This window comes from Rhizobium sp. NLR8a (assembly GCF_019685235.1).
Lineage (GTDB): Bacteria > Pseudomonadota > Alphaproteobacteria > Rhizobiales > Rhizobiaceae > Rhizobium.
This window is the reverse complement of the sequence record NZ_JABDWI010000006.1, coordinates 230687-400185: the sequence shown is the minus strand read 5'-3', so window position 1 is coordinate 400185 and position 169499 is coordinate 230687. Positions and strand designations below refer to the sequence as shown.

164 protein-coding genes, 1 tRNA gene, 1 other RNA gene, 2 pseudogenes and 1 riboswitch (1 of these 169 cut by a window edge) are annotated in these 169499 nt (G+C 60.9%); of the genes and pseudogenes, 101 read left to right on the top strand and 67 right to left on the bottom strand.

Features of this window, described 5'->3' with window-relative positions; all coding sequences use genetic code 11:
* Positions 1-444 precede the first annotated feature (444 nt).
* The 17 genes from HJC04_RS14215 to HJC04_RS14135 all read left to right on the top strand — a co-directional run bounded on the left by HJC04_RS14215 (position 445) and on the right by HJC04_RS14135 (position 20157).
* Positions 445-783: a hypothetical protein gene (locus tag HJC04_RS14215; RefSeq protein WP_085779272.1), complete on the top strand. Its 339-nt coding sequence runs from the start codon at positions 445-447 to the stop codon at positions 781-783.
* Positions 784-921: 138 nt separating this feature from the next.
* The gene (locus HJC04_RS14210; protein ID WP_064804680.1) at positions 922-1128 is read left to right on the top strand and encodes a hypothetical protein; all 207 of its coding nucleotides are present in this window, start codon (positions 922-924) and stop codon (positions 1126-1128) included.
* A gap of 157 nt (positions 1129-1285) precedes the next feature.
* On the top strand, positions 1286-2089 hold the full coding sequence (locus tag HJC04_RS14205; protein WP_210629988.1) for a pseudouridine synthase: 804 nt from the start codon (positions 1286-1288) through the stop codon (positions 2087-2089).
* Positions 2086-2799: a phosphoribosyltransferase gene (locus HJC04_RS14200; RefSeq protein ID WP_210629987.1), complete on the top strand. Its 714-nt coding sequence runs from the start codon at positions 2086-2088 to the stop codon at positions 2797-2799. The genes HJC04_RS14205 and HJC04_RS14200 overlap by 4 nt, the downstream gene beginning before the upstream one ends.
* 139 nt (positions 2800-2938) lie before the next feature.
* On the top strand, positions 2939-4681 hold the full coding sequence (locus tag HJC04_RS14195) for an SLC13 family permease (RefSeq protein WP_221123018.1): 1743 nt from the start codon (positions 2939-2941) through the stop codon (positions 4679-4681).
* Between the two features lie 85 nt (positions 4682-4766).
* On the top strand, positions 4767-5711 hold the full coding sequence (locus tag HJC04_RS14190) for a phosphoribosylaminoimidazolesuccinocarboxamide synthase (RefSeq protein ID WP_221123021.1): 945 nt from the start codon (positions 4767-4769) through the stop codon (positions 5709-5711).
* 106 nt (positions 5712-5817) lie between these two features.
* Positions 5818-6420, top strand: coding sequence for a TetR family transcriptional regulator (locus HJC04_RS14185; RefSeq protein ID WP_210629985.1), 603 nt, complete (start codon positions 5818-5820; stop codon positions 6418-6420).
* 158 nt (positions 6421-6578) lie between these two features.
* On the top strand, positions 6579-7787 hold the full coding sequence (locus tag HJC04_RS14180) for an efflux RND transporter periplasmic adaptor subunit (RefSeq protein ID WP_221146497.1): 1209 nt from the start codon (positions 6579-6581) through the stop codon (positions 7785-7787).
* A 48-nt stretch (positions 7788-7835) separates the two neighbouring features.
* A complete protein-coding gene (locus tag HJC04_RS14175) occupies positions 7836-10946 on the top strand; it encodes an efflux RND transporter permease subunit (RefSeq protein ID WP_210629983.1) in 3111 nt (1036 codons plus the stop codon).
* Positions 10947-11096: 150 nt separating this feature from the next.
* Positions 11097-12533 carry an efflux transporter outer membrane subunit gene (locus HJC04_RS14170; RefSeq protein ID WP_210629982.1) on the top strand — a complete coding sequence of 479 codons (1437 nt, stop codon included), beginning with the start codon at positions 11097-11099 and terminating at the stop codon, positions 12531-12533.
* 163 nt (positions 12534-12696) lie between these two features.
* The gene (locus HJC04_RS14165; protein WP_221123015.1) at positions 12697-13740 is read left to right on the top strand and encodes a LacI family DNA-binding transcriptional regulator; all 1044 of its coding nucleotides are present in this window, start codon (positions 12697-12699) and stop codon (positions 13738-13740) included.
* 1 nt (position 13741) lies between these two features.
* Positions 13742-14764: an ABC transporter substrate-binding protein gene (locus HJC04_RS14160; RefSeq protein WP_221146496.1), complete on the top strand. Its 1023-nt coding sequence runs from the start codon at positions 13742-13744 to the stop codon at positions 14762-14764.
* Positions 14765-14826: 62 nt separating this feature from the next.
* Positions 14827-15654, top strand: a complete 828-nt coding sequence (locus HJC04_RS14155) for an ABC transporter permease (protein WP_210629979.1) — start codon at positions 14827-14829, stop codon at positions 15652-15654.
* The gene (locus HJC04_RS14150) at positions 15651-16430 is read left to right on the top strand and encodes an ABC transporter permease (RefSeq protein WP_221146495.1); all 780 of its coding nucleotides are present in this window, start codon (positions 15651-15653) and stop codon (positions 16428-16430) included. The genes HJC04_RS14155 and HJC04_RS14150 overlap by 4 nt, the downstream gene beginning before the upstream one ends.
* Positions 16423-17448 carry an ABC transporter ATP-binding protein gene (locus HJC04_RS14145; RefSeq protein WP_221146494.1) on the top strand — a complete coding sequence of 342 codons (1026 nt, stop codon included), beginning with the start codon at positions 16423-16425 and terminating at the stop codon, positions 17446-17448. The genes HJC04_RS14150 and HJC04_RS14145 overlap by 8 nt, the downstream gene beginning before the upstream one ends.
* A 4-nt stretch (positions 17449-17452) precedes the next feature.
* A complete protein-coding gene (locus HJC04_RS14140; protein ID WP_210629976.1) occupies positions 17453-18373 on the top strand; it encodes a nucleoside hydrolase in 921 nt (306 codons plus the stop codon).
* Positions 18370-20157 carry an adenine deaminase gene (locus HJC04_RS14135; RefSeq protein WP_221146493.1) on the top strand — a complete coding sequence of 596 codons (1788 nt, stop codon included), beginning with the start codon at positions 18370-18372 and terminating at the stop codon, positions 20155-20157. Before HJC04_RS14140 ends, HJC04_RS14135 begins: the two co-directional genes overlap by 4 nt.
* Positions 20158-20269: 112 nt before the next feature.
* Here HJC04_RS14135 and HJC04_RS14130 read toward each other — a convergent pair whose 3' ends face one another.
* Positions 20270-22246 (bottom strand): putative bifunctional diguanylate cyclase/phosphodiesterase, encoded by a 1977-nt coding sequence (locus HJC04_RS14130; RefSeq protein WP_409078114.1) that lies wholly within the window; start codon positions 22244-22246, stop codon positions 20270-20272.
* A 254-nt stretch (positions 22247-22500) separates the two neighbouring features.
* On the opposite strand from HJC04_RS14130, the gene HJC04_RS14125 reads away from it, so the two are divergent.
* On the top strand, positions 22501-23544 hold the full coding sequence (locus HJC04_RS14125) for a class I SAM-dependent methyltransferase (RefSeq protein WP_210629974.1): 1044 nt from the start codon (positions 22501-22503) through the stop codon (positions 23542-23544).
* Between the two features lie 194 nt (positions 23545-23738).
* On the opposite strand, the gene HJC04_RS14120 is transcribed toward HJC04_RS14125, so the two are convergent.
* From HJC04_RS14120 to HJC04_RS14095, 6 genes are read right to left on the bottom strand one after another with little or no spacing between them, the layout of a single operon-like run.
* On the bottom strand, positions 23739-25262 hold the full coding sequence (locus HJC04_RS14120; RefSeq protein ID WP_259668867.1) for a hypothetical protein: 1524 nt from the start codon (positions 25260-25262) through the stop codon (positions 23739-23741).
* A gap of 41 nt (positions 25263-25303) precedes the next feature.
* Entirely contained in the window at positions 25304-27001 is a 1698-nt protein-coding gene (locus HJC04_RS14115) for a hypothetical protein (RefSeq protein WP_247241705.1), read from the bottom strand.
* A complete protein-coding gene (locus HJC04_RS14110) occupies positions 26935-27684 on the bottom strand; it encodes an SDR family oxidoreductase (protein WP_210629973.1) in 750 nt (249 codons plus the stop codon). Before HJC04_RS14110 ends, HJC04_RS14115 begins: the two co-directional genes overlap by 67 nt.
* Entirely contained in the window at positions 27681-29003 is a 1323-nt protein-coding gene (locus tag HJC04_RS14105; protein WP_210631565.1) for an FAD-binding oxidoreductase, read from the bottom strand. The genes HJC04_RS14110 and HJC04_RS14105 overlap by 4 nt, the downstream gene beginning before the upstream one ends.
* Positions 29004-29010: 7 nt before the next feature.
* Positions 29011-29442, bottom strand: a complete 432-nt coding sequence (locus HJC04_RS14100) for a GtrA family protein (protein ID WP_210629972.1) — start codon at positions 29440-29442, stop codon at positions 29011-29013.
* A gap of 9 nt (positions 29443-29451) precedes the next feature.
* The gene (locus tag HJC04_RS14095; RefSeq protein WP_210629971.1) at positions 29452-30993 is read right to left on the bottom strand and encodes a UbiA family prenyltransferase; all 1542 of its coding nucleotides are present in this window, start codon (positions 30991-30993) and stop codon (positions 29452-29454) included.
* Positions 30994-31281: 288 nt separating this feature from the next.
* Here HJC04_RS14095 and HJC04_RS14090 point away from each other — a divergent pair, with 288 nt between their 5' ends.
* Both HJC04_RS14090 and HJC04_RS14085 read left to right on the top strand, forming a co-directional pair.
* Positions 31282-31485 carry a hypothetical protein gene (locus HJC04_RS14090; RefSeq protein ID WP_210629970.1) on the top strand — a complete coding sequence of 68 codons (204 nt, stop codon included), beginning with the start codon at positions 31282-31284 and terminating at the stop codon, positions 31483-31485.
* Positions 31486-31820: 335 nt separating this feature from the next.
* Complete coding sequence (locus tag HJC04_RS14085) at positions 31821-33593, top strand: SLC13 family permease (RefSeq protein WP_221146492.1); 1773 nt, start codon at positions 31821-31823, stop codon at positions 33591-33593.
* Positions 33594-33677: 84 nt separating this feature from the next.
* Here HJC04_RS14085 and HJC04_RS14080 read toward each other — a convergent pair whose 3' ends face one another.
* The 6 genes from HJC04_RS14080 to HJC04_RS14055 form a co-directional block, all read right to left on the bottom strand.
* On the bottom strand, positions 33678-34847 hold the full coding sequence (locus HJC04_RS14080; RefSeq protein ID WP_221146491.1) for a M20 aminoacylase family protein: 1170 nt from the start codon (positions 34845-34847) through the stop codon (positions 33678-33680).
* Between the two features lie 92 nt (positions 34848-34939).
* Positions 34940-36445, bottom strand: coding sequence for a tripartite tricarboxylate transporter permease (locus tag HJC04_RS14075; protein WP_064804722.1), 1506 nt, complete (start codon positions 36443-36445; stop codon positions 34940-34942).
* A gap of 9 nt (positions 36446-36454) precedes the next feature.
* Positions 36455-36916 (bottom strand): tripartite tricarboxylate transporter TctB family protein, encoded by a 462-nt coding sequence (locus HJC04_RS14070; RefSeq protein ID WP_210629967.1) that lies wholly within the window; start codon positions 36914-36916, stop codon positions 36455-36457.
* A gap of 208 nt (positions 36917-37124) precedes the next feature.
* Complete coding sequence (locus tag HJC04_RS14065) at positions 37125-38108, bottom strand: tripartite tricarboxylate transporter substrate-binding protein (protein WP_210629966.1); 984 nt, start codon at positions 38106-38108, stop codon at positions 37125-37127.
* A 246-nt stretch (positions 38109-38354) separates the two neighbouring features.
* Positions 38355-39689, bottom strand: coding sequence for a sigma-54 dependent transcriptional regulator (locus HJC04_RS14060; RefSeq protein WP_210629965.1), 1335 nt, complete (start codon positions 39687-39689; stop codon positions 38355-38357).
* Positions 39686-41560, bottom strand: coding sequence for a sensor histidine kinase (locus HJC04_RS14055; protein WP_259665206.1), 1875 nt, complete (start codon positions 41558-41560; stop codon positions 39686-39688). The genes HJC04_RS14060 and HJC04_RS14055 overlap by 4 nt, the downstream gene beginning before the upstream one ends.
* 109 nt (positions 41561-41669) lie before the next feature.
* Here HJC04_RS14055 and HJC04_RS14050 point away from each other — a divergent pair, with 109 nt between their 5' ends.
* The gene (locus HJC04_RS14050; RefSeq protein WP_221146490.1) at positions 41670-42332 is read left to right on the top strand and encodes a sulfite oxidase-like oxidoreductase; all 663 of its coding nucleotides are present in this window, start codon (positions 41670-41672) and stop codon (positions 42330-42332) included.
* Here HJC04_RS14050 and HJC04_RS14045 read toward each other — a convergent pair.
* The 3 genes from HJC04_RS14045 to HJC04_RS14035 all read right to left on the bottom strand — a co-directional run bounded on the left by HJC04_RS14045 (position 42317) and on the right by HJC04_RS14035 (position 43994).
* Positions 42317-42886: a hypothetical protein gene (locus HJC04_RS14045; protein ID WP_259668866.1), complete on the bottom strand. Its 570-nt coding sequence runs from the start codon at positions 42884-42886 to the stop codon at positions 42317-42319. The two genes, HJC04_RS14050 and HJC04_RS14045, sit on opposite strands and share 16 nt — an antisense overlap.
* Before the next feature lie 53 nt (positions 42887-42939).
* Complete coding sequence (locus HJC04_RS14040; RefSeq protein ID WP_221146489.1) at positions 42940-43674, bottom strand: CbtA family protein; 735 nt, start codon at positions 43672-43674, stop codon at positions 42940-42942.
* Positions 43675-43784: 110 nt separating this feature from the next.
* Positions 43785-43994 (bottom strand): CbtB domain-containing protein, encoded by a 210-nt coding sequence (locus HJC04_RS14035; protein WP_011426664.1) that lies wholly within the window; start codon positions 43992-43994, stop codon positions 43785-43787.
* A gap of 25 nt (positions 43995-44019) precedes the next feature.
* Positions 44020-44170, bottom strand: a riboswitch (cobalamin riboswitch).
* 56 nt (positions 44171-44226) lie between these two features.
* Between HJC04_RS14035 and HJC04_RS14030 the strand changes: the two genes are divergently transcribed.
* From HJC04_RS14030 to HJC04_RS14015, 4 genes are all read left to right on the top strand, one after another.
* Positions 44227-44781 (top strand): histidine phosphatase family protein, encoded by a 555-nt coding sequence (locus HJC04_RS14030; RefSeq protein WP_210629961.1) that lies wholly within the window; start codon positions 44227-44229, stop codon positions 44779-44781.
* A gap of 477 nt (positions 44782-45258) precedes the next feature.
* Entirely contained in the window at positions 45259-46830 is a 1572-nt protein-coding gene (locus HJC04_RS14025; RefSeq protein ID WP_210629960.1) for a bifunctional diguanylate cyclase/phosphodiesterase, read from the top strand.
* Positions 46831-47084: 254 nt separating this feature from the next.
* Positions 47085-48263 carry an acetate/propionate family kinase gene (locus HJC04_RS14020; protein ID WP_210629959.1) on the top strand — a complete coding sequence of 393 codons (1179 nt, stop codon included), beginning with the start codon at positions 47085-47087 and terminating at the stop codon, positions 48261-48263.
* Positions 48264-48335: 72 nt separating this feature from the next.
* Positions 48336-50723 (top strand): phosphoketolase, encoded by a 2388-nt coding sequence (locus HJC04_RS14015; RefSeq protein ID WP_221123003.1) that lies wholly within the window; start codon positions 48336-48338, stop codon positions 50721-50723.
* Between the two features lie 43 nt (positions 50724-50766).
* On the opposite strand, the gene HJC04_RS14010 is transcribed toward HJC04_RS14015, so the two are convergent.
* Positions 50767-51657 carry a helix-turn-helix domain-containing protein gene (locus HJC04_RS14010; protein ID WP_210629957.1) on the bottom strand — a complete coding sequence of 297 codons (891 nt, stop codon included), beginning with the start codon at positions 51655-51657 and terminating at the stop codon, positions 50767-50769.
* Positions 51658-51775: 118 nt separating this feature from the next.
* On the opposite strand from HJC04_RS14010, the gene pobA reads away from it, so the two are divergent.
* The 10 genes and pseudogenes from pobA (at position 51776) to HJC04_RS13970 (ending at position 60369) form a co-directional block, all read left to right on the top strand.
* A complete protein-coding gene (pobA, locus tag HJC04_RS14005) occupies positions 51776-52948 on the top strand; it encodes a 4-hydroxybenzoate 3-monooxygenase (protein ID WP_210629956.1) in 1173 nt (390 codons plus the stop codon).
* 183 nt (positions 52949-53131) lie between these two features.
* Entirely contained in the window at positions 53132-54304 is a 1173-nt protein-coding gene (locus tag HJC04_RS14000) for an ABC transporter substrate-binding protein (RefSeq protein WP_221123915.1), read from the top strand.
* Positions 54305-54373: 69 nt separating this feature from the next.
* Positions 54374-55237: a branched-chain amino acid ABC transporter permease gene (locus HJC04_RS13995; RefSeq protein ID WP_210629954.1), complete on the top strand. Its 864-nt coding sequence runs from the start codon at positions 54374-54376 to the stop codon at positions 55235-55237.
* A gap of 1 nt (position 55238) precedes the next feature.
* Positions 55239-56240 (top strand): branched-chain amino acid ABC transporter permease, encoded by a 1002-nt coding sequence (locus tag HJC04_RS13990; RefSeq protein ID WP_221146488.1) that lies wholly within the window; start codon positions 55239-55241, stop codon positions 56238-56240.
* Positions 56237-57001 (top strand): ABC transporter ATP-binding protein, encoded by a 765-nt coding sequence (locus tag HJC04_RS13985; RefSeq protein WP_085779309.1) that lies wholly within the window; start codon positions 56237-56239, stop codon positions 56999-57001. Before HJC04_RS13990 ends, HJC04_RS13985 begins: the two co-directional genes overlap by 4 nt.
* Positions 56982-57698 carry an ABC transporter ATP-binding protein gene (locus tag HJC04_RS13980; RefSeq protein ID WP_210629952.1) on the top strand — a complete coding sequence of 239 codons (717 nt, stop codon included), beginning with the start codon at positions 56982-56984 and terminating at the stop codon, positions 57696-57698. Before HJC04_RS13985 ends, HJC04_RS13980 begins: the two co-directional genes overlap by 20 nt.
* 427 nt (positions 57699-58125) lie before the next feature.
* Positions 58126-58953, top strand: coding sequence for a VCBS domain-containing protein (locus tag HJC04_RS13975; RefSeq protein WP_221123913.1), 828 nt, complete (start codon positions 58126-58128; stop codon positions 58951-58953).
* 152 nt (positions 58954-59105) lie between these two features.
* The gene (locus HJC04_RS31725; RefSeq protein ID WP_259665205.1) at positions 59106-59237 is read left to right on the top strand and encodes a hypothetical protein; all 132 of its coding nucleotides are present in this window, start codon (positions 59106-59108) and stop codon (positions 59235-59237) included.
* 17 nt (positions 59238-59254) lie between these two features.
* Positions 59255-59471 (top strand): annotated as a pseudogene (locus tag HJC04_RS31720) (CopG family transcriptional regulator).
* Positions 59472-59529: 58 nt separating this feature from the next.
* A complete protein-coding gene (locus tag HJC04_RS13970) occupies positions 59530-60369 on the top strand; it encodes a hypothetical protein (RefSeq protein ID WP_221146487.1) in 840 nt (279 codons plus the stop codon).
* Between the two features lie 245 nt (positions 60370-60614).
* Here the strand turns inward: HJC04_RS13970 and HJC04_RS13965 are convergent, their stop codons facing one another.
* Both HJC04_RS13965 and HJC04_RS13960 read right to left on the bottom strand, forming a co-directional pair.
* Entirely contained in the window at positions 60615-61847 is a 1233-nt protein-coding gene (locus HJC04_RS13965) for a site-specific integrase (RefSeq protein WP_221146486.1), read from the bottom strand.
* A 79-nt stretch (positions 61848-61926) separates the two neighbouring features.
* On the bottom strand, positions 61927-62553 hold the full coding sequence (locus HJC04_RS13960; protein ID WP_221146485.1) for a hypothetical protein: 627 nt from the start codon (positions 62551-62553) through the stop codon (positions 61927-61929).
* A 123-nt stretch (positions 62554-62676) separates the two neighbouring features.
* Here HJC04_RS13960 and HJC04_RS13955 point away from each other — a divergent pair, with 123 nt between their 5' ends.
* The 9 genes from HJC04_RS13955 (at position 62677) to HJC04_RS13915 (ending at position 67958) form a co-directional block, all read left to right on the top strand.
* A complete protein-coding gene (locus HJC04_RS13955) occupies positions 62677-62883 on the top strand; it encodes a hypothetical protein (protein ID WP_221146484.1) in 207 nt (68 codons plus the stop codon).
* Between the two features lie 134 nt (positions 62884-63017).
* On the top strand, positions 63018-63551 hold the full coding sequence (locus HJC04_RS13950; protein ID WP_221146483.1) for a hypothetical protein: 534 nt from the start codon (positions 63018-63020) through the stop codon (positions 63549-63551).
* Positions 63548-64948, top strand: a complete 1401-nt coding sequence (locus HJC04_RS13945) for a phage/plasmid primase, P4 family (RefSeq protein ID WP_221146482.1) — start codon at positions 63548-63550, stop codon at positions 64946-64948. The genes HJC04_RS13950 and HJC04_RS13945 overlap by 4 nt, the downstream gene beginning before the upstream one ends.
* An 82-nt stretch (positions 64949-65030) precedes the next feature.
* Positions 65031-65909, top strand: a complete 879-nt coding sequence (locus tag HJC04_RS13940) for a hypothetical protein (protein WP_221146481.1) — start codon at positions 65031-65033, stop codon at positions 65907-65909.
* A 7-nt stretch (positions 65910-65916) separates the two neighbouring features.
* The gene (locus tag HJC04_RS13935; protein ID WP_259668865.1) at positions 65917-66144 is read left to right on the top strand and encodes a hypothetical protein; all 228 of its coding nucleotides are present in this window, start codon (positions 65917-65919) and stop codon (positions 66142-66144) included.
* A 35-nt stretch (positions 66145-66179) separates the two neighbouring features.
* The gene (locus HJC04_RS13930; protein ID WP_221146480.1) at positions 66180-66629 is read left to right on the top strand and encodes a hypothetical protein; all 450 of its coding nucleotides are present in this window, start codon (positions 66180-66182) and stop codon (positions 66627-66629) included.
* Positions 66626-67033 carry a transposase gene (locus HJC04_RS13925; protein WP_221146479.1) on the top strand — a complete coding sequence of 136 codons (408 nt, stop codon included), beginning with the start codon at positions 66626-66628 and terminating at the stop codon, positions 67031-67033. The genes HJC04_RS13930 and HJC04_RS13925 overlap by 4 nt, the downstream gene beginning before the upstream one ends.
* Positions 67033-67236, top strand: coding sequence for a hypothetical protein (locus HJC04_RS13920; RefSeq protein WP_259668864.1), 204 nt, complete (start codon positions 67033-67035; stop codon positions 67234-67236). Before HJC04_RS13925 ends, HJC04_RS13920 begins: the two co-directional genes overlap by 1 nt.
* 98 nt (positions 67237-67334) lie before the next feature.
* Positions 67335-67958, top strand: a complete 624-nt coding sequence (locus tag HJC04_RS13915) for an SAM-dependent methyltransferase (RefSeq protein ID WP_221146503.1) — start codon at positions 67335-67337, stop codon at positions 67956-67958.
* Between the two features lie 30 nt (positions 67959-67988).
* On the opposite strand, the gene HJC04_RS13910 is transcribed toward HJC04_RS13915, so the two are convergent.
* Together HJC04_RS13910 and HJC04_RS32105 are read right to left on the bottom strand one after the other, a co-directional pair.
* Positions 67989-68306, bottom strand: coding sequence for a hypothetical protein (locus HJC04_RS13910; protein ID WP_221146477.1), 318 nt, complete (start codon positions 68304-68306; stop codon positions 67989-67991).
* 186 nt (positions 68307-68492) lie between these two features.
* A complete protein-coding gene (locus tag HJC04_RS32105) occupies positions 68493-68762 on the bottom strand; it encodes a hypothetical protein (protein WP_221146476.1) in 270 nt (89 codons plus the stop codon).
* 383 nt (positions 68763-69145) lie between these two features.
* Between HJC04_RS32105 and HJC04_RS13900 the strand changes: the two genes are divergently transcribed.
* The 4 genes from HJC04_RS13900 to HJC04_RS13885 all read left to right on the top strand — a co-directional run bounded on the left by HJC04_RS13900 (position 69146) and on the right by HJC04_RS13885 (position 71146).
* The gene (locus HJC04_RS13900) at positions 69146-69628 is read left to right on the top strand and encodes a hypothetical protein (RefSeq protein ID WP_221146475.1); all 483 of its coding nucleotides are present in this window, start codon (positions 69146-69148) and stop codon (positions 69626-69628) included.
* A gap of 212 nt (positions 69629-69840) precedes the next feature.
* Entirely contained in the window at positions 69841-70137 is a 297-nt protein-coding gene (locus HJC04_RS13895) for a hypothetical protein (protein ID WP_221146474.1), read from the top strand.
* Between the two features lie 15 nt (positions 70138-70152).
* On the top strand, positions 70153-70443 hold the full coding sequence (locus HJC04_RS13890) for a CopG family transcriptional regulator (protein ID WP_221146473.1): 291 nt from the start codon (positions 70153-70155) through the stop codon (positions 70441-70443).
* A gap of 103 nt (positions 70444-70546) precedes the next feature.
* Positions 70547-71146: a hypothetical protein gene (locus HJC04_RS13885; protein ID WP_221146472.1), complete on the top strand. Its 600-nt coding sequence runs from the start codon at positions 70547-70549 to the stop codon at positions 71144-71146.
* 297 nt (positions 71147-71443) lie between these two features.
* Here the strand turns inward: HJC04_RS13885 and ligD are convergent, their stop codons facing one another.
* The gene (ligD, locus tag HJC04_RS13880; RefSeq protein ID WP_221146471.1) at positions 71444-72496 is read right to left on the bottom strand and encodes a non-homologous end-joining DNA ligase; all 1053 of its coding nucleotides are present in this window, start codon (positions 72494-72496) and stop codon (positions 71444-71446) included.
* A 104-nt stretch (positions 72497-72600) separates the two neighbouring features.
* On the opposite strand from ligD, the gene HJC04_RS13875 reads away from it, so the two are divergent.
* From HJC04_RS13875 to HJC04_RS13850, 6 genes are all read left to right on the top strand, one after another.
* Positions 72601-72834, top strand: coding sequence for a hypothetical protein (locus HJC04_RS13875; RefSeq protein ID WP_221146470.1), 234 nt, complete (start codon positions 72601-72603; stop codon positions 72832-72834).
* A gap of 95 nt (positions 72835-72929) precedes the next feature.
* The gene (locus HJC04_RS13870) at positions 72930-73208 is read left to right on the top strand and encodes a hypothetical protein (protein ID WP_221146469.1); all 279 of its coding nucleotides are present in this window, start codon (positions 72930-72932) and stop codon (positions 73206-73208) included.
* A 468-nt stretch (positions 73209-73676) separates the two neighbouring features.
* Positions 73677-73865, top strand: coding sequence for a hypothetical protein (locus tag HJC04_RS13865; protein WP_221146468.1), 189 nt, complete (start codon positions 73677-73679; stop codon positions 73863-73865).
* Complete coding sequence (locus HJC04_RS13860) at positions 73862-74236, top strand: thermonuclease family protein (protein WP_221146467.1); 375 nt, start codon at positions 73862-73864, stop codon at positions 74234-74236. The genes HJC04_RS13865 and HJC04_RS13860 overlap by 4 nt, the downstream gene beginning before the upstream one ends.
* A gap of 708 nt (positions 74237-74944) precedes the next feature.
* The gene (locus HJC04_RS13855; protein ID WP_221146466.1) at positions 74945-75595 is read left to right on the top strand and encodes a hypothetical protein; all 651 of its coding nucleotides are present in this window, start codon (positions 74945-74947) and stop codon (positions 75593-75595) included.
* A gap of 236 nt (positions 75596-75831) precedes the next feature.
* Positions 75832-76149 carry a succinoglycan biosynthesis protein exoi gene (locus HJC04_RS13850; RefSeq protein WP_221146465.1) on the top strand — a complete coding sequence of 106 codons (318 nt, stop codon included), beginning with the start codon at positions 75832-75834 and terminating at the stop codon, positions 76147-76149.
* A gap of 808 nt (positions 76150-76957) precedes the next feature.
* On the opposite strand, the gene HJC04_RS13845 is transcribed toward HJC04_RS13850, so the two are convergent.
* Positions 76958-77034: transfer RNA gene (locus HJC04_RS13845), tRNA-Met, on the bottom strand.
* A 136-nt stretch (positions 77035-77170) separates the two neighbouring features.
* Positions 77171-78370 (bottom strand): tRNA 2-thiouridine(34) synthase MnmA, encoded by a 1200-nt coding sequence (gene mnmA / locus HJC04_RS13840; RefSeq protein ID WP_221146502.1) that lies wholly within the window; start codon positions 78368-78370, stop codon positions 77171-77173.
* Positions 78371-78859: 489 nt separating this feature from the next.
* Here mnmA and HJC04_RS13835 point away from each other — a divergent pair, with 489 nt between their 5' ends.
* Positions 78860-79123 (top strand): hypothetical protein, encoded by a 264-nt coding sequence (locus tag HJC04_RS13835; RefSeq protein ID WP_210629949.1) that lies wholly within the window; start codon positions 78860-78862, stop codon positions 79121-79123.
* 74 nt (positions 79124-79197) lie between these two features.
* On the opposite strand, the gene serA is transcribed toward HJC04_RS13835, so the two are convergent.
* The 14 genes from serA to ybgC form a co-directional block, all read right to left on the bottom strand.
* A complete protein-coding gene (gene serA, locus HJC04_RS13830) occupies positions 79198-80793 on the bottom strand; it encodes a phosphoglycerate dehydrogenase (protein ID WP_221146464.1) in 1596 nt (531 codons plus the stop codon).
* Between the two features lie 85 nt (positions 80794-80878).
* Positions 80879-82057, bottom strand: coding sequence for a phosphoserine transaminase (locus tag HJC04_RS13825; protein ID WP_210629947.1), 1179 nt, complete (start codon positions 82055-82057; stop codon positions 80879-80881).
* Between the two features lie 189 nt (positions 82058-82246).
* Entirely contained in the window at positions 82247-83083 is an 837-nt protein-coding gene (locus HJC04_RS13820; RefSeq protein WP_210629946.1) for an outer membrane protein, read from the bottom strand.
* A gap of 259 nt (positions 83084-83342) precedes the next feature.
* Entirely contained in the window at positions 83343-84695 is a 1353-nt protein-coding gene (gene glmM, locus HJC04_RS13815; protein WP_210629945.1) for a phosphoglucosamine mutase, read from the bottom strand.
* 242 nt (positions 84696-84937) lie between these two features.
* A complete protein-coding gene (gene ftsH, locus HJC04_RS13810; protein ID WP_210629944.1) occupies positions 84938-86869 on the bottom strand; it encodes an ATP-dependent zinc metalloprotease FtsH in 1932 nt (643 codons plus the stop codon).
* A 98-nt stretch (positions 86870-86967) separates the two neighbouring features.
* Positions 86968-88428 carry a tRNA lysidine(34) synthetase TilS gene (tilS, locus tag HJC04_RS13805; RefSeq protein WP_221146463.1) on the bottom strand — a complete coding sequence of 487 codons (1461 nt, stop codon included), beginning with the start codon at positions 88426-88428 and terminating at the stop codon, positions 86968-86970.
* An 11-nt stretch (positions 88429-88439) separates the two neighbouring features.
* Positions 88440-89423, bottom strand: a complete 984-nt coding sequence (gene ybgF, locus HJC04_RS13800) for a tol-pal system protein YbgF (protein ID WP_221146462.1) — start codon at positions 89421-89423, stop codon at positions 88440-88442.
* A gap of 159 nt (positions 89424-89582) precedes the next feature.
* On the bottom strand, positions 89583-90119 hold the full coding sequence (pal, locus tag HJC04_RS13795) for a peptidoglycan-associated lipoprotein Pal (RefSeq protein ID WP_210629941.1): 537 nt from the start codon (positions 90117-90119) through the stop codon (positions 89583-89585).
* Between the two features lie 152 nt (positions 90120-90271).
* A complete protein-coding gene (gene tolB / locus HJC04_RS13790; protein ID WP_221146461.1) occupies positions 90272-91582 on the bottom strand; it encodes a Tol-Pal system beta propeller repeat protein TolB in 1311 nt (436 codons plus the stop codon).
* Positions 91583-91602: 20 nt separating this feature from the next.
* On the bottom strand, positions 91603-92016 hold the full coding sequence (locus tag HJC04_RS13785) for a hypothetical protein (RefSeq protein WP_221146460.1): 414 nt from the start codon (positions 92014-92016) through the stop codon (positions 91603-91605).
* Positions 92017-93156, bottom strand: a complete 1140-nt coding sequence (locus HJC04_RS13780) for a cell envelope integrity protein TolA (RefSeq protein ID WP_221146459.1) — start codon at positions 93154-93156, stop codon at positions 92017-92019.
* Positions 93157-93164: 8 nt separating this feature from the next.
* Positions 93165-93620: a protein TolR gene (tolR, locus tag HJC04_RS13775; RefSeq protein WP_008536277.1), complete on the bottom strand. Its 456-nt coding sequence runs from the start codon at positions 93618-93620 to the stop codon at positions 93165-93167.
* An 18-nt stretch (positions 93621-93638) separates the two neighbouring features.
* Positions 93639-94358, bottom strand: a complete 720-nt coding sequence (tolQ, locus tag HJC04_RS13770; protein ID WP_004671617.1) for a protein TolQ — start codon at positions 94356-94358, stop codon at positions 93639-93641.
* Between the two features lie 365 nt (positions 94359-94723).
* On the bottom strand, positions 94724-95179 hold the full coding sequence (gene ybgC / locus HJC04_RS13765) for a tol-pal system-associated acyl-CoA thioesterase (protein WP_210629937.1): 456 nt from the start codon (positions 95177-95179) through the stop codon (positions 94724-94726).
* A 163-nt stretch (positions 95180-95342) separates the two neighbouring features.
* Here ybgC and HJC04_RS13760 point away from each other — a divergent pair, with 163 nt between their 5' ends.
* The 6 genes from HJC04_RS13760 to HJC04_RS13735 all read left to right on the top strand — a co-directional run bounded on the left by HJC04_RS13760 (position 95343) and on the right by HJC04_RS13735 (position 101000).
* On the top strand, positions 95343-96563 hold the full coding sequence (locus tag HJC04_RS13760) for an NAD-dependent epimerase/dehydratase family protein (RefSeq protein WP_210629936.1): 1221 nt from the start codon (positions 95343-95345) through the stop codon (positions 96561-96563).
* 202 nt (positions 96564-96765) lie between these two features.
* Positions 96766-97590, top strand: coding sequence for a glycosyltransferase (locus HJC04_RS13755; RefSeq protein WP_210629935.1), 825 nt, complete (start codon positions 96766-96768; stop codon positions 97588-97590).
* On the top strand, positions 97587-98483 hold the full coding sequence (locus tag HJC04_RS13750) for an NAD(P)-dependent oxidoreductase (RefSeq protein ID WP_221146458.1): 897 nt from the start codon (positions 97587-97589) through the stop codon (positions 98481-98483). The genes HJC04_RS13755 and HJC04_RS13750 overlap by 4 nt, the downstream gene beginning before the upstream one ends.
* Positions 98484-98638: 155 nt before the next feature.
* Positions 98639-99226 (top strand): 5-formyltetrahydrofolate cyclo-ligase, encoded by a 588-nt coding sequence (locus tag HJC04_RS13745; RefSeq protein ID WP_210629933.1) that lies wholly within the window; start codon positions 98639-98641, stop codon positions 99224-99226.
* Positions 99227-99229: 3 nt separating this feature from the next.
* The gene (locus HJC04_RS13740; protein WP_088677967.1) at positions 99230-100054 is read left to right on the top strand and encodes a TIGR00282 family metallophosphoesterase; all 825 of its coding nucleotides are present in this window, start codon (positions 99230-99232) and stop codon (positions 100052-100054) included.
* A 100-nt stretch (positions 100055-100154) separates the two neighbouring features.
* Complete coding sequence (locus HJC04_RS13735) at positions 100155-101000, top strand: MBL fold metallo-hydrolase (protein ID WP_210629932.1); 846 nt, start codon at positions 100155-100157, stop codon at positions 100998-101000.
* Positions 101001-101037: 37 nt separating this feature from the next.
* Here the strand turns inward: HJC04_RS13735 and HJC04_RS13730 are convergent, their stop codons facing one another.
* Entirely contained in the window at positions 101038-101541 is a 504-nt protein-coding gene (locus HJC04_RS13730) for a pyridoxamine 5'-phosphate oxidase family protein (RefSeq protein ID WP_210629931.1), read from the bottom strand.
* Positions 101542-101682: 141 nt separating this feature from the next.
* On the opposite strand from HJC04_RS13730, the gene HJC04_RS13725 reads away from it, so the two are divergent.
* Positions 101683-102429, top strand: a complete 747-nt coding sequence (locus tag HJC04_RS13725) for a YebC/PmpR family DNA-binding transcriptional regulator (RefSeq protein ID WP_210629930.1) — start codon at positions 101683-101685, stop codon at positions 102427-102429.
* A 73-nt stretch (positions 102430-102502) separates the two neighbouring features.
* Here HJC04_RS13725 and HJC04_RS13720 read toward each other — a convergent pair whose 3' ends face one another.
* Together HJC04_RS13720 and HJC04_RS13715 are read right to left on the bottom strand one after the other, a co-directional pair.
* Positions 102503-103504, bottom strand: coding sequence for an LLM class flavin-dependent oxidoreductase (locus HJC04_RS13720; protein ID WP_221146457.1), 1002 nt, complete (start codon positions 103502-103504; stop codon positions 102503-102505).
* A 122-nt stretch (positions 103505-103626) separates the two neighbouring features.
* Entirely contained in the window at positions 103627-105942 is a 2316-nt protein-coding gene (locus HJC04_RS13715; RefSeq protein ID WP_221146456.1) for a methyl-accepting chemotaxis protein, read from the bottom strand.
* 242 nt (positions 105943-106184) lie between these two features.
* Between HJC04_RS13715 and ruvC the strand changes: the two genes are divergently transcribed.
* From ruvC to HJC04_RS13675, 8 genes and pseudogenes are all read left to right on the top strand, one after another.
* Positions 106185-106694, top strand: a complete 510-nt coding sequence (gene ruvC, locus HJC04_RS13710; RefSeq protein WP_221146455.1) for a crossover junction endodeoxyribonuclease RuvC — start codon at positions 106185-106187, stop codon at positions 106692-106694.
* A 56-nt stretch (positions 106695-106750) separates the two neighbouring features.
* A complete protein-coding gene (locus HJC04_RS13705) occupies positions 106751-107002 on the top strand; it encodes an AbrB/MazE/SpoVT family DNA-binding domain-containing protein (protein ID WP_184455063.1) in 252 nt (83 codons plus the stop codon).
* A complete protein-coding gene (locus HJC04_RS13700; protein WP_210629926.1) occupies positions 107002-107415 on the top strand; it encodes a type II toxin-antitoxin system VapC family toxin in 414 nt (137 codons plus the stop codon). Before HJC04_RS13705 ends, HJC04_RS13700 begins: the two co-directional genes overlap by 1 nt.
* 13 nt (positions 107416-107428) lie before the next feature.
* Positions 107429-108043 (top strand): Holliday junction branch migration protein RuvA, encoded by a 615-nt coding sequence (ruvA, locus tag HJC04_RS13695; RefSeq protein WP_210629925.1) that lies wholly within the window; start codon positions 107429-107431, stop codon positions 108041-108043.
* An 82-nt stretch (positions 108044-108125) separates the two neighbouring features.
* Complete coding sequence (gene ruvB / locus HJC04_RS13690) at positions 108126-109166, top strand: Holliday junction branch migration DNA helicase RuvB (RefSeq protein WP_184455061.1); 1041 nt, start codon at positions 108126-108128, stop codon at positions 109164-109166.
* Positions 109167-110069: a metallophosphoesterase gene (locus HJC04_RS13685; RefSeq protein ID WP_210629924.1), complete on the top strand. Its 903-nt coding sequence runs from the start codon at positions 109167-109169 to the stop codon at positions 110067-110069.
* 7 nt (positions 110070-110076) lie between these two features.
* Positions 110077-110465, top strand: a pseudogene (locus tag HJC04_RS13680) (DNA mismatch repair protein MutT).
* 35 nt (positions 110466-110500) lie between these two features.
* Positions 110501-111064, top strand: a complete 564-nt coding sequence (locus tag HJC04_RS13675) for a DinB family protein (RefSeq protein ID WP_210629923.1) — start codon at positions 110501-110503, stop codon at positions 111062-111064.
* A 79-nt stretch (positions 111065-111143) separates the two neighbouring features.
* Here the strand turns inward: HJC04_RS13675 and HJC04_RS13670 are convergent, their stop codons facing one another.
* The 5 genes from HJC04_RS13670 to HJC04_RS13650 all read right to left on the bottom strand — a co-directional run bounded on the left by HJC04_RS13670 (position 111144) and on the right by HJC04_RS13650 (position 119295).
* Entirely contained in the window at positions 111144-112526 is a 1383-nt protein-coding gene (locus HJC04_RS13670) for a virulence factor family protein (RefSeq protein ID WP_221146454.1), read from the bottom strand.
* Positions 112523-115126, bottom strand: coding sequence for a bifunctional lysylphosphatidylglycerol flippase/synthetase MprF (gene mprF, locus HJC04_RS13665; protein ID WP_210629921.1), 2604 nt, complete (start codon positions 115124-115126; stop codon positions 112523-112525). The genes HJC04_RS13670 and mprF overlap by 4 nt, the downstream gene beginning before the upstream one ends.
* A 223-nt stretch (positions 115127-115349) precedes the next feature.
* Complete coding sequence (locus HJC04_RS13660; protein ID WP_221146453.1) at positions 115350-117458, bottom strand: mechanosensitive ion channel family protein; 2109 nt, start codon at positions 117456-117458, stop codon at positions 115350-115352.
* 208 nt (positions 117459-117666) lie between these two features.
* Positions 117667-118698 carry a phosphogluconate dehydrogenase (NAD(+)-dependent, decarboxylating) gene (gene gnd / locus HJC04_RS13655; protein ID WP_210629920.1) on the bottom strand — a complete coding sequence of 344 codons (1032 nt, stop codon included), beginning with the start codon at positions 118696-118698 and terminating at the stop codon, positions 117667-117669.
* Positions 118699-118812: 114 nt separating this feature from the next.
* Positions 118813-119295, bottom strand: a complete 483-nt coding sequence (locus HJC04_RS13650; protein ID WP_210629919.1) for an SRPBCC domain-containing protein — start codon at positions 119293-119295, stop codon at positions 118813-118815.
* Positions 119296-119350: 55 nt separating this feature from the next.
* Here HJC04_RS13650 and HJC04_RS13645 point away from each other — a divergent pair, with 55 nt between their 5' ends.
* From HJC04_RS13645 to HJC04_RS13630, 4 genes are all read left to right on the top strand, one after another.
* On the top strand, positions 119351-119674 hold the full coding sequence (locus HJC04_RS13645; RefSeq protein WP_210629918.1) for a helix-turn-helix transcriptional regulator: 324 nt from the start codon (positions 119351-119353) through the stop codon (positions 119672-119674).
* 88 nt (positions 119675-119762) lie between these two features.
* A complete protein-coding gene (locus tag HJC04_RS13640; RefSeq protein ID WP_210629917.1) occupies positions 119763-120299 on the top strand; it encodes a helix-turn-helix transcriptional regulator in 537 nt (178 codons plus the stop codon).
* 98 nt (positions 120300-120397) lie between these two features.
* Positions 120398-121381, top strand: a complete 984-nt coding sequence (locus tag HJC04_RS13635; RefSeq protein ID WP_221122995.1) for an NAD(P)-dependent oxidoreductase — start codon at positions 120398-120400, stop codon at positions 121379-121381.
* Positions 121382-121582: 201 nt separating this feature from the next.
* Complete coding sequence (locus tag HJC04_RS13630) at positions 121583-123055, top strand: esterase-like activity of phytase family protein (protein WP_221146452.1); 1473 nt, start codon at positions 121583-121585, stop codon at positions 123053-123055.
* 79 nt (positions 123056-123134) lie between these two features.
* On the opposite strand, the gene ssrS is transcribed toward HJC04_RS13630, so the two are convergent.
* The 3 genes from ssrS to HJC04_RS13615 form a co-directional block, all read right to left on the bottom strand.
* A non-coding RNA gene (ssrS, locus tag HJC04_RS13625) (6S RNA) lies at positions 123135-123293 on the bottom strand.
* Between the two features lie 69 nt (positions 123294-123362).
* The gene (locus HJC04_RS13620) at positions 123363-123740 is read right to left on the bottom strand and encodes a cell division protein ZapA (protein ID WP_064811285.1); all 378 of its coding nucleotides are present in this window, start codon (positions 123738-123740) and stop codon (positions 123363-123365) included.
* Between the two features lie 16 nt (positions 123741-123756).
* Entirely contained in the window at positions 123757-124032 is a 276-nt protein-coding gene (locus tag HJC04_RS13615) for a DUF4164 domain-containing protein (RefSeq protein ID WP_221146451.1), read from the bottom strand.
* Positions 124033-124365: 333 nt separating this feature from the next.
* Between HJC04_RS13615 and tkt the strand changes: the two genes are divergently transcribed.
* The 8 genes from tkt to HJC04_RS13575 all read left to right on the top strand — a co-directional run bounded on the left by tkt (position 124366) and on the right by HJC04_RS13575 (position 134206).
* On the top strand, positions 124366-126339 hold the full coding sequence (tkt, locus tag HJC04_RS13610; RefSeq protein WP_210629914.1) for a transketolase: 1974 nt from the start codon (positions 124366-124368) through the stop codon (positions 126337-126339).
* A gap of 83 nt (positions 126340-126422) precedes the next feature.
* Positions 126423-127433, top strand: a complete 1011-nt coding sequence (gene gap, locus HJC04_RS13605; protein WP_221146450.1) for a type I glyceraldehyde-3-phosphate dehydrogenase — start codon at positions 126423-126425, stop codon at positions 127431-127433.
* Between the two features lie 127 nt (positions 127434-127560).
* Positions 127561-127875, top strand: a complete 315-nt coding sequence (locus tag HJC04_RS13600) for a hypothetical protein (protein ID WP_210629912.1) — start codon at positions 127561-127563, stop codon at positions 127873-127875.
* A gap of 143 nt (positions 127876-128018) precedes the next feature.
* Positions 128019-128195, top strand: coding sequence for a hypothetical protein (locus tag HJC04_RS13595; protein ID WP_176439455.1), 177 nt, complete (start codon positions 128019-128021; stop codon positions 128193-128195).
* A gap of 326 nt (positions 128196-128521) precedes the next feature.
* Positions 128522-130396, top strand: coding sequence for a potassium/proton antiporter (locus HJC04_RS13590; RefSeq protein ID WP_221146449.1), 1875 nt, complete (start codon positions 128522-128524; stop codon positions 130394-130396).
* A gap of 70 nt (positions 130397-130466) precedes the next feature.
* Complete coding sequence (locus tag HJC04_RS13585; RefSeq protein WP_221146448.1) at positions 130467-131669, top strand: phosphoglycerate kinase; 1203 nt, start codon at positions 130467-130469, stop codon at positions 131667-131669.
* 223 nt (positions 131670-131892) lie between these two features.
* Complete coding sequence (locus tag HJC04_RS13580) at positions 131893-132918, top strand: class I fructose-bisphosphate aldolase (protein ID WP_210629909.1); 1026 nt, start codon at positions 131893-131895, stop codon at positions 132916-132918.
* 364 nt (positions 132919-133282) lie between these two features.
* On the top strand, positions 133283-134206 hold the full coding sequence (locus tag HJC04_RS13575) for a PhzF family phenazine biosynthesis protein (protein WP_221146447.1): 924 nt from the start codon (positions 133283-133285) through the stop codon (positions 134204-134206).
* Between the two features lie 28 nt (positions 134207-134234).
* Here the strand turns inward: HJC04_RS13575 and HJC04_RS13570 are convergent, their stop codons facing one another.
* Positions 134235-134399 (bottom strand): hypothetical protein, encoded by a 165-nt coding sequence (locus HJC04_RS13570; protein ID WP_221146446.1) that lies wholly within the window; start codon positions 134397-134399, stop codon positions 134235-134237.
* Between the two features lie 173 nt (positions 134400-134572).
* Here HJC04_RS13570 and HJC04_RS13565 point away from each other — a divergent pair, with 173 nt between their 5' ends.
* The 3 genes from HJC04_RS13565 to HJC04_RS13555 all read left to right on the top strand — a co-directional run bounded on the left by HJC04_RS13565 (position 134573) and on the right by HJC04_RS13555 (position 137108).
* A complete protein-coding gene (locus HJC04_RS13565; protein WP_210629906.1) occupies positions 134573-135853 on the top strand; it encodes an MFS transporter in 1281 nt (426 codons plus the stop codon).
* 157 nt (positions 135854-136010) lie between these two features.
* Positions 136011-136202, top strand: a complete 192-nt coding sequence (locus HJC04_RS13560; RefSeq protein ID WP_221146445.1) for a DUF1192 domain-containing protein — start codon at positions 136011-136013, stop codon at positions 136200-136202.
* A 390-nt stretch (positions 136203-136592) separates the two neighbouring features.
* Positions 136593-137108, top strand: coding sequence for a DUF1465 family protein (locus HJC04_RS13555; protein ID WP_004679442.1), 516 nt, complete (start codon positions 136593-136595; stop codon positions 137106-137108).
* Between the two features lie 135 nt (positions 137109-137243).
* Here the strand turns inward: HJC04_RS13555 and rpmE are convergent, their stop codons facing one another.
* Positions 137244-137465, bottom strand: coding sequence for a 50S ribosomal protein L31 (gene rpmE / locus HJC04_RS13550; protein WP_009990270.1), 222 nt, complete (start codon positions 137463-137465; stop codon positions 137244-137246).
* 192 nt (positions 137466-137657) lie between these two features.
* On the opposite strand from rpmE, the gene HJC04_RS13545 reads away from it, so the two are divergent.
* From HJC04_RS13545 to HJC04_RS13525, 5 genes are all read left to right on the top strand, one after another.
* Entirely contained in the window at positions 137658-139457 is a 1800-nt protein-coding gene (locus tag HJC04_RS13545; RefSeq protein WP_221146444.1) for an ABC transporter transmembrane domain-containing protein, read from the top strand.
* 138 nt (positions 139458-139595) lie between these two features.
* Positions 139596-140588 (top strand): tripartite tricarboxylate transporter substrate binding protein, encoded by a 993-nt coding sequence (locus tag HJC04_RS13540; protein ID WP_210629904.1) that lies wholly within the window; start codon positions 139596-139598, stop codon positions 140586-140588.
* A 144-nt stretch (positions 140589-140732) separates the two neighbouring features.
* Complete coding sequence (locus HJC04_RS13535) at positions 140733-140921, top strand: YegP family protein (protein WP_064694384.1); 189 nt, start codon at positions 140733-140735, stop codon at positions 140919-140921.
* Positions 140922-141168: 247 nt separating this feature from the next.
* Complete coding sequence (locus tag HJC04_RS13530; RefSeq protein WP_221122993.1) at positions 141169-141507, top strand: YciI family protein; 339 nt, start codon at positions 141169-141171, stop codon at positions 141505-141507.
* A 6-nt stretch (positions 141508-141513) separates the two neighbouring features.
* Positions 141514-142758, top strand: coding sequence for an RNA polymerase sigma factor (locus tag HJC04_RS13525; protein ID WP_221146443.1), 1245 nt, complete (start codon positions 141514-141516; stop codon positions 142756-142758).
* 6 nt (positions 142759-142764) lie between these two features.
* Here the strand turns inward: HJC04_RS13525 and HJC04_RS13520 are convergent, their stop codons facing one another.
* The 13 genes from HJC04_RS13520 to HJC04_RS13460 form a co-directional block, all read right to left on the bottom strand.
* Complete coding sequence (locus HJC04_RS13520; RefSeq protein WP_210629902.1) at positions 142765-143796, bottom strand: peptidoglycan -binding protein; 1032 nt, start codon at positions 143794-143796, stop codon at positions 142765-142767.
* A gap of 3 nt (positions 143797-143799) precedes the next feature.
* Positions 143800-144903, bottom strand: coding sequence for a MotA/TolQ/ExbB proton channel family protein (locus HJC04_RS13515; protein WP_221146442.1), 1104 nt, complete (start codon positions 144901-144903; stop codon positions 143800-143802).
* A gap of 112 nt (positions 144904-145015) precedes the next feature.
* Positions 145016-145816, bottom strand: a complete 801-nt coding sequence (locus HJC04_RS13510) for an inositol monophosphatase family protein (protein WP_210629900.1) — start codon at positions 145814-145816, stop codon at positions 145016-145018.
* 199 nt (positions 145817-146015) lie between these two features.
* Positions 146016-147113 (bottom strand): chemotaxis response regulator protein-glutamate methylesterase, encoded by a 1098-nt coding sequence (locus HJC04_RS13505; RefSeq protein ID WP_210629899.1) that lies wholly within the window; start codon positions 147111-147113, stop codon positions 146016-146018.
* Between the two features lie 8 nt (positions 147114-147121).
* Positions 147122-147979: a protein-glutamate O-methyltransferase CheR gene (locus HJC04_RS13500; RefSeq protein ID WP_221146441.1), complete on the bottom strand. Its 858-nt coding sequence runs from the start codon at positions 147977-147979 to the stop codon at positions 147122-147124.
* 29 nt (positions 147980-148008) lie between these two features.
* Complete coding sequence (locus HJC04_RS13495) at positions 148009-148491, bottom strand: chemotaxis protein CheW (RefSeq protein WP_221146440.1); 483 nt, start codon at positions 148489-148491, stop codon at positions 148009-148011.
* The gene (locus HJC04_RS13490) at positions 148488-150305 is read right to left on the bottom strand and encodes a methyl-accepting chemotaxis protein (protein ID WP_221146439.1); all 1818 of its coding nucleotides are present in this window, start codon (positions 150303-150305) and stop codon (positions 148488-148490) included. The genes HJC04_RS13495 and HJC04_RS13490 overlap by 4 nt, the downstream gene beginning before the upstream one ends.
* Before the next feature lie 169 nt (positions 150306-150474).
* The gene (locus HJC04_RS13485; protein ID WP_221146438.1) at positions 150475-152400 is read right to left on the bottom strand and encodes a methyl-accepting chemotaxis protein; all 1926 of its coding nucleotides are present in this window, start codon (positions 152398-152400) and stop codon (positions 150475-150477) included.
* Between the two features lie 264 nt (positions 152401-152664).
* Positions 152665-154368 carry a methyl-accepting chemotaxis protein gene (locus HJC04_RS13480; RefSeq protein ID WP_221146437.1) on the bottom strand — a complete coding sequence of 568 codons (1704 nt, stop codon included), beginning with the start codon at positions 154366-154368 and terminating at the stop codon, positions 152665-152667.
* Between the two features lie 30 nt (positions 154369-154398).
* Complete coding sequence (locus HJC04_RS13475) at positions 154399-154908, bottom strand: chemotaxis protein CheW (protein ID WP_210629893.1); 510 nt, start codon at positions 154906-154908, stop codon at positions 154399-154401.
* A complete protein-coding gene (locus HJC04_RS13470) occupies positions 154905-156959 on the bottom strand; it encodes a chemotaxis protein CheA (protein ID WP_221146436.1) in 2055 nt (684 codons plus the stop codon). The genes HJC04_RS13475 and HJC04_RS13470 overlap by 4 nt, the downstream gene beginning before the upstream one ends.
* Positions 156956-157324, bottom strand: coding sequence for a response regulator (locus HJC04_RS13465; RefSeq protein ID WP_210629891.1), 369 nt, complete (start codon positions 157322-157324; stop codon positions 156956-156958). The genes HJC04_RS13470 and HJC04_RS13465 overlap by 4 nt, the downstream gene beginning before the upstream one ends.
* Positions 157321-157650 carry an STAS domain-containing protein gene (locus HJC04_RS13460; RefSeq protein ID WP_210629890.1) on the bottom strand — a complete coding sequence of 110 codons (330 nt, stop codon included), beginning with the start codon at positions 157648-157650 and terminating at the stop codon, positions 157321-157323. The genes HJC04_RS13465 and HJC04_RS13460 overlap by 4 nt, the downstream gene beginning before the upstream one ends.
* Before the next feature lie 340 nt (positions 157651-157990).
* Between HJC04_RS13460 and HJC04_RS13455 the strand changes: the two genes are divergently transcribed.
* Entirely contained in the window at positions 157991-159733 is a 1743-nt protein-coding gene (locus HJC04_RS13455) for a chemotaxis protein (RefSeq protein WP_221146435.1), read from the top strand.
* A gap of 122 nt (positions 159734-159855) precedes the next feature.
* On the opposite strand, the gene HJC04_RS13450 is transcribed toward HJC04_RS13455, so the two are convergent.
* Positions 159856-160938 (bottom strand): tetratricopeptide repeat protein, encoded by a 1083-nt coding sequence (locus HJC04_RS13450; RefSeq protein WP_210629888.1) that lies wholly within the window; start codon positions 160936-160938, stop codon positions 159856-159858.
* 10 nt (positions 160939-160948) lie between these two features.
* The gene (locus HJC04_RS13445) at positions 160949-161602 is read right to left on the bottom strand and encodes a thiamine phosphate synthase (protein WP_210629887.1); all 654 of its coding nucleotides are present in this window, start codon (positions 161600-161602) and stop codon (positions 160949-160951) included.
* Between the two features lie 108 nt (positions 161603-161710).
* On the opposite strand from HJC04_RS13445, the gene HJC04_RS13440 reads away from it, so the two are divergent.
* Both HJC04_RS13440 and HJC04_RS13435 read left to right on the top strand, forming a co-directional pair.
* Positions 161711-162475, top strand: a complete 765-nt coding sequence (locus HJC04_RS13440; RefSeq protein WP_210629886.1) for a sulfite exporter TauE/SafE family protein — start codon at positions 161711-161713, stop codon at positions 162473-162475.
* Between the two features lie 67 nt (positions 162476-162542).
* Complete coding sequence (locus HJC04_RS13435) at positions 162543-162803, top strand: helix-turn-helix transcriptional regulator (RefSeq protein WP_003552646.1); 261 nt, start codon at positions 162543-162545, stop codon at positions 162801-162803.
* A gap of 195 nt (positions 162804-162998) precedes the next feature.
* Here the strand turns inward: HJC04_RS13435 and HJC04_RS13430 are convergent, their stop codons facing one another.
* Positions 162999-163172, bottom strand: coding sequence for a YdcH family protein (locus tag HJC04_RS13430; RefSeq protein ID WP_008533139.1), 174 nt, complete (start codon positions 163170-163172; stop codon positions 162999-163001).
* 227 nt (positions 163173-163399) lie between these two features.
* On the opposite strand from HJC04_RS13430, the gene HJC04_RS13425 reads away from it, so the two are divergent.
* The 8 genes from HJC04_RS13425 to HJC04_RS13390 form a co-directional block, all read left to right on the top strand.
* Complete coding sequence (locus HJC04_RS13425; protein WP_010028538.1) at positions 163400-163603, top strand: YdcH family protein; 204 nt, start codon at positions 163400-163402, stop codon at positions 163601-163603.
* Between the two features lie 16 nt (positions 163604-163619).
* Positions 163620-164114 (top strand): 5-(carboxyamino)imidazole ribonucleotide mutase, encoded by a 495-nt coding sequence (gene purE, locus HJC04_RS13420; protein ID WP_210629885.1) that lies wholly within the window; start codon positions 163620-163622, stop codon positions 164112-164114.
* The gene (locus HJC04_RS13415) at positions 164111-165187 is read left to right on the top strand and encodes a 5-(carboxyamino)imidazole ribonucleotide synthase (RefSeq protein WP_210629884.1); all 1077 of its coding nucleotides are present in this window, start codon (positions 164111-164113) and stop codon (positions 165185-165187) included. Before purE ends, HJC04_RS13415 begins: the two co-directional genes overlap by 4 nt.
* A 164-nt stretch (positions 165188-165351) precedes the next feature.
* Complete coding sequence (gene ykgO / locus HJC04_RS13410) at positions 165352-165477, top strand: type B 50S ribosomal protein L36 (protein WP_003582204.1); 126 nt, start codon at positions 165352-165354, stop codon at positions 165475-165477.
* Between the two features lie 108 nt (positions 165478-165585).
* Entirely contained in the window at positions 165586-166200 is a 615-nt protein-coding gene (locus HJC04_RS13405; RefSeq protein ID WP_221146434.1) for a hypothetical protein, read from the top strand.
* Between the two features lie 115 nt (positions 166201-166315).
* Entirely contained in the window at positions 166316-167371 is a 1056-nt protein-coding gene (locus tag HJC04_RS13400; RefSeq protein ID WP_221146433.1) for an alpha/beta fold hydrolase, read from the top strand.
* Between the two features lie 124 nt (positions 167372-167495).
* Entirely contained in the window at positions 167496-169232 is a 1737-nt protein-coding gene (gene ggt, locus HJC04_RS13395; protein ID WP_221146432.1) for a gamma-glutamyltransferase, read from the top strand.
* A gap of 123 nt (positions 169233-169355) precedes the next feature.
* On the top strand, positions 169356-169499 hold the 5' end (the start) of the coding sequence (locus HJC04_RS13390; protein WP_210629880.1) for a threonine/serine dehydratase. Its footprint extends 831 nt past the window's final position; 144 of the gene's 975 nt are visible here — the first part of the coding sequence; its start codon is at positions 169356-169358; the stop codon falls past the right edge of the window.

The following is a 169499-nucleotide window of genomic DNA, read 5'->3' as shown; positions in this document are numbered from 1 at the left end:
AACACAAACCAGCAATCGCCAATCCGCTTGAGTTTCTTTAGAACGAAAGACTTCGTCGCCAGCAGCGCCGCCGCCCTCGTTCAGTGAGTGGGCTTATAGAACCTTCCCCTTTTCTAAGTCAACTGCCATTCCAAAAGTTTTTTGACATTTTTGTAACAGGCTGATTTGACTGCTATTTTCTCCAGGTTCCTTATCCACAGGCGGCGTTTTCGCGACAAATTTCCGAAGTTTTCTTTATCGGCTGGTCAAAAAATCCTCGAATTGCCACCCGTCACCGGCGAAAGATCGCGTGAAAACAGAGCTTTGAGCCAATTTATAGTTAATCGAGGATTAAATTGACGCCGGCCGGCGAGCTTTAAATTTCCGTCACAAATCAGCAGCTGCAATTTCGGAACCTATCACCGTTTGAGGTGTTGTCTTTCCCATTGAAGGAAGGAGACCGACATGGCTGCCAACACCGATGACATCAGAGCATCTGTCAGCAAGGACATCGCTGCGCTCCAGCAGGAAGTCTCTCGTCTGCAGAAGATGATTTCCGCCCAAGGCGCCGAGGCCTATTACGAAGTCCGCGGCCGCGCCGGCAAGGCCTACGATGAAGCCCTGCCCCGCGCCAAAAACGCCGTCGCCCAAATCCGGGCCGAAGGAGCAGCCGCTGCGGGCGCCGCCCGCGAGCATGCGGCCGCAACGACCACCGCACTGGTGCTTGCCGGGGCGGTCGGCTTCCTCTTTGGCTACCTGCTGTCCGGCAATTCACAGCCGCAGCCTCGCCATTGGTGGCACTAAACCCTCAATCCGCCCAGGAGCCGACTTTTTTACGCACTCCGCCGATCAATCTTTGGCAGGGTGCGTAAATGCTTATGTCTCAGAAAAACCAATTTTTAATGCAAGGGGTGGAACATAAAAACGAAAGGGAGGACGACAATGGAAAACAAGAGGGCCAATTGCATCATTGAAGTCAGCGTCGACGGCGTCAACGGCCGTTACGCGGTCGGCATCATGAATATGCGTCAGGCGCTCGAGCTGCCGGAAATGCCAAGCCTGTCCTATACTCATCCCGACCCGGCGAAAGCCGCTGCCGGCATCGTCGTCAGCCGCAAGGAGCTCGCCGGCTTCATGGCCTGCCGCTAAGGCGGCGCGAGCGACAGGTTTTTCGCCCAGACGGCGCTTTATCCGAGGCGCTGACGTCGTTTTTGCAACCCCATCATTCCCTGGTTTTAGTTGTCATGCTGGCATCGTTGTGCGGTTCGTGCCAAGAAGCGGCATCGAGGCTGGACAGGGATGGCAGATGAGGGATCGGCGCCCATCACATAAGACGCGCGAGCGGCTGAAGCCTGCCGCCGACACGGCAGGCAAGCGGGTCACCCTTCCGCGCGCCCTTTCCAAACTCGGCTATTGCTCCCGTACCCAGGCCGAACGGCTGATTGCCGAAAGCCGCGTGGCCGTCGACGACCGTATCGTCAGCGATGCCTCTGCATGGGTCGATCTTTCGACGGCGAGGATCAGTGTCGACGGACTTGTCATCGCTGCAGAGGCGAAAATCTATCTGATGCTCAACAAGCCACGCGGGCTCGTCACGACCCGCCATGACCCCGAGGGCAGGCCGACGGTCTATGATTGCCTCAAGAATTTCGACATCCCGCACCTCTCTCCGGTCGGCCGGCTCGACAAGGCAAGCGAAGGCCTGCTGCTTTTCACCAATGACACCGAGTTCGCCCAGACCCTGCTCGATCCGATCACCCATGTGACGAAAACCTATCATGTCCAGATCGACCGCCTCATGGACGACGAGGAAATTGCCGCTATGACATCCGGCATCCGCCATGACGGCGAGTTGCTGACGGCAACCGCCACACGACGCCTGCGCCAGGGCGACAGGAACTCTTGGATCGAGGTCGAGCTCGATGAAGGCCGCAATCGCCAGATCCGCCGTATGCTGGAGGCGCTCGGCACCGAATGCTTGCGCCTTGTGCGGGTCGCCATCGGCGGGCTCGAACTCGGGGAACTTCCAAAGGGCGCCGTGCGTGCGTTGACAGAGGCAGAGTTGCAGGGGTTGCGTCGACGAGCCGGCATGGAAAGGGCGAGACGTTGACCGATGTGCCGGAGATCGAGCCGCATGAATTCTGGCAGGAGATCCATCCGCCCGGCACCTTTCCCGACGATCGGGAATTCACCACCTTCTATGTCGCCACGCTGGAAGACGGCCGCCAGCTTCGCCTGCCGATACGCGTGTTGGCAGATGGCGATCACGCCCTCGCTTCGCTGATCGTCAACCAGGCGAGCTTCGCCGTCCTCGACGCGTTGGCCGACGGTCTCGCCGAAAAGATCAGACCCATGGGCGTCGATGTCGTCGCCGGCCTGCCGACGCTCGGCTTGACGCTTGCCGCCGCCGTTGCGCAGAAGCTCGGCCACGGCCGCTACGTCCCTCTCGGCACCTCGCGCAAGTTCTGGTACCGCGACGAACTCTCCGTTCCTCTGTCTTCGATCACCACCCCGACACAGGACAAGCGCCTCTATATCGATCCGCGCATGCTGCCGCTGCTGACCGGACGGCGCGTCGCCCTGATTGACGACGTCATTTCCAGCGGCGCCTCGATCGTCTCGGGCCTTGACCTGCTGACGGCCTGCGGCATCGAACCTGTCGTTATCGGCGCGGCCATGCTGCAATCGGAGCGGTGGCGCGATAGCCTCGCAGCCGCCGGGCCGCAGTGGGTCGCGCGCATCCGCGGTGTCTTCGCAACGCCCCTGCTGGAGCGGAATGCCGGGGGTCGCTGGCAGGTTTCGGCCCGATCGAAGACATGAGATTGTTCAATTTTTGCCGGCTGGCGCCTCTGTACAGCAGATGAGGAACGACTACAGTCCGCCCAAGGCAGTCACCCGGAAATCTGCAGCGGTTCCGGTACAGCGACATACCCCCATCGATGAAACACCGGATCCGCCCATGTCGTTCGAGCAAGCATCCCTGCTGATCCTTCTGCTGGCGATGCTCATTCTCTTCTCGCTCGAGCGCATACGCATCGAGGTGACTGCGATTGCCGGCCTGCTCGCCGGATATGCGCTCGGACTTTATCCGGCCGACCAGATCTTCGCGGGCTTCGCCAGCCCCGTCGTTATCACCGTCATCGAAATCCTGCTGATCGTTCAGGTGCTGGCGCGCGCCAAACTCTTCAACAACCTCGCTGCGCGTGTCGCGGCCGCAAGACCCTCGAACTTCAAGATCATATCAGGCGCTTCCTCGCTTGCCGGCGTTCTTTCCATCTTCATGAACAATATCGGCGCCTTTGCAATCACCTTGCCGGTGGCGCTGCGGCTCGGCGTGGCACTCTCAATCCCCCGCCGTCAGCTCGTCATGCCCATCTCGTTTGCCGCCCTGCTCGGCGGCCTCGTCTCGCTGATCGGCACGCCGGCCAACCTGCTCGTCAGCGACGCGCTTGCCAAGACGTCCGGTGCGCGCTTTCATTTCTTCGATTTCAGCTATGTCGGGCTGCCAGTCGCAATCGCCGGCATCCTGCTCATCGCCGTTCGGGTCCGATACTTGTTTCCGGAACCTGACGCAGTGCCGGCAACGCTCGCCCAGGGCTCGCGGCGCATCGTCGTCGAACGTCGCATTCCGGATGCTTCGCCGCTGATCGGCACACGGCTTTCCGAGTGTCTGACCCGCTTCGGCATCAAACCGCACGCGCTGATCCGTAACGGCAATTTTGTGTTTGGCCCGCTCGACCAGTCGATGGTCTGCGCGGGCGACGTGCTGCTTGCCGAAGGCGCCGATGACATCTTTGCCGGCCTTGCCGCCACACAATCGCTGGTGGCTGATGCCCATCTGGACGGTCCGCCGCCGGATTTTACCCGGGTCGAAACCGTCGTCATGCCCGAAAGCACGCTGGTGGGTTCGCGCATCAGCTCGCTCGAAGTCTTCCACCATCGCGGCATCGCAGTCACTGCTCTTTCCATGCGCACACCGCGCATCGAAGGCCGCTTTCTCGATCTGCAACTGTCGATCGGCGATATTTTGACGCTGGAAGGGCCGCGCTCGGCAATCGCCGAAGCGCTGGAGGAAAGCGAGTGCCTGCCGCTTGCTCCGACAGCGTTAGCCGAACCGGCCATCCTCTCCTGGCGGCCTTTCGCATTATTTGCCTGCGGCGTCGCGGCGTCGGCGGCGGGCCTGCATCCCGAGGTCGCTTTTGCGGGTGTCGTCCTCGTCCTCGCTTTGCTCAATCATCTCAACATCCGGCAGGGGATGGCCGACCTCAACTGGCCGATCATCATCATGCTCGCGGCGATGATTCCGATCGGCCAGGCAGTGGCCAGCACCGGGGCGGCCGAAGCCATTGCCGGCTGGCTGAGCCTCATCGTGCCGGTTAACCATCCGCTTTCCGGCATCGCCCTCATCCTCTTCCTCGCGATGGCGCTGACGCCCTTCGTCAACAACGCGACCGTCGCAATCGTGCTCGCCCCGATCGCACTCGAATTTGCGAAGATCGGGCGGCACGCACCCGACGCCTATCTGATCGCGGTCGCCGTCGGAGCCTCGCTCGATTTTCTGACGCCCTTCGGCCATCACAACAACACGCTGGCGATGGGCGTCGGCGGCTACCGCTTCAGCGACTTCCCGCGGGCCGGCTGGCCGCTTGCCGTCGCAACTTACGGCCTCGCTCTGTTTCTTCTGGTTCTGTTCTGGCTGTGATGCCATAGTCGGCTCGGCTTGAACTTCGCCGGTAATGAAACTAGAGCAGGAAGCCTTCAGCCAAAGACAAGGACAGTCGAACGCCGTGCGAATCCTCTCCGAAGCCCATTTCCCGGAACTGCCGAACTACTATCGCGGCAAGGTGCGCGAGAATTACGACCTTCCCGACGGACGCCGCATCATCGTCAGCACTGATCGCCTCAGCGCTTTCGACCGTATTCTTACCTGTATTCCCTATAAGGGCCAGGTGCTGACGCAGACCGCACGTTACTGGTTCGAGGCGACGAAGGACATTTGCCCGAACCATGTGCTCGACTATCCCGATCCGAACGTGGTCATCGGCAAGCGGCTCGACATCCTGCCGGTTGAAATCGTCGTGCGCGGTTATCTCGCCGGCACCACCGGCACCTCGATCCTGACCCTCTATAAGAAGGGTGAGCGGGAGATGTACGGCATGCGTCTGCCGGACGGTATGCGCGACAATCAGATCCTGCCGGAACCGGTCATTACGCCGACCAGCAAGGAATTCGACGGAGGCCATGACGAACCGCTGACGCCTGCCGAAATCGTCACGCGAGGACTTCTGACCAGCCACCAGTGGGAAACCTTGTCGAAATATGCGCTTGCGCTCTTTGCCCGCGGCCAGGAAATGGCCGCGAAGCGAGGCCTGATCCTCGTCGATACCAAATATGAATTCGGCACCGATGGCGACGGCAACATCATCCTCGCCGATGAGATCCACACGCCGGACAGCAGCCGCTACTGGCTTGCCGACAGCTACCCGGCAAGCTTTGCCGCCGGAAAGCGGCCGGAAAGTTTCGACAAGGATTTCGTCCGCGCCTGGGTGGCGGAGCGTTGCGACCCCTACAAGGATGAAATCCCTGAAATCCCAACCGAACTGATCGAGCAGACCTCGGCCGTCTATATCAGGGCCTACGAGGCGATAACCGGCGAGCGCTTTGTTCCCGACAATAGCGGCGAGACGCCGCTTGCCCGTGTCCGAAACAATCTCGCCCGCTATTTCCCTTGAAAAGGCGACACGAGAGCCGCCGGGCCTTGCATCGGCTTGGCAGTTTTCGCTGAATAGCGCTAGCATCGGCAAAAAGGGATACCGGGCGCGGCCCGGCGGGGGACGGATGGTAAGAAGGCCGAGACGCAAGGCCGAGGAAACGCGACAGGACATCCTCTCCATGGCGGAGATGCTGTTTCGCGAACGTGGCTTCGCCGCGGTGTCGATCGCCGATATATCAGGCGCGCTGCACATGTCGCCCGCCAATGTCTTCAAGCATTTCCGTTCCAAGGTGGCACTGGTCGATGCCATCGCCGGGCGACATCTCGACAATGCCGCCGAGCGTTTTGTCCCTCTCGACCAGACCATGCCCGCGAAAGAGCAACTGCTTCGCTTCGTCCTGCGCCTGCTGGAGGGCCATCTGCAGGATATCCAGAAGAGCCCTTACATCTTCGAAATGGTGCTTTCGACCATCGAAGCCAAACTCGAAGCCGGCAATCGCTATCGCGCCCGTATCGAGGAGAAAATCGGCGAGATCATCCGCAAAGGCATGGTGGAAGGACGTTATCATTGCCGCGATCCCGAGCGTGCGGCGCAGACCGTCGCCGATGTGCTTGCCTGCGTGCTGCACCCTGTCCTCATCGTCCGCGACGACAAGGAGACGCTGGTGCATCGTGCCGAGGAAATCGTCGGCTTCGTCGATGCCGCACTGCAAAATAGCGCTTGCTAAGTGACGGTTGCTGACTTACGTCACTTCGTAAAGCTTTTGTTAGACTCGGGATTATGGCATTTGAGGCCAAGCTCATCCTGACGCTTACATAAGCCTGCGCTCGGCCCGGCCGGGCCCGTGGATCGAACGGCGATTGCCACCGCATGAGGGAATTCAGAATGATTCGGCGTGCCGTCCTCATCTCCTCGGCCCTGCTGGCCGGCGCATTGCTTGGCGCCTGCAGCGACAATGCCGGCAAGCCCGCGGGCAATGCCGGCGCGGCCGCGCAGCAGGCGATCCCCGTCGGTGTGATCGCCTTGACGAAGGCGAATTTCCCGATCACGACAATTCTTCCTGGCCGCGCCGAAGCTTTCCAGACGGCCGATATCCGGCCGCAGGTGAGCGGCATCATCCGCGAGATCGCCTTCAAGGAAGGCGGCGAGATCAAGAAGGGCGACCTTCTCTATCAGATCGAGGATGCGCCCTATATCGCCGCCGTCGAGCAGGCTAAGGCGGCCATCTCCAAGGCCGAGGCGAGCGTGCCGAGCGCTGAAAGCAATCTCGAACGCTACCAGCGCCTCGTCGGCAGCGGCGCCACCCAAATCGAATACGAGACGGCGAGAACGACGCTTCTCCAGGCGAAGGCCGAGGTCGAGGCGGCAAAGGCTGCCCTTTCCGCGGCACAGATCGACCTCGACCATACGAAGATCGTCGCGCCCTTCGACGGCGTCATCGACCAGACCGCCTACAATATCGGCAACGTCGTCTCGGCCAACCAGACGACGGCGCTGACGACGATCCGGCAGCTCGATCCGATCTATATTTCGCTGACGGAATCGAGCACCAACCTGCTGAGGCTGCGCGATGCGATGGCCGCCGGCGATATCAAGGGCGCGGAGAATGTCGCCTTCCACCTGATCCTTGAAGACGGCAAGGAATATAATCAGCAGGGGAAGCTCGACATGTCGAAGCAGGTGGTCAGCGAGACCACAGGCACCTTCATCATCCGTGTGCTCTTCCCCAATCCCGATCGCATCGTCCTGCCCGGCATGTATGTCCGCGCCACGGTCGCGCTCGGCGCCGAAACCGGTTATGCGCTGCCGCAGCTGGCGACGAGCCGTGACGCCAACGGCCGGTTGACGGCGCAATTCGTTTCCGCCGACGGCAAGGTCGAAACCCGCGCCTTCGAGAACAGCTCGCCCTCTAATAATTCCTGGCTGGTAACCGAAGGCATCAAGGACGGCGATCAGCTGGTCGTCACCGGTCTGCAGTCGGTCACGGCGGGCATGCCGGTGAAGCCGGTTCCGATGGAGATCAACGACAATGGCGTGGTCGTGGCTGCCGAGCAGCCCGCGGCCGGTGACGCTGAGAAGCCCGCAGCGAAGTAATCGCTGCGAGGCCGCATCGTCACCGTCTCAGCCGCACAGGAACAACCAATGGCCAAGTTTTTCATCCGACGTCCGATTTTCGCCTGGGTTATTGCGATCACCATCATGCTCGCCGGCCTGCTGGCGATCTTCACCCTGTCGATTTCGCAATATCCCGACATCGCCCCGACGACGGTGCGCATCAACGCCACCTATCGCGGCGCCAGCGCCGAGACCGTCGAAAAATCGGTAACGACGATCATCGAAGACGGCATGACCGGCCTGGACGACCTCACCTATATGACTTCGACTTCGTCGACCGGATCGGCCAGCATCCAGCTCACCTTCGGAACCAGCATCGATCCCGACATCGCCCAGGTGCAGGTGCAGAACAAGCTGCAGCTGGTCCAGTCGCAGCTTCCGGGCGACGTTATCGATGCCGGCATCAGCGTGACGCGCTCGACTTCGAGCATTCTCCTCGTCGGCTCGCTCGTTTCAACTGACGGCAAGCGCAATTCGGTCGATCTCGGCAACATCATGTCGACCTCCATCGAGGACCAGATCCAGCGCCTGGAAGGCGTGGGCAGCATCAACGTCTTCGGTTCCGGATACGCCATGCGCATCTGGCTCGATCCCTTCAAGCTGGTGAAATACCAGCTGACGCCGAGCGACGTCACAGCAGCGATCCAGGCGCAGAACACCCAGGTCTCCGTCGGTTCGCTCGGCGCCCAGCCGACGATCCCCGGTCAGCAGCTCAATGTCACCATCACCGCGCAAAGCCAGCTCACCACCGTCGCCGACTTCGAGCACATCATCCTGAAGGTCGAAAAGGACGGCGCGACGGTGCGCCTGAGCGATGTCTCGCGCATCGAGATCGGTCAGGAAAGCTACGGCGGCAGTTCGCGCTACAACGGCCTGCCTTCGAGCGGTTTCGCCGTCAACCTCGCAATCGGCGCCAACGCCATCGATACCGCCGCACGCGTTCGATCCGCGCTCGATGTCATCGGCCGCACCTTGCCGGAAGGTGTGAAGATCACCTATCCCTATGACACGACGCCCTTCGTGGAGCTGTCGATCGAGAAGGTCGTGCATACACTGATTGAGGCAATCGTGCTCGTTTTCGTGGTGCTGCTCGTCTTCCTGCAGAATCTGCGCGCCACGCTCATTCCGACCATCGCCGTTCCGGTGGTGTTGCTCGGCACCTTCGGGGTGCTGGCGGCCACCGGCTATTCGATCAATACCTTGACGATGTTCGCCATGGTTCTGGCGATCGGCCTTCTCGTCGACGATGCGATCGTCGTCGTCGAAAACGTCGAGCGCATCATGTCCGAAGAGAAGCTTTCGCCGCTCGAAGCGACGGAGAAATCGATGGGCGAGATCACCGGCGCCATCGTCGGCATTGCGCTCGTGCTGACCGCCGTCTTCATTCCGATGGCCTTCTTCGGCGGCTCGACCGGCATCATCTATCGCCAGTTTTCGATCACCATCGTCTCGGCCATGCTGCTGTCGGCGCTCGTCGCCATCGTGCTGACGCCGGCGCTCTGCGCCACGATGCTGAAGCCGGTCAGCGAACACGGGAAACACCGCGTCGGCGACTGGTTCAATCGCAACTTCACGCGCTCGACCAACGGCTATGTCTGGACTATCGGCTATCTCTTGAAGCGGCCGATCCGCGTCATGCTGGTCTTCCTTCTCGTCGGCGCCGGCTGTGCCTATCTCTTCACCCGGCTGCCGAGTTCCTTCCTGCCGCAGGAAGATCAGGGCGTGCTGCTGACCATCGTCACCACGCCGCCAGGCTCGACCACGCAGCAGACGCAGGCCGTCGTCGAGAAGGTGGAGCACTATTATCGCGAGAAGGAGAAGGATGCCGTCGAGTCCGTCTTCGGCGCACTCGGCTTTGGCTTCAGCGGCTCCGGCCAGAACAGCGCCATCGTTTTCACCAAGCTCAAGGATTTTTCGCTGCGCACCGATCCAAATCTGAGCGCCCAGTCGGTCGTCAACCGGGCCCTGCGCAGCTTCTTTGCGATGCGCGAGGCACAGGTTTTCGCGCTCCTGCCGCCGGCGATTCAGGGCCTCGGCGTGTCGAGCGGCTTTTCCATGTATCTCGTCGATACCGGCGGCCACGGCAGCGACGCGCTGACGGCTGCTTCCAAGCGGCTGATCCAGATGGGCAACAGCTCGGGTAAAATCGTGGCGCTGCGCAGCAGCAACAAGGAAGTCGAGCCGCAGATGCGCATCGTGCTCGATCAGGAGAAGATCGGCGCCATGGGCGTCGACATCGCCTCGGTCAATTCGATGTTGTCGATCATCTTCACCGGCCGCGACGTCAACGACTTCACCCTGAACGGCGAGATCAAGCCGGTCTACGTCCAGGGCGACGCGCCCTTCCGCATGCAGCCGGACGATCTTAATCACTGGTATGCCCGCAACACGGCCGGCGAGATGGTGCCCTTCTCCGCCTTCACCAAAACCGAATGGGTGAAGGGCGCACCTTCGCTTGCCCGCTTCAACGCCGTCAGCGCCATTCCGCTCGATGGCGCCGCCGCGCCCGGCGTGTCATCCGGCGATGCCATGAACGAAATGGAAGCGCTGACCGAGCAACTCGGCGGCGGTTACACCGTCGCCTGGCAGGGCATTTCCTACCAGGAGCGCCTTTCCGGCTCACAGGCGCCGATGCTCTATGCAATCTCGGTTCTCGTCGTCTTCCTCTGCCTGGCAGCGCTTTACGAGAGCTGGTCGATCCCCTTCTCGGTAATCATGGCAGTGCCGGTCGGCGTCCTTGGTGCTCTGGCGGCGGCAACACTCTTCGGCCAGTCCAACGATGTGTATTTCAAGGTCGGCTTGCTCACCACGATCGGCCTGGCGGCGAAGAACGCGATCCTGATCGTCGAATTCGCCAAGGATCGCACGGAAAGCGGCATGGGGCTTTTCGAGGCGACACTGGAGGCGGCGCGGCTGCGCCTGCGGCCGATCATCATGACATCGCTTGCCTTCATTCTCGGCGTCGTGCCTCTGGCGATCGCTACGGGCGCGGGCTCGGCGGCCCAGAACGCTATCGGCCTCGGCGTTCTCGGCGGCATGCTGTCGGCAACGATGCTCGGAATTTTCTTCGTGCCGTCCTTCTACGTCGTCATTCGACGCATCTTTGCCACACGCGACAAAAATGCGGCAGGAGTGTGATATAAATGCACTGTGATAATGCTGTTCCGATTGCTACATTGCGCCCGACTGCTTCGGTGTGTGTGTTTGTGGTTGGACGAGGCGCGGCTGCGATAGTGAAGCATGAAGCTTCGGACAAGAATTGACTTGCTCGAGTACAGGATGAAATGAATGGTATCTCTTCGTTTTGCCACACCGGCATTATTGTTATTACTGTCGGGCTGCGTTGTTGGCCCGGATCATGCTCCTCCTGAAATGCCGCTGCCCGCTAAATTCGGAGAAGGCGGAACAAAAAGTATAGGCGACGTTGCTACCGCAGCCTGGTGGACCGCCTTCAACGACCCCAAACTGAATGGCTATGTTCAGGCCGGCCTTGATCAGAATCTGACGGTCCAGCAGGCGATCGAACGTATCAACGCGGCCTCCGCAAACGTCACTGTCGCCGGAGCGGGCGCCCTGCCGAATCTGAACGTCGGCGCCTCTCACACGGTCAGCGGCCAGAGGGGCGAACTGCGCACGCAGTTCGACACGCGCAACACCAGCGCCGGCGACGTCCAGCTGAGCTGGCTGCTCGATCTCTTCGGGCTCTACAAGCGCAGCACCGAAAGCGCGCTCGCTTCGCTCGACTCCGCCTACGCGTCGGCTGATGTTGCTAAGCTGACCCTCGTGCAGGATCTCGTCTCCAGCTATATCGACGTCCGCTATTATCAGCAGCGTCTGGCGCTTTCGAGGGCCAACCTGAAGTCTCGTCAGGAAACCTACGAACTGACCAAGTTCCAGCTGGAAGCCGGCGCTGCCTCGCGTCTCGATGTCGTTCAGGCCGAAGGCCTCGTACAGTCGACGCTCGCTGAAATTCCCGGCCTCGAAACCAACATCCGCATATCGGCCCATCACATCGCCACGTTGCTCGGCCTACCGGCCTCGGCCCTCGTCAATGAGCTGCTGAAGGGCCGCGGTCAGCCAGTATTCCGTGGCGGCATCAACTCGGGCATCCCTGCGGACCTGATCCGCAACCGTCCCGACATTCGCGTCGCCGAGCGCGATCTCGCCGCCGCAACGGCCAATATCGGTGTTGCCGAGGCCCAGCTTTATCCGAGCATCTCGCTCAGCGGCTCGATCTCGCCGTCCTACATCAACCAGCGCGGCATCCATGGCGACCTGACCCCCTGGTCCTTCGGTCCGACCCTCAACTTGCCGATCTTCGATGGCGGCCGTCTGCGCGCCAACGTCAAGTCGGCCCAGTCCACTGCCGCGACCGCCTATCTCAACTGGAAGTCGACGGTGCTGTCTGCGGTCGAACAGGTCGAGAACGCACTCGCGGCTGTCCGGCGCGACGCCCAAACGGTCGCCGCCCTACAGGCCCAGGTGAAGACCACTCAGGAAACGCTCGAACTATCGACCGCGTCCTACAAGGACGGCGCCTCGTCGCTGCTCGACGTTCTCGATGCGCAGCGCCAGGTTTCGCTTGCCCAGGCAAGCCTTGCCCAGGCGGTCCAGCAGATGGCCAAGGATTACGTCTCGCTGAACATCGCGGTCGGCGGGGGCTACGCACCCGGCGGCAAGACCACCGCGACGGTGGCGTCTGTGCCGGCAAAGGCCAAGAGCTGAGCGGCTTTTCGCCATTCTGAAATTACCAAACCCCGCGATTGCCTCGCGGGGTTTTTCATTGCCGGCAATATCCCGGAATACTCGCGCCCCAGACGAATTTGGATTCGACAAGCAGAAGGAGCTGCTATAGGACTGATTAAACGATTAATCAGAATGCTAGATCATGGCGTCATCGCGCTCCGGACCGAACCTCAGCAGGATTGCGACCTCCCTCGGCGTTTCCATTGCCACGGTCTCCAATGCGCTTTCCGGTAAAGGTCGGGTCTCCGGCCCGTTGGTCGAACGGATCCGCGAACATGCCGCCGAACTGGGCTATGTCCCGAGCCAGGCCGGCCGAGCGCTTAGGACCGGCCGCAGCGGCGTTCTCGGCCTGGTATTGCCCGATATCGCTAATCCTCTGTTTCCGAAGATCGCACAGGCGATCGAATATGCCGCCTCCATCGCCGGTTACGGCGTGCTGATCGCCGACTCCCGTGGCGATGCTGCCGCCCAGACCGAGGCGATCGATCGTCTCGTCGAACGCGGCGTCGACGGCCTGATCATTGTTCCCCGCCGCGCCACCCGCATTTCGTCCGCCGCTTGCCCAGTCGCTCTCATCGACACCCCCTCGACGCCAGGCAACACCGTTTCAGCCGACCATTGGCAGGGCGGCCGCGAAATTGCTCTCCATCTCGCGGACCTCGGCCACCAGCGCATCCTCATCATCGGCAACAACCAGGAATCCAGCGTTCAGAACGACCGCGCCGATGGGATTCGCGCCGGTATGCACGCGGGCATGCATGCCGAAACGCTGTGGATCGGGAAGGTGGAGCAGGATGGCGGCAGCGGCTGTCCGCTCGGCCTCGCCGAAAAGGTGCGGGAGGGTTTTACCGCTTTCGCGGCTCTCTCCGATCTGCAGGCGTTGCGCGCGCTGACCGAGCTGCAGCAGGCCGGCATCAGCGTTCCCGGCGATGTCAGCGTCACCGGCTTCGACGACCTCATCTGGTCGCCTGTTGTCACACCGTCGCTGACGACGGTAAGGATGGACATGGATAGAATTGCCGGAATTGCCGTATCGGCGCTGGCCGATACCATCAGAAAAAGCCGCGTCCGGGAAGGCGTGCTCGTTACCGCGGAAATCGAACGCGTCGCAATGCAGCTGATTGTCCGCCAATCATCCGGGCCTGCGAGTCCGGCAACAAAAACCTCAGAGATGGAGAACATGTAAGATGAAAAAAGCTCTCATGGCGTCGGCGGCACTCGCCGCACTGTCGCCGTTTGCCGCCTCCGCAGCCGAACGAACGCTGACCATTTCCGTCTATGCCTTCGCCCAGGACGACTTCAAGACGCTGGTCTATGATCCGTTCGAAGCCCAATGCGGCTGCAAGCTGGTGGTCGAGACCGGCAACAGCGTCGAGCGGCTGGCCAAGATGGAGGCGAACAAGGCCAACCCCGTGGTCGATCTCGCCGCCGTTTCGATGGCGGATGCGCTTGCCGCATCGCGCGCCGGACTGACCGACAAGATCGATACGACGAAACTTGCCAATTTCGACAAGCTCTACGACGTCGCCAAGGACCCGAACGGCGACGGCATGAGCGTCGGCTACACTTTCTATGCCACGTCGATCGCTTATCGTTCCGACAAGATGAAAATCGAGTCCTGGGCCGATCTTCTGAAGCCGGAATATGTCGGCCATGTCGCCTTCCCGAACGTCACAACCAATCAGGGCCCGCCGGCGCTCTATATGCTGGGCCTGTCGCTCGGCAAGGATACGCCTGATCTGCAAGGCCCGATTGAGGCGCTGGGCGAAAAGAAGGACGACATCGTCACCTTCTATGAAAAGTCCTCGCAGCTCGTGCAGCTCATGCAGCAGGAGGAAATCTGGGCAGCCCCCATCGGCCGTTTCTCCTGGGCCGGCTTCACCAAGCTCGACCTTCCCGTCGCCTGGGCAACGCCGAAGGAGGGGCAGACCGGCGGCATGAACGTGCTGGTGTTGACCAAGGGTTCGAAAAACCAGGATCTCGCCATGCAGTTCATGGATTTCTGGCTTTCGACCGCGATCCAGACCAAGCTCGCCGAAAAGCTGATCGACAGCCCCGCCAATAGCGAGGTCAAGCTTTCGGAAGCTGCGGCCGGCAACCTCACCTATGGCGAGGAAACGGCCAAGAGCCTCAAACTGATCCCTTCCGCCATCGCCCTCGACAACCGCGCCGGTTGGCTGAAGACCTGGAACGAGAAGGTCGGCCAGTAGAGCCCGCATGAACCCGCCCCGGCCGCTCGCCGGGGCCATCTCCTCTCCTCGAAAGGCGTCTCATGTTCCAGAACCGCGCGGAAGCCCTGGCGCTTGCCTTGCCGGCAGCCGTCTTTGCGACGGTGGTCTTTCTGCTGCCCGTCGCAATCCTGCTGTCGGAGGGTTTCCGCGCCGATGGTGCCTGGACGCTGTCGGCCTATACCGGCTTCTTTTCCGAGACGCTGAACCGCACCGTTTTCCTGCGCTCCTTCCGGCTCGCCCTCGAGGTCACCGCCGTCTCGGCCGTCATCGGCTACGCCGCAGCCTTTGCCATCGTCAACCTGCCGGCGAACGGCAAAGGCCGCATGATCGGCCTCATCACCCTACCGCTGATGATTTCGCCGGTGGCCCGCACCTATGCCTGGATTGTCATTCTCGGCCGCACCGGTATCGTCAACCAGGCGATCACGGGCCTCGGTTTCAGCGCCGAACCGCTGCGCCTGCTCTTCACCGAGACCGCCGTCTTCATCGGCCTCCTGCAGCTATTCCTGCCGCTGATGATCCTGTCGTTGATCAGTGCGCTCGAAAACATCCCGAGGGATGCGATCCCGGCTGCCCGCGTGCTCGGCGCCAACTGGTTGCAGGCCTTTTGGAAAGTCGTCCTGCCGCTGACGCGCGAGGGTCTCGTCATCGGCGGCACGCTCGTCTTCACCGGCTCGCTCACCGCCTACATCACGCCGGCCATCCTCGGCGGTTCCAAGGTGCTGATGCTCGAAACGCTGATGTATCAGCAGGTGTCCGTCGCCAATGATTTCGTCTCGGCAAGCGTCATCGCCTTCATCCTGATCGTCATGAGCTTTGCCGCCAACATCCTGCTGAAACGCCTTGCGACGGCGAGGAGCCGCAGATGAGCATCCGTCTCCTTTCGCCTGTCGTGCTCCTCCTGCTGCTGATCTTCCTGATCGGCCCGTTCCTGATCATCATTGCCGCCTCGCTCTCGGCGGGCGATACGCTGGCCTTTCCGCCGCAAGGCCTGTCGCTGCGCTGGGTGATGAAGGTCTTCACCATCGAAAGCTTCCGCGACAGCTTCGCCATGTCGCTGTTCCTTGCCGTCTTCGGAACGCTCGCAGCCCTCATCCTCGGCATCCCGGCCGCCTATGCCTTGTCGCGTTACCCAATGCCCGCCGCCGAAACCGTCCGCACCATCGTCTCGCTGCCGATCATCGTCCCCGGCATCATCGTCGGCCTGGCATTGCTGCGTTATCTCGTCGTGCCCTTCGGCTTCAACATCACGCTTGCGCTGTTCTTTGCCCATGCGGCCCTCGTACTGCCCTATGCCGTGCGCGTCGTTTCGGCGAGCCTCGACAATCTGCGCGCGGATATCGAGGAAGCAGCCGTCCTGCTCGGCTCCTCCAGGCTCGGTGCCTTCTTCCGCGTGGTGATGCCGAATATCCGCGGCGGCATCCTGGCCGCCTTCATCCTCGGCTTCGTCACCAGCTTCAATCAGGTGCCGGTCTCGCTCTTCCTTTCCGGCCCGGGTGTGCGGACACTGCCGATCGACATGCTGGGCTATATGGAAACCACCTACGATCCTTCGACCGCGGCGCTCTCCGCCCTTCTCGCTTTCCTCTCGATCGGTATCGTCTTCCTCGCCGAACGCTTCCTGGGATTCTCGCGTTATGTCTGATGCCTATCTCAAACTCGACAAGCTGACGCTTCGCTATGGTGATACGGTCGCCGTCAGGGATCTCGACCTTGCGATCGCCAAGGGCGAGCTCGTCGCTCTTCTCGGCCCGTCCGGCTGCGGCAAGACGACAACGATGCGCGCCATTGCCGGCCTGCTGAAGCCCGCTTCCGGCCGCATTGGCCTCGACGGCGCCGATATAACCCGCGTCTCCGCCAACAAACGCGCGGTCGGCCTCGTCTTCCAGTCCTACGCGCTTTTCCCGCATCTGACGGTCTACGAAAACGTCGCCTTCGGCCTGCGCCTCAAGGGCATTTCGGGCGCGAACCTCGATGCCCGCGTCGGCGCCGGCCTGAAATCCGTCGGCCTGACCAGCTTCGCCGGCCGAAAGCCTGCCGAACTGTCCGGCGGCCAGCAGCAGCGCGTCGCAATGGCGCGATCCATGGTGATGGAGCCGAAGGTGCTGCTGCTCGACGAACCGCTCTCCAACCTCGACGCCCGGCTTCGTCTCGAAATGCGCGCGGAATTGCAGCGCGTGCAGAAGGAGACCGGCGTCACCATGATCTTCGTCACTCACGATCAGGTGGAAGCCCTGGCCCTCGCCGACCGCATCGTCGTGATGCTGAACGGCGGCATCGAACAGATCGGCACGCCGGAGGAGATCTATAACAATCCCGCCTCCGCCTTCGTCGCCGATTTCGTCGGCTTCGAAAATGTCTTCGCTCTGAAGGACGGAAAACTTGTGACGCCGCACGGCCCCGCAGCACTCTCCGAACCGCCGCCCCAGGCTGTGGCCGGCCTGGCCTGGCGCCCGCGTACGGTGACCATCGGCTCCGGTCCGTTCCAAGGTACGGTGCGCGGCACGTCTTTCGCCGGCAATACACGCGAATACCTCCTCCAAACGCCGCTTGGGCCTATAAAGGCTGAAATCGACGCGAGCTTGCCGCCGCACGAGATCGGCAGTGAGCTCGCCTTCAATCTGCCGGTCGCCAGAGCGGCCAACCTCAAGCGCTTCGGGTGACATCATGGGTGCATGGATCGATACCGACATGGGCTTCGACGACATCGCCGCCATTCTGGTGGTGGCGCAGTCGAAATATCAGATCGACGGCGTCTCGCTGGTCTTCGGCAATACGCCGCTGCCGCAGGTGCGGGCGAATGCCGCAGGCGCCGCCAGCGCCTTCGGCTGGACGTTCCCCGTCCATACCGGTCGTGCAGCACCTGTTCTCGGCAAGCCCGAAACCGCCCAGGCGATCCTCGGCGAAACCGGCATTCCGACGTCAGGCACCAGTCTGCCGAAGGCCCCTCCCAGTGCCGAGAGCGATGCCTTCACCGCGCTCTGCCGCTGGCTCGACGGCGACGGACCCCACCGCATCCTGGCGCTCGGGCCGCTCACCAATATCGCCGCCGTGGCGCTCGCCCGCCCCGATCTTGCCGCGCGCATCACCGACATCGTCTGGATGGGCGGCGGCGTCACATCGGGCAACCATACGGCCTCTGCCGAGTTCAACGCGCTCGCCGATCCCGAGGCGCTGGCAATTGTTATCGCCCATGGCCTGCCGTTGCGTATGGTCGATCTCGATCTCTGCCGCAAGATAGTTGCAAGGCCCGAAGATGCCGAGCCGGTGCGCAGTGCCGGCGGCGCCAATGCCGAACTGATCGCCGACATGTTCGCCGGTTATATAGGCATCGGCACCAGCCGTGGTCGTCCCGGCATGGCAATTTACGATCCCTCAGCCGCCGTGGCTTTCGTCGCCCCCGATATCGTTAGCTTCCGCCCCGCCCGCATCGACGTCGAACTGCAGGGCGCCCTCACCCGTGGCCGCACCGTCGTCGAGACCCGCGCCACGCATGCGACCTTCAACGCCCAATTCGCCGCCGATATCGACGTCGAGAAGGCGCGTACCATCATTCTCGCCGCTTTGGTCAACGAGGCCCGCAAATGAACGCCATTCCTCGTCAGGAACCTTTCGATCTCAACGATCCCGAATTGCGCGCCCGGGCAGTTGCCGCCGCCCGCGGCGACGCTCCCTTTGATATGCTCATCACCGGCGGCCGGCTGCTCGATGCGGTGACAGGCCTGATCCGGGAGGCTGATATCGGCCTCGTCGGCGCGCTCATCGCAAGCGTCCATACGCCGGCAAGCCGAACGGATGCCATCGAGATCATCGATGCGACCGGCGCCACCCTGACGCCGGGCCTGATCGATACGCACATGCATGTCGAAAGCTCGATGGTGACACCGGCAGAATATGCAAGCGCCGTGCTGGCGCGCGGTGTCACGACGGCCGTCTGGGATCCGCATGAATTCGGCAACGTCCATGGCCTCGACGGCGTGCGCTGGGCGATCGAGGCGGCACGTGCATTGCCGCTGCGCATGATCCTGCTCGCCCCCTCCTGCGTGCCGTCTGCACCGGGCCTGGAACTTGCCGGCGCCGATTTCGATGCCGCCGTCGTTGCCGAGATGCTGCGTTCACCCGCTGTCGGCGGCGTTGCCGAAGTCATGAACATGCGCGGCGTCATCGACGGCGATCCACGCATGAGCGCTATCGTCAACTCTGGCCTTGCCTCCGGCAAGCTCGTCTGCGGCCATGCTCGGGGCCTCGAAGGCGCTGACCTCAACGCCTTCATGGCAGCGGGCGTCACCTCGGACCACGAACTCACCTCCGGCGCCGATCTCGCCGCCAAGCTTTCCGCCGGCCTGACGATCGAGCTGCGCGGCTCTCACGATCATCTCTTGCAGGAATTCGTCGAGGTGCTGAACGGTCTCGGCCAGCTGCCCTCCACCGTTACGCTCTGTACCGACGATGTCTTTCCCGATGAACTCTACCAAAGCGGCGGCCTCGACGATGTCGCCCGCCGCCTGGTGCGCTACGGCATGAAACCGGAATGGGCACTGCGGGCCGCGACCTTCAACGCCGCTGAGCGGCTGAAGCGTTCCGATCTCGGCCTTGTCGCCTCGGGCCGCCGCGCCGATCTCGTTCTCTTCGAGGATCTCACGGAATTCCGAGCACGCCTCGTCATATCAGACGGCCGCATCGTCGCCCGCAACGGCAGCATGGAGGCGGCCGTTCAGCCGCTCGATACGGCGCCGCTCGTCAACTCCATCAAGCTACCGCCGCTGACGGAGAATGATTTCCGCGTCCCTGCGAAGGGCGCGCGCGTCCGCATCGCTACCATCGACCGTCCGCGCTTCACGCAATGGGGCGAAGCCGAAACGGAAGTCCAAGACGGCTTCGTCGTGCCGCCGGCCGGCAGCGCCATGATCGCCGTCGCGCATCGCCACGGAAAAGCCGGAGGCACCCCGCGCATCGGCTTTCTCACCGGCTGGGGCGAATGGCGCGGCGCCTTCTGCACCACCGTTTCGCATGATAGCCACAACCTCACCGTCTTCGGCGGCAATGCGGCCGACATGGCGCTCGCCGCCAACGCCGTCATAGCAGCCGGCGGCGGCATGGCAGTCGCCAAGGACGGCGTAATCCAGTCGATCCTGCCGCTCCCGCTCTCCGGCCTCGTCACCGACGCCTCACTGAAGGACACCGCCTCAGCCTTTGCCGAAATCCGCAAGGCCATGGACAAAATCGTCGACTGGAAGCCACCCTACCGCGTCTTCAAGGCCTGTTTCGGCGCAACACTCGCCTGCAATGCGGGTCCGCACCTAACGGACCGGGGGATTGCGGATGTGGTGACGGGGAAGGTGGTGGAAAGTCCGGTGCTGGAGATTTTCTAGGTCGAACGCATCTCAAAGCGAGGGGAGTGCCGTGCAGCCCTCCATCCGCCCACGGGCGTCTGCCGCCGTGACCAACATAACATATGGCCTATTCCGAAATAGACATTCGGAATCAAACCTTCCTGACCAGGCCGAACGGCAGCACGTTGTCAGATTCAAGCTGAGCTGCCGACGCGGGCCGTCCGATGTAATATCCTTGGATCTGGTTGATTCCGTACTGCTGCATCAGCCGCTGATGTTCAATGGTCTCAACGCCTTCAATGAGTATCCTTACGCCGCGATTGCGCAGCAGGCTGATGATGTCAAGCAACATCCGCTTCCCTTTTTCCGTGTTGCAATCATGGAGGAAGGATCGATCGATCTTGACTGTGTCGAATTCTATGAGGCGAAGCCACGAGAGCCCGGCAAACCCTGTGCCGAAGTCGTCCAGCCAGACTTGAGCGCCTAGCTTTCTCAGGTCGCTGATGCAACGAACCACGGTCTGGTCGATTTCCAGCTCAACGCCTTCTGTAATTTCGAAAGCAAGCCGAGCACCCGTCACGCCGAATTCTGCGAGCGTCGCAGCGACATAGCTGGCGAAACCTGGCATTTTAAGTTCAATCGGCGAAACGTTGACGCTGGCAACTTGCACCAAGCCGGTTGCCAACAGGTCTCGGCAAACGGTGCGGATTGCCCACCGGCCGAGTTCAACAATCGAACCTGTCCTTTCCGCAACTGGAATAAACATAGCAGGTGGTATCTGCGTCCCGTCCAACATCCTCAAACGCATCAAAGCTTCAACGCCGTCCGTCTTGCCTGTCTGAATGTTGCGGATCGGCTGATAGACGAGTGAGACAAGCCCGTGTTCAATCGCAATTTTCAACGTCGCGGCTATATCCTCGCTGTCATCGCTACTCTGCGGGTCTTCGGGATCGAAGACCACGAGGGTGTTGCGACCCGTTGCCTTGGCGGCATAAAGCGCGCGATCGGCTTCATGGACGACCTTGTCGACCTGTTTGGTCTCATCCCGCGTATAGGACACGCCGACACTCACGGTGATTACGGCGGTCCCGTCCCGCCTGTGCTCGTGTGGCCAGGCCAACGCTCGGACGTCAGCACAAATTGCTTCTGCCAGGTCGGTCGCTCTTTGCGAATTCGGCATTGGCGTGATGACGATGAATTCCTCACCTCCGTATCGCCCGATAATCGAGCCCCAGGACGAGGCCACGCTTTGGAGAAGCTGCGAGACAGCGACAAGGCACCGGTCACCTTCTTGATGGCCGTAGCAGTCGTTATAGTGTTTGAAATAATCGACATCGATAAGCAGGACGGCAAAGGGCGCCCTATGGTCCTGCCAGCGTTGCCAGTAGTCACGCAGACGTTGATCAATCGCCCGGCGATTTTCCAGCCCGGTCAACGAGTCGGTGTTCGAGAGATGCAAAAGAGCCCTACCTCTTTCGTCGGCAGCAGCTTGCTGCAAACTCGCTTCAAGAGCATTCAGGAAGACTTTATAGCGCTCTCTGTTGAGTTGAAGGTTCACGTAAGAGGTAAAAATAAAGCAAGAAATGCAGAACGCACCGAGGATCAGCTTATGAAGAAGCAGCATCGGCGCGAACAAACAGAGGGCGCCGATGAAGATGAGCATGTTCGTTACGGAGGCCGCAAGAGCTAGCGGAAACCGGAAACTGAAGAACAGGTTGACGCTCATCATAAAGATCGAGCCAAAAACCATATAGTATGAAAAGGCGTCCGTGACCGTGGTCATCTGAGCGGTGAGAAGCCAGACAAGATAAGCTGCCAGCACGGACACCGCCCCAGCCGTATCGACCGTATCGGCTTTTGCCTTGCAGTAGAGCAAGAGTTCCAACACGCACAGCGCACCGGCGCCAACCGCCAATCGACCGGCGATCGTGTACCGGACCACGTCGCCAATAAAGAGATAATCGGTGAAAGAGTATGCAAGGTAAGCGGCCACCGCTATCCAGAGGCCGTTGCGCGTAGCGGTCTTTCGGCCGCTCTCGCTCTTCTGCTTATAAAGACGGCGCAACTGTTCTGGCGACAGCATCGGCCTTATTGTGGCGACTGCGGTCTCGGCTAACACGTGCATCATGCCCCTGCCACCCAACATATTGCCACAGTTGCCCTACGCAGACTGCTGGCTGATGCTGGATAGCCCTGCGCAGACTCCACATCAACCGATAAGGCTCCCTCGAGCCACAAGCGGGCAGAGTATCTGTCGGGTTCACTAATATTTTCTAAAATTAAAGCGTGCGCTGAGGCCGCGTTCCAACCTTGACGCTTGACCTTAAAAGAATGATGAAGATTTTATTCAATGTTTAGATCTTTATCCCCAATGAGGTTTCCGTGGCTCAGCCCCTCTTTTCCCTTGATGGTCAAAGCTTGATTACACCGCAGTCCGTTAGCAATCAGTTCCCCTCACCTCACCACGATAATGAAAAGGACCTGCTGCGGACTGCAGAAGCTGAGTTTGCGATTGTCATCAACATTGCAATGCAGCGGTTCGGTGCCGGGAAAGACCTGCCTGGCGCAGTCAAGTGGTTAATTGGTCAGCTTCATGACGTCCGTCAAAAATTCGGTGCTGCTGTATGGCAGAAGCTCATCCCATTTATTCAGGCCCATCCCTCGGCAAAGATCCTGCAGCAGTGCCCGTTCACTCGTTGGTCCTTTGAAAAACCTCGCGGCTATTCCGGTGATGCCGGTCTTATCGACTTTATTTATGGCCATCCGGCGGTGGCCGAACAAGTGGCCAGATCCACCCTTCTCGGGCTGGATATCTTTGAATACACGATCAACGCGCCCGGCCCGGTAGCGGTCAGGGAACGTCGCGACATCCTGACCCGCTACGTCGATGACACCGCTGCGCGAACGGGTTCGGATACCGAGGTGCTGGCCATCGCCGCCGGCCACCTCCGGGAGGCGGAGACATCAAAAGCATTGGCAGAAGGCCGCCTTAAACGCTGGGTTGCTCTTGATCAGGACCCCCAAAGTATTGGCTCGATCGCCAGCCAATTCCATGGGACTTCTGTAGAGCCTATCGACGGATCCGTGCGCGGCTTGCTCGCGCGAAAGCATCAGCTTGGCACCTTCGATCTGATCTACGCAGCAGGGCTGTACGATTACCTTGCCGATAAAGTGGCAATCCGGCTCACGCAGATTTGCATGGAAATGCTGAAACCGGGCGGCGTCTTTCTATTTGCCAACTTCTCCGATGAGATGGCGGATGACGGATACATGGAATCCTACATGAACTGGGAGCTCCTCCAGCGATCCAATGCCGACATGTGGCGTATAGCCAATGCCGGTGCGGCGGAAAATACGGTTGAAAAGACAGTCTGGTTCGGGGCCAATCGCAACATTATTTACGCCACCATCAGGAGGCTGTCGTAAGTCGCGACGACCGGGCCGCGCTGCTACAGACCGGCCGGCGGTTTGGAGCTCCCGCTGCTGGCGATCTGGGCCTTTGCCCTGGCTGGGGCTCCCAGCTTGGGCCAACTGACGGCAGGATCCATTTACGCCTGGGCGCTCGTGCTGATGCTCATCGGCCTAATCATCGCGGAGCTGAAACAACAGACCGCACCGACTCAGAAAGCCTTTCGCCGATAAATGCGCCAATCGGCCGTCTCCCGCACCAGCACATAGTGGCGGGCGATATAGTGGGCATAAAGGTCGCGCAGGCCGTTACCCGTCCAGATTTCGATCGGCCATTTCGGATCGAGGATAAGGTCAACGTCGGCGAACATCTCTTCCGCGGCCGGATGATCATCCGGTCCAAGAGTTCGCCCCCAATGATACCACACGCTGTCGCCCACCGGCGGTGTCAGCCCCAGGCCGGCGGAGAAGGGATTGACGAAATCGAGAACCGCGACGCGCTCGTCAGCAGACATCAGTTGCGACAGGGCAGCCGAAGCGTCAGCCAATGTCCTGTTGTATCTCTCGAAGTATTCGTATTGGCCGGCGCTCCACATCTCAACGAGCCCGATCTCAGAAAACGCCGGCAGCGGGATCGGTTTGCCTCGGCCGCCGGCAGCATAATAGGCATGAATTGCGAGCGATGCAGCGTTGCAGACGGCGGAGGGCAACAACAGGAACCCTAGGAGTAATGGCAGGGCGAACCGCGCCTTCCCGTATCGGGAGAGCAGCTTGGCGCGAAAGAGGCTTTCCGTAATGACGGCGGCGCCCGCACCCAACGTCAGAATCCCGACGGTCTGGAAATTCTGCCCGATCAAGAGGATTCCGGTTGTGCCGCAGAAGGCAACGAAGAGCAAATGCCGATAACTCGGCGTCAGGTTGAGAACGACGAGCACGACCGTCAGATACACAAGAAGGTCGGCGTGATTGTTCCGTACCAAGTGACCGAGGGCGGTCAACGTGAGAACGCCGCCGCTGTTTTTTGCTGAAAGGCCAAGGTCAGCAAGGTAGTTGAACCCGCCGCCCCAGATGATTTCAGTCGCGATAACGCTGAAAGCGACCATCCCGAGCGCCAACCTCACCCAACCGATCTGGCGACGATCGAAAAGCATGAACAAAAGGAAGCCAAGCCCTACGACGCCATAGGTGATCTTGGTGTAGAGCATCAGCAACACAAGGAGACTGGCGCATGCGGCGTCGACGGCCTTGCTACTCCCGGAGGCCGGCAAGCGAGGCAAATACATCACCAGCAGTAAGCCCAGCGACGCCCATCCAATCCGGTTGTAGAACATGGCAAAGGTCAGCTCCCCTATCCGCTCGCCCGGATTTGCGGGAACCGCAGCTATCAAGAGCAGGAAGATCGCAAGCGGCAGTCCGAACGCCATATGCATCCGGCTGCCCACGATTTCCGCGGCGATAGCCGCAAGCAGGAGAACCACTATCGCCATTCCAGCCGGCATCGCGCCGCCCATATTGCCCGACAAGCCATAGCCGGCGGCGGGAATGTAAAATGTCAGCGGCCCGAGTGGCGAATGGAAATCCACATTCGGCACCTGGCCATGTACGATGCGATGAGCACCATCCAGGAAAACGAAGAGGTCGTTGACGTACTTGGTCGTCGCCGTTTGGCCGGGCAGAGCGAGAAGGCAGGCGAGAACGAAACCCGTGCCGAAGATGACAGCCTGCGACCAACTCAACCGTGACGCCGGGCGCGATGCGCCGTCTCCCGCTTGCACAGTCACTTCACCTCGCTTTGCACCTTCGCCTGACGCCACTGGTAGACCGTCCACTCCGATGTCTTCTGAACGACCTCGAACCGAGCCGAAAGAAAGGGGCCGTACAGCTCCTGCAAGGGCAGGCTGTTGATACCGGTTTTAGGCACCATGACGATCTTTACATCCGCAAAGAGCACTTCCGGTGGGATGTAGGCCTTCTCGTTGATATTGCGGTTCCAGTGAAACCAGGCGGAGTCACCGGTAGGCGGGCGAATTCCGAGGCCGGCTGAAAATGGATTGACGAAATCAAGCACAAAAACGCGTTCGGGTAGTACGGGCAACGCCTGCAGCAGCGCCCCCCCGGTTACGATGTCGTCGAGATAGCGCCTTATGAAGTCAGGTTCGCCGCCAGGCGGATCGATTTCCCGAACATCGTCAAAACGTGGCAGCCCGAGCGATTGACCAGCTTTCTCAGCCGCAAGCGATGTATGCAGAATGAGGGCAGCGGCGTGATGTACGATCGGCGGCGACAGGAATAAGGCCGCGAGCAGCGGAAGAGCCCCGGCAGGAAGAGCCAAGCCTCCTGTCCTTCTCCCGTCATCGCCTTGCTGAGGCCAGGCGGCTTTCTGCACCAGAGCGACTGCGCCGCAGTAGAGCGTGATAATGCCCCAGCTGTGGGCGTTCTGATTGATGATCGCCAGGCCGGCGCCTATGCAGAACCCGGAGAAGAGAAAATCGCGGAAGCTGCCGGTTTGCCAGATGGCGACCAAGGCGAAGGCCGCAAACACGATGAGGTCGGAAAGGTTCTCACGCAGGTTCTTCAGGATGCTGGCGACGTCATGGCCGCCGCTGACACGCGCCGCCGCCCGCAGATCCTCTATATGCTGAATGGTTCCGCGCCAGAAGAACTCGATGGCGATCATGGCCAGCCCCGTCAGCAGCAGGGCAGTCACGACCCAGCGGCGCTGCTGCCGATCCAACAGGATGACAAGGAGAAAGGCGGTTCCGGCGAGCCCGTAAGTCGCCTTGATGTAGAATGAGACGAGCAGAAGAAAAACAGCGGCAAGAGCATCGGCGGCATCGTTGCGCCCGCGCGCGGGCTGCGGCGTCAGATACATCACCAGCAGCAAGCCGAGCGCGACCCAACCGATGCGATTATAGAACATCGCGAACGAAGGATACCAGATGGAACTGCCGAGATTGATAGGCGCCGCGAGGATGAGAATGAGGAATATGCCGAGCGCGGCCGCCAATGACGGGTTGAGGCGAGACACAAGAATGCGGATCATTGCGGGGATGAAGGCGACGACAACGATAGCCATTCCAACCGGTATCGCAGCGCCGAAATTCCCCGTCAGTTGGTATCCAGCCGCCGGAAGATAAAAGACGAGTGGCCCGAGCGCCGTGTGGAAATCGCGGTTCGGCACCTGACCGAATGTGATGCGGTGCGCACCGTCGATAAAGACCAGCACGTCATTGATAAAGGCGGCGTTGATGGTCCTTCCCGGCAAGGCAAGCATGGCCGCAGAGACCAATGCTGTCAGGATGATCAAACCTTCCGCCGCGCGCAGCCGCCGTATCCTCGCCGCCGGTCGCTTGCTGGCGCCTGCTCCCGTTCCGATGGCCGCGTACGCGGCGTGATTGCCTGGTTCCGTCACAGCCGCAACCTCTTGAAGATCGGCTCCGGGATTGACCGGATCGCCGTCATCAGCGGTCGCCATATTCGTCTGACATAGACCACGTCCCCGCCTCTGCTTCCCTCGGCGACAGTAAAGATCTTCTGCGCGACCTCCCGAGGTTCGGCGGTGAGAAGCGGCGGGAGCTTCATGCCATGCGTCATGCGTGTCCGAACGAAACCGGGCTTCACGGTGAGCACGCGCACCCCGGACCCGGACAGCCGGTTCCTCAGGCCGGACAAGAAGGCGGTCAGCCCGGCTTTGCCGGCGCCATAGACATAGTTGGACGCGCGTCCGCGATCGCCGGCGACGGAACTAATGCCGACGATGGTTCCGGATCCTCTCGCCGCAAAACGTTCCGCCAGAAGGCCAAGAAGCAAAGCTGGCCCTTCAAAGTTCGTCCGCATGATCATGGCGGCATGCTCAAGTTCCCGTTCGGCGCGAGACTGCTCGCCCAGTTCGCCAACGACGCAGACCGCCGTGTCGGGCAGAGGCGAAACGGCGCCCACGAAATCTTCAAAGCGGCTTGTAGCGAGGATGTCGAGTTCGTGAACTAGGACATTAGCGCCGGTCCGCGCGCTGATGTCGTCGGCCTCGCGTTGTACGGCAGAGCGCTTTCGTCCGGTCAGAAGCACGTCCCATCCCGCCTCGGCATAGATCAGCGCCGTCGCGCGACCGATATCCGATGTCCCGCCTATCAGGAGCAGGGTCTTGCCGATCCCCTTCATATGCCGAGCCTCTTTGCCAAGCGGGAATTAAAGTGACGATCGGCGCCCGTTGCCTTGCGTAGCTCCTTGAACGCAGCCAACCGAGGGTAGCCAGCCTCGAATGTGTGACGTGACTGTCGTGCATCCTTGGCGAGATAGAGCCGCCCTCCTGCCTTGACAACCAGCTCATCGATTTCGTCGAGCAGCCGGAACACCTCCTGCGTGACGGGAAGGTCGAGTGCCAGCGTGTAGCCCGGCGCAGGAAAGGACAGCAGCCCGCTTCCGCCCCCTAGCTTCTTCAGAACGGCAAGAAAGGAGCCTTTTCCCGAACGCGCAAAACGCTCGAGCATGCCGCTCAGGACTGGAAGCGCGTCCTCGGCTGGAACCACGCACTGATGCTGCAGAAAGCCCCGCCTGCCATAAAGCCGGTTCCATTCGAGGATGCCGTCCAGTGGAAAGAAGTATTTATCCCAGTGGACCAGCGAGGTCTTGGCCGCCTTTCGCGCTCCCGCCCGGAAATAGATCTCGTTGAAGGCTGTTACGCTTGTTTTGTTGAGCACCCATTGCGGCAGATCGAATGGCAGTGAAAACATCCCTGCGTTTTTCGCTGCAAAGCGATCTACGCCCGGCATGCCGCCGACCTGGTCCAGCGTCGCGTGTTCGCCGGCAAAGATCAGCGAGCGTCCAAGAGAGGCGCCTTGCGAAAGGCAATCGATCCAGGCGACCGAATAGGTGACATCCTCGGTCTGCTGCAGCGCCTTCAACGCCTCGCCAAGATTTTCCGTGACGATCGTCTTTTGCGCGATCCAGGCGGATTCAATCGGTCTCAAACGGAAAGTCGCTTCCGCGATGATCCCGGTCATACCCATACCACCGACCGTCGCGAAGAAAAGATCGGCGTTGCGCCCGCGGCTACAGGTGAGGGTCTCTCCGCTGGCGACCACCAGCTTGATCTCGCTGACATGGTCACCGAACCCGCCGTCGCGATGATGGTTCTTGCCGTGCACGTCAGAGGCAATCATCCCGCCGACCGTGACATATTTCGTGCCCGGCACCACAGGCGGAAAATAGCCTCTCGGAACAAAAGCGCGCAGAATATCCGAGAGCATTACGCCCCCTTCCACGGTCAGCGTCGCATCGTTCGGATCGAAGCTCCGCATTCGGCTCAGTCCACGGCACATCAGGGTGGAGTGTTCGCCGATCGCCGCGTCACCGTATGAACGCCCATTTCCGCGGCCGATCAGTCCCATGCGAGCGGCCACGGTGCCTGCAAGCGCCTCCGGCCGCTTGCAGTCGATTGCCTGGCTTTCATGGCGCGGATAGCGTCCCCAGCCCTCCATGAGTTTGTTACGCCTCCTCTGGTTTGAAGACGAATTTCCGGTCCAACGCGTATTTGGAAATATAGCCGATCGCCAAGCCGAGCGCTCCGCCGGTGTATTTTGCGAGCTCCGTCTTCCACACCGTCCAAAAAGTAATTTCAAACCCCCAGAATATGAGCGTCGTCAGAACACTGAACAGGCCGTAAAGCGCCACCTTCAGCATCTCGTCGCCGTGCGACGTGTAGCCGTCGAAGAATATCCATTTTTTGTCGAGGAGATATTTCAAGCCGAAGCCGGCAGCGGTCCCTGCGAGCATCGAAGGCATAAGGTTCGGCGACGGCGCCAGCTGCATGACAGTGGCCTGGACCGCGAAGTTGGCGGCGGTGGAGAGCATGGCGAAGGCGAGGTAGCGGGTTGCGAGGCCCGCGGAAGTGCTTCGCTCTGAGGACTGACGAGCCATTCGGCCACCTCACATTGCGGCAATGACAAGTACGCCGGCGACGCCGAGCGTGACGAGGCTGACCTTGTCCTTGATCGCGAAGACGACTGGATCGTCATGCATCTGTCCTCGGTGGGCGAGCATAAGGATGCGGGCAATCCAGCAGGCAAGGATCGGTCCGGCCAACCACAGCATGGCTGGCCTGGTGTAGATGTCTTGGGCACTGTCGCTTGCGGCATAGAGGGCAAATAACGTCAGCGCGTTCATTCCCGCTCCAGCTGCCAGGGCGCCCACCATCCCAATATCCGCCTTCCTGTAGTCGCGGCTCTTGGAATCCGGCAGGTGCGCGGCGCGGCGTGAAATGAGCTCGGTGTATCGCTTCACCAAAGCGAGCGAGAGAAACCAGCTCATCATGAAGGCAAGCAGCCAGGGAGATGGCCACACCGAGACGGCGGCAGCGCCGCCGATCACCCGCGTGGTGTAAAGAGAGGCGAGAGCCACCACGTCCAGGATCATCTTCCGCTTGAGGAAGAACGAGTAGGCGGTGGTCAAGGCGAAATAACCCGCGAGTACGAGCACGAAGACGGGCGACACCATGGCGGCCACCGTAAGCGACAGCAAAAGCAGGATCGGGATTGCCAACAGAGCGTGCAACAGCGGGATCTCGCCACAGGCAAGCGGTCTGCGGCATTTGGTTTTATGACGGCGGTCGTCCTGCAGATCGACCAAGTCGTTCAGGAGATAAACGCCCGAGGCACAAAGCGAAAAAGCCGCCAGAGCCAGGCCGGCATTCGTAAGGCTATGGAGGTCAAAGAGTTGATTTGTCAGTAGCGGGATAAAAACCAACCCGTTCTTGACGTATTGATGCACCCGCAACGAGCGCGTCCAAATCCGCCATGTCGGTCTGTCGTGACTAAGGTGCTCGACGTTGTCGCATTGGCGCGAAAGCTCTCGAGCAACTGCCGCCGATGTCCTTATGGCATAGGACTTTGCGGCGTGGCGCCAGACTGACAAGTCGGCCGGGTCATTGCCGATATAGTCGAAGCCCCCCTCCCCGAAGGCGGCGACGAGCTTTGCCGCCTTCGCCTCGCCGACACAGTTCATCGTCTCGTTCGTTGCAAACCAGCCGGCGAAAAGGCCAAGGTGGTCGGCAACCGTGCAAACCAGGCGTTCGTGGGTTGCAGAAGCGAGGTAAACCGATCGTCCCTCCTCCCGTGCGGCCTTGATGACGTTCAGCACTTCCGCGTCATAGGGAAGAATAGCCGGGTCGAAATCCGCTGGTTGAGAAAGGCGGTGCTTCAGACACGCTTTTCCGGCGGACAGCGAACTGACGAAATCGACGATGGAAAGGGGCCGACGGCTAAGCTCCGAGAAGACAGTTTCGATCAGCAGGTCCGATCGAACGAGGGTGCCGTCGAGATCAACCACTAACGGGCGGGGCGACAGCGGTGTTTGCAGGACCGGTGGGCTGTCCACCGGCAATGCCGCGGGTCCAGGTTGAGGCCACCCGTCCTCCTCGGCTCTCGGCAGAAAATCTCTTCGCAGCTGGAATTCATGGTGCAGCTCGTTCAAAGGATTTCCCTTATGCTTCGAGACCGTGAAAGCCCGCCGAACCACGGCTAAGCAGTTTGGTTCCATCACCAAAATGGGTGAGGTGCTGACGCCTGGGGAAGATTATCAAAGGTTGAGTTTTTCACCACAGACTCAGAACCTTCACGGAAAAATTGCGCCCTCGCCGCGCCATGCCGTCGAGGTCGTGTTCGCGTCCGGCAAATTTTCACGCGTTTTACAAAATCGGATGACACGCTGAGGCGGGAACAAAGCGAGGATGCGCCGGTTCGAAGGACCGTAAAGATTAGAATGAGTGTCGTGATGAATCTGGCTCTGCTTTTCGGTGCGTTGACATTGACATGTTGGATGATGGGAGGAGCTGTTGCAGTGCTGGGCACTGCCGAGCACCCTCGTCATCACCTGCACCAACTCAGCGAATTCGTTTCGTTGGGCTTCAACGTTTTGGGTATCGCATGTGCGATCGCGATGATTGCGCTCGTGATCGCCGCCTGATCTGCATCGTTATGCTCTGATCTGGTCAAAGCTCACAGCTGCAGGATGACATCCTTACACATCGCAAGTCTGTCAGCTCGCTGCACGGTCGATGGGTCGCAGCGTGTCTTCGGCGCCGGTCGAAGGCGAGATTTCAGCCATCATCCTTGGAGAGCTCAGGGGTGGGATGATGCAACTTCATGCTGCAGGTCTGTCGAGGCTACCGCAGATGCTGGATCCGGAGGTTCGAAGCCCCTGAAGTGTGGTGCCGAGGAACTTGCGCAACGTTACAGCGTTTCTGAATATCGTCTTCCGCTCGGTTGTCGGCGACACCCCAGCCTCGTTCCCAGGTCCGCATGACAACACAACAGATAATCGCATTTTCTGTTATCGCTCTCATGATGGCAGTCTTTATTTGGGATCGCTTCCGCTATGATGTTGTCGCGTGTTGTGCGCTTGTATTGGCAGTCGGGACCGGCATTGTGCCACCGGAAAAAGCGTTCTCCGGGTTTTCGGATGACATCGTCATCATCGTTGGCAGCGCGCTGGTCGTCAGCGCGGGCGTAGCGCGCTCCGGCATTGTGGATTCGGCCATTAAGAGATTTTTCCCGAATCTGAACACGCTTTACACGCAGCTTGCGCTCTTGATGATTGCGGTGGCAATGCTTTCTGCTTTCATCAAAAATATCGGCGCGCTTGCCATCATGATGCCGGTCGCCTTCAAGTTCGCGAAAAAATCCGGTGCCTCTCCCTCAAAATACCTGATGCCGATGTCGTTTGCTGCTTTACTTGGCGGATTGATGACGCAGATCGGCACCTCACCCAATATCGTCGTGTCGCGGCTGCGGGAGGAGATGACAGGAGCCTCCTTCACCATGTTCGACTTCACGCCTATGGGCGGTGTTCTCACGGTTGTCGGCATCACCTTTCTCTTGTTCTTCCACTGGTTGGTGCCAAGTCGCACCAAGCAGAACAGCTCGATCGAGGATGCGATCGAAATCAAGAATTACACCAGCGAAGTCGCGATCACGGCCCAGTCAACACTGCTTGAGCAGGCATTGAGTGACCTCCTGAATCTCGGTGATGGTGAGGTCATAGCCACCGCCGTACTGCGTGGCGGTACCCGAATGGCTCCGTTCCCCGATCTCACGCTCCGCTCTGACGACATTGTCCTGCTGGAAGGTCCTTCGGCAGCGATGGACCGGATTGTGTCCCAGGGGAAGTTGAAGCTTTCCGGCAAGCCTCTGGCAGAAGGCGGCCACCCGGAGGCGGACATCATTTCGCTTGAGGCAATCGTTAGTCAGGGATCCTCCCTCGCTGGCCTTTCCGCCAAAGAATTGGCGCTTTCCTATACGCGCGGGGTCAACCTTTTGGCGATTAGCCGGCGCGGTGAACGCCTCAAGGAACGGCTGGGAAGCTTGACCATCAGCACCGGTGATGTGCTCCTTCTGCAAGGCAGCCGGGGAAGCCTGACTGCCCTTCTGCAGGATTTCGGCCTGCTGCCACTCGCCCAGCGAGAGGTGCTGCTCGGCACCCGCCGCCGCGCCTTCATTCCGCTTCTTATCCTGGCGCTCGCGATGGCAACGACCGCGGTCGGTCTCGCGCCGGTTCCGGTGGCCTTCTTCGCAGCCGCCCTGGGCATGGTCGTTTTTCGAGCTGTTCCACTCGCGGATGTCTATAAATCGGTTGATGGACCGATCCTGGTGATGCTCGCGGCCCTTATTCCCGTCTCGGACTCCTTGCGCACCTCCGGCGGCAGCGATTTGATTGCCGGCTGGCTGAGTGGGGCGGCGATGAATCTGCCGGCATGGGGTGCGCTCGGCCTGATTTTGGTGACCGCCATGGCCGTTACGCCCTTCCTCAACAACGCCGCGACGGTCCTTGTCATGGCGCCGATCGCCGCCAGCTTTGCAACGGGTCTAGGCTTCAGACCGGAAGCCTTCCTGATGGCGGTAGCCATTGGCGCGGGTTGCGACTTCCTCACGCCTGTCGGCCATCAATGCAACACGCTCGTCTTCGGTCCCGGCGGTTACAAGTTTTCCGATTATCCGCGTCTCGGCTTGCCGCTGTCGGCGTTGATTATTCTCGTTAGCGTGCCGGCGCTGCTATTTGTCTGGCCCGTCAACTAGTGTGGAACGACGTCTCACTTCCGGAAAGTCGTGCATCACTGCCACAGCGCCGCAAAACAGTGAAAACGGACCAATGGACATCGCTCAAATCTTCAACTCCCCCTCCACCAACGCCACCCAGTAAGCCGCCCCGTATCCAAGCGCCCCATCGTTAAAATCATAAGTCGTGTTGTGGTGTAGCGCGCCGTCAACCGCCGGTCCGTTGCCCAGCCAGACATAACAGCCCGGCGCGTTCTGCGCGAAGAAGGCAAAGTCATCTCCAGCCGTCGACGGCGGAAAACTCCTCCGCACGTTTTCAGCAAAGACGGTGCCGGCGGCGGCAAGCGCCCGTGATGTGGCATCCGCATCATTAACGACAGGCGGTATCCGCCGCTCAAAATGATAGTCGGCCGATACGCCATACATCGCAGCCGTCCCACTCGCCAACCGGGCGATCTCGGTCTCCAGCTGGTCGCGCACCTCAGGCGAATAGGCCCGTGCCGTTCCGCCGATCTCCACAATATCGGGAATGACGTTCAACGCCTTCGTATCGCCCGCCTGCAGGAAGCAGGCGCTGACGACCGCCGGCTGCAGCGGGTCGACAACACGGCCGACGATCGTCTGCAGCGATGACAGGAAAGTACCGGCTGCCGTGATCGGATCGCGGCCGAGATGCGGCTTGGCGCCGTGCGTGCCGACGCCGCGAAAGGTGATGCGCCAGCTGTCGGAGGAGGCGAGCTGCGGTCCCTCGACGACGGCGATCTCGTCGACCGCAAGCCCCGGCATATTGTGCAGGCCATAGACGGCATCGCAGGGGAAAAGCCGGAAGAGCCCCTCCTCGACCATGCGCTTCGCCCCGCCGCGGCCCTCTTCGGCCGGCTGGAAGATGAAATGCACGGTGCCGGAAAAATTCAGCGTCGCCGCCAGATGCCGCGCGGCGCCAAGCAGCATTGCCGTATGGCCGTCATGGCCGCAGGCATGCATCTTTCCCGGTACGGTCGATTTATAGGGCCGCTCCGCCATCTCAGGCATGGCGAGCGCATCCATATCGGCTCTCAACCCGATCCTGCGCCTGCCGTTGCCGACTTGCAGGGTGCCGACCACGCCGGTGCCGCCAAGCCCGCGATGCACGGCGATGCCGGCCTCCTCGAGAAGCTTTGCGGCGATACCGGCGGTGCGCTCCTCCTCGAAACCGAGTTCCGGATGCGCGTGCAGATCGCGGCGCAAGGCGGTGAGGAACGGCAGATCGTCCTTGATCCGGGCAGGAATGCTCATGGGCCTGGATATCCCTCCATGTGAAACGGGCGCCCGAACGGCGCCCGCGTCAGATCATTCGTTGTTCATCAAACAACTCGCGAGTTCAACCCTCAAGCTTCTTCGACGAACACCTCCTCGCGCTTCTTCCTGACGCTCGGCAGGAAGACGACGATCAGTACGGCGACCGCGATTGCCAGAAGCGTGGCGCTGATCGGCCGCGTGATGAAGGTGCTGGGGTCACCGCGCGACAGGATCATGGCGCGTCTGAGGTTCTCTTCCAGCAGCGGCCCGAGCACGAAACCGAGCAGCAGCGGCGCCGGCTCGCAGCGCAGCTTTGCCAGCACGTAGCCGATGAGGCCGAAGAAGGCGACGGCATAGAGGTCGTAGACGTTGGAATTGACGCTGTAGACCCCGATCGAGCAGAAGGCCATGATGATGGGGAAGAGTACGTAATAAGGCACCGTCAAAAGCTTCACCCAGAGCCCGATCAGCGGCAGGTTGAGGATGACGAGCATCAGATTGCCGATCCACATCGAGGCGATGATGCCCCAGAACAGCGCCGGCTGCTCGGTGGCGACGTTCGGGCCCGGCACGATGCCCTGGATGATCATCGCGCCGATCATCAGAGCCATGACGGGATTGGCCGGAATACCGAGCGTCAGCAGCGGAATGAATGAGGTCTGCGCTCCGGCATTATTGGCCGATTCCGGCCCTGCGACGCCGGCGACCGCGCCTTGGCCGAATTCCTTCGGCGTCTTCGACAAGCGCTTTTCCACCGTATAGGAGGCGAAGGAAGCGAGGATCGCCCCACCACCGGGCAGGATGCCGAGCGCCGAACCGATCGCGGTGCCGCGGATGATGGGCGCAATCATCTCCTTGAATTCCTGGCGCGAAGGCAAGAGACCCGATACCTTGGCCATCAGCACCGTGCGTGTCGACTCTCCCTCGAGATTGCGCAGGATTTCAGCGACGCCGAAGACGCCGACGGCGAGCGCCACGAAATTCAGGCCGTCCGCATATTCACGGATTCCGAGCGTGAAACGCGGCGTGCCGGTATAGATATCGGTGCCGACAAGGCCGAGCAGCAGCCCGAGCGCCACCATCGCCAGCGCCTTGACGACCGAGCCGTGCGCCAGCGCGATCGAGGAAACGAGGCCGACGATCATCAACGAGAAATATTCAGCCGATCCGAATTGCAGTGCGATGTCGGTCAGCGGCGGCGCGAAGACCGCAACGAGAAAGGTCGAGACCGTTCCGGCGAAGAACGAGCCGAGGGCCGCGATCGCCAGCGCCGCCCCCGCCCTGCCCTTGCGCGCCATCTGGTAGCCGTCGATCGCGGTGACGGCAGAGGAGGATTCGCCCGGCATGTTGATGAGGATCGCCGTTGTCGAGCCGCCATATTGCGCGCCATAATAGATGCCGGCGAGCATGATGAGCGAGGAGACCGGCTCGAGCTGGAAGGTGATCGGCAAGAGCATGGCGATCGTCGCCGTGGCGCCGATGCCGGGCAGCACGCCGATCAGCGTGCCGAGCAGCACGCCGATCAGGCAGAAGAGAAGATTGTCGAACGTTGCCGCCGTCGCAAAGCCGAGCGCGAGATTGCTGAAAAGATCCACCATCGCCTCCTAGAACCGGACCCAGGGGCCGAAGCGTTCGAACGGCAGTCCGAGCCCATAGCTGAAGACGGCGACCGAAAAGATTGTCAGCAGCAGCGACAGGATGACCGCGAATACCAGGTTCATCTTGCGCGACGCAAAGCAGGCGATGAAGGCTGTGAAGAACAGCGCCGGCGCAAATCCAAGCCCGCGCACCGTCAATCCGAAGAAGACGGGAGCCGGCAGAATGAAGAGCATGCCGCGCCAGGCGAAGGGATCGACCGGCTCCCCCTCCACACGCAGCGCCTGAAAGAAGATGATCGCGCCGAGAAGTATCAGTGCGCAGGCAAGGATAAACGGGAAATAACCGGGACCCATCCGCAAAGCCGTACCCAGGTCGAGCCCGACCGACTGATAGGCAAAGAAAGTGCCGGTCGCGACGAAAAGCGCGCCGCAGATCGCATTGGTGCTATCGAGACTGATGGATTTCATAGTGTCTCCTGGAGTTGGAGATGGTTCACGTGACGCGCTGCTGCCGCGATTGCCGCTCATCCGCCTGCCGGCACCTTCTCCCCGCTTGCGGGGAGAAGGGAACATGCCGCAAGCCTCTCGCCTTTTCCGCAATTGCTCAGGGCAGGTCCCCTCTCCCCGTTTTCGGGGAGAGGGTTATGATGAGGGGCTATTCCTGGCACATCCCTCACTAGTCCGCGTATTCCCCGGCGGCCTCGATCACCGGCTTCCAGCGGGCGATTTCGCTTTCGAGCTTGGCTTTCAAAGCAGCAGGCGTTGCATCTGCATCGGAGGACGGCGCCGTGCCGAGTTCGGCGAAGCGGGCGCCGACATTCGGATCCTTCAGCGCCAGCTGCAGCGACTTCGACAGGCGTTCGTTAATCGCGGCCGGCGTACCCTTCGGCGTGTAGATGCCGTGCCAGATGCCGACTTCGAAGCCCGGCAGGCCAGCTTCGACAGCCGTCGGTACATCCTTCAGCACGTCGAGGCGCTTCGGCGAAGTCACCGCATAGGCCTTGATCGTGCCGCCCTTAATCTGTTTCGTGGTGTTGGTGGTCTGGTCGCACATAATATCAACCTGGCCGCCGAGCAGATCCGTCATCGCCGGGCCGGTTCCTTTGTAAGGAACGGTCGTGAGCTGCGTCTGAATGGCGCTCATGAACATCATGCCGCAGAGATGCGAAGCCGCACCGATACCGGCATTGGCGACGGTGACCTTGTCCTTGTTGGCCTTGACGTAATCGATCAGGCCCTTGAGATCGGTCGGCTCGAAATCCTTGCGCGCGACAATCGTCATCGGCACCTCGGTGACAAGGCCGACATACTCGAAGGCGCCGAGCGTGTCGTAGGCGAGCTTGCGATAGAGCGTGGCGCTTGTCGCCATGCCGATATGGTGCAAAAGAATGGTGTAGCCATCGGGGTCAGCGTTCGCCACCCGGCCGGCGCCGAGCGTGCCGCCGGCACCGCCGACATTTTCGACGACGATCTGCTGACCGAGATCCTTCGACATCGATTCAGCCACCAGCCGCGCGACGGTATCGGTCGGGCCGCCCGCCGCAAAGGGGACGACCATGGTGATGGTGCGCTCGGGATAGGTCTGCGCCGATGCGACACCGGCGAGAAGAGAAACCGCGGCAGCCGCGGTCAGGCCGAGCACGGCCTTCAGGATTTTCATCGTTTCCTCCCTGATGAAACAGCAAGCCCGCCGACACATCCTCCGCGCCGGGGATGACCTATTTGCCGCCGGGAGAAATCGAGCCGCAATCACTACCGTCGCTTCCGCAAGATGATTCTGCGGCAGTGCAATGCAGCATGGGTCGATTTGGAAACAAACGGCATGGGTGATGGGTGGATTTCCACCCAACGCGCAACGTTCCAGGGCTGCGGCACCGTTGCCCCGGAGAATCACCGGAACCCGAACTCAGCTTTCGGTGGTCAGTATCCGCTTATCGAGGCCGTATTTTTGCATCTTTTCGTACAGGGTCTTGCGGGAGATGCCGAGGGATTCATAAACCGGCCTGAGGCTGCCGCCATGCGCCACCAGCGCGCTGGCGATAATCCCTCGCTCGAATTCGGCAACCCGCTCCGCAAGCCCGGTTGCCTCCTCGGTCTGCCGTCCACCATTGTCGAGCCCAAGGACCAGACGGTCGGCGGCATTCCTCAACTCACGCACATTGCCGGGCCAGTCGCGCTGGGCGATGTCGGAGATCACCTCCGGCAGCACGGCCACCTCGTCGCGGCCGTAGCGGGCGGCCGCTTCCCGCACCAGCTGCAGGAAGAGCAGCGGAACGTCTGCCCGCCGCTGCGATAGCGACGGCACATGCAGCGTTGCGACGTTCAGTCGGTAGAGGAGATCGGCGCGGAAGCGGCCAGCGGCTACCTCCGCCTCCAGATCCACCTTGCTCGTCGCGATGAAGCGCACGTCGAGCGGCACGACCTCGTTCGATCCGAGCCTGGAGATCACCCGCTCCTGCAACACCCGCAGGAACTTCGCCTGCAGGTCGAAGGGCATCGAGCCGATCTCGTCGAGCAGGATGGTGCCGCCGCGCCCATGTTCGAACTTGCCGTAACGCGGCCTGACAGCGCCGGGAAAGGCGCCGGCCTCATGGCCGAAGAGCTCGCTCTCGATCAGGTTCGCCGGCAGGGCGGCACAATTGATCGCAATGAACGGCCGGCTCGCCCGGGCGCTGATATCGTGAAGTGCACGCGCCACGACCTCCTTGCCCGCCCCGGTCTCGCCGACGATGAGCGTATCGGCATCGCTGGCGCCGATTGCGCGGATGCGGTAGCGCAGATCCACCATTACCTGGGTGCGCCCCGGCAGCCGCGCCTCGATATCGTCGCGTTTGCCGGCGACCGCCTTCAGCAGCCGGTTCTCAAGCACGAGACCGCGCCGCTCCATCGCCCGGCGAATGACGCCGGCGAGCATTTCAGTCGTGAACGGCTTCTCGATGAAATCATAGGCGCCTTCACGCATCGCCTTGACCGCTAGCTGTACATCGCCGTGGCCGGTGACGAGGATAACGGGCACCTCCTGATCGATTTCACGAATCTTCTGCATCAAAGTCATGCCGTCCATGCCGGGCATGCGGATATCGCTGACGACGACGCCGGGAAAACTGTAGCCGATCAGTTCCAGCACATGATCGCCGCTCGAAAAAGTTTCGACGCTGAAGCCGGAGAGCTCCAGCGCCTGCGCCGTCGAGCGGCGCAGTTCCTCCTCGTCGTCGACAAGCAGGATCTTGGCTTCGTTCATTCGGCTGCCTCCGGCATCAGCCCAGCCGCCGATTGCAGCTCGACGCGGAACACCGCGCCCCCTTCAGGATGATTGGCGGCAGTCAGGCTGCCGCCGAAATCCTTGATGATATTGTAGGAGATCGAAAGCCCGAGGCCGAGCCCCTTGCCCACACCCTTGGTCGTGAAGAAGGGGTCGAAGATGCGCTCGGCGATTGCCGCCGGCACCCCGGGTCCGTGATCGCGCACCGTCAGCACCACCTTGCCGGCCGCCTCGAAGGCCGAAACCTCGATGCGCCTGTCATCCAGTCCTTCAACCGCATCGGCCGCATTGGAGATCACATTCACCAGCACCTGCTGCAGCCGTACCGAACCGGCGCGCACCACCGGCGGCCGCGTTCCGAGATCGAGCCGGAGCTCGGCGTCCGCCGCCTTCAGCCGCCAGGCGATGATCTCCAGCGTGTCGCGCATCGCCTCGTCGAGGGGGACCGGCCCGAGCTTCTCATTCGGTTTGCGGGCGAAGTTGCGCAGGTGCCGGCTGATCGAGGCCATGCGGTCGATCAGCCCGCCGATCCGCCTTATATTGTCGCGCGCCTCCTCCGTTCGCCCTCGATCGATCAGAACGGCAGCGCTGTCCGTATAGGTCTTGGCGGCGGCGAGCGGCTGATTGAATTCATGCGAAAGGGCAGCCGACATCTGCCCGAGCCCGGCGAGTTTGCCCGCCTGGATGAGATCGGCCTGGGTCTGGCGAAGCTGCTGCTCGGTCAACCGCCGCTCGGCGATCTCCTCCTCGATGCGGCTGTTGACGCGGGCAAGATCCGCCGTGCGCTCCTCCACCCGCCGCTCCAGCTCGCCCCGCGCTTCGGCCTGCATCAACATGCGCTCGGCAAGCCGCGCCCGCCGCTGGCGAATGACCGCCACAGCAAGGCCTGCGATGCAAAGGATGAGAAAGACGGCGACAAGCGCGGTGCGCGCCTGGGCGCGGATGGAACTCGTCTCCATCAGCACATTCACCGTCCAGTCCTCGGCCGGCATATAATGCGACAGCACCAGATACTCGCTTGCGCCCCGATCGCTCGCAAGCGTCATCAGATCATGCGGCTCGAAGCGATGACGCGTCACCGGCAGCGCCGTCAGCTTCGCATTGGCATAGCGCCGCGACGCCTCGGTGCGGGCGATACGGTCGGCCGTCAGCGGCAGGATCGCGCCATAGAGCCATTCCGGGCTGCCGGACATGAAGATGATGCCCTCGGGATCGGAGACGAAGATCTTGTATTCGCCGCCGCTCCAGGAGGATTCGATCATGTCGATATCGACCTTGAAGACGATGACACCGCGAATATCCGCGCCGACCCTGATCGGGGCAGAGAAATAGTAGCCGCGCTTTAGCGATGTGGTGCCGAGAGCATAAAACCGCGCCTGCCGGCCTTCGATCGCCTCCTGGAAATAAGGCCGGTAATTGAAATTCTGGCCGACGAAGCTCCCCGGTCCATCGTAATTGCTCGCCGCGATCGTCTCCCCGTCCGGCTTCACCACATAGATGTCGGAAGATTTTAAGAGCCCGTTGATCTCCTTGAGATAGAGATTGGCCGCATCACGCAGTGCCATGTCGTCGGGCGCGCTGACCAGTTCCTTGATATCGTCGTGATCGGCGATCAGCGCCGGCAGCGCCTCGTAGCGGTTGAGGTGGCCGCTGAGCGCCGAGACGGCAAGGCGTAGCGCCGTTCCCGCCTGAGCGGAAGCCTCCTCCATATAGGCGCGCGTCGCAATCGCGCTTCCATAGGTGAAGAAGGCGAAGATGACGAGCGGCACCAGCAGCAGCGCCGCGGTAGCACGATATCTCGAAGACAGATCCGGCTCCTCCCTTTCTGCCTTCACTCCCCAGCAAGGCATGCCCGACGGCTCAGTCTAATGAGGCAAGCGAAGATTTCCAAGAGCTCGCCGAAACTTGACACTCGGCAGGGACGGATGTCCTATTGCTGCACCGCAAGGAGACCCGTTCATGAGCGACGACCAGACGCCCGCCGACAGCAAGCTCACAAACTCCAAGCGCCGCTGGGCATCCGAGGGCAAGTTCCTGACCGGCCGCATCAGCCGTCCCGAGGCCGAGCGCCTGCCGCCCGGCCAGCACCTCGTCAAGAACTGGCCGGTGCTCGATCTCGGCCAGCAACCGGTCATTTCAACCGGGAGCTGGCGGCTTGAAGTACGCGGCCTGGTCGAAACGACACTCACCCTCACCTGGACGGAATTCCAGGCGATCCAGCAGAGCACCAGGATCAGCGACATCCACTGCGTCACCACCTGGTCGCGCTACGATAACAAATGGAACGGCGTTTCGACGCGGGATCTGCTCGATCGCGCCATGCCGAGGCCGGAAGCAGCCTACGTGATGCTGACGAGCTACGACGGCTACACCACCAATCTGCCGCTCGCCGATTTCGCCGCCGAGGATGCGATCCTGGCGACCTCCTGGGAAGGCCTGCCGCTGACACCGGAGCACGGAGGCCCGTTGCGGCTCGTCGTGCCGCATCTCTATTTCTGGAAGAGCGCCAAATGGCTGCGCCGCATCGAGTTAATCGCCGCCGACGAGGCCGGCTTCTGGGAAAAGAACGGCTACCATATGTATGGCGATCCGTGGAGCGAGCAGCGCTATTCCGACGACTGAGCCTTCGGCCGCGAGACGCGACGAAGCGCGAGAACGGCCAGACCGAACAGAGCGGCCAACCCCGTCAGTGACGCCATGCTGGCAGGATGAAGCGGCACCTTGCTCCAGCTCGGCTTGATAATATCGGCGGTGTTGAAAGCCTCACCGCTGAACTGGCAGGTGATGAAGGCAAGTCCGCGGCCCGCCATGTCGGCGTCGATGGCCGAGATGATTTCGCCCGCCGCGGTTGCCTCTCGCGGCATCTCACGCATCGCCATCAGCACGGCTTTCGTCGCCGCGAGATAGGCATGGGCGCATTCGTTGAAAGGGCTTTCCTCGTCCGTCACGCTGCCCGGCATCCGGCCCCAGAGGCAATAGGAATACTGGATTTCCGAGTAGTTCAGGACACGCCGGAACGATTCGTTCGTATCGGCCGCCCGCGACGCCAGCATGCTGATGCTGCTGCGATACTCCGAAATGACCGCCATCTCGCCGTGGGAAATTGCCGGAATATCGAGCCCGGGATGAGAGCCGCCAGAGTTGCTCCCATGAGCGAGAGCATTTCCGATAAACATTGGCAACAGGCTCGCGATGAGACCGAGAAAAGCAAACCTGCCGATATGCCGCATCACCGGAACGCCGGCCGCAGACCGCTCTTGGCGGCAAGACGTCTTTCGGCCAGCGCTCCGAAAACCAGACCGAGCGTTGCCCAAAGGATCGCGTGCATTCCGAGCGTGGTCGTGCGGAACCGCCAGAGCACGATCGCCGAGAAATTCTCGGGCACCTCATTGATCGGCGGCAGCAGATAAAGCACGAAGCCGATGAAGACGAGATAGGCGACGCCGGCGATAATCGCGCCGTTCCAGAGACCGAAGCGCTCGCCAAGGCGGCGCGACAGCGCGATCGCGGCAATCAGCGACGCGAGCGAAACAACGATCATAAGGAAGAACAGTTCGGTCCTGGCGCCGATCGTATCGGGATTGCCGACAGCCGGCGGGTTGGCCGGATATTTGATGGCGGGAACGAGCACGACCGCCACGAAGGCGGCAATGGCGATGACGGCCGAGGTGCCGCGCGCCGATAGGCTGCTGAAGCGGCCGTGCACGAAGGCGAAGGCGAGCGAAAAAAGCCCGCCGACGGCGATGCTGTAGGCCATGACGCCTGTGAAAAGGCCGAGGCCGGCCTGCGTGGCCCGGCTGACGATTTCAGGTTCGGCAGCTTCGCCCGCCGCCTGGGCGCTCGCTTCCTCGAAGGCGATTGCCGCATCGACCAGCGGCTCGCCGAAGGTATGGGCGAAGGCGAAAACGAGGATGCCAGCAATCAGGCCCGCGAGCATGCCGCGAAGCAGAAGCTTTCCAACCATGTCAGTATTCCCCCTTGTCGCGCAAAACTGTGCAGCGGTTTTGCGATAACGACATGCGTAAAACAAAGACCTAAAGCGCGAGAAGCGAATCCGAAAGATCGCGATGCGCTTTAGTGGCAGGGAAATCCGAGGAGATGGCGGCCGTCATGCACGAATTCGTGCACATACATGCCGTTGAACAGCGCCATCGCGCCCTCCTCGGTGCCGACGAAATAAAGAACGATGAGCATCAGCAGACCGCCGAAGATCGCCCAGGGAAGGATTTCCCCTACAGGGATCGGCGCCGGCGCCGCGACAGGCGCGAAAGTGGTGTCAGACATGTATTCCTCCGGAATGACGCGTTCAGTCGAAAGAGTGTTGTGCGGCAGGGTCTGACTTCCAGCGTGAAGAAGTTTCGACACGCTGGTCACAGTGGCGCGACCGCGCCGGATTTCCACCGGCTTCCAAACCCGCAACAGCACGGTTATATCTGCACGCCGAAGAGACTGTCAACGAAACTTCACGAAGCCGGCAAAGGCCGTCCCCATCCCGTCATCGGAGATCAGAACAATCGTGAATATGCGCCTCACCTGGATCTGCCACGGCGCGACGTCGGCGAACCGCAAGGCCCAGTTTCCGCTCGACGAACCGCTGGAAGAAAAGGCCGTGGAAGAAGCAGCCAGGATGGCCGCCCTCCCCCACGCCGATCGTATTGTCACAAGCCCCGCCATGCGCGCCCTCCAGACGGCTGAGGCGCTCCGTCTCGAAGCGCAGATTGATCCGTCGCTTCGAGATTGCGACCATGGCCGCTGGGCTGGCAGGCCGATCGAGGCGATCGAGGCGGAAGAGCCGGAAAACCTCACGGCCTGGATGACCGAGCCGGGGGTGGCCCCTCACGGCGGCGAGAGTGTTTTCGACCTGCGAAAGCGCGTCGCTGGCTGGATGGATGCCCAGTCCGCCCGAAGCGGTCACGTGATCGCCATCAGCCACGCGGCCGTCATCCGGGCTGCAGTCGCCCACGTGCTTCAGGCGCCACCCTCCTCCTTCTGGCTGAGCGACGTCGAGCCACTCGCCATCCTTCGGATGACCAGCAACGGAAGCCGCTGGTCGCTGCGCTTCCAGCATTAGAGATTCCTTATTTTATCCAGCCTTGCACAAGCAAATCGCGTCATTGCTGTTGAACCCGGTTTTGCGGGGACTACTTCCTTGTCCCAAGGAGATGGAAGAATGACATATGATTGGAGTGGAGAGCGTACACGGCGCCTGCGGTTGATGCGCGTCGCCACGTTCACGGTTTTGGCCGGTCTCATCCTCAGCGTTCCGCTGCTGATCGTCACCGCCTGAAGCACTGGAAAAGGCGAGCGATGCGTCAGCACGCTCGCCTTCGTTCTTCTGGGCATCTTTTCGGCCCAATCACCTGTAGCAACATTCTTCCTGAACGGGACCGGCGAAACAGCCGCAGTGCCGGTCCTGGCCGCATCGCAACGCTATCCGTCTGCCGGCGGCTCACTGCAAACCGCCCCCTCCGATAATTCGCCTTCTGGTTTCAACGAACATTTCAGACTTTCGTGATATCTCGGCGCGGGTGGAGTTGGAGAAGGCATAATGCCGGTGTTTTTCCAGAGCAGAGCCGGAAGGCAATGCATGTCGATCGTCGGTTTGGGGATTACCCTCTGGCTCCTAGCTACATTGCTGCGGTTCGACGACAGCCTGGTTTCCTTCATGACCGCTTTCCGTGAATACGGCGCCGACAAGCTCGTTCTGGGACTCGGCATCGCCGGCACCATGAGCTTCATCTACTCGGTGCTGCGTATTGCCGATCTGCGCAAGGAAATGGAACTGCGCGCCGCCGCCCAGGCAAAGGCCGACTGGACGGCAACGCACGACCATCTGACCAAGCTGCCGAACCGCTATGCCTTCGAGCGCAAAATCCTCTCACGGCCGGTCAGAAGCGACGAGGCCGAAATCGAGGAATGGAACCAAAACGTCACCATCTTCTCCGTCGACCTCGACGGCTTCAAAAAGGTCAACGATCTCGTCGGCCACAAGGGCGGCGACGTCTTGTTGGTCGAAGTTGCCAAACGCATCTGCGCGCTCGGCAATGCCGATTGCGTCTACCGCTTCGGCGGTGACGAATTCATCGTCGTCGCCTTTGCCCTGACGACACAACGCGAGGAGCGCTTCGCCAAGCTGCTGATCCAGGCCGTCACCCGCCCGATTCATATCGATGGTTTTGCCGTCGAAGTCGGCGCCAGCGTCGGCTACGATCGTTGGGTCGAGGGCAGCGAGCCGCTGGAAGACGCCGCCCACCGTGCCGATCTCGCCATGTATGAGGCCAAATCACGCGGCCCCAACCATCATCTCGTCTTCGAAAATTCGATGCAGGATAGGGTAACGGAACGCGCCTCCTTGGAAACCAGACTGCGCGCCGCGATCGCCAATAAGGCGATCAAGCCTTTCTATCAACCGCTGATTGATCTGAAGACCGGCCAGCTTTGCGGTTTCGAAGCCCTCGCGCGCTGGATCGGCGAGGATGGCGTCAACATTCCGCCGACTGTTTTCATCGACATTGCCGAGGAAACCGGGATGATCACCGCCTTGTTCGAGGATCTCCTTGCGCAGGCCTGCAGCGATGCGCTCACCTGGCCGGAGCATGTCACGTTGTCCTTCAACGTCTCGCCGGTGCAGATGGAAGACAGGCTGCTGACGTCCCGCATCCTCAAGGTCCTTTCGGCAAGCCGGCTACCGCCGCAACGCCTGGAAGTTGAGATCACCGAAAACGCGCTGATTCAGGATCCCGCTATCGCCGCCGTCATTCTCGAAGAGCTGCACGCGGCCGGCATTCAGATCGCTCTCGATGATTTCGGCACAGGCTATTCGAGCCTCGCCCAGCTCGCCCGCTACCGCTTCGACAAGATCAAGATCGACAAAAGCTTCATCGCCACCTATCGCGATGACGAACGCCAGGAAAAAATCGTCCGCGCCATGCTTGGCCTCGGCAGAAGCCTCAATATCAAGACGACTGCGGAAGGTGTCGAGGAGCATGGCCAGCTTGCCTTCCTGCTGCAGCTCGGCTGCGACATCGGCCAGGGTTACCTTTTCGGCAAGGCGATGCCCGCCGCCGAGGCGAGCATCTTCATCCGCGATCGCAACGTCAATCTGGCGTCAACGGCCTGAGCCCAGCTTATTTCAACAGAACCCAAGCTTTTGCGTCCCGATCGGCCGCCACGCACCGTCTTGTTGCGCACGGGGGGCTATTGCAGCTGGAGCTCTTGCCGCCATTGTGCCGCCAATGCTCAATGACCGCACGTGCGAGGTTGACAGGCGTGGGGATCGACCGAAGCAAAGGCAACCGCCAAATGATGCCTTTCCAGCGGGAGTTTCGGCGCTAGGTTCGCCCATCGTGACGACTGCGCGGGCTCTCTGAAGACATGTCATTCCCCGACCTTCTCCTGACCTTCAATGCCGGCTCATCGACTGTGAAGATCGGGGTCTTCTCAATTGATGACGCCGGGGCACGACGCCTCGGCAAGGGCGTCATCGATCTCCGCGCCGAGCCGCTCTCGCTTGACCTGACCAAGGGATCGCAGACATTCGACATGCCGCTGAAGGCGGAGGTGACGGACGATCTGCACGGAGTCATCGACGAGACCTTCACGCGTCTCGCCGATCATTTCGATATGGCGGCCGCAGCCGCGGCCGGCCACCGCGTCGTCCATGGCGGCGAGCGCTTCACGAGCGCCGTCGCGCTTGATGACGCCGCCACCGATGGGATCGAAGCGCTGATCCCGCTCGCACCCCTGCACCAACCGCAAGCGCTGCGCTTCATCCGCGCGCTCCGCCATCTGAAGCCACATCTTGTCCAGACAGCCTCCTTCGACACGGCCTTCCATGCCACGCAGGACGATCTCGTGCGCCGCCTCGCCATACCCCGTTCCCTGCATGAGGAGGGCATCAAGCGTTACGGCTTCCACGGACTTTCCTACAAGTTCATCGCCAGTGAACTCGCGCGCAAGGCGCCGCATGCGGCAAAGGCTGTGGTCGCCCATCTCGGCAGCGGCGCCAGCCTCTGTGCGATGGAAAACGGCATCAGCCGCGATTGCAGCATGGGCTTTTCCACCCTCGACGGCATCCCGATGGCGACACGCCCGGGCTGGCTCGATCCCGGCGTGATCCTGCATCTGGCAGGAGAGAGAAAACGATCGCTGGGTGAGATCGAGGATCTGCTCTATCAACGCTCAGGCCTGCTCGGCGTTTCCGGCATCAGCGCCGATACGCGCGATCTGTTGACGGACGGACGGCCGGAAGCGCGCCAGGCGATCGATCTGTTCATCCTGCGCATTGCCGGCGAGATCGGCCGCATGGCGGTAACACTCGGCGGCCTCGATACCGTCGTCTTCACCGCCGGCATTGGCGAGCATCAGCCGGAAATCCGCGCCGGCGTGGCGAAACGCCTGTCCTGGCTCGGCCTTTCGATTGATGAAAAGGCCAACGCCGCCCACAGATTCACGATCAGCACCGGGGAAAGCCGCATGGCCGCCCATGTCGTTGCCACGGACGAAGAACAGGTGATCGCCGACGAGGCGCTGTCCGTTCTCCGCGTCCGCTGATCCAGATCAATGGCGCGCTCGCGCTAACGGCTAGAACTGACGTTGAACGCGTTTTCGAACGGGAGAAGCCCCATGGAAAAGCATGTCTCGACCGCCGCCGCCCTGACCGATGCTGAACTCACCCTGATCGATCGCTACTGGCGGGCGGCCAACTATCTGTCGGTCGGCCAGATCTACCTGCTTGCCAATCCGCTGCTGCGCGAGCCGCTGCAGTCAGAGCACATCAAGCCCCGCCTGCTCGGCCACTGGGGCACGACACCCGGCCTCAACTTCATCTATGCGCATCTGAACCGCCTCATCCGCGCCCGCGATCTCGACATCATCTACATATGCGGCCCCGGTCACGGCGGGCCGGGAATGGTCGCCAACACCTATCTCGAAGGCACCTACAGCGAAATCTATCCCGATATTACCGAAGACGCCGAAGGGATGCGCCGGCTCTTCCGCCAATTTTCCTTTCCGGGCGGCATTCCAAGCCATGCGGCGCCGGAAACACCGGGATCGATCCACGAGGGCGGCGAACTCGGCTACGCCCTCGTCCATGCCTATGGCGCCGCCTTCGACAACCCCGACCTCACCATCGCCTGCGTCGTCGGAGACGGCGAGGCCGAAACCGGGCCGCTCGCCGCCAGCTGGCATTCCAACAAGTTCCTCAATCCCGCCCGCGACGGCGCCGTTCTGCCGATCCTGCATCTGAACGGCTACAAGATCGCTAATCCGACCATTCTCGGCCGGGCCGGTGACGACGAGCTCAAACGTCTTTTCGAAGGCTACGGCTACGAGCCGTTTTTCGTCGACGGCCATGAGCCGCGCGACATGCATCAACAGATGGCTGCGACGCTGGACCAGGTCTTCGACCGCATCCGTGGGATTCAGGAGCAAGCCCGCAGCGGCAAGGCTGCGGCGGGCTGCCCGCGCTGGCCAATGATCGTGCTGCGCAGCCCCAAGGGCTGGACCGGTCCGAAAGAGGTCGACGGCAAGAAGGTGGAAGGTTTCTGGCGAGCCCACCAGGTGCCGGTCTCCAACTGCCGCGAGAATGAGGGCCATCGCAGGATTCTCGAGGACTGGATGCAAAGCTACGATCCCGAAGATCTGTTCGATGCCGACGGCCGGCTGAAAACCGACCTGCGGGCGCTGGCCCCCGTCGGCAAACGCCGCATGGGCGCCAATCCGCATGCCAATGGCGGCTTGTTGCGCCGGGAGCTCGATGTTCCCGCCATAGGCGACTATGCGGTTGACGTCGGCAGGCGCGGCAGCGTCGCCGCCCAATCGACCGAGATCCTCGGCCATTACCTGCGCGATACGATGAAGCTCAACGCGGAGGCGGCAAACTTCCGCATTTTCGGTCCCGACGAGACGGAGTCGAACCGCCTCGGCAGCGTCTTCGAGGTCACCAACCGCGTGTGGATGGAGGATATCGAACCATATGATATCCATCTCTCCCGCGATGGACGCGTCGTAGAGGTGCTTTCCGAACATCTCTGCCAGGGATGGCTGGAGGGTTATCTGCTGACCGGGCGGCACGGCCTCTTTTCCTGCTATGAGGCCTTCATCCACATCATCGATTCCATGTTCAACCAGCACGCCAAATGGCTGAAGGTGACGCGCGAGATCGAATGGCGCAAACCGATCTCATCGCTGAACTACCTGCTGACCTCGCATGTCTGGCGCCAGGACCATAACGGCTTCAGCCACCAGGATCCGGGGTTCGTCGATCTCGTCGCCAACAAGAAGGCCGACGTCGTCCGCATCTACCTGCCGCCGGATGCCAACAGCCTGCTCTGGGTCGGCGATCATTGCCTGCGCACCTATGACCGCATCAACGTCATCGTCGCCGGCAAGCAGCCGGAGCCGCAATGGCTGTCGATGGACGAGGCGGTGAAACATTGCGAAGCCGGCATCGGTATCTGGCACTGGGCAAGCAACGAGGAAGACACGATCTCGCCCGATCTCGTCATGGCCTGCGCCGGCGATGTCCCGACGATGGAAACGCTCGCCGCCGTCGATCTCCTGCGCAAGGCCATTCCAGAGCTGAAGATCCGCACTGTCAATGTCGTCGACCTCCTGGCGCTGCAATCCAGTGACCAGCATCCGCATGGCCTTTCCGACGAGGCCTTCGACGCGATCTTCACCACCGACAAGCCGGTCATTTTCGCCTATCACGGCTATCCCTATCTCATTCATCGTCTGACCTATAAGCGGGCCAACCACGAGAACATCCACGTCCGCGGCTTTGTCGAGGAGGGAACGACGACCACGCCATTCGACATGACCGTGCTCAACCAACTCGACCGCTACCATCTCGCCATCGAAGCCATCGAGCGCGTGCCGGGCCTGAAGGAGAAGGCGAAAGACGCGCTTGCCGCCTTCCACGGCAAGCTCGCGGAGCATCACGACTATGTCAGGGAATACGGCGAGGACATGCCGGAGGTGCGGGACTGGACGTGGCCGGCGGCGTGAGCCATTCGCGACTGACGCGCGCGATGTGAGATGACCGAATGCCCTATGGCCGGTCAAGCCGAGCTTTTTCGTTCATCCGCCAAATCCGCGGCGTTTCGCCGGTATATTTCAGGAAGAAACGCGAGAAATAGGCGGGATCGACAAAGCCGAGGCGAAATCCTATCTCCTGAACGCTGCCGATGGTAAAGACGAGCTGGCGCTTCGCCTCTTCGATCAGTTTCCCGGCGATCAGTTCATGCGGGGTGTTTCCCGTCATCGAGCGAACGATACGGGTGAGATGCGTCGACGAAATGCCAAGTTCCCTGGCGTAGAAGGAAGCCGGCCTGTGCGATCGAAAATGCCGCTGGATCAGTTCGTCCAGCATCTCCATCCGCCGCTCGTTCTCATTTGACGGAAGCTCCTGCGCATATCCTTCATGGGAAATCCGCGCCGTCAGCCGCAACGCCAACCCGACATAGGCGGCCAAGACCTCGTTGCGGCCACCGCGGCGGTTTTCGAATTCGTCGCCGAGCCGCCTCAGCGTCTGCATGACATAGGCAGCCTCGGCATTTCCGGGATCGAGCGGCGTCAGATGCGGCATCGCCAGCCACTCGCCGAGATGGCTTCGCTCGCCGGGCGGGTGGCTGAGATGGGACCTCAATATAGTGATCACGAGGCCGTCGATATCACGTGAGAAGCGAAAGCCGTGATCGAGCCCAGGGGGAACCGTGATGACCGCCGGCGGACGGATGGCATGGCTCCTCTTGCTGAAGATCGCATCGCCCGAGCCGGCTTCGATGTATAATATCTGAAAGAAGCTCTCGTGGCGATGAAGCCGAATCTCCCATTGATGCAGGCTGCTGCGGGAGCGGATTGTTTCGCAATGCAACCAGAATTCCGGCGACCGCCCGATGTTTTCGCCGTAGAGTTCGTAGGTCGGTATGTGTCTGCTCATCGGCTCCCTCCTGCGCCAATGTTCGATTAGTGCAATTTTTAGGCTGGAATGTCCATTGTGGCGATCCGGCCAGCGCGGCAGAATCTGACAAAACGCAAAAATGCAAGGGAGGAAGCATTTGCGAACCCAGGTCGCCATCATCGGTTCGGGACCATCCGGCCTGCTGCTCGGCCAACTTCTGACCGAAGCTGGAATCGACAACGTCATCCTCGACCGCGTGAGCAAGGACTATATCCTCGGCCGCGTCCGCGCCGGCGTTCTCGAGGAAGGCACTGTCGGGCTGCTGGATGAAGCCAAGGCTGGAGCGAGGCTGCATGCCGAAGGCCTGCCGCATGACGGCTTCTCGCTCGCCTTCGACGGACGCGATCATCGCATCGACCTTCACGAATTGACCGGCGGCAGGCGTGTGACCGTCTATGGACAGACCGAGGTGACGCGCGATCTCATGGAGCGGCGGGAAGCTTGTGGCGCCCTTTCGATCTATGACGCCGCCGATGTGGCTCCGCATGCTATCGACGCTGGCTCGCCCTTCGTCACCTACCGGAAGGATGGCATCAGCCACCGCATCGATTGCGATTTCATCGCCGGCTGCGACGGCTTTCATGGAATAAGCCGCAGAGCCGTTCCCGAACGGGCGATCCGAAGTTTCGAGAAGGTCTATCCCTTCGGCTGGCTGGGCCTGCTTGCCGACGTGGCGCCCGTCAGCCATGAACTGATCTACGCCAACCACCCGAGGGGCTTCGCGCTCTGTTCGATGCGCTCGGCCAGGCGCAGCCGTTACTATATCCAGTGCCCGCTCGACGCGAAGATCGAAGACTGGAGCGACGAGCGCTTCTGGGACGAGTTGAGACGGCGCCTACCGGCCCATCACGCCGAGGCATTGAGGACCGCCCCATCCTTCGAAAAATCGATCGCGCCGTTGCGCTCCTTCGTCACCGAGCCCATGCGTTTCGGCCGGCTCTTCCTCGTCGGCGACGCCGCCCATATCGTGCCGCCGACCGGCGCCAAGGGGCTGAACCTTGCAGCAAGCGATGTCCATTACCTCTTCCGCGGGCTCCTCGAACATTACCGCGAAGGTTCCGACAGCGGCATCGACGCTTATTCGCAGACGGCGCTCGCCCGCGTGTGGAAAGCCGTGCGGTTTTCCTGGTGGATGACGACGATGATGCACCGGTTCCCCGATACAGGCGATTTCGATCAGAAGATCCAGGAAGCCGAACTCGACTATCTCACGCATTCTCGTGCAGCCTCCACGGTGCTCGCGGAAAACTACGTGGGATTGCCGTTCTGACACGAAGATTGCGGGATGAAAGCTGCGATACGCCGGTGAACAGCGAGAGTCGGGACGATACAGAACCATAACCGGCAAATCATGTGTTTGGGGATTTATTTCATTTTACATCACCATTTCGCATGACAAGCTAACCTGAAATTCAATACGGCGCTGGAGTACGCCGAAAAGGGAGAGAGAAGAATGAGGAAGCTGTTTCTGGCCGCCGCTGCGGCAATCCTTATGGGCACCAGCGCCTGTGCCGACACCATCAAGGTCGGCGTCATCGGGCCGTTCTCCGGCCCCTTCGCGCTCCAGGGCAAGAACTTCAAGGCCGGCATCGACGCCTATATGGCTGTCAACGGCAACAAGGTCGGCAGCGACACGGTCGAGATCGTCTACCGCGACGTGCCGCAGGCCGATCCGGCTCAATCCAAGGCGCTGGCGCAGGAACTGATCGTCAAGGAAAAGGTCCAGTATCTCGCCGGCTTCTATTTCACCCCCGACGCCATGGCGGTGACGCCGATCCTGAAGCAGGGCAACGTGCCGATGGTCATCATGAACGCCGCCACCTCGGCGATCGTCACCAAGAGCCCGCTTGTCGTACGCACCTCGTTTACAACATGGCAGACCTCGACGCCGATCGCCAAGGTTGCCTTCGACGCCGGCGTCAAGAAGGTGATTTCGGTCGTCAGCGATTACGGCCCGGGTATCGACGCCGAGAATGCGTTCAAGGCCGGTTTCGAGAAGGCCGGCGGTCAGGTGGTCGAGGCGATCCGCATGCCGCTCGCGACCAACGACTTCAGCCCGATCATGCAGCGCATCAAGGATTCCGGCGCCGAGGGCGTCTTCGCCTTCCTGCCATCGGGCCCGACGACGCTTGGCTTCGTCAAGGCTTACAACGAGAACGGCTTGAAGGCCGCCGGCATCAAGTTCTTCGCGCCTGGCGATCTGACGCAGGAATCCGATCTGCCGGCGCTCGGCGACGCCGCACTCGGCATCAAGACGACCTTCCACTATGCCGTGTCGCACGACTCGCCCGAGAACAAGGCTTTTGTCGAGGCTGCCGCCAAGGCGATCGGCAACAAGGCCGAAATCTCCTTCCCTGCGGTCAGCGCCTATGACGGCATGTATGTCATCTACAAGATGATCGAGGCGACGGGCGGCAAGCAGGACGCCGAGAAAGCGGTCGACGCGGTCAAGGGCCTTGCGTGGGTGAGCCCGCGCGGCCCGGTCTCGATCGATCCGGAAAGCCGGCACATCACCCAGAACATCTATCTGCGCGAAGTCGCCAAGGCCGATGACGGGACGTACTTCAACAAGGAGATCCAGACGTTCGAGAAACAGAGCGACCCGGGCCTTGCGGCGGCCAAGTAAGATTGCGGCATCCGGACCGGCGGCGGGGTCTCGCGCATCGCGGCCGCCGCATCGAAGTAAGGTATTTTCATGCAGACAGTCTTCAGCATCGCCGTCGACGCCTTTGCCTATGGCATGGCGCTCTTCGTGATCTCGATCGGCCTTTCCGTGACCATGGGGCTGATGCGTGTCGTCAACCTGGCTCATGGCGCCTTCGCCATGATCGGAGGCTACATCGCCTCCTATGCCGCCCGTGACCTCGGTCTTAGTTATGCTGTCGCAGTCGTCGCGGCCGTCGTCGTCACGATCATCATCGCAATTCCGCTCGAGCGTTTTCTCTACCGCCGGATCTATGGCGCCCCTGAACTGACCCAGGTGCTGATGACAATCGGCATCACTTTCTGCGTCATCGGCATCGCGAACTACGTGATGGGACCGACGCTGAAGACGATACCGCTTGCCGGCACCTTGCAGGGATCGGCCGATCTCGGATTCCGCACCATTCCCGTGCACCGGCTTTTCGTCATCTTCTGCGGCCTCGCCGTTGCGCTCGCCCTGTGGTTCGCGATCGAGCGAACGAGCTTCGGGGTCAAGCTGCGCGCCTCCGTCGACGATGCGGCGATGGCTGCCGCACTCGGCGTGCGCACAGAGATCATCTATGCGGTGAGCTTTGCCGTTGCCGTCGGGCTTGCCGCCTTCGGCGGCGTGGTCGGCGCCGAACTCCTGCCGGTCGAGCCCTATTATGCGCTGCGTTACATGGTGACCTTCCTCGTCGTCGTCTCCGTCGGCGGCGCCGGCTCCATTCCGGGCGCGCTGATTGCCTGCCTGCTGCTTGGCGCCATCGATACGACGGGACGCTATCTGATGCCGGAATTCGGGGAATTCTTCTTCTATCTCGCCGTGATCGCCATCATCTGCATCTTCCCGCGCGGCCTTGCCGGAAGGATGAAATAGGATGACGCTCGTCATGAACAACAAAACCGAACGCCTCCGGCATCGGCGCGCAGTGAATGCCGATCTTCTCGGAGTAGCGGCCATCACGGCCATCGCCGCGATCGGCTATTTCGCCTTACCCGACAATCTGGCGCTTCTGACGCGGATGATCACGATCGCCCTGCTCGTCCTGTCGCTCGATCTCGTGACCGGTTATTGCGGCGTCGCAACGCTCGGCCATGCCGCGCTCTTCGGCTCCGGCGCCTATGCCGCCGGGATCCTGTCGGCGCATTACGGCATCAACGACCCGCTGCTGATGATGCTTGCCGGCATAACAGGGGGCGCGGTTGCCGGGCTGCTCTGCGGCGCGATCATCCTGCGCGCGCATGGGCTGCCGCAACTCGTGCTGTCGATTGCGCTCATCCACCTCTTCCATGAATTTGCCAACAAGGCCTCCTCCTGGACGGGAGGCAGCGACGGGCTTTCCGGCATTGCGCCGGACCCGATATTCGGCATTTTCGAATTCGATCTCTACGGCCATACCGCCTTCTTCTTCGGAACGACACTGCTCGTCATCGTCTTCATGCTGCTGCGATTGCTGGTTCGCTCACCCTTCGGCATGCTCTGCCGCGGCATCCGGCAAGACCCGCTGCGCATCCGCGCCATAGGCGGCTCGCCGAAGGCCGCTCTCATCAAGATGTACGTGATCTCAGGCGCCGTTGCCGGCGTCGGCGGCGCGCTGAATGCGATCTCGACCCAGGTCGTCGGGCTCGACAGCCTGTCCTTCACGCAATCGGCCGAAGCGCTTGTCATGCTCGTGCTCGGCGGCACCGGTTCCCTGTTCGGCGCGCTCTCCGGCACCGTCATCTTCATGTTCTTCGAGGATTATGTCTCGGCCGCCAACCCCTTTCACTGGCTGACCATGGTCGGCGCCCTGCTGATCGCCGTCGTGCTGTTTGCGCCGAAAGGCCTCTACGGAACGGCCGCCGCCTTGATCGGCCGCCGGAAGGAGACGCGCGCATGAGCCCGGTCTTCGAAGTAACCAATCTCAGGAAAGCCTTCGGCGGCCTTGCCGTCACCAATGATGTCTCGCTGGCAATGGCGCCCGGCGACCGCATCGCGCTGATCGGCCCGAACGGCGCCGGCAAGACCACCTTCGTCAACCTCGTCACCGGCAATCTCTCCCCCGATTCCGGCGAGGTTCGCCTCGGCGGCGAGGCGGTGACGAAGGTGGATGCGATCGGCAGGGTCAAACGCGGCCTCGTCCGATCCTTTCAGGTGACGCGGCTTTTTCAGGATATGACGCCCGCCGAACATGTGGGGCTCGCCGTCCTTCAGCGTGACGGAAAGACCCGCAAGATGTTCGGGAATTTCCTCGCCATGCCCGACGTCATGGCGGAGGTCGACGATCTCCTGGGTAAACTCGGGCTGGCCTCGCTGATGCATCGCAGAGTCAGCGAGATCGCCTATGGCCAGCAGCGGCTCCTCGAAATCGCCGTGGCGCTGGCGCTGAGGCCGAAGGTGCTGCTGCTCGACGAGCCTGCGGCCGGCGTGCCGCAAAGCGATACCGGCCGAATCGAACAGGCGCTGGCCGACCTTCCCGCCGATCTCGCCGTCCTGATGATCGAACACGACATGGACCTCGTCTTCCGTTTTGCCAAGCGCGTCATCGTGCTGGCGGCCGGAGCGATCATCTTCGACGGCCTGCCGGCCGATGTCACCAAGGATGCCCGCGTGCGCGAGGCCTATCTCGGGAGCTATGCCAATGCCAGCCCTGTCGCTTGAGGTTGAAAACCTGTCGGCCGGATACGGGCCGACGCGGGTGCTCGAAGGCATCTCCTTCACCGTGCCGGCAGGCGCCCGTCTAGCCGTGCTCGGCCGTAACGGCATGGGCAAGACCACGCTCCTGGCAACGCTTGCCGGCCAGACCAGGCGGTATCAAGGCCAGATCCACCTCGGTGGTTCGGATGTCACCGCAGCACCGAGCGCAATGCGCGCCCATAGGGGCCTCGGCTATGTGCCTCAGACGCGCTGCGTCTTTCCCACGCTGACGGTCGAAGAGAACCTTTTCGTCGGTCTGAAGGCGCGGCCGAAGACGGCGCTGGAGGAAGCCTATGCCATGTTCCCGCGCCTGAAGGAGCGCCGCCGAAACCTCGGCAACCAGCTCTCCGGCGGCGAGCAGCAGATGCTTTCAACAGCCCGCACCATTCTCGGCCGCCCGTCCGTTCTGCTGCTCGACGAACCGCTCGAGGGCCTAGCGCCTGTCATTTGCGAGGAACTGATGGCTGCCTTCGCCGATCTCGCCAAGAAGGGCGATATGACCATCCTTCTTGTCGAACAGCGCATCCAGAGCGCGCTCGATTTCGCCGATCACGTCATCATCCTCGAACGCGGCCGACTGGCCTGGACAGGCACGCCGGAACGCCTGTCGAGAGATCATCAAACGGTCGAAAGCCTGCTCGGGGTCGGCGGCTTGCACTGACGCCTGGAGCTAGTACTGAGCCCGTTGGAGGCAGAGCCAGCGGCATTGCCGGTGGATCCAAAGCGCCCCCCAGGATTGGTTTGAGGTCCCCCAGCAGCGAATCAGTATATCGTCATGACCATGTCATCATTGACCCACCATTATTCTCCGGAAAAGACGGGTTGTCCGCGAGAAACCAAGAGATCGCCTCAAGAGGCGATGAACATCATGAGCGAACGAAGCGCCGTGATCGCAAGGCATGCCAAAAAATCTTGGCGATAGACAGGGTCGGTGCCGGTTGGATCTCTTTATCTGGATATTTGTTCAGCAGGCGATTTAGATCTGCTGGAATTAAACAGGTAGAGTTGATCTGACGCTCCTTCAATTTTCGTTGCCAGACACCAGATAGGGTTGCATAGTCACATAGCACATTAGCCGGGAGGTAGAAATGGCAAACCACAAACCATTCGCGGGCAATGTATACCTGCCTGTTTTCAATCTCGACGATCCGATCAGCGGCGATGTTCTCGAAAACTCCTACGATACCGACGGAGATTCGGTGCGCCTGAATTTCGTCAACGGGCAGCGCATCAAGCAGCCGGCCGATCCTGAAGGCCAGCCGATAAAGACCATCATCGAAGGAAAATACGGCACACTCACCATTTTTTCCGACGGGACGTACACCTACGCGCTCGATCACTCCAAGCCGGAGGTCGCCGCCCTCGGGCCGGGAGATCAGCTCGTCGAGAAGTTCACTTTCAAGATATCCGACGGCAAAGGCGCCACCGATGTCGGTGCGTTCAGTATCGCAATCGATCTGCCGGAACGCGGCGACGTCTTCGTCAATTTCGAGGATGTCGGCCAAAGCGACTTTCCCACCGGCTACAAAGGCTTCGATTGGGGCGCCTGGCGAGACGGCGACGACGCGACAGTGCGCGAGGACGCCGACGGCAACCACTACCTGGGTGGGGGCGTCTTCTGGACCCCCATCTATTCAGCGGATGGCGGCCCCTTCCAGATCAAGCAGTTCGAAGTTGCCAACGGAACATCGAACTATGACAACGTCCTGACGATCGAAGGGCAGCTGAACGGCAACATCGTCTTCTCCACAACCGTGACCATAACCGCCGACAGCATCGATAATCCCCAGCTGATCGACCTCAGCGCCTACGGCGATATCGATTACCTCCTGCTCGACAGCGAACCGATCGTCACGGAAAACAGCGGTCCCGATTATTTCGGCGCGCAATACGACAGTTTCTACTTTGTCGTTTGAGGGATAGAGAGAAGCGTCGCATCACGAAAACTTTGCATCTTTCCGGCGCACCGCAGCGGCATCCGGTAGCAATTTCTTGCGATAGCTGATCGACCTGCACCCTGCTAGCTTTCGATCGTGCGGAGGAGCACGATCATGCTGGGATGGAGGAAATGATGCAGCCAGTCGGGATCAAGTTAGCGGCGGTCATGTTTTCGCTGGCCGCATGGGCCGTTATCATCGCTGCCGCATCCCATCTTTGGGCGATGAAGATGCCGATATTGCATTTGGCGCTCTACAGATAGAGCTGTCCTCGGCGCACCTGACACCCCCCACTCTCCTCGAGTACGCCGCCGATCCGATCGCGGATATTTCCGTGCTGACCTGCAGATCATGCTTCGGCGGGCAGCTTTGCGGCTGCGCAACGCCGGATCAATCGCCCTCGACGACGACTTGAGGCGATTCGTAATCTATGCAGTGAATTGGTGCTGACGCGCTAGGACGCGATCAGGTATGTCGTACGGGAGTGGATGAAGTAGAACACCTATCTGCCGATGTATGAGCTGGACGCAATGGCGAAGGGGATGGGGAAGCTTGATGGGCCAAATGACCATTGGTCAGGACTGGCACGGGATATCTTCATGGCGAAGCCCATTGCCGGTACTCCGCTTAATCCTGCTCTGCGGCTGGGTCTCTTTGATGGCAGGGATTTTACTATGGTCACTCCATCCGATCGCCTACGACAGTTGGCACATCACCCCTGTCCTTATTAGTTTGTTGTGGTTTTCGGGTCCGCTTTTGGCTTTTGCCATTTCGGCCGGTGCACTTATTCTGGATCAACCGGCTTCTCGCCTAATGAAGCGAGCCGCCGCTGTGCACTTCGGGGTAAGTCTGGCTGTTGGCCTAGTGGTATTGTTGACAGATCAGTTTGGTCCCGCCACCTGGTTGTTGCTGGCTGCGCTGGTCGATCTGCCGATCCTTGCGCTCGCGCCAGGCCGGATCGATAGCCAGAGAGCGGTCAAACTGCTACACATGGTGGTTGTGTCGTCGGTTGCAGGACCTATTGCCGCCCTCTTTCTTTGGTCCGCCCTCAACATCAAGATTGTGGAGTGGCGTGCACTCGCGGTCTCCGGTTCACATCCCTATTGCGTGCAGGTGCCCAAGGATTATCTCGGGCAGTACAAGGCAGTAACCCGACGGGCTGAATTGGCGGGTTTGAGGATGCGGACACCGTTTACAAATGGCGGTGGTTCCACTGACTACCAGTTCGCGTTTCACGCAGTGCTCGTGGTCAGGCATGATGAGGGGGACCGGTTGTACAACTGGTCCTACTTCGCCCAAAGCTTCGTCCCCGTCTCCGACAGTGCGATAAAAGGACTCACTCTTCGTGCTGATTGCGAGCCAATGGTTGCTTTCTTCGACGCGCTTTATCGTTAGGGATTGTCATCGAATTGTAGCAAACGCCCGGAACAGCTCGAACCCCGCGTTTGAGGTCATCGCCTCCGCCGCTGGAGGGAAATTACCGGACCGGAATTGTCGGCTGTTGAAGTGGTAGCGGAGGAGGGATTTGAACCCCCGACACAAGGATTATGATTCCCGTATCATCCTTGTTTTTATTGGCCTTTTTTTATTAATGTCGCAGTTATGTCGCAAGAAAAGCTGCCTATCGCAGCTTGCTCGCACTAACCTAGAAGGGACCGCTCAGCCGCCGCCAGTTCGTCGGCATCGTCGACGCGCGGGAACAGGTGCCCGTAGGTGTCTAGCGTCATCTGGATCGACGAATGCCCTAATCGCTCCTGCACCGACTTCACCGGCAGTTCCAATCCGCCGTCCACTTTCCGGTTGATGCACCACGATGCAAAAAAGTGCCGGAGCGAGTGAAGGCCGGTGTACTTGGCCGCCATGATAACGTTGCCCTTCTCATCCAGCTCCTCCGTAGGGACCGTCAACCCGGCTTTAAACTGAGGCGGGATCAAGCCCCGGTTGATTATGTTGGCGTGGCTTTCGATGTTCCCTTTTCCGTTCGGGAAGACATAGTGGAGTTCCATGACGGGATTGCCGGCGGCGTCTACCCGCCCGGTATCCCGGCGCGGACAAGCAAGGTGCCATTCCTTTAGAGTGTTGACGACCATCGGCGGGACCGGGATCGTGCGCTCCCCGGCTTCGGACTTCGGACGTCCAATCTTGCCGTATTCATCGGCGCGCTGGTTGACGCTGATCGAGCGCCCTTCCAGATCGACATCCTCCCAGCGCAAACCGCGCAACTCCGAAGACCGCATGCCGGTGAAGATCGCGGTGATCAGCAGCGGGCGCCAGCTTCCATCGAGAGCGTCGATGAGCGACCGGATCTCAGCCGGCGCTGGGATATGTACGCCGGCCCTGAGCTTGCCCTTGTGGCGCTTCTCCGACCGCTTATCTTTCCCGTTGCGGCGTTGCCGCATGTCCCTGACAGGGTTCCGCATCGCTAGCCCGCGCTCCACCGCGTCGCCCAAGATGCCGCCGAGACTCACGAGCACTTTCTTTATCATCGAGGCGGAACGTCCCGCCTCCCGGAGTTCGTCCTCAAACCCACGGATCAGCGGAACGGTCATTTTGGAAACCAGCTTGTCGCCGATGAAGTCCTCGATATGGAACTTCAGGTGCCGCTTCCGTTGTTCGATGGTGCTCCGCTCAAGCCCCTCTCCTTCTCCCGTTGTAATCCACAGTTTGCCCGCTTGCTTCACCGTTATGCTATTGCGGTCGGCAATATGAATGCCCTCCCGCACCTCCACATCCGTCTTGCTCGCGAAGGTGTCGGCGTCTCGTTTTCTTGCGAACGTCTTCTGACGCTTTACACCTTTGATGTCGAAGTACGTGACGATCCACGCCTCCTTCTGAACGCCATATCCGGTCCATGTGCGTTTGCGTACCGACATGATCAGTACCCCCCCGGCCGGTCTGGCGTGTCGATGACTATGGTCCATTTGCCTGGGCGGCGTTCCCGAATATGACCCCTCATTGCTCATCTCCTTGCTGAAGAGTACCGACTATGAACTTAGAAAGCGCCTCGTCACTCTGAAAGGCCTCGGAATCGCTAAGCAATTTCTGCCGGCGAATGTTGTTAGGCCTCTCAAGAAATTCGATCCCAGCTACAAACTCATTTGCTCGGTGTGCACCATAATCAGCCGGGTCTTTCATGAACTTGCCAAAGTCGGCGCCCGGCGACGCCGCTTGCATCCGAGCGGCTTGCTCTTCGAGTCGATCGGGAACACGCACTTCGCCCCAAGATCCAAAATAGTGGATTGCAATGTTAAGCGCGGCTTTGAGGGCGCTGCCGGTGAAGGCGTCTTTGTGCCAATGCCGGCCGGTCCTCATTTCAAGGTCCGTGGCGATCTTGGCGACCACGTAAGCGAGCGCACGGACATGTCCGGCGCCTAATGCACGCTTCCAGCGTTCTGGATGGTCAAAGCTGTCACGCAGTCGACGTTCAACGATTTGTGACAGCGACTTCCCTGTCTCCTTGCTTTCCTTTTCGAGTGCGGCCCGCAACTCAGGCGTTATCCGCGTCGAAAAGGCTGCCGATTTGCCCGAAAACTCGCCCTTTGGCTTGCGGCCGGCGCCCGGTTCCCGTTTCCCCGTCATCGTAAGCGTCCTTATTTGTCTTAACAAATGCATGACAAATGCATGACAAATGTATTGCGATCTGTTGGCACGCGCAAGGACAAATAGTAGAACCACTGGTATTGGAAGACACAGGAGGCACCAATGACTCTGGAAGATGTCCTTAGACGTCCGACTGTTCCCATCCCCGATGCAGGCCGTGTGTTCTACGGACTCAGCCGCAACGGCAGTTACGAGGCGGCTAAGCGTGGCGACATTCCAACAGTTCAAATCGGACGTAAGAAAATGGCGGTGGTTGCGCCGATCGCAGAACAGCTCGGACTTCACCATAATTTTGGCGAAGCGGATTGAGCCCCGCCGCGCGTGGCGCAACAAGGGCTCGATCAGACGGTAGCTAGAAAGTTCTCTTGGACGAGTTCGAAATTCTAGGCTGACCTTTGCCCCGCGTCAATTTGCCGGCGGTTTCCATAACCCGGAGATCGCAGATGACGAATTTCGCAGTATGCCATCGCGAGATGCCGGTTCTCGGCGGGCTTTTGCAGCGGCATATCAAATGGCTGCGCACTTGTGGCGTGCCGATGCCCGCTATAGTCCAGCCCGAACTGGTCCGCCTTGCCCATGGCTATAGGGCGGCTGATGGTCGGTTCGACCCCGATCCCAGCGGCCCCGACTGGTTCGCTTTTTCCGAGGATGAGGACGTAATCTTCTGGCGGCCCAAAACCGGCCAGCTGGCGACGTGGAATGGCCGGAGCTTCGCGTTGGGCGAGGCCGTGATCGATGACGCGAGTGGCTACGCGCTCGGTGGCCGCCTGCATGTCTTCGCTGATCCACTCGATTGGCTACGCGCCTGCCGTAAGGGCATCGTCGTGCTCGATTGGGCTCGTGCCTTCGATGAGCTTCGCCACTGTCCGCGTGTTGCGGTCGCCGAAAGCCTGCTGCCGACCTACAGGAGTCGGATGCGACCGGCGCGGATGCCGCAGGTGTCTATCCTGCGCAAGTGTAAGGGGGCGGCGCTATGACCGACGAACCAAAGTTCGGAGCTATCAGACTTAATGTGTATCAGCAGGCACACAGAATGGAGGAGCCCGCTCCGCCGGCCTATTCCGAAGAGGCCCTGGCGCTTGAATTTGCAGACCGGAACAATTTTCACTTCCGATTTGTGGCTGCTTGGAACCAGTGGATGGAATGGGACGGTAAGGTCTGGCGAGCGGACAAGACGCTCAGCGTTTACGACCAGTGCCGCCGACTGTGCCGAGAATTCGCCTCAGATTGCGATGGTAAGGAGGAAGTGCGGCGGCGGCTCGCCAGTGCCAAAACCGTAGCGGCCGTCGCCTCACTAGTCCGGGCAGACCGGCGGATTGCCGCAGCGTTAGATCAATGGGATCGAGACGATTGGATCATCAATACGCCAGGCGGCGTTGTTGACCTGACAACCGGCAGGCTCCGCATTGCTTCGCCAGGCGATTATTTGACTAAAATTTCGACGGTAGCGCCGGCTGGTGATTGCCCGCTCTGGCGCGCCTTCCTCGCCCGCGTCACGGCTGGCGACGAGGAACTGCAAGCCTTTCTCCAGCGGGTGGCGGGATATTGCCTGACCGGCATCACCCGCGAGCACGCGCTGTTCTTCCTGTTCGGCCACGGCGGCAACGGCAAGAGCGTCTTCATTGATACGCTGATGAATGTTGTCGGTGATTACGGCCGGTCCGCGCCAATCGAAACGTTTGTCGCGTCTAGTGGTGACCGTCATCCCACCGAGCTTGCCGGCCTGCGCGGCGCACGGCTGGTGACGGCTGTGGAGACGGAAGAAGGACGCCATTGGGCGGAATCGAAGATCAAGGCGCTAACCGGCGGCGACCGTATCGCCGCGCGCTTCATGCGGCAGGACTTTTTCGAATACAAGCCGCAGTTCAAGCTCGTGATCGCCGGCAACCACAAGCCCAGTTTGCGCTCCGTTGACGAGGCGATCCGCCGCCGCTTCAACCTGATCCCCTTCACAGTGACGATCCCGCCCGAGGAGCGGGACGAAACCCTGACGGAAAAGCTCCGGGAGGAATGGCCGGGGATTCTCGCCTGGGCCATCGAAGGTTGCCTCGAATGGCAGCGCATCGGCCTGTCGCCCCCAAGAGCGGTGACGGAAGCCACCGCGCATTATCTGGACGCTGAGGACGCGCTTAGTGCATGGATCGAGGATTGCTGTCAGCGCGATCCCCAAGCGTTCGAGGGCACCATCCCGCTCTATGCGTCCTGGAAAAACTGGGCAGAGCGATCGGGCGAAACCGCTGGCTCACAGAAACGCTTCAAGCAGGCCCTCGAAGCGCGTGGATTCAAGTCCGACAGGATTAACAAAATGAGGGGTATTCACGGACTTAGCCTTTCCGAGCCGGGACGGGAAGGACGCTATGGAGAGTTCGACTAATCGCCTCGGTGCCACGTGTGCCATGACTTCCTATTTCGGGCGTCATACGCGCGCGGCGCGCAAACACTGGAAATGCAAACTCATGGCAAACGTGGCACGCGAATCCGGCGAGGAGGCGTTGCGGCAGTTTCGAGGTTTCAACGAAAGGGAGAAAGCAATGAGCAAGAAAACCTGGCGTGATGAGATCAAGGTTCATCCGGCCGCCGATCTCTTTCCGATGATGAGCGAGTCGGAACTCCGCGAGTTGGGTGAGGATATCAAGCGGAACGGTCTGCGGTCTCGCATTGTCCTAATGCCTGATAACGAAGACTATGTTCTTCTCGATGGACGAAACCGTATCGCCGCAATGGAAATGGCGGGACTCGATGTCTCGAAAGAGTTGTCTGAAGATCCATTTTCAACAGAGACGGTGCCGCAGACGACTGATCCATATTCTTATGTGATCTCAGCCAACATTCACCGCCGCCACCTTACCCAAGAGCAAAAGCGCAATCTCGTCGCCAAGCTGCTCAAGGCCACACCCGAGAAGTCAAACCGTCAGATCGCGGCGACAATCGGGGTCGATCACAAGACGGTCGGCGCGGTACGGCAGGAACGAGAGGCACGTGGGGAAATTCCCCACGTCGTCACGATCACCGATACCAACGGCCGTGAGCAGCCGAGGAAGGTGAAGTTCGTCGTATCGACCGAGAACATCACGGTGCGGCGCATGCAGCAACCGCAAAACCCACCACTTCAGCTCACCGGCACCCCTGTCAGCCCCATCAACCGCTGTGTGATGCGTCACCGCGAATTTGTCTTTGAACTCGCCCGCGCCGTCCCGGCTGAAACCTGGACAGGGCTAGTCAGCGCATTGCAGGGTGACTTAGCGGATATTGCAGCAGTCTTAGAACGCCAACGCAAGGAGCAAGGAATTGAAGCCGATGCCGCTGCGGCAGTGCCGGACCCGGAAGCCTTTTGAGGGCGGGATGGGTGAAATGGGTGCCTCCTCCAAAGAACGCCAGCGCCGCTACCGAGCACGGAGAAAGGCCGGCCGCCGTGTCGTCGTTCTTGAAGTCGATGCGGTTGAACTTGCCGTCGTATTGGAGAGCTTGCACTTTCTTAATCCGATGGAAGAGGACAATGACGCAGCAGTCCAGCGGGCGCTCGTTAACATGATCCGGGCACTCAGTCGCGGCTTAACAGGTGACGCGTGACGCCAAGCTAGTTCGAGATTTGCTACCATCGACACATGGTTGAAACGACAACATGCGAGACGATAAGCGATGGCTCGTTGCACGAAGCCGGGCACTGCGTGGCCGCCCTCAGCTACGGGATCGGCGTCCGCCGTGTCTGCATTGACGCTGGCGAGGCGGTTATCGAGCCTTGTGGAATTTATCTTGAGCAGGGGCGCTATCACGGAGCCGTCGCCCTCGGATACGCGGTCGTCGCTCTAGCCGGCCGAGCTGCGGCGCCTACAACCAGCTTGTCGAAATCGGACGAACTTCTATTGGATCAAGCGATTTTCTTGGGGTCGTGGGCTCACCCCCCCGACGAGATGTGTCGCGCGTTTTCTGCTCTCGCCAATAGCTTCGTGCTCGATCACCGTAAGGAGATCGAAACCCTTGCCACGATCCTTGATCGACGCCGAAGCATGTCGGGCGCCGAAGTCGAGGAAATCATCAGGAGCATCGGGCAATGATAGAGAAGGAAGAGGAGCAGGAACTCGCCCTTATCGCGGCGCGCGCCGAGGAGATCAGAACCGGCCTCGACACCAACTTCACGGAAGATCAGCTCCAACGGCCGTTGAGTAGGCGCATGGTTCACGCACTCGTCGCCGCCACGACCGCCGCTACAGGCACGAAGCTGAAGGCACTCGCTGCCCGCGTTGAGCAACTCGAAGCCGGTGGCGTCCGCTACGCCGGCGTCTGGCAGCGGGCCATACGCTACGGGAAAGGCTCGGTCGTCACCAACGGCGGCAGCATGTGGGTGGCTCTCCGAGACACAGCCGAAGGCGAGCAGCCTGGGAAGGCGCTCGACGCATGGCAGCTCTCGGCCAAGGCGGCTCGGCCGGTCGTACGCGCGAAGGCGACAGGGGAGCAATGATGATGACGTTCGCCGACATCGAACAGGTCGATCCCGTCCTTACTGAAGACGGTCGCTCGGTTTGCTTTTACGGTCATACACCGGATGAGGATCAGACCTTCATCTGGTCGATCAGATTGCCGATGGTGATCGAGGAAGACGCCTTCGAGGAGCTGCTGGCGGAGTGGCGCGAATTAGGCTGGCAGCATTGGATGCAGACATGAGTATTGAACTTGCTCCCCAACGACGATTCACGCTGGGCGAACATTGTGATATCCCAAACGAACAAAACTAGAACGGCGATTCGTTCGAAAGGACCGTGATGCAGAATACGTCACATGCTGTCATGGCACAAAGAACTGAGGCGACCGACAGCCCCGACGATTTCCCAACTCCACCGTGGGCGACGCGCGGCCTAATTGAACATATCCTAGAAGATAAGACTTCCCTGCGTGATCTTACGTGCCTTGAGCCCGCCTGCGGTGCCGGCCATATGGCAAAAGTGCTTGGTGAATACTTCGGTACCGTCCACGCGACCGATGCTTACCATTATGGGTACGGATCAGTCCGTGATTTTCTGGCTTATCCTTATGAAGCGAATGGTTTTGACTGGGTCATCACAAACCCTCCATTTCGGCTGGCGGAGGATTTTGTACTCCGCGCATTACTGGTAGCGAGGAAAGGGGTTGCAATTTTAGCACGTACAGTGTTTCTCGAAAGTTCGGGCAGATATCAGTCTATCTTTCGTGATGCTCCGCCAAGCAAATTCGCCCAATTTGTTGAGCGCGTTCCGATGGTTAAGGGTCGACTCGATCGGAAAGCCACTACGGCGACCGGTTATGCTTGGCTGGTATGGGAAAAAGGTGCCACCTGCGCACCCCGCCTCATGTGGATACCGCCTTGCCGAAAAGTTCTTGAACGCCGTCACGACTACGATGCGCCTTAAACGACACTCATACGGTCTCGTGGGTGGTTGTCAGCTCTTCACGCCCTTGAGAGCCTGTTCGATGTTCTTGGCTGCTGTCTCCAACGCCAACTTGGCCTCTTCAAGTGCAGTGATGGCCATATAAGCGGCTTGTCCTGATGAGTACGGTCCTGGCGGTGGCAACTGATCGGCGGACGCAATTCGCGCAGTGGGGTGAAGATGCCCATCGTTTACCTCGGCGATGCGGCCCTGGTTTACGCCAAACCACGCGGCTATATCATGGTGCCGATCGCCACGCCGGATCATGCCCTTAACCAAAGATGCATCCTGTAGTGAAAGGACCCGACCACTTTTTGCCGCTCTTGCCATTCTTGCAATCCCCCCGTGAAAATCTCACGGTAATTGCGAATTAGAGGTTCTACAAGTGGTCAATACTTCATTGCGTTGGGTCGGATTCTGCAATCATGCGTGATAAGCTTAGGTGAACAGATCTCCTCGATCGCCGGGGGGCAGCTTAGGCCGGTGATGACAGCCGCCAGAAGACCCGCGCGCCTTTCACGGCCGGATTTTTTTCTCGCCGCCAAAACATAGAGGACGGGTTTTTTCCCGCCTATGGATGAGATGGACCCGAGAGCCACCCGTGGACGACCTCCGCACATCCCCAGCGTAACCGACCGGCGCCTCGTCCAGATGCTTGCCGCCGAGGGCATTCCGCAACGCGAAATCTGCCGCGCGTTGGAGATTGATCCGAAAACATTGAGGCGACACTATCGGAGTGAGCTGGACATCGCCGCCGCGAAGCTCGAAGCCGCTCTTATCGGCCATCTTCTCCGCCTTGCCGGGGGTAAGGGCGCCGTGGCGTTGAGAGCGATCACTTTCTTGCTCCGGGCACGGTTCGGGTGGTCGGAATTTGCGCCACGACCGCGCGACTGAAGGCCGGCGCCGGACAACCTCATCTAGATCGTGAACCTATAAAAATGATGGCGCGACCGTTTCTGATCGCATGCAGGCGGATTCAAAACACTGTCGCGCCACCGGACAGGAATGCGTCATCAAGCTGCGTTAACGATACATTAAAAATGCAATTTGACGTAGAGCCGAATTCTGCGATGTTTGTTCCGGGCAACTGAGGGGTTGCCCGGATCTGGAGTTCGATCGCTCGGCGCACCGAAGCAGTGGACTCGCGAAAGAGGTTGGGGCGGATCTTCATGAAAGTACCTGTATTGCTCGCGCTGGCTGCCGGCGCTCTGTCATCGTGTGCGGCGTCGAGCTCAATGCGCACAGCTCAGAACGAAATCATCATCAAGACACGGGCGGCGCCGATCTGCGGCGATACCGGCGCTATGAAGGTTGCCGCGAAGCAGGCTGCGATCGAGACAATCAAGGCGGGCTATGACCGCTATATCATCGTGGGCCAGGCGGGCGCAGATACAACTCGTGTTGTTCAGATGCCCGGTTCTTACACGACGACCGGAACGGCAACGGTCTATGGCAACACGGGGTACTACAGCGGCAATACGGTCTACAATCCCGGCCCAACGTTCGTGACTGGCGGGCATAATCAGGATCTTGCCGTCCGCATGTTTAAGGACGGGGAGCCCGGAAGCCAGAACTCACTTTCTGCAAGAGATACACTCGGGCCAAAATGGGCGCTGATTGTCCGAGACGGCATCAACACATGCGCAGGATAGCAGCGGAGTAGGATTTGCGCACTTTTGCTATTTGGTTGTTCTACATTTGCCTCGACTTGGCAATTGCGTCTTGTGCCACCTTGCTGAACGATAAGCAGCCGTCTCTGCCGTTCTTCGCCACTCTTGCCGTTTTGTGGCTCTTGCCACTCGCAATTGGCGTCCTATGGCTCTTAAAATTCTGGCTGGCGTATTGGCTCTTCTGGAGAACGAGGATGACCCGCTTCTACAAGGCCGAGATGTACAAATTCAAATTCCCGACCAGCCGCGGACACTACGATTGGAACGAGTACCTTGATTTCGTGACGACGGATTCGGCCAGTGATCAAAAGACCGTGATGAAAGCCGGGTTTTTCTCCGGCGAAATCGAGGGCTTCAGAACGACACGCCCATACACGATGTTCCTCGCTGCTCAGTCCTGCCTCGAACACGCAATGAATGAATACCAGGCGCCTCCATCGAAGAGCGGACTTTTCAAAGGTGCAAACAACACGAGCAGTGACGTTTTCTAGGAGTTCTGGCGTATTGTGACCAAGCCCGACACTGCCACTCTGCTAGAAGATGCCGCCAACCGGATCGAGGATATCTCCCCTCGCGATTTGCAGATCATGCTGCGCCGCGCCGCCCTGCTCGTGCGGAACGCCGGCTCGATCACTCTCGACGACCATACCGAAGAGGCTCTGCGGAATGTGTCGAGCGAGTTGGTGCTGACGCGCGACGACGCTATCAGGTATATCGTCCGGGAGTGGATGGAGAAGAACACCTATCTGCCGGTTCATGAGCTCGACGAAGATGGCGATGTTGATGGGAATGGTTGACGGGCGTTGTGATTGACAGACTCCGCCCACTCTCATTACGAAGCGCCCCGCCCCTTTGATTGAGTTTTTCAGGCATAGTTCGGGGCAAAGGCTGGGGACGTAAATGTTTAAAAATTTCGCCGGAGTACAGCTTTTTCCAGGCTTGCAGGATCAGAAATTTATCAAAAGATACAACAGCCATATCAGCGGCCCGCCTCTGGACATGGTAATTTTGTGTGTATTGATCCTGTTTTCGTTTGTAGTCTCCCCACGTGCACTGGAGATTGCCAGTATGGGGCTGAGATGGGTCCTTACTTTTCTCCCAAAATACTACTTCGAGCTGCCGTGGCTTGCGGAGAATCACCCGTCGCAAGTCTCCCTGTACACGTGCCTTTCATTTTTCTTGATTATATATACGACATTCAAGACGTTGTTCTTCTCTCTGTACATTATTATGATTCCGATGAGCCGCGAAATTTTCGTTAACCACCGCACATCGGTAGTAAAGACAATTGCAATCTACTTATTGGTTTTCTTTTTCCTAATTTTTCTTTTTCCATTGCCGATCTACGGTGCAGGCGCTTCGACAACACTTGTTGGAAATGCGTATTTTCTAACGTTTTTCAATATACTTTTTCTATGGATGCTGAGCGGTGGGATATCGGCGAACGTGTTGCTGGCCAAAAGAATTAAAAGGCCGAACAGAATTGATGGGGAAGCTTGATTGAGTGGAGATCAAATTGCGCTGTGGGTAGTGCTCGTCATTTTTGTGGGGGCCAGTTGCGCCTACAGTTGGTATTGGTACATCAGGTCGGTCATCTTTTACCTTAAAAATGGCTTCGATTTCAGCGTGGACTTCGGCCCTAGTATGTTCTGGTCCGAGTTCCATGACGAGCTCGATCGAGCCAAGCCGAGAGAAAAGTTTCTGATCGGGTGGCCCGTTGTTGTGGTTGTGAGTTCTGCGCTGCTCTTGGCTCTTCTCAGGCTTTAGTGTCGGATGCGGATCGTAACAGTTGCCGCACTACTCCAGCTCATAGATCTCCGCTTTGTCCTGCTCCTCCCTCAACCCCTTATATGAAGGGTGCCGCAGCTTCCCGTCATGCGTCCAATTTCGATATTCGATCTCGGCGACGAGTTTCGGCTTGATCCAGATCACATTCTTGCGCTGGCCGGTATACCTCACCGCGGGCGCTGCCGCCTTAAGCTTATCCATCGAAGCCCGAAGCTCCATTGCCTGGCTTGCCTTGAAGCCAGTCCCGACCGATCCGACATAGACCAGCTGGCCTTCCTTTCGCGCCGCAAGCAGCAGGGCGTGGATATTCCCGAATGCCGAGCTTGACCTCTGATAACCGACGATCGCAAAGCCGCCGCTCTGGATGCATTTGATCTTCAGCCACTCGCCGCCTCGGCCGCTGCGATAGGTGCTGCTCCGGTCTTTGGCGATGATGCCCTCAAGCCCATGCTCGCAGGCAATGCGCAGAAGCGTTTCGCCATCGGCCTCGATCTCCTCGGATAAACGGATCGCCTCTTCACCGCCGGCCGGCACTATCCCCTCGAGGAGATGGCGCCGCGCGGTGAACTCGGTCTCGGTGAGGTCATGACCATCGAGATAGAGGAGGTCGAAGACCATCAAGACCGATTCCCACGATGCCCGCTTTCCGCCGCGGCCGCCGAGAGACTGCTGAAGCTTGCCGAAGTCAGACCGCCCGAGCTCGTCGAACACGACGGCCTCGCCGTCCAATATCGCTGTCGAGACAGGAAGACGTTTCGCCTGGGCCACGATGGCAGGGAAGCGGTCGGTCCAGTCGTGGCCGCCGCGTGTAAGGATCCTGACGCCCTTCGGTTCGATATGAACGGCTAGGCGGTACCCGTCCCATTTCACCTCGAACGCCCATTGCCGGCCTTTCGGCGGCCGCGGCTTCAGCAGCGCAAGGCACGGATCGATGCGCGCCGGCATCGGGTCGAGGGTGAGTTGATGCTGGGCGGGATCGCGCCGCCGGCGCGGCCGGCCTCGCAGCGGGGCGTCGGCTTTGCCGAGCAGCGGCTGGGGAGGCTTGCGAGGCGGCTTTGTCATGCCGCCAGTTCAGCAGCCACACCTTAAAAAGCAATTGGCCTAGATTGATTAGACTGCCGGATGGAAGCGCTTGACCTTTGCACTCGCCGCCCCATGATCGAGAGATGAGCTATATTTCAGGTCCCACCCTACCCGAAGGCGATCCAGACCGGTTTGTAAAATGCCAATATGAACTTCAGTTCGTGTTCAGCGAAATGGTGGACGCTGCCGTTGCGGCCGGCTGGAAGCCGGAAGAGGTCCTCACGGCAATCATAGAACTCGCCGACAACCACGCGCTGATGCTGGCGGAGAACGCCGAACTCGATCAGATCATCGCGGCTTTGAAAAGCGGTCCTTGACTCGCTCTACGCCGAGAACATATTAGGAACATCGGCTCGGGCGGAGCATTAAACAACAATGCGGCAGAAAGGACCTCGAAAGGGGATTATGACGCATGGCCGAAACGATCGGCGAGGCAATGGACGCAGGATGGGATGTCAGCGCCAGATGCGCATGGGGAAAACGGGAGGGGCTGAAGAGCGTGCGTGAATGCCAATGGAAGCACCGGCTGGATCTGGTCACCCTCGTGGCAACTCGCGGGCGCGACTTTCCCTTGGCCATGCTCTCGCAGCGGATGCGCTGCCCGGTCTGCGGCAGCCGGCGCGTGGCTATCGCCTATCTGCCGAAGAGCGCGCCGAGGGCGCAAACCATGGAAAGGGGACCGCGATGGTAGGCGCCCAGCGGTTTCAGGAGATCAAGGACTGGTCGCCCGGATATATCAATGTCGCCCCGGACCATGTGACCATCATGGCCGAGTGCCAGGCATGCGGAGAGCAGAGGGAATTCGATCGGAAGGCCTTGCCGCGGGGCATGCAGCAACATCTGATCAGCGAGATCGAGCCGCATCTGAGATGCGCCACATGCGGCGCGAAGGCGGGAAAATTGAGGTTTGGCTATTATGTTGGGGGAAACTGATGCGCTGGCAGCCGGACCGGAAGGAAGACACGACACCGCAGCTGAACAAATGCAGCTGCGGGGGCAGCGCGAAGGTAGTCTACGACGCCCCGGCGCGGATCGTTTGCGCGAAATGCGGTTCGGAAGCTGTGGCGAAGACAATGCCGTTTTTCCGGAATCCTGACAGGCAACGTGAGCACGAGGCCTGGCGGGCGGCAGCCAAATGGAACGATGGGATCATTCCGCAATGAGCATTGAAGGGCATTCGACGGCGCCGGGAGCGAACGTCATCGCCGAGCACTATTGCTGTGTAGCCGGCTGCGCGAAGTGGGGAAGCTTCGGCTTTTCCCAATCGAAGATCGTTGAGACTCGTTGGTGGTGCTTCGAGCATTACCCCTATTGGGACGAGATCAAGAGCCGGAGCAATTCGAAATGATTGCTGGGCTGATCCTATGCGCTTCGCTGACGGCCGTCGACGGCGACACCGTCAAATGCGACGGGCAGAACATGCGACTGCTGGGGGAAGGTGTTCCGTTCGTCTCCGGAATCGACACGCCGGAGATGGGGAGCCACGCGAAGTGCATAAAGGAACGGAAGCTGGCGTTGATCGCCAAGGGAAGGCTGAAAGAGCTCCTGGCTGAAAAAGGTTTGCGGGTGATGTTCAGCGGCGCGGTGGACAGGACGCCATCGCACCGGCCGCTCGTAAACATCTACAGAGCGAACGGTGAAGAAATCGGTAAAAAGCTGCTGCAGGAAGGCTTCGCTCGGTCGTGGAGCCCGGGCCAGCGAAACGACTGGTGCGAGTAACGGGAGTTGATCTCATGGCCGAAATGGATTCCGCCAGCTAGATTAGCAAGTTAGAGCTAATTGACCATCTTCAGAACCATGTCATCCTGTTCTACATTGTCGCGTCACCCCCCCGGCTGGCGGCAAGGGTAGCACAAGATGCCCCGCGAGAATGCGGGGCTTTTTGCCTGGCATGGTACTGGACCCGGACTTCAAACCAAGGCGCCCGATTGGCCCCGACTTTGGTCCGTCTTTTTCTCGGTAAGATTCGAGTTAGATTTTCTTTATCCTTGTCGAGAGGACGCCGGGGAGGTTCTAGTAATGTTGCTGTGTATCCAGTCAGAACCTCCCTGGCGAAGCAAATAACACCTTCATTGCCAAGCTGAGTTAAACTATGTCCAACGCGTAGTGGAGCTTGGTCAGTCCCTCTTTGTTGTCAAAACTCGCCCCGCTTCGCGGGGCTTTTTTGTCCGGCATCGTACCGGAACCACATTGGGACAACGAGGTTAACTCACCGGATCGCGGGAGAAAGCCAGTTAGTTCCTGTTCGCATAATGCTTTCCTCTTATGATCCACTGTTGGGTCGTGCGGAGTCAATTTACCGGTCCGCTCCCAAGCGACGCTCCGCACGGCCCCACTAGCGGAAATCGAAATCATAATTGCGCAGACATTAATGCGCCGTATAAGTGAAACCTTTAGACTTTCCCGTCATTTCATTCGCAGGTTTCCATGCGTGTTATTGCTGCAGCCGTTTTTTGTTTAATCCTGACCAAAGTTGCAACCGGTCACGGCGCGGAAGATAGTCGCTCTTCTCATCAGGCGTTCAATGGGGAGGATAAATCCTGCTACGCCGTCAACCGCGCGTACGAAAATACGCGTAATAGCGGGCGCTACAGCTATACCTTATCGGAGTTGCAAGAAGATGGTCATCTCAGGCTTGCCGAAGAAGAGCGAGTAATTGACAATGTCGTCTATTTCAGAATGGAAAATGGCGTCTGGGATGAAGACAGGCGGCCCATTCTTACCCCACTCGATGCAGATTCGGGACTGCCAGTCTTCACGTCTTGTAAAGATCTCGAAGACGCGCAAACCGAAGAGGGTCTTGCTTTTCACTATTCCGCACGCTGGCACCGCAACGAATCGAGCGCGGCGATAGAAATCTGGATATCGAAGACCTCCGGGAAATTCATCAAGACAATCAGGCGCTACGATCGGGGTGCAGGAGAGATGCCATTTCCAGTGGCTGTCGAAATTATGGACTATGACAGAGCCCACGCAATCAAACCGATACTCCCACCAGCCTGTTGGACCCTTGATCTTCAGACTCCCCCGGCAATCTGCATCGATCTCACCTCTCCGAGTCCAATCACGGTCCATTGACCCGCTTGAAGTTCCCCGGTTTCCGCCCAAAGCGTTGCGCCGCCCGACATTCAGGCGTTATTTTTCGCCGCCGACTCGAGGATAGCGTCGAGCCGGCGGGTGGTTTCCTTCGACGTCTCGCGGTGCTCTTCGCGAAGATCCTTGTCGCCCCAGAAGCTCCAGATAAGCCTTTTGGATAGATATTCGCGGTGCTCTAGCGCGGCTACAATCCTCGCGCGAAATGACGAGGATGGGTCATGCGTCAGGGGTATCGCGTTCCGCAGAAGAAATCGGTGCTGCTCACGGCGCCGGGTTTGGTGATCGGCGCAGTCGCATTTGGTGCGGCCGGCGGCTGGACCGCGAGCGACATGCTGGCCTCATTTACCGCTTCTGCCGGCGCCGGTCTATCGTGCAGGATCAAGGGCAACGTCTCCATCAACACAGGCGAGCGCATCTTCCACGTACCGGGGCAGCGACGCTACGCGGAGACGAAGATCAGCCCCCAGTATGGGGAAAGATGGTTCTGTACGGAAGCTGAAGCCTGGGCGGCCGGCTGGCGGAAATCAAAATCGTAATGAGCGGAGATGGCCTTAGTCCTGCAACAAGGCCCAGGTGTCCGAGGCAGCGAGACGACTGGTGTAGCTGAGATTTACCTGTCTCGCCTTCCACGCTCATACAGGCCTTCAATTGTAATTTCTCCCATCGCCATTTGAAGCCATGCCGTAAAAAAGCCGGTCCTGAATTTTGACTGGGACCCCAGTTCGACTAGGAGAACAATCGTCAGAAAAGCGAAAAGCACGACCGGCCAAAGGAACGAGACACCCGCGACCGTTGAAGGATCAATATCATTGATTTGGACATAAAGTATCGTTCCGCCAAACAGTACCGCACAGCAAGGCGCAAGGACTAACCAAGCCCAGACAAAGAAGCGAACTTCTTCATGTAAATTTTTCACCCGCTTTTGCTCCGTTAATGAGAGGCCGCGATAGTCAGTATCATAGCGGGGCTTTCCCTGAAACGGCCATGTGAACGTAGGACGCCAGAGACGACAATGTTTCCGTAAGGAGCAAATTCCCCGGCCCTTATCCACGAAACGCGCTGACGGCCCCATGAGAGGCAAGGCGGAGCATCAGCGCCGGGTGGACAGGTTCCACAGTTTCAGAGCAGATGGAGGCAGTCGCAGAGGTCACGACTGCAACGAGCATCGCCTTTAGGGTTGGCGATTTTGGCCATCTATGTCGCAGTTTATGTCGCATGGACACGCCGACACGAAAAAGGACACGTTGGAAAACAAAGGTATTTGTTGCGACATAAGTGCGACAAAGGCCCCGGAAGTCCGGAGCCAATTTCTCAGTAAACCGCTGCTTTTATTGAAGAATTTGATGGTAGCGGAGGAGGGATTTGAACCCCCGACACAAGGATTATGATTCCTCTGCTCTGACCTACTGAGCTACTCCGCCACTGGTCAAACGATACCTGCTCGCGAAGCGCTGCGGGCTCGTGGGATGAGCGGCTTATAAGGTGCGCTTCGGCTTTGTGTCAAGCGCAGGATGGAGAAAAACGCTGAGCTTTGCCGCCCATCGTTTCTGATGGGTTTCAGGCAGCGACGGGGCCGGCCAGCAAGGCCTTGAGCGAAGCTTCGGCCGAAGGTTCGCGTTCGGAGCGTTCGATGAAACCGCCGCCGAAGACACGGGCGTCGTCGCCGGGCGCCGAATAAAGCGCGCAGGCCTGGCCGGGCGCGATACCCGCCTCGCCGACGGTCAGATCGACATAGGTGCCGGTGGCATCGACATGCAGTACGGCAGGCGCCGGTGCCCGCGTCGAACGGACTTTGGCGTAGCAGGCAAAACCGCGGCCGGAAGCGGCCTCCGCGAGCGGAACGTCGCCCAGCCAATTGACATCGCGCAGATAGACGCGGTGCGTTTCCAGCGCTTCCTTCGGCCCGACGATGACGCGGCGTGAGCGGGCATCGAGATAGACGACATAAAGCGGTTCGCCCGTGGCGATGCCGATGCCGCGGCGCTGGCCGATGGTGAAGTGCAGGATGCCTTCATGGCTTCCCAATACGCGGCCGTCGAGATGGACGATCTCGCCGGCGAGCGCCGCATTCGGCTTCAGCTTGGTGATGATGTCGGAATATTTGCCCTGCGGCACGAAGCAGATGTCCTGGCTGTCGGCCTTCTTCGCGACAACGAGCCCCATCTCTTCGGCGAGCCTGCGGGTTTCGGCCTTCGGCAGGCCGCCCAGCGGAAAGCGCAGATAATCGATCTGTTCCTGCGTCGTGGCGAAGAGAAAATAGCTCTGGTCACGGTCGGCGTCGGCCGGCCGGAAAAGCGCGCGGCGGCCGGGCTTCTCATCCGAAGGGTTCGGTCGCGAGCGGATATAATGACCCGTCGCCAGCGCATCGGCGCCGAGCTCCTTGGCGGTCGCCAAGAGATCGGCAAACTTGACGGTCTGGTTGCAGGAAACACAAGGGATCGGTGTTTCGCCCGCCACGTAGCTTTCGGCGAAAGGATTGATCACCGTCTCGCGAAAACGCTTTTCATAATCGAGTACGTAATGCGGAATGCCCAGCGTTTCGCAGACGCGGCGGGCGTCGTCGATGTCCTGGCCGGCGCAGCAGGAGCCGGCGCGGTGAACAGCGGCGCCATGATCGTAAAGCTGCAGGGTGATGCCGAGCACGTCGTAACCCTGCTGTTTGAGAAGGCCGGCCACGACGGAGGAATCGACGCCGCCCGACATGGCGACGACGACGCGGGTCTCTTCCGGCTTCTTGTCAAAATCCAGTGTGTTCAACGGCGGTGCCAAATTCTGCGCGCTCATAACCCGCCCTTGCGCTGCAATTGCGGCGGATTGCTGATCTCAGGCGGGATCGGCCGCCTTTTTCGGTAGGTGACCGATATAGAAAGGATTGTATCGCGACGCAAGGGGCGGCGGCGGACAGCTCGCAATCGCGTGAGAAAGCAAGCGCGGCTGAAGCCACGCCTTGGAAGCGGGGGGTACTGCTCAGGCGCCGATCAGCTTGTTGCAGGCGAATGCGATGCCTGGATTGGCGATGACGACAGCCGCCAGCGCCAGTCCGATTATCGAGAATGAATTGTGTTTCATGTCATCCTCCTTCAGCCCATGCGAATTACGCAGCTCCCGGCCGCCATTCTCAAAATAACGAATGCCTGACCGGCACAACTGCAAACAGTGAAAAAAATAATTTCGCCCTATGGAACTATTCTGCCGGATACGCGTTGCCGAAGATCAATGTCGCAATCGAATGCTGCGGAGGGTTTCATGGCCAGGTTCGGCACGACGACGGATTACACCAGGATCAGAGACTGGATCGAAGCGCGCGGCGGCCATCCCGCCCGCATAAAGGACGCGCGTGACAGCGAAACCGTCCGCGTCGATTTCTCCTCCGAGCCACTGGAAGAGATTTCCTGGGACGAGTTCTTCCAGGGTTTCGACGGCAGCAGGCTCGCCTTCCTCCACCGTACGAAGGCGCAGGACGAAGCCGCCCGTCTCGGCAGGATCGTCCGGCGGCGTCGGCACCGTTGAAACCTGTTCCTGACGCAGCAAAGCCCGGTGCCGTTTCCTGCGCCGGGCTCTTGTTTTCCTTGGAGGAAGGAAACTCAGTCGATATTGAAGGTCAGCAGCTTTGCCTGGCGGATCGCCTGGTGCGCCGTCAACTGCGTGAGCACGCCATCATCCACCTCGCCGTCGACATAGAGCAGCGCAATTGCGTCGCCACCCTGCTTGTCGCGGCCGAGCTGGAAGTTGGCGATATTGACACCGGCAGTGCCGAGCGTCGTGCCGATGAAGCCAATCATGCCGGGGACGTCGGTATTGGTGATGTAGATCATGTGCGAACCGACATCGGCATCAAGGTTGATGCCCTTGATCTGAATGAAGCGCGGCTTGCCATCCGAAAACACCGTGCCGGCGACGGAGCGCGTCATGCTTTCGGTCGTCACTGTCAGCTTGATATAGCCATCGAAGACGCCCGTCTTGTCGCGCTTGACCTCGGAAAGCACGATGCCCTTTTCCTTGATCATGATCGGCGCGGAAACCATGTTGACGTCGGCGACCTGCGGGCGGATCAGGCCCGCAAGAACCGCGCTCGTCAGCGCCCGCGTGTTCATATTGGCGGTCACACCATCATAGAGGATTTCGATTTCCTTGATCGGCTCCTCGGTGACCTGCCCGACGAAGGCGCCGAGAACGTCCGCAAGACGGATGAAGGGCTTCAGGATCGGCGCTTCCTCAGCCGTGATCGACGGCATGTTGATGGCGTTGGAGACCGCGCCGTTGACAAGGTAGTCCGACATTTGTTCGGCAACCTGCAGCGCGACATTTTCCTGCGCCTCGGTCGTCGAAGCGCCGAGATGCGGCGTGCAAACGACGTTCGGCAGACCGAACAGCGGGCTTTCCTTGGCGGGCTCGACTTCGAAGACGTCGAAGGCGGCACCGGCGACGTGGCCGGACTTGATGGCTTCGGCAAGTGCCGCTTCATCGACCAGGCCACCGCGGGCGCAATTGATGATGCGCACGCCGGGCTTCGTCTTTGCCAGCGCTTCCTTGTTGAGGATGCCGCGCGTCTTGTCGGTCATCGGCACGTGCAGTGTGATGAAATCGGCGCGGGCGAAAAGCTCGTCGAGTTCGACTTTGGTGACGCCCATCTCCTCCGCGCGCTCCTTGGAAAGGAACGGATCATAGGCGACGACATGCATCTTCAGACCGATAGCGCGGGAGCAGACGATCGAGCCGATATTGCCGGCGCCGATGACGCCGAGCGTCTTGCCGGTGATCTCGACGCCCATGAATTTCGACTTCTCCCATTTGCCAGCCTGCGTCGAGGCATCGGCGGCCGGAAGCTGGCGGGCGACGGCGAGCATCAGGGCGATGGCGTGTTCGGCGGTCGTGATCGAATTGCCGAAAGGCGTGTTCATGACGATGATGCCGCGGCGCGAGGCGGCCGGGATATCGACATTGTCGACGCCGATGCCGGCGCGGCCGACAACCTTGAGGTTCTTCGCCCCTTCGATGATCTTTTCCGTCACCTTGGTGGCTGAGCGGATGGCCAGACCATCATATTTGCCGATGACTTCGAGCAAACGGTCCTTGTCCTTGCCGAGCTGGGGTTCGAAATCGACTTCGACGCCGCGGTCGCGGAAGATCTGGACGGCGGTTTCCGACAATTCGTCGGATACGAGAACGCGAGGTGCCATTGTGGCCTCCTTCAAAAGTGTTCAGCGATGAATGAAAATGGAATGCTGGGCTCCGCCGGACGTGGCGAAGCCGGACGCGATCACGTCAGGCGGCGGCCTGAGCAAGCTGCGCCTTCTGCGTTTCGAAGGCCCAGGAAAGCCAGGGCATCAGCTTCTGCATGTCGGACGCCTCGATCGTGGCGCCGGCCCAGATGCGCAGGCCCGACGGCGCGTCGCGGTAATGACCGATGTCATAGGCGACACCTTCCTTTTCCAGGAGGCCGACGAGGCCTTTGGCGAAATTCGCCTGGCCGTCGTCATCGAGCGCCGTGATGTCCTTGTCGACGATCTTCAGGCAGACGGAGGTGTTGGAGGCCGTTTCCGCCTTGACGGCGAGATTGGCGATCCAGTCGTTTGCCGCGACGAAATCGTGGATGACCTTGGCATTGGCATCGGCACGAGCGATCAGGCTCTGAAGACCGCCGAGCTCCTTGGCCCAAAGCAGCGCATCGATATAGTCCTCGACGCAGAGCATCGACGGCGTGTTGATCGTCTCGCCCTGGAAGATGCCTTCCGTCAGCTTGCCGCCCGAGGTCATGCGGAAGATCTTCGGCAGCGGCCAGACCGGCGTGTAGGTGGTGAGACGCTCGACGGCACGCGGCGAGAGAATGATGACACCGTGGGCCCCTTCGCCGCCCAGCACCTTCTGCCAGGAGAAGGTGACGACGTCGAGCTTGGCGAAATCGAGCTCCTGGGCAAAAGCGGCCGAGGTGGCGTCGCAGATCGTCAGACCCTTGCGGTCGGCAGGAATGAAATCGGCATTCGGGACGCGCACGCCCGAGGTCGTGCCGTTCCAGGTGAAGACGACGTCGCGGTCGAAATCGACGGCGGAAAGATCGGGAAGCTCGCCGTAACCCGCTTCGAGCTTGCGCACATCCTTGAGCTTCAGCTGCTTGACCACATCGGTTACCCAGCCGGCGCCGAAGCTTTCCCAGGCGAGCATGTCGACGCCGCGTTCGCCGAGCAGCGACCAGAGCGCCATTTCGACGGCGCCGGTGTCGGAGGCCGGAACGATGCCGATGCGGTAATCCGCCGGCACTTCGAGAATTTCACGGGTAAGGTCGATGGCCTGCTTGAGCTTGGCCTTGCCGACCTTCGCACGATGCGAACGGCCGAGGGCCGCGTCGGAAAGGGCTTCGAGCGACCAACCGGGGCGCTTCGAGCAGGGGCCAGAAGAAAAATGGGTATTGTGCGGACGGATGTCCGGCTTTGCGGTCTTCGCCATGATGCTATCCTCTCAGATAGAAAGCCCTTCGTTGGGGAAGGGTGTCCCGCCGCCGTGTGTATGGATCGGAAGCTTCATAGTCAAGATCGAAGTGTCGCAAGCTGTAGATATTTTGACCCAGGCAGGGTGGCGAAAAATGAAAAAGCCGCCCGGAGCGGGGGCGGCTTCTGATGCGATGGCTTGAGAGGCTTACTTGTAGACCGGCTGCTGCAGCGGGATTGCCGGCGGCTCGTAGGCGACCGGCTGAGCGCATCCGCCAAAGAGGTAGCGGCCACCGACGCGGACTTCATGGGCGCTGAGGCCCCTGTCGCGGCCCGGACCGCCATTTTCGGCATAGCCGAACATGTTGCCGCCATCGATATGCAGGTATCGGTAGCCGACATCGGCCTTGAAGTTGCAGGTGACGTCGACCGAGGCGCCGGCCATGAGGGCGTAGGTGAAGCGCCAGTTGCCCTTGCCGCCGTGGGTGACCTCGTCGTCGCAGAAGCTGCCGTCATCGGCGCAGGCGACATTGCGCAGGTTTTTCCACTTGACGTAGGAGCCGCCGATACCGGCGCCGACATACGGCGTCACATAGCCGTAGGTGCCGAGATCGACATAGGCGTTGGCCAGCAGCGTATAGGCGGTCAGCGAAGAGCGGTCGCGCGAGGTGCAATCCACCAGCGGGAAGCCGCACTGCCCGGATGTCGAGCCATTGAAATCCGCCTGGGTGAGATAGTCGAAGGTCAGATCGGTGCGCAGATAGCTGTTGATCTGATAACCGACACCGCCGCCAACCGTCCATGCGTCGTCGACATCGGCGTCGTCGAAATCGACCTCCGTGGCGTTGCTGCCTTGGAAATAGCGCGCGCCGCGCAGATCGGTGAAGGCATAACCGACGTCGCCGCGCAGATACCAGCCGGTCGCTTCGGCAACCGCCACCTCCGGCGGCTGTTCAGGGATGGGTTCGGCAGGGGCGAGATCCGCGGAATAGGCGTTTGTCGCTATCAACAATGCTGCGAGGATGCCGGACAAGCTTCTCTTCATGGATTTCACTCCAAAATCCCGTTGCGTCGGCAGGCTCAGTCGCTGCCAATCTGATACGCTTGGCATGGATAATGAATTGAAAACGTTAAAAGCTGCTTAACCACGCTTATTTACTTTGATTTCAAGCATCGAAGTCGCATGAAACAGAAGATCGACTGCGTCGGAAAATGGTTTGAGCAGAGATACATGCCGCCGACGTGCACAACAAAAAAGCCGGCGCTCACGCACCGGCCCTTTGATTATCTGTTCACACAGAGTGTCAGGCAGCGGTCCGGACATTCGAGATCATCCCGATCAGCTCGTTGACGATGCGCTCGATCTGAGTGCGGTCGTCGCCCTCGGCCATGACGCGGATCAACGGCTCGGTGCCCGAAGGCCGGATGACGAGGCGGCCGTTTCTGGCGAGCTCGGCTTCGGCATCGGCAATCGCCTTCTGTACCTGAATATCCTCCAGCGGCTTGCCGCCGCTGATGCGGACATTGCGCAGGAGCTGCGGCACCGGCTCGAAGCGCCGGCAGACTTCGCTGACGGTGCGGCCGGTGCGCTTGACCGCGGCAAGGATCTGCAGCGCTGCGACCAGACCGTCGCCTGTCGTACCGTAATCCGAAAGCACGATGTGTCCCGATTGCTCGCCGCCGACATTGTAATTGTGCTGGCGCATATGCTCGACAACGTAGCGGTCGCCGACCTTTGTGCGGGCAAGCGCCATGCCGCGTTCGTCGAGGAAACGCTCGAGGCCGAGATTGGACATGACAGTGGCGACGATACCGTTGCCGCGCAGCTGCTGGCTCTCGGCCCAGCTCTCGGCGATGACGGCCATCAGCTGGTCGCCGTCAACGATCGAACCGTTCTCGTCGATAATGATGACGCGGTCCGCGTCGCCGTCGAGCGCGATACCGATATCGGCCCGAACCTCATCGACTTTCTTCTGCAATGCGACGGGACTGGTGGAACCGCAATTGAGATTGATATTGGTGCCGTTCGGTTCGTTGCCGATGGTAACGACATCGGCGCCGAGCTCCCAGAGCACGGCGGGCGCCACCTTGTAGGCAGCACCATTGGCGCAATCGATCGCGACCCTCAGCCCTTGCAGCGTCACGTCGCGCGGCAGTGTGCGCTTGGCATGTTCGATATAACGATCATGCACGCCGTCGACGCGTTTGGCGCGGCCGATATCGTCGGACTTGGCAAGCTGCGCGTTCAGATCCTTTTCGAGCAGGTCCTCGATCTCGGCTTCGATGTCGTCCGAAAGCTTGTAGCCGTCGGGGCCGAACAGTTTGATGCCGTTATCTTCATAAGGATTGTGCGAAGCGGAGATCATCACGCCGATATCGCAGCGCAGCGAACGCGTCAGCATGGCGACGGCAGGCGTCGGAATCGGGCCGAGAATGAAGGCGTCGAGGCCCGCAGCCGTGAAGCCTGCCACCATGGCGTTCTCAAGCATATAGCCGGAAAGGCGCGTATCCTTGCCGATGACAACGCGATGACGGTGGTTGCCCCGGCGGAAGATCGTGCCGGCGGCGATGCCGACCCGCATGGCGAGATCCGGCGTCATCGGGAAGACGTTGGATTGACCGCGAATACCGTCCGTACCGAAATAGCGTCTTTTCATCTGCACTCCTGCGCTTTGGCGCGCCATTCCAGGCAGCGCATCGTTCCAAGCAAATCCGGCTTCAGTGGATTGTCGTCAGTCCAGGAGCGTGATTCATGCTTGCTTCTCTTCAGCGGAATGCCACAAATTGCGGCAATCGGCACGTAAATTAGCGAGAAAAATGATTATATCCCGTTACCAATAAAAAAGGCCGGATCTCCCATAGCGGAAATCCGGCCTGTTTTCGAGATGCTGTCACAGCTTCAATGCGGCTGCGGTTCGAGACCGGCTTCGGGCTCATCACCCTTGGTGGCAGGCCGCACGCCGGCCTTCGGAACCGCCGATCCACGGCTCGGCGGCGAATCGTCGCCGAGATCGCGGGAGGGCTTCTCACCGCGGATCAGCGCCTTGATCTCATCACCGGTCAAGGTCTCGTATTCGAGCAGACCTTCGGCAAGGGCGACGAATTCGTCGTGCTTTTCCGTCAGGATCGTTCGGGCCTGCGAATAGGCTTCGTCGATCAGGCGGCGCACTTCGTTGTCGATCTTCTGCGCGGTCGCCTCTGAAACATTCTTCGACTGCGAAACCGAGTGACCGAGGAAGACTTCCTGCTGATTCTCGCCATAAGCGACCTGACCGAGCTGATCGGAGAAGCCCCACTGCGTGACCATGGCGCGGGCAAGCTTGGTGGCCTGCTCGATGTCTGAAGACGCGCCTGAAGTGATGTTCTCCTTGCCGAAGGTGAGTTCCTCGGCGACACGGCCGCCCATCATGATGCAGAGGCGCGAGACCATCCATTTGTAGCTCATCGAGTAGCGATCGCCCTCGGGAAGCTGCATGACCATGCCGAGCGCACGGCCGCGCGGAATGATCGTCGCCTTGTGCAGCGGATCGGCAACAGCGACGTTAAGCGCGGTGATGGCGTGGCCGGCCTCGTGGTAGGCGGTGAGCTTCTTCTCCGCTTCGGTCATTGCCGAGGAACGGCGCTCGGCGCCCATCATGATCTTGTCCTTGGCGTCCTCGAACTCCTGCATGGTGACGACACGCTTGTTGCGGCGGGCAGCCATGAGGGCGGCTTCATTGACGAGGTTCATCAGATCGGCACCGGAGAAACCGGGCGTGCCGCGGGCAAGAACCTTGAGATCGACATTCGGCGCCAGCGGAACGTTGCGGGCATGCACTTTGAGGATGCGCTCCCGGCCGACGATGTCGGGGTTCGGCACCACGACCTGGCGGTCGAAACGGCCGGGACGCAGCAGCGCCGGGTCGAGGACGTCGGGGCGGTTGGTGGCGGCAATCAGGATCACGCCTTCATTCGCCTCGAAACCATCCATCTCGACCAGCAACTGGTTCAGCGTCTGCTCGCGTTCGTCGTTGCCACCGCCGAGACCGGCGCCGCGATGGCGGCCGACGGCATCGATTTCGTCGATGAAGATGATGCAGGGCGCATTCTTCTTCGCCTGCTCGAACATGTCGCGCACGCGGCTTGCACCGACGCCGACGAACATTTCGACGAAGTCGGAACCCGAAATGGTGAAGAAGGGCACGTTGGCTTCGCCGGCGACAGAGCGGGCGAGCAGCGTCTTACCGGTGCCCGGAGGGCCGACCAGCAGCACACCGCGCGGGATCTTGCCACCGAGACGCTGGAACTTCTGCGGATCACGCAGGAATTCAACGATTTCCTCGAGATCCTGCTTGGCCTCGTCGACGCCGGCGACGTCTTCAAAGGTCACCCGGCCATGCGCTTCCGTCAGCAGCTTGGCCTTGGACTTGCCGAAACCCATCGCGCCGCGGGAGCCGCCCTGCATCTGTCGCATGAAAAACAGCCAGACGCCGAGAATGAGAAGCATCGGCAACAGCGTGCCGAGATAGCTCAAAAAACCCGAAGAACCATCCGTTTCTGGACGGGCGGAAACCAGCACATTCTTCTGCTGCAGGCGATCAAGCAGGCTGTCGTCGATGACAGGCGAATAGGTCTGGAAGGTGGAGCCATTTTCAACATAGCTTCCCGAGACACGGTTGCCCGTGACCACGACTTCCTTCACACGGCCCGCATCAACCTCACGCAGAAACTGCGAATAAGGGATATCGCGGGAACCCGTCTGCGCCGGCGCCGTCTGAAACATGCTGAAAAGGGCGATCAGCAGAAGCGCGATGATCGCCCACAATGCGAAATTACGTAAGTTAGGGTTCATTGAACTCCCCAGCACTGCAACAGCCGCCTCATGGCGACCGTCTTAATTAGGTTCTAACATAGGGTTGCGCCGCGCTATTGCCAAGGCAATCCCCCAAGTCAGATGGTTTTTCCGTCAATACTTCTTAAAGGCAGCCCCGCATAGGGCGCCATCGCGAAAACCGCCGAAAGCCTGTCGGCAAAGATGAAATCAAATCGTGTCAAAAAGCGGTCGAAGGGTGCGAAATAGGGCGTCAATTCAACCATTGAAGCGGATTCTGGAGATAAATAGGCTCCATCTGAGGATAAGGCGGGCGCCGACTCGATTACGCGTTTCCATGCGGATTTGGGAAGCCCCCTGTCCCGCCCTCCCTCATTCCTGTGCCCGTCACAGGATTCCAGCGCGTCCAAGTCCTTGGGCGCAGAAGACTTGTTACGCATCGATGAGTCATTCGCCGCGCCGACTCGCGGCGGCTGGATTCCTGTGACGGGCACAGGAATGAGGCCGGAGCGCGTGGCCTGAGCTTCCACCCTCATGGTCGTTCGTAGCCGGTTTTCAACACGGAACCTCCCATCCCAAACCCCAGCCTCCCCCGGCCGCAACACCAGCGGCATTATCCCCCGGTTCTCCCGCGCCAGATAAAGCCCATCGCACCTGAGATCGAACACCACTCGGCCGGTGGTCATCCGTCCCGGCTTGCTGCCGGCGGCGAATGCGAGAACACGGTCCATCTGCACCCTGCCCGGCGCGAATGGCTGCCCGCCGAACACGGCTGTCAGGCGGCCGAGCGTATAGTCGAGGACCGCATGGTCCTGCCGCAACCCGTCGGGCATTACCTGCCCAAGCACGCCGCCGTGAAGCTGGAAATGACAATCCAGCCACTCGGCGGCTCGAGACGACAGGGCCAGCCTTTCTTCCCAGACTGCGCGAATATCCGTCTCCGCCGCAGGACCGGCAGACAGCTGCCGGCGCATCCGCACACGCTCGTACTTGGTATCCTCATTGCTCGGATCGTCGATCCACCGCACGCCCCGCGCCCGCAGGAAAGCGCGTATATCTGCCCGCGCGACAAAAAGAAGCGGCCGCAGGATCCAGAGGCGCCGGTCGAAGAGCACGGCGTCGGCGATACCGCTCGAAAGTTGCTCTGTTCGCATCCCGCGCATCCGCAGCGTTTCACGCTGGTCGTCCAGCGTATGGCCGGTGACGATAAGATTGGCGCCGAACGCTTCCGCTGCCTCGGCCAGAAGGCTGTAACGGGCTTCGCGGGCCGCAGCCATGATGCCGGTTTTCGGCTTTTCGCCTTGCCATGTCGAGATAATATGGGGAATGCCGAGGGATGCACAGAGGGCTGCGACCTCTCGCGCCTCGTCTGCGGAGCCGGCGCGTAGCGCGTGGTCGACCGTCGCGGCACAAAGGGAAATTTCAAGATGGGGCGCGGCCTTCACGGCTTCATCGAGGAGGAGAAGCAGGCCGCTGGAATCGCTGCCGCCCGAGATCGCGACGAGAATACGCGCAGGACTTCGAAGCGATGCGAGAAACTGAAGGATTGCCTCTCGAGGCGATGCGGCTTCCGGAGACATTCCGGAAGACCTCAGCAGGCGAGGCGTTTCTGTTCGCTCGCAACCTTGCTTATGACGGCGCGTGACGCCTTGGGATAACGCTTCGAGACTTCGCGCAGGGTCGCGCAGGCCGTCTCTTTATTGTCGAGGGCCGCAAGCGACATGCCGAGCTTCAGCAGCATTTCCGGCGCTTTTTCCGAGCTACCGTATTTCTGATGCGCGTTGAGGAAAGTCTTGGCCGCCTCGTTGTATTTGCCCTGTGAATAAAGCGCCTCGCCGAGCCAGAAATTGGCGTCCGCCGCCCGCGCACTGCTCGGGTAACGGGCGATGTACTGGTTGAATTCCTGCTCGGCCGTGCCGTAATCGCCTGACAATACGTGGCCGTAGGCTGACTTGTACTGATCCGCCTCGTTGCCGAGCGAGGCCGTCTGCTGCGGCGTCCCGCTATTGGGAATCGGGGCGGAACCGATAGTGGCGTTTTCGTCGACGCTTCCGCCGATCGCGTTGCCGTTCTGATCGAAGTCGATCGAGCCGAGCTGCTTCGGAGGCTGGCCGAGGCCGGTATTACTGGGCACATCGGTGGAGGGAGCCGTTTCGGCCCCCTGCGGTGCTTGGATCACCCTGGCGACGTCGTCGCTCCCGGACGCTGCCGGAGCGACATCGGTCTCGCTCTTTTTGACCGGAGCCTTGGCGCCACCGCCGCCGCTACCGGTTTTTTCGAGCTGCTGGAAGCGGAATTCATTGTCTTCCTGCTGCTTGCGGATCGTCTCCTGCATCTGCAGGAGCTGAAAGCTCATCTCCTCGATTCGGCCGTTCAGCTGCCGCATTTGCTCTTCGAGCTGCTGCACACGGATTTCCGCGTCCCCGCTCTGCACCCTGACGACGGGAGGGGCCGGCTGCTGTTCCGCGGATCGGCCGCCAAGATGCAGCCCGAAGAACGAGGCCGAGTAAGCCGCTCGTTCGCTCCCGGTCATAGCCGCCAGGCACAGCATGCCTGCCACGACAAGTTTCTTCATATGTATCGTCCTGTCCCAGTGATTCTTCGCGCCGTGAGGCACGAACAGGAGATTTTTCCAATTGCTGTCAAAAAGCAACGGAGTCTGGCCAAAGTGTGGTCAAAAAGAAAAGGCGGCCCCGGATGGGACCGCCTCCGTAAAACCAATTATAACTGGAAATTACATGCCGGCGCCGCCGAGCACGGTGACCGCGCGGCGGTTCTGCGACCAGCAGGAAATATCGTCGCAGACGGCGACCGGCCGTTCCTTGCCGTAGGAGATCGTCTTCATGCGCTGCGCCGGAACGCCGCGCGAAGCGAGGTAGTCCTTGGTGGCAGCAGCGCGACGGGCGCCAAGGGCGAGGTTATATTCGCGGGTGCCGCGTTCGTCGGCATGGCCTTCAACGGTGATCTGGTAGTTCGGATAACGGCCGAGCCACTGTGCCTGACGGTCGAGCGTCTGAGCGGCATCGGCGCGAATCGACGTGGAGTCGGTATCGAAAAAGATGCGGTCACCGACATTGACCGTGAAGTCCTGGGTCGAGCCCGGCGTCGCGGCGCCTGCGCCGAGACCCATGTCGCCGGCGCTGTTCGGCATGCCGCCGTTCTTCTTGTTCGCGCAGCTTGCAAGCGCGAGACCGGCGACAAGCGCGATCATGACGGGGTTGCGGGCAAAATTCTGCATACGGCTCATTGCCGGGGTATGAATTCGGCTCATGGCCGGTCTCCTTGCGAGTTCATCAGGGTTTCCGGACAGTAACCGCACTCGGTTAACCGCCCCTCAAAGATTATGGTTAACAATTTACTGATTTGTCCCGTGTCGCCCGGTTTCCACGACTTTGAGGCGACATAAAGGCATTGATGCACTCGCTACTCCAGCAGCGGCGACCATGCCGGGTCGGAAGCATAGCTCGGCGTCTTCACCAGCTGCTCGTTATAACCGGTCAGATCAATCGAATAGAGTTGCGGGCCACCCGCGCCTGCCGCCTGGCGGAAGAACATCAGCACACGGCCGTTCGGCGCCCAGGTCGGGCCTTCATTGTGGAAGCCGGACGTCAGGATGCGCTCGCCCGAGCCATCCGGCTTCATCACGCCGATCGAGAACTTGCCGCCGGACTGTTTGGTGAAGGCGATGAGATCCCCGCGCGGCGACCAAACCGGCGTCGAATAGGAGCCGTCCCCGAAGGAAATACGGGTTTGGCCCGAGCCATCGGCGTTCATCACATAGATCTGCGGCTTGCCCCCTCGGTCGCTTTCGAAGCTGATGCGTGCACCGTCAGGCGAATAGGAGGGCGAGGTATCGATCGCCGCCGTCGAGGTCAGCCGCGTCGTCGTGCGCGAGCGCAGGTCCATCGTATAGATGTTGGAATTGCCTTCCTGCTGCAGGCTCATGATCACCTTCTGGCCATCCGGCGAAAAGCGCGGCGAGAAGGTCATTCCGGGGAAGTTGCCGACAACTTCGCGCTGCCCGGTTTCGAGCTGCAGCAGATAGACGCGCGGTTGCTGGTTGGCGAAGGACATGTAGGTGACTTCTTGCCGGCTCGGCGAGAAGCGCGGCGTCAGCACGAGGTCGCTGCCGTCGGTCAGCGTCCGCACGTTGAAACCGTCCTGGTCCATGATTGCGAGCTGCCGCTTACGCTGCTGCTTGGTCCCCGATTCAGAGACGAAGACGACGCGGGTGTCGAAATAGCCTTCCTCACCGGTGATCTGCTTGTAGATTGCGTCGGCGATGATGTGGGCCACACGGCGCCAGTTCTCCGGCTGCGTATAGAACTGCTGCCCGGTCATCTGCTGCCCGGCGAAGGGATCCCAGAGACGGAATTCGGCCCGAAGACGTCCATCGGCCTCCTGCGTCACACGGCCGGTGACCAGCGCCTGGGCGTTGATGACCTTCCAATCTTCAAACCGCGGCGCGGCATCGGGGTTGGAAATCTTCTCAATGAAGGCGCTCTTGTTGATCGGTGCGAAAAGGCCGGAACGCTGCAGGTCGGCGGCGATCACCTGCGAGACCTGCGCACCCATATCGCCCTGCAGGAAGTCCGTCACCGCAATCGGCAGCGGCTGAACGTTGCCTTTTCGAATGTCGAGGGTGACGAGCGCATTGGCCGGCGTCGCAAAGACGGCAGTGGTCGCCAGACCGACTGCGACCAAAATGGCGCGGAAAAAGGAACACTTTGTCATACCAAACAGCCTTTCAGCATCTATGGAATCAGATCGCTGGATTCGAAGTGCAGGACGACTTCCCTCCAGGATTCGTATTTTTCTTTCGGGAGCATGGTGAATGGCGCGGAACGCGGAACAGCGCGGAGAGCCGCAGCCGACAGGCTTTTCCGAGCCGCTTCGGTGCCGCCCGAGGCTGTGACCTTGGGTGAACCAACGATCGCGCCAGCCTTATCGTGCCACAGGTGGATTGTAATCACGACTCCGCCGTCCCTCGCCTGCCCGGGAGGAACATTGAACGAGGAAGCGATTGCGTGCTGCAAATCCCCGGCCGAGTTGTCGGAGATCGACGGATCGACCGGTTGCGCCAACGCTTCAGGTGCACAAGCCAGAACCGTTCCAAACCTGATGGCGGCCGCAATAGACTTGTTGCCATGGGACAGGTCCATCAGCATCTAGATTCCCATGCTGCTTGGATCGAAGTTAAGGTCGAACTCATTCCAAGCGTCATACTTGTCCTTCGGAAGCATCGAGAAGGGTGCGGATTTCATGACGGCTCTGTATGCGCCGCTTTCCAGCGCACGGCGTGTGGCATCGCTGCTGCTGCCGCCCGATGACTCGACTTCCGGCTGGCCGATAATGTTGCCATCCCTGTCGAGCTTCATATGCACCTTGATGACCATGCCAGAAAGGCCTTCCATCCCCGGCGTGACAAGCCAGTTCCCCTCGATCAAGCCGCGCACAGCATCTTCTTCGCTCTGGCTGAGTTTCGAGCCACCATTGCTCTTCTTCGCACCGAGCGATGCCTCCTGCGTCGAGCGCTTGGCGCCGCCAGCGGAAGGATCGGTCTTGTTCAACAAGGCCGAAATCTCGTCAGCATTGAAATCGCTCTTCATCGTCGAGGCCGATTTCGCCACTTCCTGCTTTTTGTCGGCCTTCTTCTTGTCCGTCGGTTTTTCCGCAGCCTTCGGCTCGTCCGCGGGCTTTTCCGGCGGCTTTTCGGCCGTCTTCTGCGGTTCCGGCGGCTTTACCTGCGGCTTGACGACCGGCGTCGGCACCTTGTCCGGCAAAGCTTCCGCATCCGGCTTCGGCGGCTCTTCGGGCTTGGCCTGCTCTTCCGGCGGTTTTTCCTCCGGCTTCGGCGGCGTCACTTCAACGGGCTTCGGCGGCGGAATGGAGGCAACCTCCTTCGGCTGATCGACCTCAGTCTCTTCCTTGTTGACTTCCTTGACATCGTTCGGATTCGGATCGGTCGTCGGCAGTGGCTTCTCGCTCGAATTCGCTGCCGCAGCCTCCGTATTACTCGGCTTGGCGTTCGGCACCGGCGGCGTCTTCAAGTCGACATTGTTGTCGCCGGCGTTTTCGGCAGGCTGCGAGATCGGCGGCCGGCTCGTCGGCACGGGCGCGGACGTCTCCTTCTTCGGAGCCTTCTTGTCGCCTTGCTGCAACTGGGTGATGGATTCCACCGGCACGAGATCGACCGGCATCGCTTCGAAATCCTCGACCTTGAAGGATTCCGGGGCGCTCAAAGACACCATCGCCCAGGTGAGCACCAGGCAATGCAGAACAGCAGATGTGACGACGCTGGTCTTCATCTTGAACGCTATTGGTCCTTCTTCTGCTGCGTCACGAGACCGATATTCTTGAAGCCGGCCCCCTGGATGCGGGCCATCACGTCAGCGATGACGCCATAGGGCGCCGTCGCGTCGCCGCGCACGAAGATGCGTTCGTTATAGCCGGTGGTGGCGATTGCCTCGAGCTTGGCGGCAATCTCCGCTGCCGGGATCGGCGTTTCCTGCAGATAGACTTCGCCGGAGTTCTTGACCGAGATCGTGATCGGCTGCGTCTCGGAATTCAGCGCCTTGGCCTGCGTTTCCGGCAGGTCGATCGGCACGCCGACGGTCATCATCGGTGCGGCGACCATGAAGATGATCAAAAGCACGAGCATGACGTCGACGAGCGGCGTCACGTTGATTTCAGAAATGACGGCCTTATTCCGACCGCCGCGACGGCGGCGTCCGCCGCCCCCGCCGCCATTGCCTCCAACAGCCATACCCATCTGAGAATACTCCGTTGGTTACTGAGCGGCAGCGCGCGGCTGCAGCTTCTCGTCGATCTGGCGCGAAAGTATGGCGGAGAATTCGTCCGCGAAACCTTCCATGCGGGCCGAAAGCTTGCCGGCATCGGCAGAGAACTTGTTGTAGGCGATAACGGCCGGAATAGCGGCGACGAGGCCGATCGCTGTGGCGAGCAGCGCTTCGGCGATACCGGGTGCGACGACCGCGAGGTTCGTCGACTTCGAGCCGGCGATCGCCTGGAATGAGGTCATGATACCGACGACCGTGCCGAAGAGACCGATGAACGGACCGGCCGAACCGATGGTCGCGAGCGATCCCAAACGGGCGCCGAGATATTCGGTTTCGCGGGCGAGCGTCACGTCCATGGCGCGGTCGATACGCATCTGCAGGCCGATCGGCGAGCGCGCACCGCGCTCGAAGGATTTCTTCCATTCGCGCATGGCCGCGACGAAGATCGACGCCAGGCCGGTATTGTTGCGTTCCGACAGCGAGCGGTAGAGTTCTTCCAGCGACTGGCCTGACCAGAAAACCTGTTCGAACTTGTCGAACTGGCGCCGTGCGCGGCCATAGGCCAGATACTTGTCGATGACGATCGCCCACGTCCAGACCGAGGCTGCGATGAGCCCGAGCATGACGAGCTTGACGACGATGCCGGCCTGCATGAAAAGCGACCAGAGGCTGACGTCCGTCGTGGCTGCTGCCAATCCTACTTGTTCCATTGATCCAAAATCCCCGAATCCAAACGCCCGGCGCTGGACCGGGCGGCACAAAATGATCTCGCAAGAAGTGTCCGGCGACCGCCGCCCAAAGCCCTGGTCAAGCTTCCAAGCTCTTCTTCCGCCTTCTTGCCGTCAAATTTGGTCAAAGGAAGGCGTGCACCGCACAAACTCCGACTTTCCCAGTAAGACACTATTATGGTTAATAGATCGTTAGTGCCGGACTATGACAGCAAGCCTGCGTTCGGAAGATTTTGTTCCGTGGATTACTTGACCGGAGCATGGGCCGGCTGCCGAAAGAGCGCTCATCCTGCGGCGCGGGAATTCCTTCACATAAAGTTCAAGTTTTGACAAGGCCTGGTTCGGCACTACAAAGGATGGCTGCCTTCCAGGAATTTTGCCGCCAGCGTTTCCGGCAGCCGCCGTGGCCGCCCCTTGGCGTTGATGACGGCGATGATCACCCTGGCTGCAATCAGCAGGCTTTCGCCTGAACGGATCTGCTGGTTGAGCACCATCTTGGCGCCTCCGGCCTTTTCCGTATGCGTCAGGATCGTCAGCACGTCATCCATGCGCGCGGGGCTCTTGAAATCGATCTCCATGCGATGAACGACGAAGACGAGGCCTTCCTCGTCGGCGCTGACGAGTTCGCGCTGCTCGACACCGAGGCAGCGCAGATAGTCGGTACGGCCGCGCTCGAGGAAGTGCAGGTAGCGGGCGTGATAGACCAGGCCGGAGAAATCCGTATCTTCATAATAGACCCGCTGGACGAGGCGGTGTCCAGCCTCCGTCAGCTCTCCCGAAATGGAAAAAGGGCGTTCCGTCATAATTTTCTCCAAAGTGAGGTGCCCTCTTTGGCGCAACGCTTCGCGGCAGGCAAGCATTGAATGCCCGGCCGGCAGCCATTGAATGCGCCGCCGGCAGGCATTGAATGATTGTCATAATTTCTAACTATTGCCGATAATAAGCGACCGATCAGGAGACGATGCGATGAAGATTGCGGTTATGGGCGGAGACGGTTTCATTGGTTGGCCCACCTCGCTCCACCTTTCCGATGCCGGTCACGATATCCATATTCTCGACAATCTCTCGCGCCGCTGGATCGACACCGAACTCGGCGTTCAGTCGCTCACTCCGATGGATTCGATCCAGGAGCGCACGCGCATCTGGCATGCCGAAACCGGACGCCGTATCCACTTCAATCTGATCGATCTCGCCAAGGATTACGAACTTCTGAAGAAATGGCTTTCGGAACACCGGCCGGATGCCATCATCCATTTCGCCGAACAGCGCGCCGCGCCCTATTCGATGAAGAGCGACCGCCACAAGAACTACACGGTCAACAACAATGTCAGCGCCACGCATAACCTGCTGAACGCGCTGACCGAGCTCAATCTCGACGCCCACCTCATCCATCTCGGCACCATGGGCGTCTATGGCTACTCGACGGTCGGCGCGGCAATCCCTGAAGGCTACCTGCCGGTTGGCATCGAAACTCCGACGGGCGAGACGGTAAGCCAGGAAATTCTCTACCCTTCCAATCCGGGCTCGATCTACCACATGACCAAGTGCCTGGATCAGCTTCTGTTCCAGTTCTACGCCAGGAATGACGGCTTGCGAATCACCGACCTGCATCAGGGCATCGTCTGGGGAACGCATACCGAGCAGACGCGCCGCCACGCTCAGCTGATCAATCGTTTCGATTACGACGGCGATTACGGCACGGTGCTGAACCGTTTCCTCATTCAGGCAGCGATCGATTATCCGCTGACGGTGCATGGCACCGGCGGCCAGACCCGCGCCTTCATCCACATCCAGGATTCCGTGCGCTGCATCGAGCTGGCGCTGAAGAACCCGCCCGCCCGTGGCGCCCGCGTCGAGATCTTCAATCAAATGACGGAAACCCACCGGGTGCGCGACCTCGCCGAGATGATCGCCAGGATGAGCGGCGCCAAGATCGCCTGGCTGCCCAACCCGCGCAAGGAGGCCGCCGAAAACGAGCTGATCGTCCGGAACGAAAAGTTCCTCGACCTTGGCCTCGAACCGACCACGCTGGAAGCCGGGCTGCTGGGCGAAATCGTCGACGTGGCGAAGAAATTCGCCTATCGCGTCGACCGCTCCCGCGTGCCGGCCGTCTCCGCCTGGACCAGGGACATAGCCGCGACGATTGATCACGATCCGGAAGGCAAGCGGCTGAAGTCGGTATCGTGAGTGAGGGCTTACTATTGAAGCCCTGCCAGTCCCACGATCTCCCCCTCATTCCCTTCCTCGGGCTTAGCCCGAGGGACGTCACAGGAATCCAGCGCGCCCAGGTCATTGGGCGCAGGAGAGTCATTCACGGCGCGGACGCGCCGTGGCTGGATTCCTGTGACAGGCACAGGAACGAGGGCGTGGGTGGAAGCGGCCGACGCCGATGACTTCTACCTCGAAACTAGCCTACGTCACCCTCGTCACCAACGCCGACTATGCCATGGGCGCCACCGCCCTCGCCCGCTCCCTGCGCCGCACCGGCACCGGCGCCGATATCGTCGTCCTCCACACCGGCGGCGTTGACGCGGCCGCCCTCGCCCCGCTCAAGACCCTCGACTGTCGCCTGATCCAAGTCGAGCACCTGCCCCTCTCCGATACCTTCAACGAGCGCCACGCCCGTGGCCATCTCCATGCCGCGGCCCCCTTCACCAAAGGCCGCAAGCCGGACTTCCATTCGCCACTCGACAATTTCTGCAAGCTCAGGCTCTGGCAGCTGGTGGAATATGAGCGCTGCGTCTTCATCGACGCCGACGCCCTCGTGCTGAAGAACGTCGACAGGCTCTTCCTCTATCCGGAACTTTCTGCCGCTCCCAACGTCTATGAGAGCCTTGCCGATTTTCGCCGCATGAATTCCGGCGTCTTCGTCGCCACGCCCTCGCGTGAGACATTCCGGCACATGCTCGAACGCCTCGACAGGCCGGAGGCCTTCTGGCGACGCACCGATCAGACCTTTCTTGAGACGTTCTTCCCCGAATGGCACGGCCTGCCGGTTTATTTCAACATGCTGCAATATGTCTGGTTCACCATGCCGGAGCTTTGGGACTGGAAGAGCATTTCGATCCTGCACTACCAGTATGAGAAACCGTGGGAAAAGGATCATTCCAAGGCAAAACAGCTACAACCTTTAATCGATCTATGGCACCGTATACACGAGAGCGGCGATATGCCCGAGATCACGGCGCTGAGAAATCCGGAAGGGACGGCATGAAAGTATTGGTATCCGGGGGAACGGGTCTCGTCGGCCGGTACGTCGTCGAGGAGCTGCTGACCGCCGGCTATCACGTGATTGTCGGCGGGCGCCGGGCGCCGCTGCCGCGCTTCTTCTCCCGCCCGGTCGAATTCACAGCACTCCCCCTCGACCCCGAAAAGGATCAGATCGACGTCTTCGACGACGCTTATTTCTTCGTCCACGCCGCCTTCAGCCATGTTCCCGGCAAATATCGCGGCGGCGAGGGCGACGATCCCAAGAGCTTCCAGAGATTGAACCTCGACGGCACCGTCCGACTTTTCGAAGCGGCCAAACGCGCCGGCACGCGCCGTTGCGTCTTCCTGTCCAGCCGCGCTGCCTATGGCGACCACCCACCGCGAACCGAGCTTGTCGAAACAATGCTGCCAAAGCCGGAGACGCTCTACGGCCAGATCAAATTCGACGCCGAAGGTGCGCTTAGCCATCTCTCGACGCCGGGTTTTGCCGGCGTAAGCCTGAGGGCGACCGGTGTCTATGGCGATCTCACGCCGAACAAATGGGATGGTCTCATCGCCGATTATCTCGCCGGTCGGCCGGTTGCTGCGCGCGCCGGGACGGAGGTTCATGGCCGCGACATCGGCCGCGCGGTGCGACTGATGCTGGAGACGGAAAGCACCCGCATCTCGGGCGAGGTCTTCAACATATCGGACATAACAGTCGACACGCACGACATTCTCGCGCCTATCCGCCGTGAAACGGGCTGTCGTCACGCCTTGCCGCCTCCCGCCGACAAGGCTGCCCTCAATCCGATGAACACCGCGAAAATCCGTGCGCTCGGCTGGCTGCCAGGTGGAGCTCCTCTGCTCGAGGAAACGATGCGGCGGCTGGCCGCCGCGCTGCCGGTGTCGCCGTGACACGAATCTGCGTCGAGTCGATGGACATCCTCGTCTGACGATCGGCAACCGCAGACCGATACGACGTGAAACGGGCGCAGCCCTGTCGCAGCCGGCATTTGCATCGGGTCTCCGGCCGGTTATGCTCGGCCGAACCTCTCAATCCGGCAGATCGTATGACCGCAAAAGAACTGAAAGCGCAGCTGCGCAACGAACGCCTGGCCGCCCGCGATGCCGTCACTCCTGAAGAGCGCACCGCCAAAAGCCTCGCAATGGCCGATCACGCCGGCGAGGCGGTTGCTTTCGAGCCAGGCACCATCATCTCCGGCTTCCTGCCGATCCGATCGGAGGCCGATCTCAGGCCGCTGATGGCGCGCTTTGCAGCACGCGGTGCGCGGCTCTGCGTGCCGGCGATCCTCGACAAGCAGACCATCGTCTTTCGCGAACTGGCGGAAGACGCACCGCTTGTCGCGACCGGGTTCGGCACGGTCGGCCCCACCGAACACGCGGCCGTCCTCGATCCCGAGATCATGCTCGTGCCGCTTTCGGCCTTCGATGTCAGAGGCCATCGCATCGGCTACGGCGCCGGCTACTACGACCGCGCCATCAGCCGGCTAAGAGAGAAAGACCTGCATCCCAAGCTGATCGGCATTGCATTCGACTGCCAGGAAGTGGCACATGTGCCCGACGAGCCGCATGACATAAGCCTGGATGCCATCCTGACAGAAAGCGGCCTTCGCTTTTTTGCCTCTTGGATTGGATAGGGAATGCGGCTGCTTTTTTTGGGTGACATGGTCGGCAAGACGGGACGCACGGCGGTCTGGGACCGGCTACCCGGTCTGATCTCCGACCTCAGGCTCGATTTCGTCGTCGTCAACGGCGAGAATGCCGCCGGCGGTTTCGGCATCACCGAGGACATCTTTCTCGAAACGATCAATGCCGGCGCCGATGTGGTGACGACCGGCAATCACGTATGGGACCAGAAGGAGGCCGTCGCCTTTGCCGGGCGTCATGATCAGTTCCTGCGGCCGGCCAATTATCCGCAAGGCACACCCGGCCGCGGCTCCGGACTTTTCTATGCCAGGAACGGCGCGCGCGTGCTCGTTGCCAATGTCATGGGCCGGGTGTTCATGCATCCGGAGCTCGACGACCCCTTCAAATCGGCCGAAGTGATCCTTGACGCCTGCCCGCTGAAGGAGCAGGCCGATGCGATCATTTTCGATTTCCACGCGGAAGCGACCAGCGAGAAGCAATGTTTCGGACATTTCGTCGATGGCCGCGCCAGCTTCGTCGTCGGCACCCACACTCACGTGCCAACCGCCGACGCGCAGATCCTGAACGGCGGCACCGCCTATATGTCGGATGCCGGCATGTGCGGCGATTACGATTCCTCCCTCGGCATGGACAAGGAGGAGCCGCTCAACCGCTTCATCTCCAAGATGCCGAAGGGCCGCATGGAAGCGGCGAGCGGGCCAGCGACGATCTGCGGCGTCGGCGTGGAGATTTCCGATGCCACCGGACTGGCCGAAAAGATCGCGCCGCTGCGGCTCGGGCCGCGGCTGGCGGAGACGGTACCGGAGTTCTGGAGGTAATCCAGCCGCTCCAACACGCAATTGTGAGCATCGCTGCTCTGGACCGCTGCGACCTCATGACGCAACCTCCGCCGCTAAATGAAAGCGCCGGAGGGGTGGCATGAAGCCGCATTATCTTATCCTCGCTATCACATGCCTGGCGGCCTTCCCCGCATCAGATCCTGCCCAGGCACAGGAGCAGCGCCAGCGAGCCAGCCAGTGCCACGCGATCGCCGAGAAAATGCCCAATGTAACCTTCGCCAGTTTTTCTGGCGTCCCGGCGCTGGTGCCGGCCGTGTCCGAGGGCGAGGATGTCAGATTCACCTATCTCGGCCATTCCACCTTCGAAATCGAGACACCCGGCGGCATCATCATCGCGACGGATTATAATGGCTGGTACAGGCCGGCGACGACGCCCGATGTCGTCACGATGAACAAAGCTCATACGACCCACTTCACCCTAACGCCTGAGCCCGACATCAAGCATGTGCTCCACGGCTGGAGCGACGTGCCGGGCGAGAAGGCCAGCATCAATCTCGTCGTCGGCGATGCCTATATCCGCAATGTTACCACGGACATCCGCTTCAGCTACGGCCTCGGCGGCTCCCAGGCGGATGGAAACTCGATTTTCATCTTCGAAATTGCCGGTCTCTGCATCGGCCATCTCGGCCATCTGCACTACGAGCTGACGGATAGCCATTATACCGAAATCGGCCGCCTTGACGTCGTCATGGTGCCCGTCGACGGCGGCCTGACCATGGGCGCCGACAGCATGAGCCGCGTTATCAAGCGGCTGCGCTCGTCGCTGATCCTGCCGATGCACCGCCGTGGTCCGCCGGTCAATGCCTTCGTCTCCATGTTCGGAAAGGGCTTCGATATCACTTATGCGCCTGATGACAGCCTCACCGTCTCCATGCGCACGCTTCCCAAGAAGCCGCTGATCTATGTGATGAAAGGCGCGCAGTAAAAGCAAAAGCCCGGCGGGTCCCTCCAAACCTTGCTGATCAAGCAAATTGCAGGTGACGTTTGACGCCGACCTCGGGCATCTTGTCGTCATCGAGATTGGCCTTGGCGATCTCCCAACCGAATTTTAGCGTGCTGCCTGTCGAAACCCAGATCTCGGCATCATCGACATGCAGGGAAAGCATGGTGAGTTTCGGGTCCTTCTTGCCGCCGTCATACCATGCCGCCACCATCGAACTCCAATATTCCTCGATCTTGGAAGGGTCGGGGCGTACCTCGATGACGCCGGAAAGGCAGGCGTGATAGTCGTGATCCTTGCCGATGACGCAGAAATGCGCCCGACTGCCGGGTTTGATGGCGCGCACGATGTCGGCGTCGGTCTTGGTGTAGAACCAGATCGTGTTGGTGGTCGGATCGGCATGCGGCGCCATCGGCTGCATATGCATATCAAGCCCGGAAATTCCGAGCATGCCGGCATGAACATCGTTGACCTGATCCCAAAGCTGACGAGCTGGTTGCTCCCGCGCCTCGCTGAGACTTGCCATGACCGTTCCTTTCCGTTGGGTGGAGTTCGGTTGAAACGTCATCCTCCTGCCTTTGTTCCGAACTGCTTTTTCCTTGAATGGGTGTCGTTTCGCTCTTATAAGGCGGCCCATTCCGAACAATGAGACGTGAACAGGGGTGCCATGGCTGGCCATTCACAGTTTAAAAACATCATGCACCGCAAGGGCCGTCAGGACGCCGTGCGGTCGAAAATGTTCTCCAAGCTTGCGCGCGAAATCACCGTGGCAGCCAAGGCCGGCCTGCCCGACCCGACGATGAACGCCCGTCTTCGCTTGGCGATCCAGAATGCCAAGGCCCAGTCCATGCCGAAGGACAATATCGACCGCGCCATCAAGAAGGCAGCCGGCGCCGACGGCGAAAACTATGATGAAGTCCGCTACGAAGGCTATGGTCCCGGCGGCACGGCGATCATCGTCGAGGCCCTGACCGACAACCGCAACCGCACTGCCTCCAACGTCCGCTCGATCTTTACCAAGGCCGGCGGCGCCCTCGGCGAAACCGGTTCCGTTTCCTTCTCGTTCGACCATGTCGGGGAAATCACCTATAAGCTTTCTGCTGGCGACGCCGACAAGGTGATGGAAGCCGCGATCGAAGCCGGCGCCGATGACGTCGAGACCGACGAGGAAGGCCATTACATTACCTGCGCTTTCGAAGCGCTTGGCGAAGTATCGAGAGCCCTGGAGGCTAGCCTCGGCGAAGCCGAAACCGTCAAGGCTGTCTGGCGCGCCCAGAACAACGTGCCGGTGGACGAGGAAAAAGCCCAGTCGCTGATGAAACTCATCGACTCGCTCGAAGACGACGATGACGTACAGAACGTCTATTCCAACTTCGAGGTCTCGGAAGAGGTTCTGGCGAAGCTTTCAGCCTGAACCTTGCAGCGATCGCCCATAAAAACCCGGCCGCGACGCCGGGTTTTTTGTCTCTCGGACGCCGCTTACAATCCTACGCAGCGACCCGCATGAAATTTCCAAGACCTGCGAACAGTTCCACCGACTTCAGCCGCGCCTCGACACCATGGATCGGCATCGAGATGATCACCTCGTCGGCCGCCGTTTCCTTGAGAAACTCCGCCAGTTTCGCCTCAGTCTTCGCCGGCGACCCTACCACGGCGTAGCGCAGTGTGTGTTCGACGTTCATCTTCTCCATCGGCGACCAGAAGCTCTCCATATCGGTGACAGGGCGCGGGAAAGGACCGCGCACATTGCGCCGCAGGTTGACGAATTGCTGCTGGGCGGACGTGAAATGGTAGCGCGCCTCCTCGTCCGTCGCTGCCACCGCGCCCATGACGCCGACCATGACATAGGGCTTGTCGAGAGTCGCCGAGGGCTGGAAGCGCTCGCGGTAGATCGCGATGGCGTCGAGCAGCATGTCGGGGGCAAAATGCGAGGCGAAGGCGTAGGGAAGCCCAAGCATCGCCGCAAGTTGGGCGCTGTAGAGGCTGGAGCCGAGCAGCCAGATCGGCACATGCGAGCCATTGCCTGGAACCGCAAGGATCGCCTGATTCTCGAGCGGGGTACCGAGAAGCTGCTGCAATTCCACCACATCATTCGGGAAGCTGTTCGCGCCGGCTTCGAGGTTACGCCGCAGCGCCTGTGCCGTGCGCATGTCCGTCCCCGGAGCCCGTCCCAGGCCGAGATCGATGCGGCCGGGAAAAAGCGCCTCCAGTGTGCCGAACTGCTCGGCGATGACAAGCGGCGAGTGATTGGGCAGCATGATGCCGCCGGAACCGATGCGGATGCGTTTTGTCGCAGCCCCGACATGCCCGATGACAACGGCGGTCGCCGCACTGGCAATGGCAGGCATGCCGTGATGCTCGGCGAGCCAGAAGCGCTTGTAGCCGAATTCTTCAGCCTTCTGAGCCATTCGCGCCGAGCTTTCGAGCGACTGGCGCACGGTGCTGCCTTCGGCAACGGGAGAAAGGTCGAGTATGGAGAAGGGAACCATGGAAACCTGCCGGGCTGTTGAACGATGCCGTCTATGTAGGTTGGCGCCTGACCCATTCCAAACCGTGCACGCAAACAAAGGGCCGCGCGATGGCGGCCCTTGTCGAATAGCGAAAGCACATCTCAGCGGTGACGACGCAACACATGCACCTCGGCACTTGGCCTGTGTTGCCCCTGCGGCAGCGTGAAATTGCCGAGCTGGCGGTCCATTTCCAGAGCTTCCGTCGCCAGCCGGTGGATCGCCGCCGTCGTCTCCTCGACCATCGAGGCGTTCTGCTGCGTCATCGCGTCGAGTTCGGCCACGGCGCTGTTGATCTCACGCAACGTACTGGCTTCCTCACGGGTCGACTCCATGATCTCGTTGATCTGCCCGTTTATCGCCTCGACATGGGCGCCGATGCCGGTCAGGGCAACGCCGGCCCTTTCCACAAGTGCAACGCCGCTTTCGACCTCATGCGTCGATTTCTGCAGCAGGCTGGAGATTTCCTTGGCCGCGCTCGATGAGCGCTGGGCGAGCTCCCGGACTTCCATGGCGACGACGGCGAAGCCCTTGCCCGATTCACCGGCGCGTGCCGCCTCGACGCCGGCGTTGAGCGCCAGGAGATTGGTCTGAAAGGCGATGTCGTCAATGACCGATATGATCGTGTTGATCTGGCGCGAGGAGGTCTGGATCGCCTCCATCGCCGCGATCGTCTCGCGCATGATCTGGCTGGAGCCGGTCGTCTCCTTTTTGGCGTCGCGCGCGATGCGCTCGGCCTGTTCTGCCCGCTCGATCTGGCGGCGAACGGACTGGGTGATGGCGCTGATCGCATTCGCCGTCTCGGTGATCGAGCCGGCCTGACGCTCGGTGCGCCCGGCAAGCTCGTCGGCGCCGGTGCGCATCTCCTCGGAGCCGGCGCGTACCGCCATCGAGTTACCGCCAATCGCCGTCATGGTTTCGCTGAGCGTGGCGAGTGCCTCGTTGAAATTGATGCGCAGGCTTTCGAGTTCGTTCGGGAAGCGCGTATCGATCTGATAGGCGAGATCGCCGCTCGCCAGATGATGCAACCCCTCGTCAATCGCCTCGACCACCTGCTGCAGCGTCCTCGCTTCGGCCTCGCGATGGGCGAGGTTCTGCTGACGGTCGTGCTCGGCCTGCAGGCGCGTCTCTTCGCTGGCGGCTTCGAGTGCGCGGCTTTCGATCAGCGATTGGCGGAAGCGGGCAAGTGCGTTGGCCATCGTGCCGATCTCATCCTTGCGGTTCAGGCTGCCGATCTCGCTGTCGAGCTTGCCGTCGGCGACGTCGCGAGTCACACCGGCAAGCCGCGCCAGCGGCGAAAACAGGAAATTGGTGACGAGCCCGGTCGCGATGGCCATGACGACGAGCACGCCGATGCCGATCATCGTCAGCAAAGTGGCGATCTCGATCGAGCCGGCATTGAGCTCGCTGAGCAGGACGCTCTCGACCACGAGGAAGCGGTCGCCGCGATAGTCGATGCCACGGACATAGGCGCGGGCCGCGCCATCCGCCCGGTCGAAATCAGCCACGATCATCGCGGAGCTAGCAAGCGCGTCCTTGATGAAAGTGAAGGGGGTGGCATCGAGGGTCGCAAGCTTCCCCCCGGCATCGAGGGCGATAGCGGAGCCATCGCTGGAGACGATCGCAGCCCGCGCGGTGCTGCCCTGCACGATGCCCTTGGCAAGAATGCTCGAGATGATGTCGTCGCGCACCTTGAACAGGATGATGCCCTTGGCGGCCCCGAGCTTGACGATGGGCACGGCATAGAAGATCGCGGGTTTACCGCTTGCCGCATCGACACGAAGGCCGGAGAAGCCCGTCGGCGCGGCGTCATCCGTCGCCTTGGCGGTATTCTCGACCGCCTTGGCGAATGCGATGCCGGCGCCGGTTGTCTTCCAGGCGTCCGACTTCAGATTCTCCGCGAAGTTGTCGTTCTTTTTGTAGGAATAGAGCACGCTACCGTCGAGATCGGCGATCAGCAGATCGCTGAAAGCGGTGTTTTCGAGGTCGCGGGCAACTTCGCCCTGCGTCTGCTCATGGTTTGAATAATAGAACCCGCTCGGCCCTTCCGGCTTCATCAGCTTCTCGCGCTGGTCGGCCGGGTTGGGATTGCCCGTGATGAAAACCTTCTTCAGCTCGGCGCGAGCATCCCCCGAAGTCTTCTGGATTGTCTTCCAGCCGCTCTTCAAGCTGGTGATCGACATCTGCAGCGCCTCGATGCGCGCGATGGAATTGGCCTGGTTCTCAAGCTGCGCCAGTTGGTCCTGCAACATGTCGCCACGGAAGATCAGCACGCTTTCCTTGGCCTTCAGCGCCTGCTCGTCGGATATGCGGCTGCTGGCGAAATAGGCAAGCACGTCGATGACCGCGATCGACAGCACGGTCAGCAGGATGAAAGTGGCAATGACCTTGAAGGACAGGGACTGAAATCTCTGAGCCATATACAATGAACCCTTCTGAACGGCGCCTGCCAGCCTGGGCACGCGGTGCATCCCCGGCAGGCTGACCTGTCAACAGAACATCGGGGACTTATTCTTGTGGAACGAAGCCCCTCGCACATTCGATGAACTAGAATTCAGGCATCTCTTTTAATTCGCGGTAAATGCGCGCTCTAAAACCTCAGGTGTTTTCGGTTTGTTCACATATCGATGGCACTTATTTCGCAATCGCTATAGGTTGAACCATGCAAAATACGATTCGCATCATTGGCATTGATCCCGGCCTCCGCCGCACAGGCTGGGGAATCATCGACACTTTAGGCAATTCCCTGAAATTCGTGGCATCGGGAACGGTGACCTCCGATGGCGACATGGACCTCGCCTCCCGCCTCTGCCAGCTGCATGACGGGCTCGCCGATATCGTCCACGCTCACAGGCCCGATGAAGCCGCCGTCGAACAGACCTTCGTCAACAAGGACGCCGTGGCGACCCTGAAGCTCGGCCAGGCCCGCGGCATCGCCATGCTGGTACCTGCACGCGCGGGACTGCCGGTCTCTGAATATGCGCCCAACGCCGTGAAGAAGGCGGTCATCGGCGTCGGGCACGGAGAAAAGCAGCAGATTCACATGATGTTGAAGATTCTGATGCCGAAGGCCGAATTCAAGGGCGATGACGCCGCCGACGCCTTGGCGATCGCCATTTGCCATGCCCACAATCGCGGCGGCCACCGGATGCGCCAAGCGTTGGCAGGATAAGGCGTTCTTGACATGTTCCTGCGGTAAGGATAATTCTTACTTTGAAGGAGCCTCTGATGCGTGTCACATCCAAAGGTCAGGTCACTATTCCCCGCGATCTCAGGGAGCTTGCCGGCATCGAGACCAACAGCGAGGTCATTTTCTCGATTGAGGGCGGCAAGCTCGTTCTCTCGCCGAAGAACGGCAAGCAGGAAGTCGAGGATAGAGGTCGGCTGGACCGTTTCATCGAGACGATCCGTCGTCTGGAGGGAACCGGCGATCAGGAAATCGATGCCGAAGATCTCATGTCGATGACGCGTGATCGCTGATGGCGACGCTTGTCGACACGAACGTCCTCGTCGATCTGGCCATGATCAGCTCGGACTGGCACGATTGGTCGCGCCGGAAGATACTCGATATCTTCAGAGATGGACCGGTCCTTATAAATCCGATCATCTATTCCGAATTTTCCGTTCGGTATGACGATGTGGATGAAGTCGATCGCCTGCTTCCGCAGGATGAATTCCGCCGCGAGAACCTGCCGTGGCCGGCCGCATTTGCCGCGGCTCAAGCCTTCCGGCTTTACCGCCGCGCGGGCGGAGGACGCGAACGGATATTGTCGGATTTCCTCATCGGCGCGCATGCGGCGATAAGGGGCTACAGAATTTTGACCCGCGATGCCGGCGGTTATCGTTCCTATTTTCCTTCCGTTGAACTCATTACGCCCGAAACGCACCCTTGAAAGACCGCGACTCATGATCGGCAAGCTGAAAGGCACCATAGACGAGATCGGCGAAGATTATGTGCTCGTTGATGTGCACGGCGTCTGTTACGTCGCTTATTGCTCGGCCCGCACTTTGTCAAAGCTCGGATCGGCGGGCGAAGCCTGCGTGCTCTTCATCGAAACCTATGTGCGCGAGGATCAACTGAAACTCTTCGGCTTCATGACCGCATTGGAGCGGGAATGGTTCAACCTGCTGCAGAGCGTTCAGGGCGTCGGCGCCAAGGTGGCGCTCGCCGTGCTCTCGACGCTGACGCCGGGCGAGCTTGCCAATGCGATCGCCCTGCAGGACCGCGCCGCCGTCTCGCGCGCACCGGGCGTCGGCCCGAAAGTGGCGATGCGCCTCGTGACCGAACTCAAGAACCGCGCACCGGCCCATGCCGGCGAGGCAATCAACATCGGCCTCAAGCAAGAACTCGGCGAAGGCGTCGCCGCCGCACCGGTTGCCGATGCAGTGTCCGCGCTGACCAACCTCGGCTACAGCAGAGACCAGGCGGCAAATGCCGTTGCCGCGGCGATGAAGACGGCCGGCGACGGCGCCGATAGCGCCAAGCTGATAAGGCTCGGATTGAAAGAGCTGGCACGGTGAAAACCGGAAAACCAATGAATGGGTGTCGAGGCACCCGACGTTTGGTGTATTGCTGTAACAGGTTTCAAAACGGAATGAGAGCATGAGTGAGCCCGCCCGCCTGATATCGCCGGAAAAGCGGGGCGAAGATCTTGATGTGACGCTGCGCCCGCAATCGCTGGACGAATTCACCGGCCAGGCGGAGGCGCGCGCCAATCTCAAGATCTTCATCGAGGCGGCGAAGAACCGCGGCGAGGCGCTGGATCACGTGCTCTTCGTCGGGCCTCCCGGCCTCGGCAAGACGACGCTGGCGCAGATCATGGCGAAGGAGCTCGGCGTCAACTTCCGCTCAACCTCAGGCCCTGTCATCGCCAAGGCCGGCGATCTCGCCGCGCTCCTCACCAATCTCGAGGAGCGCGACGTGCTCTTCATCGATGAGATCCACCGCCTCAATCCGGCCGTCGAGGAAATCCTCTATCCCGCCATGGAGGATTACCAGCTCGACCTCATCATCGGGGAAGGCCCTGCCGCGCGCTCGGTGAAGATCGACCTCTCGAAATTCACGCTTGTCGCCGCCACCACCCGCCTCGGCCTGCTGACGACGCCGCTGCGCGATCGTTTCGGCATCCCGGTGCGGCTCAGCTTCTATACCGTCGAGGAACTGGAACTGATCGTGCGCCGCGGCGCACGGCTGATGAACCTGCCGATGACCGAAGAGGGCGCCCGCGAGATCGCCAGGCGCGCCCGCGGCACGCCGCGCATCGCCGGCCGGCTGCTGCGGCGCGTGCGTGATTTCGCCGAGGTGGCACGGGCCGAGGCCGTCACCCGCGAGATCGCCGACGAAGCGCTGACCCGCCTGCTGGTCGACAATGTCGGCTTCGATCAACTCGACAAACGCTACCTCAACATGATCGCCGTCAATTTCGGCGGCGGCCCGGTCGGCATCGAAACCATCGCCGCCGGCCTTTCCGAGCCGCGCGACGCGATCGAGGATATCATCGAGCCCTATATGATCCAGCAGGGTTTCATTCAGCGCACGCCGCGCGGCCGTGTTCTCACCGCAATCGCGTGGAAACATCTGGGAATGCAACCGCCCAAGGAAATGGAGGCTGCGCAGTTCCGGCTGTTCCAGGAGGACGACTGAGTGATCACCCGCCGCGGATTTTTCAAGGTTCTTGGCGGCGGTTTCGCAGGCGTCATGGCGCTCGGCGGTTATGCCTTTGCCTATGAACCGCTGGCGCGGTTCGGCATCGCCCGTTACCGGCTGACGCCGCCGGGATGGACACCGGGACTGAAGCTCCGCGTCGTCGCGCTCGCCGATATCCATGCCTGCGAACCCTGGATGTCGGCAAGCCGCATTGCCGCGATCTGCCGCCGGGCCAATGAACTCGAAGCCGACGTGACCGTTCTGCTCGGCGACTATGCCTCCGGCATGAACATGGTGACGCAATATGTGCATTCGAGCCAATGGTCGAAGGCGCTCGCCACCCTGCAGGCCCCGCTCGGCGTCCATGCGATCATGGGCAACCACGACTGGTGGGAGGACAGGACGGCCCAGAAGAACGGCGGAATGGAAACCTTCGGCCATCGGGCGCTCGCCGATGTCGGAATCCCGGTCTATGGCAACCGCGCCGTTCGGCTCGAAAAGGACGGCCGCGGCTTCTGGCTCGCAGGCCTCGAAGATCAGCTTGCGCTGCTGCCCGGCAGGAAGTGGGACCGCACGCACATGCTCGGCCTCGACGACCTCGATGGAACGATGGCACAGATTAGCGACGATGCACCGGTTATCCTGCTCGCCCATGAGCCCGATATCTTTCCGCGCGTGCCCGAGCGTGTCTCGCTGACGCTGTCGGGCCACACCCATGGCGGACAGATCCGCTTCCTCGGCCGATCGCCGATCGTCCCCTCGCGTTACGGCAATCGCTACGCCTATGGCCATATCGTCGAGGAGGGGCGTAACATCATCGTCTCCGGCGGGCTCGGCTGCTCCATTGCACCGGTGCGCTTCGGCGTCCCGCCGGAAATCGTCGTGATCGATCTCGGATAAGCACGACATGAGCAAGCGCACTCCTATCCGCCTGACTCAGGGCGCTGCGCGTTTCAACTATCGCATTGCCGGCCTCGGCTTTCGCGATGGGCATGTGCTTGTTCATCGCGCCGTGCACGAGCCCTTCTGGATCTTTCCTGGCGGTCGGGCGGAAATCGGCGGGACGTCGGAGGAAACGCTGATTGGAAATTCCGCCGGAATTTCCCCTTTCAGCCATATGAAATTATCCACCGCGTCGAAGATGGCGACAACCATCTCGAATTCAAATGGGTGCCGACAACGCGCGCGGCCCTGACCGCGCTCGACATCCCGCCCTATTTCATCGCTGATGAAATCGAGAACCTGCCCGGGCTACAATGTCATCTCGCCTGGCGCGACGGTAATCTCGATGACTGAAAACACTCCGGAATGCTGGAAGAGGAAAGCCGCCGATGTCGACCTTCGATCCCGCCAGGGCCTTTCGCAAGCTTGCCTATAACAACGCCCTTGCCAATCACCGGCTGCTTCACGCCTGCGCGGCATTGAAGCCCGGCGAATTCGAAGCGCCGCGCACGAGCTTCTTTCCGTCGATCAAGGAGACGCTGAATCACATCATCACGGTCGACTGGTTCTATGTCGACGGCATGGAAGGCGGCACGCTCGGCTTCCAGGCCTTCGAGGTGGACGAACCCTTCGATGACGTCGAGTCACTGATGCAAGCACAGGCAAAGGTCGATCAGCGCCTGATCGACCTTTGCGAAGCCCTGACGCCGGAAAGGCTGATCTCAATCGTAAATCTCCATCGCGGCAATCGTATTCAGCAGGAGCGGATGGACGACGTGCTCGCCCATCTTTTCCAGCATCAGACCCATCATCGCGGCCAGGTCCATGCGATGCTTGCCGGCACCAGCATTGCCCCGCCGCAGCTCGACGAATTCATCGTCGCCGACGACGCGCGGTTTCGCGGCAAGGAACTCGCCGAACTCGGCTGGCGCGAAGAAAAGCTGATGCATTAAACGCATAACCCGAAATCGAAATCGATTTTGGGGTTATGCGCCAATCGAACTGTCAAAGCATACCGCAAGGCAGCAGCGCTTAATCCTGCAGACGTCTCTTCAGCGCGTCGATGATCGTCTTGGTGAGAAGGTCGTAATTTTCGTCGAAGTGATGGTCGCCGGGCAGTTCAACGACTTCAGCACCACCATCCTTCAACGCCGGACAGGCGACATCGTCGTCATCGTCCTTGCCATAGACGCACTGCACGAGCTTCGGATCGACGTTCTTCAGATCGGCGACGGGATCGCCCCCCGCCCCTTCCGTCTTCTGACCGAGCCAACCAAGAACGGAGATGACGTAGTCCACTTGGTGCGAGAGCGACAGCAGCGACAACTGCACCACCGAGGACTTCTCGGCCGGTTTGAGCAACTGATAGGTTGCGGGTACGACATCCGCGCCGAAAGAGTAGCCGACGAGCAGAACATGCTTCACCTTCCACTGCTTACGATAGAAATCGATGATCTTTGAAAGATCGCTGGCCGTCTCCTCCGGCTTGCGCTCCGACCAGAAATAATGAAGTGAATCAACGCCTACGACGGGAATGCCTTCCTTCTGCAGCGTGCCGCCGACCTCCTTGTCGATGTCGCGCCAACCGCCGTCACCGGAATAGATCACCGCCATCGTATCGAAGGCAGGCGTTGCCTCGAGCACCGCCAGCGGCAGGCCAAGCGGATTGCCGAAGGCGCCGGAAGCGGTGACGAGGTCGTCGAGCGTATCGCCGAATACCGTCTGTGCATCGTCTGTGGAATCGCGGATCTCGATCTCGGAATGGGCTTTCTGCAGCGCCTCGGCATGCGCCCGGCCGTCCTTGTCAGCCTTAGGCGTGAAGACTGATATGATCGGATCGGGCAGGGCGCCGTCGCTGAGGCCATAGACCGTGCGTTGGCCGATCACCTTCTTGGAAGCCGGCGTGCAAAGCTCCTTGGTCAGCGGAATGCCGGCCAGCGGATCGACCGCAAGCGTCTGACCGATCGTCGCATCCGGTGTCTGAGCCGCGATCGCCAGCGCCAGGGCCCCGCCCTCGCCGATGCCGGCGACGATCGGCAAATGATAGGCATTGTTGCCGGTCGCGCGCTGCACCTGCTGGCTCAGCGATTCAATATCCGAGACCATGTAGATGCAGCCGTCGTTGAGGCTGACGTCGTAGCGGCTGAGCGCCTGGATATAAGAGGGAAACTCGACGCCGATGACGACAGCGCCTTCGGCGACCAGCCTGTCAGCCTCGGCCTTCTCATAATCGCCCCAGCCGGCGGCATCCGAGATCAGCATCACGGTGCCCTTCACCTCCCCTTCCGGCAGGAAGATGTGCGGCGATGGGATGAGGCCGCTTTCGAATCTTTGCGTGGTTTCCTCGGCGGCATTAGCCGGTGCGGCCGCGAGCATGCAGACGCATGCCGTGGCAAGAAGGATTGTCCTGATCATTTTCTCACTACCCCTTTCAATCCGCCCCCGATCAGAAATGTCGCGTCCATCAACGCGATCATCGGATTGCCTCCTCCGGAAACCGCAAGATAGCGCGGTTGCCAGTGCGGATGAAACTTGGATTTGAATGCCCGAAGGCCTTTGAAGTTATAGAAGCGTTCGCCGTGTTCGAAGACGGTGCTGCCGATACGGTCCCAGACGGGTGCCGCTTCGCGTTTCGACATGCCGGAGAGAGGCGCCATGCCGAGATTGAAGTGCGTGAAACCTTGGTTACGCAGATATTCCATGATCTGCACGAAGAGAAAGTCCATTGAGCCCTTCGGCGCGTCCGGCGAGAAGCGCATGAGATCGATCGTGCTCTCCTCGCGGGATTCGGTGACGAGGATATTGGCGAAGGCGACGATCTTGCCATCCTTCTTGAGGATGCCGACCGGTTGCGAGGAAACGTAATCGGGATCGAAGGAACCGAGAGAGAAGCCCTTTTCCTTGGCATTGTGATGTTCCAGCCAGGCCTTGGAAACGGCGGCGAGATCATCGATAATCCCGCTCACGTCCTCGGGTTCGACCACCGCGAATTCCAGCCCGTCGCGCTGGGCTCGGCTCGCCGTCTGGCGAAGGTTCGCCCATTTGCCGCCTTTCATTTCGAAGGTCCGGAGGTCGGCCACCGCCAGTTCGCCGAGCTTGAAGGCGCGCAGGCCGGCATCGGCGCAATGGGAAAGCAGCGCCGGCGAGATCTGGTAGAAGACGGCGCGGCAGCCGGCGGCCCGCGCCGCTTCGACGAAGCGCCAGACGAGTTCCTGCACGGCACGATGATCGCCAACCGGGTCGAACAGCGCGATCCATGAACGGCCCTGCCGGCCGTACATGATGAAGGCGTCACCTTTTTCCGAAAACATGATGCTCTTGTCGCCCATGCGCACCAGATTGGCATCGGCATTGCCCTGCTTCCTGACGATCTCGATGGCACGCGTCAGCGCCTCCTCCGTCGCCGGCTCCGGCTGGAAAGTCGCCGGTCGGAGCAGGCTGAAAATGGCGATCGCCGAGGAGATGATGGTGATGCCGAGCAGGGCGCGCAGTCCCCGCGGCGCCTCGGCGGTGAATTCGAACTGCCACCAGAGTTCGTTGCTGTATTCGACATCGCGATAGACGAAGAGCAGGATGACGATGGCGCCGACGACGATGACCGCGATCGCCATCAGCCAGGACGCCGTCATCGCCTGGTTGAGCAGCGACGCATGCCGGGTGAAGAGCCGCCGGCTGACGAAGAGCCCGAAGATGAGAAACGCGAGAAAGGCAGCTTCGACAAGGGCGATCGCCTTCAGAAGCGACAGGGTCAATGCGGCAACGGCCGAGAATACGGCCACCCACCACGCGCCGTCGAGCCTCTGACCGAGGCCGCGCGCCGCGACCACCAGCGCAAGCCCGAGCAGGCTGGAGAGGAAGTGCGCGCCTTCGACCAGCGGCAGCGGCAGATAGTTGGAGAGGAATTCCAGATTCTGGTCCGGCGTCGGCGTGACGCTCGAAAACACCAGCATCACGCCGAGCAGCAGCGCCAGGGTCGACAGCAGCTGCGGCATCAGCCGTCCGCCGATACGGCGGACACTGGAGGCGGCCGGGTGGTCGACAAAACGGCGCAACTCCGCCGCCGAGACCGCGAGCACGGCGATCAACAGCGGCAATACATGGTAGATCAGCCGGTAGAGCACCAGCGATCCCAGCACCGCGTCGATATTCACCGCGCTGCCGAGCGAAGCGATGATCACGGTCTCGAAGACGCCGAGCCCGGCCGGAACGTGGCTGAGCACCCCGAGACCGACGGCGATCGCATAGACGGCGAGGAAGACCGGCCAGCCGATAGCCGTCTGCGGCAAGAGCACGTAGAGCACCGACGCGGAGGCGGCAATATCAAAGGCGGTAACGAGGAATTGGCGCGACCAGGTGCGCGAGTCCGGCAGGCGGATCGCCACGGCGCCGAAATCGAGCACACGACCCTCGCGGCCGATAATCATTACAGCCCCGAGAATGGCGATGATCGAGCCGGCAACCAGCCGGAGCAGGAACGGACTGACACCGATCAGCGGACCGATCTCGCTGGCGATGATGATGAGGGCGATCGATGCGACGGCCGCGAGCCCGAGGCCGAAGGAGAGCGTGACGAAGGCGATGATCCGGCCAATGTCCTCGGGTGAGAGCCCCAGACGCGTATAGGCGCGGTAGCGGATTGCGCCGCCCGACAGCGCACCGAAGCCGGCGGTGTTGCCGACCGCGTAGGCGCTGAATGCCGTCAGCGCCACATGCGGAAAGGGAAGCTTCTTGCCGATATATTCGATCGCATTGAGATCGTAGAAGACCAGCGAGAGGAAACTCAGCGCCGTAAAGAACAGAGCAAGCAGGATCGCGCTCGGCCTGGTCGCCGCCAGCGCTGCGACGACATCGTCATAGCGCACCTCGTTCGTGAGCTGCATGATCGCATAACCGACGAGACAGAAGACGATGAGCGTCGCGGCTGCCGTAAGCGGCGTCCTGTAACGTCTGAAAAGCGTGCGAAAAGAAAAACCGTCCGTCGCTTCCATCTCTTCCAAATTGCCGTGATCCGACATCTCGTACCTGCGCAGCTTCCAATTCGGCGGGAATCATTTTTCGAAGACGTAACATGACGGGCATATAAGCTCTATGAAGCCATGCCGACGCTACCCAACCCCGCCGCCTGCGCCTCAATCATCCTCAATTGGGGCGAATTTGCGCAGGAATACGTGATGGCACATTGCATTTTCGTAAGCTTGCGAATGCCTTGCAGCGATAATGAGGTTCAGGTGGCGGCATTCATGCAGCCGGTTCGCCGTTGGCTCGCATATGGGAGGCATAACGCGCGACGGCAGCCCCCAAATCGGCCTCGCGATCGCCCGCCACCTGCACCGTCGGCACGGCGAACTCGATGCCGTTTTCCTTGAAGGCGTTGCGGATCATCGCCAGTGCATTGCGTCGGATAACAAACTGTTCGCCGGGCTTCGTCATCATTGACAGGCGGATCTCGATCGCGAATTCGCCGAACTGCTCGACACCCTTCATCTTCAGCGTCTCGATGATGTGCGGGCCGAATTCGGGGTTCTCGAGCAGTGTCTGGCCGATCTGCTTGATCACCTTCTTGGCCTTGACGAGATCAGTGTCGTATTTGACGTTGAGGCTGATCTTGTCGATCGTCCAGTCGCGATTCAAGTTCTTCACCGCGCCGAGTTCACCGAACGGCACTGTTGTCAGCGGTCCGCGATGATGCCTGAGCTTCACCGATCGCAGGCTGAAGGCTTCGACGACGCCCTTGTGGCTGCCGCTTTCGATATATTCGCCGACACGGAAAGCATCGTCCCAGAGGTAGAACATGCCGCTGATGACGTCCTTGACGATCGTCTGGGCGCCGAAACCGACGGCAACGCCGACAACGCCGGCTCCGGCAATCAGGGGCCCGATCTCGATGCCGAGCCCGGAGAGCACCATCAGAACCGCGATGACGGCGATGACCACGGCAAGGATATTGCGGAAGATCGGCAGCAGCGTCTGGATCCGCGCGTGTTTGGCCTTCTCCTCGTCCGTCGCGGTACCGTCCAGAGGTGAATCGAGCAGCTTGCCGTCAATATAGGCTTTGACGACGTGCCAGAGCAGATCCGCCGCAAGCAGGATGACAATGCCGCCGATGACCCCGCGCGCAATCTTGTCGACCATCTTGTCGCCGGCGGCCATTGTATCGGCCCCGACGCCAAGCAGTCGACCAAGCCAGATTGCCGCGATTGCGATGATCAGCGCCCGAACGCCGCGGTCGAGCAACACGGTGGCGATGCGGCGCGTGGCAAGGAAACTCGCCTCGGTCTGCCGCAGCGATTTCACCGCGATCGTCGCGACGGCGAGTACCCGCGGCAGCATCAACACATAGATGCCGAGCCAGAGCAGCCAGTTGAAGCCCGTGACCCAGAGGCCCCAGAGCAGAAGAAAATATACGGTGAGCGCCCAGGAAATTTCGTGACCACGCTTCTCGTCCTTATGAGGCCGCGACCAGACCGCCTCGATCGCGATCAGCAGCAGCCCAATGCCGAGCATGTAACCCACGAACAGGCGGGCACTCGGGGAAAGGCCGAGCGGCTCCATCGACTGAATGGCCGCCCAGCCGAAGATAAAGTAGATGATGAAGGTTGCAGAGCGGCGATACCAGAAGAGTGCGATGGCACGGCCCGGCATGGTCGGCGCGGGGATGCCCTGCCGCTCTTCCTCGGCCCGCGCCAGTGCGATGAGATCGACCAGCACACCGCCGAGGCAGATCGTGAAACGCTGGACGATCAGTGCGACGACGCAGACGATGGCGATGCTCTGGCTGATCGGCGGCCAGTAGAGGCTGAGCAGCGTCAGCACCGTCGCCGCCGCGAAGATCAGCGCCGGGATGACACGCGGCGCCAGATGCATGCCTGCCATCGCAGCCAGACGGCGACGGCGGCGACGGAAGGCATAGCGGGCAATGCTTTCGATGATCGCGCCCAGCAGAAAGATCGCTAGGAGTTGGCCGGCCATACGCATTCGGCCGGTGGCCGCGATTTCGCCGAAAAGCAGCGAGAATGCATTGTTGATCTGCAAGGGCAGCGTCATCGCGGCATCGGAAACCATCGAGACATGACGACGGGCATGCTGCAGCAAACCCGACAGGATAGACATCTGGTTTTCCACCGCTGTATCGCCCGCAGACGTCGCCGCCATCTGGGCCGACATCCATTGCTTGACCTCGGGCGTCTGCATGAGCTCCATCATCTCACGCACTTGGGCCGGCGGAGCGGCCGCGGCCTGCGCTTGTGCCGGCTGCGTCTGGGCAAAGCTGGGCGAAGCCGCGGAAAGAAGCACAATGAATATGCCCGATATGGCGGCCTTCAAGCCTCCTGCCCTGTCACGCTTCACGACCGCCCTCCAATCAAGTGTCGCGCTTGCACAAAACAAGGCTGACATCTTGCATTGGATACTCGCGACTGCTGCCGCCAGCAAGCGGTAGGAAAGCCATACCGATGGCCAGGAAAGACCGCTGGCGCCGCCTACCGAGGCCGGCCGTCAAGCCCGCCATTTACGGGTGACGGTCGCCTTCTGCTCAGTGAAGGGAGTGACCTGGCCTTCAGGATTTCGGCGCCGGCTTTTCCACGTGGCCGCCGAAACCCGCGCGCATTGCCGACAGCACCTTGTTGGCGAACTCGTCATTGTCGCGCGAGGAGAAGCGGCCGTAGAGCGCCGCACTCAGCACCGGTGTCGGCACGCTTTCGTCGATTGCCGCCATGATCGTCCAGCGGCCCTCGCCGCTGTCCGAGACGCGGCCGGCATATTTCGAAAGTGCGGGGTCGACATGCAGGGCATCGGCGGTGAGATCGAGCAGCCAGGAGGTGATGACGCTGCCGCGGCGCCAGACTTCCGCGACATCCGGCAGATTGAAGTCGTATTGAAAATGTTCGGGATGGGCGAGCGGCGCGGTTTCCGCATCGGCATCGTGCGAGGCGGCGCCAATATTGGCGTGTTTCAGAATGTTGAGGCCTTCGGAATAGGCAGCCATCAGGCCGTATTCGATGCCATTATGCACCATCTTGACGAAATGTCCGGCGCCGTGCGGGCCGCAATGCAGATAACCCTGCTCCGCCGTGCTGGCCGCCGCCGCTTCGGCGGTGCGGTTTGGCGATGCTTCCGTCTTGCCGACGCCGGGGGCGAGCGTCGCAAAGATCGGAGACAGATGTTGGACGGTGCCCTTCTCGCCACCGATCATCAGGCAATAGCCGCGCTCCAGGCCGAAGACGCCGCCGCTGGTGCCGACATCGACATAATGGATGCCTTTGGTGATGAGTTCGGCGCCACGGCGGATGTCATCGTGGTAATAGGAATTGCCGCCGTCGATGACGATATCGCCGTTCTGAAGCAGCGGCACCAGGCTGGCCAGCACCTTGTCGACGATCGCCGCCGGCAGCATCAGCCAGATCGCACGCGGATGCGTGAGCTTGGAGACGAATTCCTCCATCGAAGCGCTGCCGGTCGCGCCGAGACCTGCGAGCTCAGCAACGCTTTCCGGCCTGGTGTCGTAGACGACGCATTCGTGACCGCCCCGCATCAGGCGCTGGACCATATAATTGCCCATTCGGCCCAAACCGACCATACCAAGCTGCATAATGAATCTCCTGGAAACCGAGACGAAGTATCGACTCCGGAAACTAGCACCCGCAGTGTGACAGGCAAGTAAAGTCTGGCGATGGGCCGCCGATCTCCTTCGAGACAGGGCTCGTCAAACATCCGGGGCGCTGGCCGGCTCGCCTTTCATCTCGCTGAGATACATGCCCTCGCGCAGATTGATGCCGTATTCGACGAAGGCCTTCATGCTGCAAAGCATCTGTGTCCAGCCTTCGCAGTTGAGATAGGTGCCGCGCCGGCCGGCCTCGTCCTCGCGCCAGCCGTTCTCGGCAATCGTCACCAGCGTGCCGCCATCCTCCAGCGTCTTGAAATTCATTTCCACCAGCGTCTTATACCTTGTCTTGTCTTCGGCAGTGCCGCCGTCCCAGCGAAGCACGATGCGGCTTTCCGGCACAAGCTCGACAACCTCGACCGGCGCATCCTTCCACCAGGTTACTGTCGTGCCTTGAACGAGCGGGGCGCTCGCCCCGCCGATCGTGGTGAAATAGCTGCTGAGTTTCTTCGGGTTGACGACGGCATCGAACACTTCGGCAACAGGACGGCCGATCCGGCCGGAAACGCGGATTCCGAGAGACATTGCACTTCTCCTCTTCTCCATTGTGCCTGAGGCCATTATGTTATAAAAATATAACATGTCAAGCGAATCAACCGACGACCCTGTCTTCAAGGCACTGGCGCATCATCGCCGCCGCGAAATCCTCGACCTGCTCAAGGAGGCCCCCCGCACAACGGGCGCGCTCTGCGAGATGTTTTCCGGGATGGACCGCTGCACGGTGATGCAGCATCTGAAGGTGCTTGAGGAAGCGGGGCTGATCGTCGCCAGAAAGGAGGGCCGCGAACGCTGGAACCACCTGAACAGTCTGCCGATCAAACACATCTACGACCGTTGGATCAGCGCCTATGCAGGTCATGCCCTGTCGATCCTTGATCGGCTGAGAAGCGACCTCGAAGGCTAGCCGGAACAATGACCGGCGTGAGGATCGGCTTGCCCTCCGGCCCGCCGAACTCCTATCCTGGCAAAAGAAGCGTGGGAGCTCAGGACAAATGACGATATCAGGAGCCGGCATACGCCGCATGCGGTTGCTGCGCAGCATGAAGCAGCAACACCTCGCGGAACTCCTCGGCGTCAACCAGGCGACCGTTTCGCGCTGGGAGCGCGGCCAGCTTGATCCCTCGCCCAACCAAGCCGTCAAGCTGGAACGGATTTTCGCCACGCCGCAACATGCTGCGGCCGATGCGGCCTTAAAGCGGCTGGTCGAGGATTCCGTCCGGTCTGTGCATCTGATCTGCGATAGCACGCATCGGCTTCTGTCTGCTTCCCGACCGCGGCAGGCGGAATGGCGTGCACCGCTCGGCGCTTTTCTCGGCCGCTCTCTTTTTTCCTACGCCTCCGCCGAGATCGCCGCCGCCGAACTGTCTCTGGAGGAGCGCGGCTGGCATGAGGACAGGCTGCTATCGTTGACCTTCGATACCGGCGCCAACGGCAATGTGCGCCTGCCGATTACCCCGGGCCGCGTCACTTGGGAGCGGATCAGGCTTTCCGATGGCACCGCTGGCCGCCTCGTCACCACAATCCGCTGAGCCTGCAGCCTTCCTGCATGCCCATGCATAATTTATGCGTTGTCCCACGACATCGGTCTTTATAGCGTCCGCCGCCAACACAGTCAGGAGACGACGCGATGACGATATTGGTGACGGGAAGCGCCGGCCACCTCGGCGAGGCGCTGATGCGCAGCTTGAGAGCTCAGAGCCGGTGGGCGCGCGGCATCGACATCAAGCCTTCGGCTTTTACCGATATGGTCGGCTCCATCGGTGACCGCGGCTTTATCAGGCGGGCGATGTCGGGCATCAGCCAAGTCATCCATGCCGCCACGCTCCACAAGCCGCATGTGGCGACCCACGGCAATCGCGATTTCCTCGACACCAATGTCGGCGGCACGCTGAACCTGCTCGAAGAGGCGACTGCCGCGGGCGTTGCAAGCTTCGTCTTCACCAGCACCACCAGCGCTTTCGGCGCGGCGTTGACGCCGGCGGCCGGCGAGCCCGCAGCGTGGGTCACCGAGGACGTGCTTCCTGTCGCGAAGAATATCTACGGCGTGACAAAGCTCGCTGCCGAAGGAATTTCGGAACTCTTCGCCCGCAAATCCCGCCTGCCTGTCGTCATCCTCAGGACGTCGCGCTTCTTTCCCGAAAGTGATGACGATCCCGAGATTCGCAACAGCTATTCGGCGGGAAATGCGCAGGCCAACGAGCTGCTTCATCGCCGCGTCGATATCAGCGACGTGGTCGACGCCCATTTTCTGGCGCTCGAAAAGGCGCCGGCAATCGGCTTCGGCCGCTATATCATCTCGGCCACGACGCCCTTTCTACCGGGCGATCGCGCAGAGCTCAGGCGTGATGCGCCTGCTGTCGTCGAGCGGCTGTTTCCAGGTGCAAACACGCTTTACGCCGAACGCGGCTGGAAAATGTTCCCGACGCTCGATCGCGTCTACGTCAACGAACGCGCAAGGCGCGAACTTGGCTGGCGGCCGCGCTATGATTTCCGCTTCGTGCTCGATTGCCTGCGCGAGTGTCGCGAATGGCGAAGCCCGTTGGCGATCGATGTCGGCTCCAAGGGCTACCACGAGGAAGTATTCGCCGAAGGACCCTATCCGGTCGATTAGGGCAATGAGCTGATTGCAGGCTCCGAGGGTGTCATCCAGTTATCACGATCCCATCCTAGACGTTTAGCCGGGATAGGGGCGAAATCCGGGTGTGTTCGGTTCTGAGGAATCGATCCCAAAGCCGAGGAATGTCATTCGAAACGGTGTCCAGCTTGCGGGCGGGAACCGTTGCAGGAACGCTTTTGACCGAGAGGCTATTTCATGAAGAACGTCAGATCATATGCATCGCGGCTGTTCGCCGCAGTTTTCGCAGCATCCGCCGCCATTCCCGCCTTGGCAAGGTCGGAGAATTCCGCCACTTTCGTCAATAAGGGCCTGGTCGGCGTCGGCCGCATTCCGGCCAACCAGCGCGACAAATTCGGTGAAACCTTCGGCTCCGGCTCCGGGATGGCGATCGACCCCGCCGCCTGGACTCGGGATGGCGCCAGCTATAGGGGCACGCTCTACCTGCTGCCCGACCGCGGTTACAATGCCGCCGGCACTGTCGACTACCGCCCGCGCCTGAACACCCTTTCGATCATTCTGACCCCGACAGCGCCAGGCGCGACCCCCGAGGCCGGCAATGAGCAATCGGGCGTCGAGGCGAAACTCGTCGATTCCATGCTCTTTGTTGACGACAAGGGCGCGGACACGACCGGTCTCGACCCGGAATCCGGCGTCCGCGCCGCTGCCGGCAACTTCCCGCCGCTGCCGCAGGCGGCGAACGGCAAGATCGCCCTCGACGATGAGGCGATCATCCGCATGGCCGACGGCACTATGTTCGTCAGCGACGAATACGGCCCCTATATCTATCGCTTCTCCGCCGATGGCCACTTGCTTTCAGCCACCCAGCCGCCCAAGGCGCTTCTGCCGATGCGCAAGGGCGCGCTGAGCTTCGCTTCAAACAATCCCGGTCCCGGCGGGTCCGCTCCCGATCCGAAGGACCCCGAAACCGGCCGCCAGAACAACCAGGGCCTCGAAGGCATGGCAATGACGCCCGACGGCAGGTTTATCGTTGCCGTACTGCAGTCGGCGGCCCGCCAGGACGGCGGCGATTCCGGCTCGACCCGCCAGAATACCCGCGCCATGATCTATGACGCCGCCGATCCCGATCATCTGAAGCTGGTGCACGAATATGTCGTGCCGCTGCCGATCTTCAAGGACGCTAAGGGCAAGACGACGATCGCCGCCGAGAGCGAGATCGTCGCCCTTTCCGACAAGACCTTCCTGATGCTTGCCCGTGACAGCGGCAACGGCCAGGGCGTGAAGGGCGACACGTCTCTGTATCGCAAGATCGACATCGTCGACCTATCCGCCGCAACCGATATCGCCGGCAGCGATTTCGACGCCGGCAAGGCGGCTGCACCGAAAGGTGTCCTCGACCCGTCGCTCACACCGGCTACGCTGACACCGTTCATCGACCTCAACGACGAGGCCGAGCTTGGCCGCTTCGGCCTGCACAACGGTGCGCCGAACGACAGGAACGATCTATCGGAAAAATGGGAAGCGATGGGTCTGGCAAGTGTCCTCGACACGAAGCTGCCGGACGATTACTTCCTGTTCGTCGCCAACGACAACGACTTCTTGACGCAGGATGGCTTCCAGGTTGGCGCAGCCTATAAGGCTGACGGCGGCGCCGATGTCGACACCATGTTCCAGGTCTTCCAGGTGACGCTTCCCGGCTTGAAGAAGTAACTGCGCGCCACGAGGGGCGGACGCGCAAGCCGCGTTCGCCCTATACACCCGGCTTCGTCTTCAACGATGAAAGGAAAAGGTGCGATCCACGACGACCGATGGATGTTTACGATCCTGGGCGCCTACAAACGTAGGTGGGCACCGTGTGTCCAGGCCCACGAGCCCGGACAGGGACAGCTCCCTTTGGATCGAGTATGGCCCCAGGGATTGTGGTTCCTGTCGAGAGGCGCAGACCGCATCGCGATATATAAGGCCGTTTGCATCGACGCGCCAGTGGCGACGGCCAGCCGTTTTTATTTAATTGACATCAATTGAGTTCGGGTGCGGCCCGGCCATTCAGCTTGTCGGTGATGCCGCGAATACGGCTCGAAACCTCGCCGAGCGCTGCCGCCAACGTTTCCTCGGTGCGGGCGGTCGCGGCAAGCACGGTGTCGCGGTTGCCGCGCAGCGACTCGAGCTCGGTTTCCAGCCCGGCGATGCGGCGCGTCAGCTCGGCAATCTCGTCCATGATCATGATGCCGGCCATGACGGTGATCCTGAGATCGCCGATCTCTCCGAACTGGCCCTTGAGATGGCCGACATAGCGGTCGAAACGCGTGGCGAGATCGGTCAGATGATCCTCCTGCCCCTCCTCGCAGGCCATGCGATAGGCCTTGCCGTCGATCGTTACCGTCACCTGCGCCATATCAAATTCTCTCTCATCAGCGGTCCAGAACCGCGCGGATCGTCTCCATGGCCGTCACCAGCCGCCGCGATACCTCACGATTGACCTCTTCCAGCCGGTTGGCGCGAAATTCGGCCTGGTCGAGCTCCTGGGCCAGACGGGAGCGGTCGGCATGCACACGTCGCACCTCGCCCTCGATCTCCCCCTGCTCGCGCTGCCGCTCGACACGCATGTCGACGGCGTTTTCGAGGCTCGAAATCGCCTGTCTCAATTCCTCGAGCGCTGCTTCCATGGTTTTGCCTGTGGGCATCATGCCTTTCCGATTCCCGTGCAGGACCTGCGAATCGGCCACATCTGCCGATCTTGTGATTTCAAGAGGATATGCAGCTCGCCAACGGCCCGTCAATAAATCCCGTCACCCGGCAGCCTGCCTATCTGTGGATGAACGTTTTGGACAGGCCCGCCGCGCCAGTTTGGTCTTTTGTATAGTCGAGCGATCAAATGTCAAAAAATTGCCGCAGGCCGCTGGGATTTGCCCCGCCATTTATTGACTCGCCAGCCCCAACTGCTATGTGTCAGCCGCTTTCACTCGATGGTCTTGGAGGCTCGAGGCCATCCCCCGACACCCGGAGCTTGCAGAAAAGCTATGACCTCTCTCCAACAAAACGACCGGATGGCGAACGCGATCCGTTTCCTCGCCATGGACGCCGTTGAAAAGGCGAATTCCGGCCACCCTGGTATGCCGATGGGCATGGCTGACGTGGCGACGGTCCTGTTCACCAAATATCTGCGCTTCGACCCCAAGAAGCCGCATTGGCCGAACCGCGACCGCTTCGTGCTGTCGGCCGGCCATGGCTCGATGCTGCTCTATTCGCTGCTGTATCTGACCGGTTATCCCGATATGACGATCGAGGACCTGAAGCAGTTCCGTCAGGTCGGCTCCAAGACCGCCGGCCACCCTGAATACGGCCACGCAACCGGCATCGAGACCACCACCGGCCCGCTAGGTCAGGGTATCGCCAATGCGGTCGGCATGGCGATCGCCGAACGCAAGCTGCGCGAGGAATTCGGTGCGGACCTCCAGGACCACTACACCTATGTCATCAATGGCGACGGCTGCCTGATGGAAGGCATCAGCCATGAAGCCATCGCCCTTGCCGGCCACCTGAAGCTCAACAAGCTGATCCTTTTCTGGGATAACAACTCGATCACCATCGACGGCGCCGTTTCGCTGTCGGATTCGACGGATCAGATTGCCCGCTTCAAGGCCGTTCACTGGAACACGATTGAGATCGATGGCCACGATCAGGCCGCCATCGCCGATGCGATCGAAGCCGCCCACAAGTCTGATCGCCCGACCTTCATCGCCTGCAAGACGGTGATCGGCTTCGGCGCCCCGAACAAGGCCGGCAGCCACAAGGTTCACGGCAGCCCGCTCGGCGCCGACGAGATCGCCGCCACCCGTAAGGCGCTGAACTGGGATTACGAGCCCTTCGTCGTTCCCTCGGATATTCTCGATGCATGGCGCGCAGCCGGCACCCGCTCCGAAGATATCGTCAGAGCCTGGGAGGAAACCCTTGCCAAGTCTGCTGCCAAGGCCGAGTTCACTCGGCGTTTTTCAGGCGATCTGCCTGAAGGCTTCGACAAGGCGATCGATGATTACAAGAAGAAGCTCGCCGAGACCAAGCCGACAGTTGCGACACGCAAGGCATCCGAAGACGCACTCGAAATAATCAACGGTTTCGTGCCGGAAACGCTCGGCGGCTCTGCCGACCTGACCCCGTCGAACAATACCAAGACCAGCCAGATGATCTCCATCACCCCGACGGATTTCAAGGGCCGCTACATGCACTGGGGCATCCGAGAGCACGGCATGGCGTCTGCCATGAACGGCATCTCGCTGCACGGCGGCCTCATCCCCTATGGCGGCGGCTTCATGATCTTCTCGGATTATTGCCGCCCGCCGATCCGCCTCTCGGCTCTGATGGGCATTCGTGTCATCCACGTCCTGACGCATGATTCGATCGGCGTTGGCGAAGATGGCCCGACACATCAACCGGTCGAGCAGATCGCCGGCCTGCGCGCCGTCCCGAACCTGCAGGTCTTCCGCCCGGCCGACGCCGTCGAAACGGCGGAATGCTGGCAGATCGCCATGAAGAGTACAAATCGTCCGTCTGCCCTGGCTCTCACCCGCCAGAACCTGACCACCGTCCGCACCGAGTATAATGCGAAGAACCTCTGCGAACTCGGCGCCTATACGCTCTCCGGCAATGCCGATGCCAGGGTGACGATCTTCGCTTCGGGCTCCGAGGTCGAAATCGCCGTTGCCGCCCGCGCAACTCTGGAAGCCAGGGGCGTTTCGGTGCGTGTCGTATCGGTGCCCTGCACCGAACTGTTCTTCGAGCAGCCGGAGGCCTACCGCAGGGACGTGCTCGGCAACTCGCCGGTCAAGATCGCCGTCGAAGCCGCCGTCCGCGAAGGCTGGGACGCCTTTATCGGACCGGAAGGCAGCTTCATCGGCATGAAGGGCTTTGGCGCGTCCGGCCCGGTCAAGGACGTCTACAAGCATTTCGGCATCACCGCCGACGCCGTCGTTGCGGCTGCCGAAGCAAAGCTTTAAAGAGGGCGCCTTGAGGCGCTCTCCATCTCCTCAATTCCAGGCCGCCCGCCTATCGGGCCCTATTCTATCGGGAGTGAATGAACATGACAGTCAAGGTTGCCATCAATGGTTTCGGTCGCATCGGCCGTAACGTCCTCCGCGCTATCGTCGAATCCGGCCGCACCGATATCGAGGTCGTCGCCATCAACGACCTCGGCCCGGTCGAGACCAATGCCCATCTCCTGCGTTACGACTCGATCCACGGCAAGTTCCCGGCCGAAGTGAAGGTCGAAGGCGACACGATCATCGTTGGCGGCGGCAAGCCGATCAAGGTCACCGCGATCAAGGACCCGGCAACGCTGCCACACCGCGAGCTCGGCGTTGACATCGCCATGGAATGCACCGGCATCTTCACCGCCCGCGACAAGGCCGCTGCCCATCTGATGGCCGGCGCCAAGCGCGTTATCGTCTCGGCTCCCGCCGACGGCGCTGACCTGACGGTCGTGTTCGGCGTCAACCATGACCAGCTCACCAAGGAGCACATGGTCATCTCCAACGCCTCCTGCACCACCAACTGCTTGGTGCCGGTCGTCAAGGTTCTCGACGACGCCGTCGGCATCGACCACGGCTTTATGACGACGATCCACTCCTACACCGGCGACCAGCCGACGCTCGACACAATGCATAAGGATCTGTATCGCGCCCGCGCTGCCGCTCTCTCCATGATCCCGACCTCGACGGGCGCCGCCAAGGCCGTCGGCCTCGTGCTGCCCCACCTCAAGGGCAAGCTCGACGGCACCTCGATCCGCGTTCCCACGCCGAACGTCTCGGTCGTCGACTTCAAGTTCGTTTCCAAGAAGGGCACGACGGTCGGCGAGATCAACGAAGCCATCAAGGCTGCCTCCAACGGCAAGCTGAAGGGCATCCTCGGCTACACCGACGAGCCGCTCGTCTCCCGCGACTTCAACCACGACAGCCACTCCTCGATCTTCGCAACCGATCAGACCAAGGTCATGGAAGGCAATTTCGTGCGCGTCCTGTCCTGGTACGACAACGAGTGGGGCTTCTCCAGCCGCATGTCGGACACGGCCGTGGCCTTCGCCAAGCTCATCTGAGGGCTCGACCACCGAATATCGCAGGCGGCCCGGGAAACCGGGCCGTTTTGTTATAGGCGTCTGAAGCCGGTCGTGGCATTGTTGACAACCCGGAGCACCGTCGCACCGGGAAGATAAAGAGGGATGGATGGATTACTTTACCGTTGAAATCGCCGGCCGCGCCATCGCCAGCTTTCGCTCGAAGAACCATGAGGAAGCGACGCATTTCTTCGAGGCGGAAGATTTTCGCGACGACCTGACCATTCTCGAGTCCGAAGGCAAGCCGCTTTGGGACCGCAAGGCGACGCTCAGCCTGCGCAAGGCGACGGCTGAGGAAGCCAGCGAAGTCGAGCACGCCTATGAATTCGACGACGATCCCGAACGGACCATCGACGACGAGTTCGTGGTTTTCCTGGTCCCGGTCGAAGACCTGACTGACGAGGGCGAGGACACCGAAAACTGACAGTGAAAGCCATTTCGAATCGACGGGTTCGGTGCAGCCGCAAGGACGGAATCACGGTTGGCAATCCGCTGGCCAAGCGTGATAAACTGAGGAAATGCAATAAAGCTGCACAATGGCTGAGATGATCCAAGTGGAGGCGATAAATGGCAGAGGCGCAAAAACGCTTGTCCCAAACCACCCTCAAGCGGCGGCAGCGGTTTCATCCCAAGCGGGACGTCAAACCCGCCGTGTTGGCAAAGGCTAATCGTCTGGCCATTCGGGTTGCAGCGTTCATCGGTCTTTCGTTCCTCGCCGTCATCATACTTCAGGCAGTGTTCTGACGGGCCGCATGTAGGAATATGTCTATCCTGCTGCGGTTTGCGAATACCCGCAGAAAAATCGATTTTCCTGCCGTTCGCCCTGCTCTTGCCTGATTTTCTTATACATTCTTTGTAGAGAGTTTCTCCCGTAGCATTTCCGTGTCGGTGGCCGTCCGGCAGCCGTTCAGCAGCATGATGCAGCACGAGACGAGGTTAAGCCGCAAGGCCTACCCTTCTCTGTCGTTTTGCCGTTTACTGATGAATCGACGCGCGTGGTGGAGGGTTGGAATAGACGGATCGGCTAGGGGTGGCCGCATCCGCAAGGCAGTCGATGAAAAGGGGTGGGCATGGAAGCGTTCTATATCGTGGTGCTGGTCGCGACGGCGCTCGTGCTTCTTGCCGCTTTTTCAAGCCTGCTCGCCTTCCGCTTCGGCGCCCCGCTGCTGCTGCTCTTCCTGATGATCGGCCTCGCCGCCGGCGTCGACGGCCTCGGCATCGAATTCAGCAACAATTATCTGGCCTACATCCTCGGCTCCATTGCCCTTGCCGTCATCCTGTTCGATTCCGGCTTCGGCACGCCGATGCAGGCCTTCCGGCTGGCAGCCGTTCCCTCCCTCACGCTCGCCTCGGTCGGCGTGCTGATCACCGCCTCGCTCTTTGCCGTCGCCGCCATGTGGCTGCTGGACTTCACCTGGCTCGAAGGCCTGCTGCTCGGCTCGATCGTCGCCTCGACGGATGCCGCCGCCGTCTTCTTCCTGCTGCGCATCGGCGGCATCAACATCCGCGATAAGGTGCGCTCGACGCTGGAAGTCGAATCCGGCACCAACGATCCGATGGCGATCTTCCTCACCATCGCCCTTGTAGAGGTCCTGGCGAGCGGCGAGCGTTATGCTGGCATCAATATCGGCATGCTCGCCATGTTCGTGCAGCAGATGGGGCTCGGCGTCATCCTCGGCCTGCTCGGCGGCATGATGATCGTGCTGATCGTCAGCAGGCTCGACACCGATCGCGGCCTGACGCCGATCTTCGTGCTGGCGCTTGCCCTTCTCGTCTTCTCCTTTGCCGGCACGGTCGGGGGCAGCGGCTTTCTCGCCGTCTATGTCGCCGGCATCTATGCCGGAAATCGCAAGATGCAGGCGATCGGCACCATCAAACGCTTCCAGGACGGCATGACCTGGCTGGCGCAGATCATCATGTTTCTGGTGCTCGGCCTGCTCGCGACACCGTCGCAATTCCCCGTCATCATCGTGCCAGCGATCCTGCTTGCCCTCTTCCTGATCTTCGTCGCCCGGCCGCTGGCGATCTGGCTGTCGCTGCTCCCATTCGATTACACCCAGCAGGAAATCGGCTTCGTCGCCTGGGTCGGTCTGCGCGGCGCCGTCTCCATCCTGCTTGCCATCATGCCGATCCTCGGCCGGCTGGAAAACGGCCAGATCTTTTTCAACACCGCCTTCATTATCGTGCTGGTCTCCCTGCTGGTGCAGGGCTGGACGATCAAACCCGTCGCCAAGAAGCTCGGCCTGATCATTCCGCCACGCATCGGCGCCGTCGATAAGGTCGAGGTCGACCTGCCGGGTGCCGCCAACCACGAACTGCTCTCCTATCGCGTGATCAAGGATAGTCCGGTGCTGCGCGGCGAGCGCATTCCGCGCTGGGCAACCCCTTCGCTCGTCATCCGCGACGGTAAATCGATGCGCTACCAGTATGCCGGGCGGCTGCGCGAAAACGATCTAGTCTATCTCTTCATCGTGCCGAGTTATTCCCGGCTGCTCGACCGGCTCTTCGCCAGCCGTGCGCCGGTGGACGAGGATGATGCCGAATTCTTCGGCGCCTTCGCGCTCTCACCCGCCCGTCCCGCGGCCGATCTCGATGCCGCCTATGGGCCCGGCCTGCTCAACGAATCCGAGAAAGGCCTGACCATCGCCGAACTGATGCGGCAGCGCCTCGGCGGCAAGGCCGATTATGCCGATCGCGTCCGTCTCGGCTCGATCATCCTCATCGTCCGTGATCTCGACGAGCACGACCACGTCACCTCCGTCGGCATGTCGCTCGAAGCGGTCGAACCGGCCACGACGCTGCCGATCTTCATCAATCTCAAGGACATTATCCAGCGCATCCGCGACAGGTTGAACGGACGTCGCAACCGCGAAGCGGCGGCCTCCGAAACCATGCCGAAAGCATCGGCCGGAGGCGACGAAGCCAGGCGCGAAAACGGCTGTTGAACGCCTTGCGTCTCGAATGATCCTTGCTATGGTCGGCGCGACTTCCGCCAACCAAGACTGGATCTTCCCCATGCCTTCTTTCAAGACCCTCGACGATCTCTCCGACATCAGCGGCAAGCGCGTGCTCATCCGCGTCGACCTCAACGTCCCGGTCAAGGACGGCAAGGTCACCGATACGACGCGCATCGAGCGTGTGACGCCGACGATCCTCGAACTATCGGGCAAGGGCGCCAAAGTGATCCTGCTTGCCCATTTCGGCCGGCCGAAGGACGGTCCGTCGCCGGATCTGTCGCTGTCGCTGATCGCCCCTTCCGTCGAGGAGGTGCTCGATCATGCGGTGCTGACGGCCTCCGACTGTATCGGCGAGGCCGCCGCCTCCGCCGTAGCCGGAATGAATAACGGCGATATTCTGCTGCTGGAAAACACCCGCTTTCACAAGGGCGAGGAAAAGAACGATCCCGACTTCACCAAGGCGCTCGCCGCCAACGGCGATATCTATGTCAACGACGCCTTCTCCGCCGCCCACCGCGCCCATGCTTCCACCGAAGGCCTTGCCCACCACCTGCCGGCCTATGCCGGCCGCACCATGCAGGCCGAGCTGGAAGCGCTGGAAAAAGGTCTCGGTAATCCTGCCCGTCCCGTCGTCGCCATCGTCGGCGGCGCCAAGGTCTCGACCAAGATCGACCTTTTGATGAATCTTGTGAAGAAGGTCGATGCACTCGTCATCGGCGGCGGCATGGCCAATACTTTCATCGCCGCGCGTGGCACCAGTGTCGGCAAGTCGCTCTGCGAGCATGATCTTGCTGAAACCGCCAAGCAGATCATGATCGAGGCCGCGACATCAGGCTGCGCCATCATCCTGCCGGAAGACGGCGTCGTCGCCCGCGAGTTCAAGGCGGGCGCCGCCAATGAGACGGTCGATATCAACGCCATTCCCGCCGATGCCATGGTGCTCGACGTCGGGCCGAAATCCATTCAGGCCATCAATGCCTGGATCGAGCGTGCCTCGACGCTCGTCTGGAACGGTCCGCTCGGCGCCTTCGAGATCGAGCCCTTCGATACCGCAACGGTAGCTGCCGCGAAATACGCCGCCGAGCGCACAGCGACCGGCAAGCTGACCTCCGTTGCCGGCGGCGGCGACACCGTCTCAGCACTGAACCATGCCGGCGTTGCCGACAACTTCACCTATGTCTCCACTGCCGGCGGCGCTTTTCTCGAATGGATGGAAGGCAAGGAGTTGCCCGGCGTCGCCGTCCTCAATGCCGGCAAATGACTGCTAAGCGGATTTGACAGGTTTTATATGGGGATAGACCGCGGCGGCGAGTAGCCTTGCGCGGTCTTTTGCTCAAGCGCCGGAAAAAATCCCAGTTTTTCAAACGATTGAAACGATTTCAATCGTTTCAACGATTTAGCCTTCCATTTTCCTCCCTATAAACTTCTGTTATCGCCGTCCTATATTCTTAAACCGCCGATGTTTCATGCTGTGGAGAGAACGAATGAGCGAACGACTGGAAGACATTGCAGTGCAGATGGTTGCAGGCGGCCGGGGACTGCTTGCGGCCGATGAATCGACCTCCACCATCAAGAAGCGTTTCGACACGATCAATCTCGAATCGACCGAAATCAGCCGTCGCGATTACCGCGAAATGCTCTTCCGCTCCGACGAGGCGATGAAGAAGTATATTTCCGGCGTCATCCTCTACGAAGAGACGCTTTTCCAGAAGGCCGCCGACGGCACGCCTTTCGTCGACATCATCCGCGCCGCTGGTTCAATTCCCGGCATCAAGGTCGATACCGGCGCCAAGCCGATGGCCAAATTTCCAGGCGAAACCATCACCGAAGGCCTCGATGGCCTCGGCGAACGTCTGGCTCGATATTATGAAGCCGGCGCCCGTTTCGCCAAGTGGCGCGGCGTCATCGCGATCTCCTCGACGCTGCCGACCCGCGGCTCGGTTCGCGCCAACGCTCAGGCGCTTGCCCGCTACGCGGCCCTCTGCCAGGAAGCCAAAATCGTTCCGATCGTCGAGCCGGAATGCCTAATGGACGGCAAGCCGGGCGACCATAATATCGACCGCTGCGCCGAAGTCACCGAATCCACCCTGCGCATCGTTTTTGAGGAGCTGGCCGATGCCCGCGTCAGCCTCGAAGGCATGATCCTGAAGCCGAACATGGTCATCGACGGCAAGAACGCCCGCAAGGCCTCGGTCGCCGAAGTCGCCGAACGCACCGTGCAGGTGCTGAAGCGCACGGTTCCCTCTGCGGTTCCCGGCATCGCCTTCCTCTCCGGCGGCCAGTCGACCGAAGAGGCGACCGCGCACCTTTCGGCGATCAATGCCACGGCCGGCCTGCCCTGGTTCGTCACCTTCTCCTACGGTCGCGCCCTGCAGGACAGCGCGCTCAAGGCCTGGAACGGCAAGCCGGAAAACGTCGCCGCCGGCCAGCGTGAATTCACCCACCGCGCCGAGATGAACAGCCTCGCCGCCAAGGGCAGCTGGAAGAAAGACCTGGAAAAGGCGGCCTGAGTTTTAGCATCTGGGATTCGGGCAAGGGCAGCACATCAACGTTACTGCTCGTGCCTAATCCCCTCGCCTCCCTCATTCCTGTGCTTGCCACAGGAATCCAGTGCTCCCAAGTCTTTGGGCGCGGAAGACTCTTTCCCTTGAGATATTGATTCATTCACGGCGCAGACGCGCCGTGGCTGGATTCCTGTGACGAGCACAGGAATGAGGGAGTTCGGAGAGGCCTCGCACTCCCCATCCGACGAATCTGCGTAAAAATCAGCGCAACGCGATAGACAGCCCTCAGCATTGTCTCGGCGACAAGAAACCGCTTCGTCCCGCGAAAAATCGTGATTATTCATAACGGCCCGCTGCAAGAGGAGCCGCTATGGACACCATTTCCTACGTCACCGTCGATGTCTTCACGTCCACCCGTTTCGAGGGCAATCCGCTTGCCGTCATATCGGATGCCCGCGGTCTGAGCGATGCGGCGATGCAGAGGATCGCCACCGAGTTCAACTATTCCGAAGTGACCTTCGTCCTGCCACCTGAAGACCCCGAGAATTCCGCCCGCGTGCGCATCTTCACCCCGACGATGGAGATCCCCTTTGCCGGCCATCCGAATGTCGGCACTGCCTATGTGCTCGGCCAGCAGGCGGAGATCTTCGGTAAGCCGGTCGGCGAGAAGCTGCGCTTCGAGGAAGAAGCCGGCATCGTCGAGGTCGAGCTGAGACGCAGCGGCGGAAAGGTCGCGGCCGCCGCCATCCGCGCACCGCAGCCACTGACGGTCGGCGATACCATTGCCGAGGAAATCATCGCCCGCTGCATCGGGCTCGAACCCGGCGCCATCGTCAAAACCACCCACGCCCCGGTCTTTGCCTCGGTCGGCCTGAACTTCGCCGTCGCCGAATTGAGCGGGCTCGAGGCGCTCTCCGCCGCCCGCCCGAACCTTGCCGGCTTCCAGGCCGCCGCCGGCCGGCAGACGACGAGCGGCCACGACTTCTCGCTCTTCGTCTATACCAGGACACCCGAAAATTCGTGGGCTATCCGCGCCCGCATGTTCGCGCCGCTGGACAACGTGCCTGAGGACCCCGCGACGGGCAGCGCTTCGGCCGCTCTCGGCGCCTATCTCGTCACGCTGACGCCGGAGGCCAATATGAACGTCCGCATCACCATCGAACAGGGCATTGAAACGGGGCGGCGCAGCGTCATCACCCTCGACGTGGCAAAATCCGGCGGTATCGTCACCGATGTCATCATCTCGGGAAGCTGTGTTTCCGTAATGCGCGGCGAAATCATCCTGCAGGACTGACGGCCACATCGAGGCTTGAATCCGAAGCTTACATCACGAAGTCGCGCGACAGCAGCGCCATTGCCCATATGCCGAAGGCGATCAGAGCGATTTTCCAGAAATCCATCCGCCGCCTGAGGCCGGGAAGCTCGAGCGGCTTGATCACCTGTATCGCCATGGCAAGGATGAGCAGCAAGGCTATCAACTTTGTCATGCTTTATTTTTTCCGTTTTTCGGAATGTCACAGGACGGACATTTTTCCGCGCGAACAAGAGGTTCACACACGCCGTAAAGGCATTCCGGGGCACAATCAATCATCTTGAGGCTGGGCAGGCGCAGGTCTTGCCTTATGTCCGTTCATAATCGCTTGAGACCGAGTCTGGGGAAATGAAGAGAAATCTGCTGTCCGTCGCCGCGCTGCTCTTTGGCACGCTCTTCCTTTTCATGGGCAATGGTCTGCAGGGTATCCTGCTTCCCGTGCGCGGCAATCTCGAAGGCTACGCCACGACGACGCTGGGCCTGCTTGGCACCTCGTGGGCTGGCGGCTTCGTCATCGGCTGCCTGGTGGCGCCAAAACTGGTGCGCCGCGTCGGCCATGTCAGAGCCTTCTCCGGCTTCATCTCGATCATCGCCATTATCGCGTTGGTCAGCGGCATAATCATCGATCCGTTCTGGTGGGTGATCCTGCGCGCGGTGACCGGCTTCTCCACCGCCGGCACCTCGATGATCATCGAAAGCTGGCTGAACGAGCGCGCCAGCAACGAGAGCCGCGGTGCGATCTTCTCGCTCTATATCGGCATCACCCTGCTCGGTGTCGTCGGCGGCCAGATGATGATCCCGCTCGAGGATGTACGCACGCCCGTGCTGTTCATGATCTGCGGCATCTTTTATTGCATCGCCATGCTGCCGACGACGCTTTCGACCGCGGCGTCACCGCAGCCGCTGAAAGCCGTGCGCCTCGACCTGCCGGCGCTCTATCGCAATTCACCCGTTTCCTGCCTCGGCATTCTGCTCGTCGGCATCGCCAACGGCGCTTACGGCACGCTTGGAGCTGTCTTCGGCGCCGGTGCCGGCCTTTCCGACACCAGCATCGCCGTCATGATGAGCGCCACCATCTTCGCCGGCGCCATGATGCAGCTCCCGGCCGGCCGGCTTTCTGATCGTATCGACCGGCGCTACGTGCTCGCCGCATTGTCGGCGATTGCCGCCATCGCCGGCTTGCTGATCTTTCTGCTTCACCCGACATCACCGGGCTTGCTGATCGGGCTCGTTGTCCTTTACGGCGCGGTTGCCAATACGCTCTACCCGATCGCTGTCGCTCACGCGAACGACTTCGCGGCGTCGGAGGATTTCGTCAAAGTCTCCGGCGGCCTGCTGCTGCTCTACGGCATCGGCACAGTCATCGGCCCGACGCTCGGCGGCCCCGTCATGTCGGCGATCACCCCGCACGCGCTTTTCCTGGTCACCGCCGTCGCCCATGTGTTGATCACCGTTTATGCGATTATCAGAAGCCGCATCCGCGCCGCCGTCCCGGCCAGCGACCGCGACGCCTATACGACGATCCCGACCGGCACGTCACCGATGCTGACACCCCAAAGCATGTCGCTGGCCGATCGTGGCACCGGCAAATCTCCCGAAAGCAGCGATCCTGCTGTAAAATTCGGTTAGGCCTTCCTGCAAACCGCACTGCGGTTTTCTCCGTGGTTCGCGAAAAACGAAAAATGGGGAGGCGAGACTGGATTTGGGCCGGATCGGCCTAAATTCCGATTCCGTATCGGCCGCATTTTTCGGCATTATGCTGCCGGCAGCAAAAGGAGGAGAACCGATGAGCTTTATCGATGATGACCGGCCGCAGAAGAAAACCGCCCACGAGATCGGCGCCGATCTCTCCCTGCTTTCGGTGGATGAGCTGAAGGCGCGAGTGGAATTGCTGAAAACCGAGATCGCCCGGCTCGAAGCCGAAGCCGCCCGCAAGGCGTCCGGGCGACAGGCCGCCGAAAGCTTCTTCCGTTCGTGAACCGCTAAAAGCCTCCGAAAACAAGGCCATAGGCAGGAAAATGAGCCAACCTCAAGTCTTCATTCGGCACAATGTTAATAAAATATTAAGCTTTATAACGTATTACTGTACTCATCCAGGCTTTCTCTGGATCTCAGACAGTTTTCCAAGCGGTGAATTGGTCTGATTTTTCTCCCTGTTTTACCTTGAGAGCCGCTTTTGCGGCTCTTCTTTTTGCTGCGGCCGGCGCATTTCCATGAAACTGTGGAGATTAACCCTTTCTTAAGAAACGGCTTGCGCATTTGCGCTAATGATACCATCTTAAAGTCATAAAGACCGGACGCGGAAACTTTTCCGTTAAGCCCGGCGTTACCTGACCATAAGTAGCTGCGTGCAACAGGGACTATTGCGATGTCGGAAGTTGGATTGAACACGATCAGTTTTGCGGGCCGCGCGGCTGCATCCTCACAGTTCAAGGCACTCTATGCCGAAGGCATGTCACTGGTCGAAGAGACCGCCGCCTATCTCGATGGCCAAGGCCGCGCAGCCTCCAAGGTTCTGCCGCGCATGGCATCCGTCCTCTACGCCGCGGAATCGATGCGGCTGACCACCCGCCTGATGCAGATGGCCTCGTGGCTGCTGCTGCAGCGCGCCGTCAACAATGGTGAGATGTCGCGTGACCAGGTGCTGGCAGAGAAGAACAAGGTCCGCCTCGACGGCTTCAACGTCGACCGCGCAGCACCCGGCTGGGGCGACCTGCCGGAATCCTTCCGCGACCTCGTCGAGCGCTCCTTGCGCCTGCAGAACCGCATCGCGCTGCTGGATCGCGAAATCTATCGTCCGGCTGAAGCCGTGATCGTTCATGACAATCAGAACAGCGTCCAGGCGCAGCTTTCCCTGCTGCAGACCGCCTTCGGCAACAACTGACCAAACCTGCTAAATTCATTTGGGCCGGCTGCGCAGTGCGCGGCCGGTTTTTTGTTGCCGCTGCGCACCGTTCTGCAAACGCAAAAAAGCCCGGCAGAACCGGGCTCCTTGCGAAACGTCGTCAAGCAGAAGCGATTAGAGACCGAGGCCGCCGAAACGCTTATTGAACTTGGAAACGCGGCCACCGCGGTCCATGAGCTGCTGGTTGCCGCCCGTCCAGGCCGGATGCGACTTGGAATCGATTTCGAGGTTCATGACAGCGCCTTCCGAACCCCAGGTCGAGCGGGTTTCGTATTCGGTGCCATCGGTCATGACTACCTTGATCGTGTGATAGTCGGGATGGATGCCTGCCTTCATAACAATCTTCCTGCGATACCGGAGTTCAATTTGCCGCATGCAGTTGCGGCCACCGAACCGATTGAATAAATGAAGCCGCAGTCGTGATGGCTACGGCTTCCCATTAGGATGCGGTGCCTATACATGAAGGACGCCGGGATAACAAGAGCCAACAGGCCGCATTGCGTGGTCCTGCGGGCGAATGGAGACGATTTGGCAGAGCAGGCACAGGCTGAGGAAAACAAGAGACGGTCGCTGCGGCCGCTCGGCAGGCTGACGCCTTATGTCATGCGCTATCGCGGGCTGGTGGCTGGCGCGCTGATTTCGTTGGCGCTTGCCGCCATGACCTCGCTGGCCCTGCCGCTCGCCGTGCGCCGCATGATCGATCATGGCTTCAACCAGTCTGACGGCAGCTTCATCAACAGCTACTTCGCCATGCTGATGGTCATGGCCATCGTTCTCGCGGTCGCCAGCGCGCTGCGCTATTATTTCGTTATCACCATCGGCGAACGCATCGTCGCCGATCTTCGCCGCGACGTCTTTAGCCATGTGACGCGGCTGTCTCCCTCCTTCTTTGACGTCAACCAGTCCGGCGAGATCGTCTCGCGTCTGACCGCCGATACGACGCAGATCAAGTCCGCCGTCGGCGCCACCGTCTCGGTGGCGCTCAGGAACCTCATTCTCTGTCTCGGCGCCATGGGCATGATGGTCGTCACCTCGCCGAAACTTTCGAGCCTCGTCATCGGAGCGATCCCGCTGATCGTCTTCCCGCTCGTCGCCTTTGGCCGCTCGGTGCGCAGGCGATCTCGCGCCGCTCAGGATACGCTTGCCGAAGCGTCCGCCTTCGCCAATGAGACGATCGCCGCGACCCGTACGGTACAGGCCTTCAACGGCGAGGATGCCGCGGCGACGCGATACGCCGGCGCCGTCGAATCCGCCTACGAAGCCGCCCGCGCCGCCATCCGCTCACGCGCACTCTTGACGGGCATCGCCATCACCCTAATCTTCGGCAGCGTCGTCGCCGTACTCTGGGTCGGCGCCCACAGCGTGCTGGCCGGCACGCTGTCTGCCGGCACGCTCGGCCAGTTCCTGCTCTACGCCGTGATCTCCGCGGGATCGCTCGGCGCGCTGTCGGAGGTCTGGGGCGAACTCTCGCAGGCGGCCGGCGCCGCCGACCGGTTGACTGAACTTCTTGACGAGGTGTCGCCGATATCAGCCCCCGCCAACCCCGAGGCCCTCCCTTCGCCCAGCCGCGGCCGCGTCGAGTTTTCCGACGTGCATTTCGCCTATCCCTCGCGCCCCGGAAAATCGGCCCTGCATGGCTTGAGCTTCGCCGTTGCTCCAGGCGAAACCGTCGCCATCGTCGGCCCCTCCGGCGCCGGCAAAAGCACAGTCTTTTCGTTGCTGCTGCGCTTCTACGATCCGCAGCAGGGCAGCGTGGCGATTGACGGTGTCGATGCCCGGCTGACGACGCCCGACGAGTTGCGCCAGCGCATCGCCATCGTGCCGCAGGACGTCACGATCTTCGCCGCATCGATCCATGACAACATCGCCTTCGGCCGCCCTGGTGCATCGCGTGAGGAAGTCCGCGCTGCAGCGCTTGCCTCCCAGGCCGACGAATTCATCGCCCGACTGGAGAACGGCTATGAGACGGAGGTCGGCGAACGTGGCGTCACCCTCTCCGGCGGCCAGCGACAGCGCATCGCCATTGCCCGCGCCATTCTGAAGAACGCGCCCGTGCTGCTGCTCGACGAGGCGACCTCCGCGCTTGACGCCGAAAGCGAGACCCTGGTGCAGAAGGCGCTCGACGGCTTAATGGATGGCCGCACGACGCTCGTCATCGCCCATCGCCTGGCAACCGTGCTGAAGGCCGACCGCATCCTCGTCATGGATCAGGGGCGCGTCGTCGAGGAAGGCACGCATCAAACTCTGATCCGCCACGGGGGCATCTATGCCCGCCTCGCCCGGCTGCAATTCGACGCCGCCAAGGAGGATGTGCTCGCGGCCAAATAGCCGGCAGGCGCCCTTGGCCGCACGCTACTAAAGTCGGACTTCGCTGCGCCTTCCCGCGGTTGTCTTTCCCGCCCCCTGCCCTACCCTCTTCATGCCCCTGGGTGGGGATTGCTGTTGAATTCATGGGAGGAGATAGGAATGGCGCTTTCCAACATCACGCGACGCACGGGCCTCGCGCTCGCTCTTGGCCTCACTGCAATGCTGGCGCTTGGCAGGCCTGCCGTTGCCACGGATTTTCCCGATCGCGCGATCACCATGGTCGTGCCTTTCGCCGCCGGCGGCTCAACCGATGTCGTCGCGCGCATCGTCGCGCAGAAGATGTCGGAGGATCTCGGCCAGCAGGTGATCGTCCAGAACGTCGCAGGCGCCGGCGGTAACCTCGGCGCCGGCAACGTCGCCCGCGCTGAGCCCGACGGCTACACCATTCTGATGGGCACGGTCGCGACCCACGCCCTCAACCCGCTGATCCTCAAATCGACCCCCTACGATCCCGAGAAGGATTTCGCGCCGGTCTCGCTGCTCGTCGTCGTGCCGAACGTGCTGGTCGTCAATCCGGAATTGCCGGCAAAGACGGTGCAGGAGCTGATCGCGCTCTTGAAGGCCGAGCCCGATAAATACAGTTACGCCTCGTCGGGCAACGGCACGCCGCTGCATCTTTCCGGCGAACTTTTCAAGTCGATGGCCGGCGTCAGCATGCAGCACATCCCGTACAAGGGCGCGGGGCCTGCATTGAACGACGTCATCGGCAACCAGGTGCCGATCATGTTCGATAACCTGCCCTCATCGTCCAGCCATATCAAGGCAGGCACGCTGCGGGCGCTGGCGGTGACGACGGCCGAGCGCGCACCCTCCTTCCCCGACGTGCCGACGATCGCCGAGTCAGGCATTCCAGGCTATGAGACCTATACTTGGAACGCGCTCTTCGCTCCGGCAAAAACGCCGAGCGAGGCGGTCACGCGCCTCAACGCCTCGGCCAGAAAGGCGCTCACTGACCCCGCCGTTGCCGAACGGATGAAGGAGTTCAGCGCCACCATCGTCGGCTCGACACCGGAAGAACTCGCCGTCCATGTAAAATCCGAGCTCGCCAAATGGGGGCCGGTCGTCAAGGGCGCGAACATTCAGATGGAGTGATGCGAAGACGTTCGTCTGTCTCCCGTGCCTGCGTCCGATGGAAACGACCGCACTACGATTCTCATTAAGGTAGTGGAAAAGCTCGCCATTTTGATCTAGCCTCCTCGACGCTGATCGTGCAATTCAGCGTTTCGGGAGACATCCATGTACAAATTCGAAGTCTACAAGGATAAATCAGGCGAATTCCGTTTCCGCTTCAAGGCATCGAACGGGGAAACAATGTTCAGTTCCGAGGGCTACAAGGCGAAAGCGTCCGCCCTGAACGCCATCGAATCCATCAAGAAGAATACCTCCGGCGCCGAGATCGTCGACCAGACGAAGGCCGAAGCCTGAGCGGCATGGCCGGGCGGCATCGATGCCGCCCTGCTTTTTTTGCGCCCTCGAGCGGCGCGGGTGTCTTTGAGACCGGCGCGCCTGCTGGTGATTTCCGGCGCTGTTTTTCAAATATTTCTTCAGAGCCATGTCGAAACGACCGGCGATCGCGCCTCATTGTCTTGGAACGGCTGAGCCGCTCCACCAGGCTAGACCGGCTTTCGTCGGCGGCCTGGATCAAAGCCAACAACGAGATCAGGAGTTTTCCATGCAATATGCCCTCATCATTCGCGAAGCGCCGGAGGATTTCGCCCGCCGTAGCGATCCAGCCTATCGCGATGGCTGGGTCGCCTACACGCAGGCGCTTGTCCAGGCGGGGATCATGACCGGCGGCGCCGGGCTGACAGCGCCCGAGACCGGGACGGTCATACGCCGCAAAGGCGAGGATCACGATGTCCAGGACGGTCCCTATCCGGAAGGCAAGGAACAACTGGGCGGCTTCTATCTGATCGAGGTTCCCGATTTGGACGCCGCGCTCGAATGGGCGACGCGCATTCCGATTTCCGACAAGGGTTCCGTCGAAGTGCGCCCTCGCCTGCAGATGTGAGGAAGGATGTCACCCGATGCAGGACGCGCCGCCGAGCAGGTGGCGCGACAGTCCTATGGCAAGCTGATCGCCTTTCTTGCCGCCCGTTCGCGCGACGTGCCGGCGGCAGAGGACTCATTGTCGGAAGCACTGGCGTCAGCCCTGCGGGTCTGGCCGGAGCGCGGCGTTCCTGCCAATCCGGAAGCCTGGCTGCTGGTGGCCGCCCGCCGCAACCTGATGCAGGCGGCCCGCCACCGCGCCGTCGAGGCCAACGCACAAACGACGATATCGGTCGCCCTGGAGGAAGCCGAAGAACGGATGAACGAAGCCGGCAATTCCGTCTTTCCCGATGAACGGCTGAAGCTGCTCTTCGCCTGCGCCCATCCTGCCATCGACAGCTCGGTGCATACGGCGCTGATGCTGCAGACGGTTCTCGGCATCGAAGCGAGGACCATCGCGCGGGCCTTCGTCGTGTCACCGGAAGCTATGAGCCAGCGGCTGGTGCGGGCCAAGGTGAAGATCCGCGAGGCCGGCATTCCCTTCACCATACCGCCTCGGCCCGCGCTGCCTGGTCGGCTTGCCGCCGTGCTTTCGGCGATCTACGCCGCCTACGGCCTCGGATGGGACGGTCTCGATGGCGAGGAAGCGCACCATTCGCTTGCCGGCGAAGCGATCTGGCTCGGCCGGGCGCTTCTGACGGTGCTGCCGGATGAGCCGGAAGCGATCGGCCTCGTCTCGCTGATGCTTTACTGCGAAGCCCGCCGCAGCGCCCGTCGTGACCGCGCCGGTCGCTATGTGCCGCTGGACGAGCAGGACCCGGCCAGCTGGGACGCCACCATGATCGCGGAGGCGGACGCGCTGCTGCGCAACGCAGGGGGCCTCAACCGTTTCGGCCCCTATCAGTGTCAGGCGGCGATTCAATCGGTACATACGGCGCGCCGCCTCTCGGGGACGACCGACTGGCAGGCACTGACGACGCTCTATGCCGCGTTGCTGACGATGAAGCCGACGCTCGGCGCGCGCGTCGCCCAAGCGGCGGTGATTGGCCGGGCTTTAAGCCCCGCCGAGGGCCTGACCCTGCTCGACAAGGTTGATCCCCGCGCGATTGCAGCCTATCAGCCCTACTGGGCTGTACGTGCTTTTCTTCTGGCGCGAGCCGGCAACGATGCTGCCGCGGCCGACGCCTACATGACGGCGCTCGGCCTCAGCGACAGCCCCTCGGTCCGCGCCTTTCTTGCCGACCGGCTCGCCGAAGCGCGGCGGACAACATGAAGCTGATCATTTCTCGGTCAGCTTCAGCTCGATGCGGCGGTTGGTGGCGCGCGCATCCGGCGTATCGCCCGGCGCGATCGGTTGGAACTCACCGAAGCCGGCGGCGACGAGTCGGTCGGCAGGGACGCCCTGGCCAATCAGGAACTTGACGACCGAAATGGCGCGCTCTGAGGAGAGTTCCCAGTTGTCGCGATAGCGGCCGGTCCCGGCAAGCGGCACATTATCGGTATGGCCGTCGACACGCAGCACCCAGTTGATCTCCGGGGGAATTTCCTTGGCGAGATCAAGGAGAGCGGCGGCGAGCTTCGCCATTTCCGTCTGCCCGTCCGGATTGAGATCCGCGCCGCCCGAGGGAAACAGCACTTCCGACTGGAAGACGAACCGGTCGCCGACGATGCGGATATTCTCGCGATCCGATAGGATTTCGCGCAACCGGCCGAAGAAGTCGGAACGGTAACGGTTCAGTTCCTGCACGCGCGCCGCCAGCGCCACGTTGAGGCGACTGCCGAGATCGGCGATCTTGGTCTGCGAGACCCGGTCCTTCTCCTCGGATGCCTGCAGTGCCGCTTCGACCGCGGCGATTTGGCTGCGAAGTGCGGCAATCTGCTGATTCAAGAGTTCGACCTGGCTCAGCGCCCGTTCGCTCACCTGCTTCTGCTCGTCGAGCTCCTGCGTCATTGCGCCGATCCGCTTCTGAGCCGCATCCTGGCCGCCCGAGCCGGCGTTCAGCAACGCCTGAAGCCGCGACCGGTCGCTTTCGGCAGTCGCGAGCGAGGCTTGTAGGTTGGCGACTGAATCCTGGAGATCCTGATTGCTGCCCTTTTCGAGCGCCAGAAGCTGCGTCAGCTCGTTGATCTGGCTATTGAGACGATTGAGCACCTCGTCGCGCCCGGTGATTTCGCGGCTGAGGATGAACTGCCCGACGACGAAGACCGTCAGCAGGAACATGATCGAAATGAGCAGCGTCGACAACGCATCGACGAAGCCCGGCCAGTAATCCACCGTGCGTTCGCGGCGGCGGTTGCGGGCAAGTGCCATGGCTTATTTGCCCTCGCTCTTTTCTGCATGGCTCGTGCGCTCGCGCAGGCGCTCGGCCCGCTCGCCGCCCCGCTCCTGCAGGCCGATGCGCTCGGCCAGCCGATCGAGCGTGCGGCGCATGGCTTTCGCCTCGTCCTGCTGCGCCTCGATCCAGTCACGCAGCATCTGCTGCTCGTTGCGCATATTCTTGACCAGACCCTGAATGCCTTCGGCAAGGCTTGCCATGGCGGCGACAGAGCGCTGGTTTCCGACACCGCCTTCTTCGGAGACCTTGCGCAGATACTCGGAGAGTGCGCGCATGTCGTCCGAGGAAGACCCGGCAACGGCATCGAGCGCCGGCGCAAGATCGGAGCCGACATCGGTGACCGAAGAGAGCCAGTTTTCCAGTTCCGTGTAGAAGCGATTCTGCGCGCGACCGGCCTGTAGGTCGAGGAAGCCGAGAATGAGCGAACCGGAAAGGCCGAGCAGCGACGACGAGAAGGCCTGCCCCATGCCCGAAAGCGGCGTCGACAGCCCCTCCTTCAGTGCAGAGAGCACGTCCGCCGTGCCGTTCGAACCGGCATCGAGTGACTGGATAACGGTGCTGATCGAGCCGATCGTGCCAATGAGACCCCAGAACGTGCCGAGCAGGCCGAGGAAGACCAGGAGGCCGATCAGGTAGCGCGAAACGTCACGCGATTCGTCGAGGCGGGTGGCGATCGAATCGAGAATCGAACGCAGCGCGGTCGTCGACAGCGCCACCGACGCCTTGCGGCTGCCGATCAGCGCCCGCATCGGCGCAAGCAGCCGTGGGTTACGGTTGACCTTATCCGCGCTGCCGGCAGCGCGGAAGGAATTGAACCAGCGCACTTCGGGGCGAAGCGCCAGCACGTGATTGAAAACAAGGACGATTCCGACTGCGAGAACGCCGAGGATCAGGCCGTTGAGGCCCGGATTGTGCATGAAGGCGGTCTGCGTCTGCCGAAAGAGGATCGCGGCAATGAACCCGACAATGACGAGAAAAAGCAGCATCGTCCAGAGGAAGGGCATGGGGCTCGAGAGCCTGTAGGTATAACCGCCGGCCGTCTTTTCGGTGGAGCCGATCTCCGCCACATTCACATTTTCCATAGGTTCAGCAGCCTCCGAACTCATTGCTGGCGGAGACTAGAGCAACATTGTGCCGAATTGAAGTATGCCGGGGCGAAAACCGTGACTTTACAACAGCCGGTTTTTCATGCGCTCACTTGGCGGGAATCGGCCGCTTGATGACCTCGATCAACGCCTTATGGATGTGTTCGTTGCCGGCGACGATCGCACCGCCCTCCAGAATGGCCGCTCCGCCATCCCAATCGGTGGCGAAGCCGCCGGCTTCACGGATGAGCAGGATACCGGCCGCCATGTCCCAGGGTGCAAGCTCCGCCTCCCAGAAGCCGTCGAAACGTCCGGCGGCGACATGGGCGAGATCGAGGGTCGGCGCGCCCAGGCGGCGGATGCCGGCCACTTCGCCCATCACGTGGCGCAGTTCGACCAGGAACTTGCCGTGATTGCGCTTGCCGAGCGCGGGCACACCGCAGCCGATGACGCAATCCGACAGCACGCGGCGCGCAGCGACGCGCAGGCGCCGGTCGTTGAGGAAGGCGCCGCCGCCGCGCTCGGCGGTATAGAGCTCGTCGGTCGCAGGATTGAAGACGACGGCGGCCACGATCTCGCCGTTGCGTTCGAGTGCGATCGAGACGGCGAAGGCCGGGATGCCGTGGAGGAAGTTCGTCGTGCCGTCGAGCGGATCGACGATCCAGCGATGTGCTCCGTCGGTGCCCTTGATCTCTTCGGTTTCCTCGCCGAGAAAGCCATAGGTCGGCCGCGCCTTTAGCAGCTCTTCCCTGACGATCTTTTCGGCCTTGCGGTCGGCAGCGGAAACGAAATCGCCCGGTCCCTTCACCGAAACCTGCAGGTTCTGCACTTCGCCGAAATCACGCCCCAGCGATTTTCCTGCCTTGAGGGCAGCCTGAACCATGACATTGAGAAGAGCTGAACGGGCCATCGGCGCATTTCCTTGGGACTGATACGGGACGCGCGCTGCCAGGGGCGGGAAATGTCCCTGAACATGCATGACAGGCAGCGCTGCAAAGATTGGCGGCCTCAAGACCACAAAATCGCGGAAATTTCAAGGGGAGGCACACATGGCTGCCCGCAGGCCTGAAAAGCGCCGCCTTATTTTCCATCGGAACCCGGAACCGGCCTTAGAACTTCTGCTGCGTTATCAGGACTTCGCGGGCGATCTGATCGAGCGGCAGAATGCGGTCGACCCCGCCTTTGGCAATCGCCTCCTTCGGCATGCCGAAGACAACGGAGCTCGCCTCGTCCTGCGCCACCGTGTAGGCGCCGGCTTCATGCATCTCCAACATGCCGCGCGCACCGTCGTCGCCCATGCCCGTCATAATGATCCCCATGGCGTTCGAGCCGGCCGAGCGCGCCGCCGAACGGAAGAGCACGTCGACGGAAGGCCGGTGGCGGGAAACCAACGGCCCGCTCTTCACACTGACATGATAGCGCGCACCCTGGCGTTCGAGCAGCATGTGCCTGTCACCAGGCGCGATCAGCACATGGCCGCGCAGCACCGGATCGCCGTCGGCGGCCTCCTTGACCTCGACCTCGCAGAGCCCGTTCAGACGTTTGGCGAAGGCGGCAGTGAATTTCTCCGGCATATGCTGGACGATCACCATGCCGGGCGCATTGGCCGGCAGTTCCTCCAGGAATTCGCGCAGCGCCTCGGTGCCGCCGGTGGAGGCACCCACGCAGACAACCATCTCCGTCGTCTTCGCCATCGCCCGCCCCGTCGGCGGCGGCAGCATGGCATCCGCCGTCAGCTTCTTGGCCGGCCCCTCGGCGGAAGCGGAACGAATGGTTCCCGCGGCGCGGCGCACGGTCGAAAGCCGCGCCTGCGAAGCGCTCTTGACAACTTCGCGAATCCGCATGGCGTCATCGGCAAGGCTGTCGGCGGCGCCGATCTTCGATTTCAGGATGACGTCGACGGCGCCCGCCTCCAAAGCCTGAATCAACGTTTCCGAACCCGCCTCCGTCAGCGATGAGCACATCACGACCGGGATCGGCCGCTGTGCCATCAGCTTGCGCAGAAAGGTGATGCCGTCCATGCGCGGCATCTCCACGTCGAGCGTGATGACATCGGGGATCTCGTCCAGCAGCCTGCGCGCCGCCACGAAGGGATCGGACGCCACCGCCATGATCTCGATGTCGGGATCCTGCTCAAGCACATGGGCCAGCGTCTGTCGGACGCTGGCGGAATCGTCGATAATGAGAACGCGGATTTTCTTGCGCATAACCGCCTCTAGATATGCTGAAACACCGTGTTCGAAACCTGTTTCAGCGGCAGGTCGAAACCGGTGATCGACTCGGAGTGGCCGATGAACATGTAGCCGCCCTTCGCCAGGCAATTGCAGAGGCGGTTGAGCACGCCCGCCTGCGTCTGCTTGTCGAAGTAGATCAGCACGTTGCGGCAGAAGATGATGTTCATCAAGTCGCCGACCGGATATTTGTCGTCCATCAGGTTCATCCGTGCAAACCCCACCCTGCTGCGCAGTTTAGGGCTTATGCGCACCTCCTTGCGGCCCGGCTGCTTGGCGACCAGCACATATTTGCGCTGCAGGTCGCGCGGCACGGGTGCGATCAGGTCTTCCGGATAGATGCCCCGGCGCGCCGTCTGCAGCACGTCGGTGGAAAGATCGGTGGCAAGCACGCTATAGGAAACGTCATTGCGGCCTTCCGCGAATTCAGCCAGCACCATCGCCATCGTATAGGGTTCGGCCCCCGTCGAACAGGCCGAGCTCCAGGTACGAATGGTGCGCACGCCGCTATTGGCGATCGCCGGCAGCGCCACGGTCTGCAGGTAATCGAAATGCTTGGCTTCCCGGAAGAAGTCGGTCTTGTTGGTCGTCACCACGTCGATCAGGTAGACGGTTTCCTGGGCAAGCCCATCATGATTGAACAGGAAGTCGCAATAATCGTCGAAGGTCGAATGATTGGTCGCACGAAGGCGGCGTCTCAGCCGCCCTTCGAGCATCGTCAGCTTGGTCGGCGGCATCTTGATGCCGCTATAGTCGTAGATGAACCGGGCAAGCTTTTCGAAATTCCGCTTGCTGATCCGGTCCCCCGGCAATTGGGTTTCCACCGCTGCTGCCATACTCATGGAACGCATTACTCCGGGTTGACGCGCGATCATGCCGCCGATTGCAGTGCAGAAGCATCCTCGCGCGACAAGAGACGTGCGAGATCGATGATGACGACAAAGCCTTTTTCACGGCGAACGACGCCGGCGATATAGTCCGAGCGCCAGCGCACACCGATGTCAGGCGCCGCCTCGATCTGGTCACGCCGGAACGGTGTAACTTCGAAGACGCGGTCGGCGACGAGGCCGAGCGTTAGCAGCCGAATTTCCATCGGCACGTCGAGCACGAGCACCCGCGTATGTGGCGTCGGCACCGTCTTCGTCATGCCGAGCTTCAATCGAAGATCGATGGTCGGCACGCCCTGCCCACGCACGTCGCGCAGGCCGAGCAGATAGTCGGGACCATTCGGAATCTTGAACGCTTCCGCATAGTCGAGGATTTCCCGCACGACCTCGACCGGCACGGCAAAAATTTCCTCACCGAGGCTAAAGGTCACGAATTGCGCTTCCAGAGATGTCGTTGCCATGATCATGCACTTTCCTTGAATTCGGCGTCGCCATCATCGGGACCGCCCATGGAGAGATCGAGTGCGAAACCTTTCACCCGCGCCTGCTGGCCGGCGACACTGCCGGCCGCCGGTTTCTTGATCGCTGGCTTGCGGGCGGTGCTGGGAGCCGGGCTGCGGGCCGTCATCTTGACGGCCGGCGCGCGTGACAGGCGGTTGCCTGCCGTATCGACCCTGAAGAAGGCAATCGAGGTCTGCAGTTCTTCCGCCTGGGAGGCAAGTTCTTCCGAGGTCGCCGACATCTGTTCGGAGGCGCCGGCATTCTGCTGAGTCACCTTGTCGAGCTGTTGGATCGCCTCGTTGATCTGGGCCGCACCGACATCCTGCTCGCGGCAGGCCGCGCTGATTTCGGCAACGAGTTCCGCCGTCTTGCGGATGTCGGGCACCAGGCGGCCGAGCATGTCGCCGGCTTCTTGGGCGGCCTTGACCGTATCGCCCGACATGGCGCTGATTTCGGCCGCGGCCGACTGGCTGCGTTCGGCAAGCTTGCGCACTTCCGACGCGACCACTGCAAAGCCCTTGCCGTGTTCGCCGGCACGCGCCGCCTCCACAGCGGCATTGAGAGCGAGAAGATCCGTCTGACGAGCGATTTCCTGAACGATGCTGATCTTCTCGGCAATAGTCCGCATCGCCTGCACGGCACGCGTCACCGCATCACCGCTCGCTTCCGCGTCCTTGGCCGACTGCCGCGCGATCTTCTCCGTTTGGGCGGCATTGTCGGCGTTCTGCTTGATATTGGCGGCCATCTCCTCCATCGAGGCCGACGCCTCTTCGGCCGAAGCCGCCTGTTCGCTCGCGCCCTGCGACACCTGTTCGGAACTTGCCGAAAGCTGCTGGCTGCCGGACGAGACGTTCTCGGCTGCCGAGATCGCGTCGGCGACGACGCCGCGCAGCCGCTCGACCATCTGTTCGAGCGCAATGCCGAGCGTATCCTTCTCTGAAAGGGGCTTCGGGGATACCATGAGGTCGCCGTTCGAAATCTGGTTGGCGATCGTCGCGGTGTTGCGCAGATTTGCCGTCATCCTGCTCATCGAATCGACGAGATCGCGGATTTCGTCATTGCTCTTATGCTCTATCTTCTGCTCGAGATCCCCGATGCTGACCGCGTCGGCGAGGTTGACGGCGCGCTTGAGGCCGCGGGAGATGTTAAGCAGGATCCAGATCGCGGCCGCCGACGAGACAAAGATCAAACCCACCGTCATCATGACAAGCAGATTACGGGATTGGGCATACTGCTCGTTGGTGGCCGCATCCGTTTCCGCGAGATTGGCTGTCACGGTGTCGTTCAGCTTGGTGAGAATACCGAGCAGCTGGGCCGTCGCCTGCTGCCCTTCGCCCATTGAGATGACGCCGGCTTGAGCATTTGATTCCGTCGTATTCTCGGTGGCGAGACCGGCGATGCGATCCTGCAACGTGGTCCATTTACTATAGAGATCACCGAACTTGGCCATCTCCTTCTTGATCTCCGCATCGTTCGAGGCGGCAAGACGGCCCTGCAGTGTCTTGATGACTTCGTGCTGTTGCGCAATTTCCTCGACATAGCCTGTAATCTTGACCGGATCCGTATTGATGATCGCGTCCTTTTCGGCGCGGATAGAGCGCATGACGGCATCGGAAAGATCGCCCGAATCGCGCAGGTTGGCGACCGGACCGGCGACCATGATCGATATCTCACTGTTCAACGCCGAAAGAGTATAGATCGCAAGACCCGCCATGCCGCACGTGAGTAGAACGATGAAACCGAATACCAAGCTTAGTTTGAGTTTGATTGTGAAGCGCATTTCAAGCCCTCGTTAGTACCGCAGCGGGTATTCCGCGAAATCGCACATAGTGCCGTCGTGAAAACGCTTCATGCGTTGCCGGCAGAGCCGGCATGACCAAGTGCGTCCATGCACCGGTTCGATGCTGGGGCCGCTGTCGCCGCGGCCCCAGTCCTGTGTCCGAAGAGCACTACGCGCTCTCGCGGAATTCTTCGTCCGCAATATCTGGTCCGCCCATCGACATGTCGAGAGCAAACCCCTTCGCACGAGCCTGTTGGGCGGCCACGCTGCCGGCAGCCGGTTTCTTGGCCGCAGGCTTGCGCGCTGCGGTGGGAGCTGCACCCCGAACCGTCATCTTGACGGCCGGCGTGCGGGACTGGCGGTTGCCTGCCGTATCGACCTTGAAGAAGGCGATCGACGTCTGCAGTTCTTCCGCCTGCGCGGCGAGCTCCTCTGAAGTTGCAGACATCTGTTCGGAGGCGCCGGCGTTCTGCTGCGTGACCTTGTCGAGCTGCTGGATCGCCTCGTTGATCTGGGCCGCACCGATATCCTGTTCACGGCAGGCAGCACTGATCTCGGAAACGAGTTCCGCCGTCTTGCGGATGTCGGGCACCAGGCGGCCCAGCATTTCGCCGGCCTCCTGAGCGGCTGTCACGGTATCGCTCGACATGGCGCTGATTTCGGCGGCGGCCGACTGGCTGCGTTCGGCAAGCTTGCGCACCTCCGAGGCCACCACCGCAAAACCCTTGCCGTGTTCGCCGGCGCGTGCTGCTTCCACCGCCGCATTAAGGGCAAGCAGATCGGTCTGACGGGCGATTTCCTGCACGATGCCGATCTTCTGGGCGATCGTGCGCATGGCGTCGACGGCGCGCGTCACCGCCTCGCCGCTGGCTTCCGCATCCTTTGCAGACTGCCGGGCGATCTTTTCCGTCTGCGCGGCATTGTCGGCATTCTGCTTGATGTTCGAGGCCATCTCTTCCATCGAGGCCGACGCCTCTTCGGCCGACGCGGCCTGCTCGGTGGCGCCTTGCGACACCTGTTCGGAACTTGCCGAAAGCTCCTGGCTGCCGGCCGAAACATTTTCGGCGGCCGAAATCGCGTCTGCGACCACGCCGCGCAACCGCTCAACCATCTGCTCCAGCGCAAGGCCCAGTGCATCCTTGTCGGAGAGCGGCTTCGGAGACACAGTGAGATCGCCATTGGCGATCTGGTTGGCAATCCCCGCCGTGGTCCTCAGATTGGCGATCATGCTCTGCATCGCAATCCCGAGCGCGTCCTTGTCCGAGAGAGGCTTGGCATCGGTGGTCAGATCGCCCATGGCGATCTGGTCGGCAAGGGCGGCGGTCGATCGCAGATTGGCGGTCATGGTGTTGACCGTATCGATGAGGTCCTTGATCTCGTCATTGGTCCTGACGTCGACTTTCTGATTGAGATCGCCGATTGCCACGGCGTTTGCGACGCTCGTGATCTTCCTCAGACCATTGTTGATGCCGAGCGTGATCCACAATGCGGCGCCGAGGGCCATAAGCACGGCGATTCCGGATGCTGTGGTGAGGATGAGCTTGGTCGAATTGTAAAGATCGCTGTTCGACTGATCGGTCGCTTGCATGCCTTTGCGCTGGATCTCCGTGAGGGCGGCAATCGCATCGCCCATGTCCCCGGTCATCGCCCGGAGATCGCCAAGTGAAAGCGCGAGCGCGGATGCCTTATCACCCCTGGCATCGAGTTGCTGCAGCTCGGCGGACTTCTCGCGGAATTTCCCGCCAACGCTCCGCAGCTTCTCCCAATGCGGCTTGCCTTCCGGAGAGGCGATGGCCAAGCCGGCGTCGACAGCGTCGAACATGGCCTGCAGGTTCTGGTCGGCCTCTTTGTAGAAGCCGGCGGCCGTGTCCGGATCGGTGGAAAGCAGCGCGTTCTTCTGAGCCCGAATGGCGTTGACTTCGGCGATGTTGGCGTTCAGCGCCAGTTCCAGCCGGCGCATCGGGCCGTCGATCATGTTGCCGCTCGCCTCGTTCAATGTGCCGAGGCTAAAGCTTCCATAAACTGCAATGCCGATCAGCAGCAGCGTCATGATCCCGAAAGCGAGACCCAATTTCAGTTTGATAGTGAAACGCATGTGATACCCCGTTTTATGCGCCAAAACGATTGGATAGAGAGACGTTCCGGTCTGGGAACGCCGAACTTCAGAGTGATGTGTCTGAAAGAGGGAAAGCGACTGCATTCACTTCCCGGCAGCCGGACATCGATCGGTCGCAGCGCCAACGCCTACACGCGTTGGGGATATTTCCACCTCGGGCCACGGGAGTGGCCCGAGATATCCGATGAGGGCGAAGGCGCTCAGGTGCCTCGCCGGGAACGCTATGCGCGTCCCCAGGAACGCCTACGCGCTTTCCCGAAAATCATCGTCACTGGCGTCCGGACCGCCCATCGACATATCGAGAGCAAAGCCTTTGAGACGCTGCTGCTGAGCCGAAACCGTCTGACCGCGGCCCTGGCTTTGGGCCTGCTGTGCAGACTTGCGGGCCGGGGCCTTGGCCACCTTGGTTGGGCCTTTCGACGGCATCTTCTGGGCGCCGGGCCGCGTGCTGCCCGTCGTATCGACCTTGAAGAAGGCGATCGACGTCTGCAATTCTTCCGCCTGAGCGGCGAGTTCCTCGGACGTTGCCGACATCTGCTCCGAGGCGCCGGCATTCTGCTGCGTCACCTTGTCGAGCTGCTGGATCGCCTCATTGATCTGAGAGGCGCCGATATCCTGCTCGCGGCAGGCGGCGCTGATCTCGGAAACGAGTTCCGCCGTCTTGCGGATGTCGGGCACCAGGCGGCCGAGCATCTCACCGGCATCGGCGGCGGCCTTGACGGTATCGCTCGACATCGAGCTGATTTCGGCTGCTGCCGACTGGCTACGCTCGGCAAGTTTGCGCACTTCCGAGGCCACGACCGCAAAACCCTTGCCGTGTTCGCCGGCGCGTGCCGCTTCGACGGCGGCATTGAGGGCCAGGAGATCGGTCTGACGGGCGATTTCCTGCACGATGCCGATCTTCTCGGCAATCGTGCGCATGGCGTCGACAGCACGGGTTACCGCTTCGCCGCTGGCTTCCGCATCCTTGGCGGATTGACGGGCGATCTTCTCCGTCTGGGCGGCATTGTCGGCGTTCTGCTTGATATTGGCGGCCATCTCTTCCATTGAGGCGGACGCCTCTTCGGCAGAAGCCGCCTGTTCGCTCGCGCCCTGCGACACCTGTTCGGAACTTGCCGAAAGCTGCTGGCTGCCGGACGAGACGTTCTCGGCGGCCGAGATCGCGTCGGCGACGACGCCCCGCAGGCGTTCGATCATGACGTTGACATTACCCAGAAGCTCGCCGATTTCGTCATGGCTCGTAATATCGGCCATTTTCGTCAGGTCGCCTTCAGACACTTCGCGAACCACGGTGTTGGCGCGGCTGAGGCCCTTGCTGATCGTGCTGGCGATCCAGAAGGCGGTTATCGCGGCAATCAGTAGTGCCACGGCAGCGACGGCGACCATCGTCGTGCGTGTCGTCTCATACTGCGCGTCGGCACCAGCGTCGGCGGCCTTCATGCGCTGCTTCTCAAGCGCCAGAATTTCGGCGAGCGTCGAGTCGATCCCGTTGGCGGCAGCGCGCGCGGTCGTGATCGAGACGGTGTTTGCACCTTCCACGTTGCCGGTCTTCACGTAGTCACGGATCTGGTCGTCAGCTGCGTTGAAGGACTTCGAAAACTCGGCAATACGAGCCCAACGCGCCTTGCCTTCCTCCGTGGCAAGCGCCAACGCTTGATTGAAGGCATCACTGAAGTCCTTGCGGGCCTGATTGCCCTTGTCGATCGCCGCGGCCGCTTCATCGGCGCCACGGGCATTAAGCAGGTTCTTCTGCTGGCGGATCGCTTCGAGCTGCGCGATGTTGATCTGCTGCGCAAGATCGAGGCGGGCTGCCGGGCCGGCGAGGAGATTGCCAATCGTATCATTCAGCGACCCGAGGCTGAAGATACCGTAAGCGGCGGTGCCCAAGAGCATGAGGATGATGAAGGTGAACGCGGTCACCAGCTTCGTCTTGATTGTCAGTCGCATCGGTTTAACCCCAAGTTGAATCCATCTGCGTCAATTGCCGGCTCCCGCCGCATCATGCCTGGATGAAAAAATCGCCTGCAGATTCGGGAGAATGATGAACTCTCCGCCCCTCTTCACCAGGCAGTTGATGTAGTCGGCGCGCCAGCGCATCCCGACGCTCGGCGGCGCCTCGCTCGCGTTTTTTGCGAGCGTCGTCACCTCGTTCACTTTATCGGTTCTGAGGCCGACGAGCGTCGGCTCGCCCTGGAGATCGATCTCGATGACGATGAAACGGCTATCGATCGTTGCCTCCTCCGCCTCCATCCCGAAGGCGAGACGCAGGTCGGCGAGCGGTATGACCTTGCCGCGGAAGTTGATGACGCTGGCGACGAAGGGCTGACTGCCCGGCACCGCGGTCTCCGGAAGCAGGTCCAGGATTTCCTGGACGATGACCGCTTCCAGCGCGAAGGTCTCGCCGTTGAGATCGAATGTCAGGACCTCGACTTCCTCGGCATAGCTCCAATGATTGTCGAAACGTTCGGCTGCTGCTGTTGCACTCATCCTGCTACCCGCAATTGCGCCTCCTGTTGCTGACCCGCGGCAACCAGGTGCCCGACGTCGAGAATGAGTGCGACGCTGCCGTCGCCGAGAATGGTGGCGCCCGAAAAGGTCGCCACGTCATTGTGCAGTTTCGACATCGACTTGATGACCGTCTGGTGGTCGCCGATGATCTGGTCGACGACGAGGCCGACGCGCTCGGTTCCGGTCGAGATGACCACGACTTTCTGGTGCACATCGGGTTTCGTGCCGGTGCGGAAAAGATCGCGTAGGCGTAGGAACGGCACCAGGCTGTCGCGCAACGAGATGAAGCTACGGCCGCGCGAGCGCAGATCCTCCTCGAGCGACAGTTCGAGGCATTCCTCGACGGCCGAAAGCGGGATGACGTAACGGCCCGAGCCGACACGCACCAGCAGGCCGTCGATAATGGCAAGCGTCAGCGGAATGCGCAGCGACACTTCCGAACCCTGTCCGGGCACACTGACGATATCGATTGCGCCGCGAAGCTCTTCAACCGTCTTCTTGACCACGTCCATGCCGACGCCGCGGCCGGACAGATTGGTGATCGCGGTGGCCGTCGAAAAGCCGGGAGCAAAGATCAGTTGCAAGAGCTCGGGGTCCGAAAGCGGTTGGCCCGGATGGATGAGGCCGGAGGATTCCGCCTTGGCGCGGACCCGTTCACGGTTGATTCCGCGGCCGTCGTCCTTGATCGAGATGATCACCTCGCCACCGGCCTGACGGGCCGAAAGCGTGATCGTGCCGGCCTTGGCCTTGCCGGCCGCAAGGCGGTCGGCGGGTACTTCGAGGCCGTGATCGATCGAGTTGCGCACCAGGTGCACCAGCGGATCGGCCAGCCGCTCGATCACCGTTTTGTCGACCTCGGTGCTCTCGCCCTCGATCACCAGCTCGATCACCTTGCCGGTCTCGCGGGCAAGATCGTGCACAAGGCGGCGGAAGCGGGAGAAGAGGGTCGCAACGGGCACCATGCGCAGCACCATCATCGTGTCGCGCAATTCGCCGGACAGACGTTCGATTTCTTCCGAGACGGAGCGCAATGCGATATCGGTGCTGGCGCTGGCGAGCTGGCTGAGGCGCGATTGCGCGATCACGAGCTCACCGACACGGTCCATCAGTTCGTCCAAGCGCTCTGCCGGGACGCGCACGTTCTCGGCAGCCTTCGCCTGGCTGACGGCAGCGGGCCCCTCACGCCTGACGGGAACCGCTTCGACGGGACGGAATTCCGGCACACCAGCCGCCGGGACAGGTGGTGGCGATACTGAGGCGGCAGCGGCAGGCGCCGGCCTTGCTACAGCCGGAGCGGCCGTTGCCGCTGCTGCACTGCCGATCTCCTCGACGCTGAGTTCCATGTCGTCGAGCACGAAGATGAAGACATCGTCGATCGCCGAACGGTCCTGTTCGCTCATCAGCGTCACATCCCAGGAAATGTAGAGTTCCGTCGAAGTGAGCTCGTCGAGAGGCGGAATGGCCGAAGTGTCGGCGCGTACGGTACATTCGCCGAGATCGCGCAGTTCGTCCAGCAGACCGAGCGGATTGGTGCCGTTGGCCATCGCATTGGCCGGCAGGCTGAATCGGATGCGCCAGCTGTTCTTCGTCTTGTTCGCCGACGCTCCTTGCACGGGCGCTGCGACGGCGGCTGTCGCTGTGGCGGGCGCCGCAGCCTCGGCGCCGACCGCGGACTGCAGTTGTGCCAGAAGCTTATGCCCGGTATCGCCGTAATCGGCGTCGGGCTGGTCGACGAGGGCACGCATATGGTCCTGGGCGGCGAGAACGGCGGCGACAAGTTCGCTGGTCGCCGCGACCTCGCCTTTTCGGACGCGGTCGAAAGCGGTTTCACAATGGTGGGTGAAGGCCGCCAGCGCCTCGAAACCGAACATCGCGCCCGATCCCTTGAGCGTGTGAAGCCCGCGGAATACCGCGTCGACGAGATCCTTATTGTCGAGTTGGTGAGTGAGGTCGAGAAGACCGGCCTCGATCGCTTCGAGGCATTCGGCAGCCTCCATGCGGAATACGGCGACGGGGTCGAGCGTACTCATCTGCCGAGGACCTTCTTCACGATCTTCACGAGACTTTCCGGGTCGAACGGCTTGGTCAGCCAGCCGGTCGCGCCGGCGGCCTTGGCACGTGCCTTGAGATCGGCGTCAGATTCCGTCGTTAGAAAGATAATCGGAACACCGGCCTGCGCCGGCAGCTTGCGCAGTTCTTCGATCATCGTCAGCCCGTCCATAACAGGCATGTTGAGATCGGTTACGATCAGATCGAAGCTGCTGGCCTTGGCCGCCATAAGACCTTCAGCCCCGTTCACCGCTTCGGTGACGCTGTAACCGGCATTGGTCAGGGTGACCTTTGTTGTCAGACGGATGCTGGCGGAATCGTCTACCGTCAGAATGTTGGCACTCATAATGTCACCTCTTTATGCAACCAGAACTTTAAGTCTTCTTGATCGAAGGATTCGATGAAACCGGCACGCTCAAGTACGTTCAGCACTGAGCCGCTGGCGGGAGAAAAAAGCCTGAACGTCTTTCCGTCAGACTTTGCTTGGCGACGTGCGGCCTCGATAAGCTGTATGAAACTGAGGTCAGCTTCAGCATCAGCGATAACGCTAACGACAATGTCGTCTTTACTGTTAAACTCGTCACTAAGCTTCGAATGTAGCTCGGCCACATGGCGGATGCTTAGCACACCCGGTAAATTTATAGATTCACAATATTGGCTCTGAGTATCCAATGCAGCCTCCTGGGCCCGAGAAATACTTGTGACCCTAAGAGGACTCTCACGACAGCGTTAATGCAGCGTAAACAGGGGTTGTATAAAACCGACGTACAACGCGGTCCGCGACTCCCAATTCTTATCCAGGATAAGTTGTACCGCTCTCTCAATGTTTAGAGATAAATTAAGTAAAAACAGAACCTTAAATGATCTCTTTCGGCATGCGGTGCACCGGCCGCCCCGTCTCACACCTTTCATTAATCACAACGCAGGCGAGTCTGGGGCGTTTACCGGACATTTCCATCCTGCCCGTAGAAATAGAGTCAAATGGCCTGCGTTTTAAGAAAAGGTAATAAATGTGGCACACGCTCTGGTAACATCCAACGCTGCAGCCTACACATCGGGGCGGGAGATCAGTCAGATCCTGGAATCCGCCCGCAGCCAAGTCGAGGAGCGATTTCTCGCGGGCGGGGCGGTGCTGCTGTCGGTGATGGATGTCCTCAACCGTCTGCTGAACTCGCTCGAAAGTGTCGCCAAGGCACTCGATGACAAGGAGGCGAGCGATACCGGCGCCGATCTCCGCGCCACCGTGGAAATCCTGACTGCATTGCCGGTCACCGAAGAAAATCGCCAGCAGGCGCTCATCTCGCTGGCGCACACCGGCAGGGATCTGCGCAAACACGTCGCCGACATGCAGGAGACGATGCGCTATCTCAGAACCTTTGCCGTGACTGTCAAGATCACTGGCGCCGGCCTCGCCGAATTCGCCGGCTTTGCTCAGGAGATTCTGGAGCGAATCTATTCGGGCACCGATGAGGTCAATCGTTTCGCCGCCCATCTCGACAGCCTTGAGAAAGAGGTCAAGTTCGCCGCCTCCTTCGGAGCCAACGTTTCCAGGAGTTACGCCGATACCGTTCCGGCCGTCGCCGGAGCCCTGCGCGACGATGCCGCCAAGATCGCCGAACACCGCAAAAACCTCGGTGTCCTCGCCCGCGAGGTCGGCGCGATCGCACGCGGCGTCCAGAGCAAGGTCAGCTCGACTCTATCGGCCCTGCAGATCGGCGACATCACCCGTCAGCGCATCGAACATGTACAGGCAACCTTTTCGATGCTTGAAGATTTCCTCGCGGGCGAAGATGGCGCCAGGCTCGACGCCGGTGCGCGCCAGCGTCTTCAGAATGTCGTTCACCATCTGACCGCGGCGCAGATCAACGACATGTGGATCAATTTCCAGCGGGATTCGGAAAACGTCGTCAAGACGATTGCGAGTTTCGACCACGACATGCGGGAAATCCTCAAACTGCGCGATCAAATGGGCACCGAAAGCGGCGAAGCCGGCGGCAATTTCATGCGCGCGCTGGAATCCAGCGTTTCCGCCGCCCACGAGATCGTCAAACAGGTTGACACGGCAAGCCGGCAGGCTGACCAGGTAAGCCATTCGACGATCGGCACGGCCGCCAAGCTTTCCGAAGCCATCGTCAACATCCGCGTTGTCAGGACCGACATCCATTACATGGCTCTGAACACCAATCTGCGCTGCAGCCGGCTTGGCGAGGAAGGCAAGTCGATCAATGTCGTCACCGCCGAGCTGCGCATCTTCGCCGGCAAGCTGGATGAATCCGCCGATGCCATCGTCAACGGCCTGCCGGCGCTCGAAGCCGCTGCCGGGCGCGCGGCTCCCGCCACGGACGCTGCGGCCGGCGGACTGGACGAGAGCCTGACCTCGGCTGTCGGCAACATCCGTTCCGCGGCCAATGTCATGGAAAACGAGCTGAAGGTGCTCGCCGAAAACGGCCGCGAGGTTGCCGCCAAGATCGGCCTGCTGATCGGCAAGCTCGACTTCCAGCACGAACTCGGCGATGTCCTTGCCCGCTGCGCCGATGTGCTCAAAGGCGTCGCCGGCATCGATGTCGCCGATATTTCTGACCTCGCGGAGGCCATCGCACCGCTCGACCGCAAGATCTTCAAGCTCTACACGATGGTCCAGGAGCGAAACATTCATCGCGACATCATCCCGGCAAGCAATGAAAACATTACAGCGCCCGCCGAGACCGCCAAAACCGAAAATGACGTGGATCTTTTCGCCGACGCGCTTTTCTAGCGCATGTCTCGCAAAACTGTGCAGCGGTTTGCGATAAAGACATGCGGAAAACCAAAGACCGAGAGCATGATAAGCGAATCTGAAGGATCACGACATGCTTTAGAGAATGAAACACGCGGCGGCTATCGCCGCCGGAATTTGTTGGCGGCATCGATCGCCGCCTTCTGTTGATCGTCCTCGATCCCGAGATAAAAATCTTCCAGCGCCGGATCGGCAAGCCCGGCACGGCGCGACAGCACATACCACTTCGCCGCCTCGATCGGATTCGGCGGCGTGCCGATGGCGTTGATGTAGAGATGGGCAAGCTTGTTCTGGGCAACGACATTGCCGCCATTGGCGGCAAGTTTCAGCCATTCGAAACCCTTGACGTAATCCCTGGGACCACCGACGCCGTTGACGAGCCAGATGCCGAGATCGAGCTCGGCTGTGTCGAAGCCGGCGCGCGCGGCGCGCGCCATCCACTCGCGGGCGAGCTGCTTCTTTTCCTCCGGCAGATCCTTCAGCGTCGCATAGATCTGCGCCACGGCATATTGCGAATCCGCAATGCCCTGCTCGGCCGATTTCTCGTAAAACGGTAGCGCGAGCTTCAGCCCCTTTTCGCCGGGATTGTCGGCGACAACAATCTGCGCCCAGTTGAATTCGGCCGAAGGATTGCCGGCTTCGGCCGCCTTGCGCATATAGTCGTCGGCTTTGACCTTGTCGCGCGGCACACCTTGGCCTTCCATCAGCATGAGCGCATATTTGAACATCGCCGCAGGATCGCCGCCTTCGGCCGCCTTGCCGTACCAGAAGGCAGCGCCTTTCACGTCCTTCTTGACGCCGAGGCCTTGCGAGAGGATTTCGCCGATCAGCGTCTGCGCCGCCGGATCGCCGAGCTGCGCGCGCGGCAGCGCCTTGTCCATCGCCGCCAGATAATAGCCGCGCTGATAGGCGCCGTACGCCTCGTCGATCGGACCTTTGTAATCTTTCTCGGGCGGGAGGTCGGGCAGCTTCGCGCCCATGCGATCAAAAACGCCGACACCGTCCGAGGGCTTCACATCCCCGTTGGTGTGCCGGTCGGTACGAAAGCTTGACGCCGGCGCAGCGCCGGGCTGGCTGATGACGCTGTCCGGTGCCTGCGCCACGGCGATATCAGACCCGCCCGCAGTGAGGGCGACTATGCTGGCAAGCAGATATTTCAAAGGGCGGGCGGGCAGGATCGGCATGAGCGGGATTTCAATCCTCAAACCGTGGCGCTTTTTCGTCAAGCAGAGCATTGATCTCGGCAACGATGGATGGCGCTCGGCCGGGCTCCCCGAACACCGCCAGCCGCAGCGCCACGAACTCTGCTCCGGTCTCGGCAACGGCAAGAGCCGACACGGGATCGGTGCCGCCCATGACGATGCAGGGGATTTCGATCATTGAGGCCCACCATTCGCCGAGCGCGAGGTTCTTGGGATGCGCCTCCGGCTTGATATCCCCATCAAGCTTGCCGAAGAAGATATAATCCGGCCTGACTTCGCCGATCTCCAGCGCATTGTGCCGGTCGCTGGCATTGCCGCCGCCGACGATCAGCTTCGGAGCGTGTTTGTCGATCGCCTCCGACAGTGCCTGCGCGTTGCTGGTTATATGCAGGCCATCGGCCTTCGCCCGTCCCGCCACGCGGCTGTCGCCTGCAATCAGCGCGGCGGCCCCCGCATCCTGAATCACCGGCACCAGCTTTTCGGCATGTTTCTGGAAGGCGCCGTCGTCGAGCCCGTATTGCGGCACGATGACGGAGGCGACATCGCCGCCCTTCAGCGCATCGGTGACGATCCTTGCCTGTTCATCGGCGTCGGCAATATCAGGGACGATGAGCACCAGGCGGCAGCGGTTTTCGGGTTCGGTCATGAGGTCTTTCCGTTTCCTGCGAATTCCCTTCTCGAAAAGACGGATCCGCACTCGTTTTGTGTGAGTAGTTCCGTTAGAGGAGGCTTGCAAGAGGAGGACGTCGAAAGCATGCCGCAGGACTTGTCATTCTACTACGCCGCCGTGCCCGCGGTTCTGCTTGTTGGTCTCGCAAAAGGCGGCATGGGCGACGCTTTGTCGCTGATCGGCCTGCCCTTTCTCGCCCTGGTCGTCTCGCCGCTCGAGGCGGCGGCAATCCTGCTGCCGATCCTGGTCTTCATGGACATGATCTCGCTTGTCATCTGGCGCAGGCATGGCGATTGGGCGACGCTGAAGATCATGCTGCCGGGCGCAATTCTCGGCATTGCCCTCGGCTGGGCGACCTCGGCGCTTGTTCCCGGCAATGTCCTGCGCGTCGTCATCGGCGCGGTGACGATCCTCTTCTGCCTGCGCTATTTCTGGAACAATTTCGGCCCCGGCGCCAGCAAGACGATCCCCCCGCACGGACAGCGGCCGGTCGCTGCCGCCCTCTGGGGAACGTTTTCCGGATATGGCAGCTTCGTCGCCCATGCCGGCGGCGCGCCGTTTCAGATCTATGCCCTGCCGCTCAAACTGGAGCCGCGCGAATATACCGGCACCAGCGTGCGCTTCTTCGCAATCCTCAACGCCATCAAGCTCATTCCCTACTTTGCCCTCGGCCAGCTCGACACGCAGAACCTTGCGACCTCCGCCACGCTCTTGCCTTTCGCGCCGCTCGCCACCCTTGCCGGGGCCTGGTGCGTGCGCCGCATGAAGCCGCAGATCTTTTATCCTTTCATGTATGCGATGGCGCTGATCGCGGCCTTTCTGATCATACGCGAGGGCCTCGGCTGGTAAGGGCGGCAGTACGCTGCAATGCACAATTTCCTTGCTGCAACGGCCGGTTTGACGTAGCGTTTCTGCCATGTCGAACACGGACCCCTTCTCTGCGATTGCCGACCCGAACCGGCGCTTTCTGCTGGAGGAATTGCGGCGCGCGCCGCGCACGGTCAACGAGCTTGCCGAGGGCCTGCCGATCAGTCGGCCCGCTGTCTCGCAGCACCTGAAGGCACTGCTCGACAGCAATCTTGTCTCCGTGACCTCGGAAGGTACGAAACGCATCTACGCGGTCAACAACCGCGGCTTTGACAAGCTCAATCTGTGGCTGGATCAGTTCTGGGCCTGACCGCGCCTCCGATCACACCCCTGACGCATCATAAAAACGCCCTTTTGCCGCAAGCAGACGCAAACGCGCCAGCCGCGACGTCACAAGCATCGGGCTGGCGCAATTCTGGTGTGATCACCGGTTCTTGCAAATTTTAGGCGGAATGGATGGATTTACCTCTTGCGCAAGATGATCGCCCGGCGACCCTTGGGAAGATTAATGGACGGATGACTTGAGACGCTGAATCTCGTCCTTGATGCGCAGCTTGCGGCGCTTGCATTCGGCAATTTCTGTATCGGAGATAGAAGGAGCTGTTCTGAGTGCATGCAACTCCTCCTCGAGAGCAACATGCTTTTTCTGGAGTGATTCAAGATGAGCTTCAACTGTCATTTGACCCTTCCTTCCTCTTACCCTCCCCGACCATCGTCGTCGGGGATCAAGGTGTCAACGGGCGGACTGTGACATATTTTTGAAGGCTTGTCGAAGGCCAAAAGATGAAGATGCGATGGCAAATTCATGATCACGACTAACTAGCCGTTACCCGTATTTGGTGATAGGAGCTTGCGGAAATCATCGGCAGATCGGACAAGGTCCGTGGACGATAACGGGGAATGCATATGGCCGATCAGGAACAGGCGGAAATCAGGCTCATGGTGGCGCGTCTGCGCCAGGAGCACGAGGATTTCGACGCTGCGATCAACGCCATGATCGAGACCGGATGCGACGCTCTGCGAATCCAGCGCATGAAGAAGAAAAAGCTCGTCATCAAGGACAAGCTCTCCAAGCTGGAAGACCAGATCGTTCCCGACATCATTGCCTGAAAGGAACCGCCGCAGGATGACAGATAGACCACTCGTCGCCATCATCATGGGCAGCCAATCCGATTGGGAGACCATGAAGAACGCGGCCGACACGTTGGAAGCGCTGGAAATCGCTTATGATGCGCGCATCATCTCAGCGCATCGTACGCCCGAGCGCATGATGAATTTCGCCAAGGGCGCCCGTGCGGAAGGCTTCAAGGTCATCATCGCCGGTGCTGGCGGTGCGGCGCATCTGCCGGGCATGACCGCATCGATGACGCCGTTGCCGGTCTTCGGCGTGCCGGTCCAGTCGAAGACCATGTCCGGCCAGGACAGCCTTCTTTCCATCGTGCAGATGCCGGCCGGCATTCCGGTTGGGACCCTCGCCATAGGCAAGGCGGGTGCGGTCAACGCCGCTCTTCTCGCCGCCGCCGTGCTGGCCCTTTCCGACGAAGAGATTGCCGACAGGCTCGACGAATGGCGCGAGCGCCAGAGTGCTGCCGTCGCCGAATATCCAATGGACAACCAATGACCATAGGAACAATCGGCATAGTCGGCGGCGGCCAGCTCGGCCGCATGCTGGCCATCGCCGCCGCCAGATTGAATTTCCGCACTGTCATCCTCGAGCCGCAGCTCGACTGCCCCGCCGCCCAACTGGCGAACCGGCAGATCGTTGCCGCCTATGACGATCCGGCGGCACTGGCCGAACTGGCAGACGCCTGCGACGTCGTCACCTACGAATTCGAAAACGTGCCCGTCGCAGCCGCCGAAGCGCTCTCGGCAAGCATCGCCGTCTATCCGCCTGCCAAGGCGCTTGAGGCCGCCCAGGATCGGCTCGTCGAAAAACGCTTCCTCAACGGCTGCGGCATCTCAACCGCTCGCTTTCATGCGGTCGACAGCCAGGCAGATCTCGAAACCGCGCTGAAAGATTTCGACGGCCAGGGCGTGCTGAAGACCCGCCGCCTCGGTTATGACGGCAAGGGGCAGAAGGTTTTCCGCTCGCCCGCCGACAATCCTGACGGTGCCTATGCCGCGCTCGGGGCCGTGCCGCTCATCCTCGAAAGCTTCGTCGCCTTCGAGCGCGAGGTCTCGATCATCGCCGCGCGTGCCGCGGATGGGACGGTCGTCTGCTTCGATCCCGCCGAGAATGTCCACCGCAACGGCATCCTCCATACCTCGACCGTTCCGGCCGCAATCTCGGCGACGACAGCGGAGGCCGCTCGTCGATCGGCCGAAAAGATTCTCGCCGCGTTGAACTATGTCGGCGTGATCGGCATCGAATTCTTCGTGCTTGCCGATGGCGGCCTGATCGCCAACGAGATGGCGCCGCGCGTCCACAATTCCGGTCATTGGACGGAAGCCGCCTGCGTCGTCAGCCAGTTCGAGCAACATATCCGCGCTGTCGCCGGCCTGCCGCTCGGCAATGGCGAGCGCCACTCCGACTGCGTCATGCAGAATTTGGTCGGTGACGATATCCTTGCCGTCCGCGACTGGCTGCAACGTCCCGACACGCTGGTTCACCTCTATGGCAAGAGCGAGTGGCGCCCCGGCCGCAAGATGGGTCATGTCACGACATTGGCGCCGAAATTGCCGGTTTCGCGGTGAGAAACGGTCCTGCGGCTTGGGAAAAACACCGTCACGTGGTTGACACGCTGGAGGTGACGAGGTATCTGCACCCCCACCTAAAGAGCGCGCCCCGACGGCGCGCTTTTGATTGTTAAAGTTACGGGCGAATGTGAATTCCCCCATAGAGATCGCGGATCAGAAAAATGAAGATCAAGAATTCGCTCAAGTCGCTCAAGGCTCGTCACCGTGACAACCGTCTGGTTCGTCGCAAGGGCCGCATCTACATCATCAACAAGCTGAACCCGCGCTACAAGGCTCGTCAGGGCTGATTGCGCGAATCCGGATTGTGCGCCGCGCAGATTGCGCCGACGGACATCCGGTGGGTCGCTGCGGTGATCACGTCTAATTTGTTTGATCTTCGGCGCTGGCGGGCTAATATGTCCGCCATGCGCTTTTTTGCTTTGACGTCAGCGGTGCTGCCGCTCGCCTTCATCCTCTCCACCTCCCCGTTCCCGGCCACCGCGGCGGAAAACAACGTCATTGTCGAGCGGAGGGATGCCAATAGTTCGCCGAAGCAGCGTCTCGACCAGCTCTTCAGCCAGCTGAAGCGCGAGCGTGATCCTGACAAGGCCAGCAGCATTGCCAACGAAATTCGTCTGGAATGGAATGATTCCGGCAGCGCGACCGTGAACCTACTGATGCAATGGGCCGACAAGGCGATTGAGGAAAAGCGCAATCCCGCCGCTCTCGATTTCCTCGACGAGGCGATTGCCCTCAAGCCCGATTATGCCGAGAGCTGGAATCGCCGCGCCACGCTGAATTTCGTCATGGGCAATTACCGCAAGTCGATGTCCGACATCGAGCATGTGCTGGATATCGAGCCGCGCCATTTCGGCGCGCTCTCCGGCATGGCCGCGATCCTCAGCAATTCCGGCAACGATCAATTGACCCTGAAGGCCTGGGAACGGTTACTCGATATCTATCCCGCCGATCGCACTGCGCAGGAGCAGGTCAACATGCTTGCGGAAAAACTCGCCGGCAATCGCACCTGAAGCCGGCCGATCAAGCTTGACCTTCGGCCGGAGCGCGCAATTTTAGAACCTGTCGAGGGCAATTTGACGCGACCGCCGCCCCTCGCAAAATCCATCGACTGTCGCCGTTAAGATCATGCTTGCCGAAGTTTCCGCCCTTCTTGCCCCGCTCGCAGCCGCCATCGGTTACTCTTCTTATAAGGCGCGGCAATTCGAACGGACCTATCCGAATATCGGTGAATTGACGGATGTCGGCGGCTACCGCATGAACGCCGTCCATGTCGAACGTCCCCAAAATGCGGACCTGCCGGCGCTCGTCTTCATTCACGGCGCCAGCGGCAATCTGCTCGATCAGTTCGTCGCCTTTCGCGCCCCGCTCGAAGGCCGGGCGGAAATGCTGTTCGTCGATCGTCCCGGTCACGGCTATTCCGAGCGCGGCGGCCCTGAGAACGCCGTACCCTCGGGCCAGGCCGATGCAATCGCTCGACTGATGGAAAAGCGCGGCATCGAGAAGGCGATCATTGTTGGCCATTCCTTCGGAGGCGCGATCACCGCCGCCTTCGGACTGCGCCATCCGGATAAGACCGCTGGTCTGCTCTTCCTCGCACCCGCCACCCATCCGTGGCCCGGCGGCATCGACTGGTATTATCACGTGGCGACCGTGCCGGTCATCGGTTGGCTCTTCAACCACGCCATCGTCGTTCCGCTTGGACTGAGCCGGCTGGAGCGCGGCACATTGAACGTTTTCCGTCCCAATCCACGCCCTGCCGACTACATCGAAAAAACCGGCCCGTCGCTGGTGCTGCGCCCGCGCACCTTCCACAACAATGCCGCCGATTTCAAAAGACTGCTCGCCTATGTGAAGGAGCAGTCGCCGCTCTACTCGCAGATCACCGCGCCGACCGTTATCATCACGGGCGACCGCGACAAGATCGTCTGGGAACACCTGCATTCGCGCGGCCTCGCCCGCGATATACCAGGTTCCGAACTCGTTACGGTCGGCGGCGTCGGCCATAAGCCGGATTATCTGGCCACCGACGTCGCTATCGCCGCCATGGAAAAGATCGCCGGCGAGCCCCGCGACCTCCAGGCGGCCGCCCGCCGTGCCGAAGAGCGGCTCGCCGCCTCTCTCCGCGATCAAGCGATCCAAATCCAGCCGTCGCGGATGCCGGGCGCTCTCCACCGCGTTTGATCTCTCCGGCGGTGTCCCTGTCGGACATTCGGCCGGCTTCCTCGCACAAAGCCTGCTCCTCGCATTGCCGCGGACCGCAGCAGCCCCATATGTCTTTCCGTTGTTGTCCATAGGAGGGGAAATCATGGGCCGCCTGCATATCGGGACGATCTCCGTCATATCGGCCTTGTCGCTAACTCTGACGACGGCTTTCGCGGCGTCGCCCGCACCGGTTGAAGCCGAACACGGGATGGTCGTCACCGCCCAGCATCTGGCGACCGATGTCGGCGTCGAGGTGCTGAAGAGCGGCGGCAACGCCGTCGATGCGGCGGTCGCCGTCGGTTATGCACTGGCGGTCGTCTATCCCTCGGCCGGCAATCTCGGCGGCGGCGGCTTCATGACCATTCGCCTGAAAGACGGCAGCAAGACCTTCCTCGATTTCCGCGAGCGCGCGCCGCTCGCCGCGACAAAGACCATGTATCTCGATAGCAAGGGCGATATCGTGCCGCGCGCCAGCCTTGACGGCTACCTCGCCGTCGGCGTTCCCGGTTCGGTCAAGGGCTTCGAGACGGCGCGGGAGAAATACGGCACCCGCTCACGCCAGGATCTGATCGCGCCGGCGCTCCGCTTCGCCAAGGAAGGCTACACGCTGGAACAGGGCGATGCCGCGATTCTCGCCGGCGGCGCCAAGCGCCTTGCCAAGGACGAGACGGCGGCGAAGATTTTCCTGAAACAGGACGGCAAGCCCTATGCGTCCGGCGAAAAGCTTGCGCAGCCCGACCTCGCCGCGGTTCTGGCAGCCATCTCGGAAAAAGGACCCGACGCCTTCTACAAGGCCGCCCCCGCCGAGGCGATCGTCAAAGCGAGCCAGGCCAAGGGCGGTATCCTTGCCAAGGAGGATTTCGAGCAATACACCGTGCGCGAACTGAAGCCAATCGAGTGCAATTACCGCGGATACGACATCATCTCCTCACCGCCACCTTCCTCCGGCGGCGTCATCATCTGCGAGATCCTCAACGTCCTCGAAGGTTATCCGCTCTCCTATCTCGGCTACGCCTCGGCTGAAACCGTGCACGTGATGGTCGAGGCGATGCGCTACGCCTATGTCGACCGCAACGCGGCGCTCGGCGATCCCGATTTCGTCGAGAACCCGGTCGAGAAAATGCTCGACAAGAGCTACGCCAAGGAGATCGCAGCAAAGATCGATCCCTACAGGGCCGGGACTTCGGCCAACCTGAAACCCCTCGGCGGCAAGGAAAGCAACGAGACGACCCATTATTCGATCATTGACGACGAGGGTAATGCGGTTGCCGTCACCTATACGCTGAACGGCTCCTTCGGCGCGGCGGTCGTAGCGCCCGGCACCGGCGTTCTGCTCAACAACGAAATGGACGATTTCACCTCCAAGCCGGGTGTGCCGAACCTTTACGGCCTCGTTCAGGGCGAAGCCAATGCCATTGCTCCGAAGAAGACGCCTCTCTCCTCGATGAGCCCGACGATCGTCACCCGCGACGGTAAGCCCTTCATGGTGATCGGCAGCCCCGGCGGCTCGCGCATCATCACCATCACGCTGGAAGCGATTTTGAATGTCATCGACTTCGGCATGGATATCAGCCAGGCGGTCAACGCGCCGCGGGTTCATCACCAATGGCAGCCCGACAAGGTCTATTTCGAGCCCTATGCGCTTTCGCCCGATACGGAAAGGACGCTTGCGGCGATGGGCTATAGCTTCGACGGCGGCAACGACGCCCCGCTCTGGGGCCAGGCCGCTGGTATCCTCGTCGGCGGCAAAAGCCTTGCCGCCATCGAAAAAGGCAGCGGCGCTCGTTACAACGGCGCCATGGACGCCCGCGCGACGGAAGGCTCAGCAGGCGGCTATTGACGGTCGGCGAGCCGCCGGGCATAGGCGCAATGGTCATTCATGTCACGGTGACAAAGTCACCGTTCACAAACCGTTTGCCCCGTCTTATGCATGAGCGACTCCCGCAAGCAGGACGATTCCCGAATGGTCAGCATTGAAATGATTGTTGCCGCCCGCGCTCGACTGCGCGGTCGCGCGCGCCGCACGCCGCTTCTCTCCTCCCCCTTCCTGAACGAGATCGCCGGCCGGCGGCTGTTCGTGAAGGCGGAATGCCTGCAGCATTCGGGT

Bases quoted from the DNA above. Each gene is read 5' to 3' on its own strand.
- HJC04_RS13990 (WP_221146488.1), top strand. From the start codon at position 55,239: ATGACGCTCGTCATGAACAACAAAACCGAACGCCTCCGGCATCGGCGC.
- HJC04_RS13850 (WP_221146465.1), top strand. From the start codon at position 75,832: ATGCGTCAGGGGTATCGCGTTCCGCAGAAGAAATCGGTGCTGCTCACG.
- HJC04_RS13615 (WP_221146451.1), bottom strand. From the start codon at position 124,032: ATGATGCCCACAGGCAAAACCATGGAAGCAGCGCTCGAGGAATTGAGA.
- HJC04_RS13520 (WP_210629902.1), bottom strand. From the start codon at position 143,796: ATGGCACTTGCCCGCAACCGCCGCCGCGAACGCACGGTGGATTACTGG.
- HJC04_RS14065 (WP_210629966.1), bottom strand. From the start codon at position 38,108: ATGAAAATCCTGAAGGCCGTGCTCGGCCTGACCGCGGCTGCCGCGGTT.
- HJC04_RS14010 (WP_210629957.1), bottom strand. From the start codon at position 51,657: ATGAGCAGACACATACCGACCTACGAACTCTACGGCGAAAACATCGGG.
- HJC04_RS13595 (WP_176439455.1), top strand. From the start codon at position 128,019: ATGGCAGAGGCGCAAAAACGCTTGTCCCAAACCACCCTCAAGCGGCGG.
- HJC04_RS13490 (WP_221146439.1), bottom strand. From the start codon at position 150,305: ATGCGCTTCACAATCAAACTCAAACTAAGCTTGGTATTCGGTTTCATC.
- ligD (WP_221146471.1), bottom strand. From the start codon at position 72,496: ATGACAAAGCCGCCTCGCAAGCCTCCCCAGCCGCTGCTCGGCAAAGCC.
- HJC04_RS13870 (WP_221146469.1), top strand. From the start codon at position 72,930: ATGGCCGAAACGATCGGCGAGGCAATGGACGCAGGATGGGATGTCAGC.
- HJC04_RS13620 (WP_064811285.1), bottom strand. From the start codon at position 123,740: ATGGCGCAGGTGACGGTAACGATCGACGGCAAGGCCTATCGCATGGCC.
- HJC04_RS13720 (WP_221146457.1), bottom strand. From the start codon at position 103,504: ATGGTTCCCTTCTCCATACTCGACCTTTCTCCCGTTGCCGAAGGCAGC.
- pal (WP_210629941.1), bottom strand. From the start codon at position 90,119: ATGAGCCGAATTCATACCCCGGCAATGAGCCGTATGCAGAATTTTGCC.
- HJC04_RS13915 (WP_221146503.1), top strand. From the start codon at position 67,335: ATGCAGAATACGTCACATGCTGTCATGGCACAAAGAACTGAGGCGACC.
- HJC04_RS14175 (WP_210629983.1), top strand. From the start codon at position 7,836: ATGGCCAAGTTTTTCATCCGACGTCCGATTTTCGCCTGGGTTATTGCG.
- HJC04_RS13480 (WP_221146437.1), bottom strand. From the start codon at position 154,368: ATGCGACTGACAATCAAGACGAAGCTGGTGACCGCGTTCACCTTCATC.
- ftsH (WP_210629944.1), bottom strand. From the start codon at position 86,869: ATGAACCCTAACTTACGTAATTTCGCATTGTGGGCGATCATCGCGCTT.
- HJC04_RS14155 (WP_210629979.1), top strand. From the start codon at position 14,827: ATGTTCCAGAACCGCGCGGAAGCCCTGGCGCTTGCCTTGCCGGCAGCC.
- HJC04_RS13565 (WP_210629906.1), top strand. From the start codon at position 134,573: ATGAAGAGAAATCTGCTGTCCGTCGCCGCGCTGCTCTTTGGCACGCTC.
- HJC04_RS14035 (WP_011426664.1), bottom strand. From the start codon at position 43,994: ATGTCTGACACCACTTTCGCGCCTGTCGCGGCGCCGGCGCCGATCCCT.
- HJC04_RS14195 (WP_221123018.1), top strand. From the start codon at position 2,939: ATGTCGTTCGAGCAAGCATCCCTGCTGATCCTTCTGCTGGCGATGCTC.
- HJC04_RS13465 (WP_210629891.1), bottom strand. From the start codon at position 157,324: ATGAGTGCCAACATTCTGACGGTAGACGATTCCGCCAGCATCCGTCTG.
- HJC04_RS13725 (WP_210629930.1), top strand. From the start codon at position 101,683: ATGGCTGGCCATTCACAGTTTAAAAACATCATGCACCGCAAGGGCCGT.
- HJC04_RS13560 (WP_221146445.1), top strand. From the start codon at position 136,011: ATGAGCTTTATCGATGATGACCGGCCGCAGAAGAAAACCGCCCACGAG.
- HJC04_RS13495 (WP_221146440.1), bottom strand. From the start codon at position 148,491: ATGATCATGGCAACGACATCTCTGGAAGCGCAATTCGTGACCTTTAGC.
- HJC04_RS13875 (WP_221146470.1), top strand. From the start codon at position 72,601: ATGAGCTATATTTCAGGTCCCACCCTACCCGAAGGCGATCCAGACCGG.
- HJC04_RS13760 (WP_210629936.1), top strand. From the start codon at position 95,343: ATGAAGATTGCGGTTATGGGCGGAGACGGTTTCATTGGTTGGCCCACC.
- HJC04_RS14060 (WP_210629965.1), bottom strand. From the start codon at position 39,689: ATGAACGAAGCCAAGATCCTGCTTGTCGACGACGAGGAGGAACTGCGC.
- HJC04_RS14090 (WP_210629970.1), top strand. From the start codon at position 31,282: ATGAGTGTCGTGATGAATCTGGCTCTGCTTTTCGGTGCGTTGACATTG.
- ykgO (WP_003582204.1), top strand. From the start codon at position 165,352: ATGAAGATCAAGAATTCGCTCAAGTCGCTCAAGGCTCGTCACCGTGAC.
- HJC04_RS13700 (WP_210629926.1), top strand. From the start codon at position 107,002: ATGGCGACGCTTGTCGACACGAACGTCCTCGTCGATCTGGCCATGATC.
- HJC04_RS13640 (WP_210629917.1), top strand. From the start codon at position 119,763: ATGACGATATCAGGAGCCGGCATACGCCGCATGCGGTTGCTGCGCAGC.
- HJC04_RS13555 (WP_004679442.1), top strand. From the start codon at position 136,593: ATGTCGGAAGTTGGATTGAACACGATCAGTTTTGCGGGCCGCGCGGCT.
- HJC04_RS14015 (WP_221123003.1), top strand. From the start codon at position 48,336: ATGGAAAAGCATGTCTCGACCGCCGCCGCCCTGACCGATGCTGAACTC.
- HJC04_RS13900 (WP_221146475.1), top strand. From the start codon at position 69,146: ATGAAAGTACCTGTATTGCTCGCGCTGGCTGCCGGCGCTCTGTCATCG.
- HJC04_RS13485 (WP_221146438.1), bottom strand. From the start codon at position 152,400: ATGCGTTTCACTATCAAACTGAAATTGGGTCTCGCTTTCGGGATCATG.
- HJC04_RS13475 (WP_210629893.1), bottom strand. From the start codon at position 154,908: ATGAGTGCAACAGCAGCAGCCGAACGTTTCGACAATCATTGGAGCTAT.
- HJC04_RS14135 (WP_221146493.1), top strand. From the start codon at position 18,370: ATGAACGCCATTCCTCGTCAGGAACCTTTCGATCTCAACGATCCCGAA.
- HJC04_RS13750 (WP_221146458.1), top strand. From the start codon at position 97,587: ATGAAAGTATTGGTATCCGGGGGAACGGGTCTCGTCGGCCGGTACGTC.
- gnd (WP_210629920.1), bottom strand. From the start codon at position 118,698: ATGCAGCTTGGTATGGTCGGTTTGGGCCGAATGGGCAATTATATGGTC.
- HJC04_RS14115 (WP_247241705.1), bottom strand. From the start codon at position 27,001: ATGGCGACCGCTGATGACGGCGATCCGGTCAATCCCGGAGCCGATCTT.
- gap (WP_221146450.1), top strand. From the start codon at position 126,423: ATGACAGTCAAGGTTGCCATCAATGGTTTCGGTCGCATCGGCCGTAAC.
- HJC04_RS14085 (WP_221146492.1), top strand. From the start codon at position 31,821: ATGACAACACAACAGATAATCGCATTTTCTGTTATCGCTCTCATGATG.
- HJC04_RS13895 (WP_221146474.1), top strand. From the start codon at position 69,841: ATGACCCGCTTCTACAAGGCCGAGATGTACAAATTCAAATTCCCGACC.
- HJC04_RS13650 (WP_210629919.1), bottom strand. From the start codon at position 119,295: ATGTCTCTCGGAATCCGCGTTTCCGGCCGGATCGGCCGTCCTGTTGCC.
- HJC04_RS13930 (WP_221146480.1), top strand. From the start codon at position 66,180: ATGGTTGAAACGACAACATGCGAGACGATAAGCGATGGCTCGTTGCAC.
- HJC04_RS13645 (WP_210629918.1), top strand. From the start codon at position 119,351: ATGTCAAGCGAATCAACCGACGACCCTGTCTTCAAGGCACTGGCGCAT.
- HJC04_RS13705 (WP_184455063.1), top strand. From the start codon at position 106,751: ATGCGTGTCACATCCAAAGGTCAGGTCACTATTCCCCGCGATCTCAGG.
- HJC04_RS14025 (WP_210629960.1), top strand. From the start codon at position 45,259: ATGCCGGTGTTTTTCCAGAGCAGAGCCGGAAGGCAATGCATGTCGATC.
- HJC04_RS13740 (WP_088677967.1), top strand. From the start codon at position 99,230: ATGCGGCTGCTTTTTTTGGGTGACATGGTCGGCAAGACGGGACGCACG.
- HJC04_RS13865 (WP_221146468.1), top strand. From the start codon at position 73,677: ATGAGCATTGAAGGGCATTCGACGGCGCCGGGAGCGAACGTCATCGCC.
- HJC04_RS14140 (WP_210629976.1), top strand. From the start codon at position 17,453: ATGGGTGCATGGATCGATACCGACATGGGCTTCGACGACATCGCCGCC.
- HJC04_RS13470 (WP_221146436.1), bottom strand. From the start codon at position 156,959: ATGAGTACGCTCGACCCCGTCGCCGTATTCCGCATGGAGGCTGCCGAA.
- glmM (WP_210629945.1), bottom strand. From the start codon at position 84,695: ATGAAAAGACGCTATTTCGGTACGGACGGTATTCGCGGTCAATCCAAC.
- HJC04_RS13505 (WP_210629899.1), bottom strand. From the start codon at position 147,113: ATGCGCAAGAAAATCCGCGTTCTCATTATCGACGATTCCGCCAGCGTC.
- HJC04_RS32105 (WP_221146476.1), bottom strand. From the start codon at position 68,762: ATGGCCGATAAGAGCGGCTTCGAGCTTCGCGGCGGCGATGTCCAGCTC.
- tkt (WP_210629914.1), top strand. From the start codon at position 124,366: ATGACCTCTCTCCAACAAAACGACCGGATGGCGAACGCGATCCGTTTC.
- HJC04_RS13635 (WP_221122995.1), top strand. From the start codon at position 120,398: ATGACGATATTGGTGACGGGAAGCGCCGGCCACCTCGGCGAGGCGCTG.
- HJC04_RS14000 (WP_221123915.1), top strand. From the start codon at position 53,132: ATGAGGAAGCTGTTTCTGGCCGCCGCTGCGGCAATCCTTATGGGCACC.
- HJC04_RS13535 (WP_064694384.1), top strand. From the start codon at position 140,733: ATGTACAAATTCGAAGTCTACAAGGATAAATCAGGCGAATTCCGTTTC.
- HJC04_RS13785 (WP_221146460.1), bottom strand. From the start codon at position 92,016: ATGCTGATGGACCTGTCCCATGGCAACAAGTCTATTGCGGCCGCCATC.
- HJC04_RS13600 (WP_210629912.1), top strand. From the start codon at position 127,561: ATGGATTACTTTACCGTTGAAATCGCCGGCCGCGCCATCGCCAGCTTT.
- HJC04_RS13935 (WP_259668865.1), top strand. From the start codon at position 65,917: ATGGGTGAAATGGGTGCCTCCTCCAAAGAACGCCAGCGCCGCTACCGA.
- HJC04_RS13735 (WP_210629932.1), top strand. From the start codon at position 100,155: ATGAAGCCGCATTATCTTATCCTCGCTATCACATGCCTGGCGGCCTTC.
- HJC04_RS13960 (WP_221146485.1), bottom strand. From the start codon at position 62,553: ATGACGGGGAAACGGGAACCGGGCGCCGGCCGCAAGCCAAAGGGCGAG.
- HJC04_RS13985 (WP_085779309.1), top strand. From the start codon at position 56,237: ATGAGCCCGGTCTTCGAAGTAACCAATCTCAGGAAAGCCTTCGGCGGC.
- HJC04_RS13440 (WP_210629886.1), top strand. From the start codon at position 161,711: ATGCCGCAGGACTTGTCATTCTACTACGCCGCCGTGCCCGCGGTTCTG.
- HJC04_RS13745 (WP_210629933.1), top strand. From the start codon at position 98,639: ATGACCGCAAAAGAACTGAAAGCGCAGCTGCGCAACGAACGCCTGGCC.
- HJC04_RS13585 (WP_221146448.1), top strand. From the start codon at position 130,467: ATGCCTTCTTTCAAGACCCTCGACGATCTCTCCGACATCAGCGGCAAG.
- HJC04_RS13945 (WP_221146482.1), top strand. From the start codon at position 63,548: ATGACCGACGAACCAAAGTTCGGAGCTATCAGACTTAATGTGTATCAG.
- HJC04_RS13715 (WP_221146456.1), bottom strand. From the start codon at position 105,942: ATGGCTCAGAGATTTCAGTCCCTGTCCTTCAAGGTCATTGCCACTTTC.
- ruvC (WP_221146455.1), top strand. From the start codon at position 106,185: ATGCAAAATACGATTCGCATCATTGGCATTGATCCCGGCCTCCGCCGC.
- HJC04_RS13510 (WP_210629900.1), bottom strand. From the start codon at position 145,816: ATGGCCCGTTCAGCTCTTCTCAATGTCATGGTTCAGGCTGCCCTCAAG.
- ybgC (WP_210629937.1), bottom strand. From the start codon at position 95,179: ATGACGGAACGCCCTTTTTCCATTTCGGGAGAGCTGACGGAGGCTGGA.
- HJC04_RS13855 (WP_221146466.1), top strand. From the start codon at position 74,945: ATGCGTGTTATTGCTGCAGCCGTTTTTTGTTTAATCCTGACCAAAGTT.
- HJC04_RS13820 (WP_210629946.1), bottom strand. From the start codon at position 83,083: ATGAAGAGAAGCTTGTCCGGCATCCTCGCAGCATTGTTGATAGCGACA.
- HJC04_RS13435 (WP_003552646.1), top strand. From the start codon at position 162,543: ATGTCGAACACGGACCCCTTCTCTGCGATTGCCGACCCGAACCGGCGC.
- HJC04_RS13910 (WP_221146477.1), bottom strand. From the start codon at position 68,306: ATGGCAAGAGCGGCAAAAAGTGGTCGGGTCCTTTCACTACAGGATGCA.
- HJC04_RS13825 (WP_210629947.1), bottom strand. From the start codon at position 82,057: ATGGCGAAGACCGCAAAGCCGGACATCCGTCCGCACAATACCCATTTT.
- tilS (WP_221146463.1), bottom strand. From the start codon at position 88,428: ATGTCTCCGGAAGCCGCATCGCCTCGAGAGGCAATCCTTCAGTTTCTC.
- HJC04_RS14020 (WP_210629959.1), top strand. From the start codon at position 47,085: ATGTCATTCCCCGACCTTCTCCTGACCTTCAATGCCGGCTCATCGACT.
- HJC04_RS13925 (WP_221146479.1), top strand. From the start codon at position 66,626: ATGATAGAGAAGGAAGAGGAGCAGGAACTCGCCCTTATCGCGGCGCGC.
- HJC04_RS13675 (WP_210629923.1), top strand. From the start codon at position 110,501: ATGTCGACCTTCGATCCCGCCAGGGCCTTTCGCAAGCTTGCCTATAAC.
- HJC04_RS14110 (WP_210629973.1), bottom strand. From the start codon at position 27,684: ATGAAGGGGATCGGCAAGACCCTGCTCCTGATAGGCGGGACATCGGAT.
- HJC04_RS13500 (WP_221146441.1), bottom strand. From the start codon at position 147,979: ATGAGTATGGCAGCAGCGGTGGAAACCCAATTGCCGGGGGACCGGATC.
- HJC04_RS13575 (WP_221146447.1), top strand. From the start codon at position 133,283: ATGGACACCATTTCCTACGTCACCGTCGATGTCTTCACGTCCACCCGT.
- HJC04_RS14045 (WP_259668866.1), bottom strand. From the start codon at position 42,886: ATGTTTATCGGAAATGCTCTCGCTCATGGGAGCAACTCTGGCGGCTCT.
- HJC04_RS13860 (WP_221146467.1), top strand. From the start codon at position 73,862: ATGATTGCTGGGCTGATCCTATGCGCTTCGCTGACGGCCGTCGACGGC.
- HJC04_RS13590 (WP_221146449.1), top strand. From the start codon at position 128,522: ATGGAAGCGTTCTATATCGTGGTGCTGGTCGCGACGGCGCTCGTGCTT.
- HJC04_RS13405 (WP_221146434.1), top strand. From the start codon at position 165,586: ATGTCCGCCATGCGCTTTTTTGCTTTGACGTCAGCGGTGCTGCCGCTC.
- HJC04_RS13885 (WP_221146472.1), top strand. From the start codon at position 70,547: ATGTTTAAAAATTTCGCCGGAGTACAGCTTTTTCCAGGCTTGCAGGAT.
- HJC04_RS13515 (WP_221146442.1), bottom strand. From the start codon at position 144,903: ATGGAAAATGTGAATGTGGCGGAGATCGGCTCCACCGAAAAGACGGCC.
- HJC04_RS14205 (WP_210629988.1), top strand. From the start codon at position 1,286: ATGAGGGATCGGCGCCCATCACATAAGACGCGCGAGCGGCTGAAGCCT.
- HJC04_RS13975 (WP_221123913.1), top strand. From the start codon at position 58,126: ATGGCAAACCACAAACCATTCGCGGGCAATGTATACCTGCCTGTTTTC.
- HJC04_RS13965 (WP_221146486.1), bottom strand. From the start codon at position 61,847: ATGTCGGTACGCAAACGCACATGGACCGGATATGGCGTTCAGAAGGAG.
- HJC04_RS14170 (WP_210629982.1), top strand. From the start codon at position 11,097: ATGGTATCTCTTCGTTTTGCCACACCGGCATTATTGTTATTACTGTCG.
- ruvB (WP_184455061.1), top strand. From the start codon at position 108,126: ATGAGTGAGCCCGCCCGCCTGATATCGCCGGAAAAGCGGGGCGAAGAT.
- HJC04_RS14215 (WP_085779272.1), top strand. From the start codon at position 445: ATGGCTGCCAACACCGATGACATCAGAGCATCTGTCAGCAAGGACATC.
- serA (WP_221146464.1), bottom strand. From the start codon at position 80,793: ATGGCACCTCGCGTTCTCGTATCCGACGAATTGTCGGAAACCGCCGTC.
- HJC04_RS14160 (WP_221146496.1), top strand. From the start codon at position 13,742: ATGAAAAAAGCTCTCATGGCGTCGGCGGCACTCGCCGCACTGTCGCCG.
- HJC04_RS14210 (WP_064804680.1), top strand. From the start codon at position 922: ATGGAAAACAAGAGGGCCAATTGCATCATTGAAGTCAGCGTCGACGGC.
- HJC04_RS13415 (WP_210629884.1), top strand. From the start codon at position 164,111: ATGACCATAGGAACAATCGGCATAGTCGGCGGCGGCCAGCTCGGCCGC.
- HJC04_RS13670 (WP_221146454.1), bottom strand. From the start codon at position 112,526: ATGATCAGGACAATCCTTCTTGCCACGGCATGCGTCTGCATGCTCGCG.
- HJC04_RS13630 (WP_221146452.1), top strand. From the start codon at position 121,583: ATGAAGAACGTCAGATCATATGCATCGCGGCTGTTCGCCGCAGTTTTC.
- HJC04_RS13445 (WP_210629887.1), bottom strand. From the start codon at position 161,602: ATGACCGAACCCGAAAACCGCTGCCGCCTGGTGCTCATCGTCCCTGAT.
- mprF (WP_210629921.1), bottom strand. From the start codon at position 115,126: ATGTCGGATCACGGCAATTTGGAAGAGATGGAAGCGACGGACGGTTTT.
- HJC04_RS13995 (WP_210629954.1), top strand. From the start codon at position 54,374: ATGCAGACAGTCTTCAGCATCGCCGTCGACGCCTTTGCCTATGGCATG.
- rpmE (WP_009990270.1), bottom strand. From the start codon at position 137,465: ATGAAGGCAGGCATCCATCCCGACTATCACACGATCAAGGTAGTCATG.
- HJC04_RS13835 (WP_210629949.1), top strand. From the start codon at position 78,860: ATGGCCAGGTTCGGCACGACGACGGATTACACCAGGATCAGAGACTGG.
- HJC04_RS14130 (WP_409078114.1), bottom strand. From the start codon at position 22,246: ATGATGCACGTGTTAGCCGAGACCGCAGTCGCCACAATAAGGCCGATG.
- ggt (WP_221146432.1), top strand. From the start codon at position 167,496: ATGGGCCGCCTGCATATCGGGACGATCTCCGTCATATCGGCCTTGTCG.
- tolB (WP_221146461.1), bottom strand. From the start codon at position 91,582: ATGACAAAGTGTTCCTTTTTCCGCGCCATTTTGGTCGCAGTCGGTCTG.
- tolR (WP_008536277.1), bottom strand. From the start codon at position 93,620: ATGGGTATGGCTGTTGGAGGCAATGGCGGCGGGGGCGGCGGACGCCGC.
- HJC04_RS14185 (WP_210629985.1), top strand. From the start codon at position 5,818: ATGGTAAGAAGGCCGAGACGCAAGGCCGAGGAAACGCGACAGGACATC.
- HJC04_RS14180 (WP_221146497.1), top strand. From the start codon at position 6,579: ATGATTCGGCGTGCCGTCCTCATCTCCTCGGCCCTGCTGGCCGGCGCA.
- HJC04_RS13730 (WP_210629931.1), bottom strand. From the start codon at position 101,541: ATGGCAAGTCTCAGCGAGGCGCGGGAGCAACCAGCTCGTCAGCTTTGG.
- HJC04_RS13450 (WP_210629888.1), bottom strand. From the start codon at position 160,938: ATGCCGATCCTGCCCGCCCGCCCTTTGAAATATCTGCTTGCCAGCATA.
- HJC04_RS31725 (WP_259665205.1), top strand. From the start codon at position 59,106: ATGATGCAGCCAGTCGGGATCAAGTTAGCGGCGGTCATGTTTTCGCTG.
- HJC04_RS14165 (WP_221123015.1), top strand. From the start codon at position 12,697: ATGGCGTCATCGCGCTCCGGACCGAACCTCAGCAGGATTGCGACCTCC.
- ybgF (WP_221146462.1), bottom strand. From the start codon at position 89,423: ATGAAGAAACTTGTCGTGGCAGGCATGCTGTGCCTGGCGGCTATGACC.
- HJC04_RS14050 (WP_221146490.1), top strand. From the start codon at position 41,670: ATGAGCGACGACCAGACGCCCGCCGACAGCAAGCTCACAAACTCCAAG.
- HJC04_RS14070 (WP_210629967.1), bottom strand. From the start codon at position 36,916: ATGAAATCCATCAGTCTCGATAGCACCAATGCGATCTGCGGCGCGCTT.
- HJC04_RS13780 (WP_221146459.1), bottom strand. From the start codon at position 93,156: ATGAAGACCAGCGTCGTCACATCTGCTGTTCTGCATTGCCTGGTGCTC.
- ruvA (WP_210629925.1), top strand. From the start codon at position 107,429: ATGATCGGCAAGCTGAAAGGCACCATAGACGAGATCGGCGAAGATTAT.
- HJC04_RS13955 (WP_221146484.1), top strand. From the start codon at position 62,677: ATGACTCTGGAAGATGTCCTTAGACGTCCGACTGTTCCCATCCCCGAT.
- HJC04_RS14105 (WP_210631565.1), bottom strand. From the start codon at position 29,003: ATGGAGGGCTGGGGACGCTATCCGCGCCATGAAAGCCAGGCAATCGAC.
- purE (WP_210629885.1), top strand. From the start codon at position 163,620: ATGACAGATAGACCACTCGTCGCCATCATCATGGGCAGCCAATCCGAT.
- HJC04_RS13755 (WP_210629935.1), top strand. From the start codon at position 96,766: ATGACTTCTACCTCGAAACTAGCCTACGTCACCCTCGTCACCAACGCC.
- HJC04_RS13530 (WP_221122993.1), top strand. From the start codon at position 141,169: ATGCAATATGCCCTCATCATTCGCGAAGCGCCGGAGGATTTCGCCCGC.
- HJC04_RS13950 (WP_221146483.1), top strand. From the start codon at position 63,018: ATGACGAATTTCGCAGTATGCCATCGCGAGATGCCGGTTCTCGGCGGG.
- HJC04_RS13970 (WP_221146487.1), top strand. From the start codon at position 59,530: ATGGGCCAAATGACCATTGGTCAGGACTGGCACGGGATATCTTCATGG.
- HJC04_RS13400 (WP_221146433.1), top strand. From the start codon at position 166,316: ATGCTTGCCGAAGTTTCCGCCCTTCTTGCCCCGCTCGCAGCCGCCATC.
- HJC04_RS14145 (WP_221146494.1), top strand. From the start codon at position 16,423: ATGTCTGATGCCTATCTCAAACTCGACAAGCTGACGCTTCGCTATGGT.
- HJC04_RS13430 (WP_008533139.1), bottom strand. From the start codon at position 163,172: ATGACAGTTGAAGCTCATCTTGAATCACTCCAGAAAAAGCATGTTGCT.
- HJC04_RS13980 (WP_210629952.1), top strand. From the start codon at position 56,982: ATGCCAGCCCTGTCGCTTGAGGTTGAAAACCTGTCGGCCGGATACGGG.
- HJC04_RS13540 (WP_210629904.1), top strand. From the start codon at position 139,596: ATGGCGCTTTCCAACATCACGCGACGCACGGGCCTCGCGCTCGCTCTT.
- HJC04_RS13425 (WP_010028538.1), top strand. From the start codon at position 163,400: ATGGCCGATCAGGAACAGGCGGAAATCAGGCTCATGGTGGCGCGTCTG.
- HJC04_RS14055 (WP_259665206.1), bottom strand. From the start codon at position 41,560: ATGCCTTGCTGGGGAGTGAAGGCAGAAAGGGAGGAGCCGGATCTGTCT.
- HJC04_RS13525 (WP_221146443.1), top strand. From the start codon at position 141,514: ATGTCACCCGATGCAGGACGCGCCGCCGAGCAGGTGGCGCGACAGTCC.
- HJC04_RS14040 (WP_221146489.1), bottom strand. From the start codon at position 43,674: ATGGTTGGAAAGCTTCTGCTTCGCGGCATGCTCGCGGGCCTGATTGCT.
- HJC04_RS13920 (WP_259668864.1), top strand. From the start codon at position 67,033: ATGATGACGTTCGCCGACATCGAACAGGTCGATCCCGTCCTTACTGAA.
- HJC04_RS13570 (WP_221146446.1), bottom strand. From the start codon at position 134,399: ATGACAAAGTTGATAGCCTTGCTGCTCATCCTTGCCATGGCGATACAG.
- tolQ (WP_004671617.1), bottom strand. From the start codon at position 94,358: ATGGAACAAGTAGGATTGGCAGCAGCCACGACGGACGTCAGCCTCTGG.
- HJC04_RS14080 (WP_221146491.1), bottom strand. From the start codon at position 34,847: ATGAGCATTCCTGCCCGGATCAAGGACGATCTGCCGTTCCTCACCGCC.
- HJC04_RS13940 (WP_221146481.1), top strand. From the start codon at position 65,031: ATGGCAAACGTGGCACGCGAATCCGGCGAGGAGGCGTTGCGGCAGTTT.
- HJC04_RS13580 (WP_210629909.1), top strand. From the start codon at position 131,893: ATGAGCGAACGACTGGAAGACATTGCAGTGCAGATGGTTGCAGGCGGC.
- HJC04_RS14150 (WP_221146495.1), top strand. From the start codon at position 15,651: ATGAGCATCCGTCTCCTTTCGCCTGTCGTGCTCCTCCTGCTGCTGATC.
- HJC04_RS14100 (WP_210629972.1), bottom strand. From the start codon at position 29,442: ATGGCTCGTCAGTCCTCAGAGCGAAGCACTTCCGCGGGCCTCGCAACC.